This is a genomic window from Streptomyces yunnanensis, assembly GCF_029011865.1.
Taxonomy (GTDB): domain Bacteria; phylum Actinomycetota; class Actinomycetes; order Streptomycetales; family Streptomycetaceae; genus Streptomyces; species Streptomyces yunnanensis.
In genome coordinates this window covers 8,281,768-8,509,449 of record NZ_CP095749.1, presented here as the reverse complement: position 1 = coordinate 8,509,449, position 227,682 = coordinate 8,281,768, and the positions used below count along the sequence as shown (strand labels likewise).

Here is a 227,682-nt window from a genome sequence, read left to right as displayed (position 1 = left end):
CGCGAGGCGCTCGTGGGCATCGACGCTGTCTTTCTCATCTGGCCACTGCTCGATTCCGCCCCTGCCCACGACCTGGTTGCGGAACTCATCGCTGCGGCACCCCGTGTCGTCTATCTGTCCACCACCGCCATAGACGACGAAGCCGCCCGCCAGAGTGATCCCATCGCTCAGGTGCACGCGGAAATGGAAGCCCTGCTGCACGATGCCGGTCTGCGGCCCGTGGTGCTGCGCAGCGACACATTGGCATCCAACACCCGTGGCTGGGCACCACAGTTGCGCGCGGGCGACGTGGTGTCCGGCCCGGGCATGGCGCGCACAGCCGTCGTCGACGAGCGCGATGTCGCTGATGCGACCGTGGCCGTATTGCTGGCGCATCACGACCAACCGGATCAAGACGTGTACGTGTTGACGGGACCCGAGGTCCTCAGTCGCGCCGACCAGGTCGCTCACCTCGGAACTGCTCTCCGGCGCCGTCTGCGCTTCCAGGCGCTCCCCACTGACCTCGCGCGATCACGCATGCTTGCCGACGGCCGTCCCGCGCCGCTGGTGGAAGCGCTGATCGCTGCCTCGGTGAGGCGACGGGAGTCGAACGGCACCACCGATCACGTCGAGCGCCTTACTGGCCGACCGGCCGGCACCTTCGCGAGGTGGGCCATCGACCACGCGACCGAGTTCAGCTGACGAATACCGCGGCACGCCTCACCAGGGCCTTACGGACGTGCTCGATGACCTGCGTGGGGCGCCGGGTCAGCCATCGTTCGGTTTCCGACAGAAAGGCGTGCGTGCCGCACACGGCGGATGGGCATGTGGCTGCCGAGGTGGGTATCTCCCGTGCCTGCGCGTCGATGTGAAGAATCGGCAGGCTACGCCGGCTTGCGGTAGCGGATGTACTCGTTCTGGCGCCGGAACCCTACGCTTTCGTAGAGCTCGTAGGATCGATACGGATTCGCGGTCCCGGTGTACAACCGCGCGGTCCGTGCGCCGTGCTCGCGAAGACATCGCAACCCGTCCAGCAGCAGAGCCCGTCCAAGGCCCAGACGCCTTGACTGTGCCCGGACGCTCAGTTCTTCGACTTCGCCCACAGTGGGGTCGTTGCGGCGGATGGAGCACAGGGCGACCCCCGCCATGTTTTCCCCATCCCAAGCGGCCCGCCAGCAGGTCGGGTCGGCAGTGGCGAGGAAGCTCTCGAACGTCCACCTCTGGGTGAATGCGGCATCTGCATACGAATCGACGACCGTCTTCCAGGCCGTGCGGTAGTTGCCCGGCTCGACCGCGCCGATTCGGATATCGGCCCGCAACGGCCTTTCTTCCGCGAGCTGTTGGAGATCGTGCAGCTCCAGCTCCACCAGGCTGAAGACACGCCGGTATCCGGCTTCGAGCAGCAGCGCCGTTGCCTCCCGTTCGGAGGCCATGGCATTCGCTCCGATGACGGACGTCCGCGTGGTTCCGTGCTGCTGCACGAGCCGGCGGATGCGGCTTTCCGCCCAGTCGAGCATGGCCGAGCCGACGCCCTGGCCGCGGTGCCCGGGCAGCAGGTAGCCGCGGTGCAGGTACAGCCACGTCCCGTCCCGCTCCTGCCACCACCTGATCGTCGCGTAGCCGACGACGCCACCGTTGTGCTCCACCAGGACCTGGTTCCGGGACGGGTCGTCGAGCCCGGCGGAGGCTTCGGCGATTTCGGCTGCCGTCGGGAGCCCTTCCACAACCGAGTGGGCGTCGGTCCGATCCTGTTGTGCACAGCCCAGCCGCACAGCGGCCATCGCGTCATGGTCGTCGTGGCCGCGATAAGGCCGGAACTCGTAGCCAGGCAACCGTTCCGGCGACGCCAGGCCGCTACCGCTGTTCACGTCCACATCAAGACCCCCGTCACGTTGGATGCGCGGCGCCGTCGTGCGACAGGGCCTGCTCGTATGCCTGGAAGCCGTCCTCGACGCCGAGGAAGATGTCGGCGAAGGTGAGGTAGCCCTCGCTGATGACAGGGGTGTCGCGCAGGGCCTCGACGAGGAAGTAGTACGCGCCCAGGTCCTCGGTCTCCAGCACGGCGAAGTCCGAGACGTGCCCGGTGAACGCCTCGGCGTCGAAGAAACGGGCCGTCACACGGTCCGCGTAGGCGGCGAAGACCGGCTCCAGATGCGCCGCACGCATCGCGTTGCGCTGCTCGCGCGACAGCGCCAACCACCGCTCGGTGACTGTGTAGGTGAGGACGATGCCGTACTTCATGACGCTCCCCCGAAGAGATTGCTAACACCGTTAACTTTCGGGAGAAGGTAAAGTGATAGGCGTTAACTTTGTCAAGCGGAAGGCAGACGGGTCACCGTGCCGAGCACTCCGGGAACCCCCACAGGCAGGCGCCGTCACCGCGTCCGCGAAGAGGCGCTGACCGAGATCCTGACCACCGGCAGACGGCTCCTGGTCGAGGAAGGCCCGGCCGCCGTCACGCTGCGGGCCATCGCCCGCGAAATGGGCATGACCGCACCCGGCCTCTATCGCTACTACACCGCACACCGGGACCTGATCCAGGCACTGGCCTCGTCCCTCTACGACGAGTTGGCCACGACCCTGGCAGCCGCCCGCGACCGCCACCCCGCCTCCGATCCAGGGCGACAACTGGACGAAGTGTGCCGCGAATTGCGCCGCTGGGCACTGGCCCACCCCCAGGAGTTCGGGCTGCTGTTCGCCAAGCCGCTCACGGACGCCGACACCGCACCCGGCGCTGCCGCACACGACCCCAGCTGGCGCTTCGGCGGCGTCGTCCTGGACCTGATGGTCCAGCTGTGGCACCACGGAAACATCAAGCCACCCGCCGACCTCGACCCGGCCTGGACCGTCCAGTTGGAGGAGGTACGCGAGCACCTCTCCGGCGCACCCGTACCCCTGGAGATCATCTACGTCTTCGTCTCCTGCTGGACCCGCCTGTACGGAGCCGTGGCCGTGGAGGTCTTCGGCCACCTCGACTTCGCCCTGACCGACCCCGCCCCACTCTTCGACCACACCGTCCGCGACATCCTCACCGCACTGGGAGAGCCTCGGACCGCTCCCCGCTGAGGATCGACAGAACGGCGGGCGGCAGCGATAGGGTGGCCGATCATGGACACGGGGGCAGAAAACGAAATGGTCGCGGTCCCGCCGGGACGGGTGACGCTGTCGGATCGGCGGACGCAGAGAAGCTGGCACGTCGAGGTTGCACCGTTCCAGATGTCGGCGGTCCCCGTCACGCAGTCGCGGTACGCGCAGGTCACCGAGTGCCGGCCGAGTAGCGCCCAAGGCGACCGGCTGCCCGTGGAGGGCGTCTCGTGGTGGGACGCGGTCCAGTTCTGCAACGCGTTGTCCCAGCATGAGGGGTTGACACCCGCGTACCACCTCCACGCCACAGCCGAGACGGCCGAATGGGACGCCTTCGCGGACGGGTACCGGCTGCCGACCGAGGCCGAATGGGAGCACGCCTGCCGCGCGGGCACCGCCGGCCCGCGGTACGGCCAACTCGACGAGATCGCCTGGCACCAGGGCAACTCGGGTGGGCGGATCCACCCTGTCGGCGCCAAACAGCCCAACGCCTGGGGCCTGTACGACATGCTGGGCAACGCGTGGGACTGGTGCTGGGACGTCTACGACGCCGAGGTGTACGGCACCTACCGGGTGCTCCGTGGTGGTGGATGGGCCGACGAGCACTGGAGCTGCCGGGCATCGGTGCGGCGGCGCAGCCACCCGACCTTCCAGATCGACGACGTGGGATTCCGCATCGCGCGCTCCGTACCACCGCATCGACTGTGATGGCCTCATTCGGCAACAGTCAGTCAGGACACTGACGTCGATGGCCGCGAGTGGCACTGCCTTCTGGATGGCGTTGCCGTTGACGCGTGGGGGTTGCGGGATCCTCATGCGAGAAGGCCGCGCCGCATCGCCGCGGCGACGGCCGCGGCCCGGTCGGATACCCCGAGTTTCTCGTACAGTCTCTGGGTGTGGGTCTTGACCGTACTGGCGCCCAGGTACAGTTCGCCCGCCAGGTCCGGGATGCTCTTGCCCTCGGCGAAGCCCTGCAGGACTTGGCGCTCGCGTTCGGTCAGAACCATCACCTCGCTGTCGACCCGCAAGCGGATCTCCTCCACCAGTCCGTGGAGCGGTTCCTCCGAGATCACGTGTCTGCCGCTTGCCACCTTCAACACGGCGGTGACGATCTCGGAACATGTGGCCTCTTTGGCGAGGTAGCCGGCCGCGCCTGCCTGGATCGCCCGGTAGACCACGGAGCCGTCTGTCGCGGCCGACAGGATGATGCTGCGCGTGGGCAGGCCGTCGCGGGCAACGGCATGTACCACCTCAAGGCCGTCCATGCCCGGGAGCCGGTAGTCGATCAAGGCGACTTGCGGCCGGTGCTCGCGGATGGCCGCCAACGCCGGTCCGCCGGCATCGACTTCGGCCAGAACCTCGATCCGACCGCCGAGCTGCAGCCCACGAGCAATTCCTTCACGGTAGACCGGATGGTCGTCAGCAACGACCATCGTCACCCGCTGATACGAATCGGGCGCCATCATTCGTCACCTCCGAACCGATTGCACCGCTTTCCCCCTTCCCCCTTCCCGCGACACGAAGGGATGTCCGGTCGAAAATCCCTGGTGCGACTCGGCCACATGCGTCATCGTCACGCGATCCGGTCCTTCGGCGTGGCGGAGTCGCGGGCCGCCACGCCACACCTTCGGACCATGACTTACCCGGCCTTTCAGCTACGCCCCGCTGTAGGCCCTGGTCGTCAGCTCCCCTTCTGCTGACGCTCGTCGGTTGCGCCCGCGTCGTCCTCGCCGGGTACGGCCTGTGGCGGGGCGTGGGGAGCCTTCCGCTGCTGGGGCTGCTCCACTTTCTTCTTCGAAAGGAAGACCCCGGCGTTGTGCACCTGGCAGGACTGCCTTTCCGGATCGGTCATCGGTCGCGTCTTGAGCACCACCGAGTTCTTCACCCCCTCGGTGTCGTTGGGGGCGGGGCTGGTGATGGTGTCGGGCCCCAAGTACCAGTAGTAGTGGCCGTCCTGGGGATTGTCGTAGTGCGTCTGCCAGTAGCCCGTGAGCTCGCGCATGACCTGGGCCCGGGATATCCAGCCGACCTCGCCCGGCTTGACGGTCATCTCCAGGCCGGCGCTGTCCGAGTGTTGCGTCATCCACGTGTGCCCGTACTTTGCCTCCACGCTCGCTTCCACGACTCCGGCGATCTTGCCCCCGGCCTTGATGGACACGTCGAACGAGTCCGTCGATCCGACGGTGTCGCTCCAGGTCAGCGTCTGCTTCGCTGGCGACGTGGTGCAGTTCCACATCGTGTCGGACACCTGGTGGTAGTCACCGAGATATGCCTTGCCGATCGCCGGGCCCTCCGACTCGTGCCGGTACGGGCCGTTGAACGTGCACTTGCCGAAACCGCTCGCGCAGTCCCTCAGGACCCGATCGCCCGTCATGGCGGAAGCCGGCAGCGCCGCCAAGCAGATCAGGGCGGTGGACGTCACACCGACGCCGAGGATCCGCCAACTCCAGCTGTTTTTCTGTGGGGTGCTCATGTGTCTCCGATCAGACATTCCGAAACACTGGTTACGCAGACGGCTCTGCGCCGTCAAATTCTGTCTAGCACGGCACGGACGAAAATGGGTAAGGCCGCAGTTCTTTCGTCCGGTCATCGACAAGGAAGTGGCCGATCGGTGGACACCCGCAAATCCGATTGGTGGACGGATTATCCCGCGCAATACCGCCCGACCGGGCAGGATGGCCAGCCCCTCGGGCAATATCGCTCGCAATGGAAAGGGGGATAACCGCGGAGTCCGTTCCGTAATCCACACCGCACGGAAGATCAAAGAATTCACCTTACGAGATCGCACCACGACGGAATCATCAAACCGTCGTCGCCACCCTGCTCGACCTCCGTTGATCGAGGCCAAGATCCGGAGCGGGTTCGGACCAGGTTCGGACCAGGTTCGGACCAATGCGCCACCGACGACCGACCCGTCCGTCGATTGAGCAGGTCAGCACTACGCAGGCGCTGTACCGCCAGCAGACGAAGAAGCGGTTGTAGTGCCGCAGCAATGTCCCTGGTGCGTAATCCAGGAAGCGCGGGCGGACGGCCCGCGACCGAAGCAGCGGTCTACGACGACCTCGTCCGCGAGTACGAGAAGGAGCGTAGGGCCCGGAGCACCGACCGCCGGAGCCGGACCCTGCTGCGCCGATTCTCCGACAGCGGCTCCGGCATCGGCTTCGTCACCCTCAGCGAACAACCGATACTGTCCCCAACGCGCCCATGACCAGGGCGATCGCGACCGTCGTCAGCGCCAACTGACCTGCGCCCGCGCCAGGATCAGGGCCCCATCATCCGAGCTGCCGGCCGGCGGCGCAGTGCAGCGCACAAACATCGACAAGCGCAGCTGCACGGTTCCTGATGTTCAGTCAGCCATGAAGAGGGATTCCCGGAAGACGCTTACCAGCGAGGCGTTTTGGGGCGTCTCCGAGCAGTGCGCCGAGTTCCGCACGGAACCCGAGCCGTCTGAGCCACGTCTTCCTCACAGCGTTACGTGCCCCGCTTGCCGAAATCGTCCGGGCTCCGCAGATCCGGCACGGGTCACGCGATCTGAGTAGCATGCCGAGCTTCAGGAAATGAGAGTCGTTCCACAATCGCACACCCGAACGATGAACGGGGGCTAGCTCATGAGTATCAGGTGCGGCAGGCCAAGGATGAGGATCATCCTTGCGGCCGCCACGGCTTCAGCAATGGCAAGCGGGTTGGTGGGCGTTGTCGGAGCCGGCACGGCCGCCGCGCAACCGCTCTCGCACACCTTCGCCTACACATGTTCGTCGCCGCTGATCGGCGCCCAGGCATTCACGGCGGAGATCGAATCGGGTATCCCGGATTCGGTTGCGGTGGGCGCGCCCAGCACGCCCATCGCCGTCAACGCGGTGGCTACGGTGGGCGCGAGTTTCACCCGGTGGCTCGCCATGGTCGGTATGAAGACCCTCGGGGGCACGGTGGACACGAGGGCCCATGTGGCCGCGCCACAGGACGACTTCGACCTCACCGTGCCCTTCCACATGGCGACGACCGACGTCCCTGCATCCGGTTCCTTCAAGGTCACGGCAACCGCCGGCGCGACCACCCGCACCTTCAGCCATCCGGGCAAGGGGACGGTCACCGCCGGCGACCTCACCCTCCACCTCGTCGCGTCGAACGCGACCGGCGGCCTGGTGCTCAAGGGCGACGCGCCGTGCACCCTCAACCCCGGCCAGAGCAATGTCGTGGCGTCCTTCGACGTCACGAAGCCGAGTTCGGGGCCCTCCGCCACACCGAGCCCTTCGACCGGATCGGCGGCCTCCGCCACTCCGAGGCCGACGACCGGATCGGTGGGCGTTGCCGTTCCCAAACCGTCGGCGTCAGCGGGCACCACCGGCCCCACCACCCACAGCGCGATCACGCCCGGCGACCCGAGTCCCAGGGCCTCCAGCGCACCGTCGGTGACGCACCCCACCCATGCGACGCCGAGGTCGACCGAACCCACGATCGTCAGTAGGGCCTCGACCGACGGGCCGGACACCAAGGATCTCATCCTGCTGGCCGTGGGCGTGCTCGCCGCATGCGCCGTCGCCTTCGGCCTCGGCGCGCGCCTGAAGAACCACCGCCGCACCGGTGACGACGGCGGGGACCAGCGGTACGTCGATCCGCAGCACGGCTTGCCCGTCGAAGGCGTCAAGGACGGGAAGGCCGACGCCGGTTGTCACAGGGAGAGCTCGCATGCTGCGGTCCCCCAGCATCGGGGGCACGGCGGTAGGGCAACATCACACGGCAGCACGGGAAGGAAGGTCACGGACGGCCGCAACGTTCTGACGGCACGTCACGTTCCACACCAGGCCGCTCGTCATGGCGTCGGTGCGCGGACCTGCGGTGGCGCCGATCTGGACAGCCAACTCCAGGACCTGCTGCAAGGTGAAGGCGTCGATGTCGTGACCGACGAGAAGCCCGGTACCGAGTACGTTCGACAGGTGTAGTGAACGACCGCCGTCTGTGTGGCGGTGGCTCGAACAGGGCAGCAGGCAGGCACAGTTGCCTGCCTGCTGTGGGGGGCGGGAACGGCCGCTGAATCCGACTGTCGGTGCGAACAGGGAGGTGCCTCTGTTGACGGAGATCGGCCCTTTACTCGGCCAGATCGTGCCTGCGGCTGAAGCAGCAGCGGGTGCGTACGGCGTCGGCGTGCCGACCAGGGCCGAGAACGCACAGGCCGCACAGGCCACCGGGGCGCGCAGCGTCTCCCTCACGGACGATGCCGGCATCATCGCCACCGGCGATGGCGCGACGAACATCCGGTACCGGTGAGCGCCGTGCCGGATCCACAGGAGTCGGAGCCCGCCGCACAAACTCCTGACCGGTCGGGCGGCAAGCCGTCGATCACGGTCGGAAACGTCTCGGGCATTCTCAATATCGGCGACCACGCGGTCAACGTCAACGTGCTCTTCGACAAAGGATTCTCAGCCGAGGGCGCGCTCACCGAGTTGGTCAAGGAACTCGTGGGTGCGGTGCGCGCCGAGCGCCGCTCCGTCGATGACGAGCTGGCCGACAAGGCCGATCTGCTCGCGCGTGAGGTCCGCGCGCGCCTGAAGCGCGAGGTGGAACAACTGCGGCTGGAGGATCGGAAGCTCCCTGTGCACTGGCAACCGGTGCGTGGGAAAGCACCCGACCGCGAAGACATCCATAATGGCCGGACTGGGACAACGCATCCTTCCCCGCGGCACCTTGACGGTCGAGGGGACACCATCACGGCCCTCCTCAAACAGGAAACGTCCCACTGGCTGATGGTGCTGGGTCGGGAGGGCTCAGGGAAGAGCACCCTGGCCCTGCGTTTCGCACTGAGCCGCCTGGAAGCGCGTCCTCTCACCCGCAAGGCACCGGTTCCGGTGATCTTCAGTCTCGGATCGTGGAATCCCGACACCACCCAGCTGCGGGACTGGTTGATCGGCCGGTTGGAGCGGGATCATCCCCTTCTCGCCGAGGCAAGCCCCAGCGGGAGTACGTGGGCCGCCACGCTGGTGGATGCCGACTACGTGCTACCGGTCCTGGACGGGTTCGACGAGATCGCCATCGGCTTGCGCAAAGACGCACTGATCGCGCTCAACAGCAGCACCTTGCCGCTGCTCGTGACCAGTCGCCGCGCCGAAATCGAAGCCGCCAGGGAAGAAACCAAGGTTGTGCCCTGCGCCGACGCCATCGAACTGATCGACCTCGACCTGGACGACTCCGTCACATACCTGCAAGAGGCCACCGGCACCGCACTCCCCACGCTCCCCGACAGTACGGGCATCGGCCCCCTGACCGGGTGGGCCTATGTCCTGAGTGAATTGCGCCGCCCTACCCACACACCGGCCGCCGCCAATCTCGCCGCCGTGTTGACCACCCCCTTGATGGTCACACTGGCCCGATTCGTCTACGAATCCGAGCGTGACCCGTCGGAACTGCTGGACACCGAGAAGTTCGGCACCCGAGAAGCCCTTGAGAAACACCTTCTGGACACCTTCGTCCCCACCGCCTACAAGCGCGCTCTCAGCAAAGGGGGCGCAGCACGAGATCACCGGCGCTGGGACACCAAACGCGCCCAGCACTGGCTCGGCTACCTCGCCGCACATGTGACGGAACTCAACACGCCCGACATCGAATGGTGGCGGCTGGGGACCACCGTGAAGCTGCGCTGGCGCATGCTGTGGGTCGGGATCACGGTCGGAGTCGCGTCCGGCCTGGTGGCCGGGCTCGTGTACGGGGTCGAGGTAGGGCTCGCGTCCGGGCCCGTGTACGGGCTCATGGCGGCAGGCATCACCGGCCCGGTGAACGGGCTCGCGATGGGTCTGACCTTCGCCCTCATGCACGGGTTCGTCACGAAGATGAAGGTCGGCGGCCCGCTGTTCGAACCGTCGCTCATGGAGATCAGGCTTGAGGACTGGACGAAGACAAGACTGCGGGCGAGCTTCCGCCCCAGAGTCCGCGGCGGGCTCGCCGGTGGTCTCCTGTTCGGAGTCCTGTGGGCGTTGGGAGGTGCGGCGCTTTCAGCCCTCCTGGGCGTTCCCGGGCCCACGATCGCGCTGAGTTCGGGGGTGGAGCTCGCGGCGGGGGTCGTCCTGGGGCTCGTGTTGGGGCTCATCGCCGCGCTCGGAGCCGGGTTCGAGACTGTCATCCCGAGAGAGAAACGCGCCCTCCCGTCGGACCTGTTGAACACCAACCGCGCCACCGTACTCAAGCAGATACTCGCTGTCGGGCTGGTGCTCGGGCCCGGGTACGGGATCGCGTTCGGGCTCACGAACACTCTCCTGACCGGAACCGGGGCCGGACTGGTGGCCGGAACCATGGTCGCGATCGGGGTCGGCACCATGACCGCCTGGGGGCGTTGGGTGGTCCTGGCCCGGATCTGGCTGCCCCTGACGGGATGGTTGCCGAGGGACGTGGACGCGTTCCTGCGGGACGCCTGCGAGCGCGAGATTCTGCGCCAGGTCGGCACGGTCTACCAGTTCCGCCACGCCCAGCTCCGGGACCACCTGTGCGCGACCGCCGGCACCCCGCCCGCTCGCATCGTTCACCGCATCGGCGGTCTGGACCGCCTGTTCGACGTCGCCGACACCGATGGCGACGGCTACGTCGACGGGGCCGACTACCAACGGATCGTCGATCGCTACCGCACCGCCTACCAACTCGCCGCGGACGCCCCCGAGGCGAAGGCTCTGGCGTTCTTCTACCGGGAGTACTGGGCCGGTCTGCAGCGCCACGCGAAGACCCACGGCCGCCTGTCCCGCGAACAGCACCGCACCGCTGCCGGCGCGACCACCACAGACCCGGCTCTGCGCGAGCCGGTGGCGGCCTTCGGAGCGACGGTGTTCGAGGTCATCGACGCGGACCGCGATGGCCGCATCGGCGAGAGGGAGCTGACGCGGTACCTCGAAATGTGGGACCTCGCCGGAGACGCCTCGCGCGTGCTGGGCCGGCTGGACACCGACGACGACGGCTGCCTCAGCCAGGACGACCTGAGCCGTGCGATCACCGCGTACTTCCACTCCCCCGACCTGGGGGGCACGGGCAGCGTGTTCTTCGGCGTCGGGTAACCCCCGGGGTTTTCGGCGGAGTTGGTCCCGGGCGAGTTCCGGGCGCCGTTCGCGGACCAGGCTGACCGCTTCGAGGACCGCGCCCAGCCGCAGTCCGGCTCCGACACGCGCCCGACGGCAACTCCGCGCCACACCCTGCCAGTCGGCCCAACCGGCCCAACCGGCCCAACCGGCCCAGTCAGCCTGGTCGGTGTGCGCGCGCCGGGAGCGGTCACCGGCACTCGCTGCACACCTGATCCGGGCCGTTCTGCTGTCGTACGACCTCCTCAGCCGCCCCGGCGAAGGCCCGGATCCGAACGGTCTCCGTCGCCGCACGCCACACCAGGCCGTACTCCAGAGGCGGGGCCTCGGCGAACGGAACGTACACAATGTTGGGGCGGGCGTAGTACCTGACCTCGTGCGACGCAACCGGATGCACTCCGCGGCCCGCACCGACGAGGGCCAGGAGCTCCTGCCGGGTCGTGGCCTCCCCAACGCGCTCGACGGGGCTGCCGTCGGGGGTGGTGCGGGGCAGGACATGGTCGAGCCAGTAGTCGGGTACGGGGCCGGAGAGGCTGATCACCTTGTCCCTCGCGAGATCGTCGAGCCGTACCGATTCCCGGCGCGCGAAGGGATGCCGCTTGGAGACGGCCAGGACACGGCTGTCGGAGATGAGCACGGGACCGGTCCGCAGATCGGGCTCGGACACCGGGAACTGGCCCAGCAGCAGATCGACTTCACCCCTGCGCAGCGGACCGAGGGGATCCCCGAGCGGTGCCTCGTGGAGGGCGACTTCCCCGGCGCCGGGATGGCTCTCGCGGTACGCGGACGCGGCGAACAGCACCATTTCGCCCGCCAGCGGGCTGGTGAACCCGACCCGCAGCGGCTCGGCGAGGCCGCGGCCGGCGGCAACCGCCTTCTCGACGCCTGCTCTGATGAGCTCGTAGCCGGGGCGGACGTCGTTGAGGAAATCGCGTCCGACCGGAGTCAGTTCCACTCGCCTGCTGGTCCGGTCGAACAGCGCGGTGCCGATCTGCCGCTCCAGCTGTTTGATGGTCTGGCTGACCCTGGCCTGGGACACGAAGAGCCGCTGCGCGGTGCGGCCGAAGTGCAGTTCCTCCGCGAGGGTCAGGAAGATCTCAAGATCTCGGCGTTCCATAAGGCACAGGTTATAGATCATGGAGTGATCCGTCATTGTTCGAGGTGCAGCGGCCGCCGAAGCTGGAGCACATGAACACACAGCCGAACACCGCCGCCGCCCGGACCCTCGCCGCCCAACCGCTCGCCATCATCACGGGAGCCAGCTCGGGCATCGGCGCCGCCACCGCCCGCGCCCTCTCCGATCTCGGCCACCCGCTGCTCCTCCTGGCCCGCAGGGTCGAGCGGACCGAAGCCCTCGGCCTTCCCAACGCCCTCGCCCGCTCCGTCGACGTCACCGATGCCAAGGAAGTGGCCGCCGCCGTCCGGGAGGCGGAGGAGCTGTACGGGCACGCCGACCTGATCGTCAACAACGCGGGCGTGATGCTCCTCGGAGAGGTGGCCCACCAGGATGCGGCCGAGTGGGAGCGGATGTTCGACGTCAACGTACGGGGACTGCTCCACGGCGTCCGAGCCGTGCTGCCCGGCATGATCGAGCGTGGCAGCGGGACGATCGTCAACGTCAGCTCGGTCGCGGGCCGCAGGACGTACGCCAACCACACCGTCTACAGCGGCAGCAAGTTCGCCGTGCACGGTATCTCCGAGAGTCTGCGCGAGGAGGTTTCGGGGCACGGCGTGCGCGTGATCACCATCGCCCCCGGGGCCGTGGAGACGGAGTTGCTCTCACACACCACGGACGAGGCCGTGAAGGCCGACTACCAAGCCTTCAAGGACTCGATCGAGGTGCTGGTCCCCGAGGACGTGGCAGCGGCGATCACCTTCGCGTACCAGCAGCCGCAGCGCGTCACCCTGCGCGAACTGGTGCTCGCGGCCACCGCCCAGGCTGCATGACCCGCCTGCGTCCCGGGGCCAGGCCCAGGGTCTGGCCCCGGGACTGGCCCCGGGACTGGCCCCGGGATACGTGCCGGCGTGGGGAGAGTGACTCGCTCCGGCCCGGTCAGCCGTACATCGCCACACGGTAGAGAGCCGCAAGCGCGTCGTCGATGGGATGGAGCTGCGGTATGCCCGAGGAGTCGAGCCTGTGCCACCGCTGCAGGTTGACCGCGACGGCCATCTGGCGCTCACCGTCGGCACGGATCATGGCCAGCGCTCCGGCACCCCACACCGTGCCGCCGTGGCCCCAGAAGGTGCTCTGGCCGGCAGCTTCCATCGGGTACAGGCCGAGGCCGTAGTCGATCGTCTTCCCCTCTTGGGAGACGACCGGGACGGTGCGTTGCATCTGCGCCAGCGACGACGGACTGACGATCTCGCCCGCCAGCAGCATGCCGAAGAAGCGGTTGAGGTCCGTGACCGTCGAGATCAGCGAGGCCGCCGGCCCCACCCATGACATGTCGTGGACGCTGTAGTCGCGCGGCGGGTCGATCATGCCGAACCACGCCTCGTACATCTGCGAGTGCGGCCCGTTGACGTATGGGGTGGTGGGGAGTTCGGTGTCCCGGAGCCCGGCGCGTTCGATGACGTTCCGGGTGATGTACTGCTCGGCCGGAGTGCCGGTTACGTGTTCCAACAGTGCGCCGAGGAGCAGGTAGTTGGTGTTGGAGTACAGCCCCGGAGTGCCGCCGGGGGCGCCGACGGCAGGTGCGGTGACCCCCATCTCGATCAGTTCGGTGGAGTGGAACCGCGTGAGCCGGTGGTCGTCCAGGCTCGCCGGCCTGGTGTCCGCGAAGGGAGGAAACCCCTTGAGGGACGGGTAGGCGTAAGGGAGGTACTCGGCGAGGCCGCTGGTGTGGTTGATCAACATCCGGACCGTGATCGCGTCACCGCGTTCCCCGGGCACCAGCTTCGGAAGGTACCGGCTGATCGGCGTGTCCAGACCGATCTGGCCGCGCTCGACCTGCTGCAGAACGGCGGCGACGGTGAAGGTCTTGGTGATGCTGCCGACGCGATGCCGCATGTCGGCGGTGACGGGGCGACCGGTGGCGACATCGGCGACCCCGGCGGCGCCGCGCCAGACCTGGTCGCCGTCGCGCACCTCGGCGAACAGGCCCGGCATCCCGGCGCGGTGGACGTCTTCCATGGCGGCGCTCAGCTTCGCGGGATCCAGCGCATTCCTCACAACATGCGTCCTTTCGTATGCCCCGGGGTGGGTTCCGCGCAGGTCGCCGGACCGGGGTGACAGGGCACGAGCAGCAGCACGCCGCCCCACATGCCGACGGGGCCCTCGGCGCACTCACGCCCTCATTATGCACGCAGTGCGTGCAACACCAAGCGCATAAGTGGGACTGAGTCCCTTCGAGAGGAGGGGCGAGATGGCGGGCCGAGGGCGCTGGTCGACGTCGCGGATCTCGATGCTGCAGCCGTCGTGGTGGCGGCCGGTGACCGAGGGCGGAGGAACTGCCGCGCATGTCATCGGGGCCGCGTCTGCCTCATCTGCCGAGGTGCGGCAGAACTCGCCGTCTCCGAGCTGTCGCCGTATCAGCGCGGCTATTACCCTGAATTGGGCCAGTAGCCGATCGCCGAACCCGCCTGTCCACCTTGCCTGCCCTGCCTCCCTTGCCTGCCCTATCTGCCTTGCCTGCCTTGTCTGCCCTGGGGCGTACGTCTTTCACGGCACCGTGATCGTCGCAGCCCTCCGGCTCTGACTTCGCACCTGGCTGGTCGAGCCTCCGCGGTACCCGTTCCGGCAGTCCCAGGCAGCCCACCAAGTGGTTCATTCCTTACGGGAGGTGACGTACTGCGTGACGGCCGTGGACCCGGCCAGGATCACGGCGGCGATCGCGAGCATGCCAGCGGCGGGAGCCAGCAGCTTCGCCGATTCGGAGGTCGTCGCCATCAGGTTGAAGAGCCGGTTGACCGGCGGCATGCCCTTGACGAAGAGCGTGACCATCACCAGCGCGAGGGCCGCCACCAGCGCATACCCCTGCCGCCTGAGGACCAGCCGCGAGCAGAGCACTCCGATGGCGATGCCCACCAGTGCGCAGGTGAGTTGAGCCTCCAGGCCGAGGAGCAGGTCGCTCGCGGTGACGACTTCGTAGTCCCCCACCCACAGCGGGAAGAGCAGGCCGAAGACCATGAGGACCAGACAGCTCGTGAGCGCCGTGCCGACCGCCGCGAGCAGCACCTTGAGGGAACGGCCCGAACTGATGACAACGATTGCCCGCTGAGGCGCGTCGTCCAAGCTCGTCAGCGCGATGGTCAGCCACGTCGAGCCGACGAACAGGGCGCCGGCGGACGAGGCGTAGGCCGGTGGCAAGGAGCCACTGCCGTTGACGGTCAGCACACCCGTCAACGCTGTGAACACCAGCACCGGTGCGAGGTACCGCTGGGTGTGATCGGCCACCACGCCGCGAGTCGGCTTGGACAGGCCGACCGCTATCCGCAGCAGTGTCGACTTCCCCGAACCGTTCCCGCCCGTGAACGCGACGGCCTCGCCCTCAGGGGCCCGCACGTCGACGTCCCTGAGGACCCAGTCACCCCTGCCATAGCGCTTGCTCACTGCTTCGAGACGTAACAAGCGGACTCCTCGCCGGGTGTGGCCGTGTCTTCCGGTCGCGTGCAGGCCCGCGCCGCCGCCACGACCCTCTCCAGGGCCGAGGCGTGCCGCTGAAGCGCCTGCCGCCCGTGTGTGGTGAGTTGAAGGTGGGTGTGGCGTCCGGTGCGGTTCCGTGTTTTGCGCACCTCCACATAGCCGGCCTCTGCCAGCGCCGCGACCTGTTTGGACAGGGCCGAGTCGCTGGTCCCCACCGTGTCCCGTACGAAGCCGAACTCCACCCAGTCGGCCGGAGCCAGCAGCGCGACGACCGAGAGCCGGGCCGGTACGTGCAGGAACTCGTCGAAGTCCGGATCCATCAGCCGTGGTCGTCCCGGCGCGTGATGGCCTTGACGATCGGGCGGGCCGCATACCCGGCCACCAGGGTCGCCACCGCCGCGACAGCCCCGGCGATCACACTCGGCTCGGGGAGTTCCAGCAGCCGGGCGCAGACCACCGCCGCCACGAGGATCAGGGTGACAACTCCCCCCAACCACAAGGAGAACGCCCACTGGGCGCGGGACGGCTTCCGGTGGACCGGGGCCCGCCGCTGGTGCACGTACAGCATGCCCGCCATCAGGCCGCCCGCCGCCAGGAGGGTGAGGGTGCGCCAGGGGTTCGGCAGATCGACGGCCGCGCCGAAGCCGAACACGGCCAGCGCGGTGACGAGCCTGTAGGGGAGCGAGGAGCCGTGGCGCACATACGCGTCACGGGTCTGCTCCTGGTGGTGGTGTATCGCGTCGAGCGCGGTCCGCGCGTCGTACGAGGTCATGGGTCCCCCTGGTGATCCTGGTCGTCCGAGGTACTTGCTCATGAAGAAAGTACCACCTTCTTTCCTTGAGGGAAAAAAGGTGGGCGCCTTGGAGGACCCGGCAACCGAGGGCGTCCAGACGGCCCGTTCGTCGGGTCCAGCCGGTCGAAGGAGAAGGGGAGTTGCTCGCCGCGGCTCGCGGGCCGCGCCGGTGGAACTATGCGCCGTCGAACCGCAGGGGCAGGTTCAACGGGCCGCTGCTCCCGAAGGGCGGGCGCCAGGTGACCGGACCGGCGATGCTGGGTGGGCCCAGGCATGCGGTGAGTGCGGTGAGGGCTTCGGCGAGTTCCGCGCGAGCCAGCGCCGTCCCGGCGCAGTAGTGCGGGCCGCCCCCCCCAGAACAAGGGGCGGAGCCTCGCGTTCGGCGGCGGGGCGGAACCGGCGGCGTCGAGCGCAGCCTGCTCCGCGGCTCCGCGTTCTCTCAGGCAGGGGCCAGCTGCATCAGGGTGACCGGGGCCTGCGGCAGGTGGAGTGCTTGGAGTCGCAGTCCGGCGCGGGCGTAGAGGTCTTCGAACTCCGCGCGGGTGCGGACCCGGGCGCTGCCCATGCACATCTGGAACAGGTCGACCGTGCGGCCCATGTGGAAGGGGTGTCCTGACGGGCCGGTGTCGGTGTCGTGGTCCGCCAGGCAGTCGAGGACGAGAACCCGACCGTGTGCGGGAAGGACGGCTGCCACGTTGCTCAGCAGCTGCACCGCGTGCTCGTCGTCCCAGTCCATCAGCACGAACGACAGCAGATAGGTGTCACTGCCGTCGGGGACGGCCTGGAACATGTCGCCGCCCTCCACGGAACACCGGTCCGCCAGGCCCGCGTCCGCCAGCGTCCGCTGGGCGTCGGCGACGGTGCTCGGCTGGTCGAAGAGGGTGCCGCTGATGTGGGGGTTGGCGGTGAGGATGGCGCTCAGCACCTGTCCCAGGCCGCCGCCGACGTCGACGATCCGGTGTACGTCCCGGTAGTCGTAGGAGAGCGCGGTGGGGATCTGGAGAGCCTTGGCCACCGACACCATGCCGGCGTCGAACACCCGCCGTTCCTCGGGCTGTTGGTGCAGCCAGTTCCAGTAGTAGTCGGTCCCGAGGACGTTCTTGATGGGGGTGGCGCCGGTGGAGACCGCGTGTGGGAGTTGCTCGAAGACCCGCCACATCCACGGCTCGCTCTGCAGCACCGCGAGGTCCCGCATGGACTGGGGGTGGTCGGTACGGAGGTGCTGCCCCAGCTCGCCGAGGGCGAACAGGCCGGGCGAGACCTCGCGGACGACCCCGACACCGGTCAGCGATCTCAGCAGTCGGAGGAGTCCTTGAGGTTCGCAGTCGGTTCGGGCTGCCAGGTCGTCCACGGTCCGGTGCTGATCGCCGAAGGCGTCCGCGACCCCCAGTCGCGCGAACGCGCCCACCGCCTGGCCGATCCAGAACCACAGGGTGATCTCCACCAGCCGCACCGCGGCCGGATCGTGCACCTGTCTTCCGCCGTCGTGTGACCGACTTCCGGCATTCGTCGTGGTCATCGGTTCATCACCGCCTTCCCGACACGCAATAGGTTTCACATCCGAGACGTGCATGTGCCTTTGGTGGGGACGGTCTCACCGGTGGATATCGGTGACTGTGCCCCATGTCTGCCGCGGCGTGCGCCTCCGCCGGCGCCCTAGCCCTACCGAAGGATTCCGAATGTCAAATGTGCGTCAAGAAGGAGCGGACTTCGCTGGCCATTTCCTCTACGGATTGGGCAATGAACAGCTTTCCCTGGTAGGTGGAGATGTCGTAGTCGGATTCGATCATTTCCTGGATGGAGAACTTCTCGACCGGGAAGGTGCCGAGCTTGTCGAGTTCACCGGTCGACGAGAGCAGGGCCGCCCCGTACGCCTTGGCCTGGCCATCCTCCTGTACGAGTCCCGTCTCCATCGTGAACCAGAAGACCTGGCTGATCGCCTGGAGGTCCTGCGCACAGGTGGCGTTGTTCGTGGCTTCGCCGAAAAGCCGGTAGAGGTCGGCGAAGAGCGGGTCGGAGAGCATGACGACGTGCCCGACGAGTTCGTGGAGCATGTCGGGTTCCGGGCTGTAGTGGGGCCGGCTGGGGCAACGCAGGTACAGGGCCGTCGAGAAGATGTCGGCGGCGAAGCGCCCGTAGAAGTCCGCGACGGGGGTGAGCCCGTCGACCGGGAGCAGTCGGAATCCCGTGGAGTTGTTGAGGCGCTGTCCGAGGTCGTCGATCCTGGGCGCGCGGTCGGCGGGCAGCGGCAGGCGATTCTTGGCCTGGAGGTAGCGCGAACTGGCGACGCGGGGATGCATGGCATTGAGCTTCGACACCATCGTGCCCCATAACAGGTCTTCCTCCGCGCTGTAGACCACCGGGTGCGAGTTGAGCCCGCCCGCCCTGCGGATCGCCTCCGATATTTGTTTCCTGCGCCGGGCGCAGGGCTCATCGAGACGGCCGCCTTCCGCCACATGGTGCTCATTCGCGCGATTCATGGCTGATCACCGACTCCTGTTCCACTGATTCCAGGGGCTTGGCGAACGGAAGAATTTCCCACCGGGAGGGGGCGCCCGACAGAAGGATCTCCCGACGGGTGACCCACTGCCTCACCAGGCGACCGATGGAGTGAACCCCCGTTCCCGCCGCCTCTGCCTTCTCACGTACTCCTGCTTGACTGAGGGCGTCGCACCCATTCACCCAGAGATCCCCAGACGCTATGGCGCGAAAGGCGCTCCGGCTTTCTGGCAGGAGGCGGACCGCAGATGCGCGCTGAGCCTTGTGGAGCACGGTGTTGGGAGGCAGTGTCGTGCGTGGGCACATGACGCCGGACGAGTTCCGGCGTCACGGCCGGCAGGTGGTCGACTGGATCGCCGCCTACCAGGAGAAGATCGAGTCGTATCCGGTGCGTTCGCAGGTCGCGCCGGGTGAGGTGCTGGAGGCGCTGCCGCCGAGCCCACCGGAGACGGGCGAGGGCTTCGAGGGGGTGTTGGCGGACCTGGACCGGGTGCTGATGCCAGGCATCACGCACTGGCAGCATCCCTCGTTCTTCGCCTACTTCCCCGCCAACGCCAGCGGCCCGGCGATCCTGGGCGACCTTCTCTCGTCCGGACTGGGCGTTCAGGGCATGCTGTGGGCGACCAGTCCGGCCTGCACCGAGCTGGAGACCCGCGTGGTCGACTGGCTGGCGCAGCTGCTGGAACTGCCGGAGGCGTACCGGGGCAACGGTGTCATCCAGGACTCGGCGTCCAGCGCCTCGTTGGTGGCGGTCGTCGCCGCGCTGCACCGAGCGGGCGGGGGAAAGCCCGGACGGGACGGCATCAGCGCGCGGTACACGCTCTACACCAGCTCACAGACCCACTCCTCACTGGAGAAGGCCGCGCGGATCTGTGGAATCGGCGCGGCTGCCGTGCGGGTGGTGGACGTCGATCCACAGAGCCTGGCGATGGACCCGGCCTGCCTGGAAACGACGATCGCCCGGGACCGCGCCGCGGGCGCCGTGCCGCTGCTGGTGTGTGCGACGGTCGGCACGACCTCGACCACCGCCATCGACCCGGTGCCCGAGATCGGCGTGGTGTGCCGCCGCAACGGTGCCTGGCTGCACGTGGACGCGGCCTATGCGGGCGTGGCGGCGGTGTGCCCGGAACTGCGGTGGCTCAACGACGGACTGGCGCAGTACGCCGACTCCTACGTCACCAACCCGCACAAGTGGATGCTCACCAACTTCGACTGCACCGCGCTGTGGGTGGCCGACCGCGCACCGCTGGTGGGTGCGCTCTCGGTCCTCCCCGAGTACCTGCGCAACCAGGCCACCGCCTCGGGCGAGGTCATCGACTACCGCGACTGGCAGATCCCGCTCGGCCGCCGTTTTCGCGCCCTGAAGCTGTGGTCGGTGATCCGCTGGTACGGGGCGCAGGGGCTGCGGGCGCACATCCGCAGCGGTATCGGCCTGGCACAGGAGCTGGCCGGGTGGATCGAGGCCGATGCGGCATTCCACCTGCACCCCCACCACCCGCTGGGCCTGGTCTGCTTCCGCCCGCTGTGGCCTCAACTGCCCGACACCGAGGCGGACGCGACGACCCTGCGGATCATGCAACGGCTCAACGACTCCGGCGAGCTGTACCTCACCCACACCAAGGCCGGCGGCCGGGTGCTGCTGCGGATGGCCATCGGCGCTCCGGGCACCGAGCTGCGGCACGTGCGACTGGCCTGGGACCGGATCGCCGCCGCCGTACGCGCCGAGACCGCACCCTGACGCCCGGCCAGGCACCCGAGCCGCTTCTTCGTATCGATCGCCGAACCCTCGGCCGACCCTGTAGGAGCACACATGCACGACGTGATCATCATCGGCGGCGGCCTCTCCGGCGCCACCGCCGCCCGAGAACTGGGCACAGCAGGGCATTCCGTGGTGCTGCTGGAAGCCCGCGACCGCCTCGGAGGACGGACCTGGACCAGCACCTTCCCCGGCACCGACACGCCTGTCGACCTCGGCGGCATGTGGCTGGGCCGCCGTGACACCTTCCGCCACGTCTACGCCGAGGCCACCCGCTATCAACTCCCCGTCGTGCAAAGCCCCAGCACGACCGTCAGCAGCCTGTTCATCGACGGCATCCGTCACACCGACCCGCAGGCGCTGCCCCCTGGCTACGGTGCCGAAATCGAGGACGCCATCCGGCGGATGACCGAAACCGCCCGGGCCACCGGCCCCCACCTCCACGACCCCGACCGCACCCGTCCGCTGGATGTGTCGATCCGCCAGTACCTGTCCACGCTCGGCCTGTCCCCCACGGTGCTCGCCACCCTCAGCCAGCAGGCGTCGGTGCACTACGGAGCCCCCGCCGACGAGATCTCCGCCCTGTACCTCCTGGGTGAGATCGCCACGCGTTACACCCTGTTCGCGCAGCAGACGTTGGCGCTCGACGTCCTCGACAGCTTCCGCGACGGGACGAAGGCCCTCCTGGACGCGCTCATCGCCGATGCCGGCGCCGAGGTCCACCTGTCCTCCCCCGTGCGCCGTGTCACCCAGGCCGCGGACCACGTGGAGGTCATCACCGACGCCGACGAGCGGTTCGTCGCCCGCACCGCGGTCGTCGCCACACCGTTGAACTGCTGGCACACCATCGACTTCCGCCCGGCCCTGCACCCCGCGAAGCAGGCCGTCAGCACCCAGGGCCACGCCGGGCACTTCGCCAAGGTCTGGCTGCTGGCCGAGGGCCTGCCCGATCCGTCCTTCTTCGCCGCGGGCACCCCGGACGGATTCCAGTGGATCCGCACCGAACGGGTCACCGCCCAGGGCAGTCTGCTCACCGGCTTCGGCGACCCCGTGGCCTCCCCCGACCTGTACACCCTGTCGGGCGCGCAGAAGGCCCTGGCCGCCTACGCGCCGGAGGCCCGGGTCAAGGCCGTGCACAGCCACGACTGGAACGAGGACCCCTACTCGCGCGGCACCTGGATCGCCTACCGCCCCGGCTGGCTCACCGCACACGGGCCCGCCATCAGCGCCCCCGAAGGACGCATCGCCTTCGCCGGAGGCGACACCTCCACCAACTTCAACGCGCTGTGGATGGACGGCGCCGTCGAAACCGGCATCCGCGCCGCCGCCCACACCCGAACTCTCCTGACAACACCGAGCACCCACGCCTGATCATCTCGGCGGCGTCCTGCGGGTCGGGGGCGGGCGGCCTGGCGGTCTTGTTGCGGGGGGGGCGGCTCCGGGCTCAGCGAGCGCCGGGCTCGGGGCCGTCGCCGTACGGCAGCAGATTGCCCGCGATGCGGGGCAGGCAGCGGTCGAGCCCGGCGCCGCGACCGGCGAGGACCTCGAAGCCGGTCGGCCGCAGCCGCAGCTCGATCGCCCGCAGCCGGTCGAGATTCCCCAACTCGCGGACCCGCTCCCGCAGGCCCGGTCGGTCGAAGAGGTCCTCGGGGCGTACGAACACGGCCCCACCGTTCTCCGCCTCCGTGCCCGCGAGATCGACGAGGCCGATGCCGCCCGGGTGGAAGACCCGGTCCGCGGCCAGCCAGGTCAGGGGCAGGCCCGCGAACAACTCGGGCATGTCGGCGAAGCGCATCGGCAGGACCACGGGGTTGAGGTAGGCGTCGGCGTCCGCGACGTCCTGTTCGGCCGTCGTGAGCGCGGTACCGGTCCAACCGACGGGGAAGCCGTAGTCCGCGAGCGACAGTTCGAGTCCGAGGTCGCGGATCGTGGTGAGCCCACCCTCGGGGTTGTCGGGCGACGTGAGCAGCTGCACCAGCTCCCGGTCCAACATCCGGCCGTGTTCGCCGACCGCGTCGTACAGCCACAGATAGATCAGTCCGTCGTCCGTGAGGTGCTCGGTGAGCCACTGCAGCCCGGCCCGAGGTGAGGGGAGATGGTGCAGCACCCCACAGCACACCGCCATGTCGAACCGGCGCTGCAGGCTCAGTTCGGGCATGGTGCCGTGGACGAGCTCGACGTTGGTCACCCCGTGTCGCTCGGCGCACCGTCGCGCAATGTCGAGCGAGCGGCGGCAGGCGTCCACCCCCGTGAACCGGGCCTTGGGGTAGCGCCGGGCGAGCGCCACCAGGATGGAGCCGGTTCCGCACCCGGCGTCGAGCACCTCCCAGCCGTCCAGGTCCTCGCCGTCCCGCAGCACGAAGGGCAGTTGGTCGGCGACCATGTCCATGAGCGGAGCGTCCTCCGCCGGGGACGGGAAGGGAAAGGTCTCGTAGAGCTGTGCGACTGCGCTCGTCATCCCGGGTGCCACCTTCCTGATGAGGATTTCAAGAGTGTCGAGAGCGGAAAACACCGCTTTTCGGGCGCCATCGGGAAGTCTAATTCGATATTTCGAAGTTCCGCAAAAGAACCGCAAAATCCAGATGCCGACGTTCGCCGCATTCGACTATTCGGGTGTCCGTCATGGGTGAAGCGGGGCGCAGCGCGACCGTGAATTCCCCGTTGGCGAATCCCGGAAAGTCGTGCTGAGAATCCCATGGAGCAGATCGACACCAGGACGGTCGCGCACGGCCTCGGGAAGTGATGCCTGCGTGGACGCCGCTGCCACCCCATGACGGTTCCGTCGCCCGGACGACGAACCCCGGAGCAAGGGCCACCGGAGCACGGGTGCCCACCCGCTCGTGATGCGACCCGCTCGACACGTCGGAGAAGACGAGACACCTCGGAGAAGAGAGGCTGGAAGCAATGCTGATCTGCGGGCTGAAGCTGACACACGACGGCGGTCTCGCCGTCATCGAGGACGGCACGCTGCTGTGCAGCATCGAGATGGAGAAACTCGACGGCAATCCGCGCTACCAACCGCTGAACCGCCTGGAAACCGTCGAGGGCATCCTGGCCGGACAGGGAGTGAAGCTGTCCGACCTCGACGCCGTGGTGGTCGACGGGTGGATGGCGGCGCCGGGTGAACCCATGCCCATGCTGCGGGAGTTGACGCACCACGGGCGGTCGGTGGCCATCGAGGTCGCGCCGTACTCCGAGGGGGACGACAACGCCAAGGCGGCGCTGTATCGCTACGAGTTCGACGGCCTCCCGCTGGGCGACCGCGTCGTCCCGTACGCCAGTTACCACCACGTCACCCAACATCTGCTCGGGGCCTACTGCACCAGCCCGTTCGCCGCCCGCGGCGAATCCGCACTCGGGATCGTCTGGGACGGCGGCACCGTTCCCCGGCTGTACAGGGTGGACACCGCTCCCTTCCGGGTACGGAGCCTGGGCCCCCTCTTCCCCCTCTACGGCAATGCCTTCGCCGACTACTGCGCCCAGTGGGACCCGTTCCGCTCCCGGGAGGCACCGCAGCGGGACGAGCAGGAAATCACCAACGCCGCCGTGCCCCGGAATCTCGACGTGGCGGGCAAGGCGATGGCGTACGCCGCCCTGGGACGGGACGAACCGGCCCTGTACCGGGCCTTCGACACCCAACTGGACGGTATTCCACTCACGTTCGACACCGGCATCGAGCTGGCCGAGTGGTGCCGTGCGCACCGCGACGAGGTGTTGCCCGGCGGTTCGGAAGCCGACTTCATCGCGAGTTTCCAGGGCTATCTCGGCGCCAGGCTGCTGACCGCGCTGCGCGAACGCCTGGCGGAACTCGCACCCGACCTGCGCAGCCCGAATCTGTGTCTGTCGGGCGGGTGCGCCCTCAACATCAAGTGGAACAGTCTGATCCGGTCCAGCGGCCTCTTCGCCGAGGTATGGATTCCGCCGTTCCCGAACGACTCCGGCGCCGCGATCGGCACCGCGGTCGCCGAGATGGTGAGCCGGGAGGGCAGAACCGCCCTGGACTGGGATGTGTTCCGCGGCCCCCGGCTGTTGCCGGTGACCGACGTACCCGGGTGGACATGGGAACCGTGCGACGCCGCCGGGCTCGCCAAGGTGCTCCACGAAACCGCGGCGCCGGTCGTGGTCCTCAACGGGCGGGCCGAGTTGGGGCCCCGCGCGCTCGGTGGCCGCAGCATCCTCGCCCCGGCCACCGACCCGAAGACGAAGGACCGGCTCAACGACATCAAGGGCCGCGCCAACTACCGGCCGGTCGCCCCGATCTGCCTGGAACACCGGGCACCGGAGATCTTCGCCCCCGGCTGCCCGGACCCGTACATGCTCTTCGACCACGAGGTACGCCCCGGGTGGCACACGAAGATCCCGGCCGTCGTCCACCTCGACGGCACGGCCCGACTGCAGACCGTCACCGAGCGCGACAACCCATTGCTGGCCGCGGTGCTCATGGAATACGAGCAGCTCAGCGGCGTACCGGTGCTGTGCAACACCAGCGCCAACGACCAAGGGTGCGGCTTCTTCCCCGACGTGAGCGCGGCGGCACGCTGGGACCGCGCTGACCTGCTCTGGTCGGACGGGCGCCTGTACTCCCGGAAGTGACCGCGCACGAGCGGGCAGGCCCTGACCGCCACTGGTCAGGGCCTGCCCGCTCCATTCCCCGGTCCACCTCCAGGGCGGCAGTCTTCCCCAACGGGGGCTATCCCCAACACAGTTGGCGGGTCTGCTGGATGGGCTGCCGTTGCGATGCGAAGCAGGATCGTCGAGGAGTACCCGACCGAGGATTTCGGGAGGGAGATTCTTGAAGATCAGGGGGGCGGGATGCGGGTCCGGTGGGCTGTATGGCTGATGGTGGTGCTGGCTGCCCTGGCGGCAGCAGGCGGGGTGGCCGTGGCGCGCCCTGCCGGGCAGGGCACCGAGGAGAGCGTGGCGTTCCGCAGTGGGGACTTGACGCTGCACGGTACGGTCACGGCGCCTGCCGGGGCGGCCGGGCGGCGGCCCGGGATCGTGCTGGTGCACGGTTCGGGTCCCGAGAAGCGGGCGAACTACCAGGCCGAGGTCCAGGCCATGGCACGAGTCGGGTTCGTGGTTCTCAGCTACGACAAACGCGCCACGGGCTACTCGCAGACACAGCGGTCCTACGCCCAACTCGCCGACGACGCCCTGGCCGGCGTCCGGTTGCTGAGCAGGCGCGCCGATGTGGATCCCCACCAGGTCGGGCTCTGGGGGTTCAGCGAGGGCGGCTGGGTCGCTCCGCTGGCAGCCTCGCGCTCGACGCAGGTCTCGTACGTGGTGCTGGTCGGCGCATCCGGGGTGTCCCCGGCCAGGCAGTCGGCGTGGTCTGTGGAGAACAAACTCCGGCACGCAGGCGTCGCAGGATCACCACTGCGGACCCTGTCGGTCACCGGGACGCGGTTTCTCACGGATGCCGGTCTGCTCCCGGAGGCGGATTACGACTCGATGCCGGCGCTGCGGCGGCTACGCCAACCCGTGCTCGCCATATGGGGAAACGACCAGCAGTCACCTCCCGCGGAGAGCGCCAGCGCCATTGGGAAGGCACTGCGCGACGGCGGCAACACCGACGTGACGCTCCGCTTCTTCCCGCACGCCGACCACAAACTGCACGCCTCACCCGACGGTTTCCAGCGGGGCAGGCAGCTGACGCCCGGGTACGTCGACACCATGGCGTCCTGGGTGGCAGGACACGGGCACCGGGCCGACGGCGCCCTGCCCCACCAGGCCCGGCAGAGCCATGCTCTGGCCCCTCTCCGCGGATACCAGTCATCCGCGGCGCAGGCCGCAGGGGTCCTGTTCATGGTCGTTTCGTTCGCCGCGTACCTGTTGGGGGAACTGGTGCGGCGCCTGCGCGGGCGCCCTTGCGCTCCCGGGGCCGGCCGGGCACCGCGATGGCTGGCCACGACCGGACTGGCCACCGTGCTCGGCTTCGTGGGATACCTCGGCCTGGTGGCGACGACGCTGACCCCCGGCCCGGTGCTCGGCAGCCGTCCCGTGCTCTGGCTCGTCCTGCAACTCCTGACGGCCGGGACGGGCCTGGCGACCGCGGCCACCGCCCTGGGCTGGTGGCGGGCCAGGGCCTCGGCAACGGGCCGGACCCACGCCCGCCTCGGGCTGCTGGCGCTCGCCGGCGCGGTGTTCGTTGCCTGGGCACTGTTCTGGGGCCTGATGACGCCGTAGCCGACGCACTCCGAGGACGGCCGTGTGGACGGCATCAGCACACAACGCCCCACCCCTTCTACGGGAGTTGAACCTCTAGGGCGTCAGCCCCTGGCGCTCCTCGCCGATGGCCTTGTCGTAGAGGGATTTGATGGCGTCGTTGAAGTAGGGGCTGTAGGAGGTGTCGTCGGTGTCACCGCCGGTCTGGTAGCCACCGATGACACCGATGACCTCGCCGGTACGCGTGGCGCGGTTGAAGTGGGTCAGCCAGGGGCTGCCGCTGGTTCCGCCGCTGTAGCCGGTGCAGTCCACCTTCATCTGGTCCGTCTGGAACTTGGTGGCCTTGTTGACGCACGAGATGGGGTCCTGGCCGCTGGCCGGATAGCCGGTGATCCGCACGTTGTTGCCGTAACCGGCGTTGTAGCCGAAGCTGTTGGCGCCCAGGACATCGGCGATCCGCTTGCCGTCGAGCTTGCCGACGATGACAAACCCCACGTCGTATCCGGGGTCGGAGGACTGCGCCCAGTGGTCGTCCACCACCATCTTGGTGATCGGCCAGATGCCGTTGGGGGTCTGCCCGTCGCGGTAGCCGGGGACGAACGCCAGGTCCGTCTGGTAGCCGCCGTCCTTGCCGGTGTGGATGCAGTGTGCCGCGGTGATCACCACGGACTTGCCGGGGCTGTCCACCACGCTCCCGGTGCAGAAGTGGTCGCCGTTGCCGCCGTGGCTGAACACCGCGCCCACCCGGGCGTTGGACGTGGTCGGCGGTGGGGTGTGCGAGATCCCCGGCTGGTGGCGGAAGGGCCGTGCGCCCCGCATCCGTTGTGCGGACCAGGTATGCGCGGCCCCGGTGGCACCGGCGAACGGCGAGGCCGAGGGGATTGCGGAGACCAGAGTGCCCTGTGCCGGTACGTCGCCGGTGGCACAACCCGACACGGCAGCCAGACCGGCGAGCATGACGACTGCTACAGCAGACCTATGACGCATGGTGGGATGGTAGGCACCTACCGTGCAGTTCAGGGGCGCCTGGCCACTGCTACTGGTGTTCCCCGGAGAGCGGAGGGCGCTGGTGCGCCCCGTCTTGACGACTTCGCGCCCTGCCGACCGCCGCTCCACCACCGGCAGGCTTGCGCGCCAGCCGGCTCGGTGCCGGGCCGGCTGGCGGGATCAGCCTGTCAGGCCCGCGTCCCGTGCCAGGAGTGCTGCCTGTACCCGGTTCGCGCAGTCCAGTTTGGCCAGGATCCGGCTCACGTAGGTCTTGACCGTTGCCTCGCTCATGTGGAGTCGCTGCCCGGCGTCCGCGTTGGAGCGGCCCTCGCCCAGGAGGGCCAGCACCTCCAGTTCGCGTTCGGTCAGTGTCTCCAGCCGGCGGCGCTGCTCGGCGCGGAGCGTGGTACGGCCGGAGGCCAGCGAGTCCACGACGTGCCGGGTGGCGCCCGGCGACAGGTACGCCTGACCGGCGGCCGCGGCGCGCACCGCGCGGATGAGTTCCGCGGGTGCCGAGTCCTTGAGCAAGAAGCCCGCGCTGCCCTCGGTCAGCGCGTGCAGCACGTTCTGCTGCGCGCCGAAGGTGGTGAGGATCAGTACGCGGGTGTCGGGGACGGTCCGGCGTAGTTCGGTCAGGGCTGTCAGCCCGTCCATGACCGGCATCTGGATGTCGAGCAGCGCCACATCGATCCGCTGGGCGCGTGCCAACTCGATCGCCTCGCGGCCGTTGGCCGCCTCCGCGATCACGTCGATGTCGTCGGCCGAGGTGAGAATCATCCTGATGCCGGCCCGGATGAGCGGCTCGTCATCGGTGATGAGAACCCTGATCACGTCTCTCCTGCGCTGTCCCGAGCGGTCATCCTGACATCATCCCCGAACGGGCCCACCCGCATGAGCCCCCTCCGGTCACCGCGAAGCCGGTCTCCGTCAGTTCCTGACCTCGAAGGACTTCTTCTCGATCAGCCTGCCATCCTTGAAGCAGAACCGGAAAACCGGGTCCCTGTACCAGGCGCTCCCGGCCTCGGTGGACATCAGGGCGAGGCACTTCGCCCCCTTCGGCTCCGGCGGCGCGCCCTTGTCCAGACCGTTGACCAGGAACGAGTCGCCGTGCGGCAGCCGCGCACGGACCTCCGCCTCGGACTGGCCCACCTTCACCGCGTCGTACTGCTTCGGATCGATCGTGGCCTTGTCCGACTCCCCTGCCAGGAAGAGCGCGGCGAGGACCCCGGCGACCATCAGCAGCACCAGGATCGCTGCCGCAATCCCGCAACCGATCACTATGCCGCTTCGCTTCTTGTTCGTGCTCATTGCCCTGACCAGCTCCTTCGGCAGACCGCTCCCGTCGATGACCAGGTCACCCTCGCCCGGAGCGACCGCCGGGTTCTGCTGCCGAAAGTCGTGTGCCGGATCGACGAACGTTGCCGTCGCTCTCCCGGCGGCGCTGCTGGGGGCACCGCCCTCCGGCGGGGTGTAGGGCAGCACGCCGGCCAGTCGGAAGCCGCCGTCCGCGGTCCGGCCGGTGTGCACCATGCCTCCGACGAGTCGGGTCCGCTCCCCGAGCCCGGTCAAGCCCTGGCCGCCGCTCACCACGCTTCGTCGGCCATCCGCCGTCCCTGGGGCGGCGGCGTTGACGACCTCCACCACCAGGGCATCCGGCTCGTAGCGCAGCTCGATGGCGATCGAGGCACCCGGGGCGTGCTTGTGGGCGTTGGTCAGGCCCTCCTGCACGACGCGGTACGCCGCGTGATCGGCGGTCGGGGCGAGCGGGCGCGGCTCGCCGGAGCGCCGCAGCTCCACGGTCGTCCCCGCGCTCCGGGACGCCGCCACCAGGCCCTCGATGCCGGCCACCCCGCGCGACGACGCCATCGCGTCCTCCTCCCCCATGGCCTGCAGGGCCTGGGAGGCACTGTCCTGCCGGGGATTCTCGGTGCCGTCCCGGAGCAGTCCCACCACCTCGCGCAGCTCGTGCATCGCGGCCACCGATGCCTCGCGCAGCACCCCTACGGCCTCCCGCTGCGCTCCGGTCAGCTCCCGATCCACCTCCAGTGCGCCGGCGTGCACCGAGATGAGCGTGAGCTGATGCCCGAGGCTGTCGTGCATGTCCTGCGCGATGCGCTGACGCTCCCGCATCCGGGCCTGTCCGGCGATCATCGCGCGTTCGCGCAGCAGCTGGGCGTTGTACTCCCGAAGGGTGTCCGCCAGCGTGCGGCGCTGCGACCAGTAGCGACTGATCAGGCCGGGGACGACGAGCACGACCAGCAGGAACGGGGCGGCGAAGGCCAGGAAGAACAGTGCGGGGGACGTGACCTGCAGAAGCCACAGGCCGAGGGCGAGGACATACGCGGTGGCGAAGGTGAGGGCTGCCCTGCCGACCCCGCTGATCCGCCGCCCGGCCGACCACGCGGCGACCAGAACCAGCGGGCCCAGGCCGCCGAACTCGGCCGAGCCGACGGCGGTGATCAGAAGCACCGCCGCGGGCAGGACCCGGCGCAACAGTGACAGCAGCGCAGCGGCCAGGGCCACCGCCACGATCCGTACGGTGCCGCCGGTGCCCAGGGCCTCGCCGGCGGCCGCCAGCAGGCCGAGCACCAGGCTCAGCAGCACTTCACCCGCAACGCGCCCAGGCGTCCACATCCCGGGGGCGAACAGCGCCCTGCCCGAATCGGCCAGCCGCTGGGGCGCCGTGCGCCACCATGCCGCCAGCACTCGGCGAGCCGATACCACAGGGCCTGTACGTTCCACACGAGTCACGCGGCCACGTTAGGCAGCCGTGGCCGGAAACCGCACCCGCCATTGGTCGCGTCGGCCCACGACGAAAGTTGACCGGACGCAGCCGACCGCCGCCACTGCCGTCCGTCATCACTTCCATCCGGAAAGCTGCGCGGCCAAGCGACTTTCGTCGGGCCGGCCCTCCTACGGTGCCTCCCACGGCACTGTCACCGTGACCTCGATCCGCCTCCGGCTCATGGCATGATCAGCCAGCTTCCAGGGCCTCGGCTCGCTTCGCGAGGTCCGCCGCGATGTCGTCCCAGTCCGGTCCGTGCAGCCGCAGGCTATGGGCGGCCTCCCGCATCAGCACCGGCTCGTCCGGCCGCTGCAACAACACCAGCCGATAGGCCAGATTCCGTACCCAGACCGGCAACTGGCCGTCCACCAGGTGCGGACTGAGCTCACGCAGCATGGCCAGGATTTCCTCCGCGTCCGCGAAGGTCAGCTTCTCGACGAAGTAGCGCTCGTCGTGTTCCTGGTCGCACTCCGGCGTGGGTCGGTACTCGTCTCCGTAGAGACACCGGGCGTGCCGCGTCAGGCTGCTGTGCATGACGTGGATCCTACGGGGCCGTGATCCGCCGGGCTGGCCGGGAGAGCATCACGGGGCGGCCGTCGGTCTGTTCGGGGCTCTCCACCGCCGGTCGATGGTCCGGGGCCTCGTGCTCGTGTTGGCGCAGGGCGGCCACGGCCCATGAACGTCGGACGGACCGGGGGGCAGCCCCGGCCCATGGGCGTCGCCAGTTTCCACGCTTGACAATGAAGTCAAACATTCGCTTGAGTTTAGGTGTGAGGCCAGAGAAGACAGACCTACGCCGCGAGGCCGGACGGCGGACGCGGGACGACCTACTGGCGGCCACGCTCGACCTGCTGGCGCAACGGGGACAGGAAGGGGTGACCCTCCGCGAGATCACCCAGAACGCCGGAGCCAACGTGTCTGCGGTGAGCTACCACTTCGGATCACTGAAGGCGCTGTGCGACACGGCGGTCGAGCACGCGCTGGAGCGATACCTGGACGCGCAGATCCGGGAGCTCGACACCCTCGCGGGGGACGCGTCGCTGAGTGAGCTGGCCGAGGCGTTCGCGCGACCGATGGTGAACGCGTTGGTGACCGGCGGCCGGGATCTGGCCGTGATGCGGACCGTGGCGCGGGTCGGGATCGACCCGCCCGAGGGGTGGGAGAGGCTGTCCGGGAAGTTCGAGGAGGCCCGGCGTCAGGCGGTGCGGGTGCTGATTGCGAACCTTCCGGGGGTCGACGAGCGCGAGCTCGCCTTCCGCACCCGCTGCGCGGCCGGCCTGCTGAACTGGCTTGCCCTGGCGCCCATCGGGGCCGAACTGGCAGCCGAACCCGCCGAACAGGTCGAGCGCATGCTCTTCCCCGTGGTGGCCGGGGCGTTCCGGGGAGCCCATCAGTAGCGCCTCGCCCCGCCAGGCAGCCACGTCCGGCGCGGAGCGTGCCCCAGGAGCGACTCCAGGGCGAGTTGCCGAAGTTCGGTACCGGCGCTCTCCGGTCGCCCTCGGCGTGCCGAAGGACGCCCTGCACTACCTGTACGACGAGTGGCACAACAAGGCCCTGGGCCCGGCCTCTTACGGCACTGCGGCCCGCACCCGCTCCACCGAGCAGCTACGCCTGGCCGCCGCCGCAGCGCGCCGAGGAGCTGCGAGCGGAAAACCCGGACTGGGTCTTCCGCCCCGCCGGCTCCGCGTCGGGCCTCGACGACATCGGCCACCTCGGTTTCGAGTACGGCCCGCCCGACCGGTCTCCGGTGGTGACCGGCATGGACATCGCCCGAAGCAAGGACGGCGTCATCGTCGAGCTCTACACGATCGTCACCGAGATCCGCCCAGAACGGGAAGGCGCACACCCATAGAAAGGGCGTGCACCTTCACCAGGCGAGGTACCGGTCAGTTCGGCACGAAGGCCGACGCCTCGACGGCGGCGACGAAATCCGGCTGCACGCCGAGCTGGGCGAGCATGACACTGAGCCCGACGTAGCAGTTGAACTCCTTGATCCTGCCGTTCTCGACGTACCAGAAGTCGGCGGTGGGGATGCTGAGCCGGGCGCCGGTCGGCCGGACAGTGCCGGCGGGCGTCTCGAACGGGCCGGTGAAGGTGCCCTCGATGGTCAGCTCGACGGCGACCACATTGCCCATGACGTGGAACCGGTGCAGTTCACGGTGCACGTCGGGGGCCAGCGCCGCCATGGAGGCGACCAGGTCACCCAAGTGCTCGCCACGGTAGGTCTCGCCGGCGACGACGTTGTTGAAAACGCCGTCGTCTGCGAACAGGTCGATGAAGCCCTGCACGTCCAGGACGCTGCCTTCGGCTGCCCGGTACGCCGCCCGGACCACGGTCTCCGCATCGGTGCTCATGACGCCCTCCCACTCGCGAGAATCCAATCAAACGCTTGATTAAGCGTGCCCCGGGCTCCCAATCTTGTCAATCGATCGTTTGAATTCATCAACCTGGCCGCCGCGAGCGGGGCGTCACGCCCTGCGCCACGGACCGTCGGTTGCGCGAGGAGCCGTAAGTGGACGCAAGAGCAGGCTGGTCGGGCCTGGGGCAGCATGGCGCTGTCACGGTCGACCGCGGCGGCGGCCGACCGTTCCCCTCGCAACCTTCCGCTCACAGGAAGCCGGTGAACCAGGGCAACCGCCCAGTGGAACGCGGCGGTCGACAAGCGCTTCACGCGCGCACCCGAGGAACTCGCGCACCGGCGGGCCAAGCGCCTCCGCCATAGCGTTCACCTTCAATTCATTGCAACGATTGGCCACTTGGTCATTGCATTAGCCGAGAAGACGTTGCAACGATTTCCGCCAACCCACCTGCATCGATGCACTTTTCGTGCAAGGAACTAGTTGTCGAGATGCAGAAAGCAACGTAGCGTTTCCATCGTTCGGAAACAGCCGGACCGTAAACACAAAGGGAGCGCACAATGCAGAAGTTCGACACCCCCACCCCGATCTCCGCCGTCCTGAACATCCCCGCCGGGCGCGTCCAGTTCATCGCCGCGGAGCGGGCCGACACCGTGGTGGAGGTCCTGCCCGCCAACGCCTCGAAGGGCCGGGACGTGAAGGCGGCGGAGCAGACCTCGGTGGAATACGCCGACGGGGTCCTGCGGATCGTGTCAGCGGCGAAGGACCAGTACTTCGGCCCTTCGGGGTCGGTCGAGGTGACGGTCAAGCTGCCCGCCGGTTCCCGAGTTGAGGCCAGGACCGCCAGCGCCGAACTGCGGACCCTCGGCCGACTCGGCGACGTCGTCTTCGAAGGGGCCTACCGCCAGATCAAGTTGGACGAGACCGCCAGCCTGCAGCTGACCGCGGTCGACGGCGACGTCGAGGTCGGCCGGCTGGGCGGGCCTGCGGAGATCAGCACCGCACGGGGCGACATCCGGATCGCTGAGGCCACCGGCGGCAAGGTCGTGCTCCACACCCAGGCCGGCGACATCTCGGTCGGCGCCGCCGGCGGCGTCTCGGCCGCCCTCGACGCCGGCACCGCCCACGGCCGCGTCAGCAACGCACTCAAGAACGACGGCACCGCCGACCTCGACATCCGCGCCACCACCTCCCACGGCGACATCACCGCCCGCAGCCTCTGACCGCCCGACCAACCACCAATCACCAATCACCAATCACCAATCACACGCATCTCACAAGGAGCCACACCATGTCCGTCAACATCACTCCGGGTCAGCACGGCGGCTTCTCCGAAACCGGGCTGCGCAGGGTGCGCGACGTGTTGGCGCGGCACGTGGAGTCCGGAAAGATTCCCGGACTCGTCGCCCTGGTCAGCCGGGGCGGTCACGCGCACGTCGAAGCGATCGGCACGATGCGCCACGACGGCGGGGCACCCATGCGCAGGGACACGATCTTCCGGATGGCCTCGACAACCAAGCCGGTCACGATGGCGGCGGCGATGGTCCTGCTGGACGAGTGCCGGCTGCGCCTGGACGACCTGGTCGAGCCGTGGCTGCCCGAACTCGCCGATCGCCAAGTGCTCAAGCGGGTCGACGGCCCGCTTGAGGACACCGTCCCGGCGCGGCGGCCGATCACCGTACGGGACCTGGTGACCTCCACCTTCGGCCTGGGCATGGATCTGACGGCGCTGGGCACCCCGATCATGGACGCGGTCTTCGAGCGGGGCATCTTCAGCCAGAGCGCGACGGCGGTGGCCGCGCCGGACGAGTGGATGCGCCAACTGGCCACGCTGCCGCTGATGCACCAGCCCGGAGAACACTGGCAGTACCAGATCAGCAACGACCTCCTCGGTGTCCTCATCGCCCGGGTCACCGGCCAGTCGTTCGACACGTTCCTGCACGAACGGATCTTCGGCCCGCTGGGCATGAAGGACACCGGCTTCCACGTGCCCGCCGGCAAGATCGACCGGCTGCCGCCCTGCTACACACCCGACCCGCAGACCGGGGAGTTCACCGTGTGGGACGAGGCGGTGGGCGGGCAGTACAGCACGCCTCCGGCGTTCCCGTCAGGCGGCGGCGGCCTGGTCTCCACCGTCGACGACTACCACGCCTACTTCCGCATGCTGCTCAACGGCGGGATACACGAGGGCGAACGCATCCTGTCCCGGCCCGCCGTGGAACTGATGACCACCAACTGCCTCACCCCCGAACAGAACGCCGCCCGCAACGACCTGGCCCGCAACAACGTCCACATCTCCTTCGGCCAAGGACAGCACGGCGGTTGGGGCTACGGCATGGCGGTACGCACCTACCGCGGCGACTACGCGCCCATCGGCCAGTTCGGCTGGGACGGCGGCACCGGCACCACCGTCTACGCCGACCCGCACAACGGGCTCGTCGGCGTCCTCCTCACCCAGGTCGGGCTGTCCCTCCCCACCCCGGCACAACTCATCCACGACTTCTGGACCACGCTCTACCAGGCCATCGACGACTGACGTACAAGGGGAGGCCGGCGACACCGCCGGACGACGCCGTGCCTGTGCGGCGCAGTCCGAGCACATGTCACAGCGGAGCGGCGGCACCTTGCCCCCGCAGCGCGCAACGGAACAGGGCCCGCAGGAGCAATCGCGGGCCCTGTTCCGTTGCGTCATGGGCCCGGGGAGACAAGAGATCACGACGGAGGCGCCCAACTGCGGCGCCCGCGCTGTACAGGCGTGCACCTCGCGGCCTCGGTCCCGTCCTGTCGAGCAGCGCGTTCGGCACGGCGGTTCACCCCGTGCCCTCCCGAAGCCCGATGCGTTCCTCAAGCGCGCGGCGTCAGCCCGCCACTGCGCGAGCGCGTATCGGTGGGATGACCGATGTGCGCTGGTGGAGGCGTGGTTCATAGTCCTCGGGAGATCGTTCGCGGGTGGCCGCGGTGCGCATGGTTTTTGAAAGGACCTTCCATGGACGCGTATGCAGATCTGGTGTTTCTCGACGGACGGGTGGTCACGGTCGATGCGGAATTCTCCATCGCCTCGGCACTCGCGGTGACCGGCGGGACCATCACTGCCGTTGGCGGGCGGGACGACGTCGCGCCACTCATCGGGCCCGACACCCGCGTCGTCGACCTGCACGGAGCGACGCTGCTCCCCGGCATCAACGATTCCCATCTGCACGGATGCGCCTTCGGCATGTCGACGCCACCGCTCTCCGTCGACCTCGGCCATCCCGCCGTGTCCTCCCTCGCGGACGTGGCCGAGGCGATACGGGAGGCCGTCGGGCTGGTCCCCGTCGGGCAGTGGATCACGGGGCACGGCTGGGACACCGGTTACCTCGACGAATGCGTCTGCGATCCGTCGCGGCTGCCCTCGCGGCACGACCTCGACGCCGTCAGCCCCGACCACCCCGTCGTCCTGTACTCCTTCTCCGGTCATGCCACCTGGGTCAACTCCAAGGCGCTGGAACTGATCGGGATCGACCGGCACTCCGTCGCGCCGCCCGGCGGGGCCATCGTCGTGGACGAGGCCGGTGAGCCGACCGGGCTCCTCCACGAAGGGGCCCAGGCCCTCGTCCAGAATGCACTGCCGCCGCTGAGCCGGCAGGAGCGGACCGACGCGATCAGGTCGACCCTCGCCACGCTCGCCCGGCTCGGCGTGACCAGCTACACCGAACCCGGGCTCGGCCCCGGCGGCGACGGCATCATGCGTGGCGCACTCGGCGCACAGACCCTCGACGTCTACCGCCGGCTGCTGGCCGACGGCGAACTGACCGCCCGCGTCGGCGTCCTGCTCCTGCCCACCGGAATGACCAGTACCGCCGAGGAGTTCGCCCGCGCCCTCGCCACCCTCACCGCCCCGGGCGAGGTCGCGGACACCGACCCGGGCCGCCTGACGATCCACGGGGTCAAGATCTTCGCCGACGGCATCGTCCCCAACAAGACGGCCTGGATGAACGAGCCGTACATCGGCGGCGGCTGCGGATCCCTGTGCGTCGGCGGCGAGACCGACAGCGAGAAGATCGCCGAGATCGACGCCATCGTCCAGCACGCCCACGCCGCCGGGCACCAGATGGGCGTCCACGTCACCGGCGACCGGGCCATCGACACCGTCACGGACGCCTTCGCCGCGGCCATGGCCGAACACCCGCGGCCCGACGCCCGCCACTACGTCATCCACGGCGACTTCCTCACCGCCCGCAGCATGAAGGTGCTGGCCGCGCACGGCTTCGGCGTCAACATGAACCCCACCATCAAATGGACCGTCGCCGACATGGAGGAGGAGTTCGTCGGCGCCGAACGGGCCGCGTACGCATGGCCGTACCGCGATGTCCTCGACGCCGGCGTGCGCGTCGCAAGCGGGTCCGACGCCCCCGTGACCTCCCCGGACTGGCGCCAGGGCGTCGCCACCATGGTGCTGCGCGAGTCGAAGGCCGCCGGCCGGGTCAGCGGCCCCGAGCAGCGCATCGGCCTGGCCGAGGCGCTCCGTACGTACACGATCGACGCGGCCTGGCAGGACTTCGCCGACGACTGGAAGGGCTCCCTGGAACCGGGCAAGGTCGCCGACCTCTGTGTCCTCGACGGGGACCTGCTCACGGCCGACCCGCACGACATCCCGACGATGCCGGTCGTCCTCACCGTCCTCGACGGGCAGGTCGTGCACGACGCCCTCCGCAACTGACCTGACCCGTCGCGATTGACGTATTCCAGGCGCATGATCATCCTTGGGGGTGGCAGCGCAGCGGAGCACGGCGGACATCCTGGACGCGGCCGTCCACGTTCGCGAGGCCGCCCGAGGCGCCACGAGCGGCGCCACCGGGCTCGACGCGGTCCTGGCGGCACTGTCGGAGGTGATGGAGTACGACCACGCCTCCCTGACCCGATGGGATTCGCTGGGCCGGCGCCACACCACTCTGGCCGGGAGCTACCCGGACGAGGCCACCGCCTACATCGAGACCCGCCTCCACCACGACCCGGTGTTCGCCGTGCTCCACAGCCCGGCCCGAGGCGGTCTCTGGCTCAGGGACGTCCCCTGTCACCTCCTGGCGGCATCGCCGGGCTTCCAGGAGGTGCTCTCTCCCCTGGGCATCGAGGACGGCGTGGCCCAGTGCCTGTTCAGCGCCGACGGGCGGTACGTCGGCATGCTCAACGTCAGCACCCGCCGACCGCGGCGCACGCCCGACCCGGCGCGCGCCGTGGTCACCCTACTCACCGAGGCCCTCGCCGCGGCCGTCGCGCAAGGAGGCCCGCCGCGCGAGGAGGCCACCGCGACCGACCCCGCAGCGGACGCGCGGCGACCGGGTGGGCTCTCGCCACGGGAGGTCCAGGTGCTGGCCGAACTGACCACAGGGCGCACCAACAGAGAGATCGCCGAGCGGCTGTTCATCGCGCCGCGCACCGTGGGGACCCACATCGAGCACATCCTCGCCAAGCTGGACCTCCCCAACCGCGCGGCCGCCGCCGCCCGAGCCGTCGCCTGGGGAATCGGCTCCTCCCGCTGACGCGAGCCCCGCGGCGCGGAAACGATCTGCAGCGCGAACACCCCCTGGAAACTTCGGATTTCGTTGGCGATCGGGGGTTGTAGGCATGTTTTCTTCGTGTCACGCTCCCTCACGTCGCGACACCGAGATCCACCGCCTGACCCATGGCCGAACACGACGGCGTCGTGGTCGCACCCTCCGGCGACGTCCGCTTCAGCGAGCGGGCCCGCCAGGTCCTCCCCGCGCAACTGAGGGGCATACCGCGGGAGTACCAAGCGCAGGACATGGAGCTGCTGGCACGGCAGTTGCTCGGTCCTCGCGAAAGGTTGCATGCCGAGCCCGCGTTGCGGCGTGCCGAAGATGAAGGAGGTCACCCATCAGCCAGCTCCACACCCGCCGCGAACACACTGTCGCCGCGATCAGCAGAGGACTGGGTGCCATGCCTGCCCCAGCGCTGGTCACGGGCGGCGTGGTCGGCCTGCAGTGCGGAGCCGCGCTCACCACCCGGCTCTATCCGACCGTGGGGCCGGCAGGAGTGGTGACCCTGCGCCTGTGCATCGCCGCAGTGGTCCTCACCGCACTGTGGCGGCCGGGACTGCGAGGGGACCGTGGCACCCTCGGCATCGCGGCCGCCGCCGGCACCCTGCTCGCCGTCCATCACCTCGGCTACTACGAAGCGGTCGACCGCCTCCCGCTGGGTGCTGCCACCACCATGGAGTTCCTCGGCCCCTTCGCCATCGCGCTGTTCGGCTCACGCCGCGCCGCCGACCTGCTGTGGGCCGGCCTGGCCGCCGCCGGCGTCGTGCTGCTCAGCAACTCCGGCATCCCTCTCAACGCCGCGGGACTCGCCTTCGCCTCCCTCGCCGGATGCTGCTGGGGCGGCTACCTCCTCGTCGGCAAACGCCTGGCCGGACGCGTCCCCGACGGGCGCGGACTGGCCCTCGCCGTCACCTGGGGATCCCTGCTGAGCCTGCCCTACGGCATCGCACAAGCGGGCACCCGGCTCCTGGACCCCGGTACCCTCGCCCTGGCCACCGCCGTCGCCATACTCTCCAGCGTCCTCCCCTACACCTTCCACCTCGAAGCCCTCCGCCGCCTGCCACCCCGCGTCTTCGGCATCCTCACCAGCCTCGAACCCGCCGTCGGAGCGCTCATCGGCCTGCTCCTCCTCGGCCAGCACCTCGCCACCCCGCAATGGGCCGGGGTGCTCGCCGTCGCCCTCGCCTCCATCGGCGCCACCCGCCCCCCAGGCCGCACCCCCAGGCCGAGCACGGGCCGGTGATCCGCGCCCCGCACAGCCGCAGCGGGGTCGCCCGCCTCGGGCGTGCCCGTTCGCAGGTCAACTCGACGCCCCTCGGGGAAGGCGTCCCACAGCTCACGTTCCGGGGGGGACTATCAGGCTCGCTGCGCGAAGGTGGCTTTGCGTCCGGTGCGTGCCGCTTCTCGGATCCGCTCCAGCATGCCGTGTCGCCGGACGGCGTGCCGGAAGTCGGGAACGCCGTCCTCGTCCGGCCCAAGGTTCCCCGTGATCTGGTCGCGCAGCAGCGCGTACTCGTGCGCGACGTTGCAGGCGGGTTCGGCGGACCGCTCGGCCCATTGCGTCAACGACCGCTGGTAGCGGGCGGGAACCGGAAGTTCGGTCAAGGAGCCCTCCGTTCCCCGGGCGCCGTACAGCCGCAGCCGCCCCTGGAACCACAGGGCCTGGTCGGCCTTGACGACGAGATCGCCCTCCGTGCCGTTGATCTCCCAGTGAAACGCGGTGGCGCGGGACGTCCCACCGCGGAGGTGCATCGCGGCCACGGCCCCCGACTCCAGCACACCGGTGACGGCGATCTGGTCCTCCGCGGTCTTGGCCGCGACCGCCCCGCTCGTGGCGTGGGTGACCTCCGGGCGCAGGTTCTCGATGTGCGCCGACACTTCGCGGAACTCCCCGAGCGCCATGGTCAGTGCGTCGACCGAGTGCCCGAAGGGGATCGACAGCAGCGTGCCGCCGCTGGTGGCGTCCAGCACGTACGCATAGTTGTCGTCGTAGGTGGCGCCGCCGATCCAGCCCGACCCGAGCATGCTGGTCGACAGCACCCGCCCCACGTAACCCTCGGCGACCAGGTCCCGCAGATACCGAAGCGGCGGAGCCGACCGGGCCTGTAGGCCGACGGCTGTCAGCACACCCCTGCGATGCGCGAGGTCGGCCAACTCCTCGGCCTGCGCGAGGTCGGCCCCCAGTGGCCACTCGCTGAACACCGTCTTGCCCGCTTCCAGCGCGGGTCGGATGAGCTCCAGGTGGTGCGGAACCTTCACCGTCACCACCACGAGATCGACTTCCTCGCTGCGGGCCAGCTCCTGTGCGCTCCCGAAGGTCAGCGGCACCGCGTACTTCTCGCCGGCCGCACGCGCCGACTCGGCGCTGCTGGCGCTCAGCGCCCGCAACTCGTATCCGTCGAGCCCGGCCAGCGCCGGCACATGGGCGGTGGCCGCCCACCCGCCGCGCGCGCTCAGACCTACGACGCCGACGCGAATCGGCTCCCGATGAGAGGAAGTGGACGTCATGTGCACCCCATGCGTTCGCAATCGTCTGTTCTCACCTCAAAACGGCCCATGGCCATGGAGGACACGGTCCCAGCGTCCTGTTCGGCTACCTGTCGATCGGCTCTCCGTTCGTCGAGCCGCAAGGTCCTCGGAGCGGTCGAGGACGCCCCGGACGCGTGATCCTCGACCAGGCCGACGCCTTCATCGCCGCGCGGATCCCCGGAGCTGATGCTTGAGCCGGGTGTACAGCTCGGTGACGGCTGCGTCGGCTGCCGGGGAGACCGGGAAGAGGTTGAGGAAGCCGTGGATCAGCCCGGCGTAGGTGCGGGCGAAGACGTCGACGCCTGCGTCTTCCAGGGCCTGGGCGTAGGCGTTGCCCTCGTCGCGCAGGGGGTCGTACTGGGCGGTTGCGACGATGGCGGGGGCGAGGCCGGCGAAGCTGTCGGCACGCAGCGGGGAGACTTTGAACGAGCTGCGCAGGGCAGGGTCGTGGCCGGCGTAGAGGTGTTGCAGGTCCAGGACGTCCTGGGTGCTGAGGAAGTAGCCGTTCGCGTTCTCGGTGCGGGACAGGTGGTCGCCGACGAAGTCGGTGACGGGGTAGACCAACAGCTGGGCGGCGAGGGGCCGGCCCTCGTCGCGGAAGGTGAGGGCGACGGTGGCGGCCAGGTTGCCTCCGGCGCTGTCGCCCGCCACGGCGAGGCGGTCGCGGCGGCAGCCGTAGTCGTCGATGTGCTCGGCGATCCAGCGGGTGGCGGCCAGGCAGTCGTCGTAGGCGGCGGGGAAGGGGTGCTCCGGTGCCAGCCGGTACTCGACGGCCACGACCACGGCGTTCACGTCGCGGCACATCCGCCGGGTGACGTCGTCATGGGTGTCGAGATCGCCCGCGACGAAGCCGCCGCCGTGGAAGAAGACCACCGTCGGGAAGGGGCCGCCGCCGTCCGGCCGGTAGATGCGAACGGGAATCCGGCCGGCGGGTCCGGGGAGCGTGGTGTTCTCCACCGAACCGACGTCGATCGGCTCCGGCAGCACGGCGGTGGCGCCCATCTGCCGGTTCAGCTCCCGCAGGGTCCGCGGGTCGGTGTCGATGATCCGCGGAAGGGGGTGGGCGTTGACGTGGTCGAGCAGGGTCTCGATCGAGGGGTCCACGGGCATGGGGCAGCCTTTCTGAGGGTGGTCTGGGGCACCGCGCCGGAACGGGTGGGCGAGGAGGTCAGGGGCGCAGGATCAGCCGGATCGGGTCGCCCTCTTTGGTGTGCAGGCGCTGCACGGCCTTGGTGGCGTCGGCGAGTGGCAGCACATCGGTGATGGAGCGCGAGAAGTCCAGCCGCCCGCCTTCCACCAGGGCGACCAACTGCGGGACGGCGTCCACGGCAGAGCCGTAGTGGCCGAGGATCTGGTGCTGCTGATAGCTGAAGAGCGCGCCGTCGGCGACGGTCAGAGCCTTGTCGGCCAGTCCGACCAGGACCAGGCGCCCCCTGGGTGCGAGGAGGGTCAGGGCCTGCTCGCGGACGACGGCGGCGCCGGCGAAGTCGAAGGCGACCTCCAGCGCCCGGCCGCCGGTGGCCGTCAGGACCTGTTCGCGCAGCCGGGGGTCGGCGGGGTCCAGGGCGACGTCGGCACCGAACTCCAGGGCACGTCGGCGGGCGGCCGGGAGGGGGTCGACGGCGATGATCGGGCAGGCCCCGACAGCGCGCAGCAGCTGGACGGCGTGGGCTCCGAGCCCGCCCACTCCCCACACGCCCACGGCTTGCGCCGGGCGCACCTCGGCGGTGGCGGTGATGGCCCCCCAGGGGGTGGAGACGGCGTCCGGGATGATCGCCGCCTGCTCGAACGGGATCGTGTCGGGCAGGTGGAACAGCGTGTCCACACTGGCCAGCGCGTATTCGGCCCAGCCACCGTCGTAATCGACCCCGCGGGTCAGGACCAGGCCGTCGCGGATGTCCCCCGCTTGCAGCACGACCCGCTGCCCGACCGCCCACGCGGTCACGTCCCGTCCGAGCTCGGCGATCGTGCCGGCGACCTCGTGACCAAGAGTGACGGTTTCGCGCCGCAGATGCGTGGGCGTGAGGCTGCCGTCGATCAGGTGGACGTCGGACAGGCACACCCCCGCGGCTTCGACCTTCACCAGGACCTGCCCGGGGCCGGCGACAGGTCTGGGCACCTCTTCGATCGTCAGAGTGCGCGAGGGGATGTGCAGCCGCGCGGCGCGCATGAGTTCCATGGCGGGGTCTTTCGTTCCGGTCGGTTGACCTGCAGAAGGCGTATCGCAAGTCATCTTGCGTTACAACGTACGCCCGCCGTTCCGCTATCGCAAGTGCACTTGCGATAGGGTGCTGTGTCATGGATGAGAAGGAGGCGCCGCCGCTCAGGCGCCGTGGTGAACGCATGCGACAGGCCGTCCTGGCCGCCACCGTCGACCTGCTGGCCTCGCAGGGGATGGCCGCGACCACCGTCGCCGCTGTCGCGCGCGCCGCCGGCGTCCACGAGACCTCCGTCTACCGGCGCTGGAAGACCCGCGAGAACCTCATCTTCGACGCGCTCGCCCATCACTCCGACCACGCCCTCCCGACGCCCGACACCGGTGACGTGCGCGCGGACCTCACCGCGCTGTTCACGGCGCTGGCCCGATACCTCGCGACGCCGGCAGGCACCGCGCTGCTCCACCTGGGCACCGTGCGCGGCGAAGACGACCTGGAAGAAGGGCGGCGCTCCTACTGGAGCACTCGCCTTGAGCGCGCCGAAGCCCTGGTCCGCCGCGGCATCGACAGAGGAGAACTGGCCACCGACACCGACCCTCACCTCACGGTCGAGGCCGTCACGGGTCCCCTGCTGGCGCGGGTGTTGCTCACCGGCGAGCCGCTGGAAGAGACCCTGGTCCCGCGCCTGGTCGACCTGGTCCTGGACGGGGCACGCGCACCTCGCCGTCAAGACAGGCGCCAGGACAGGCCCGACGGGTCGTGAAGCGACCCCGTGGAACGGCGACGACTGCGGCGGCGCAACAGGCGGGAGAGGGAGCGGCCCGAACTCGCCGCGGCGGAAGACGACTTCGGACTCGTCGTCCTCGTGAGCCGTGAACTGCGCATACAGCCTCGAAAGGATCACGCGTCCCAGGCGACCGGGAGGCTGTGCACCCCGAAGACATCCGCGGTTTCGGGGTGCAAGTCGATCGCCTCGGGCGGTACGTCCAGGCGCAGCGTGGGAAAGCGGTTGACCAGCGCGGGGAAGGCGACCCGCATCACGACGCGGGCCAGTTGCTGGCCCGGGCACTGGTGTCTGCCGTGGCCGAAGCCCAGGTGTCCGATGGCCTGCCGCTCGATGTCGAGAGTGTCGGGTTGGGGGAAGCGCCGGGGATCGCGATTGGCGGTGTGGAGCGAGAGGAGCACCGTGGTCCCGGCCGTGATGGTCTGGCCGCCCAGTTCGACGTCCTCCAACGCGGTTCTCATGAAGGTCTTGGCGACGGAGAGATACCGCATGAGTTCCTCGACGGCCTTGTCGGCGAGCGCGGGATCGGCATGCAGCGCGGCCCATTGTCCGGGGTGGCTCAGCAGGGCGAAGGTGCCGAACGCCAGCATGTTCGAGGTGGTGTCGAGCCCGGCTGCCAGCAGAAGGAAGCCGGCACCGGTCAGTTCCTCATCGGTCAGGTCGCTTGTGGTCAGGTCGCCCAGCACATCGCCGGTGGGGTGGGCACGCTTGACGGCCACCAGCCGCGCGATGTACTCGCGGAGCGCGGTGTAGGCGGCCAGCTGCTCCTCTGCACTTGCGTCCCCGTTGAAGAGTGTCGCGGACTGTGCCTGGAAGGAGCCTCGGTCCTGGTACGGCACCCCCAGCAGCTCGCAGATCATGATCGCGGGGATGGGCTCGGCGAACGCGGTCACCAGGTCCGTCGGCGGCCCGCCCTTCTCCATGGCGTCCAGGTGGTCAGCGGTGACCCGCTCGATGCTCTCCGTGAGCATGCGCATCCGCCGGACGGTGAACTCGCCGGCCAGCAGCTTCCGGTAACGGCTGTGCTGCGGCTCGTCCATGAAAGTGAACTCGCCTGGCGCCACCGGAGGAACCACGACGTCGCCGATATCCACGTACGAATCGAGTGTGAGCCCCCTGATGCACATGAACCGCGAGTCGGCCAGGACCGATCGGACGAGGTCGTAGCCGGTGACCAGCCAGCCCTGGCGGCCGCCGGGCAGAAGGCATCGGCTGATGGGGCCGTGCCGGCGCGCACGCGTCAGTTCCTCGGGCGGGTCGAAGGGGCAGCCGGGCTGACGCGCCACCGACAGCACGCTGACGGTGTGTACGGGTTCTGCCCCGTTCGGATCCATCATCATCCCTCTGCTGGATGGCATGTACGTCGACTCGACGGCCCGTTACCCAGGCACGAGTCCACCTCGGCCCGCACCGCAGGCATCCTGCGCCGGCCATCGATTGCGGACGGGGCGTCGGAGAACGGATCGCCGCACATCGAAGTGATCAGCGGCACGCTCATCGTCCGCCTCCTCAGTGTCGCCGCGCGAAACCGGCAGTATCGATGTCAGGACAGCACCGGGAAGGGCCTCACCGAACTGCTGAACCCTTACCTCTACCGTGGCCGTTCACCGCGTCCGCAGCATCTGACAAACGCCTGAACGAGTGAGCGCGGCCGGTGCCGGGATGGATGCTGCTCCCGCACCAGTCACCCTGAGCCGCACCTCCCCTGCGGCAGGCGCAGCTCGTGCTCGCCCAGGCCCAGGCCCAGGCGGCGCAGGATGGCGGAAGTGTGCTGCTCCAGGAGGCGCCGGGCCCGGCCGGTGTCCCCGGCGTTCAGGGCGTGGGCGATGGGATCGCCCTCCTCTTCGGAGACCTCGTGTGGCCACCGCGCTTGCCGCACCCCTTCCTCGCAAGGCTCCGCGCCTGACCCCACCGGCCACCGGCCGCCCGTTGGCTGCCGGGGCCTTCACCGGCAACGGCCCGGCCCGGGTCCCGGCACCGGCACCGGCACCGTGGTCGCCGCGCACAACGCCCACAGTCGCCTGGTGGCGGTGGAGACGGCGGCAGCCGGCGCGGCAGGAGCCGCCGCACAGGGGGATGCCGGCGGTCAGCGCACCACGCTGTCCGTCGCCGAAGGCACCGGCTCTTGCGGCCGCCGAGCGCGCCGGCAGCGCCGGACCCACATCCACAGGACCAGCAGCAGGCAGGCCGCCAGGCAGCTGGCTCCGGCCACGGCCAAGGGCCCATTGTCGCCAGTCGCCGCGGGGCCGTCGGGGTCGGCCGCGGGGCCCGCGGCGACCACACCCAGTCCGGCCGCAACGGTGATGACCGTCTTGGTCAAGCCGGATGCCTCACCGGCGCGTTCGGGCCGGATGACGCCCTGGGTGGCGGTCAGCGTCAGGGCGTTGCCGACGCCCAGCGCCGCCCCGCTCGCGGTCACCGCTGCGAGATACGGCGGCAGTCCGGAGACGAACGCCGCGCCCAGCAGGACCACCGCGCCCACTCCCAGGCTCGTCGCCATCACCGGTACGGCGCGTGCGCTGGTCACCCGGCCCGCGAACGGGCCGGCGGCCGCCATCGCCGCCGCGGGGGCGATGAAGGCCACCCCGGCCATCAACGGGGTCAGTCGCTGGCCGGCTTGGAGGGAGAGCAGTACGACGAAGAGGAACACCACGGTCGCGGCGTTGGCCACCGCGCCCGCCGCGGTCAGCGCCACGAAAGCGCCGTTGCGGAACAGCGCGGGGGCGATCAGCGGATCGGCCGTGCGGAGTTCGATCCGTACGAAGGCCACCATCGCCAGCGCCACCAGGCACAGCGCGCCGAGGCCGGCGGGGGATGTCCAACCCCATACCGGGCCACGGTCGATGAAGAGGGCCAGGGCCGCGATGGCGGCGGTCCCGGTGGCCAGCCCCGGCCAGTCGACGCGCCCGGAGACCGTGGTGTCCCGCGACTCCTGGGCCCGGCGGGCGCAGATCGCAGCCACCACGCCCAGCGGCACGTTGAGCCAGAACACTGCCCGCCATGACACCGTTTGGGTCAGGGCACCGCCGACGAAGGGGCCGCAGGCGGTGGCCAGTCCGCCGATGCCCAGCGCCCACCCCGTGGCCCGGCCGCGCACGGCGGGCGGGAAAACGTTCGTCAGGAGCGCCAGTCCGGCCGGCATGATCAACGCGCCGCCCGCGCCCTGCACCACGCGGGCCGCCACCAACACCGGCAGCGAGGGCGCCAGTGCGCACCACAGCGACGCCAGTCCGAACAGCGCCAGTCCCCCGATCAGCAGGCGGCGCCGGCCGAACAGGTCGCTCATCCGGCCCGCGCCCAACATCAGTGTGCCGCACGACAGCAGGTACGCGCTGACCGCCCACTGCAACTGACCTGTGGATACGCCGAGTTCATCCTTGATGTGCGGCAGGGCCAGGTTCAAGGCGAACGAGTCGAGCTGGATGCAGAAGACACCCAACGCGACCGAGACCAGTGCCCAGCGGGCTCCGCTTCGCCCCTCTTCCCAAACAGTCACAGCACTCCCTTCCCCGCCGCCTCGCCAGGCGGCGGCGTCATCTCATGAACGTCTCTGGTTGTAGAGGATGGGGGATTGCTTGCGCCGGAAGGGGCTGCGCTCAGAAGGGCCGGCCCGAAAAGGAACCAGGGGCTTCGAGCCGTGCGCGGAGCCTGCGCGGAAACCCACCGAGGCTCGGAGCGCCGCAGACGCTCAAGGCGCGCGAACGCGAAAGCGGGAGTGGACACAGGCAGTGAATGCCTCGGTCGTCGACCTCCCGGCCCGGTGAGGTGATTTCACCGTACACCAGACCTTGCGTGGTGTCACGACCCGTCACCGTCCGGAAGGATTCAGCCACCGATGCCTGGCGGCCGAGGAGCGAATACGGCCGGTTTCAGACACGTGGTGTTCCGTTCGAAGCCGCCGATTCGGCGGTCCGCGCGGGGGCGGACGGGTGCCCGCGGCGAACCGTTAGTCGCCACATGATCGACTGACTCAAAATCTGCTTTATCGAGCTGCTCGGCCATCCGTACGGTGGCTTCACCAGTCGCCAACGGAACGTCCGCACGGCCATTGCGGGACTCGCTACAGCGTGCCCCCGATGCAGCTTCCGCCGCATGCCCACCCCCATACCTGGTTGGTGCCATGCCATCCGAAGTGACATCCCCTCTCACCATTCCGAAGTCGACTTCATCGCCTTCACACAGAAGGCGCTACAAGACCGAGATATCTTTTGTCTCGCCGGTCTCCGACCGTCACACCTTCGAAGAGCACAGCAACTGCTTCCTGGGTATCAGCCTGGAGAACAGCAACTTCCGCCCGATCAAGGTACGCAGCATGGTCGAGTGGATATCCCAGAGATTCTCGCGGTGTACGGTACTCGTCGGTGACAGCATTCACCGCATCACCCTGGAGTCCACCCGCGGTCTGTGTCCACCGGAAGCCCTGATCGAGGCGATGCGCCTGTGGCGTGAATTCATCGACGAACACGCCCACATTTTCGACGATTTCCGGGACCGCACGGACTTCACCTTCATCAACTGTAGCGAGGTCCAGACCTCGGACGCCTACCAGAGTTATCACCGGGCCCTGCGGGATTACTTCAGCCAGGATTCCGCTTTCCGAACCTCCGTAGAGGCGTTCGGTCGCCGATACCACAGCAAGCACTCCAACGGCGCCTCGGCAGCGGAACTGGAACGGCGCATCCAGATGTCCTCGGACTACTTCCTCGAAGAGTTCGCCATTTTCTGCTGCCTCAAGGAACGCGGCCTGGAGGTGGAGAGCGACGGCGAGTGGCGACCGATCGACCCGGCACCGGGTGAGTTCATCGTCAACTTCGGCTGTGCGATGGAAATCCTCACCCGGAACACGGCCACCCCGGTCGCGGCCGTGGCCCACCGCGTGGTCGAACAGCGCAAGGCCAGCCCGGACCAGCACGACCGCTTCTCGTACGCGCTCTTCATCGACAGCAGCCTCGACGAGAGCGTGGTTCCCGGCCTCTTCCGCTACGAACCGGGAACCGGCCTGGAACTGGAGGCGAAGTTCGGCACCTTCCTCGACGACATCCTGCACAACACCTACCAGCAGCACACCACCGGCCTGTACTGAAACCGAGTCCCGCACCCTCTTCCCGACCGGTGGTCCCGGCACGCTCACCCACACCGGGGCCACCGCGCCCGCCTCGTCACCGCCGCCCTCGCTACACCGTCGAGAACTGCGAGACGGAGCGCAGAGCTCGGGCACGGTAGGCCGCATCTCTCCACTTCGGCCTTGGCTTACGTGCTGCGCGAAACACGTCCCTGGCGGCGCGGGTCGCGCTGTTGCACGGGGCGTACGGGGAGGTCACCGGGCCGACGGAACGTGGTGACTCGCGTGTGCTCGTCCGTCATCAGCGGACCAGAGCGGGAAAGGGAAGCAGCCGCCCTTTCCATGATCAAGATATAGCGCACAGGGGGGCTTGCGGCAAGACCCCGTGGGTGCCGCAGAATCGCCCACCTGACTCGGAAACCCGAGGCCAGGCCGAGCCCGGAATCCCACGAAATGAGACTCACTACATGCGCGTGCTGTTGATGGCCTACGGGTCGCGCGGAGACGTCGAACCGCTGGTGGCGGTTGCGGTGCAGCTGCGGGGCCTCGGAGTGGACGTGCGGATGTGCACGCCTCCGGACTTCGCGGAGCTGTTCGACTCCGTCGGCCTCCCGCTGGTGCCGATCGGCGAGCCGGTGCGCGCGTTCGTGAAGGGGGTGCTCACCGGGAAGACGAAGGCCCCCGCGGAGGGGCTGCCCGCACGCGCGGCGGCGATGACCGCCACGGCGTACGAGGCGGTCGTCACTGCTGCCGAGGGATGCGACGTGATCCTGGCGACCGGTCTGCTCCCGGCCGCGGCCGGCGCGAGCACGGCGGCCGAGCACCTGGGCATCCCCTACGTGTTCGCCGCCTACTTCCCCTCCTACCTGCCCTCGCCGCACCACCCGCCGTTCGAGCGGCCGGGCCGGCCGTTCCCGCCCGGCGTGACCGACAACCGAACGCTGTGGGACCTGGACACCGAGACCATGAACGTGCTGTTCGGGACCGGTCTCAACGCCCACCGGGCGTCCATCGGCCTGCCGCCGGTCGGTCACTTCCGCGACCACGTCCTCACCGACCGCCCCTGGCTGGCCACCGATCCGGTGCTCAGCCCGTGGCAGCAGCCGGCGGACCTCGACGTGGTGCAGACCGGCGCGTGGTTCCGGACGGACGACCGCCCGCTGCCTGCCGACGTGGAGACGTTCCTCCGCGCCGGCGAACCGCCGGTGTACGTGGGGTTCGGCAGCATTCCCCTGCGCGACGCGGACGGCGTGGCCCGGGCGGCCATCGAGGCGGTCCGGGCGCAGGGCCGCCGTGTGCTGCTCTCCCGCGGCTGGGCCGACCTGGCCGTGGCCGACGACCAGGACGACTGCTTCGCCGTCGGCGAGGTCAACCACCACGCCCTGTTCTTGCGCGTCGCCGCCGTCGTCCACCACGGCGGCGCGGGCACCACGACCACGGCCGCCCGGGCCGGTGCGCCCCAGGTGGTCATACCCCAGCTGGCGGACCAGCCGTACTGGGCCGGCCGCGTGGCCGACCTCGGCATCGGCGCGGCACACGACGGCCCGAACCCGACCTTCGAGTCCCTGTCGGCCGCGCTCGGTGTCGCCCTGGCTCCCGAGACCCGAGCCCGGGCAGCAGCTGTGGCCGGTCAGATCCGCGCCGACGGGGCGGCGGTGGCCGCGAAGCTGCTGCTCGACAAGGTCGGCTGAGAGTCGGCTGAGAAAGGTGCCCGACCAGGAGGCCCTGGAGGCCCTGGAGGCCCGCCACCCGACGGTGGCGGGCTTCGTTCTGCCCCGCGCCCGGCGCACGGAGGTGGGCGCCAGCGGCCGCCGGCCTCCCGCTGACTGCTGACTGCACAACCGCGTTGGCGATCGGTTCACTCCTGGCTGCGAAGAGCCTGCTGCCGCTGCTCCCTCGGCGTGGTGCCGTAGGCGGCGCGATAGGCGCGGCTGAAGTCGGTTGCCCGGGGGAAGCCCCAGCGGGTGGCGATGGCGTGGATGGGGACGGCCCGGAGTGCCGGGTCGGTGAGCTCGCGGTGGGCCGCCTCCAGGCGTAGGCGACGGATCCACGCGGCGACCGTGGCGTCCTCGTCCCGGAAAAGACGATGCAGATAGCTGGTGGAGATGTGGTGCCTGGCGGCGATCGCGGCCGGAGTGAGCTGCGGGTCGTGCAGGTGCTCCCGGATGAACGCCTGGATGCGCAAGATGAGGGTCTGGCGGTGGGTCTCCGGGGGGAGGCAGTCGCCTGCTTCGAGCAGGTGGGCGAAGAGCGCGGCCGTCAGATCGGCCAGGACCGCGCCCAGTCGGGGGCCGTCGGCAGGCTGGTAGGGGGTGGTGTCGTCGGTGATGTGGGTGAGGAACCGTGCCAGGAGGGCGCCCATCCCTTCGCGTCCCGACACCGGCACCCCGACTATCCGGCGGGCCACGTCGCGCGGTAGCGACACCATGGTCTTGGGCAGCTCCAGCGCCACCGTCGTGACCGGGGCCCCGCTGCTGTGGACGTCGGCCGGCAGCGAGGAGGAGTTGAGGAACAAGTCGTACGGCTGGTACTCGGTTTCCCGGTGCGCCCACACACCCGCACCGGTCCCGCGTACCACCAGTGCAAGGTGGTACGCCTCGGGATCGGACTGCCGGATCAGCTTCGGCGTGCGCCGGAAGACCAACGGAAGGTAGGTGGCGGACCACACGGTGACGGCACCGAGGTCCACCACACGCTGGCACGCCCGGAAGTCATCGGCATGGTCGCTGCGCAGCTCCATGGGAGCGTGGGTACGCCCCAGGAGCTCGGCCCAGTAGTCGAACCGCTCGGCCGCGGGCACATCGTCGCTGCGGAACACCGTCTCGTCCAACAACCCTCGTTCCCCGTTTCTCAAGTCGTGGGCCACAGGGCTCCCACCAGGTGGTACGCCGAGTGCCGGACATCCCGGTTCCATACCGCGGCGGACGGGAGCGCGAAACACGCGCGGTCGGCTCCATCGACGGGTCCATCGCCGTGGTAAGCAGCACCAACTCGCTCTGACGCAACCGGACATCGGTGACGGAGACGACCGAGGTGACGGAGTTGACGCAGGTGAGAGAGGTGGCGGTGGTGACGCTGCTCGCGCTCGCGGCGTGCTCGGCGATGCATGTCATGATCACCATGGTGCCCGACGAACCCACGAGCAGCGCGTCCGGCACCACGGCAGGGGACAACCGCCGTGCATACCCCGCAGGTCGGCGTCGGCCAGCCACCCCGGCACGGCCATGCGGCCTGCGCCGACGTCGACCGTCAACGACGTCGGCGCAGCCGGGCGGCCGTGGCCAGGATCGGGGTGGTCGCGGCGGTGGCGGCGGCGCCGAATGCGGTGTCGGTGGCCCGGATCCAGCGGACTGTCTTCATGGCCAGGGTGAGGATCTCGCTGCCGCGCTGGCGCATACCCGCCTCGAACCGGCTGACGGCCACGGTGAGGGTGGTGGTGCCGGCGGCGACTTCGCTCAGCTGGTCGAGCAGGTCGGCGGCGTCGCGGATGGCTGCGCCGGCGCCCATTCCGGCGGTCGGTGGCGTCGCGTGGACGGCGTCGCCGAGTGCGGTGATCCGGCCCGCGGGCCAGGGCGCGAGGTCGGATGCGCGGGTCGAGGCGGCGTTGAAACGGAATGCGGCCACGCTGTGCGGGTCGGCGCGGGTGATGACCTCGAGCGTGGGCTCGGACCAGCCCCGCGCACGGAACCGGTCCAGCAGCGCGGCCTGCAACTCGCCGTCACGCAAGCCGCGTAGGGCGTCGGTGGTTGCGGATTCGGGGAGCATGCCGCCCCAGATGTAGGTGGGTCCGGTGGTGACGGACGTTCGCAGCTCGGGTGCGTCGAGCACGGCGTTGCCGACCGGGTCGAGATAGCCGACGTAGAGTGCCGCGCCCCGAGGGCCGATTGCCAGTCCCGACCGTGTTCCGAGCCGCTGCTGTTCACGAGGGCTCAGGTCTGCGAGGGAGGTGCGGCCGGAGAACCCGATGATGCCCGCCGGGGTGCTGGTCGGGCCTCCGGCCAGGTGCCTGGCGACGAGGGAGTGAGCACCGTCCGCACCCACCACCAGATCAGCCGTGACGGGTGCGGCATCGGTGAACCGCACCCGGGGTGTGCCGTCTTCGTCATGCCCGACCGCGGACACGGTCCGCCCCAGGTGCAGATCATCGCCGACCGCCTCGGCGAGCAGCGTGCGCAGGGTGATGCGGTCGATATCGACGCCGGAATCACCGCTGAGATCCGGCCCGTGGCCGAGGAGCCGGCCCCGGTGGTCCCAGAACGCGTCGCGGTCGCGCAGCCGCAGCGCCGAGGCCGACGCCAGCAGACGCTCCATGATCTCCGGCGCGACCAGTTCCCGCAGTGCCGACTGCGCCCGCCCGTCCAGGGTGATGTGGTAGCCGCCCGTCGCCGCGACCTGGGTGTCCCGATCGAACGCCGCCACCTCGAAACCCCGGCGTCGCAACCCCGCGGCCAGCGCGACCCCACCGATTCCGCCGCCCACCACAACCACACGCATGTCGTCCCCTTTCACCGCCAGTTGCCTTCGCGGACCGACGATGACACCGGTAGTGGACACCGAGTGGCCAGCACCGGCCATGATGGGGCGATGGCGAGCACCTCACGACGGGCATTGCGGCTGCTGTCCCTTCTCGGATCGCGCCGGCAGTGGCCGCTGCGAGAACTGGCCACCAGGCTCGACGTCAGTGAGCGCACCGTCCGCCGCGACATCGAGACGCTGCGCCAGCTCGACTACCCGATCACCACCGTCCACGGCCCCGACGGCGGCTACCGGCTCGGTGCCGGGCACACCCTCCCGCCGCTCCTGTTCGACGACGAGCAGGCCCTTGCGGTCGCGGTGGCCCTGCAGACCGCGCCCAGCACGGTGTTCGGCCTGGGAGACGACGCGGCGAGGGCGCTTGCCGCCCTGGAACAGGTGATGCCCGCTCCGCTGCGGGCGTCCATGCAATCCCTGCGCCTGACCAGGCTGCAGAACTACTGGGAGTTCCCGGCGCCACCCATCGACCCGACCGCGCTCACCGCCGTGGGGGCCGCGGTGCGCCACCGCCACGTGCTCATCACCGAGACGCTCCGCGCCGACGGCTCACGCCCGGAACCCGGCGACGACGACTTCCTGCCCGCCCGCCGCGTCGAACCCCACCACCTGGTCGTCTGGGCCGGTCGGTGGTATCTGGTCGCCTACGACCTCGCGGACCACGAGTGGCGGGTGCGCCGCGTCGACCGGCTCCACCCCCGCCCGACAACGCACCGCTTCACCGCGCGCGAGCTTCCCGGAGAGGACCTCGCCCAGTTCGTCATGCGCAGCCACGACCGCGGCGACACCCCCGCCGCCTGGCCATGCACCGGCAGCGCCCGACTCGACCTGCCCGCAGGCGTCGTCGCCCGCTGGGCGCCAGGCGGCTCGGTCGTCGAACACCTCGACGCCGACCACTGTCGACTCACCCTCGGCGCCTGGTCCTGGGCCGGGATCGCCGGCATCCTCGCCACCTTCGACGCCGAACTCACCGACCTGCGCCCGCCCGAACTCGTCCAGGCCGGCCGACGCCTCGCGCACCGATGGGCCACCATGACAGAGACCGGCGACAGCGACGACCCGACCCGGCTCTCGTAACCAGCCGGTTCACGAAGGTGCCCCGCCTGACGCAGGCGCTACGCAACCGCGACCGCGACCGCACCCTTGAATCCACTGAATCCACGAGTCCGCCAGGCGCAGGCGCATCGTCGCGGAGGATGACTGGGCTTCCATCGCTTGCACGATCAACGGCGCGCAGGTCTCGTGACGGCGGCTCATACAAGTGTGCCGCTCAGGCTGACGGACAGGCTCAGACGGTGTCTGAGGATGGGTCACATGAACGTTCACGTACCCTCCCCGCCCACCAAATCCGCTGCGGAACCGGCCCGTTGGGCGGTCTGGGCCGCACATCTGACCACGCTGGTGGTGCTGCCCAGTGGACTGTGGCGCATCGCCATGGTGCTCGGATTCCCCGCCGGCTACACCGCGGCGGGCTTCGTCCCCTTCGAGACGCTCGGATCCAAGGCATGGATGCTGACGCTCAGCGTGCTCTGCGAGCTGGTCGCCTTCCTGACGATCGGCCTGGTACGACCGTGGGGCGAGGTCATCCCGCGCTGGATACCGCTGATCGGAGGGCGCAGGGTCCGTCCCATGGCCGTTGTCGCCCCCGCTGCCCTGGGAGCAGTCGTTCTGACCGCGCTCTGGGCCAACGCCCCTTGGTGGTGGACGTATCCGCACGAGGACATGACTCCCACCGGACACCTGCTCGTCGGCATTCTCTACCAGCCGATGGTCCTATGGGGCCCGCTGACCGCAGCCGTCACGATCTCTTACTACCGCCGTCATCGCGCCGCACAGCGCCTGGCATCGACCGCCTGAGGTCCTCGACGCCAGGCAGGCGGCTGGAATCGGTGACGAACGGGCTGGGTTCGTCGACGACGGACGGTTTCGGAGGCAGTTGGCGATCCGTCGGCTCGGAGAGGTTGATGAGACATGACGGCGGCGGCGTGGCCGCGAACGCCTGGCGGCCAGCCGTCCGCCAGGGCGACCGACCATCAAGTCCGTTGGCACAGCGGTGAGCTGCGGCTGGTCGCCTCAGCGGGCCGGGAGACGACAAGAGTTCTCTGAGACTCTCAGCACACTCGCTCGTATTCGACCTGGTCAAGCGGGTTCCCATCGCCAAAGTCGTGGGTGCGTACGGTGCCGCGCTCGGTGAAGCCGCACTTGGTGTAGAAGTGACGGGATCGTGGGGTGTCGCGCAGTGTCCACAGGTGCACCTTGGTGAACCCGTCATTGCGCAGGTGACGCAGCGTCTCGGTCATCAATGCGGCGGCGACGCCACTGCCCCAGCTGTCGGGGTGACTGTAGAAGGTGAGGATCTCGGCAAGACCCGGCCGCGTCGAGGACGGGCCGAAGGCGGACATCGCCAGAGGACGGCGGTCGTGTTCGGCTAGCAGGATCACCCCTGCTCCCTGTGCGAGCCTTTCGTGCCATCGTGTTCGTCTGCTCTGGACCGCCCGTGTGGCGAACTCCGGAGCGAAGAAGGGGGCGTAAGCCGCCTCCCAGGCTGCGGCGTGGATCTCGCCGAGGGTGTCCCCGTCGTACTGGCCGGCGCGACGAACCGTGAACATCCGAGCAGCCTATCGGCACGATCGCTGCTCTCACATACGCGCAAGTACGCGACAGTCAGGTGTCCGGGGTGGTGTCCTGGTCAGGTTCACGCTGGAGTAGCCGCTGCAGTGCCGCGACGTGTCGGCTGTAGCGGGCCTGGCCCAGCGGGGTCATGCGGAACCAGGTGCGCGGGCGTCGCCCGATCCCGCCCTTACGGATCTCGATGTAGCCCGCGTCCTCCAAGGCACGGCTGTGCTTGGACACCATCGAATCGCTCAGCCCCGTCGCCTCCCGGACCGTGCGGAACTCCACCCACTGCGGGCCTACGGCCAGCAGCGCACAGATCGACAGCTTCGGCAGCGCATGGATCACGGGGTCCAGCCCCTCGGGCGTGCCGGTCACCGCCGCTGGCCCCCAGTCAGGATGTCGCCGCGGATCCTCGCAGCCATCCAGGTCAGCAGGAACGCCATCACACCTCCCGCGACCACCGCGACCCCGACGGCCGCCCATGCGGCGCTGCTCGACGAACCGCCCAGCCAGCTCAGCCCGAACACCACCGCCGTACTTCCCAGGCATATCAGGACGAACGCGGGGAAGCGCTGACGCAGGGACGGATACAACGAGAACGGCGGCACATCCCATCGATTCATCCCAGACCGCACGGAGAACACCGCGATCAACGCCAAGAACAGCAGACCGCCGACCTGACCGTACGGCAGGTCCGGAATGCCTAGACGTCGGTAGCCGGCCGCAGGGAAATCACCGCCGACCGCGAGCACCCAGGACACCGTGCTCAACACCGGAAACCACCAGCCCAGCCGAACCCGCGCAGCCGCGGCCTGGCGCTGACGAGCCACAACCTCCATGCCCATCCGGTACTCGTCCATCCACTCACTCCCGCACGACGGCGCCGCGACCGGGGCCTCTCCAGGCTCGGGTCGTCGCTGCGGCGCGAACACAGCCGACAGGTCGACGTCGAGGGGCCACTTCGTGCTGTCGGGCGCATGCTCGGCGATGGCCTCCACACGTGCGCCTGTGTGAGCACAGACCAACAGAGTTTCATCGTTATTGCATCGGCATGCATCACGGTTGGTCAGGCGGCGCAGGAACCGCGGTCGTCGCCGTGCCGTACGGGGGGCGGCACGGCGACCACCTGCACCCCGGCACCCGGTGTGCACGACCCACGAGATGCCACGCCCCGGACGTTGCACCGCTCCTGCGCCGTCGCGGCCTCGTTGCCGGTACGTGCTCGATCTTGGTTGGTTCGGGAGAGAGGTGGGGCAGTTGACGGAATCAGGCGAGTCGGTCAGCGTCCAGGAGCGGACGAGCGGCTCTCTCAGCGGTAGTTGGTCGAGGCGCCCGTGAGTGCCGTGTCGGCAGCGTCGAGGATCTTGCCGAAGACATGGGCGACAACGGGCTTGGCGACTACCCGGGTGAGGGCGGCGCCGACGAGGGGAAGTGGAACCTGGAAGGTGGTGGTCCAGGCGACGAGGGTGCCGCCAGGCACCTCGGTGAAGGTCATCCGGCCCAGTTCATGCCGAGCCGGCGGGAAGCTGCGTTCGACGACGTAGTCGAAGTCATACGGCGGGTTGTAGGTGGCGATCCGTTCGCGGAACCAGCCGATCGCCCACGTGTGCAACCGGACGGCGCCCACTCCGTAGGGTGCGTTCCGCCCCGGTCGGGCCAACCGCGCCTTGAGGACGAACGGTGTGCGGGTGTAGTTGGTGGTGGTGGCGCACCAGCCGAATACGTCGGCGATCGGCGCCGCGATGACGCGTTGCACGGTCAAGGTTTCCATGACCCGTCCCTTCTCGTGGCTGGGGGGCGCGGAACGACGGCCGCGCCGAGGTCGCCGGGATTGCGCCTCTGTTCTCCAGGGAGACCCCGCAGGGCCCACAACTGTGACGCAGTCTCCAGTGACGTGCACCACTTCGCATTCGAAGTGCCGACCACGAAGGGGGGTGGCGCGTCGGCGAGGCGGGCGCGTCGGCCGCCGTCCGGCCCCGTGGGCACCACCCACCCCGTCCACAGTCTCAGGCCGGATGACTGTGAGCACAGCCGGCGACCAGGGCAGGGCAGGGCAGGGCCACTACAACGTAGCGGTGCGTACAGAGCCGAGGGAATGCCAGGTGAGGCATACCTAACTTCCCTCTATGCTGTGCTTCATGGACTCCTGGGAGTTGGCAAGGGTCAGCATGGGCTACGCGCTCCTGCTGGTGGCTCTGTTCACCGCAGTCGTCGTGGGGGCCCTCCACGTCTCCCGGGACGCCTTGCTCTCGGACTACCCGAAGGCCATCCAACAGCGTTATGGGCAGCAGAGCGCACGGGGTCGACGGACGGCGGCGGCAGCCGGGCTGCTGAATCTGTTGGCCTTCGTCGTGGTGCCGGTGATCGGCGTGCTCGACCTGCACAACCGGAACGAAGGCACGCTCGGTTTCTGGCCACCTTTCACCCTCGGCACGGTGTGTTTTCTCTCTGTCACACTCTTTGATCTGGTGATCCTTGACTGGTGGCTTTTCTGTTGCGTGCAGCCGCGCTTCATGGTGCTTCCCGGCACCGAAGGCATGGCCGAATACCGTGACTTCACCTTTCACGTACGCGTGCTTGTTCCCCGCCCCGTGCCGTGGCCGCTGGTGGCCATCCCCGGATACGGAGCGGCTGCGGGAGTGGTCACTTGCCTCACCGAGTCCCTCGCCGGCTGAGGAAGTCGACGCAACCGCCTCGGCCAACTCTCCCCACCCTGTGGCGACACCGCGTCGTCCCGCAGGGGCAGGGGTAGCCCCCCGTACGGCACGCAAAACGACGACGGCGGCGATACGGAGGTGGGCGCCTCGTGCGGCCACATCCGCACGAGGCCGCCCGAGTGCTTCAGTTGAGTCGTGCCTCAGCGGAAAGCGGCGATGTTGCGGGCGACCCAGCTGTGGAAGGGGCGCGGGGCGCGGCCGAGGACTCGTTCCACGTCCGGGCTGATCCGCAGTTCGGCCGGGTTCGGTGCGGAGATGATGTCCAGGGTGTCGTCGGCGAGTTCCACCGGTACGAACCGGGTCATCGTGGCCTTCGCCTCGTCGCGGGTGAGTTCGTGGAACCGTACGGGCGAGCCGAGCACGGCGGCGATCGCCTCCGTCTGCTGACGCGGCGTGATCACCTCCGGCCCGGTCAGCTCGTACACCCTGCCGGTGTGCCGGTCGTCCAGCAGGCAGGCCGCCGCGACCTCGGCGATGTCCGCCGGGTCGATGACCGGCACCCCTACGTCCCCGAAGGGCGCGGCGACCGTCCCCTGCGCGCGGACGGACTCCGCCCAGGCAAAGGCGTTGGAGGCGAAACCGCCTGGTCGCAGGACGGCCCAGTCCAAGCCGGACTCCCCCAACGCGTCCTCCATCGCACGCATCGCGACCCGCGACGGGCCGAGCGGCCTGGTCGCCACGCCCTGCGAAGACAACAGGACGATCCGGCGGACCCCGCTGGCCGCGGCCAGGCGGATGATGTCGGTCGGCCTGGCTTCGGGGGCGTGCAGGTCGCCGGACAGCAGGAGGAACAATGCCTTCGCTCCGTCCAACGCGGCTGTGAGGCTTGTCAGTTCGGCCAGATCGGCCGCCACATGCCGGACTCCCTCCGGCATCGCCGCCGGGCGCCGCGACACCGCCGTCACCTGCTCGCCCGCCTCGGCCAGGGCCTGCGTCAGAGGTCGGCCCACATTCCCGGTAGCCCCGGTCACCACGATCATGTTCAGCTCCTAGTCCGTTGCGCACTACGGCAATTGACGCTAGGAGTCGGGCTCACTTTTCGTAAGGACGTACCCAGAGGTAAGCTCCAGACATGAAGGAAGGTGCGCAGCTGACGCAGGCTGAGGCGGGCAATCGGTATGAGGTGTTTCACACCGACTGCCCCGCGCGTGACGTGGTCGACCACGTGACCAGCAGATGGGGTATCTGGGTGCTGATCTCGTTGCGGAGCAACGACCTTCGCTTCTACGAGCTGCGCGAGAGCATCCACGGCATCAGCGAGAAGATGCTCGCTCAGACCCTGCGCGCACTCGTCCAGGACGGCCTGGTCTGGCGGGAGGTCGAGCCGACGACGCCGCCCCAAGTCACCTACGGACTGTCCGAGTTCGGTCAGGAAGTCAGCGAGCCACTGACGGACTTGTTCAACCGGATCACGCAGCGCCTACCGCCGCGGACCCTGGGATAGTGCGGTAGCGGTCGACCTCGAAGGCGAATCCAGCGTGGCCAAGTGGCCTGGTGACCTGGTGGCTTACGTTGACGCGTCGGCGGTAGCCGGTACGACTGTCGGGGGTCGGCTCGGCGGACGCATTGGCTGCGTACAGGGAAACCGAGGATGCCAAGCGGTCCCGGTTGATCGGCAATTGACTTAGATCACCGTACGGATTCCTCGCGGAGGTAGCCCTGGTCGATGAGCCACTGCACCGAGATGCCCTCCGGGAGCAGGAACTGTGTTCCGCCCCCGGGCTGGCCGAACCAGGGAGCGACCTTGCCGCTCTGGATGAAGCCGTACTTTTCGGCGTCCTCCCCACTCCACGGTCGGATCCAGCTGTACACGTGGTACCCGCACGCCACGTAGGTGGGAGGCAGGGAACGCTGGGCGAACGGCGTCCCCTTCGGGTGCGCGAACCTCCCCAGCGGACCGCCGAACCGGTCCCACACCTCCGCTCCCCCCGCCGACCGTCCCTTGCCCTTTCCGCGCCGCCACAGCCTCACCCGCCCCCGGTCCGGATAGGCGTCCACGTCCTCAAGGCGCACTCCCGGACACTGTTGCGGGATCTGCGCCCGGAACCTGTCCGCCCACTCGGACCGGACCATCCCCAGCAGTTGGACCTGCCTGGCCAGCCACCCCACCCGGGTGTCGCTGCAACCAGGCAGCAGACCGCGGTGGTCGAGCTCCCAGCGGGACGCGGCGTCACGAGTGGTGTGCAGCGCCGCCCAGTACAGAAACTCGTCCAGATCCCCGGTGGTGCGGCGCTCCACTTCCTTGTTGCGCTCCAGCACCACCCAGTGGACGACGCCGTCGTGGACCTCGGCATGGGGGTAGCCGGCATCGCGAGGGCCGTCACCGACGACGTCCGCGCCATCGAGCCCTTCGACACCCGACAACATGCTCCGGACAGCTGCGTAGACACCTTCAAGGGTTATCGTCATGCGGACGATTATCTCATCGCACATACCCCTTCCCCGTGCGGGCTCGACCACACGACAGCTGGCACGCACGCACTCCCCCCGACCTGCGACCCGTCGGCCACCCCTGACGTGAACCGCGCGAATCGATCGTCTTGATCCGAAGGGTTCCACCCCTCCACGTGACCACAACTCCGGACAGGCCCCGTACGCGACGAGGACAGCGTGACCTCGTTGACGTACGCCAGGGCGGTGGCCACATCCCGCAGCCGACCCTCGGCGTGCGCATCTGCCACACCCACGGGGCGACTTCAAACGTCGCAGGAAGAGCTTCGGCCGTGACCTTCGGTGGAGTCACTTCGGCGCGCCGGGAGGCGGCTCGACACGTGCCAGCCAGGCGGTGAGCAGCGGTTCGAGACGCGCGGCCTCGTCGGGGCCGAGCTCGTCGAGTATGCGGCGTTCGTTGCTCATGTGGTCGGTGAAGGCCCGGTCGATCAGCTCCCGCCCTGCCTGGGTGAGTGCGACGACGCGTCCCCGGCCATCCTCGGCGGACCGGCGTCGCGTGACCAGCCCGTTGCGTTCGAGCCGGTCAATGCGTTTGGTCATCGCGCCCGTGGTGACCATGGTGAAGGTGGCCAGCTCGCCCGGGGCGCGCTCGAAGGGGTGCCCGGCCCTCCGGAGCGCCGCCAGGACGTCGAACTCCCCCTCGTTCAATCCGTGACGCTGGTAGACCAGGCACAGCTGCTCGGTCAGAAGACCGGCGAGGCGATGAAGCCGGCCGATCACGCCTTGAGGGCTCACATCCACGTCCGGACGCTCGCGCGCCCACTCGGCCTGGATGCGGGCGACGTGATCCTCGTAGTCGTTCATGACTTCATTCACGACTTCATCATACCTTCCAGGGAAGCTATATTCCTTCCGTGGAAGCTACTATGCGATGGACACTGGTGACGGCGATCGCTCCGGTCGCTTGGGGGACGAACTACTTCGTCACCCACGAATACCTGCCCACCGACCACCCCCTCTACGGTGCGGCGATCAGGGCTCTACCCGCAGGCGTCCTGCTGCTGGCGCTGCGCCGGCAGGCACCCCACGGGACGTGGTGGTGGAAGTCACTGGTGCTCGGCACCCTCAACGTGGGGTCCTTCTTCACCCTGATCTACCTCGCGGCCCAGCTGCTGCCGACGAGCATCGCCTCCACCATCATGGCTTCCTCACCCGCGGTCTTGATGCTGCTCGCCTGGGCCGTGAACGCAGAACGCCCTTACCGCCTCCCGCTGGTGGGCGTCGGCATCGGTTTCGCAGGCGTATGCCTGATGCTGCTCACCGGCAACGTCACTCTGAACGCACTCGGCGTCCTCGCGTCGGTCACCGCGATGGTGACGTCCTCCTTCGGCTACGTGCTCGCGAAGCGGTGGAGCAGCGAGGTCGACGTCCTCGCCTCGACGTCCTGGCAACTCATTGCCGGCGGCCTGGTCGTGCTTCCGCTGGCCGTCGTCCGCGAAGGAGCACCGCCCGAACTCGACGCGGGCGCGATCCTCGGATTCGCCTACGTCACCGTCGTCGCGACAGCCGTCGCCTTCGCCGCCTGGTTTGCCGGCCTGCGTCACCTGCCGGCCGCCACCGTCGGCCTGGTCGGACTGCTGAACCCGGTCACCGGCGTGCTGCTCGGCACCGTCATCGCCGAAGAGCCCCTCACGTTGCAGCAGATATGCGGACTGGTTTTGGTCCTGCTCGGGATCGTGCTCGGACAGCCCATCGCCGCCACGGCCGCCACCCACATCCGATCCCGGGCAACCCGGGCACCGTGGCGCAGCTCATAGGCCCTTGGCAAACGTCCCTCTGGCCATGGCGTAGGCCCGGCGCGGTGTCGGACAGGGTGGCCCCTCCGGTGGTGCACGCCGGCGCTCGGCAGGCACTGCCGGAGGGGTCCTGTCGCGTCTGTGCGCGTCGGGTTGGCGACCCGTGCCGTGTCGATCGCCGTTCTGACGTGCACGGGCCCCTGGAGCAGTAGGGGCGTTGGGGTTGTCAGGCCGCTTCGGCCGGTGGCCGGTCGTCGATGACGATGCGCGTTACGGGCGGGCAGTCGTTGCCGGGTTGGTAGTGGGCGTCGGCTTCGCCGGTGTCGACTTTGCGTAGGGCTACGCCGATGCGTTCGTAGATCCTGCTGGCGAGTTGCCGGGTCCCGGGGATGGCTGCGGCGTCTTGATGAGTGGCGCGTAGTGCGTCGAGTGCGGCGATGAGAGTGCGGCCGGAGATCTCGGCTTGGATGAGCCCACTTTCTTCCCTGACGCCGGCGGGGAGCCGAAAGTGCTGACCGCGGCTGGATTGGCCGACGAGGAAGTCCCAGTGGTCCCGATGGCAGATGATCTGGGCATAGGCAATGCCGGCGGCGAGGGTGAGGAGGTGCTCGAAGTCATCGTCCTCGGACGGGGGTTGGGGTGCCTCTTGCGCGGCCGACCTCGTTGGGGGTGCGGGTGGCTCTGGAGTCCTGGCGGCTGTGAGGTCGGCGCGGAGTCCTTCGACGCTGCCGTGGAGTTCGGCGAGCCGGATGAGGATCTGCTGGTCGTCACATGAGGGTGTGGCGGCTTGTAGGCGTTGGGTGTCGTTGCGGAGCCCCTGGAGTTCGCTGTGGATGGCGTCGGTTCTGGCGTGGGCGAGGGCCGCCGCGTCGCGTGCCTGCTGGGCTGCGGTCAGTGTGGTTTCGATGGTGGCGCGGAGGCCGGCGAGGCTGCGGTCGAGTGCATCGGTGATTGCCGATTGCGCGTTGCAGATTGCCGTGCGGAGCTCTCCGATGATGCGTTCAGCGCCGAATGCCACGTTCCCCCCTGGTGTTGGTGGCTGTTGTTGCAGCGGGAGGCTCCCCGTCGATCGCTGGGGTGACGCGGCGAGTTTCGGTCGCGGAAATCATGGGAGCGCATTGGTGCGGATGCGGTTGTGTGGAGTGCCGCATCAGGCTCTTCGACTCTGTGCGCCCCAGGTTGGCGTCTTCGCGCCCTGTCGTCCGCCGGTCTGTCGCTGCAAGCCGTTGTCGACGCTCACGCAACGGGTGCGGGACCGTGGGTTCCGGTGGCGCCTTGACTGAGCGCCAGCTGCGCCTGTGTGAGCCTGCGGACTGCCTCGGTGAGCTGGCTCGAAGGGAGCGTGTACGGCAGCCGGATGTGACGTTCGAAGGCGCCGCCGATGCCGAACCGTGGTCCCGCCGCGATGGTCACTCCGTAGTCCGGCGCGATCGCTGCCAGCCGTGAGCTGATGGGCTCGCGGAATGTTGCCCACAGCGTGACGCCTCCAGCCGGTTGCGGTGCGTGGACGTCGGGCAGGTGCTCGGCGAGTGTTTTCCGTAGTGCGTCGCGTTGCGATCGCAGTTGCCGGAGCGTGTCGGGCCGTTCGGTCTGACGCCTGTTCAGGAGGACGGCAGTGGCCAACTGTTCGACGACAGGGGTGCCGAGGTCCGTAGCGGGGCGGGCCTTTTCGAGGCGCTGCAGGAGTGAGGGGAGGGCGCGGATCCAGCCGATGCGGAGGCCGCCCCAGACACTCTTGGAAACCGAGCCGACGCTGACGGCGGTCGGCATGTGTGCTGCGAAGGGTTCCGGTTTTGCGCCGTCCAGAGCCAGTTCGGTCATGGTCTCGTCGATGATCGTCGGACAGGCCAGCCTGAGCCGATGGCGCACGCGCGCGGACATGCACATCCCGGTCGGGTTGTGGAAGTCCGGTATCAGGTAGGCGAGTTGCGCGTCACGCCCGGCTGCCTGGAGTTGTGCCGTATCCCAACCAGACGCGCCAACGGCCACGGGCAGGAGTCGGGCGTGCGCATCGGTGAACGTCCTGATCGCGTGCGGGTATGTGGGATGGTCGATCAAGACCTTGTCCCGTGGGGCCAGCAGCGTGCGTGCCAGGAGGCCGAGCGCGTGCTGCGCACCATTGGTGATCATGATGTGGTCGGGGGCGGTGGGCAGCCCTCTGCGCTGGTACCAGTCGGCGACCGCCTCGCGCAGCTCTGCGGTGCCATATCGATCGTATCCGTGCCGCTCGAAGTGGTGCGGCAGCCGTTCGAGAGCAGCCGCGAAAGCGGCGTGGAGGATCTCGACGGGTGCCGGTGGCGCGGCGAACGACAGGTCGATGGTCATCGGGTCTCCGCCGGCCGGGGGCTCGGGCGGGGTGTCCTGCGGGAGGCGCACCGTCGCCCTGGCGCGCGCCCTCGTGGCGAGGTAGCCGTGCTCGACAAGCGTGCGGTATGCGGCACCGACGGTGGTTCTGCTGGTGCCGAGCACGGTGGCGAGGTCGCGTTCGCTTGGCAGTGCCGCCCCGAGGGAGAGACGTCCGTCCAGGATCAGCAGCCGCAGCCTGTCGGAGAGGCGCTGGTGCGCCGGCCCGGGCCCCTCCTGCCAGGTCCCCATCATGCGCGCCACCGCGTACGAACTGATCTTCACCGAGCCAGCGTAATCAATCTGGCTATGGAATCCGAGTCCAGTCGGCGTCAAGGCTTGTGCCATGGCTCCTCCTGCTTCCCGCGCCCAACTGTCCGTCCCGGCCCGTCACGACCGCCCTGCCATCATCCGCATGAACGCCTTCGCCCAAGTTCGCGCGGGCCGAGCGGGGCGTCGCATTCCCCAGCTCCTGATCGGCTTGGTGGGATACGGCGCCGCCGTCATGGTGCTCGTCCAATCCGGTCTCGGCACAGCCAGTTGGAGCGTGCTCACGGACGGCGTGGCGAAGACTCTCGGCATCTCATTCGGATGGGCCACGAACCTGATCTCGCTCATGGTGCTTCTCGCCTGGATACCCCTGCGCGAACTGCCAGGACTTGGCACGCTCCTCAACGTCGCGATCGTCGGCTTCGCCGCAGACGCGACCGCGGCGGTGCTCCCTGCCCCTCAGGGGACGCTTGCCGAGAGCGGTTACCTGGTAGTCGGCCTCGTCGCGCTGGCCTTCTTCGATGCGCTCTACCTCGGCGCACAGTTCGGGTCGGGACCACGTGACGGCATCATGACCGGCCTTGTTCGACTCGCCCGCCTACCCGTCGCGGTAGTGCGCACCGGCATCGACGTCACCGTCGCCGGCATCGGCTGGGCTCTCGGTGGAAGCTTCGGGGCCGGGACGGTACTCGTCGCCCTGTGCATGGGGCCTCTCGTCGGATACTTTTTGCCGCTTGTGACTGTTCGCCTCCCCGCTGCTACGGCAGACGAACGGTGCGGCCGCTGATCACCGGTACCGTGTCGCCTCACCGGAACGATCCGCTGTCCGCGGAAGGCCGACGCCGGTTGGCTGAACGCTGCAAGACGCGCCCCAGCGCACACGCGGCCGCTGAGATAGACGGGCATCTCCCGGGCACGGGCGCCGAAGTGGGTGAACCGGTACCGGCGCTACGGCGAACTCGGACTGCACGACCGGCCATCCACCCCACCCACCACCCACGGGCGACCCCTACCTGGGTGATCGAGAAGATCGAAGTCTGGCGGCGGCAGGAGCCGAGCGGTCGCGGGCCGCACCACATCGAGACTTCATCGTCATTTCAGCGCCACCCATGACAGTGGACCGGACAAGGCACCGGACAGCCAGTCGTGCGCCTGCCGCGTCCGCACCCCTCTCCGTAGGTGCGCGCCCTCAGCGAGTGAACGGGTTCCCCATGAACGATCTTCTGCACAAGCTGGTCTCCACCGTCATCACCGGCGCGCTGATCACCCTGGTGGGATACCTCAGCGTGACCGTGCGCAGGCGTCGGGTCGCCCGCGAGGAGGCCGCCGCGCCGGGCCCCGTCGAGGACCCCACCCAGACCCTGCTCCGGCAGGCCCAGCAACTGGACGTCAACCGGGACGAGTTGGCCATCCAGGGCCGACAGGCAGAGGCACTGGCCAGGGCCGGGGAGGCCGCCGACGCCTGGCGCGCGCTCACCCTGGCCCGGCCGGGGCGGTTCCAGGCGGAACGCCGGGCAGCACTGGACCGGCTGAGCGAACTCCTGGACGCCGAGGGGCAGGAGCAGCAGGCCGCCCAGATCCGCCAGGAAGCCACCGGCCTTTCCTGACCGAGCGAGGAGAAGCATCCATGCCCGCTGCGATCTGGACCGGCCGGAACGCCACCCCCGAGCAGACTGCCGCCCCTGCACCATCGAACTGAACACGCCCGGCGGCGCCACCTCCGCCCGCTTCGAGGGAGCCCCCGCGACCACTGACCGCCTGAACCAGGACGCGCACCTCATCGACGCGGCCCGCGCGTTGACGCCCACCACGGCCGGACCGGACCGGAACCACACCTGGCAGGTGGCCCGCCGACTGGCGATCGAGCCGCTTCCCGAGAATCCCGAGGGTTCGGTCCTGCTCGTCCAGACCCTGCACCGCCCCACCACCCGCGCCTGGTCCCTCTGCGCCGCCGCGGTACTGGACTTCGCGGCCCAGGTGGAAACGGCGCTGGCGTAGTACGGACGCGGGGTCACGACCCCGCGTCCGGCCCGACTTCCAGCCGGCGCGGAACGCCGCGCGAGCGCGGGTCGGAGCCTGGCAGGCAAGCTCCGACCATCTGTGACGACACCCGCTACGGCACCCACACCCAGGGGCCGCTCCGGGGCTTCCAGTCGATCAGGCCGAGTTGTCTGTCTCGGAGTAGTTGGAGCCGTCGTAGAGGTCCCGGACGGTGTGCAGCGCTCTGCCGAAGGTTGCCGCCGCAGTGCAGCCCATCTGCGCCCCGGAGGCGCACATCTGCGGGTCTGCGTCGGCTGCTGCACCGGGCCTCGGTACAGGGGCAGCGTTGGCAAGCGGCGCGATGAGTGCGGCAGCGGACACAGCAAGGGCAGCCGCTGCGAGAACAGTGCGAAGGTTCGTCATGTGTTGATCAACGACGAGACCAACGGTCGGTAATGTACGTCGACCCGTGTGCCACGGGCGATCAGGAGGCCGCGCCGGCGTCGCAGCGCCGGAAGCCGCCTGCCGTGCGGTGGGCCGCCTCATTCTGCGCTCCTGGCTGCTTTAGACCTGCACGCGTTGCCAGTGGGCTCGCCGGGTCCACTCGCCGTCGTCCTGCGCCCAGCTCGTCACCAGGGCCGCGACCTCGTCGTGGCCCTTCATGGCGTAGGGCGGCGCCACGATGGTGCGGAAGTGCTGGTCGGGTCCGCCGTCGCGGTACTCCACGAGGCAACTGCCGTCCTCCGCGAGGTGGACCTGGATGTAGTGCTGCTCCGGATCGCGGCCGTCCGCGCGTTCCACGACGAGGAACGGCAGCGCCAGGTTCAGCTCGCTGAGCAGGTCGTAGAGGGTGTCCGCGTCGGGACTGTCGTGCACGGCCCCGGTAGCGGTGTGGACGCGGGTGGCGGTCATACGGCCTCCTCCGGGCGCAGCACCGACTGATCGGCCAGCGCGACGAGATCGTCCCCGGTCGTCCGGATCGATCCGTCCGGCCCGTGCACCGTCAGGGTGTCGTCGTACTCCGCCCGGAAGATGACGCCGAGGCGGTTCTCCCACTCGACATGGCTGCCGGGGGAACCGGGCAGGAGGGAGAGTTCATGCCGCAGGACGTCCAGGGTCGCCAGGCCGCGGTCCGGGCCTTCGCTGTGGCTCCCGGTGCGTTCGTTGCGGTAGCGCATGCGCAGGAAGGGGACCGGGTCGCGCCGCAGTCGTGTGGGCTGCAGGCCGCGGTCGAATTGGTGGCGGGCCTCCGCCAGGCTCTCCGAGCCGGCGAACTCCTGCCGCCAGGCGGGGAAGAGCGCCACCGTCGCCTTGTGGAGGTCGGTGTCCTCCTGGCTGTGGTACTCGTGCACCTCCGGCCCGACGGCGGCGACCGTGTCGAAGTCCCACCCGGGGCAGGCGAGCCCGTCCAGCGTCACCAGCGGACGGTCGCCGCCGAACACCTGTTCCGCGTGGTCGCGGGCCAGTTCCAGCACGGCGCGGGCCAGTGCCGGGTCGTACTCGCCCATGACCCGCATCTCCAGCACGCGGTCCCCGGAGACCACGGCGTCGAACGAGAAGATCATGCGTGACCAGTGCCAGGCGTCCGGCACGCCGGGTACGGGCTCGGCGCCGGGCTGGGCGGCCAGCTTCGACGTCAGGTCCATGGTGGGTGGCTCCTCTGGTAGGGCGCTGCTCAGGTGCAGGAGTAGTTCGGGCCGGTGTCCTGGCGGTAGGTGGAGGTCATCTTGCCTCCGCCGCTGGAGTTGTTCTTACGGGACATGGGCTCCATGTTATTGGCGTCGTTGTAGAAGTCGTTGCGGGTGGCGCGGTCGGAGTTGTAGCCCGTCTTGTTCCAGTGGTCGACGACCGGGTGCAGGTGCTCGTACGTGAGCTCGTCCTTTCCGGCGGGTACCGGCTCGCCCTTGGAGTTGAACCAGTTGAGCTGGTCCCGTGGGATGCGCTGGCCGGCCTCCGGGTGGCCGGCCGGGAAGCGCGGAACGCCGCCCTGTGCCTGGCCTTCGACCGTCCACTGGCTTGTCATGGCGTCGTGGGTCGACTGTCGGTAACTGCCGGGATATTCGGTGTCGCGGTTGTGGGTCGCCGGACCGTTCGGGTTCGGGATGAAGCGGCCGTTCGGTCCCCGCTGTGGCGTAAGCCCGAGGGGGTCTGCGACGGTGAGCGGGTTGTCGACGTAGGCGTAGTGGTTGGGGGCCGCCACCAGCCCCAGTGGGTCGGGGGTGAGGTAGCGGGCCGTCTCCGGGTCGTAGTGGCGGAAGTAGTTGTAGTTCCACCCGGTCTCGGCGTCGGCGTACTGGCCGGGGAACCGCAGGGGGCAGGTGTCCGCCGGCCCGTCGCCGACCGGCGTGCCCCAGGCGGTGGTGCGCAGCCGCCAGGTGATCCGCCCGTCCGGGGTGACCAGTTCGGTCGGGGCGCCCGAGACGTCGGTGACCACGGTGTGGAAGTCGACGCGGCCCTCGGTGCGGACGACGGTCTGAGTGAGCGGCCGGTGGGTGCCGGAGTGGTAGTCCCAGACGGTCGCGGTGCCGTCCGACGTCACCTGCTCCGCGAGTCGGGTGCCGTCCCAGACGAAACGGACCTCCTGGGCCGGGCGCCCGTCACCGTCGAGTTGGCGCTTGACGGTGCGCCGGCCCGCCGTGTCGTACTCGTATGTCCAATGTGTGCCGTCGGCCAGCACGGCGTCGGTGAGTTGGTCCGCCGTGTTCCACGCGAAAGAGGCAGTACGTGTCTGGCCGTTGAGGAGCCGCGTGGTGCGGCGCACCATGCGGCCGTCCTCGTCGTACGCGTAGCTGTGGCGTCCGCACCGCTCAAGGCGGTTGCCGGTGAATGTGCGCTCCGTGCCGGCGGTCTGGTCGCCGGGAAACTCGGCGTGGGTGAGGTTGCCGGCACTGTCGTAGGCGTAGGTCTCGGTCCAGTCCTGGGCGCGCACGGCGGTGACCCGGCCGTCGGGGTCGAGCTCGAAGTGCCGTGTGCCGCCCGCCGAGTCCGTGATGCCGCGGAGGTGGCCGTCCGCGCGGTAGGCGTAGGCGCGGTGCTGGAGGGTGTCGGCACCGCGGGTGACGGCCTGGGAGCTGAGCCGGCCCGCGCTGTCCCACTCCTGGGAGAGGACGAGGTCGGGGCCGATGAGGCGGCACACCTCCCGGTCGGCGTCGTCGAAGGCGAAGCCCACTCGGTCACCCCCGACGTCGAGGGTGGCCGGCCGCCCCGCGGCGTCGTACGACCACGTGGAGAGCACTCCGCTGGGGGTGCGCCGGCTGGTGCGCCGTCCCAGTGCGTCGTAGGTCCAGGTCGTGGTGCGGCCGTTGATGTCCTCGGAGAGCTTGCGGCCGAGGACGTCGTAGGTGTGGGCGACGGTGGTGGTGGCGTTGGCGGACCGCAGCAGGCAGCCGGCCGGGTCGTACGCGAAGGTGGCGATGCCGTCGGGCGAGTGCTCCTCGACGGTGCGGCCGAGCTCGTCGCGGACGAACACCGTGGTGCGGCCGGCAGCGGTGGTGCGGGCGGCGAGATTGCCCGTGGGGTCGGGCCGGTACTCCACGGCCCGGCCCTGGAAGTCGCTCTCCCGGACGAGGTGGCCGACGGCGTCGTATGCGTAGTCCCAGGTGTGGCCGCGCGGATCGGTGACGGTGGTGAGCCGCAGCTCGGTGTCGTGCGCGAAGGTGTAGGTGGTCCCGTCGGGAGCGGTGCGCGTGACGGGGATGCCGAAGTGGGTGTACGTGAACCGGGACACCTGACCCAGTCGGTCGGTGTGGGCCACCAGATTGCCCTCACCGTCCCACTCCCATATCTCGGTCGCGCCGTCGGCGAACTCCCGCCACGCCGGCTTGCCCTCGGCGGTCCAGCCGAAGCGCTCGGTGCGCCCGCAGGCGTCTGTGTAGGAGCTGACCCGGCCGAACGCGTCGCGTTCGACGACGGTGGAGTGGCCCAGCGGATCGGTGACCGCCAGTGGCAGGCCGGCCGGGTCGCTCGCCACCGTGCGGGTGTGGCCGAGGGCGTCGGTGACCGCGGACAGCCTTCCGTGGTCGTAGGCGAAGCTGGTGACGGCACCGGTCGGATCCGTGGTGCGGACCTGGTTGCCGCGGGCGTCGTACTCGTGCCGCCAGGTCGCGCCGTCCACCTCGACGATCTCGACCGGCAGGCCCAGTGCGTTGTAGGTGGCGCGGGTGGTGCGGCCGTCGGGGCGGGTGACGATGGTGAGGTTGCCGTCGTCGTAGGTGTAGCTGCTGGTGTGGCCCAGCTCGTCGGTGACCGAGGCGAGCAGGTCCCGGCCGGCCCAGGTGCGGTGCGTGCGGTGGCCCTCGGCGTCGGTCCAACCGGTGAGGCGGCGCTGCTCGTCGTAGTGGTAGACGGTGGTGCGACCGAGGGAGTTGGTGTAGCTGTTGGCACGGTTGCGGACGTCGTAGGTGAGGGTGCAGGACAGGTAACCGTCGGATCCGGTGCCGCGCACGCAGCGGTCGGCGCCGTCGTACTCCCAGCGGTACCAGCCGCCGTTGCGGTCGACGCGTTCGACGATCCGACCGGACTCGTCGTAGTGGAAGCGCTCGGTGTGGCCGAGCGCGTCGGTGACCGCGGTGAGTTGGCCGTCGTCGTAGCCGTAGCGTCGCAGCACCGTGCCCGCCTCGCCGTCCTCGGTGCCGAGGAGGCGGAGGGCCACGACCCGGTCGCCGTCGGTGTCGACGGCAATGCGGTACCCGCCGCTGTGCCGGATCTCGAAGGGGGTGCCGTCGTCGTCGCGCCAGATGTCGACTCGGTGGCCGTTGCGGTCGGTTAGGGCCTGGAGGGGGAGGGTCACCCGGCCGGCCGCGGCCTCCGCCGGGGTCACGGTGGCCGGCATGAAGTGCAGGGTGTGCCCGGTGTCGGGGTCGGTGACGAGGATCTCGCCGGCCGGCGTCCCGTCCCACCGCAGCTCCCGGCGGGGGCCGTGGTGGGGAAGGTTGACGGTGTTCGGGGCCGGCACGTCGTACGAGAGCAGCATGCCGTCCGCGGTGGCGAGCACGAGTCCCCGTTCGTCGGCCTCCAGACGCTGGTCCAAGGTGGAGGCCCAGGAGCTGCCGAACCACTGACCGCACCGGTAGGACGACAGGTGGGTGCGCTCGACGACGAGATCGAGCAGACCGGGCAGGCGCACGTCGGTCGCGGTGAGGATCATCTCGCCCGACACCAGGTCGATGGGGTCGCCGCCCTTGCAGCGGCCACCCCCTGGCTTGGACGACCCGACTCCGTCCCGGTTCGCCCCGTCCCGCAGTGAGGGATCGGAGGAGTTCGGCCGACCGGAACCCGGGCCCTTCACAGGGTCCTTGGGGCCCTTGGGGCCCTCACCCCCCGGCCCGCCCGACGTGTGCGGCGGCGAGGAGGGGGAGACATGGGGATCCTTGGGCATGTCACCGTGCCGGCCCTTGAGGATGCCCTCCATCTCCGACGCATGCTTCGCGTCCGTTTCGGCGTGGTTCTTCGCCACCTGCCGCAGACGGTCGCCCGTATCGTGATAGAGGTTCTTGACTGCCTTGCCGGCGTCCTCGCCGAGGGTCTTGCCGAGCCGCTGTGCGCCGTCCTCCAGCGCTTTGACGATGCGGTTCGTCACGCGAAGCTCACCCCGCTCAGCTTGCTCTTGAAGTCCTCGGCGTGCGCCGCCACCGTCTCGGCGTGCTTGGACAGCGCCTGTGAGCGAGCGTGCAGTTCCTCGGGATGAACAGAGAAGCTCTGCCCTGCGCCCCCGCCGCCGGTCACTCCGAGGGCCTTGGCGGTGCCCTCGTAGACGAGCCCGCTCACCGCGTTGCCGACCACGTCGACGAGCGGGGTGATGGCGGCCTCGATCACCTGGCCGATGACGTACTGCTCCAACTGCTGTTCCAGATAGCTCGTCGCCTTGCGGGCCGCGGCGATGATGCCGGCCTCCGCGACTTCGGCGAGCCCGAAGGTGACGGCCGCGGCGGCCTGGTCCGCGACGAACGTCACGGCGAGCACTACCAGTTCGGCGATCGCCGCCGCCTTCATGCCCACGATGACACCGGCCGCGGCGTCCAGCGCGGTCGCCACCGTATGGCACGCGGTCACCAGCTCGTTCATGTGACTGGACGACATCTGGCCCCACTTGGCCATGAGGGCGTCATAGGAGGCGCCCTGGTAGACCTCGGACAACTGCTCCACCGACGAGGTGGCGTCCTGGTGACTCTGCTGGATGTTGTTGGCGAAATCCCGTACATGGCCGCCAAATTCGCGGACCTTGTCCTCGTCGACATTGGGCCAGTGGACACCGATGAAGTCGAGAAACGACACCACCGCGTCGGGTAGTTCCAGTGCCACCGCGCCCCCAGGTGAGAACTCGTCAGACCGCTCGTGGCAACGTATCGCCGCCGAACAAAGCCGAGGTAATCAAAGGGTCAGTTTTCCCCCAGGGTGTCGAGAGCGTGCGCCGGGTAGGCGCGCCGAGCGGACGCAAATTCGCCAACCCGGGCCACACAAAAGCGAAGACGCCCAGACGTTGACGGGGAACGATGCGGCGGCCCCATCGCCCGAGCGTCCCCGCGCCCGCCTCCGCCCTATCCGCCGACCGGGTGGGGCGGGACCCTCTCCATAGGGACGCGCTCTCCCGTCAGTTGTCGTCAACTCAGTTGTCGTCAACGTCCTCTTGATCCATCTGACGGAACTCCTCGTACACAGCCGTCCCCGGCCCCGCCACATGCACCTCGAAGTCCGCCCAGTCGGAGTCGTGGAATTCGCGGAAGAACAAGTTGGCGATGCTGTCGTTGATTTCGACGCTGGCCACGTGCAGGGCCGGAACACGGAACGGCTTCACACGTGGCCAAGGCTCATCGCCCGCCTCGTCCACATGGATGTCGATGCCGAGCAACGGCAGATCGTCGGAGCCAAAGGTCTCCGCGTCGGCCAGATAGAGGTGGTCGTACGGCAGGTCGTGGCCGGCGTCGGGGGCGGCGGCGAGCACCGTCTCGGGCAGCAGGTCCCGGTACTTCTCCTTGTCGATCGGGATGACATACGAGAGGGCCCGGTCGTAATCGCAGACGTCCTGCGAGCCCTCCTCGAAAGCGACGGGCGTCTCCAGGGCCCGCAACAGGCGAGCCCAGCCGCCGAGGTCGGTGAAGTCGGTCCGCAGAACGGGAGCAGCGTCCGTGCGAGGCAGGCGTATCGGTCGTCGATCGTGATTCATGCCGTGGACCCTAATGCCGGGCACTGACAGGACACGGACGCGCGGGCGAAGCGGCTCGCGGCCTCCGGCCGGATCTGTTCACGGGCTGCCCGTAGAGGGCGAGTTCGCCCACCTGCACTGGTTCCGTCGCCTGCGGATCCGCTGGGAGATCCGCGACGACATCCACCGGGCATTCCTCACCCTCGACGTCCGCCTTCCCATGAGACGAACCTTGAGAGGATCATGTCGAGCATGACGATTGCGGACATAGCCGTGGTGACGGGCGCGAACCAAGGGATCGGGCGAGAGGTGGCCCGGCAACTCGCCGCTGCGGGCATGGTGGTCTATCTCGGTGCCCGAGATGGGGAACGGGGCCGTGCTGCCGCACGCGAGTTGTCGACCGTCGGCGACGTGCGGTTCGTGCCTCTGGACGTGGCAGACCAGTCGCAGGTCGACGCCGCGGCCCGAACGATCGAGGCAGAGTGGGGCAGGCTCGACGTACTGGTGAACAATGCGGGCATCGGTGGCACCCGCCCGGCAGTGGAGGAGACCACCGCGGACGATTTCACGGAGGTCATGGACATCAACCTGCTCGGCGCCGTCCGGACGACGCACGCCCTGCTGCCTCTGCTGCACAAGGCCCAGCGTCCACGCATCGTGAACGTGACGAGCGGCCGCGGATCGTTCACCATCAGCGACGACCCGGAGCGCATGGAATCCCGGTTGCAGGGCCTGGTCTACCCGGTCTCGAAGGCGGCGTTGAACATGCTCACCTACCAGTACGCCCGCGCTCTGCCCGGCTTCCGCGTCAACGCCGTCGATCCGGGGTTCACCGCGACCGCGCTCAACAACCACACCGGCATCAGCACCCCAGCGCAGAGCGCCGCGAAGGTCGCGCAGATCGCCCTGGCGATCGACGGGCCCAGCGGACGGCTCTTCGATTCCACAGGCCAGGTCGGCTGGTAGCCAGGCCCGGCAGGACCAGTCCGCGCGGAGGCCGGCGGAGCGGCATCCGGGATTGTCGGGCTGATGTACGTCAGCCGGTCGTCCCGCTATGGGCCTCCCGGGCTCGACCGTCAGCCCCTGTGGCGGTCGCAGCCCATGCGCGGGCGACAGCAAGGCTGTCCTCGTAGAAGCGGTAGCGGGTGATCTCGCCCTCCAGGACGGTCAGTTGGAGCACGAACCAGCTCTCCATCGCCGCCCCGTTACGTATGACGCGGCTCCGGAAGCGGCCCGAGACTGCCGCTTCCGCACCATCCACAAGGGTCCGCTCGACGACGAATTCCTCCTTGGTGACGTATGTGGGGTGCGTGGTGAAGTAGTCGGCGACCTCGGCACGCGTCGCACGGATGCCGAGCCAGGGGACCTCGACCGCGCCGGGTACGTCCCAATCCACTCGCTCGGCGAAGAGCGCCGCGACGCCATCGACGTCTCCCGCGGCGAGCCGGGCCAGGAAGTTCTCGACGGTGCCTCGCGTGCTCAGCGCCGTCGATTCCGCTCGCATCACTTCATGCCTCCACTGTCTACCGTCTATCGTTTACGCGAGTTTTGAACAGTACAGTCCAAAATCGAGGCGGGCAACTCAACGCGTCTCGTCGGCATGCGTGAAGCGCCCGCCGATCGCGCCCGCCGATCTCTCGGCATGCGGCGCCCTGGGGTGCGGGGGCGAGGGCCACGGCGGCTACAACAGCGGCAACCCCTGCACCGCCCGTGCCTGGGGCGTGTCCGCCACGTCGTCCGCCTCGCGCATCACGAGGTCCTGGAGCGGCAGCGGATTGGCGTTGTCCTTTGTGCAGCGCGCGAATGTACGTGGCTCCCGGCGCCACCCGTCCGGCAGCCCACGGGCGTGCGTCACGGTCTCAGACCAGCAGCGCGGCGGCTTGCTGACGTGCCTGGCGCAGCCATGATGCGCGCATTTCGTCGGTCGAGTCGGTCACCGTGCGGAAGACGGTGCGGCGGACGTCGGCGACACCTACGTACGGCAGGACGCATGCCGCCCAGATCCTTTGCAGCGGGTCGCCGAACTCGCTCTCTTCGCGGTCGGCGGGGGTGTCGGAGGTGTTCAGAACGAGCGCCCGGCCGGCCTTCAGCAGCCCTGCGGGCTCCCCGTCTGCGGTGCCCAGCTTGTAGGCGACACCGGGCGCGAGCACGCGCTGCACCCAGCCCGTGAGGACGGCGGGCGGCATGCCCCACCAGTTCGGATGGACCAACACCACGGCATCGAGGGTGGCCACCTCGGACCGGTGCAGCTCCACCTGCGCGTCACGGGCGGGGGCGGCCGACTGGACCGTCTCGGTCTCGTCGGCGGTCAGCGCAGGGGCGAATCCCTCGGCGTAGAGGTCGTGCGCGAGTACGTGACACCCCCGGTCGCGCAGTTCTTCCACGACGACAGTGAACACCGCGTGGTTGAAGCTGCCTGGACGCGGGTGCGCGAGGTAGACCCCGATGCGCATGGTTCCTCCCTGATCGATAGCTGCTCCTCCCCGACTATGCCCTGCCAATTGCTGCACACCACAACTGGGGTCTGCAGCCCCGGGGTTGGAAATGGCAACGTCGGGCTCACGTCTGGCCGTGGCGACCGTCCTCCCGGCAGGAACCCGGCGTGCGGACGTCGGCCGCGGGGAGCGTGACCTCGGTGGCCGAATGGCCGTTGACAGATTGCACCCGGCCGTCGGTCCCCGGGGTACCCGCTCACCGCGTGTGCCCTGGGGCTCGGCTCGCCCTGGGGCCCGGTCGGTCCCTGCGTGGCTTCCTGTCCGCGAGGGCCGATCAGGGATGCGAGCCAGTCGGCCGGGTGCCCTTAAAGCCTTCCGTGACGGCCACTTCGGACGCGGAAGCGCCAGGCACGGGAACGCAGTTCGGCTTGGTGGGGTCGGCCGGCGCTGTGACGGTGAGCTCTGGCATGATGGGCGTCATGACACAGACCCGAAAGGCCGATGGCGCGTAGGCCGCCCGGGGCCATCCGCGCTGAGCGGTGGCCGGCCCGAAGCACGACCCGTCCCGTCCGCCAGATTCCCGGCATTCCCCGCCGCACTCGGGCGGCCATCAACCAGATCGAAGCCAGGCACCTTTGGCCCGGTGCTGTTGCTGAGGCTCTGCACCGGTACGAGAGTTTCCTCCAGAGACCCGGCCGGTACCTGTACTTGCCTTGGGGCGACTGCCCCTGTTGCGACCCGGCAGACGCCCGGGACACTCTCGAAGACGCCCTCCGCCGACTGCCGCCCGCGGCGCGGGGAGGGCTGCGCAGGATGGTCACCCGACTCGACGAGGAGTTCCTCCGTCGCACCCTGCCCGACCCATCGGCCGCATCGGTGAGTTCATGGCATGCAGCAGCGTGGTGGCGGCAGCGGATCCGGGAGATATGACCGCTGACCTGCTGCCGGGCAGCGTCCTCCTAGGTCGGGACGAGACGGACATCGTCGAGCGCGCGCTTTTCGTCGCCCTCTATCACCGGCGCCCACCTGCGGACCACGAGCCATCGGTGGAAACGTGCCGATCCCTCTTTGACGAGCTTCGTCGCCTCAGATCGACAGCACCGCCTGCGCAACCCGAGACTCGCCGGCTCGCCTTCGACGGCGTGCAGCTGCAGCACGGGCCGGTCCGATTGATACGGGTTGACCTTGCTGCCGGTCCTCGTCGAGCCGGAGTCGGGCCACCTTCTCGATCGCCTCGGGCACCGGGGCCTCAGCCGGTGGTCGGGACGCCCGCGACGCGGCGCTCGCCGCCGTTGCGTTCCTGCCAGAACCGGTACACCTCGACGGCGTCCGCGCGCTCCTCGTAGCGCATCGGCAGCCGGCGGTCCTGCCAGGGCTTGGCGAACTCGTCGTAGAAGGTGTCCAGCTCGAAGTACTTGCGGTCGTCGACGTAGTGGGGCTCGTAGGCGTCGCGGGTGGTGAGGAAGACGACCTCGTCCGGCGAGCAGTAGTACAGCGAGCCCAGGCACATCGGGCAGGGGTGGGCGAGTACGTAGATGGTGGTGCCGGTCAGGTGCTCGGTGCCCAGCTTCATGCATGCCTCGCGGGTGGCGAGGATCTCCGCGTGGGCGGTGGGGTCATTGGTCTGGGCGACCTTGTTGGGGCTCTCGGCAAGGATCTTGCCGTCCTTGACGATGACGGTCGCGAACGGGCGGCCGCCCTCGGCGACGTTCTGGCGGGCGATGTCGATGGTGCGCTGGACGAAGTCCATGAAAGGTCCTCCAAAGAAGAGGGAAGGGGGATGCGAGCCCGGCGGCAGGCGGCTGCTCGGGGTTCGGGGAACAGGGCGGGGCGGGGCGGAAGACTGTTTCCGGCCCGCCCCGTTGCCGTCCGTCTGCGACGCCGTACCGGCGCCGGTCAGAAGGGCTTGGTCGGCAGGTACTTGCCGTCCAGGGTGATGACGGCGCGCTCGCCGCCGTCGGGGTCGGCGACCTTCTTCACGTCGAGCTTGAAGTTGATCGCGGAGATGATGCCGTCACCGAACTCCTCGTGGACCAGGGCCTTGAGGGTCGTGCCGTAGACCTGGAGCATCTCGTAGAAGCGGTACATGGTCGGGTCGGTCGGGATCCGGTTCGGCATCGAGCCGCGGACCGGGATGGTCTGCAGCAGCATCACCGCGTCGTCGTCCAGGCCCAGCAGCTCGGCGACGGCCTGCGCGGAGTCCTGCGGCAGGGGGTGCTGGCCGAGGACGGCGGCGGTGGTGAAGGCCACCGACAGGCCGGCGGCCTCCGCGATCTGCTTCCAGGAGAGGTTCTTGCGGGTCTTGGCCTCCACGGCCTTGGCGGCCAGGGCCTCACGAGCGGTCTGCTCGAACTGGGCGTGCACCATGGTCAGTACGTCCTTTTCACAGGTGTGCCACTCCACGAACAGGGGTGGGGTGAAGTGGCGGGTGGGTGGGGTGGACACGGGTTCCCGGCACGCTGTCGTCGTCGCGGGCTGGGAGCGAGAGCCGGGAGGGTCAGACCGCGAGCGCCGGGCCGGCGGCGGTCAGGTCCTCCACGCGACCGGTGGGGATGTCGTAGACCCAGCCGTGCAGGGCGACCTTCCCCTCCGCCAGGGCCTTGGCGACCGAGGGGTGGGTGGCCAGGTTCGCCAGCTGCGCGAGCACGTTCTGCCGCACCAGGGCGGGAACGTCACCGGCAGCGGTGGTGCGAGCCTGGGAGGCATCCGCGTGCCGCAGCCAGGCGGCGACCGCCGGGGCGCCGCTGAGGTCGTGGCCCTGGGCCAGGGCGGTCATCGCGCCGCACGCGGAGTGACCGCAGACGACGATGTCCTGCACGCCCAACGCGGCGACGGCGTACTCGATGCTCGCCGCGACCCCGTCGGCCTCGGGCGTATAGGCGGGGACCAGGTTGCCGGCGGTGCGGATGACGAACAGGTCGCCCGGCTCGGTGCCGGTGATCAGCTCGGGCACGACGCGGGCGTCGGAGCAGCCGATGAACAGCGTGTGCGGGGTGTGATGCGTGGCCAGATGCGCGAAGAGCTCCGCCCTGGCCGGGAAGACGTCCCTCTGGAAACGGGCGACGCCCTCGGCGAGGTCCTGCATGGGTCACTCCCTTCGGGTGGTGATCGACCCCTGTGGGCTGGTGAGATCCACCATGCATGACCTGTGCCTATAGTGTCCAAGAGTCATTAGCCATAGAGGCTATTAGTGCCATCTATAGTTGCCCCATGGCTGCTCTCGAACTGCGTCATCTGCGCTATCTGCTCGCCGTGGCCGAACACGGCAACTTCACCCGCGCCGCCGAAGAGCTGCACATCTCCCAGCCCACGCTCTCCCAGCAGATCAAGCAGATGGAGCGGACCCTGGGCGTGCAGCTGCTGGACCGCACCGGCCGCACGGTACGGCTCACCGACGCCGGCGCCGTCTACACCGACCACGCCCGGCGCGCACTGCGCGACCTGGCCGCCGCCGAACGCGCCGTCCACGACGTCCAGGACCTCTCCCGCGGCCACCTGCACCTGGCCGTAACCCCCACCTTCACCGCCTACCTGATCGGCCCGCTCACCGCCGAGCTCCACACCCGCCACCCCGGCGTCAGCGTCACCCTGACGGAGATGCCCCAGGACCGCATCGAAGCCGCCCTGCTCGCCGACGACTTGGACCTGGGCATCGCCTTCGCCGGCACCCACCTGCCCGGCATCACCGCCACGCCGCTGTTCACCGAGACCCTCAGCCTCGTCGCCGGCGCCCCGCGCGCCCGGGCGATGCCGGAACCGCTACCCGCCCGCGCCCTCAAGGACGAGCAACTCGCCCTGCTCAGCGGCGACTTCGCCACCCGCGGCCACATCGACGCCTACTTCGCCCACCACCAGGTCGCCCCCCGCATCACGATCGAGGCCAACTCCATCCAGGCCCTCACCGAAATCGTCCAACGCACCCCCCTCGCCACCGTCCTGCCCGACGCCATCACCCACGACCACCCCCACCTCACCCCCATCCCCCTCGACCCGCCCCTGCCCACCCGCATCGTCACCCTCCTGCACCGCACCGACGCCTACCAAAGCGCCGCCACCCACGCCTTCACCGACCTCACCCACGACCTCATCCGCACCCGCGGCTACGCCCCGCCCCTGTGAACCCCGGCTGAACCCCCACCCCGGAACAGGGCTTCTCCCGAACGGCCCTTCACCGAAGCCTGCCTGGACGCGGCCAACACCTGGTGGACCGGCAGGAGCGTTCGGTGACGCCGTACGCCGAGCGGCCGAGACCTCAACCGCGACCGCTTGGTTCTCGCTGATCAGCTTGGTTGAGAGGGGTGTCCTGTCCCAGGCCTCGACGGATCGCGATCTCCACGGGTGAGTACGCGCCGTCAGCCCGTTCCAGCTCGTACGGCGTGGCCGGCATCAGCGGCGGCTGGGCCATGAAGCGCGGCCGCGCCCCATGGTGTGGTTGCGCCGCGTGCACCAGGAACGGATGGCACAGGAAGACGTCGCCCGGGGCCCCGGTGGCGAGGGCGAGTGGCCGGTGATCGGACGCCGCCACCAGATCGGGCGCAAGGGTCAGCCCGCTCGCCCCCTCCTCCCCGTACTCCGCCAGTACCTTCGGCACGTCGAGGTGTGAGCCGACCCGGATCCGGGTCGGGGCGTCCTCCTCACCGACCTCGCTGAACAGGAACAGCATCAGCAACGCCCGCCCCCGGGAGCGCAGATTGGTGAAGTACCAGCTCTCGCCCTCCGGCAGATAGCTCCCCTCGATGTGCCAGCCCGCGTCGTCCGGCTCCTCCTGGTGGGGAAAGCGCAGCGGGAACGTGCCCAGCGAGTAGCGCGGCTCCCAGCGTCCCGCGCCGACGAGCAGGTCGTACACGCGATGTAGGGAAGGGGAGTTGGGTGCGGCGGCGAACGGCCCCTGCGCCAGGCCGGGCACCCAGTGCACGGGCTGCGTCCACGTCGCCGGATCGTCCGGGTCGCAGCCCGTCTCTCGCCACAGCAGCCGCGCGCAGTCCGCGGCCACGCGAGGCGCGACGGCGCCCTCCAACTTCACGAAACCGTCGCGGAGGAAGCGGGATACCAAGGTCGTGTCGTCCATGCCCTCATCGTGCGGCGGCACCGCTCCCGGTCACCCGACATTTTCCGCACCGCCTTTGTCGGGTGTGCAGCGAGTCGAGCCGCGGCCGTCGGCCGATGACGTCGTCGGCCGACCGAACACGGAGGCACAGCCGCCGGGCCGACCAGCACACCACACGGGCGTGGGCCACGTCTCCCTCCCGCGCACCGGCCCACCGGGGTTTCCGCGCCGCTCGTGGCAAGGCGGACGTGCCCGACATGCGGTGCCTGCGCTCGCAGGCCGGTCATCCGACGAGGACTCGCCTTCTCGATCCGGACAGAACACCCCGGTTGTAGTCGTCCGCGCCTGTGGCCATCCGCTGTGGTCATCCGCGAGGGCGGCTGTTCCACCTCCTGATCACCAGGGGAGACAGGCTGATCACCACAGGAGACCGGCCGTGGTCGGCAGGTGGCCGAGTAGCCTGTGCGGACGGATGGCGAAGGAAGGCGATAGCGGTGGACCGAAGTGACGAGGAGGCCCGCCAGGCATCCGGCAGGCGGGCGCGCGGTGAGCTGGAGAGCGATGTGCTCGCCACGCTCTGGGCCGCTCGCGGTCCGCTGACTGCGCGCGAGACGCAGGAACGACTGCCGGGCGACCTGGCCTACACGACCGTCATGACGATCCTGTCGCGGCTGCACGACAAGGGCATGCTCGTGCGGCACCGCGAGGGCCGCGGGTATGCCTACGAGCCGGCCCGGGACGAAGCCTCCCATACCGCCCAACGCATGCACTCGCTGCTGGAGGGCGGCTCCGACCGCGAGGCGGTGCTGGCCCGTTTCGTCTCGGAGCTGTCCGCGCAGGACGAGCACCTGCTGCAACAGCTGCTGTCCGGGCACGGCGAACCACCCGCCGAGAGCGAGCGCTCCCCCAGGAATCGGTGACCCCGTGCTGGTCAGCGTCTATGTCCCGTTCCTCGTCACCGCCGCACTCGCGGCGCTCGCGCCCCCCGTCGCACGTCGGCTGCCTCCGCGCCCGGCCGCCTGGGCACTGGTCTGCGTTGCGCTCGTCACGGCGGTCGGCTGGACCGGATCGCTCGCCCTGCTGGCCTTCACCGGCGTGGCGCAGATTCCGCAGATCGCGAAGGAAGGCCACTGGTCCGTGGCCGTCCTGCGCGCCGAGGACCCGGTCTACCTCGCCGTCGCGGCCGGCAGCGCGCTGGCACTGGCGACGGGCATCGTCTCGTTGGGCGTGGCCGCCGTACGCCATATTCGCCGCCTGGTTCGGGCGCGACAGGAGTGCGCCGACCTGCCCGGGCGGACGGAGCTGGCCGTCGTCGACGACGACGCCCCGCTGGCCTTCGCACTGCCCGGGGCGCCCGGGCGGATCGTGGTGTCCCGCGGGATGCTGCGCTGCCTGGACGACGACGGACGCGCGGCCCTGCTCGCACACGAGCGGGCACATCTGGCCGGGCGCCACCACCTCTTCCAGGGCCTTTGGCGACTTGCCGCGGCCCTGAACCCGCTGCTGCGGCCGCTGGCCGCCGCAGGTGATTTCGTCTTGGAACGGTGGGCCGACGAGGAAGCCGCGGCGCGTGTCGGCGACCGCCGGGTCGTCGCCCATGCCGTCGCTCGCGCCGCGCTCGCCTCCGCCGCCGCGTCCCGTCCCCCGGCGCTGGCCGCTACCGGCGGGGCGGTGCCGCAGCGGGTGAAGGCCCTGCTGTCCCCGCCTCCCGCCCGCCGGAGGCTGCCCTTCGCAGCGGGCGGGCTGCTGCTGGTTCTCTGCTGCGCGAGTCTGGCCAATGCCGCGTCCGACAACGACCGGATGCTGGACAACGCACAGTGGGCGCGGTGTGCGGCGTACGCCGACACCGCGCGCTCGTGGCCGGCCGACCACGAGGTTCGGCCGGGCCTGCACTGCGTGGATCACGATCGACGGGAACACGGAGAGCGCCACCTGTAAGCGGCGCGGCACCCGAGCCCGCACTCCCCCTCACCCGGGGCACCCACTCCCCAAGTTCTACATCATGTAGTAGCTTCGGCCTTCGACGCTGCCGCAATCAGCCATGGCCCGGATCCGCATCGAGGCCCGACCTCGGCCTGCGCGCGGTGCCGCCTGCCCGGAGTGCACCCAACTCGCGCCCCGCATTCCGTGCACTCCATGCATTTCACGCATTCCGCCAGGAGGCTGATCGTTCATGCCCGAGCGTGACGAACTGCTGCCGGGCCCGCCTCCCTCCGCAGGACCGCAGGGGACGGGCCGCCACCGCGTCGTCGTCATTTCCGCGAGCGTCGGCGCGGGCCACGACGGGGCGGCGGACGGGCTGACCTCCCGGCTGGCCGCGCAGGGATTCCTGGTGGACCGGTACGACTTCCTCGACCTCCTCCCCGCTCGCACGGGCAAGCTGCTGCGCGACGCCTACCACCGACTGCTGACCCGGGCACCGGAGCGCTACCAACGCCTCTACCAGGCCACGGAGCACGCTTCGCGCCCCGGCGCGGTCTGGCGGGCGCTGTTCCGTAGTGCCGAACACCGCACCCTTGCCGCACTCCCGCCGGACACGACGGCGGTCATCTCGACCTACCCGGGGGCCAGTCAGGTCCTCGGCGCACTGCGGCAGCGCGGTGCGCTGAAGGTGCCGGCCTACACCTTCCTGACCGACTTCTCCGTCCACGCCCTCTGGATCGCCCCGGGCATCGACGCGCACCTGGCCGTGCACCCGATACCCGCGGCCCAGGCCCACGCCCAGGGCGCCGCCGCCGTCACCGTCGTCGGCCCGGTCACCGATGCGCGCTTCGCCCCCGTCGTCGGCGGACAACGATCCGCCGCACGGGCCCGGTTCGGCCTCCCCGAACACGCGCCCCTGGCCTTGCTGGTCGCCGGGTCGTGGGGCGTCGGAGCGGTGCGGCAGGCCGCCGCCGAGATACAGGAGACGGGGGTCGCGGTGCCGGTGGTGGTGTGCGGGCGCAACCAGTCTCTCGTCGAGCAGTTGCGACAGGACGGCATCGCACACGCCTTCGGCTGGGTGGACGACATGCCCGGCCTGATGCACGCCTGCGACGTACTGGTCCAAAACGCCGGCGGGCTGACCGCACTGGAGGCGTTCGCCTCCGGGCTACCCGTGGCCAGCTACCGCTGCATCCCCGGCCACGGCCGCGCCAATGCCCAGGCACTGGAGGAGGCGGGCCTGGCGGCCTGGATCCGCACCGTCGACGACCTGCGCCCCGTGCTCGCCGAGCTTCTGCACGGGCCACGAGGCAGGGGCCAACGCCTGGCAGGTGTCGCCCTGCACCGAGCCGCCTCCGGCCCGGTACCGGCCATCACCGCCCGAGCCGGACACCGGCTCGCACCCCCCGCACCGTCGCCCACCGTGCACCACCCGGGCAGGCGACGGCTCGCCCTGGCCGCCACCACCGCAGTGGCCACCGTCTCGCTGGGCGTCGCCGCGCCACTGACCTACGCGTACGCCAAGGCCCCCGCCCACTTCACCACCGTCGCCCACTACTTGGACGGAGATGACCGATGACGCCGGCCCGCGCCGCGCTGCTCGCCTCGGCCACGGTCCTGCCGGGGCTTGCCGCCCTGCACGCCGCCCCCGTGGTCTCGGCTTTCGGTCCGCTGCGCAACACCGCCATGCCCCGCCTGGCCGGGCAGGGCCGCCCCGACCACGTCGCTCTCACCTTCGACGACGGACCCGACCACCTCTCAACCCCGCACTTCCTCCGCCTTCTTGAGGCACGCGGGATCCACGCCACCTTCTTCCTGCTCGGTTCGATGCTGCTCCGCTCGCGCGGCCTGGCGGAGGAGATGGCCGCCGCCGGGCACGAACTCGCCGTCCACGGTTGGCACCACCGCCCGCTGCTGCTCCGCGGCCCCCGCGCCACCTGGGACGACATCGCCCGTGCCGGCGACGCCGTGGCCGATGTCACCGGCCGACCACCAGCGCTCTTCCGGCCTCCGTACGGGGTGATGACCACCGCCGCCCATCTTGCCTGCCGCCGCCTCGGGCTGACCCCGGTGCTGTGGACCTGCTGGGGCGAGGACTGGCGCAAACGCGCCACCGCGCACTCCGTCCGGAACACCGTCCTGCAGGATCTGCGCGGCGGCGGCACCATCCTGCTCCACGACTCCGACTGCACCTCCGCCACCGGCTCCTGGCGCACCACCCTCCGGGCCCTACCGCGCATACTCGACACCTGCCAGGCACGCGGCTGGCACGTAGGGCCCCTGCGGGAACACGGCATCCCCCGCCTGCCCGCCACCGCCGACCGGAACCCGATCCGCACGTTTCGATAGGCCACGCCGGCACCAGCAACGGCGGGCCAGCGCTCGCCAGACACCTCACGTTGCCGCCGTGTCAAGCGGTGGGGAAGGCGGTGCGGTGGAGATGGCAGTGCGGTGGGGAAGGCGATGCGTTCGTCGAACAACTCGCGCTTCTGAAGACAGGGAGAGAGCTGCCCGAGCACGCGATGGAACAGGTTTCGCAGGGCGGCCGCGTGCCGGTTTCCGTGGCTTTCGGTCTCGCGTACGTCCATCCCACCGGATCGCCTGTCCGATGGTCCGTGTCGGGAGGGACGACGCGGACTGGAACGGTCAATTGCCCTGCCGAGGGCCCCTCCGGCTGGAGACCGAGGCGGAGTTCGGGTTCCAGGGCTCCGGTGTGCCGGGCACTCGTCCGTAGTGCAGCTTCCGGGCCCACCACGTCAACTCCAGCCAGGCGTACGCGGCTTCGCACCCCCACATGGTGCCGGTTTGTTCCACCAGATCCAGGGCCACGCCGACACGCTGCTCGATCACTCCGAGCTGTTCCCGTGCTCCTGCGGGAAGGGCGTTCCCACGGCTGTTCATCATCTCGTGCAGTCTCTCGGTGCAGCCCGCCAGGTGCCGGCGCATGGCCTTGATGTGGAAGGCGGACGGGCGGGGTTCGACCATCTCGTCGAGGAATGCGCCGGCGGCGAGCGCATGCCAGTAGCGCGCCTCGCGAAACAGAGGCTCGTGCGCATACTTGGGCATCCTGCTGAGCGGGGGCGGCGGATGTTGCCCGGTGGCCTTGGCGTCGGCGCGGGCCTTCCTGACCCATTCCCTCACCAGCCGCTGCACGTCTTCCATGATCATGGACTTCAAAGGGCCCTCCCGGTAGCTCATGGGGCTGGCCTGAAACTGCCCCTGCCGTCTCCGTTGGTCCGCGTCCGCGGCTACCCGCGACGCGTTGCGTGCGTCGCACCCCGCCTGTCTGAGGGTTCCCCATGCCCCACAGGCATCGCCCCTCCGCCCAGCCCCAGCACGGAGAGGTTGGCCACGCACGGCCATGGCCAACTACTTGGTGTGGTTTCTGTCGGCTGCCTGTCTGGGCGCCATCTGGCGATCGGAGCGATGGGCAAGGGCCATCGCCCTGGCGCCCGCTACGAGTCGGGGCAGCCCGGCCCGTGACCAGGCCCACCCGCCGTCCTTCCCTCTCCGCTGGCTCCGATCGATGGACGACCGCATCCTGTCCTCCGTCCGGCAGGGCCGCTGCGTCGCAGCCGACAGGGACACAGAGTCTCCCGGCCGGTGGGGCGTTGCACCGGCGACGGGGGTAGCGGTAAGGACTCCGTAACAGGTCCCGCTGGCTCGTTCCGTGCCCAGCCATCGCACCGATGCGGGCGGGGCGGCAGCTGGGAGGTGCCCCCAGGCACGCACTCTCGCCGCACCGAACACCGCCCGACCCGCCCTCCGGGCGAACGACGGGACTTTGCGGACACGACCTGGGCGGACGAGTGTGGTTCCGGGGCGCCGGCTTCAAGGGCCGCACGCCGTCGGCACACCGTGGGCGAGGGAAGGAGACCCGCGACGTTTCGGGCCCCGATCGACGGAGTTTCCGGGCTCCTCAAGCGCCGGTGGCAGCCCGGTGAACGCTGATCGGCTGACGTGCGGTTACGCACGGGGTGGGGTGCGCAGGGCGAGGATGGCCATGTCGTCGTGGCCGTCGCCGGGGTGTTGGTCGGCCAGGGTCTGACAGAGCTCGTCCAGGGGCAGCTCGGCGTGAGCGGTGGCGATGCGGGCGAGGACGTTCAGACCGGTGTCGAGGGAGTGCCGGGGATGTTCGACCAGCCCGTCCGTGAAGAGGATCACGGTGGCGCCGGCGGGCAGGGGGTGGGTGTGGTCGGGGCGGGGCTGGGCGATGTCGACGCCGAGGGGGACACCGGGGTCGGCGTGCAGATACTCGGTCCGGGCGTCGGGCGTGATCAACAGTGGTGGGAGGTGGCCAGCGGTGCTCCAGCGCAGTGTCCAGGCGTTGTCCCCGGGCTCGATGCGGGCCAGGCAGGCGGTGGTGACGGGGTTGTCGGTGATCGCGCACAGGGTGCGGTCGAGCTGGGCGAGGACGGCGCTGGGCGGGGTGCGCCGTTCGTAGAGCAGGGCGCGCAGCATGTTGCGGGTCTGTGCCATGGCGGCAGCAGCGTGCATGTCGTGGCCGACGACGTCGCCGATGACGGCCGCGCAGGCGTGGTCGGGCAGCAGAACGGCGTCGTACCAGTCCCCGCCCAGGAGCCCGGGGGCGGTGGCCGGTCGGTAGATCGCGGACGCGGTGAAGGGCCGCAGGTCGGGCAGGTGGGGCAGGAGCAGGCGCTGGAACTGTTCGGCTCCGGCGCGGACCTGCTCGAAGAGGCGGGCGTTGTCGATGGCCACGCCCGCGGCGCTGGCCAGGGCGAGCACCACACGCTCGTCGTGGGCGTCGAAGGGTTGCCCGTCCAGCCTCTCGGCCAGGTACAGGTCCCCGTAGATCTCGCCCCGGACGCCGATCGGCACACCGAGCAGGGTGCGCATCTGCGGGTGTCCGGGCGGGAAGCCCGCGGCGTGGGGGTGGGCGGGGACGTTGTCGGTCCGCAGCGGTTCGGGGTGGCGGATCAGATGGCCCAGCAGCCCCCGGCCCTGTGGCTGCCCGACACCGGCCAGGTCGGCCACCTCGCGGTCGGTGAGGCCGACCGGGACGAACTCCGACAAGCCCGTGTGCTGCTCGTTCAGCACGCCCAGCGCGCCGTAGCGTGTGCCGACCAGGTCCATCGCAGTGCTGACGATACGGCGCAACACCACGGGCAGCTCCAGCTCCCGGCTGATGGTGAGCGCGGCGTCCAGCAGCCCCTGGAACTGTTCCTGGGCGTCGGCCAGGGTGCGGAGCCGTTCGGTGACACGGTCCCACTCGGCGTCCAGGCGCAGCCGCAGCGCGAGCGGCAGCGGGTCCTCTCCCTGCTCCATGTGCGGCTCTTTCCTGCCACTGCCCTGCCAGACCATGATCTGGACGGCGCATGCCTCGGTGCCGGCGGCGTGGGCGCCTTGGTGTCCACGATAAGGAAGGCGACCGCCTCCCGCCGCCGCTGCGGAGCCCAGACGTCCGGCTGGCCGGCCACCAGGCGTATGCCGGTGCCGACCGGCCACCCGCGCCCGTCGCTCCGTCCACTCCGAAGATCCTCGGAGTGTCGGAACAGAAGGTGGCTCGTCGCTACCGCGCGTGGCGGTCGGCCGGAGCGGTGCACGTACGGGCACGACCTGGCCGGAACCGGTCGGCCAGGTGTTGTGGCTGGTGCGGGTGCAGTGTGCTCCGGAGACAGCCGACGCGTGGTCGCGCTCACTGGCCGGGCGGTCGGACGCCTCCTGGGTGCTCGTGGTGTCCGGAGGCGCGGAGATCCCGAGCATGCTGCGGGTGGACGCGTCCTCCACGACCCTCAGCCGGTGGCCGCGCCCCCCGGGTGACGGGGGTCAGCGCGTACTGCGTCCTACGCACGTTCTGCGGGGCCCGAGCAGTCCGCTGGTGAGTCAACCCGCCGCGGGTGCCTACGGTCACAGCTGGTGAGCCGGTTCACCAACTCTGACCTGATAGTTCACCGGCCTCCGCCCGGTGGCGAGACCTACGCGGTTTGGATGGGTGGGTGATATCGATCACCGCTTCAACAAGATCGCGCTGGCTTGCCCGGAGCCTCGGCGCGGAAAGCGGTTGACCACACGCGGTGGCAGTAGTCCTGGGGTTTGCGCAGGTCCAGGGCGAGGGCGTCGTCGAGGAGGCCGAGGCCGGCCCGCGCCTTCTCCAGGCCGTCGATGGCGCTGGCAGTGGGCTCGAAGTGGCGGTGGAGGTAGTCGGCTGTCGCGTCGGAGGCGGTGCGGGTGGATTTCCTTGAGGGCAGCATCCGCGAAGCGCACAGGAAGGTCACGGACTCCTCTTATCACCCGGACCCGCCGCGCCCTGGCGGTCTCGAACACCGATATGTCCCACCGGTTTCCGACGGCGATGGCGCCGTAAACCGGCCACGGGCGTCGGATCTCGAAAGGGACGTGAAGGAGTTTCCATGATCCCGTGAACGGTCCCACGGGTCGGCATGTGGGGATATCGGGAACCTCGGCAGAAATTACCGATGAGCCGGGGTCGCCGGGCAGCCGGTCGACATGGTTTGCTCTCGCGCCAAGCCACCAATGGAAAGGACAGTCATGCGTAACGACTTCACTCCCGTCGAGACCCGAGAGATTCCCGAGGCCGACCTGGACAGCGTTTCCGGCGGCGTGCTCGGCGACATGGTTCAAGACGGCACGTCCGCGCTCCCGGGCCTGCCCGGACTGCCGGCACTGCCGGGGCTGCCCGGCGGCGCGATCAGCGGCGGCGGCGGAATCCAGGTCACCGGCCCCGTCTCGGGCCAGGCCGGCTTTTCCGGCATAGTCGGGCTCTGACGCGCCAATAGGCCCCGACAGTCCTCTTTGCACTGCTGGTCAATTCGGGGCCTGGCTCCCCCGCCGGCGATGTGTCGGCGAATTAGGGGCTCGCGTGACGTCGGCCTTCAAGACCCGGTTGTGGTCTTGACGGCCGACGTTGCCGTTTGGGGCGGGTGCGGGTGTCGTTGGAGCCGATGGGCTCGGCGGAGATTCCGACGGAGACGGTGCGGGTGGCTCGGGCGGCGTTCCCGAAGGGGAGTCTGGCGATCCGCGAGGCTGCGAAGCGGCTCAGGCTCCCACAAGGTGTGGGATCTCGCGGCTTGTCGCCTACGCCGATCTCCTGACCAGTGGGTTTCCCGCGATCTCACGGCGATGGCACACGGTCCAGTCTCACCAGAAATGGCACACCCTCAGAGCATCCACTCGGACGGCGAGTGTCCGCTCGCAGTGCATCTGGCAGAGGTGGGCTGCTGACCTGCGGGGTTGCCATGTCGCTTGAGAACGCCGCCTCTTGGTTTTCGCAAGCGACATGGCTGTCACGGATGGATGGCGTGATCGGACTCGGCCAGCGAGCCCAGCGGCCGGTCGGCAATCGCGTTCAGGTGTGACCAGTACTCCACGAGGTTTTCCCCCTGCTCACCACATTCCCCGTCGGTGCCCGCCAATGACCCCCGCGTGCAAGAGGATTCAGGTAATGAGCAACCCCCAGAGCTGCGGTACAGCAAGAGCACAAGTGGCTGTCGGCTGCCGAGGACGGCGTCGCGACGATCGGCGTCACCGAGCACGCGGCCAACGCGCTCGGCGACGTCGTGTTCGTGCAGCTTCCGGAAGTCGGTGACACCGTGACCGCGGGCGAGACCTGCGGCGAGTTGGAGTCGAACCAAGGCGGTGAGCGACCTGTACTCCCCGGTGACCGGTGAGGTCGTCGCTGCCAACCAGGACGTCGTGGACGATCCGGTGCCGGTCAACTCCACGCCCTTCGAGGGCGGTTGGCTGTGCAAAGTGCACCTGATCTGGCCTGTTCTCATCGACCACCCCGCCCGCGGCGGATGCGTCCACCCGCTCACACAGCAGGCCGACACCGCAACCGTGACCGCGCTCCACCGGCTTCTTGGTGAGTTCTTCGGTGCGCGAGAACAACCGGACGGCCTCGGGCACATCTTCGGGGACTACGCATTCGCCCCCCAACAGGTGGGGCGACAGGAGCCAGGCGATGCAGACCGTGTGAGGAACCGGGCTCCAGCCCCTGTCAGTGCTTGTGCTTGCCGGGCCTGCCGGCCTTCTTGGGGCCTGGTTTGACTTCGGGGGCCCGCTCCGGCTTCTGCTCGGCAAGCTGTGCCGGAGGGGAGGGAGCAGTCTCGTATGACGCCGAGGGGGACGGCGTGGCGGGGCTCGTGCTCGCGGTCGGGTTGGTCTGCGGCCCCCGCGCTGAGCCGGTTCCGGGCGAGAACCACACCATGCCCACCAGCAACGCCACGGTGAAGACGCCGACGCCGCCCAGCACAGCCACCAGCCGGGAACGGCGGAGGAACGGCAGGTGTGCGCGGCGGGTCGCGGACCGGTGCACGCTCGTCTGCCACTCGGTGTTCGTCACCGGCGCGAAGGCACGGTCGGAGTGAGCGGTGGGAGCGGAGAAGGAGCTTGCAGGGGCGGCGGTCCTTGAGCCGGTGACGTGCTGCCGGTCCGGGCGGCCGTGGTGCTGGTGTTCGCTCGGCAGCGGCTCCCGCGCACCGCGCCAGGCTCCGCGCCCGAACCAGTCCGCCACCTCGTCAGCCGTGGGTCGGCTCTCGGGCTCCTTGGCCAGCAGGCCGAGCAGATAGCTCTCGAAGGCGGGCGGTAGATCGGCGCCAAGTTGCCGGGGTGGGACGGGGGCGGCATCAAGGTGCTGATGAAGCACCGCGAGCGCACTGTCCGCCTGGAACGGAGGCCGGCCGGTGAGGAGTTGGTAGAGCACGCAGCCCAGGGAGTACACGTCGGCTGCCGGGCCGGCGGTGCGGCCCAGGGCCCGCTCGGGCGCGAGGTAGAGGCTGGTGCCGACGATCTGACCGGTGGCGGTGAGCGCGGCACCGGAGTCGTCGAGGAAGCGGGCGATGCCGAAGTCGCCGATCTTCAGGGTGCCGTCGGCGCCCAGCAGGAGGTTGGCCGGCTTGATGTCCCGGTGCACGATGCCCTGCCGGTGCGCGGCGACCAACCCAAGGGCGGCCTGTGCGGCGATAGGGGTCACATGCTCGGCGGGCAGCGGTCCGGAACGGGCGAGCTGGTCGGCGAGGCTGCCCCCATCGACGAGCTCCATCACCAGGAACAGACGGTCTTCGTGCTCGCCGAAGTCGAGAACGGCGACCACATGCGGGTGGCTGAGGCTTCCGGCGGTCTGCGCCTCCAGCCGGAAACGGGAGGGCGCGGTGGGGTCGGAGTCGTGGGGGAGCAGGAGTTTCACGGCGACCGGTCTGCCGAGCGTCTCGTCGAAGGCCCGCCAGACCTCCCCCATCGCGCCCCGCCCGATGGTGTCTCGCAGCCGGTATCGGCCCGCTATCAGCACTTGTTCTTCATCCTCATGCCCAAAGACGTCTTGATCGCCGCAAGCCATGACCCACCGTGGGGCGCGAACCAAGGTGCGGGGTGCCGCAGCGGCCTCAGCGTACCGGCCCTGCAACCTTGTCTTTCCAGGTGGCGCAGAGCCCGGCTGCTGCCCGGCTGCTTCGGGCAGTCCCGCCGGAGGAAGAGGGTGCGTGCTTGGTTGGCGGCCGAGTTGTGACGGCTTTAAGTTGCTCTCTTCACAAGAGCGCTGGTTTGGTGGCCGTCTCTCGCCACCAGTGACATTCCAGGGGCACAGCGCGCTGAAGGAAGTGACCCGATCATGAGGGTCGAGGCGCTCGCTCTCCTGCGGAGGGACGCGGGCGCCGACCGCAGGAGCGGGCTGGTTCCCCCCGTGCCGGCCCGCTCCTGCGCGCGTACGGCGGCCCGGCCGTCCCACGTGGCAGTGGCGCCCCCGGCTGCCGTCATCAGTGAATCCCTCTCAGCGGATGCTGTCATGTAGAGCGCCCATGACGTTCGTCGCGAGTCACGGGCGTCGGCGCTGGCTCCGCACTCGGTGTCACTTGGCGCCCCGGAGTTCTGAAATCCGCGTTCTCGTGGCCCAATAACCAACGCCTTGGACTCAAGGGGCCCAAAGCGAGCGCACTCAGACGAGTGCCTCATGCCGGGCTTTTCGCCCAATCGACGAGCCGAGCCCACCAGCCGCCCCTCGATCGGTCCGGTGGGCTCCCTGGGTACCCAGGAGCATGTGTGCGTCGCGACGCCCCGCCCCGTCGGGCTGGCACCGATTCCGATCGAGTTGTCGCGTCCGCTGTGCGCGCACGCTTGCGTTCCGCAGGCTCACACAGGCATCGCTGAGCCGTTGGCACACCCATGAGTACTTGGTCCACATGCCTCCCACAGCCCTCATAGGTCAGCTTCTTGCACGACCGACAGACAGCACGTTGACACATGATTACCCTCCCTTGGCTCTTCGTTCGATATCCACGATGTTCGCGCCATCGCCACAAGAAACTCCAGAATTTACACCCCCTCCATAAACAGCCGACTTGCGCCAGCGCGGGCCACGATCACGCAGTCGAATCACGACCCAAACGACCTCGCCGGCGATCGCAGATATCCAGACATGAGGGACAGTTGCTGCATATCCGTCGCGGAGAGTATCTCACCAAGTGGCGCCAAGTGGCCTGTTGGGAAAAACTCCCCGAGTTGCTCGGAACACCGAAACAATGGTTGCATCGCGGCCGATCAAGGAACGGAGGCACAGCGCCTTATTGTCACTGCTCTTCACCGCATTGCTTTCGGGGCGTCAACCGGGCAGAGCGAGGGCAGGAATCGAGAACGGCAGCCGCTCTCCCCGAACGGGTGGTGCGCCGGTCAGGAAGGAGCAACATGAGTTGCTCTCACGCCGCAGGATGCCCCCTTTTCCCCCTACTTAGGGCGAGCTTGCAAGGTTGGCGCGAATACTACTGCGACAGCGCGGATCGATGGCTCGGCTGCGCGCGCTACCAGATGTCACTCACCGGCGAGCGCGTGCCGATCAGCCTGCTGCCCAACGGAGCCCGCGCGCGACACCTCGAAGCCCCGGCCGAGATGGACCGATCCGGCGCCACCCGCCCGGTGGCGACCCCCCGGCAGCCCCCGCCGCCACGGTCCGCACCGCGGGCACCGGAGACCACGTCCCGGCCCCAGCCGGCACCGACCCGGCCACATGAGCAGTCAGGACCTGGAACCGCAATACCGGAGGCCATGGGCCAGTTCGGGGAAACACCTACGCCAGCGACTGCCTGGCATGACCAACCGTCACCGTCCCCACAGCGTGCCCGACCTTCGGACAGCCTCGCTGTGCCCGGCTCAAATCCCGGCTGGTGGGCTCGACTTGCCGATTGGATGAGAGGACCCGCATGAGTACCTACTGGCCCTGGTGGGCGGGCGCTGTCGGGCTCGCTCTGGTCACCATCAACCACACACTCATCACCGATCGGTCTCTCGGGGTGTCGGCCGCATGGGATCGCGTGTTGCACTGGCGCCGCGAACGCCGACTCGAGCGGATGGACGAGGAGTTCACCGACGACCAAGCTCTCGCTGAGGCGCTCGCCGCAGCTACAGCGGAGCACTTCGGCACCGGCACCGGCGCATCCGCTGTGGCACAGGAGCCTTACGGGAAGTCGCAGCCGCTCGAAGCCGACGCCGAACCGGCAGCGAGTGAGCGCCCGTCAGCCACGAGCCTGCGCCCGGCCCCGCTGGTCACTCAGGCTGCCCTGCTGATGTCGATCTTCCTCGGTGGATTCATCGCCGCGGTCACCTCTGGGCGGTTCCACCTCCGCCACGACATGGGCCCGGGTTTTCGGCACCTGGTCACCGCCGATCCGACCACCATGATCGCCGTGCTGTTCGTGGGCGGCGTGCTGGTCGGCTTCGGCACTCGGCTGGCCGGTGGGTGCAGCTCCGGCCACGGACTCAGCGGCTGCGGCCGGCTGCGGCCGGTCAGCATCGTCGCGACCGCCGTGTTCTTCGGCACCGCCGTCGCGGTGTCGTTCCTCCTGTGGAAGGTGATCTGATGCGCACACGGGGCGCGATTCTGCTGGCCACCATCATCACCGGACTGGCCCTCGGTTATACCGTCACCAACATCGGCTTCGGCGACTACGCCGAGCTGAACCGCATGTTCACCTTCCAGGACCTGCGCATGTTCCTGTCCTTCGCCGGTGCTGTGGTGATCATCGTGTGCGCGTTCGCTCTGCTGCGGGTCCGCCGCACCCCAGGGCGCATCCATGCCGGCGTGATTCCCGGCGCGGTGCTGTTCGGTACGGGCTGGGCGATCTCAGGTGGGTGCCCGGCAATCCCGATCATCCAGGTCGCCAGCGGATACCTGCCCGCCCTGATCACAATCCTGGGCGTCATCGTCGGTATCCGGCTGTGCCGCTGGGCCAACGCCCGATACTTCCACCTCGACCGCGGCTCCTGCGGGCTGTAACCAAGCACGCCCACCGACCAGAGCCATGAAGGTCGGGGCTCTCGCCTTGACGATCTCCCCGACGGCCTGCGGCAGCCCATGCACACCTGGGACCTGGCGACACAGCGCCCGGCCGTCGCGGGAGCCCCACCAGGGGGGAGTTCAGATACGGCAGGACAGCGGTGGGGATGCCGAAGCCGTACCCCTCGCGCCCACCACCGCCCGCACGAAGATCGCCTCCTCGGTGGCGTCTGCGGCATTGCCGGTACCTTCTCCACCCTCGACGGCCTGACCCGCTGCCTGCGGTACGTGCTCGACTCCACGACCGCCCCCACCGCACCGCGATTCGGGCCGAACTGGGTCGAGGAATCGCTCAGCGTCCAGACCGGAACCCTGGAGCCCGTGCGCGATCCGCAGTTCCTTCCGGAGCCTGGCCTTCAGCTGAAGAAGCAGCACGTTGACGACAGGTGGACACGCCTTCGGCCGTCGCTGCTGCGCCCGCAGGGCCGCGAGACCGACCTTGGACGGTACCGCCGGACCACCTGCACGCCCGAGAACAGCTCCCCCCACCGGCTCATCCGGTGGGGCGCGAGGCCGAGCCACGCAGGACTGACCGGGACTGACAAGTCCGGGCGGGACGCAGGACTGGGCAAGCCGTGCGAGTGCCCGGCGTGGTGTCTGCCGTCCGCGCCGGAGCGAGGTTAGACAAGGGACATGGCCCGAATCCCGGGCCGCTCCTCGCGTGAGCGTCGACAGCGGCCGCCAGGCTCTCCGGAGCCGCCGAAGCGGCGTTCCCGGCCCATGGTGATCATGAGCAGCGTCGCCGGGCAGATGTTCGTGCTTCAGGCGCTGATCATCGTGCTGCTCGTCGCGGCGGGAGTGGCCGCGCTGGCGCTGCTGGCTCGGAACGACAGATTCCAGGCGGCGCGAGCCCGCTCGCTGGCCGCCGCCGAGAGCTTCGCCCACGCCCCCGGCCTGCCCACCGTGCTGCGCAGCCCGAACCCGGCTGCCGTACTCCAGCCGCTGGCCGAAGCGGCCCGCAAGGCGGGCAATGTCGACTTCATCGTCGTCATGAACCGGGACGGCATCCGCTATTCGAGCCCGCGGCCGGAGCGGATCGGCAAGAAGTTCATCGGCACCATCGGACCGTCGTTGGCCGGTCACGTCACCATCGAAAGCCTCCAGGGTCCGGTCGGCGAGGAGATACAGGCCGTCGTCCCGGTGATGGACGGGGGCCGGGTCGTGGGCATGGTGGCGTCCGGGCTCAAGATGAGCAAGATCAGCGGTTCCGCCAACCGGCTGCTCCCGCTCCTCATCGCTGCCGGCGCCGGCGCACTGGCCCTGGCCACCGCCGGGACGGCCCTGGTCAGCAGGCGGCTGCGACGGCAGACCCACGGTCTCGGGCCGGCCGAGATGACGCGGATGTACGAGCACCACGACGCGGTGCTGCACGCCGTGCGCGAGGGAGTGGTCATCGTCGGCGACGAGGGCCGGGTCGTACTCGCCAACGACGAGGCGCGCCGGCTCCTGGCCCTGCCCCCGGACGTGGAGGGGCGGCAGGTCGACGGCCTCGGTCTCGACCCCAGGACGACAGAGCTGCTGCTCTCCCGGCGCGATGCCTCCGACGAGGTGCTCCCCGTCGGCGACCGTCTCCTGGCGGTGAACAACCGGTCCACGGACCGCCACGGCGGCCCGCCCGGCAGCGTCGCCACCCTGCGGGACTCCACCGAGCTGCGTGCCCTCGCCGGGAAGGCCGAGGCCGCCCAGCGCAGGCTGCGGCTGCTCTACGAGGCGAGCGTGGCCGTCGGCACGACCCTGGACGTCACCCGCACCGCCGAGGAGCTCACCGAGGTGGCCGCCCGCTGGTTCGCCGACTACGTCACCGTCGACCTCGCCGAGCCCGTCCTGCGCGGTGACGAGCCGCCGCCCGGCGCATACGCGCAGGCGCCGGAGCTGCGTCGCGTGGCGCTCAGCGGTACGTTCACCCATCCCCAGTACCGAGTGGGCGAGGTGTACCGGTACGCCCCCGCCACGCCGATGGCCACCGTCTTCCTCAGCGAACAGCCCGTGCTCGTACCCGACTTGCCCGCCGCCTCCGAATGGCGCGCGGGAGACCCCGAGCGCACGCGGATCGTCATCGAGCACGGCCTGCACTCACTGATCACCGTGCCGCTCAAGGCGCGCGGTGTGCTGATGGGTGTCGCCAACTTCTGGCGGATGCGGGAAAGCCCGCCCCTGGAGGAAGACGATCTGACCCTGGCCGAGGAGCTGGCGGCGCGCGCGGCCGTCTGCATCGACAACGCGCGCCGCTTCACCCGCGAACACACCATGGCCGTCACCCTCCAACGCAGCCTGCTCCCCCGCGTGCTGCCCGAACAGACCGCCCTCGACGTCGCCTACCGGTATCTCCCCGCCCGGACCGGAGTGGGCGGAGACTGGTTCGACGTCATCCCGCTGCCCGGATGCAGGGTCGCGCTCGTCGTCGGCGACGTGGTCGGCCACGGCCTGCACGCAGCCGCCACCATGGGTCGGCTACGCACCGCCGTACAGAACTTCTCGACCCTGGACCTGCCACCGGACGAACTCCTGGCCCGCCTCGACGACTTGGTCGACCACATCGACCAGGACACGGCAACAGTCACGGACTCGGACCCGGATGCGGGCCCGGCGCAGGACCAACTCACCATCACCGGCGCCACCTGCCTCTACGCCCTCTACGACCCCACCACCGGCACCTGCGCCATGGCCCGGGCCGGCCATCCGCCACCCGCCGTCGTCCACCCCGACGGCACCGTGGAATTCACCGAGCTCCCCGCGGGCCCGCCGCTCGGCGTGGGCGGCCTTCCCTTCGAGGCCGTGGAACTACGGCTCCCGGAGGGCGCCAGCGTCGTCCTCTACACCAACGGCCTCATCGAGGACCGCGAACACGACCTCGACACCGGACTGGAAATCCTCCGTACGACCCTGGCCCACCCCTCCCGCCCACCGGACGAGACCTGCGACGTCGTCATCAGCACGCTGCAACCCGACCGCCGCGGCGACGACATCACCCTCCTCGTCGCCCGCACCCGCCTCATGGATCCCGGCCGCATCGCCGAGTGGGACCTGCCGTCCGACCCCGCGGCCGTGGCAGGCGCCCGCGCCGACGTCACCCGACAGCTGACGGACTGGGGGCTGGACGAGCAGGCGTTCACCACCGAGCTGATCCTCAGCGAACTGATCACCAACGCCATCCGCTACGCCCCCGGCCCGATCCAGGTCCGCCTTCTGTACGACCGGACTCTGATCTGCGAGGTGACCGACACCAGCAGCACCTCACCCCACCTGCGCTACGCCGCCCACGAGGACGAGGGCGGCCGCGGCCTCTTCCTCATCGCCCAGCTCGCCGAACGCTGGGGTACCCGCTACGTCGCGCGGGGCAAGGTCATCTGGGCCGAGCAGGCGGTGACCTGAGAGAGGCAGAGCGGTCCGCGCCCTGAGAACGAACGATGCCGGCGAGAGCGGTCGATAGCGGGCGAGAGCATGTGATCGGGGCGGGAGTCGGCCCGTGTCGTGGCTCGGGCCGCACCGTGGGCACGGCCAGGGTGGCGGATGTGAGCCATGTCACTCATCGAGGGTGCATAGCGGGGCAGGGGCCAGTGCCTTTATGGAAGGTGTAAGGGCGTGTTGAGGTGAGGGGGGACGCTGATGGGGCAGTTGCGGGCCGATGAGTTCGACCGGTTCGTGGCGGCTCGGTGGTCGGCGTTGCTTCACCTGGCGCGGCTGTTCACCGGTGGAGACCGACACCGGGCCGAGGATCTGCTGCAGGAAGCGCTCGTCAAACTGTGGTTTGCCTGGCCGAAGGTGGCCGAGCAGGCGCCCGAGGCGTATGTGCGCAGGGTCCTGGCCCGTGCCGCGGCTCGCTCGGCACGGCGTCGCTGGTGGGGCGAGCACCCTGTGGACCAGCTGCCCGACCCGCCCGAGGTGGCAGACGAGACCGCTGCTGTGGACGAACAGACCCGGTTGGAGGCCGTGTTGGCGTTGCTGCCGGCACGGCAGCGGGCTGCGGTGGTGCTGCGCTACTACCAGGACCTGCCCGAGCGGGATGTCGCGGAAGTGCTGGGCTGTCCGGTGGGTACCGCCCGTTCACTGACGACCCGCGGCGTTGCACGGTTGCGTCAGCTTCTGGCTGAGGCAGAGCCGGTGGAGTGAGGAGGGAGCTATGGATCACTTCGAGCAGGAGCTGGCGCGGATGATGCGCGACGGCCAGGAGGACACGCTCTATGAGGACCGGCACCGAGACCGACTGCACGCCGGCGTTCGCGCACGCCGGCGGGCCCGAGCGGCCTGGACGGCCACCGGATCCGTGCTGACCGTTGCCGGACTCGGAGTCGGACTGATGGTCCTGCCAAGCTCCTTCGCGCAGGACGGCCCCACCGGCCCTCAGCGCCGCCCCGGCACCCCCGCGGAGTCGGTCCCGATGCCGTCGACGCCCCGCCCCGGGCCCACTGCCCCACAGGCGCCGATGCCGACCTGCACGTCAACCACCCGGTCGGTGCCGACGCCGTACCGCCCCTCACTCCCCGAGCCCCCGATGCCCACCCGTACATCACCCCTCAAGCCGGTTCCGACGCCGACCTGCGCCTCGACCACCGGTCCACTGTCGATGCCGTAAAGCGTCCCTCAACCTGCGAACCGGTTCCGACGCCGGCCCAGACCTCGACCGTCAGGTGGCACCCTGACCGCGTTCAAGCGGTCCCGACGAGTGTGTCCGGAAGCCCAGCGTCCGTGCACCTGGCGAGAGGGAGACGGCGACTTCGCTTGCGCGCGCACCGCGCCCCGGGCAACCAGGTCGGCCGCGGAGCCCTGCCTCGGCACCCGCCGTGCGGGCTAGCTCCGCGCGGTACAGCCGCTACGTATTCATCGATCCTCAAGACCGTCGCCTCCCGGCCCCGAAAGTGGCGGGAGGCGCAGGAGGCACCGTGCTCACCGCGTTCGCCCGAGCGTTCAAGACGCCCGACCTGCGCAAGAAGCTGCTGTTCACGTTGGGCATCATCGTGCTCTACCGGATCGGAGTGCACATCCCGATCCCGGGGGTGAGCTACGCGAACGTCGAGTTCTGCATGGCGCGGACGCACGCCAACAGCGGGTTGTTCGGCCTGGTGAACATGTTCAGCGGTGGAGCGCTGCTGCAGATCACGATCTTCGCGCTGGGGATCATGCCGTACATCACGGCGAGCATCATCCTCCAGCTGCTGACCGTGGTGATCCCGCGGCTGGAGGCCCTCAAGAAGGAGGGACAGTCCGGCCAGGCCAAGATCACCCAGTACACCCGCTATCTGACCGTGGCGCTCGCCGCCCTGGAGGGCACCGCCCTGGTGACCGCCGCCCGCGCAGGTTCGCTCTTCCAGGGCTGCCCGCGCCAGATCGTGCCCAACGACTCGGTCTTCACCACCCTCACGATGGTCATCACCATGACCGCCGGCACCTGCCTGGCCATGTGGCTCGGTGAGCTGGTCACCGACCGCGGCATCGGCAACGGCATGTCGATCCTGATGTTCATCTCGATCGCCGCCCGCTTCCCGAGCGCACTGTGGCAGGTCAAGCTCACCGGCAAACTCGCCGACGGCTGGATCGAGTTCTTCGCGGTGATCCTGGTGAGCCTGGCGATGGTCGCCCTGGTGGTCTTCGTCGAGCAGGCCCAGCGGCGCATCCCGGTGCAGTACGCGAAGCGCATGATCGGCCGCCGTTCCTACGGCGGTACGTCCACCTACATCCCGCTCAAGGTGAACCAGGCAGGTGTGATTCCCGTCATCTTCGCGTCGTCGCTGCTCTCCATCCCGGCGCTCATCGCGCAGTTCAGCGGGTCGAAGGCGGCCTGGGCGACCTGGATCGCCACCCACTTCAACAAGGGAGACCACCCCGTTTACCTCGCCGCGTACGTCCTGCTCATCGTGTTCTTCGCCTTCTTCTACGTGGCCATCAGCTTCAACCCCGAAGAAGTCACCGACAACATGAAGCAGCGCGGTGGCTTCATCCCGGGCATCCGGGCGGGTCGCCCGACGGCCGAGTACCTCAGCTACGTGCTCAACCGGATCACATGGCCGGGCTCGCTGTACCTGGGGCTGATCGCGCTCGTCCCCACAATGGAGTTGGTGCTCTTCAACGCCAACCAGAACTTCCCGTTCGGCGGGACGAGCATCCTCATCATCGTGAGTGTGGGCCTGGAGACGGTGAAGCAGATCGAAAGCCAACTTCAGCAGCGCAACTACGGAGGGTTCCTCCGCCGACGCGAATCGTCCTCGTCGGACCTCCGGAGGCCGGCAAGGGTACCCAGGCCGCGTACCTTGCCAAGGACCCGGCGATCCTAGAGATTCATCCCGGCAGAGATCCGGCGCCGGCGCCCGCGTCTCGGTAGCCTGACGAGCCGCAGTCGCCAGCACCGACAGTCGATGCCGCGCCAAGGGGGCGTGGTGCCGGCGGGTTGGTAGTGGGCGTCAGCTTGATTGGTGTCGACGTTGTGTGGGGCGGTGACTCCGCTGGTGACCTTGTCGGGGCCAGCAGCTGAGCGGCGACGTTGGGGTGTCAGGTCTGCCGATGCCCGCTCAGAACAGTGCCAGGCCCTCGCCACTGGTGTCCGCGATGACGGGCCGGGACTGGGCAGGGAGACCGTCCAAGCGGTCAGGACCGGCCGCGGCGGCCACGGCAGGGGCCGTCTCGGCCAACCAGACGCGAAACCGCTCGGCGGCCTCGCGGTAGGGGACTCGCGCCAGGACACGGTGCTCACCGGAGGGACAGAAGTCGACGGCCACAGTGAACAGGCAGGAACGGGAAGCCTGCTGACTGCCCGTCCAGGACACGCGCAGGACACCGCAGGGCCTGCGCCCGCCGGAGGCGCGGTGGGTCGGGCGCAGCGAGCGGCAGGCTATGTGGGCGGTCCATGCGGCGAGGTGCGGCAGGGGCAGGGTGGTGCGTGCGCGGCAGCCGGGGCAGCGGTGCCAGTGGCGGAGCCAGTCGTCGTTGTCGGTGTGGAAGAGGCGTGTGTAGCGGTTCGCCACGCGGATGTCGTTGCTGTACAGGTGGTCGGGGCGTTCTTGTGTGTTGCAGGACTGGCAGACGGGGGCGCGGACGTAGCCGTGTTCGTGGCAGTGGTCGAGGACGGCGGCGGGCGCTGCGCGGCAGACGGCGCATGCCCACCCGGCCACCCTGCGGGAGGTACCGGGCTTTCTGCTGAGCACCGAGTACAGCTGGCCTTCCAGCTCTGCGGTGTACGGGCGCAGTGCGGCGGCGGGGCCGTTGGGGCTCGTCGTCTGCGGACCGTCTGCGGCTGCGGCCGGCCGGGGGCGGGAGGGCGGCGGCTTGGTGACGGCTGTGCTTGCCTGGCAGGTCTGCGCGGCTTGCACCCACTGCGTTTCGGCGTGCTCGGCGGCGTCGAGCAGCCTGACCACAGCGCGCGGCAGCCACCACGTCCGCTGCGTCCCGTCGCGGGTCCGCTCCACGAGCATCTGTCGCCAGTCGATCCCCGCCAGATGGTGCGGCCGGCCGGCTGCACGTCGTGCTGCCCGCTCGACGCCGCCGAGCTCCCGCAGTTCCCCCGTGATGCGCTGGCGCCAACGCAGCGGCGCTTCCTCGCGGCACTCCCGCCGCGGCGCCCCACCAAACGGACCGATACGGACCAGATCCCGCCGGTCCATCCCTACCGCGTTCAGTTCCGCGGCCGCTCGGCGCACCTCAGCCTCCGGAACACTCCACTGGCCGCCGCTCGCCCTCGCCGTCGGCACCACATGGCCGCCGAGCAGGACGTACCCCAGCCGGGCATGGGCAGGAGAGCAGGTGAATGCCCCAGAAGTCGTCGGCACAGCACTGGTGGCCGTCAACTCGACCCACAGAGCGTCCGCGGCGCCCAGGGTGATCAGGCCGTCCGGGCGACCGGGCATGACACGCTCTGGCATACCGACAGGCTAACGGCCCGCACCGCGGCAACGGGTCGCCAAGCGCCTCGGTCAGCGGCCGGCGCTTGGGTGGCGAAATCCGTTCTGACTACTCCGACTGTTCCTTTTCGGCCAGTGCCTCTGGCGTGCCGACGAAGGCGCGACCGCAGCCCGGCGGGAGTCGTTCGACCACCATCGCGATGGCGGCCTCCGCGGTCGGGGCGGGGCCGACGCTCTGGGACCGTGAGGGCCCGCTGACGAAGAATCCGCCGCCCATCATCGGGGCGATGAACGGAACGTCCCAGGTCCAACGCAGTTCCGTGCACCGGCTGAAGTGCAGCTCGCCCATGCCGACCCAGGGGAACAGTTGCCGTAGTCGGGGCTCTGCGTAGGCGGCACGTAGCAACCGGCCGTCCACACGATGGCCAGTGAGCAGCTTCTGCCACGCGGCTTCGATGATGTCTTCCTCGGGTGCGCCCTCCGTCATGTCTCGCATTCTGCTCGACACCGAAAGGTTTCGGCCAGCTCGCGGTGATAACTCTTGGCCCAGCTCAAGGTCGTCCCCCGGCTCCGCTGCCCACGCTGGAACAGGATCAGCGCCCCCGCTCGGCCCACTCTCCCCAGCTGAGCGCCCGATGCTCACGAAACCGCAGCACCCGTGCGACGTTACGAGAGGCCATCGAGCGGACACGCCATTGCCGGAGAAGCCTGTCGGCGAGTGCCTGCGCCACCGCCGCGGAAGCGACTTGCCGTGCCAGCCCGCGACCTCAGGCGGTGATCGAGTGCCGGCACCCGGCCGCGTTCACCGATTCGCGGCCAGCACTGCCGCGAGGCCCTCTTGCAGGTCCTTGACGAAATACTCGGGAACCTCCAGCGACGGGAAATGTCCCCCCTTTTCGGGCGACCTCCATCGGACGATCTGTCGGTACCGCTCCCGTGCCCAGGCGCGCGGATACTTCTCGATGTCGCGGGGGTACATGGTGATTGCCGACGGGACGTCGACCCGAAGTTCGGGATCAAGCGAGTTGTGGCTTTCGTAGTAAATGCGGGCCGCCGATGCACCGGTCCGCGTCAGCCAATACAGGGTGACGTTGTCAAGAACGCGGTCTCTGGAAATCGTCTCGAACGGGCTGTCTTCGGTGTCCGACCATTCGGCGAACTTGTCGAGGATCCAGGCGAGAAGCCCGACCGGTGAGTCGACGAGCGAGTAGCCGATGGTCTGTGGTCGGGTCGCCTGCTGCTTCGCGTACGCCGCGCGGTGGCGCCAGAAATCGCGGGTTTCCTCGGTCCATTTGCGCTCGACCGCCGTCAGCCCGTCCGTCGTCAACCCGGGCGGCCCCTCCGCGAACGTTGTGTGGATGCCGAGAACGTGCGCCGGGAACCTGCCGGCGAGAACCGTGGTGATATTGCCTCCCCAGTCGCCGCCGTGGGCTGCGAACTTGCTGTAGCCGAGCCTTCCCATCAGTTCCACCCATGCGGCCGCGATCTTTTCGGTTCCCCACCCGGTGGTGGCCGGCTTGTCGCTGTAACCAAAGCCCGGTAGCGACGGGACCACGACGTGGAACGCCGGCGCGTCCGCATCTTTCGGATCTGCCAGCTCGTCCACTACATCGATGAACTCGGCAATGCTGCCTGGCCAGCCGTGCGTCAAGATCAGAGGAGTGGCATCTGCGCGCGCGGATCGGCGGTGCAGGAAGTGGATTCCCAGATCATCAATGGTCGTGCGGAACTGGCCGATCCGGTTGAGGCGCTCTTCGAACGACCGCCAGTCGTACCCGGTGCGCCAGTAGTTCACGACATCGACGAGGTCGGCGAGCGGAACACCCTGTTCCCATCGGCGAGGGTCGGGCGCGGCGCGGTAGACCGTCTCGGCCTCCGGTAGCCGCGCCGCGACCAGTCGCGCGCGCAGATCGTCGAGGTCGGCGTCAGTTGCGTGGGCTTCAAATGCTTGCACGTCGCTGGTGGGACGGGACATGAGACCTCCTGGTCATCACGGAACCGGCTAAGACGGTTCTAGCAGTCGTCCGCATCACGCCGCAACCGGCTAAGGTGGTTCCATGCGCGCTGAGTTCCCTGACTTCCGCCTCGGTAAGGTGCTGTCCACCAGCTTCACGGGGACGCTGTCGGAGCGTCATGGCGACGCCGTGGAGCGCATTCCCACGCCGCACCGGCTCGTCGACTGGCTGGTGGTGAACGGCCTCGCGGTGGACTTCTGCACCACTGCCCAGCTCGATCTCGCTCGAGAACTGAGGGAGTCGATTCACGCCGCCGCGACAGCGGCCGCGATCCAGGACGCTCTCCCTGCATCCGCTGTCCAAGTCATCAATGACTGCAGCGCTCGGGGTCGGGCCGCGGCTGTCCTGACACCCGAGGGGCAGCGGCGATGGCGGCTCAGCTCGGCCTCCTGCGTGGAAGATGCCCTCAGCGTGATCGCCGCCGACGCGATCAGCGTCATCGCAGGCGAACGAGACGGAAAATTGGCCTTGTGTGCATCACCAACCTGCCAAGCCGCCTTCTTCGACACCAGTCAAAGTCGCACCCGCAAATGGTGCGACATGAACACGTGCGGGAATCGCCAGAAGAAAGCGCGCTTCAATGCCAACCAGCGCAAAAAACCCAGATCAGCGGAGTGATCGTTACCTCGGTACAACCACGTGGGCCCCACGCCTGCGACACATCTGTCGCGAGGGGTGCACCCCACCGGCACCACAAGCCGGATCCCTGTGCCGGAAGTGCGGGTCGGAGGGCGTGGTGCGACTCGCGCGAGAGGACGTGGCGGCAGGACACCTCGAAGGTGGCTGCGCCGCAGGCGAGTTCTCCCGGGACGGGCTGGAGTGGGGTGGGGTGGGGTGGGCACTGTAGGGCATCGTGGTCGATCACCTCACCATAAGCCGCGTCGTCCGGCTCCACGCCAAACGCCAAGCCGCCGCCGGCCGGCCGGCCGGACCGGTTGTTCGCCGACCGCGGGTGAGCGTCGCTGACGTGCCTGCTCCCCTCGACTGTGGCCGGCGGGGCTTCTTACTGTCGACGGCCCATAACCGGAATTACCCTCACGAGTTTCCCCAAGCCCCGACATCGTCCATTGGTTCAGGCTAATTTCGTGTGCAAGGTGCTCCATATCGGGGGCATCAGGGCAGAGGGGGTAGAAAGCATGCGCAAGATCGCGTTAGTCGCCGCAGGGCTGTCGCTCGTGGGTACGCTCGGAGTCGCCTTGGCGCCCCATGCCGTTGCGGCGACGCCCTGCCCCTCCGGAGCGTTCTGCATCCGTGAGGCGGACGGCTCCATCCTGAGCCAGAACATTTTCTACAGCTACGGGTCCCACAACCTGTCGAACGTGATCGGGGATCGTGTGCTGGTCAACAATCAGACCGATGGGGCCGGCTTCCAGCTCTGCTTCGGGTACAACGGCGTCAACTGCTCCGAGGTGGACCGCGTCACGGGAGAGTTCGCGCCTTACGACATGACGCCGATCAACTCCGTTGTCCTCGTGGCCTGATCACACCGAGGCCACTGAGCCGTTGAGCGAGGCAGCACGCCGTGCCACCGTTCGTCGCCGACCAGCCTGACCGCACCATCTTCGACGCCGGCCAGAGCACGGACCTGCCGGGCAACCGCACCAGGGGTGAACAGGACACGCCGACCACCGACCAGGCAGTCAACGAGGCGTTCGATGGCCTGGGAAGTACGTTCACGTTCTACTACGACGTCTTCCAGCGTCGCTCCATCGACGGTGCGGGGCTTCCTGGTCGCGGTGAGCCCCCGCGTGATCACGGCCGGATTCGGCTTCCTCGCAATGAAGATGGGCATGCGCGAGAACGCCCGCCCCATTCAGTTCTCCACCGGCATCAGCTTGCTCGGTGAATCCCTCATGGCCATGGGCCGCGTCATGGTGAAGGGCAAGGTGCCGGTCGCGATGGGGCAGGGGCGAGGTGAGTCGGAGCCGACCGCGTCCGCCCCGGCGGCACCGAGAGGGCCATGTTCGTCAATGCATGGCGGGTCGCGACATCCAAACGAGTGAGGGAGGGCGCAGTCTCTGTGTCAGCGGGCAGACGCACGGCATGACGCCGTCGATACGTTCATCCTTGCCGCCGACGAATGCCCCCCTTGAGCCGAACGCGGTGACGGCCTCCGGTCGTGCCGGCGACGGGCTGACGCCGTCCCCTGCGCCGTCCGCCCAAGCCGCGAGCCCGTGCTCACGGTCGACGTTCCCGGTGAGTACGCTCCTCCAGCGCGGCCCCGCCCGACCCACCACCGGGCTCCCCGGGCGTGCCCTGGCCACCCAAGCCGATGTGCAAAGGCTGGTGGCCGAGTTCTGCGCCTGCGCCGCCGAGGACGAACTGCTCGCCCCCGTCTTCGCCGCTATGGGCACGCCGCTGATACGCCACGTCGAGGCCGTCACCGACTTCTGGTGCTGCGAGCTGCTGGACGAACCCTCGCCCAGCCGGGATCTGCTGGCGGTTCACCAGAATGTGCATGCCGCACACCCGATAAGCGCTCGTCACTTCGAACGCTGGCTGGCCCTGTGGCAGGACAGCGTTGATACCACCTTCGTCGGCCCAGCCGCCGACCGGGCCAAGACCCTGGCCGTGAACATCGCGCACTCCATGCGCATCCATCTGGCCGGGTAGCCTCGCGTCGTCATCGGCGGCTCGTCGGACAGGGCCTGGGGCCGAAGTGGTGGCGGCAGCAGGCCGAGCACGGGCCGGTGGGGGACGGCGGTGCGAGCCGGTCCGGGGCCGTGGTGCGCTTGCGCTGCCCGGCTGTTCTCCGCGCGCAGCCGCGCCTACTCCTCACTCCAGCTCTCCAGCTCTCCAGCTCTCCAGCTCTCCAGCTCTCCAGCTCTCCAGCTCTCCAGCTCTCCACAGCCTCGTCGCCGCGACCGTGGAGAGCCAGCTCGTCGGCCCGGCGCACCCAACTCCGCAACGTCTCGCCAGTCACCCCGACATCCGCCGCGACCGCTGCATACGTACGCTTCCCGCCCGCCGCGCGGTACAGCGCCACCGCATCGTTCCTGAACTCCGCCGGATAGGGAGACCTGCGTCCCACCAGGAGACCCTTCCTCGGATCCGCAAGATCCATTGCCAGAGTTTCGACACGACGGGAGGAGTGGGGACGCAGCGGAGCGCATTGCGCGTCCAGGGGGCGTACGTCGTGTGGGCTGGCCGGTGGCACATGCAGTCGCGGGCCGGGCGCGAGGATTGCATCCGTGCGCCGGTGGCGAGGGATTGCCTTCGCCCGCGGGCCGGGGTCGACTGGACAGAGCCGGCCGATTCCCGCGCTGGGAGCGCGAGAGATGCCCGGTGACGTGAATGCCCTCCTGCGCGAAGGCAAGCATCAGGCTGGCCACAGCCGAGATCGCCGGGGAGTCCCGCGCGCCAACCACCCACGGTTCTCTCCCGTGTGAGGCGCCTCGCTGCCCCTGGGCGGGGTCCGTGAGACGTCGGATCCCGGCCGTCACCGGCGGTGGAGCGCCTCCTGATCGCGGCGGGCTGCCCAGACCTAGCTCAGAGGTATGCGTGTGGTGTGCAGCGTGGCGTCCGGAGCGCCGGACCGTGCTCCTGACCTGTCGAGGCTGACTGCCAGCACTCCCCAGGTGACCGGTGTCGTGCACAGGGTCGGTGTCATCATGGCCGAACTGGCGGAGGCGACCGTTCCGCTGTCGCTGACGGACCTCACCCACTGCACCGGCCTGCCCAAGACCACGGTCCACCGGCTGCTGGCATCGATGTGCGACGCGGGACTGGTGCGACGCGCGGGTGCCGGATTCCTGCTCGGCCTGGCCGCGCCCCGGGTCGGCGTCCCCGCCCGACCGTCCTTCGCCCTGCCTCGGCGGTGGTATCTGCCCCATCTGGTCGAGCTCTACGAGCGGACGCACCAGATGGTCAGCCTGGGCGTACTCGTGGGAGACGAAGTGGAGTTCATCGAGCGGATCTACGGGCCCGAGCGACTCGACGACGGAGCGGAGGACGCCGATCGGCTCCCCGCCGCGCTGACGGCCGCGGGCCGCGTGTTGCTGGCGTTTGCGCAGGCCGAGCCGCCACGCCGACCGGGCAAGGCAACCGCGGGCGCGGGGCTGGCACGGTCCCTGGCCGACATCCGACGGCGCCGGATCGCCGTCCACGCCGACGCCTTGGACACCGGGGCGTTCCGTGCCGCCGCTCCGGTGGCCGACCGCGCCGGCCGGGTCGTGGCCGCGGTGGAGATCGGCGGCGGGGGGTGCCCGGGTGTGTGCGTGACCATGCTGGTCGAGCAGGTCCGCCGGACCGCACATGCCCTGACGGCCGCGGCCCGCTGCCTGAACTGACCCAGGCAGAACGGCCACCGGCCCGGCAGCGGGGTCAGCCGCCGGCGATCACGACGAGGATCTCCCCCGTACCCGCGTCCCGCAGCAGCAACGCCCGGCCGTAGCCAACGTGTCCTCGGCGGCCGGTGTGGCGGGCGTCGTCCCCACCGGTTCCGTGGAACGGAACACTCATACCTTGAAGATGGCATCGTCCGCAGGTGTGTTCCGCTCTACGGAACAGCCTGTTTGCGGGATTGCCGGGCGGCTTTACTCTCTGGACGTTGACGGAGAATCGGCGCGCACGGGGGACCTCCGCATGAGGTTCGTACGGTGCGGATGCTCTCGTAGTGCCGGCGATTCCGGTACCGAACGGCCCCGACACGCCTGCATTCAAAGGAAGTTCGCGGAGACCGAAAGGGAATGCCGCGCACGGTCAGTAGGGCTTTGCGCAGTAGAGCACCGCCCGGCGCGACGCAGAGCCGGAAGGTGTCGTGGGCGCGCTCCAGGCAGTACGCGTTGGGCTCGGGACGGGACCGATGCCGTGACGTGACCGACCACTACGCAAGAAGGTGACGGCATGTCCCCACATGTGACGGGGCAGCAGGATGAACTGCCCAAGTTCCTCACCGAGTACGCGGATACCCGCGGTGCGCGCAGGATCCTGCCCCGTTTCCTGGGGGGCCGGCCCCCGGCCACCAGGTGCATCGGCGAGGCATGGCACGTCGCGGCGGAGCGGAACCCGTCCCAACTGCTGATCGCCGACCGGCCGCCGGACATCGACCCCGAGGGTCCGCCGACCCGGACGCTGACGCAATGGGCATCCCTGGTCGACGAGACTGCTGCCTGGCTCCACCAGCTGGGCGTACGGGCATGGGACCGCGTGGCCATCCTCAAGGCCAACCACTTCGACCTGCTGGTCCTCGCGTCGGCCGCGGCGCGGATCGGCGCCGTCCCGGCACCGCTGTCCGGCGTGTACGGTCCACCGGTGGACGGCACGCCGATCTGCCACATCCTGCTCAGTCGCCTGGAACGGCCGTTCCTGGTCACCGACCGGGCCCATCTCGAACGCTGCGCTCTCGATCCGACCGCCGTCGCCAGGCTGACCCGGCGGACGGTCTGCGTCGATGGCACCGACGGCCGACGTGATCTGGTGGACCTGGCGAGCCTGCGCGGTGGGTCCGTGCCGGCGACTCGGCTGCGGGCGACCGACGAGCCGATGTGGGTGACGCACACATCGGGTACCACCGGTGTGCCCAAGCTCGTGATGCATTCCGCGACGTCGGTACACGGCATGGCCTTGGTCGAGTCCGAGCGTTGGCCGCTGTGGATGGGCCCGCAGGACACCTGGGCGTTCTGCGATCCCTTCTGGCATGAGCGGGTGATGGCCAATCAGCTCACGGTGGCGACCATCGGGCTGCGCATGATCATGCTCTCCGACGCCACGTCGCCGGCGGTACACCGACTGCTGACGGAGCACCGGCCGACCGTCGTGGAGGCCATGCCCAATATGTACCTTTCCTGGGAGGGTATGGCGCGCGAGGCGGCCCGCCCCTTCGGGAACGTGAGGTTGTTCCTCAACTCGTTCGACGCGATCCACACCCGCACCATCCGCACCTTCCTGGATGCCAGCGACCGTCGCCTTGCGCTGTGGATCCAGGCATGGAGCCAGAGCGAATGCGGCCCGATCGCACTGCGGCCGTACGTGCGCCGGTCGGTGCGCAAGCGCGGCAAGCGACCCCCGGTCAACCAGAGTCTGGGCCGGCCGATTCCGTCGTACGGCAAGATCCGGGCCGTGGACCCGACATCAGGGCGCCCGCTGCGCCGGGGCGAAGTCGGGCTCATCGAGTTCTCCCAACCAGGCCGCTGCCTGGCCTATGTCGGTGAGCAGGACCGTCACGAACTCAAACGCAACGGGGAATGGTGGAACACCGGAGACCTCGGTGTGATCAACCGGTTCGGGGTGGTCCGGTTGATCGACCGGGAGATCGACCAGATCCCCGGCGGCAGCGCCATCGAGTTCGAGGACGTACTGCTGGACCGGCTGCCCGCGCTGACCGAGATCGCAATCCTTCCCGCCGCGCAGCAGCCGCCCGTCCCGGTCTACAGCACCTCGGGCGATACTCCCCTCGATCCCGGCGAGTGGAAGCAGGCGACCAGGGACCTGCCGGAGCTGGCGGCGCCAGTCCACATCCGCTGGGACGAGTTTCCGCGGACCGGCACCTGGAAGATCGCCAGGGTCCAGCTGCGGGAGAAGCTGATGCCCGATGCCCGGCCCGTCGGCACGGGGCGCTGGACCTGATCGGGCTCCGGGACGGCGTGGAGGCTGTCGTGCCGGCGTCCGGCGGAACACCCAGCGGATTCGGCAGGGTCGACGCGGCCGTTCGGCCCGCTGTACTGATCGGATGCCTTGATGGGTTTGCGGCTCTGCCGGGGGTACAGGCGGCCAAGCGACGCTCGTTCGCGATGGGCGGCAAGGCTCTTGCGAGGGAGCCGGTGCTGGATGTGGGGTGTGGAACCGGCACCGACCTGGTCCTGTGGGGCCGGCAGTGCGGCGCCCGCCCCGTCGGAGTCGATCTCAGTCACCAGATGCTCGCCGAAGCACGCGCCCGTGCAGGCGATTGCTCGGTGATGCAGGCGCACTCGCATCATCTTCCGTTCAGCGATGGGGTCTTTGCGGCCGTCCGCGGTGAGCGACTGCTGCTGCACGACACCGATCCGGGCGCCGCGGTGGCGGAGATGGCGCGAGTGGTGCGCCCAGGGGGCCGCGTCGTCCTGGTCGAACCCGACATGGAGGAGGCAGCGGCAACCTGCCCAACCCTCTACACCGAGTCGGGCTCGCTGACCGCGTGGGTGCGCCGCAGTTTCGCCCAGCCACGGTCCGGAAGCGCAGTACGCCGACTTCTGCGCGCGTACGGACTGGTGTCCGTGCAGAGCGAAGTGCACCGTGAGAGATGCGATGCGGAAACCGCCGACACCGTACTGCAGTTGCGCGCCTGCGCTGCGTGGGCGCATGAGTCCCGAGGAGCACCGCCCGGCCAGCTACGACGGTGGCTGTCCGACCTCCACGAGCGCGACAGCGGCTCGGCGCCCTTCTGCACGGTTCCGATCCACGTCGCCTCGGCGACCAGGCCGACGAGCTGAGGGAGAAGAGCATGGTCAGGTACTCCACCGTCGAATTCCCCTATGACTCCAGTCACTTCACCTCACTTCAGCTGCATCCGGTCGCCGCGGTGCGGATCATGCTTTCCGGCTGGACCACGTGGACAGCCCAGCATGCGGTGGCCTTCCCCACCATGATCCGCGAACACCATGCCGGGTTCGCGGTGACGGGGATTCGACTTGCCTACCAGGAGCCGTTCGGCTTCCTGGACGGCGAACGGCTCACCTCGACCACCACCAGCAGCCTGCTACGGCAGCGCAACCTGATGGAGACCACCACGCACATCAGCGCGGACGGCCGCCAACTGGCCGTTGTGACCATGCGCTGCCGGGCCCTGGCCGTCGATGTGGCACGGGCCATGGCGGCGACCCCGCAGGCACTTCCTCCCAGCGTCACCGGCCACTACCGACCCGATGAGATCGACGACCAGGCGGCCTTCACCGATGAGCTCACTCCACTGCTCGACAGCCTGGCCGCCACCGCCCCGGCCCTGGTGCGGGCCAGTTACACACGGCTGATCGACCGGCAGGTCTGCGAGGCCGCCGACCAGTGGTGCTTCGTCGACGTCACCGGATTGATCGGCAGCAGTCGCGAACATCTCGTCGACACACTCGCCGACACGCAACCCCTGCTTCGCGAAGGACTGCGCCGCCGCATCAGCCACCTTGAATTCCGCCTCAGGCGGCCCCTGTTCCTGCACGACCGGACCACCATCGACACCTCATTGCACCAGGACGGAACACGGCTCGCCTTCTCCCACCGCATCAGCGGTGACGACGGCCACCTGCACGGCGAAGCCGTGGAGATCCTGGATGCGCAGCCGTGAACCGGGAACTGATCGGCGCCGTGGCCGCGGACACCGACCGCCGGCTGCACCGCCTTCTCGAAACCCGCGTCAATCCCGGCGCTGCGGCTCGCGACGCCGCCGCGGCCCCGCTCCCAGCGGAACTCCTGCATGAGGCCGCCCAGCACGGCCTGTTCCACTGCGCCCTGCCCACCGACGTCTGTACCGGTCGCGGATTCGCTCCGGTGCGCTGGGGCCTGGTCCTGGAACATATCGGCTATCGCTGCACCGACCTGTCCTTCCCCCTCCTGGTCTACCTGACCGCGGGAACCATCCGCCGCCTCCACCACGACCAACGCGCCGATCTGCTGGAGCCGTTGTCAGACGGCGGCCGTCTCCCCCTGATCGGGTTCGCGTACACCGAACAACGAGACCCCTTCGATTTCCGCGGCAGCCTCACCCGTCACGGCGACACGATCACCGTGACCACGGAGAAGAGCATCGTGGCCGGCGCGCGGATACTCGATGCGTTCCTCACCTACGTCCCCGACGCACAAGGCCGCCTCACCGCCGTGCTGCTCCACCGCACGGACCCGGGCGTCAGCATCGCCCCGCTTGCCGTCAGCGGATTCCGCTCGGCCGGGTTCGGCACTGTTCGCGCCACGGACACCGCGGTGCCTTGCGACCGCATCGTCGACACCGACGGCCTGGCCCACGCGCAAAGGATTCTCAACGCCGAGGCCGCGTTCTTCGTCGCCGCCCCGACCGGGCGGATGCGGGCCATCGCCGAAGTCTGCGCCATGCACGTCGCCGCCACCGAACGGCACGACACCCCACTGGCCGACTATCCCAACGTCCAGAGCCTGCTCGGCCGCATGCACGCCACCGTCGAATCCTGCCGTGCCACCCTCTACCAGGCGTTGGAGGCATACGGCGAGGACGACTCCCTGTGGTCACCTCTCTCGTGGATCGCCAAGTACACCGTCGGACAGCACGCGCTGTCAGTCGCGGCCATGGCACAGCGCCTGACCGGCACCCAAGGCTTTCTGGACACCAGTCCTTGCGCACGTCACCTTCGCGACTTCTCCGGCCTGCTGGCCGGCGGCAACCCCCAGGAGAAGGTCGAAATCGACCTGGGCGTGCACCTCACTCAGACAATCAGGCCCACCCTGCGGGCGCCGGGAGAGTGACACCGTGAAGATCCACGTCAGCGGCATCTTGCGCAAGTACGTCGACTACCGCAAAGACCTGGCCTACGACGCCCCCACCGTCCGTGCCGGCCTTGAGCAACTCTGTTCCGAGTACCCCCAGCTGGCGACGATCCTGTTCGAGGGCAACGGCGACATCAGTGCCGTCCACCGCCTGTTCCTCAACGGCGACCAGTTGGCATCGGACACCCTCGACGCACCCACCACGGCCAACGACACCATCGACATCATCACCGCCATCGCCGGAGGCTCCCGCCGATAGAACACGCGCAGCCGGCGGCGCCCGGCGCACGGGGGTGCCGCCACCTTTCCGGATGAGGGTCGAGCTGTCGTGGGCCCTGGCGGTCGGGCATGTGGAGGGTCGGGGGCGACACCACCTGGGCGCGGCTGTCGCGCCCCTGCCCGGCCCTGGTGACCCCGCTCGCCGGGGCCTCGGCATCCACCGGCCCACCGGTATCCAATCGCTCCTGGTTTGTCGGCGATGACGGGATGGGGTCGTGCCAGGCACCGCCTGATTGTTTCCATTCGGTCTTTGTGTGGAGATTTCGAAAAGGTCGCTGATAGGTTTGTATATGTGGTGAAGGCCGCGGCGTGGCTGGGGGGTTGCGGGATGGCAGTTGTGTCTGCGGCGGCTGCGTCACGCTGCGCGAGCCACACGCAGAGTGCGGAGGGGACACGGAGTGACAGGGGCTGGGCAGGGGCCGGGTAGCCCGGATGAGATCCACGGGCCGTCGGGCCGCCGGTGGATCGTGCGTCGGGAACCCCTCGCCAGTGAAGGGAACGACTTCCGAGCACCCACGTCCGCAGACCCCGAACACACGTTGCAGCTGAGGGTCGAACCGCCTGCACCGACCGGCGAGACCGTGCTGCCGCGACGGCCGGAGGGGGCCGACGGACAGGCCGGCCGGCGTAGGGCCGCGCAGTCACCATCCGCCCGCATGCGCATCGTTACGCTGCTGGCCCCCCTCATCGCGCGGCTGGCGCCGTGTGCTCGCCGGCTCAGGCCGCGTTATCCGCGTCCGGGCCGCACCGGCTGGCGCCGCTGGGTGCCCTCCTGTCGGCAGTGGCTGGGCGTCGTGTCGACGGCCGTCGGCCTGACCGGGCTGTTCCTGACCGTCGCCTACGCCGCCACCGACATACCCGAGGACCTGAACGCGTACGCCACCCAGCAGGACAACGTGTACTTCTGGTCCGACGGCACCCCCATGGCCCGCACCGGCTGGGTGCAGCGGCAGGCGATGCGGCTGAAAGACATACCCGAGGACGTCCGTTGGGCCGTGCTGGCGGCCGAGAACGAGAGCTTCTACAGCGACCCCGGCGTCTCTTTCAAGGGCCTTACCCGCGCCCTGTGGCGCACGGTCGGTCAGGGCGACACCCAGGGGGGCTCGACCATCACCCAGCAGTACGTCAAGAACGTCTACCTGAACCAGGACCAGACCGTCAGCCGCAAGTTCACCGAGGCGATGATCGCTCTCAAGCTCGACAACCGGTTGAGCAAGGACGAGATCCTGGAGGGATACCTCAACACCAGTTGGTTCGGCCGCGGCACCTACGGCATCCAGCGCGCCGCACAGGCCTACTACGGCAAGGACGCCAGCGAACTCAACGCGAGCCAGGCCGCTTTCCTGGCGTCGCTGCTCAAGGGCGCCGGCCTGTACGACCCCACTCTGGGTGCGGCCAACCACCACCGGGCGGTGGAGCGCTGGAACTGGATCCTGGACCGGATGGTCAAGATCGGCAGGCTGTCGCCGTCCGAGCGGGCCGGGTATCGGACCTTCCCGGAGCCGCTCAAACAGAACCCGTTGTACGACACCGGTCAGCAGAGCGACTACCTGGTGGAACTCGCCTCCCAATACGCCAAGAAAGCCGGGCACCTCTCGGACCGGCAGTTCGACCTGGGCGGCTATCAGATCTACACCACCTTCGACCGCAAACGGGAGGCGGCCCTGGACGACGTGGTGGCCAAGGCGCGCAAGAAGGTCCGGCAGACCCACCCGGACGCGGCAGCCACCGCCCATTACGGCGTCGCGTCGCTGGCCACCGACGGCCGCGTCCTCGCCGTCTACGGCGGCCCGGACCACCGGAAGCAGGGTTACAACGAGTCCAACGCCGGGACGGTACCGGCCGGTTCGGCCTTCCTGCCGTTCGTGTACGCGGCCGGTCTGGAGCACGGCGTCGTCCGGCGGCGGGACGCACCCAGGGAGAAGGTCACCCCGCGGTCCCTCTACGACGGCGACGACGGCGTGCCCGTCAGCACACCGGAGGGCCCCTACTGGAACCGCAGCGGCAAGAAGGTCACCGCCCACAACGACGGCCGGAAGTCCTGGGGCCGGATGACGCTGCGCGAGGCGCTCGCCAAGTCGGTGAACACCCCCTTCATGCAACTGGGCATGGACACCGGCCTGGACAAGGTCAAGCAGACGTCCCAGGCGGCCGGGCTGCTGTCGTCGAGCATGGGACCGCAGGTACCCGCCCTGTCCCTGGGCAGTTCCACACCGAGCGCGATCCGCATGGCCAGCGGCTACGCCACCTTCGCCGCCGCGGGGCAGCACGTCGAGCCGTACTCCGTGCGCCGCGTCACCCGGAACGGCTCGGCGGTGCGACTGGACCTCCCGGACGCGCACCGCGCGGTATCCGCCCAGGTGGCCGGGGAGGTGACGCAGGCGCTCGCCGACTCCTTCCGCGCCGCCCACCCCGACGCCGCTCCCGCCGCGGCGGCGGTGTCCGGCAAGGCCGGCACCGTCGCCGATGACACGGCCGCCTGGTACGTCGGCACGACCCGCGCCGTGTCGACGGCCGTGGTCGTCTACCGCATGGATCTGGCCAGGAGCCTCGAACCGCTGCCGCTGAAGGGGCTCGCGGGAACCGCCGCCGACAGCGTCCCGTACGACATCTGGGCGGGCGCCATGGGCCCGCTGCGTTGACCGGCGGACCGTCGGCACCCGCATCCGTACCGGAACCTCCCTCGCAGATTTGAGCCTTGTATGAAGTCGACTCCGGGCCGCCGCCGTAAGGCGCGCGCACCCCGCCGCACCGTCCGTACCCGATTCGCAGCCCTCGCGGCAGCCGCCCTCGTCGTCTGCGCGGCCGCCACGGGCTACCTGGTGTTGATCCAGACCGATGGCCAGGCTTCGGCTCCCTCCGGCGGCAAGGGGGGATCGGTCGCCCAGAGCCCGCCGCAGCCTCGCAGGGAGCCGGAGTGGGACGGCAAGCCGAAGATCCTCGGGGACGGATCGACCTCCTACACCGGCCCGCAGAAGGGGCAGTTGAAGGCCGTGCCGCTCAAACCAGGGGAGAAGCCACCACAGTTCGTCGTCTTCTCCTGGGACGGTGCGCTGGAGGGCGACGACCGGCTCTTCTCCCACTACCGCGAGTTGGCCAAGGACAACGACGCCCACATGACCTTCTTCCTCACCGGCATCTACCTGCTGCCCAAGAGCCAGAAGGATCTCTACCACCCGCCCCAGCACCCGGTGGGCTCCGCGGCGATCAGCTACCCCACCGACGAGCACATCCGCACCACCCTGACGCAACTCGCCGCGGCCTACCAGGACGGCAACGAGATCGGTACCCACTTCAACGGCCACTTCTGTGGCGCCAAGGGAGGCGCCGACTGGAGCGTGGAGGAGTGGAAGAGCGAGATCGACCAGTTCTACGACTTCGTGGAGAAGTGGCGGACCAACACCGGCGACAAGGACACTCCCCCGCTGCCCTTCGACTTCCGCAAGGAGGTGACCGGCGGTCGGGCCCCCTGCCTGGAGGGGCAGCCGAACCTGCTCAAAGCCATGAAGAGCTACGGCTGGCGCTACGACGCGAGTTCCCCGGGCGACTTCCAGATATGGCCGAGAAAGAAGAACGGCATCTGGGACTTTCCGCTGCAGATGCTTCCGTACCCCGGTGGCAACTACCAGGGTCTGTCGATGGACTTCAACTTCCTCTACAACCAGTCCCACGGCGAGACCAAGGGCGATCCGGCCAAGTACGCCGCCTGGGAGCAGCAGACCGTCGATTCCTACCTGGCAGGCTTCAACCGTGTCTATTACGGCAGCCGGGCACCGCTGTTCATCGGCAACCATTTCGAGGACTGGAACGGCGGCATCTACATGAAGGCCGTCGACCAGATGATCAAGAAAGTCTGTGCCAAGAAGGGCGTCAAGTGCGTGTCCTTCAAGGAACTCGCCGACTGGCTCGACGTGCAGAAGCCCGAAACGCTGCAGCGCCTGCGCGGTCTGGATCCGGCCCAGTCGCCGGACTGGTCCACGGTCGTCCCGTGACCCGGAAACCGGCCTGGCCCCCATCGTCCAGGCCCCTTTACCCATTTCACCCATCTCGCGCAAAATTCGATCGCCCGGGCTGTCTACCGGAGCAGAGGGGAACATCGTTGAAATCCACGAGAACAGGCCGCAAGTGGAGCCGCGCCACCATAGTCACGGTGGCGACGGCCTCGGTGGCCATGGGAATCCTGCTGCCCCACCAGAGCGCGAGCGCGGCGGCCCCGGCCGGCCCGACGGTGGACTCGGCAACCAAGGTCGCATTTCAGCGCCTGGCCGACGCGGTCTTCACCGATCGCACGCAGTCCCTGGTGAGCGATGCCCGGGGCGGACGCCAGAAGCCACACCCGCAGCGGACGTCCGGCTTCACCGGAAAGGTGCGGCTGTCCGAGACGCAGTCGCGCGAGGAGCGATCGACGCTCGACGAACTGCGCGCCCGCAAGTCCCGCCTCGCCCGGCTCGGCGAGAAGTACAGCGGAGCCGGCACCCGTGTCACGCTGGACGCCACCCGGGTGGAAGGCCGGTATGCCACGGTCGAGGTCACCGAGACCACGACGCTGGCGTACGAGGAGGCCAAGGGTGCCGAGCCCGAGACCACCGGCTTCCGGGCCCACCACGAACTTTCCTTCCAGGCCGACCGCAAGGGTGACTGGCGGCTGACCGGTGTCCGCGATACCGACGACGGCTACCTCGCGGTGAACCAGGTCGCCAAGCCGGCCGTCGCCGCGCCGGCCACCGCCGCCGACCCGCCCTCGGCGACCCGCTCGGCCACGACGTGGCCCGCACGGCCCGACCCGAAGAACGTCACGGCCACCGGGTACGACTACAAGGCCATGGCGGCCTACGCGACGAAGTACTGGAACAGGTACAACCCGGACTACCCCGATTTCAGCGGCGTCGGTGCCGGCGGGGACTGCACCAACTTCGTCAGCCAGTCCCTCAAGGCCGGCGGCTGGCAGCACGTCCCCGGCTACACGACGGACTTCCACAAGTGGTTCGGCAACGCCGAGATCCAGTCGGACTCTTTCGTCGGCGTCAACGAGTTCTCCTGGTTCGCCCTGTCGTCCAAGCGCGCCACCAGCCTCGCGAACGTCTACCAGATGGACGTCGGCGACGTGCTGCAGGTGGACTTCGACAAGGACGGGTCCAAGGACCACTCCATGATCGTCACCAAGCGCAGTCAGCAGGGCATGCCGTATGTCACGTATCACTCCAACGACACCTACAACAGGTCGGTGGCCAGCCTCGTCGCGTCGTACCCGTCCGCCGCGTACTACGCCTACCGCACCTGATAGGTACCCGACACCAGCGGCCTGCGCCGCGGCCCGCGGCCACCGCACTGCGCAGTCCCCGCACGGTGGTGTGACCGTCGCAGCCACCGCGAACGCCCCGCAACGCGCACGGTGACGCGCATCCGCACCGTGGTTCTCGTCGTGTGCCGACTCCGTGGGGCAGCCCCCGGTTGGCGACCGGTACCCCGGTCCCCAACCGGGGTACCACTCGCCCCGCCCGCCCATCGACGACTTGATCAGTGAAGAGGACACATGCTGGACGGGCTGGACCGCGGGTTGCTGCAGGCGCTGCAGATCGATGGACGTGTGGCGTTCTCGCTGGTCAGTGAGGTGCTGGGGGTGTCGGACCAGACGATCGCGCGCCGATATGCACGGCTGCGGGCCGAGGCGGGGGTGCGGGTGCTGGGGGCGGTGAGCCCGCAGGCCGTCGGGCGGCAGGTGTGGGTGGTGCGGGTGCGGTGCGTGCCGGAGGCGGCCGTGGGGCTCGCGCGTGCGCTGGCACGGCAGCCGGAGACCTCCTGGGTGCAGATCGCCTCAGGCGGCTCGGAGCTCGTCTGCATGGTGCAGGCGCAGGCCGACGCTCCGGCGGAGGAGTCGGCTTTGCTGGCCCGCCTCCCGCGCACCCCCCGGGTGACCGACGTGAGTGCGCACTGCGTCCTGCATACGTTCTTCGGCGGCAGTACCAGTCCGCTGACGAAGAACGGGCCGGTGACCTCCGATCAGCGAGCGCGGCTGCGGCCACCGGCCACCGAGCCGGTGACGTCGCCGGTAGAGCTGACCGCGGAGGACCACGCACTGCTGGCGGCACTGGCGCTCGACGGGCGAGCCGGGTTTCAGTCGCTGGCTTCGGCGACGGGCTGGTCGCAGACGAGTGTGCGGCGCCGCCTGGCGGAACTGCGCGTCGGCGGGGTCGTGTACTTCGACGTGGACTTCGATCCGGCGGTGTTCGGACTGCGGACGTCCGCCGCGCTGTGGCTGAGCATCGCGCCGGGCGACCTGGCGGCGGCAGGCGAGGCGCTGGCGGCACATCCGCAGGTGAGCTTCGCGGCGGCCACCACCGGTGCGTCCAATCTCTACGCGAGTGTGCAGTGCAGCGGCAGCACGGCGCTGTACGCGTACCTGACCGGTCCCGTGGCGGCGCTGCCCGGGGTGCGGTCGGTGGAAACCGCACCCAGCATGCGGGTGTTCAAGCAAGCCTCCCCGATCGTCGGATAGCGCCGGCAGAGGGCCCTGGCACCTCGGATATCGCCGAATTCCGGGGGTCTTCCTGTTGCGGACGGGTGGGTTCGACGACGGTGGGCGCGTAAGACCCGTCCGTACAGAAGGAACCGCCTCGATGCACACCGCGTTCGACCCGATCGCCGTAGGCCCGCTCACCCTCCCCAACCGGATCGCCATGGCGCCGCTGACCCGTCGCCGCGCGTACGGTGAGGGCCTGTCCGCGACCCCGCTCATGGTCGAGTACTACCGGCAGCGTGCCACTGCGGGACTGCTCGTCGCCGAAGCCATCCAGCCCAACCGCGTCGGCCAGGGCTACACCGACACCCCCGGCCTGCACGACGCCCGCCAGGTCGAGTCCTGGCGCCCCATCACACAGGCCGTCCACGAAGCGGGCGGCCGCATCTACGCGCAGCTCATGCACGCGGGCCGCAACAGCCACCCCGAACTCCTGGGCGGCGGCCTGCATCCCCTCGCGCCGTCAGCCGTCGCAGCCGACGGGGAGGTGCGCATCCACGGAGGCGAACCCGCCGTCCGCAAGCCCTTCCCCGTACCGCGCTCCATGACCACGCAGGAGATCGCCGGCACCATCGCCGACTTCGCCGACGCGGCCGCGAACGCGATCGATGCCGGATTTGACGGCGTCGAGCTGCATGGCGCATACGGCTACCTCATCCAGCAGTTCCTCTCGGGCAGCGCCAACCGCCGCACCGATGCCTACGGCGGCAGCATCGCCGAGCGCGTCCGGTTCCCGGTCGAACTCGTCGAAGCCGTGGCCGCACGCATCGGAGCGGAGCGGCTGGCGCTTCGCATCAGCCCTGGCTGCCCAGCCTTCGGCCTGGTGGAGCCCGACCTGCACGAGCTCTACCTGACGCTGATCGAGCAGCTGCCTCCGCAGCTGGCCTACCTGCATGTGTTCGAGTTCCCCGGCCACCGCGCCCTCACCGTGGAACTGCGCCGCAGCTGGGAAGGGGTGTACATGCTCAACCCGCACGAGGCCCCCGAGGACTGGCCCGCCGGCCCCCGTCAACTGCACTTGGTGGACGACGGGCTCGCGGACATCCTCTCCTTCGGCACCCACTTCATCGCCAACCCCGATCTCGTGGACCGCCTCCGCACCGGCGCCCCGCTCAACGAGGCCGATCCCACCACCTTCTACCGCGGCGACCGCCGTGGCTACACCGACTACCCGACCATGGCGCAGGCACGGTCTTGAACACCCGCCCAAGGGACTGCGGCACGTTCGGGGCACGGTTGGCCGTCCGGGCCAGGTTGTCCCTCCCCTCGTGGGACTGTGGAACGTTCGGTGTAACTCCTGATCAGGGAAGACGCACCGACGACCAGCGAGAAGGTGGCCGGGGCCGAGTCCATCGAGATGCCTGAGCCGCAGCCGTCGAAGGTGGTGGAGGCCCGGCTCATCGACGAACCGGTGGGCCGGCCCCAGGTCGAGAGGTTGCAGCTGACGGGCGAGGGCGGGTTGCTGCAACAGAGCTGACCGAGCGGCTCCCGGCGTCCACTCTTCCGCTCGATCGTGGCGAAGAAGGGTTCGGCGAGCGCATTGTCCCGGCACTGGCCGGTGCGGCCGACCGGCAGCCGGATCCCGAACTGCGCGCTCAGCGCGGCGAATTCCGTGCTGGTGTCCGGCAGCGAGGTTGTACAGACGGGCGATGCCAAGCACGGCGTGGTGAACGCCCTCGCCTTTTTGAGGCGGCAGTCGCGCAGGATCTTCCAGCCCTTCATGCGGGCGAAGGCGAAGGCATCGACGACGACCTGACGGGCCGTGGAACGGCGGTAGTGCCAGCAATGGTCCGAGTGGGTTGATGATGCGGCCCGCCGCCGACTTGGAGACGCCGAACGGCGGAGCAATCTGACGCTTCGTCAAGTTCGCGCATCCGACTGCACGGAGCCCGACCGCGGCAGCGAACCACAAGTCCTTGCATGCGCCGCATATTGCATGCAAGCATAGAGGGCGTAAGCAAGCTCTTTGGAGGTTGATTGTGCGCGTATTTGTCACGGGCGCGAGCGGATACATCGGCGGATCTGTCGCCAACCGCCTGGTGGAGGCAGGTCACGAGGTGATCGGATTGGCGCGGACCGAAAACCGCGCGAAGGCTCTCCGGGCAAGCGGGATCGCCCCCGTACTCGGGACCCTCGACGACCGGGAGACCCTGACCAGGGCTGCACACACAGCCGACGCGGTGATCAACGCCGCAGACAGTGATCACCGTGGTGCAGTCGAGACCCTGACCGACGCGCTCGCCGGCACCGGGAAGACCCTCCTGCACGCCAGCGGCTCCAGCATCGTGGGGGACGACGCCCGTGGAGAGGCGACAGAACAGACCTTCACCGAGGCCGCCCTTTCCCCCGCCGGTTCGTGGCAGCCGGAGCCGGACAAGGCCCCCCGTGTGGCCATCGACCGGCTCGTCCTGGCCGCGGCAGAGCGCGGCATCCGCTCAACCGTGCTGTGCAGCAGCCTGATCTACGGGCATGGGTACGGGATTTCGCGTGACAGTGTGCAGCTTCCCCGTCTGGCCAACCAGGCCCGCAAGAGCGGTGTCGTCCGGTACATCGGCACGGGCAGCAACATCTGGTCGACGGTCCACATCGATGACGTCATCGACCTGTACGTCCTGGCACTCGAATCGGCACCACCCGGATCCTTTTACTTCGCCGAAAACGGCGAGGCATCGTTCGCCACGATGGCTCAGGCCATCGCCGACAACCTGGGGCTCGGCACTGCCCAGTCCTGGGACATCGACTCCGCGATCCAGGAGTGGGGATACGAACCGGCGGTGTACGCCCTCGGCTCCAACAGCCGGGTACGCGGTACCCGGGCCCGGGACCAGTTGGGCTGGAAACCCCAACATGACTCCGTCACCGACTGGATCCGGCGCCGCCTCACCGTGACCGAACCCGGCTGAGCCCGACCCGAAGCGTGGCACCCCTCGCCCCGAGAGGACCGCGAAGGCTGTCGCAAGGCTGCTATGCCCCACAGTCCATCGGCCGGCGACACCGAACGTGTGCCGGTATTCGGCCAGTTGACTGGCATGAGGTGGGGGGGGGGGAGCAACCCGTCGGAGCCGCGCGACAACGTGAACGCGTGGAACGCACGCGCTCATGTGAGACGACCGCTGGCTATGCGCTCCCGCTCACCACGCAGCGCGAGGTACGGGGCTGGGATCACGAGATGCGCCACCGTGATCCACAGCGTGAACCTGTTGCCACCGCACCGCCTCAATGCCCACCGTGCGCGCGGCCCGCCTCCTCCGCCGCACCGCCAGGGGGCCTGAGGTCACCGGGGCCCTTGCATTCCTGTCCCGCCCGTGGGCAGCGAGGGGCGATAGTGGTCGATGAGGCCCGCATGCTGGTTGGCCCGGGTGGATCGGTGTGCGTCGGGGTGGTCGAGCCGGGGCCGGCGGCCATGGAACATGAAGGAAGCGATGCGGGACATCAAGCGACTGAGGGTGCCTTTCATCGGCTCTCCATTCTTCGCGAACGTTTCTGCAAGCCTAAGGGTTGTCCCGTAGGCGATGCAGACCGACGACTGGCTGTGTGGTTGCCGAATCGGCGGCGAGCGCCTGTGTGTTGAGGCGGGGTGACTGTCTTCTCGGTGTGGACCAGCCAGCCGAGGTGGGTGTGAGGTTCAGGGACGCGGTCATGCCCCTGATGCGGGCGTAGTGGAGTTCCTTGCCCGTGGCGGCGTCGGGTTCGACGAGTTCGGTGTCGTTGACGGTGGCCGCCGCGAGCACGACGGAGGAGCCCTTCGCCGCGACGGCGTCGACCCGGCCGCCGCCCACCGCGACGGCGGTCTCGGTGGCGGTGCGGGTCAGGGTGGCCTTGGGCGGGCCGGAGGTACCGGCGGCCGGGGAGCCCATGATCACCGGGTGGCCGTTCGGGCAGGCGAGGTCCGTCGGCACTCGGTTCAGAGCGGAGCGGAGGCCACGCCACCGGCGCACCAACATCACCTTTGGACCACTAGAGATAACCAGGTACTGTGCAATGCATGGAACCTGACATCGCAGGTAAGCCCGTCGCGGGCAAGGCGGAGAGCCAGCTCCGCAAGGGGGTGCTGGAGTACTGCGTGCTTGCGATCTTGCGGGAGGGCCCGCGCTACGGCGTGGAGCTGCTCGAAACCCTCGGCGCGGTGAACGTCATGGTCACCAGCCAAGGGACGATCTACCCCCTGCTGTCGCGGCTGCGCCGCGACGGGCTGGTGGAGACCCGCTGGCAGGAGTCCCCCAGCGGGCCGCCCCGGCGGTACTACGAGCTGACACCGACGGGGCATGCGGCACTGAAGGAGTTCACCGCCATCTGGCCGCACTTCCGTGACGCGGTCGACCGCTTCATCACCGACTGAGGAGACCCGCATGACGATCACCGACCACCCGCTGGTGAAGAAGTACCTGGCCGCCGTGGCGCGTGAAACGGCCGGACTCAGCCCGGAACGCCGCAACGAGCTGCTGGCCGACCTGGAGGAGCACATCGCCGTGGCCCTCGCGGAAGCGTCCGCCTCCGGCGACGACGAGATCCGCACCGTGCTCGCACGCCTCGGCGACCCGCGCACGATCGCGGCCACCGCACTCGGTGAGGAACTCCCCACCCCGCGAGTGAGCCGAGGACGCACCCTCGCCCTGCTGGGACTGCTGGCGGTGACCGGCCCCCTGACGGTCTTCGCACCCGTGCTGGGCATCCCGGTCCTGATCGGCGCGATCTGGTGGCTGTGGACCGCGCCGCAGTGGCGCCATCGCGACAAGGCGATCGGGACGGCGGCCGCCCTCGTGCCGCTGCTGTTCCTGGTGTCGCAGTGGGTGGTCCCCGCGGGCGCGCTCAACTTCGGCCTCGGAGCATTCCTCCCGATCCTCCTGGCCGTCCCGCTGCTCCCGACCGCCGCCGGCCTCTATCTGCTGTGGGAGGCGAGGCGTCGGGCGTGACGGGGACCCACCTGCTGCCAATCGGCGCCCTGCCACACACGCGAGCACGCACCAGCCCGGACGCGCCCGAGCCAGCCGATCCGCAGACGGCGGCGGTGGCGGCTACGGCCGGTCACCACACGTCCAGCCCGACCGACGAACTCTGAACATCCCCCCACCAGCAAGAGGAGAGAACGATGCAGGCACAGCTCGCACACCAGATGGCCCTTGCCCCTACGGGCGACATCGTGATCGGCTGCGTAGGAGCTGCCGCGGCCCTCGGCGTTCTCGCGTTGTACTTCGGCGCCCTGCTCAGCATCGTCAGGTCCGACCTCACCGGCGGGATGAAGCTGGTCTGGCTCGTTTTCGCCTTGATGGCCCCCTTCCTCGGGTGCCTGCTCTGGTTCCTCGTCGGTCGCCGCAACGCCCAGCGTCGGCCAGGCATCGCCTGATGGACCGGGCCGACTGTCGGCCCGGTCCGTGGGTTTGTGCAGCTGACAGCAGTCAGTAGTCAGCGGTCAGTACTGGATGGTGTGGTTGTAGAGGATGTTCTGGGCCGTCGTGCCGCTGTCCAGGCCGTAGTCGGGCCGGTCGTTGACGAAGTACTCGCGGAAGCTGGACTGCCAGGTCTTGGTCATCATGGTGTTGCTCTTCGTCCAGCCGCCGTCGACCTGGGACCACAGGTCGACCAGCGCGGTGGCGACGCGGGCCTCGCAGGCGTCGCCTGAGTCGATGCCGTTCGTGGAGCGGTCGTTGGCGAGGTTCATGGAGCTGCCGTTGCCCCAGTAGTACGTGGTGTCGTTGAAGGTGTGGAACGCCACCGCGTTGGCGAAGCCCTCGGTCCAGCCGCAGCTGGTGGAGGAGGTGCGGTTGACGTAGTGGGGCGAGCAGTTGCTCACGTTCGGCCACCAGCCCTTGTAGAGCTTGCCCATGAGGGCGTGGCCCGCCTCGTGGACGGTGGTGTGCTCGGAGTCGGGGTCGTTGTCCGCGAGGTGGATCCTGTCCTCGCCGGTGCTCCAGTACGTGCCGTCGGTGGAGCCGGGGTACCACTGGACGGTGATCGGCGTGCAGTGTCCGTCCTGTTGGCTGCTTGCCCAGCAGTTGGTCGTGGAACCGCGGTTCCACCACAGCTTGTTGAGGGTGTCGAGGGCGTGCCAGGCGCGGCTCTGTCCGTCGTTGGCATATATGTTGCCCAGGTTGGTGGTGCCCGAGATGTTGTTCAGCGAGTACGTGGCGGTGGAGTAGAGACCGCCGTTGGCGTCGACCACCGACCACATCTGGCCGGCCTGCGTCTGGAACTCCACCCATGCCTGGGGGATGACGGAGGCGCTCGGGGTGTAGCAGAGGTTGAACTTGCCGTCGCCGTTGCCGGTCATCCCCGTGGCGAGCTTCTGCGTACCGCTGTTGGGGGTCGGCTTGCCCCACAGGGTGATGTTGGCGTTGCTGATCGGCTCGTCCCGGTTGGCCTTGCCGTTCCAACTGCCGCCCTCGGCGGACTGGAAGCGGTTGCGGAATGTGCCGCCGACACAGACCTGGGCGTCGGCCGCGGCCGCGGCGGTGACGCGCGGGGCGGCCGGGGCCGAAGCGGTCGAGGCAGCCGAGGCATGGGCATGGTCAGGAGCAGGAGCAGGGGCCTTGGGCGTAACCGGGCGGGCCGGACGGGTGCCCGCCCCGGGGCGGTGGACCGGGGACGTGCCGGCCTTGGTGACCGAGATGCCCTTGTCGGAGGAGCCCTTGGATGTGCCGACGGTGAGTTCCACCGAGTCGTGCCCGGCGCGGCGGGGGTCGGGACGGTCGATGTCGCTGATGTCCGCCTGGATCTGGGCGGGTCCGGGGGCGACGGCCTTGACCTTGAGCTTGATGACGCGGGTGCCGGGGGTGAGGGCGAACGTCTTGCTGGTGCGCTGGCCGAAGGTGTCCGTCGTGGGTGCGGCGAGGCCGGATTCCCCGCCGATCATCCGGAGTGCGGGTGGCAGTTGGACGGACAGTCCAGCGTGTTGGACGTCGGCCTGCGCCTGGACGTCCACGGTGAGGGTGGCCTGCTCGCCGACAGCAGGCAGGTGGTCGAGAGAAGCGGTGACGCCGAGACAGCTGAGCGGCGCCTCGGAGTCCTTGTGCGCGGGGCGGATCGTGCAGGTGCCGCCGGCCGGGGTGGTCGTGCCCGCGAACGCGGACGGCACGACGATGATTGCCAGACAGGCGCCTACGCCTGCCAGCGCGGTCAGAGCGGCGGGTCTCGTGACCCGTATTCGGGACATGGCATGCCTTTCTGCGGCGCGCACGACCCCGGTCTGGCACGACCGGGATCGGTACACACAGGCAGAGCTGTGAGGGGGGTGGGGTACTGCGCCCTGCGGCACCGCAGCGATCGACCACCAGATCAATCACTGGCCAGAACATCACCTTGGGCAACAGTGGCCGAAACCATATACCTACGGCCTGCGCATGTCATCGCTCCATGCGGAAGAGGCGGAGCAGGCGCGAACCGCGTCCAGCAGCAGGGCGACGAGACGGCGGCCGAAGGGGACCTTTCTGGCGGTGAGTTGGTCGAGCGCGCGGGCGTCCAAGGCGTCGAGCCAGGGCAGGACACAGGCGAACGGTCCGGTGAGGGCCAGGGCCCACCACAGACCCGCCGTCGGCACCATGGCGAGCATCGACGGCTCAGCGCGAGCCGATGACTGGCAGGCCAGCGGTCGAGGGCACGCAGGTGGTTCCCCGTGGGTCAGGCGGACAGAGGGTCCGTCGGCTTGTTGACGGACCCTCGCCGCAGTACGGCTAACGAGCAGTGGAGCAGTAGCTCTGGGTCTCTTGGGACGTCATCGGCGCTTCGTCCGCCACGAGGGAGGGTGTGCGCTCCTGCATGGCGGCGAAGATGTGGTCGAGGAGGTAGTAGTTGTAGCCGACGCCGCTATCGTTGTACCGCTTGACGAACAGTGAGCCTTCGACTGACTTCATGTGCTTGATGGCCTTGACGAAACCGGCCATCCGAGGCTTGATCGTGGCATTGAGTTCTTCCGTGGTGCTGGTCTCCCAGTTCCAAGAACGGGATTCCTCGTACTTGGCCTGGATCGAGCCCTTGACCGCGATGTCGAACGGGCTTCCCCCCGCCTCGGCGCCCAGCGTGACGCCCGTCGTTATCGTGTAACTCCCGCCGTATTTCCGGGAGACGGCGTACTTGGCGCCGAGGTTCTCCGTCTTGGAGCAGTTGTACTTCTTCTCCGAGACGACCTCAGGCGCCGCGTCGAACGTCTGGGGCGCGTTCCCATAGGGCGTGAACGTGCAACTGCTGGCGTTCCTCTGGCAGTAGTCGATCAGTTCGCCGGCCAGCTTCGGGTCCTTACCGGCGTCCTGGCCTTTGACCTCGTCCGCGTGCGCGGTCACCGGGGTGAGGAACGTCAACGCCGCAAAGGGGGCCAGGACCGCGCTCACACGCTGTGCGGTGCGCCTGGACCGTCGCTTGGCTCCGCTCCGTTGGTCTTGACGAGCAGGGGTTGCGCGCAGTGGGGACACGTGGATCTCCTTAACCTGTAGGGAACTTGCTGGGAACTGCTCGGGCGTCGATCGCTTGTCGGTCGCGCCGCTGTTCAGAGAGCTTTTCGGGGGATGTTCAGGGTGGGCCCGCGACGCTGCGGCTTCGCGAACGGCACCTCGAAACGGCCTGGTTGGCGGGGCCGCTGACCGACTCAACTCGGCCGGACTGCGGCATGTTCAGACCGACTCCAGCCTGACCATCTGCCTGATCCCGGCGCACGATGTCGCAGTCCGGTATCGACCTGACCAGGGCGTTCCTTCGCAGAGCACCGGCGCCGGCGCCGGCGAAGCAGGATCCTGTCAACGGATGCCTCGGATCCGGCACCCGCCCACCAGCGCGGCGATGCTCAGGGCCGAGACCGCCAGCAGGTAGTAGCTCGGGGAGATCCGCGAGCCGGTTGCCGTGACCAGCGTCGTGGCGATGGTGGGGGTGAAGCCGCCGAAGAGGGCGACCGTCGTGTTGTAGCTGAACGCCAGCCCTGTCGCCCGGGCTTCCGCCGGGAAGGCGTCGGACATCACCGACGGCAGTGCGCCGACGTAGGCGGCCTTCAGCAGACCGAGGACGGTCATGCACAGCGCGAGGGTCAGGAAGGACGGCGCTCGGGTGAGCCAGATGAACAGCGGGACGGCGCTCAGGCCGATCAGCGCCGCGGCAGGGACCATGATTCTCAACCGTCCGAACCGGTCGGTGAGCAGACCCATCACCGGGGTCCCGAGGGTCAGGATGACGCCCGTGACGAGCAGGGCGGTGAAGGACAGCGACTCATCCAGGCCGAGCTCCTTGATCCCGAAGGTGGGCAGGTACTGCAGGCAGTAGTTGAGCCCGGTGGAGACCACCACGGACCCGCTCGCGATCAGCAGGCCGCGCCAGTGGTGGCGGAACACCAGACGGATCGGGGAGGTCTTCTCCGTAGTCGGGGAGGACTTCTCCGTGCCCTGGTGTGCCGCCGGTTCCTGGGCCGTCGCCGGTGACTCCTCGACGTAGCGGCGTATGAGATACCCGACGGGGCCGACGAGCAGACCGAAGACGAAGGGGATCCGCCAGCCCCAGGCCGTCATCTGGGCGTCGGACAGCGTCGCGGTCAAAGCCGTGGCGAACCCGGCGGCCGTCAGGGTGGCGAGCCCCTGACCGGCAAACTGAAAACTGCCGTAGAAGCCCTTGCGCCGGTTGTTCCGCTCGACCAGGAAGGAGGTCGCGGCGCCGAACTCACCACCGGCCGCGAAGCCCTGGACCAGCCGCGCGAGCACGATCCCCAGCGGTGCGACGGGGCCGAGCGTCGCATAGCCGGGCATCGCCGCCATCAGCAGGGTGCCGAGAACCATCAGCCGGATCGACAGCATCAGCGCGTTCTTGCGCCCCCGCCGGTCGGCGTACGAGCCGAGCACAAGCCCGCCGATCGGACGTACCAGATAGGTGATCCCGAACACCGCGAAGGTCTGGATCAGTTGGATGCCCGGGTCGCCGTCGGGGAAGAACGTCCTGCCGATGTGCGCCGCCATCAGCGCGTACAGGGCGAGGTCGAAGAACTCGAGGGCGTTGCCGATCGTGGCCGCCGCTATCGCGCGGATGGCGGCGGCCCTTCTCGGGGGCGTCGTCGGCGCGTTCCCTGATGGGGGCGGGTGGGTCGGCTGGGCGGAGGCGTCGGTCATCGGGGTCCTTCCGGCAGGCGCTGGGCCGACGGTGGTCAGGCCGATCGGGGGACGGGGAGCGGGGGGTGGACCTGGGGGCGTGCGGGGAGCGGGTGGTCGGCCGAGGGGTGGCCGAGGGCGTGGAAGAGCGCGGCTGCCAGCACGATGCCCTGACGGGCGATCGTGCCGAGCAGGTGCTCGTCGGGTGCGTGCTGGAGGCAGCCGGGGTACGAGTGCGGCAGCCACAAGGTGGGCAGGCCGAGGATGTCGGTGAAGACGTGGTGGGGCAGCGAGCCGCCGATGGTGGGCAGGACGGCGACGGGCCGGTCGGTGACCTGTTCCAGCGTCGTCCTGGCCCAACGAACCCACGGGTCGTCGAGCGGCGTGCGGCTTGCGGGGAAACCGCGCAGGACGGTGACCTCGACCATCGGGTATCCGTGCGCGGCGAGGTGCTCGGCGACGGCCCGCCGTACCCGGTCCACGTCGGTACCGGCGACGTACCGCAGCTGCAGGACGGCGCGGGCCCGGCCGGGGATCGCGTTGACCGGGTGATCGGTGTCGGCCGACCCGAGTGCCAGGACCTCAAGGGTGTTCCAGCCGTAGAGCCGCTCGGCGGCGGTCAGGCCGGGCTCGCCCCACCCCTCGTCGGGGGCGGGATCCCCGGGGCTGCCGGCGATCGTGACGCCGGCCAGCGCCTCGCGCACCGGTTCCGGGAGCTCGGGCGGCAGCAGCGCGGGGACCTGGATGCGGCCGTGCCCGTCGACCAGGCTGGCGACGGCACCGGCCAGGGTGGTGGCGGGATTGCGCAGGACGCCGCCCCAGTTGCCGGAGTGGTACGCGTCCGGGCGCAGATCGACGTCGAGTTGGAGCCTGACGCCGCCGCGCGCGCCCAGGAACAGCGTCGGCGTGGCCGCGTCCAGGCGCGGCCCGTCGGAGGCGATCAGGACGTCGGCCCGCAGCTCCTCGCGGTGGGCGGCGGCGAAGGCGGCCAGCCCCGGCGAGCCGATCTCCTCACCGGTCTCGAAGAGGAAGGTCAGGTTGAAGCCGAGCGACCCCTGCTCGGCCAGCAGCAGCCGCAACGCCGCGAGATTGACCAGGTGCTGCCCCTTGTTGTCGGCCGCCCCGCGGCCGTACCACCGGTCGCCGTCGGCGGTCAGGGTCCACGGGTCGCGGCCGCCGCTCCACTGTCCGGCGTGGCCGTCCACCACGTCGGCGTGGCCGTAGCACAGCAGCGTCGGCAGTTCCGGGGACTCCACCCGGGTGCCGGCCAGGAGCGGCCCGCCGGAGGGGTCCGGATTGGCGTACTCGCTGACGGAGCAGCCGAGTTGGGTCAGCGCGGGTGCGAGAACCTCATCCAGGTATGCCTTGACGGCAACGCGTCCTTCAGGGCGGGTGCTCTCGGTGGGATAGCCGACCATGGTGCTCAGGTCGGCGAAGAAGGCACCCGAGTCGACGTACTCCTCGGCCCGACGGACCAGGTTTTCGGGGATCACTGGGGTTGCTCCCGGGAATGGCGCGGATACGGGTCCACGGGCGTGTGCCGTGTTGGCTCAGCAGCGTATGGGCGCTTTCCGGACCTGACTATTGCCGTTTATGCTCCATCGCATTCTCATATCGGCAAACCGGCGCACGCGTCAGGCGGCACCCCCACCCCATGGAGGTCCGATGGAGGTCCCATGCAGCTCATGCCGGTGAGCCTGGCGTACTTCCTCGAAGTGGCCCGGACGGGGGCGGTGACCGAGGCCGCGCAGAATCTGCGGGTCGCACCCTCGGCGGTCAGCAGGCAGATCGCCAAGCTCGAATCCGGGATCGGGGTCGCCCTGTTCGTCCGGCATCCGCGCGGGATGACCCTGACCGACGCCGGATCGCGGCTGCTGGCCCATGCCCGCCGCAGCGAGGCCGAGTCCTCCGCGCTCGTCACCGAGCTGCGGACCGGCAGCGGTGCCGAAGTCCGCAACGTCACCGTGGCCTGCTCGGAAGGTTTCGCGCGCCGTCTCGTCCCGCACGCGATGGCGGTCTTCCGGCAGGGCCACCCGGACGTCACGTTCCGGCTCGACCGCGTGCCCCACCAGGAGGCGACCCGCCGGGTGGCCGAGGGCGTCGCCGACATCGCGGTCACCTACGCCATGGCCCCCCGGCACGACGTGCGGGTGGAATGCTCCGTCGTGGTGCCGATGGCCGCCGTCGTCCCGCCCGGACACCCACTCGCCGGCCGTGAACGAGCCGGCCTGGCGGAACTGTGCGAGTACCCCCTCGCCCTGCCCCCGGCCGGAACCACCCACCGCGACCTGTTCGACATCGGCGTGCACATGGAGGGCCTGACCGCCCGGCCGGCGCTGGTCTGCGACGCCCTGGCCCCGAAGTACGAGTTCGTCCGCTCCCGCGGCGGCATCGCGCTCGTCGGCGACCTGGGCGACCTGCGCTCGGACCCGGTCGCCGAAGGCTTCGCCTACGTACGTCTCGACCACCCGGTCTTCCGCCACCGCGAAGCCCAGGTCCAGACGATGCTCGGCCGACGACTGCCCTGGGCGGCAACGCAGTTCACCACATTGCTGGTATCGCTACTGCACCCGTCGGGACCGCAAGACTGACCCGGGCTCCACCGCCGGGCCGGGGCCTGTTCCGGTACCGGCGGCGCCTACCCATGACGAGTTGAATGATCGGATTCGATGGCCGGCAAAGCCGGTGTCCATGCAGAACAGCGCATACCAACCGAACCAATCGCCCGCAGAACTTCGGTCGTCGGCCTCCGTCAGACAGCCGCGCATTCCCACGGTGCGACGAAAAATGAGCCCGCGCTCCCGCAGTACCCGCACCACCCTGCGGACAGTCTCCCGCGCCACATTGAACCGGTTGCACAGCTCGGGCTCAGAGGGGATGTGACCACCGGGCTTGTACCGCCCATGTCGAATGTCCGCGGTCAGCGCGTCCGACACCCGTCTTGATGCCCGACCTGCGAGTGGCCCCGCTCCGGACCGGTGGTGGGGCCCCTCGCCGGGGTAGGGGTGAGGGCGATTCAGCGGAGGGGGCCGTAGAGCCAGTTGCCGGTCGCTTGGGCATCGGGGCTGGTGTAGTACTGGCGCATGGCGGCGAAGAGTTCGTCGACGCTCAGCGCGCCGTTGCCATCCGTGTCGAGGTGTTGGAACGCGATGGCCCGGTGTTCAGGGGCGGTACGGAAGACCTCCTGCCACGCCTGGAACTCCTGCTCGTCGACCTCGCCGTTCCCGTCGGTGTCCAGCAGTGCGCAGACCGCTTCCGCCAGGGGCCGCAGCGAGGACTCGAACCCGCCACGAGAGCTGACGAACGCGCCCGTCATGCCCGCGCGGTACTCCTCGGGAGTAAGCCGTTGGTCCCCGTCGGCGTCGGCGGCCGCGGCGAGGGCGTCCCAGAAGCGAGCCATGCCTTCCATCAGGGCGGTCCCCTTGGGGGAGGTCGCGGGCTCGCCGAACTTGGTCAGCAGCTGGGAGCCGAGCCGGACGGCCACGGACGGCTGTCCGGAGACCTGGTGCAGCCCGGCGGCGGCGAGGTGGTCGAAGTGACCTGGCTCGCCGGCGCCGATACTGATTCCCTGGAGGCGGGTGGTGCGCAGGATCGGGATGTTGGCCTCGCCGAACACACCGCCGGAGAGTCCTGTCCCGCCGATGATGGGAAGGACGGGGAGGGTGCCGATGTGGCTGTCGTTGACCTTCAGTACGCCGCCGTTGGTCACCTCGTCGGTGAACCGCTGGATGACGTCCGGGTCGCGGGCCCACAGGGAGTTGCGCAGCCCGTACCTGTTGGCGTTGACGAAGGAGATCAGCGCGTCGAGCAGTTCGCCGTCCGCGGCCTCCGTCGCGTCCGCTGCGCCCGCGGGTACGACCACGCACATCAGCGGGAAGAAGGTCTCCTCGGTGACCGCCCGCATCGTCGCCGCCTCCGGCAGCCCCCGTACGCGCAGCAGCACCGGTCTGACGAAGGGCCCCCGTGGCGTCGGCGCGCCCTCCACGTCGACCAGCTCGCCCCCGCAGAGCAGTTCGGCACCCTTGGCCACGGCGTCGTCGAGGACGTCCGTGCACTGGGAACGCTTGACCACGGGGGTGAGTGTGACCTCCGGATCCTCAGGCGGCCCGACCCGCAACCCGGCCACCCGGCTGCGCACCAGTTCGGTGAACTGCTCGGCCACCGCCGGGTGGACCAGCGCGAACTTGGGGGCGAAGCAGAGCTGGCCCGAGCCCTGGTACCGCTCCACCGCCGCGTCGGCGGCCTGGTGCAGATCCGCGTCCCGCCACACCATCAAGGCGTCGTTCCCGGCCAGCTCCATGATGGGCTTCTTGCCGTGCTCCAGACAGGACCGGGTGAGCTGCGCACCCTGGCTCGGGCCGCCGAAGAAGAAGATGTCGTCGCAGTCGGGCGATGCGAGCCAGGACCGCAGGGTGGGCCGGGCCAGTGCGCACAGAACGCTGAGCGTGCCGGGCGGGGCCCCGTACTCCGCCAGCAGCGGGGCAACCAGTTCGTGGAAGACGTAGGCGGTGCTCAGCGGAACCGCGGGCGGGACGTTGAGGACCAGCGCGTTCCCGGCCGCCAGGGTCGGTACGGCGGCCATGGCGGTGAGCATGGGGGCGTTGCGTGCCGGACTGAGGCACACCACCCCGTCCGGCTTGCGCACCAGTCGCACCACGCGGCCGGCCTGCTTGCCCTCCCACACCATGGCGTCCCGGGCGTGGTCGAGCGTGTCCGGGTGCGTCAGGTTCAGCGTCGCCGACAGGGCCCAGTGCGCCACGCGCACCGGATGCCCTTCGGCCACCAGGACCTGGACGAGTTCCCCCGCCCGCTCCCGCACGAGGTGGTGGAATGCCCGGACGAAGTCCAGCCGCCGCTCCAACGGCACCCGCGCCCACGCCGGTTGCACCTTGCGGGCCAGGGCGAGCGCCGCCACGGCCTGCGCTTCGGTCGATCGAGCCACCCTCCCGACCAGCCTCGGATCGGCGTGGTCCTCCGGGGCAGCCCGTCCGTGATCCAGGCGCGCCTTCAGGGCGAGTACGTCGTACGGTTCGCGTAGCAGCGCGCTGCTCCTGGGCCAGTGCACCCAGCCCTCGCCGGGCTCGGGAACACCGCCCACCAGCACCGGATAGGCAGGCCGCGGCGGGGAAAAGGCTCCATTCACGCTTCGATCCTGGGCCGTCGCACACCCCGATCAATACACCTCACTCACGCACCGACACAATGAGTGATAGTTCTGATGATGGGCGGTGATGGTGCAGCTTCCTCTTCCTCCTGTTCAGCCTGGCGGGCAGGGGCCGGGTTGCGGGTTGTCGCACACGGTCCGGGCCGGGCGTTGCCGGGGCAGGGCCCGGATCGGCCTGACGCGGTGGCCTGTCAGACACCCCATGCCATAGGGCGTCAAGCGGGTTGGGGGCAGGCGTGGTGTGACCACGCGGTTGCTTCGTCGTAGGTGGTGCGGGTTTTGAGGCATCCGTGGAGGATGCCAACGAGCCTGTTGCCGAGCTGGCGGAGGGCGGGGTTGTAGTCGGCCTCGCGGGCTCGTTGCTTGTCGTAATAGCGACGGGCCCCTGGGGAGGCGTTGAGAGCGCAGAACGCCTGGCGTTGGAGGGCGTCGGCGAGGCGGTTGTTGCGGACGTAGCGGGCCTGGACGGTGTGACTCTTGCCGGAAGCCCGGGTGACGGGGCTGGTGCCGGCGTAGTTCTTGCGGGCCTTCGCGGAGGCGTATCGGGTGGGGTCGTCTCCGAACTCGGCAAGCACCCGGGCGCCGGTGATCTCCGCGATGCCCGGCATCGAGAGGTAGATCTCAGCGTCCGGGTGCATCAGAAAATGGGCTTTCACCTGCTCTTCCATCTCGGAGATCTGTTCGTTGAGTGCGATGATCAGCCTCGCGTGCGCGGTGACGGCGGCCGAGTAGGCGGCCGTGATCTGCTCTGGCAGTGTGAGCTGCCGCTCGCGCAGTGCGGCCTGGATGGTGGCCGCTTTCGCCTCTCGGTTACGCCGACGGTGCCGGGCCAGAACGGCGGTGATCTGGGTGCGGGTCAGTTTCGCCGCGGCGGCTGGTGTAGGGGCCTTGATCAGCAGCTCCAGGGCATCAGTGCTGGTCAACGCGAGGTCAGCGTATGCCGCCAGGGCTGCGGGGAAGTACTCGCGCAGCGTGCTGCGAAGCCGCTGGAAGGTGCGGGTGCGCTCCCAGATCAGGGTCTGGTGGGTCTGTGCGACGACCTTCACAGCCTGGGCGGTGTCGCTGTCCCCAGCTACCGGCCGCAGGCGGTCACGGTCGATGCGGACCATGTCCGCGAGCGCATGGGCGTCGCCCTTGTCGCTCTTGGCTCCCGAGGAGGCGTACCGCTCCTTGAACCGGGCCACCTGGCGGGGGTTGATCGCGTACACCTGGTAACCGGAGGCGATCAGGGCCTGCACCCACGAACCCCGGTCGGTCTCGATGCCAACGACCACGTCCCAGGGATCCAGGTCGCCGCCGTGTCGGGCGACGAGTTCATGAAGCTTGGCGATACCCGCCACTCCCTCGGGCAGGTTGGCGGCAGCAAGCTTGCGGCCGTCCTCGTCCTGGAGCTCGACGTCATGGTGGTCTTCGGCCCAGTCGTCACCAATGAGCAGCAACAAGCCCTCCCTCATTCCGTTCTTCATGCTGCGGCGTAGCCTGCGGAAGGCACGGCACGCGGCCTAATGGATCCAGTGCTCACGCCCCGCGGGGCGGGCACGCCACCCCATCAGCGGTCTGGCCTCCCGGCCACCAGCAGGGGCACGGTCTGACAGCAGAACTCAACTGCTTCCGGCGGACGTAGTGCTCACCTGCTGGCGGCTACGGAACCGAGCATTCCCCGGCCCCGTAGCTCCCATTAGGCGTTCTCGGCGGCGGGCGGGGTGGCCCATTCGACGAACTGGACGATCACGCCGTTGGGGTCGGTGACCTGGAAGAGGCGTTCGCCCCAAGGCTCTTCACGCAGCGGCATGGTGATCTCGACTCCCTCGGCGCGCAGCCGCTTCTCCTCGTGCTCGATGCCGGTGGTGGTGAAGGCGAGGATCAGGCCACAGGCGTGCTGGTCGCGCTGGTCGGCCGGCAGCACTTCGGTACCGCGTGCCAGCAGGACGATGTCCATCGCGACGTCGTCGCGCGCCAGGGAGGCGAATCCCTCGGCAGCGGCCTGTTCGGCGTAGCCGAGGTGGGTGGTGAAGAACCGCTGGGACGCGGCGACGTCGTCGACGGTGAGCGAGACGGTGGACGCGGTGATCTGCAAGACGGTTCTCCTCAGTGGTCTTTCGGGAGGCGGAGGTGCGGGTGCCGGGTGAGTGCAGGTCAGTAGCCGGAGCGGCGCGGCAGGTTGCGGGCCTTCGGGGGGACCCGTCGGGCGGGTGCGGCGAGAACGCGGGCGGGACGCTGGGTGCCGCGGGGTAGAGCCGGGGCACGGTTGTCGCGCTCGGTCAGGACCGGGCCGATCTTGACGGGGGCGATCCGAAGGGCGACGGGGCGGGATTCGAGCATGGGCACATCCGTTCTTCGCTCCACGAGGGAAACTTACGACCGACGTAAACTTAGACAGGACCCCCTGAGGATGTCAACATAAAAATGCCACGAGGGTAAGATTGCTGCATGACTACTGACGCCGCCCCGTCCGCACCCGCTACCGGCCTGCGGGAATCCAAGAAGCAGGAGACCCGGCAGCTCATCTCCGACGTCGCCACCGGCTTGTTCCTCACCCGGGGTTTCGAGCGGACCACCATCGCCGAGATCGCCGCCGCCGCGCGGGTGGCGAAGAAGACGGTGACCAACTACTTCCCGCGCAAGGAGGACCTGGCCCTGGACCACCAGGACGCCTTCACCACCTCCCTGGCCGGCACGGTGACCGGGCGCCAGGCCGGCGAGTCGGCCCTGTCGGCCCTGCGCCGCGCCTTTGCCGACGCGACCGCGGTCGCCGACCCGGTCGCCGGGTTCTCCGGCCCCGACTTCGCCCGCATGATCGCCGACAGCCCCACCCTCTCCGCCCGCCTGCGCGACCTGCACGACCTGCGAGAAGCCGCCCTGGCGGACGCCTTGGCCGACGCCACCGGCACACCCCGCGGCGACATCACCCCCCGCACCGCCGCCGCCCTGCTCGGCGCCGTGCACCGCACCCTGTTCCAGCGCATCCAGGAACTCACCCTCACCGGCCAGGACAACGCCCGGATCTCCGCCACCGTCATCGCTGAGGCGGACAGCGCCTTCGGCCTGTTGGAGCCTTCACTCGCCGACTACGCCGCAGCGTGAGCCAGGCGTCGCTCGTCGGCGTTCCGACGGTGCCCGGCCCGTGGCGGCAAGACGCTTGCTCACCTGAGGAGGACGCGTTCTCCACGATCGGAAGCCCGCCGCCTCGACGAGCAACCGTCGGCCGATCCCCCCAGGCAAGCCGTCAAAGCGTCAGACCACAGAAGTAAGAATCCGAAGAGGTGTCGCGATCAGCATCCGGCGAGGTCGGTGTGCTCACATCCCGACGGCGGCAGTCCCCTCTTCCCCGGACTCCGCCCGCTCCTCGTCGAACCTCGATGGCAGTTCCGCGGAGGGAAGCGACCACGACCACGTTCGAAGCGATTGAGGATCGCCATGCCACGCTGCTCCAGCAGATGCGCCGACCGCGTGGTGCACGGCCCCCGAGTGCCGTCGAAGGCTCTGGGAGCAGTCAGGGCGCTGACGCCAAGATCCGGACCGTACACGGACCAGTTCCCCCCAACGCCCGTCAGAACCAGCACAGGTGTCAGCACCGCACCGTCAAAACGTCTCAAATGGCGCACCACTCACAGCGACGGATTCGTGCCCTCGGGCGGTCGTCACTCACCCCGCCGGTCGCGCCGGTGGTGGCCGCGCACATCCCGCGCCCGGCAACTGTGGCGGTCCACCACATACCCCTCTGACCTGCGGGTTTCTAGCGTATGGCGACGCTGGAAGGTCCCCATACGCCGCTCGGAAGTGAGTCTCATGGTCGCCCCCGCAACCGCTCCCCCGACGTCCGCCGGACTCAGACGGGTCGTCGCCGCCAGTCTCGTCGGGACCACCGTCGAGTGGTACGACTACTTTCTCTACGGGTCCGCCGCGGCCCTGGTCTTCGGTCGGGTCTTCTTTCCGGAGTCCGACCCGTTGACGGGGACCTTGCTGTCGTTTCTCACTTACGCCATCGGGTTCGTCGCCAGGCCGTTGGGGGCCTTGGTGTTCGGGCACTTCGGCGACCGCCTGGGACGCAAGAAGCTGTTGGTGGTCAGTCTGTTGATGATGGGCGGGGCCAGTGCGTTGATCGGCTGTGTGCCGGGGTACGACGCCATCGGGGTCGCCGCGCCGATCCTGCTGACGACGCTGCGGCTGGTCCAGGGCTTCGCCCTCGGCGGTGAGTGGGGCGGCGCGGTGCTGCTCGTCTCCGAGCACGGTGAGGCCGAGCGCCGTGGGTTCTGGGCCTCGTGGCCGCAAGGGGGTGCTCCGGCGGGCAATCTGTTGGCCGTGGGTGTGTTGTCGTTGATGACGACGTTGCAGAGCGAGGCGTCGTTCACCGCGTGGGGGTGGCGTATCCCCTTCCTGCTCTCGGCGGTTCTGGTCGGCGTCGGTCTGTGGATCCGGCTGTCCGTCGACGAGTCGCCGCTCTTCAAGGAGGCGCTGGCGAAGGCGGAGCGGCGCAAGGCGGAGCAGGGGGCCGAACAGCCGCCGCTGGTGGCGGTGTTGCGCCACCACTGGCGGGACGTCCTGATCGCCATGGGCGCGCGGATGGCCGAGAACATCTCCTACTACGTCATCACGACCTTCGTGCTCGCCTACTGCGTCGAGCATCTGAAGATCGAGAAGCAGGCCGCGTTGAACGCCGTACTGATCGGTTCCGCGATCCAGTTCTGCCTGATTCCGGTGTTCGGGGCGCTGTCGGACCGGCTCGGGCGCAAGCCCGTGTACCTGGTGGGGGCGGTCGGCGTGGGCGGGTGGGCCTGGGCCTTCTTCGCTCTGCTGGACACCAGGTCCTTCCCGGCCCTCGTGCTGGCGGTGACGGTCGGGTTGGTGTTCCACAGCGCGATGTACGCGCCGCAGGCCGCCTTCTTCTCCGAGTTGTTCGCCACCCGCATGCGGTACTCGGGCGCGTCCATCGGCGCCCAGTTCGCCTCGGTGGCGGCCGGTGCGCCGGCTCCGCTGATCGCGACGGCGCTGCTGTCCTCGTACGGCGACGCGACGCCGATCGCGGTGTATGTGACGTCGGCCGCCGTGCTCACCGTGATCGCCCTGGCCGCCGCGCGGGAGACCCGTGGGCGCGACCTCGCCCGGGTGTCCCCGGGGGCTGTCGGCGATCCGTCGGATTCGGACGGGGCCGCGGGGGAGACAGCCGCTTCGTCCGCCTGAGATACATCATCGGCGGGAGGGGGCGGGAGGTCGGCCCCTCCTGTCCCCCTTTCCTGTCCCCCTTTCCTGTCCCCCTTTCCTGTCCCCCTTCCCCTTTTCACTTCTCTCCTGCTACGGCTCGCCTCATGAACCCAGATACCGTGTCCGCCGCTCCGTACCTGCGTCGCCTGATCGATCTGCTCGGCGCGGACGCCCCGGCCGAGGAGTTCGGCGCGGTCGCCGCCGAGGCGCGCGTCAACGGGGTCGGTGCGCAGGATCTGTCCGAGGTGGAGGGCGCCACCCGGACCGTGCTGCGGATGAGGGGCGCGCTGCGGCAGCACCGGCGGCGTGAGGCGGAGCTCGCGGCCCTGTTCGACACGGCCGGTGACCTGGCCGGACTGCGCGACCTCGATGCCGTGTTGCAGTCGATCGTGCGCCGTGCCCGGACGCTGCTGGGCACCGACACCGCGTACCTCACGCTCCCCGACCCGGCGGCCCGCGACACCTACATGCGGGTCACCGACGGCTCGGTGTCCGTGCTGTTCCAGGGGCTGCGACTGGGGCTGGGCGACGGCCTCGGCGGCCTGGTCGCCCAGAACGCCCAGCCGTACGTCACACCCGACTACCGCACCGACAGCCGCTTCCGTCACACCCGCACCATCGACGCCGGGGTCCTCGACGAGGGCCTGGTCGCGATCCTCGGCGTGCCGCTGCTCCTGGGGTCCGGGGGTGGCGGCGGCGGTGAGGTCATCGGCGTGCTGTTCGCCGCCGACCGCACCCCGCGGGCCTTCTCGCCCGACGAGATCGCCCTGCTGTGTTCGCTGGCCGCGCACGCCGCCATCGCCATCGACACCGCGGCTGCGATCACCAACACCCGGGCTGCGCTCGCCGAGTTGGCGGCGGCCAACGAGGTCATCCAGGAGCACGCCGCCACCATGCAGCGCGCCGAGGAGGCGCACGACCGGCTCACCGATCTGGTGCTGCGCGGCGGCGACGTGCGGGACGTGGCCGCCGCGGTCGCCGACCTGCTCGACGGGGCCATCGCGATCCACGACGCCGATGGGCGGGTGCTCACCGCCGTCGGCCCCGGCGGCGCCGCGTTCCCCGGCCGCGGCACGGTGGCCGAGGTCGTGGCGGACTCCCGGACCGCCGGCCGCACGGTGTTCCGCGACGGCCGCTGGACGTGTGCCGTACTGGCCGGGCAGGAGGTGCTGGGCAGTCTGGTCCTGCACGGCCGGCCCGACCTCGACGACGCCGCCAAGCGGCTCTTCGAGCGGGCCGGCGTCGTCACCGCCCTGCTCCTGCTGCAACGGCGTTCCGTCGCCGAGGCGGAGAACCGGATCCGTGGGGAACTGATCACCGATCTCCTCAACGCCCCCGACCGCGATCCCCTCGGCCTGACGGAGCGCGGGCGCCGCCTGGGCTTCGACCTCGACCGGCCCCATCTGCTGCTCGTCGCCGAGGCCGACGCCGAATCCCGGCAGCGACTGGCCGGGGCGGCCATGCGCCACCGCGTCGCCGGCGACAGCATCAGCGCCGAACACGCCGGCCGGGTGGTGGTGTTGCTCGCGGAGAGCGGCACCCCGCCCGGCGACGTGGCCAGAAGCGCCGCCAGGCACCTCACCCGGCTCGCCGGCGCGCCGGTGACGGTCGCCGCGGCCGGACCCGCGGCCGGACCCCAGGCACTGGCCGCCGCCCACGCCGAGGCGATCCGGTGTCTGCGGGCCCTGCGCGTGCTGGGCCGGGAGGGCGGTGCCTGCGCGGCCGACCTGGGGTTCCTCGGCATACTCCTGGGCGACGAGAAGGACGCGGACGGCTTCGTCGCCGGTGTCCTGGGGCCGCTCCTGCGGTACGACGAGCGACGCGGCACCGCGCTGGTGCGCACCCTTGAGGCGTACTTCGGCTGCGGAGGGAGCCTGACCCGCGCCAAGGAGGAGCTCCACGTGCACGTCAACACGGTCGTGCAACGGCTCGACCGGGTCCAGGCACTGCTCGGGGACGACTGGAACAGCCCCGAGCGCGCACTGGAGTTGCAGATCGCGCTCCGGCTCCATCGGCTGACCGGGAGTTGACGCCGCGACCCGCCGGCCGAGACATGACGCCCCCGTCGCGCTGCCCGCCGTGCCGGTCGCGGACGGTGGGCCGACCGGGACGCGGTGACGGTCGGTTCGCCTCGCCGGCGGTGGTGGTCCAGCGGGCCGCGGCGGCGCTGCGCAGGGGTGTGACCGCCCCGGGCATCGATTGGTCTAGTCCTATCTTGGTCCAGTCCATTGACATGCCCCTGACCGTAGGGCTATCCCATATCCCATACCGCTGCGTACCAACGGGAATTGGCGGTCACCCCCCTCACACCCGGGACAGACATGAGACGCAGGCGCTCCCTCCGTGCACTCCTCACCGCTACCGTCACCGCCGTGGCCACGGCCGGCCTGACCGCCCTGGGCGGGGGCGCGGCCCGGGCGGCGACCCCGCTCCCGGCCCATGTGTTCGCCCCCTACTTCGAGTCGTGGACGGGCGAGAGCCCCGCCGCGCTGTCCGCCCAGTCAGGCGCCAAACACCTGACGATGGCGTTCATCCAGACGGCCACCAAGGGGTCCTGCACGGCCCTGTGGAACGGCAGCACCGACATCCCCATCGCCCCGTCCTCGTTCGGCGACGACATCAAGGCCATCCGGGCGAACGGGGGCGACGTCATCCCGTCGTTCGGCGGATACACCGCGGACACCACCGGCACCGAGATCGCCGACAGCTGTACCGACGTCAACCAGATCGCCGCCGCGTACGAGAAGGTCATCACCACCTACGACGTCACACGGCTGGACATGGACATCGAGGCCGACTCGCTGGACGACTCCGCGGCCGTCGACCGGCGGAACAAGGCCATCAAGCTCGTCCAGGACTGGGCCGCCGCCAACGGGCGCACGGTCGAGATCTCGTACACCCTGCCCACGACGACCCGGGGCCTCGCCGACAGCGGGGTCGCCCTGCTGCAGAACGCGGTGCGCAACGGGGCCCGGGTGGACGTCGCCAACATCATGACGTTCGACTACTACGACAACGCCACGCACGACATGGCCAAGGACACCGAGACCGCGGCCCAGGGGCTGTACGACCGGCTCAAGACGCTCTATCCCGACAAGACCCCGGCCCAGCTGTGGGGCATGATCGGGATCATCGAGATGCCCGGGGTGGACGACTTCGGCCCGGCCGAGACCTTCAGCCTGGCCAACGCCACCCAGGTCTACAACTGGGCGGTGACCAAGGGCATCAGCACGCTGTCGTTCTGGGCCCTGCAACGGGACAACGGCGGCTGCCCCGGCGCCCCGTCCGGCGACACCTGCTCCAGCATCCCGCAGAACACCTGGGACTTCAGCCACGTCTTCGAGCCGTTCACCGGCAGCGGCACGGCGCCGACCGACGACTTCTCGGTGACGGCCAGTCCCGGTACGGGTTCGGTGGCGGCGGGCAGCCGGACCACCACCACGGTGCGGACCGCGGTCACCGCCGGAGCGGCGCGGACGGTGGACCTCACCGTCGGCGGGGTCCCCGCGGGTGTCACCGCCTCGCTCAGCCCCACCTCGGTGACGGCCGGCGGGTCCTCGACGCTCACCGTGTCCACGACCGCGGCGGCGGCCTCCGGCACGTACCACCTCACCGTCACCGGCACCGGCCCCGCCGGCACGCGCAGCGCGTCCTACGACCTGACCGTCACCGGCGGGAGCGGCAACCAGTGCACGGCGAGCCCGTGGACCAGCGGCACGGTCTACACCGGCGGCCAGCAGGTCTCCTACAAGGGGCACACCTGGAAGGCCAAGTGGTGGACGACGGGCGAGGAGCCCGGCAGCACCGGGGAGTGGGGTGTCTGGCAGGACCTCGGCGCCTGCTGACCCGCCCGGCGCCGGCCCGGGCGGCCCGGACCGGCGCGTCGCGCCGCCGCACGTCCGGACGCGGTCGTGGTCGTGGTCGTGGTCGAGATGGGCCTACCGGGCGACGGCCTCCCCGGAGCGGTCCGGATCTTCACGCACGGCGCCACCGCCGACGAGGCCACCGACGGCGGACAACAGGGCAGCGCTCCCGGCCGGGGAGTGTTAGAAATAGCAGCATGGCCGCAGGGTCCGGCCGATATCGGCGCGCAACGGTACGGTCACTGACCGAACGACGTCCGCAGAGCCTCGCGGGGCAGGTCTTCCTGCTCCAGCTCACGGTCGGTCTCCTGCTCGTCCTGGGCACGCTGGCGGCACTGCTGCTGACCTCGCGGCACGACGCCGAGCAGGAGGCGCGCAACCGCTCGGTCGCCGTCGCGGAGACCTTCGCACACTCCCCCGGCGTCCAGGCCGCCCTCAAGGCCCCGGACCCGTCGAAGATCCTCCAGCCGCTCACCGAGGCGGCCCGGAAGCGGGCCGACGTCGACTTCATCGTCGTGATGAACACCCACGGCATCCGCTACACCCACCCCAAGCCCGAGGAGATCGGCAAGCGCTTCGTCGGCAACATCGGCCCCTCGCTCAGCGGCAAGGTCCGCGTCGAGAGCGTGCACGGGCCGCTCGGTCACGAGGTGCAGGCCATCGTGCCGATCACCGATGCCAAGGGCACGGTCGTCGGCCTGGTGTCCGCGGGGATGAAGGTGGCCAGCGTGAGCCGCGCCATCGCCTCCCACCTCCCGGTGATCTTCAGCATCGCCGGCGCGGCGCTGTGCCTCGCCACGGCCGCCACGGCGGTGATCACCACCAGGCTGCGGCGCCAGACCCGCGGCCTGGGGTCCGTCGAGATGAGCCGGATGTACGAACACCACGAGGCGGTGCTGCACGCCGTGCGGGAGGGCGTGGTCATCGTCAGCGACGCCGGCCGGCTGCTGCTGGCCAACGACGAGGCCAGGCGGCTGCTCGCGCTGCCCGAGGACGCCGAGGGGCAGGAGGTGTCCCAGGTGCCCGGGCTCGCCCCGGGGCTGGCCGCCCTGCTGGCGTCGGGCCGGACCGCCACCGACGAGATCCACCAGGCCGGTGGCCGGCTCCTGGCGGTCAACCAGCGGCACACCGACCGGCACGCCGCGGGCATGGGAACGGTCACCACCATCCGCGACTCCACGGAGCTGCGGCTGCTCTCCGGCCGCGCCGAGGTCGCCCACGAGCGCCTGCGGCTGCTCTACGAGGCCGGGGTGAGCGTCGGCACCACCCTCGACGTCGCGCGGACCGCGGAGGAGCTCGCGGAGGTCGCGGTCCCCCGGCTCGCCGACTTCGTCACCGTCGACCTGGCGGCGCCCGTCCTGCGCGGCGACGAGCCGGCCGGCAGCGGCCCCCAGCAGATGCGGCGCACCGCGGCGCACGGCATCCTCGACGACCTCCCGTTCCTCCCGCCCGGGACGCTGATCACCTTCGTTCCCGGCACGCCCCAGGCGCGCGGCATGGCCGGCGGACGCTCCGAGGTGGTGTCCGACCTCTCGACGACCCACAGCTGGCAGCTGCAGGATCCGGAGCGGGCCCGGCGCGTCCTCGCCTGCGGCATCCACTCGCTGATCACCACGCCGCTGACGGCCCGCGGCAACATCCTGGGCGTGGCCAACTTCTGGCGGTCGCAGAAGCCCGAGCCCTTCGACGACGACGACCGGTCGCTGGCCGAGGAGCTGGTGGCCCGCGCCGCGCTGAGCATCGACAACGCCCGGCGGTACACCCGGGAACACGCCCTGGCGGTGACCCTGCAGCGCAGCCTGCTGCCGCGCACCCTGCCCGAGCAGAGCGCCATGGAGGTGGCCCACCGCTATCTGCCCGCCCAGTCGGGGGTGAGCGGTGACTGGTTCGACGTGATCCCGCTGTCCGGCAGCCGGGTGGCGCTGGTCGTCGGCGACGTCGTCGGCCACGGGCTGCACGCCGCGGCCACCATGGGCCGGCTGCGCACCGCGGTGCACACCTTCTCCACCCTGGACCTGACGCCGGACGAGCTCCTGGGCCACCTCAACGACCTCGTCGACCAGATCGACCAGGAGGAGGCGGACACCGCCAGCGGCACCGGCATCACCGGCGCCACCTGCCTGTATGCGATCTACGACCCGGTCTCGCGGCGCTGCGACATGGCCCGGGCCGGGCATCCGCCACCGGCGCTGGTCCACCCCGACGGCACCGTGGAGTTCCCCGAGCTGCCGGCCTGCCCGCCGCTGGGGCTGGGCGGCGTCCCGTTCGAGACCACGGTGCTGCACCTGCCCGAGGGCACCCAGATCGTGCTCTACACCGACGGGCTGGTCGAGGAGCGCACCCGGGACTTCGACGTGGGGATGGAGCTCCTGCGCGGCGCGCTGTCCCATCCGGGCCGGTCCCCGGAGGAGAACTGCCGGGCGGTGCTCGACCGGCTGCTCCCGGACCGCCCGCGGGACGACGTGGCCCTGCTGATCGCCCGCACCCGGGTGCTCGGCCCGGACCGCGTCGCGGCGTGGGACGTGCCGTTCGACCCGGCCGCCGTCGCGGGGATGCGCTCCAGCATCTCCGACAAGCTCACCGAGTGGGGCCTGGACGAGCTGGCCTTCGCCACGGAGCTGGTGGTCAGCGAGCTGGTCACCAACGCGATCCGCTACGGCTCGCCGCCGGTGAAGGCGCGGGTGCTGCGGGACCGCAGCCTGGTCTGCGAGGTGGCCGACGGCAGCAACACCTCGCCCCACCTGCGGTACGCCGCGACGACGGACGAGGGGGGCCGCGGCCTGTTCCTGGTGGCCCAGCTGACCGATCGCTGGGGCACCCGCTACACGCCGCAGGGCAAGGTCATCTGGGCCGAGCAACAGCTGCCCCAGGTCGCCCCGAACGGCGAGGTCAGCCTGGACGGACCGGTCAGCGCGGACGACTCGGAGGACCCAGGCGCCCCGGGCGGCCCAGCGGGCTCGGGCGCCCGGGGCGAGCCCTCCGGTCCCTAGCGGCTGTCCGACCCTGACCCGTCGGACCGGCCCTGGACAGCCCCGCGGCCGGCCCGCTGACCAGCGCCGCGTCCGTCACCCGCCCGGCTGGAGGCGCAACTGGCCCTGACCGAACTCGTCCGCCGCCTCGACGACCCCCAACTGGCCGCGGATCCGCCCCCGTACCGGCACAACGCGGTGCTGCGCGGCCCCCGGCACCTCCCGCTGACCGTCGCCGGGATCAGGGACTGAGGCGGTCCGGGGGGCCGTCCTGCCCGGTCGCGGCGGCCCGCTGCCGGTCCAGCGCGTCGTCGAGCGTGGTGGCGGCCATGATGAGCGACAGATGGGTGAACGCCTGCGGGAAGTTGCCCAACTGCTCGCCGCTGGGGCCGATTTCCTCGGCGAACAGGCCGACGTGGTTGGCGTAGGTCTGCATCTTCTCGAAGGTGTAGCGCGCCTGGCGGAGCCGGCCGGCGCGGGCGAGCGCGTCGACGTAGAGGAAGGTGCACAGGCTGAAGGTGCCTTCGGAGCCGCGCAGGCCGTCGGGGGAGGCGACGGGGTCGTAGCGGTAGACCAGGCTGTCCGACACCAGGGTGCGTTCCATCGCGTCCAGGGTCGACAGCCAGCTCAGGGTCCTGGGGGCCAGGAAGCCCACCCGCGGCAGGAGCAGCAGCGAGGCGTCGAGCACGGTGCCGTCGTAGTGCTGGACGAGCGCCTGTTGCCGCGCGTCCCAGCCGCGCTGCATGACCTGTTCGAGGATCGCGTCGCGGGCGGCGGTCCAGCGGGCGGTGTCGGCGGGGCGGCTGTACTGGGCCGCCAGCTTCAGCCCCCGGTCGAAGGCGACCCACGACATGATCCGGCTGAAGGTGAAGTGCCGGCGTCCGCCGCGGGTCTCCCAGATGCCTTCGTCGGGGCGGTCCCAGGAGTCGGCGAGCCAGTCCAGCGTCCGGGCGAGGTTCTTCCAGCCGTGGTAGCCGGCCCGCATGGCGATCTCCCGCCCCTCCGACAGGGCGTAGAGCGCCTCGCCGTAGATGTCCAGTTGCAGCTGGTCGGTGGCGGCGTTGCCGACGCGTACGGGCGCCGAGCCGCGGTAGCCGGCGAGGTGCGGAAGGACCTCTTCGGGGAGGTCGGGGTCCCCGTCCACGCGGTACATGATCTGCAGCGGTTCGCCCCGCTCGCCGTCCCGGGCCTGCAGGCGGTCCCCGAGCCAGTGGGTGAACTGCGCCGCCTCCTCGACGAATCCCAGGTCGAGGAGGGCCCGTACCGACAGCGAGCCGTCGCGGACCCAGGTGTAGCGGTAGTCCCAGTTGCGTTCGCCGCCCACCTGCTCGGGCAGTCCCATGGTGGCCGCGGCGACCGGCGCTCCGGTGGGGGCGTAGGTCAGGAGCTTGAGGGTGATCGCCGAGCGATGCACGACCCCCGGCCACCTGCCCCGGTAGCGGGAGGTCTGCACCCACCGCTGCCAGAAGTCCACGACCTCCCAGTAGCGCTCGGCCGCGCCGTGCGGCGTCAGGGGCGGTGGGGCCGGTGCGTCGGGCCCGTCGACGGTGAGGATGGCGGTGGCCACCTGTCCGGCGCGCAGGGTGAGCGTGCCCCGCACGTCGACGCCGTCGGGCCGGAGCGGGAAGCTGCTCTGCAGGTGCGCGGTGATGCCCGGCGCCCGGAACGTGGCGGTGTCGTCCCGCACCTCGCAGGTGTGGGTGGCCCGCCCGTAGTCGAAGCGCGGGCGGCATTCCAGGCCGAAGTGGACCGTTCCGCGGACCGCGCGCGCCCCGCGGATCAGGACGTGCCGGTCGGACGGCGTCCCGGTGCGGTCCGGCGGCATGCAGTCGAAGACCTCGCCGACGCCGTCGGGGGACATGAACCGGGTCACCAGCACCGCGGTGTCGGGGTAGTAGAGCTGTTTGCAGGTGCTGCCCGGGGCGTCCGGCGCGAAGCGGAAGTGGCCCCCGCGGTCGTGGTCGAGCAGGGCGGCGAAGACGCTGGGCGAGTCGAACCGGGGTGCCGCGAACCAGTCGACGACCCCTTCGGAGGAGATCAGCGCGGCGGTCTGGAGATCGCCGACGATGCCGTGGTCCGCGATGGGGGGGTACCGTTCCATGATCTTCCCGCTTCCTGGGCACGTACCTCCACTGTCCGCCCGCGCCGACGGACGCGCGACGGCGGAGTCCGCGGCGGCGGCAGGGGCGGACGCGGTGCGGCGCCGCGGAGGCGCCGACCCGGTCCGGGGCGGGTTTCAGGGGGTCGCCGCCGCGCCCCGGTCCGGCCGGCCGCCCGCTCGGCGGCGGCGCAGGGTGACCACGAGGACGTGGCTGCTGACGGCCAGCATCCACAGCGGGAAGACGAGTTCGAGGTGGCTGGTGCCGCCGACCGCGAAGAGCAGTACCAGTGCGACCAGATAGCCCAGCCATGCCAGCCAGCGCGGAAAGATGCCCAGCCGGTGCCCGATCGTCGTCGTCGACACCACGAACACGGCGGCCATCCGCGTCGCGTAGCCGGTCAGCAGTTCCAGCACGAGGTGGCGTCCGTACTGCCACAGTGCCCGCTCCCCCGCCGAGGGCGAGGCGGACACGTCCGTCACGGCCAGCAGGCTCCCGGTCGTCGCCGCCAGGACGAACAGCATGGCCACGAAGAGGAATCCGCTGCCGAGGAAGAGGGTGGCGAAGAACCGGTCCTCGGCCTCCCCGACGTAGTCCCGGATCGCGCCCATGAACCACAGGAAGAAGATCCCGGCGAACGGCAGCAGGGCCAGCGCGCCGTGCAGGAAGTCCCGCTGGGAGGTGTCCTCGACCCAGTCGGCGGTGTCCTGGGGGTGCTCGGGCACGGCCAGGTGGACGAGCAGCACGGCGGCGCCCAGCAGCAGCGCCGCGACGATCCCGGCCACCGCGGCGGCCTTCGGTGTCTGCAGCATGCGGGCCGTTGCCCCGTCGGTCGTTCGCATCACGCTCTCCCGCTGCTCGTCACCGGCTCCGCGGGCCCCGGCCGCACGGCATGCGCGGACCGGCCGGCCGACCCGCCGTGCGCACCGCGCCTGACTGTCAGTTCTACGACCCGGCGAGGCGGCGCACCGCGTCGTCCGGGCCAGACGGGTGAGCGGCCGGCGGTCCGCGCTCCCGGGCCGCCGGACGGCGTATCGGGCGGCTCTCCGGGCCCGGGGCCGCAGCTCAGAGCCGGAGCAGGCGGGCGAAGTAGGGGGTGCGCTCCGGACCGGCGTACCGCAGCAGCGCGCCCAACCCGTCGGCCAGCGACAGTTGCTGCTCCGGCACCACGACCAGTCCGGCGCCGGTGCGCACCGCGGCGCGGATCACGGCGGCGGGCGCGGGGCCGGTACGGAAGCCGAGCGCGCCGTACGGGGCCAGTGCCGCGTCGCACGGGTCGAGCGGCGCCCCGCCGGCGTCCACATGGAGGCGCATCGCGAGATCCAGGGGGACGCTGAGCAGCAGCGAGCTGACCTGGGAACGGCGCAGCGCGGCCACCACGCTGCACAGGCCCTCGACGGCGCCGTGCCGGCTGGTCCGGCGGGCCCGGAACAGGTCGAGCCGGGCCCGGTCGGCGATCCGGAGCTGCCCCTGGAACGCCTCGGTGAGCTCCCGTTCCATCAGGGCCCGGCCGGGCGGCGCCGGGTAGCCGTTGCCGCCGCTGGTCACGAGGCGTTTGCGCCAGCGTTCGGCGAGGAGGTCGGCCAGCGCGTTGCGGGCCCGGGTGATCCCGCCCAGCACGATCGTCTCGGCGTCGGTGCGGCACGCCAGTTCGGCGATGCGGGCGGCGGCCAGCCCGGCCCCGTCGGTCCAGCCCGCGGCGGGGCCGCTCATCAGGTGGCAGACGCCCGGCGCGACGGCACTGCTCGGCCATGTCCCGGCCTGGAAGGCCACTTCCCATCCGCCCGGGGGCTCCGGTCGCGGGCGCGGCGTGCTGTGCACGGTGGCGGCGACGTAGCAGATGTCCGGGGCGTGCTGGAGGGCCAGCGGCATCAGGTCGGGCAGCGGGGTGAACTCGGCCTCGTCGTGCGCCGGCGGCTCGGGAAGCTCCACGGTCAGCACCACCCGCCCGCGGCTGGCGACGATCGCCTGGCCGTGTCGGCCGGCGATCTCCTGGTCACCGCCCGCGACGGCCGCCAGGGCGTCCACCGTGGCGCCGTCGGCGCCCTGTTCCACGAGCGCCTCGCAGACCTGCCGCCTGCGGAGCGCCAGCTCCGGCTCCTCGACGTCACGTGATGTGTCGAGATAGGCGCAGGCGTACGGTCCCCCACTCGCGTACACCGCGTTCAGGAAGGCCAGGTCCACGATGCCTCCACGCGCCGTGTCGGTCGGCTGCCTGGTGTTCTTCCCTCCCAGTAGAGCCCCAAGGCACCGGGGCCGCGCGCCGAGACCGGGCGCGCCCGGCGCATCGCCTGCCCGGGCGGGCCCAGGCCGCCGGGGCCCGCTCAGTCCGCCCGCCTGCCCGGCCCGGGCAGGCGGGCCGCGACGGCTTCCAACAGCAGTTCCAGCGCGTACGGATAGCCGCTGCGGCGCATCTCGGCGGCGAGCTGGGGGGCGGTCGCGGCGATGTGCGGGTGGGTGTCCGCCGGCAGCCGTCCGTAGTCGGCCTGCCAGACCTCGCGGTCGGCCGCCTGTGCGGCGGCGGGCAGGGCCAGGGCCGCCGCGTCCAGCGCCGCGAAGCCCAGGCTCTGGTCGACGAAGGCGTGGTAGACGCGGACCGCTTCGGGGTCCGGGAAGCCCGCCCGGCGGAGCACTCCGAGGATCGCCTCGACGGCGCGGGTCTCGTGGGTGCGCCCGGTGGTGCGGTGCGCGGCCAGTAGCGCCGCCTGGGGGTGTGCCTGGTAGGCGCGGTGGATGCGCAGGCCGATCTCGCGCAGGTCGGCGCGCCAGTCGCCGGTGGGCCGCCAGCCGTGCTGGGCGCGCCCGATCAGCTCGTCGGCGAGGGCGAGGAGGAGGTCGTCGGTGTTGCGGAAGTAGCGGTAGATCGCGCTGGGGTCGGCGCCGAGCGCGGCGCCCAGCCGCCGCACCGTCAGTGCCTCGGCGCCGTGCTGGGCGACCAGGCGCAGCGCGGTGTCGACGATCAGCTGTCGGGAGAGGACGACGCCCTGCCTGGTCGGCCTCCGGCGTCGTCGCTGCCGCTCGGGAACCACTCGTTCGGCCATGGCCCCGCACCTTATGACAACGTCATTGACGTGTGAAGTGCGCGGGGGCTTTCATGTCCAGCCAACCGGCCATCCGGTCGGATTCCACACGAGTACGGCGGTGATCCATTGACAGCCAAGGTCAAGGGCACGAGCACGGGCCGGGGGACGGAAAGCGGTGACCGTCCGGCCGCCATGGAACGGTCGCTCGGGGTCGGCGGCGCCGTGGTGATCGCCGCGTCGAGCACCGCGGCCACCAGCAGCATCGGCATCGGTCTGGGCCTGATGGCCGGGGTCGTCGGCCTGCACCTGCCGGCGATCATGCTGGTGGCCTTCCTGCCGGTGCTCGCCATCGCCGGCGCGTACGGGCGCCTCAACCGCGTCGAACCCGACGCCGGCAGCAGCTACCGCTGGGTGGGGCGCATCCTCAACCCCTGGTTGGGCTTCCTGACCGGCTGGGTCAACGTCGTCGGCACCGTCGTCTTCATGGCCTACACCACCGCCGTCACCGGCTCGGCCGTGCTCCAACTCCTCGGCGAGGCCGCCGTCCACCGCATCGGCGGCCTCGCGCTCGACCCGGACTCCACGCTCCAGTCGACCCTGATCGGCCTGGTCGTCCTGATCGCCGCCGCCCTGGTCGCCGTCCGGGGGCTCGACCTCGCCGCCCGGCTCCAGCGGTACCTGCTGGTCTTCGAGTACGCGGTGCTGCTCGGTTTCTGCGGCTACGGCCTGATCGCCGGCGACCAGCCGTTCTCGATGGAGTGGTTCAACCCGTTCGCCCTCCCCTCGCTGGAGGCGCTCGCCCAGGGCATGGTGCTGGCGGTGTTCTGCTACTGGGGCTTCGAATCGGTCTTCAGCGTCGGCGAGGAGGTCCGCACCGCGCGGGACGCCTCCCGCGGCGGCTTCCTGGCCCTGGCGATCATGATGCTGCTCTTCGTCTTCGCCGGCACCGCCTTCCAACGGGTGCTCCCGCTGGGCGAGTTGGCCGACAACGGCGCGCACGGGCTCACCTACTTCGGCGCCAAACTGGCCCATCAGCCGCTCGCCGCGCTGCCGTTGCTCGCCCTGACCTTCTCGGCGGCGGCGTCACTCCAGGCCGCGGTCATCCCCACGGCGCGCGGGATGTACGCGATGGGCCGCGACGGCACGCTCGGCCGGGTGTGGACCCGGCTCCACCCCCGCTACCGGACGCCCGCCGCCGGCACCTGGCTGATCACCACGATCGCGTGCGTCCTCGCCGTGCTCTCGCTGGTCATCCCCACCGTCGGCGCGCTGATCTCGGCCGCGGTCAACGCCATCGGCATCGTCGTCGCGCTCTACTACGCCCTCACCGCGCTCGCCGCCGCGGTGCGCTTCCGCGCGCTGCTGCGCACCGCGCCCGCCGAGGCGCTGCGCGTGGTCGTGGCACCACTGCTCGGCGCGCTCGTCCTGCTCGCCGTCGGCGGATACCTCTCCTGGGACTTCTACCGATCGGCGGACCACTTCGAACTCGCCGCCGACAACGGCTGGTTCGAACTCGCGGTGGTCGCGTTGATGCTCGTCTCGGGCCTGCTGGCCGCCGCCTGGTCCCGCTGGCACCGGCGCGCCCCGTACTTCACCCGGCGGCCGGACGAAGGGGCGCCGGCACCGACCGAATAACCGCCCCCCGATCCGCCTCCCCCTGTACTGCTTGTACCGCCGTACCGCCGCGGACCGCACCCGGTCCGCCGACCCGACTGGAGTACCCCCATGCCCAAGGCCGACCTGGTCTTCACCCACGGCCCCGTGCACACCGGGGACGCCGCCCGCACCCGGGCCAGCAGCCTGGCCGTCACCGGCGAGCGGATCACCGCCGTCGGCCACGACGAGGTCCGGGAGCTGATCGGCCCCGGAACCGAAGTGGTCGACCTCAGCGGCAAGTTGCTGCTGCCCGGCTTCCAGGACGCACACGTCCACGCCGTCTTCGGCGGCCTGGAGCTCGCCGAGTGCGACCTCACCGGAACGAACGACGCCGAAGCCTCCCTGCGGCGGATCCGCGAGTTCGCCGACGCCCACCCCGAGCGGACCTGGATCACCGGCGGCGGCTGGTCGCTGGAGAGCTTCGCCGGCGGCCTGCCGACCCGCCAACTCCTCGACTCCGTGGTACCGGACCGCCCGGTCTACCTCCCCAACCGCGACCACCACGGCGCCTGGGTCAACACCCGCGCGCTCGAACTGGCCGGCATCACCAAGGACACCCCCGACCCGTCCGACGGCCGGATCGAGCGCGAGAGCGACGGCACGCCGAGCGGCGTCCTCCAGGAGGGAGCCACCGGCCTGTTCGCCGCGGTCCTGCCGCAGCGAACCGCCGCCGACCGCCTGGCCGGCCTGCTGCGCGCCCAGGAACTGCTGCACTCCCTCGGCATCACCGGCTGGCAGGACGCCCTGCTCGGCGCCTTCCACGGGCAGGCCGACCCGTCGGACGCCTATCTCACCGCCGCCCGCGAGGGCAGCCTGACCGCCCGTGTCACCGGCGCGCTCTGGTGGGACCGCGCCCGCGGCGCCGAACAGATCCCCGAACTCATCGCGCGTCGCGCCGAGTTGGCCCACGGAAGGTTCCGTGCCGGCGCGATCAAGATCATGCAGGACGGCATCGCCGAGAACTTCACCGCCGCCATGACCAGCCCCTACCTCGACGCCTGCGGCTGCGCGACCACCAACACCGGCCTGAGCTTCGTCGACCCCACGGCGCTGCGCCAGTACGTCACCGCCCTCGACGCACTGGACTTCCAGGTCCACTTCCACGCCCTCGGCGACCGCGCCGTCCGCGAGGCCCTCGACGCCATCGAGGCGGCCCGCGCGGCCAACGGCCGCCGCACCGCCCGGCACCACCTCGCCCACCTCCAGGTCGTCCACCCCGACGACCTCGACCGCTTCGCCCGGCTCGGCGCCATCGCCAACATCCAGCCGCTCTGGGCCGCCCACGAACCCCAGATGGACGAGCTGACCATCCCCTTCCTCGGCCCCGAACGCGCCGGCTGGCAGTACCCGTTCGGCGCCCTGCTGCGGGCCGGCGCCACCCTCGCGGCCGGCAGCGACTGGCCCGTCAGCAGCCCCGACCCGCTCGCCGGCCTCCATGTCGCCGTCAACCGCCAGGAGCCCGACGCCACCGACGACCGGGTCTTCCTCCCCGAGCAGCGCCTCGACCTCACCACCGCCGTCGCCGCGTACACCGCGGGTTCGGCGCACGTCAACGGCCTCGACGACGCCGGCACGCTCCAGGTCGGCCACCTCGCCGACCTGGTCGTCCTCGACCGGGACATCTTCACCGCCCCGCCCCAGGAGATCGCCCGGGCCACCGTCCTCCAGACGTACGTCGGCGGGGCGCGGGTGTACGCGGCCGACTGACCCGGGCCGCGCCCGCGGCGCGGGCGGAAGGGGAACGGCCGGTGGTCGTCGACCCGGCCCCCGCGCCCCCTTCCGCCGGCCCTTCGGCGCGCACGATCGGGCCGGAGCTGGTCTGCTGGAGGAGGAGGACGGGGGCCCGCGTGCCGGACGCCGGCGTGCGCCGGCCGAGGACAACGCGATATCTCCAGGTCACCGCCGGCGGCGGGCCCCGGGACCGCCGCCGGGTGTGACGTGCGGAACGACCCCTTCGACCCTCCGGATCGAGGCGAACCTGAGCGATGAGCACCGCACGGGACCTGATGATCACCGCCGTGGACGTGGCGCCCGGCCACCCCGTGGAACAGGGCGACCTGTCACTGGCGCTCGCCGGGGCCGAGGTGATCGACCTCCTCGCTGCCCAGGCCCTCACCCTGGACGACGATCGCATCGTGCCGGGCTACCGCCCCAGCACGGACGATCCCCTGCTGGACCGGGCGGCGGCGGACCTGGTCCGCGAGACGCCCTACGAGTCTGTCGAGGACTGGCTGTGGCGCCGCGGCCGCGGCCTGTCCGCGACCTATCTGGCGACCCTGGAAGCGGAAGGACTGCTCAGTCGGCAGCGCCGCCGCGGGATCCCCCTGCGGGCCGGCCAGATCGTGCTGGCCGATTCCCCGCAGCGACGCGCCGCGGCACACCGCCGGGCCGCCGACGAGCCCGTCCTGACCGCCCTCGCGGCGGCCCTCGGGCTCCACGGCGAGGACCGGACGGAGGCCGCGGACCCGCCGGGGGTGGACGACGACGCCGTGGACACCGTGCTGGCCGCCGTCCACGGCGCACTGATGCACCTGGAGGCCATGCGGCAACGACGCGCGATCGAGCAGGCCGCCTTCGACAACATCTGGCGCGGCGACTGACGCGGACCACGGAAGACCGCCGGCAAGCCGGCCGAGCTCCGCACCTCTCGCGCCATTTCAGCGGAGGCGCACGCCCGCCCGCGTCTCGCGATCCCGTGCGCCCTGTCATGCCGGACTTCAGGTGTTGTACGGTTTTTGCTCGACATGCGCCCCTTTCCCAACGGACGCCCTTCGGCCGCGTCGTTGGGGCCCGCGCACCCGCCGACAGGGGAGCTCGCCTGTGGCTGACCGGCCCTATCCCTACCGATCCGCGCTGATCACCGGCGCCTCCAGCGGCATCGGAACGGCCATGGCCCGGCAGTTGGCGGCCCGGGGCGTCACCCTGGTGCTCGTCGCCCGCCGGGAGCCGCTGCTGCGGGACCTCGCCGAGAAACTGCGCCGCGCGCACGGCGTCGAGGTGGAGGTCCTGCCGGCGGACCTCACCGACGCCGAACAGCTGACGCGGGTGGAGGCCCGTCTGACCGACGCGGCCCGGCCGGTCGAGCTCCTGGTCAACAACGCCGGTTCCGGGGCGGCGGGCGTCTTCGCCAATCTCCCGGTGGACCACGAGGAGGCCGCCGTACGGCTGAACAGCCAGGCAGCGGTGCGGCTCACCCGGTGCGTGCTGTCGCGGATGCGGGCGGACGGGCACGGCGGAATCCTCAACGTCTCGTCCCTCACGGGCGAGTTGCCCTCACCTTCGCTGGCCACCTACTCCGCGACCAAGGCGTTCCTCACCCACTTCTCGGAGGCCCTGGCCATCGAGAACCGCGGCGCAGGCATCCACGTCACCGCGCTGCTGCCCGGCTTGACCAGGACCGACTACTTCGCCTCGAACGGCCTCACCGCCGCCTGGGTGCCGGGGTTCTGCTGGCTGGCGGCGGAGCAGGTCGCCGCCGCCGGCCTCAAAGCCGTCGCGGCCGGCAGCGGGCGTTGCGTGCCCGGGGCTCCCTACAAGGTCGCGGCGGCGCTGCTCCCCCTCACTCCCCGCCCCCTCAAACGAGCCCTGGGACGCTACCTCTGGCGTCGGTGAGGCCGCCCGCGCCGCCTCCCGCCGCGGTCGCCCGGCCGGTGGCGGCATCCCCGCTCGGCGCCCGGGCCCCGGCCAGGAGCTTCTCGACGGTGGCGAGGATCGCGGGGATCACCGTGGTCATACGGGGCCGCCAGCCGGGCACCGCATTGACCTCGCAGAGGGTGTGGCCGCCGTCGGCGGTGAAGAGCAGATCGACCCCCGCGACGGTCAGGCCGAGCGCGCGGGCGGCCCGGACCGCCAGGGCCTCGCCCTCCGGATAGCGGCCCGGGCACAGCTCGGCGGAGGCGCCCCGGGCGAGGTTGGAGGCGAGGGACCCGTCACGGGAGCTGCGGATCTGCGCCGCGACCGACTCACCGTCCACGACGAGCACCCGCAGATCCCGCCCGTGGGAGGGAGCGACGTACTCCTGGAGGATCAGCGGCACGTCCTGGGCGAGGCTGCCCGACAGCGACTGCAGCATCTCCGCGTCCGGGGCCAGGAACACATGCGCGCCGTTGCGCCCGTTGACGCTCTTCACCACGCACGGCGTCTCGACCTGGGGGCTGCGCACCACCCCGGCGAAGGGCGCGGTGGCGTACGACAGGGAATCGGGGACCGGCAGTCCGGCGGAGACCAGCTCCTGGAACTGCCAGATCTTGTTGCCGCAGAGTTGGTGGGCCGCCGCCGAGTTGATCAGGACGGCCCCCAGGTGCTCCAGGTGCCGGAGCAGGGTCAGTTCGCGGTGCTGCGCCATGGAGCCGGGTGTCTGCCGCACCAGGACGACCTTGGGCGGTGGGACGTCCTGGCCGCCCAGGTTCTGCAGCACCAACCGGCCGTCCCGCACGCCGAAGAGGAGCTCATCGGAATGCCAGACGGCGAAGCGCGGCCCGTACGCTTCCTCCAGTGCCTGGCTCAGGGCCCGGGTCGCCCTCATCAGCGGCGCCGGGTGTTCCCGCGCCAGCACCCAGACCTCGGCCGGTGCGTCGATCGCCGACGGCATCCCCTGCTCCTCTTCCCTAGCTGACCGCTGGAGCCGGCAGGAGCCTCTCCCGGCCCGACCGGCGAACGTTCGGCACGCCCTTCGCCGGGCTGCGCCACCGCTTGCCCGCGACGATCCGCGAGCCCGACACCTCCGAGCGTAATGGCGACGCGGGGCCTGACAGGACGTGACCGGCCACGGAGCGGCGAGCGGGGCCCCATGGACCGACGGACCGACCGCCCCGCCCTCCGGGCGAACGACGGGAGTTTGACGACAGGTCCTAGGCGGTCCGTTCGGTGGCGTCGATCGCCTGGCGGAGGGTCAGCCGGGCCTGCGCCAATTCGTCGGCGCGCCGGTCGAGGTGGGCGAGCTGGGCGCGGAGCTTGTCCAGGACTCCGGGGCAGGGGCGCAGCGAGCCGTCGGCCAGGCCGCACGGCAGCACCTGCCGGATCAGGGTGGTGGGCAGTCCGGCCGCGAGCAGGGCGCGGATCTGACGGACCGTCCGTTCGGCCGCGTCGTCGTAGTCGCGGTACCCGTTGGCGAGTCGGCGCGAGGCGAGCAGGCCCACGCGCTCGTAGTACCGGAGCAGGCGCTCGCTCGTTCCGGTGCGCCTCGCCAGTTGCCCGATCAGCATCGCTCCCGCTCCCCGTCCGGGTCGACCTTGCCCCGACGCCAGGCACCAACACCGTTCGCAGCGCCGGCATTCCCCCGCCGCGCGGCCCGTTGACGGCCCGGCGTCAGGCGCCCGCGTCGAGGGTGAGCACGGTGCGCAGCAGGTCCGGGAACCGCTCGTCGAATTCGGGGCGCAGCGAGACCCAGCAGCGGGTGCCCTCCGGCCGGCTGTGGGTGATGCCGCCCTGGCGGAGCTTCTTCATGTGGTGGCTGAGCGTGGACTGCGCGACGCCGAGGTCGAAGTCGCCGGCCGGGTGTTCTTGGCCGTCGGTCAGTACGCGCACGATCGCCCGGCGGGTCGGATCGGCCAGCGCGGCGAGGGCGTCGGACAGCGAGACCGAGGACAGCTGCGGATGGTCGAGGGAGCGCATGGCCCCAGTGTAGGCATTACATCGATGATCGACGAACATCGATGTATGGTCGGACGGGAGCACGGACAACGACCACCGCACGAGACTGCGACAGGGGAGCGTCATGATCGTCGACCATCGCGTGTACACCATCCGGCCCACCCGCGTGGCGGACTGGGTGGCTCTCTACCGGGAGAAGGGCTACCCGCTCCAGGAGCGGTACCTCGGCCGGTGCCTGGGGTGGTACGTCCCGGTCGAGGGCCGGCACGACCAGGTCGTCCACCTCTGGGCCTACGAGGACCAGGCCGACCGGGAACGCCGCCGGGCGGCGCTGTACGCCGACCCGGACTGGCAGGCATATCTGGCCGAAATGAAGCGTGCGGACCTGCTCCTCACCATGGAGAACCGGATCCTCGCGCCGACCGACTTCTCCCCCGTGCCATGACCACCACGACCCCGGCCGCCGGCGGGCCTGCCTGGTAGCGCCGATCCCAGGACGAGGAAACCCCTGGCCGGCCGCGCCGCCCGGCGGGAACCTGGAGGCATGACGACCACGCTGATCACCGGAGCGAACAAGGGCCTCGGCTTCGAGACCGCGCGCACCCCGGACGCGCCGGGGTACGCCTACCCGGGCGTCGCCTATCCGGCGTCGAAGGCCGCGGTCAACATGATCACGGTGCAGTACGCCAAGGCGTTCCCCGACATCCGGATCAATGCGGTGGAGCCCGGTTACACCGCGACCGACCTGAACGCACACGCCGGCACGCAGACCGTCGAGGAGGGCGCCGAGATCATCGTCCGCATGGCGCAGGTGACGCCCGACGGCCCCACCTGCGGCTACTTCGACGCCGCGGGCCCGCTCCCGTGGTGAGCTGAGGGCTCGCAGGGCACGAGGCGCGACGACGGACACCGGCCGGGCCGGCACCGCACCCACGGCTGGACGGGGGCTCCACCACCCCGTCCAGCCGTCGTCCGGTCCGTCGACGTCCGACTACCGCGCGCCGTCCGGCTTCGCCACGGCGCGGGTGGTGGCGTCCACGGCGGCCCCTCGGCCGCTCTGCACGGTCCAACTGGTGGAGCCGGTCAGGGAGGCGCGGACGGCCGGGTCGCGCACCGCGGAGGTGGCGTCGGTGACGGTCGCCGTCAGCCGGTGGGCGCCGCGGCCCAGCGTCAACTCGCCGATCGCCACCCGGTCGCGGTCGCGGTGGCGGCGCAGCTCCTTCCCGTCGAGATACCAGCGGACGGTCACCCTGCCGTGCGCGGTGTCGTTCGCCCGGGGCAGCGCCAGGCGGGCCGTGCTGCTCCAGGTCCGGGCGCCGCCGACCGGGACGGCCGGCTTGGCGTGCCGGTAGAAGCCGGCGATCATGGCTTCGGCGCCAGGCAGGTTGAAGGGCTTGCCCAGGGTGCGCATCAGGGAGTTGTCGGTGGGGCGGTACAGCCCCTTGACGTAGTAGTTGCCGCCCTCGTACGCGCCGACGGCCCCGCCGTCCGGCGAGGTCGCGCCAAGCCAGCGGTACCACTTGGCGCGCGCGCCGGCCATCGCGTCCGCGGTCAGCACGGACGAGTTGGCCTGCGGCATCTCCGGCCCGGTGTACTGCTCGTACTCCGGCACACCGGGGTAGAAGTACTCGTCGGCGAGCTTGCCGAGGGAGTGGCCGGTCTCGTGGACGGCGACCTGGCTGGAGTCCTTGTTGTGGGCGGAGAAGGTGGCGATGCCGTCGTAGCCGAGGCTCGGACTGGCCTCGTTGTAGCCGGCGCCGCCGTACTTGGTGCTGTTGGCGAGCACGACCACCAGGTCGGCTTGCGGCGCCTTGGCGACGTAGGAGTCGACCTTCTGCTGGTCGATGCAGAGCAGTCGCTCGGTGCCGTCGCACCAGAAGTGCGCACCGAGGGCGGTGTTGCGGACGACGTCCTGACCGGGGTCGCCGCTGACTCCGCTCTCCGCCGAGACGGCGTCGACGGTCCAGACGTTGAAGAGCTTCTGGTACGTGCGGTAGGGCTCCACGCCCAGGAAGTCGTTCCACTTCTCCTTGACGTCGAGGTGGAACTGGTCGAGTTGGTCCGCGGTGTAGCCGTCACCGATGACGACGACGTCGAGGCGGTCCTTGGTGTCGCCGTTGTCGATCACCTTGGTGACCTGCCCGTCGGCTGCCCGACCCGGTCCCGTCAAGGCCGCCTTCGGGGTGTGGAAGGTCCGGGGGACGGAACGGTAACCCGCCCCGGCCTCGCCGCCTGCGGGGCCAGGCACTTCGACCCGGACCCGGTGAGGACCGGGGGCTTCCGCCCCGCCCCCCTGGGGGCCGGGGGCCGCCACGGCGGAGGCGGAAAGACTCACGAACGCCAGAACGCAGGCACCCACGGCGGCGCCCACCGGTCTCATCCGACGCACGGATATCGGTATGTGCACGAAGTGCTCCTCTTTCCACGTTACTTGATGGCTCGCCGGTCGACTCCGAGCCGAGTTGACACGGTCGGCCGGAACGCCAGGCAACGATGGCACGGAACGCCCGACCGATCGACGTGGAGTCGTCGGGAGCGGTCGGGAAGTGAATCCGCGCGCGGGGTGTGAAAAGACCGCGGGGACGTGGCGCGGCCTGCGGGGGCCGTCCGCCCTCGCACCCGGCCGCAGGGGGAAATTTCACAGGCATGCGCACCGATCCCGACACCCGCTCCGCCCAGCCGACTCCGCCCCGGTCCAGTCCAGTCCGTAGCTCCCCCTCCCCAGCTCCCCCTCCCTCACTCGGCTTGACCTTGTCACGGTGTCAACCTTCGACACTTGCGCCAGGGCGACCGCACTCCCCCGCGGCCGCTCGAACCGCTCCGCCCGTTCCCCTCCGACCAGGAGAATGCCTTGATCATCGACGCGCACAGCCACGTCCACGACCCCGTGCACAGCCACCTCGCCCTGCTCGACGAGGCAGGCGTCGACCGCGCCGTGCTCTTCGGCACCCGTCCGCACCCCGAACGGGCCACCGATCTGGCCTCGTTGCGCCGCGAGATGAGCGTGTTGCACGAGACGATCGGCGGGCGGTCCGACGCCCCGGACGGCTACCGGGCCGCACGGCGGGAACTCGACGCGGCCTGCGCGGCCCACCCCGACCGCTTCCTCGGCTTCGGCAAGGTGCGTCTGGACCTGACGGCGCAGCAGACAGCGGCCGAGGTCGAACGGGAGGTGGTGGGCAGGGGTTTCCGCGGCATCGGTGAGCTCACCCCGCCGCCGGACGGAGCCGGTCGGATCGAGCCGGTGCTCCAGGCGGCCGCCGACCACCGTGGACTGCCGGTCGTCGTCCACGGCTTCGCCCCGACCACCGCGGATGACCTGGCGACGCTGGCCGGCCTCGCGCGCCGCTATCCGACCGTCCCGCTGGTGATCAGCCAACTGGGCGGGCTGAACTGGTTGACGGCGATCGAGCTGGCCCGCCAGACCCCGAACGTCTACCTGGAGCTGTCGACGGCGCACGTCATCTTCGCCGTACGACTGGCCATCACCGAGGTGCCCGAGCGGACGATGTTCGGATCGGACGCCCCGTACGGCGACCCGGTCCTCGCCCGCGCCACCGTCGAACGCGTCACCCGGCCGGGCACCCTGCGCGATCGCGTACTGGGCGACACCCTTGCCGAACTGCTCGGCCTGTGAAGGACTTTGGGCCGCGGCCTAACCAGAGGCCCTCGGGCTCACGCGCATCCGGATGTCGTCGGCCGCCCAGAGGACGAACCGCTCGATCGGCGTCACCTCGTGCCCCGGTACCGGCCGGAACCGGAAGCGCTTGAGCAGCACGGCCAGCACCAACGTGGCCTCGACCATGGCCAGGGCGGCCCCCTCGCAGCCGCGCGGCCCGAACCCGAACGGGATGTGAGCCAGCCTGGGTCGTGCGGCCACCTCGTCTGGCGTGAACCGCTCGGGCACGAACTTCTCGGGCTCGGGCCAGTGGTCGGGGTTCATGTGGACGGCCCAGAACGGATAGAAGAGCGTCGCCCCGGCCGGGATCGTGTAGTCGCCCAGCCGCAGGGGTTCGGTCGTCTCCCGCGCGCCGTACGGGCCGGGCGGGTAGAGCCGCATCGCTTCCTTGAGGGTCATGTCCAGATAGCTGAGACGGCGGAGGTCGGCGTACTCGGGCGCCGCGCGGTCACCGAGCACGCGGTCCACCTCATCCGCGACGCGGGCCGCCACGTCGGGATGCCGCCCCAACAGATACAGCGTCCACGAGACGGCCACCCCGGTCGTGTGGTGGGCGGCCAACATCGTCATCATGACGGTGTCGCGGATCCGCGCGGGCCGCTCGCCGGCCGCCACCATCGCCCCGATCAGATCGCTCCGGTCGATCCGGTCGCTGGTCCGATGCGCGGTCACCACCCGGTCCACCGTCGCCCGCAGGGAGGCGAGGGCCTGCTCCGCCCGCTCGGCACGCCCGTCCCGGGCGCCACTGCCGGGCGGCTCGTACAGCCGTCCCAGATGCTCGGTGAGCACCTCCTCGAACGCGGCGACTACGCCGTCCGGGTCCGCGAGGTCGCCGCCCAGCGCGAACGCGCAGATCATCCGCAGGGACAGCGCGGTGAGGTCCTTCTGCAACGCGACGGGCTCGCCGTCGGCCCGCTCCGCCCAGCGGTCCGCGAGCGCCGTCGTCAGCGCGGTGAACTGCGCGAAGTGCCGCTCGTGGGACGGGCGTCCGGCCAGCACCGACAGCAGCAGGTGCCGCCAGGGGGCGTGCTCTTCGGCCGGCAGCACCTGGAGGTTGCCGGCCTCGCACAGCGGGTCCAGGAAGGCGAACAACCGCTCCGGCCGCTTGTCGAGGTGGGCCGTGGCCTCCAGCAGCACGGGGTCGGCGACCGACACCGCCAACTCCGCACCGGGCAGTTGGAACCGCACGACCGGTCCGTACTCCGCGTGCAGCCGTAACTGATAGGTGTGCAGCCCGCCGGCCGCCGCGATGGCGCCGGCCCCGCCGTCGGCCCGGGGCTCCGGGCCCGGGATGTTCATGGCCGACCCGTCCGCCTGACGACCCTCTTCGCAGGACTCCACCGCTGCTCCTCCCACGCCGACGACCAGATCCCGTTCCCTCATACATTGCCCCGATGAGAGGTGGTCCGGCGCACCCGGCAGAAATCCGGTTGGCGAGCGCGGTCATGCCCCTGGACGTCATCGGAAACCGGATCGTCAACCGGCCCGATCGTCAACTGGCCCCGGCTGCACGCCGATCCGATCCGGCCCGGCTGCTCCGCCCGGTCGGGTTGCCTCCCCTCACCCTCTTCGGCCGGTTCCCCTCGCCACCTTGGCCCCTTCGCTCCGCCCCGCCGGCACCGATTCCGGCGGTGACCATTCCGGCCGCGCGGCGTTGGTCCTGGAGACCGGTGGGTGGGGTCGGGGATGTACGTCGCCGTGGTTGGGCCCGACGCACATCCCCGACCGGCGCGCCCCGGATGCCCCGTCCCCCATGCCCTGTGCCTGTGCCTGTGCCTGTCCATGCGTATGCCAGTGCATGCGCCCGCTATGGGGACGGGCCGCGAGCAGGTGGGTCACCAGGCCGGCCCGTCCGAACAGGCAACAGGCAACAGGCGTCAGTGGTCGCCGGTCGCCCGAAGGCCGCCCGCGATCCGCTGCCACTTCGCGAACACCTGCGGCCGCTCGTCAGCCGGCGCCCGATCCATTTCGTCGTCGAAGCGCCGGGCGAGGGACGGGCTGGCGAGCGCCTCACGAATACGCTCGATGGTCCATGGCATGATGCTCATACCTTCCTCCCTTTCCGGCATTGTGAAGCTTTCAAAGATAGCGGCCCGATCGGGCCCTTGAACGCCTTTCCGCCGGCAGCAACCCGAAGGGGCGAATCACCGGGAGCGACGGCCGAGCCGATCGGCGCCCCACGGGTGGGTGGGCGTGTCGTCTCGTTCCAGGACCGCCTGGACGGAGTCGCGAATGCGGGAACGCAGCCACTGATGGGCGGGGTCGGCGTCGTCGCGCGGGTGCCAGGCCAGGGAGAGCTGTAGCGGGGGCAGGGCGAAGGGCAGTTCACGGGTGACCAGGCCGAGGGTGCGCACGTTGGTCCGGTACTGGCGCCAGGGGAAGAAGCCGATCACGTCGTGCCGGTTGGCCAGCATCAGCAGCGTGGCGGCGAACGTCGGGGCGACGACGGCGGCGCGGCGGCGCAGGCCCAGCGCGGCCAGGGCGTCGTCCAGCGGTCCGCGCAGCCGGCCGCGGCGTGAGGTGACGATGTGTCTGGCATCGGCCACCCGCTCGGCGGTGAGGTCGCCCGTGGCCAGGGGGTGGTCGGGGCGCATGACCATGACGGTGTGGTCGGTGGCGAGGGATTCGGTGCGGACCTCGGGCGCAAGCGGGCCCAGGACGCCCATCTGCAGGTCGATGCCGCCGTCCCGCAGTCCGGCGTGGTCGCCCGGTGGCTCGGCGAGGAACCGCAACGTCACCCGTGGGGCCTGCCGTTCGACGCAGGTGAGCAGGTGGTCGCCGACGGAGGTGACCATCGCGTCGTTGGCGCTGATCGTGAAGGTGCGGGTGAGGGAGCCGGGATCAGGGTGGCCGGCCGGGGCCAGCACCGTGCGGGCGCGCTGCACGAGGGCGCGCACCTCGCTGCGCATGGCCACCGCGCGGGGAGTGGGCTGCATGGTGTGGCCGGCGCGTACCAGGACGGGGTCTTCGAGGACCTTGCGGATGCGTCCCAGGGTGCGGCTCATCGCCGGCTCGGACACCGACAGCCGGTCGGCGGCGGCGGTGACGGAGCACTCCTCCAGCAGGGCGTCGAGCGCGATGAGCAGGTTGAGATCCAACTTCGCATGCACGGAGCGCATTTTATGCATCGCTTCCATGCATTTGAAGTTAACTGGGCGGGTTTCTACGGTCGTTGGCGCACCTTGCGAGAAGGGAAGCACCATGACTGTCCACCGTGCAGCGCACTCCCCGGCCGGCAACGACCCTGCGCGCGGCCGGCGTCCGAGCCCAGGCACCGGGCGCTCCCCCCGCCCGGCGGTACGCGGCGCCGTCCCGCGCCTGATGAACGCGGCCGTCATCGCGATCCAGGCGATGGTCTCCGGCGTCAACCTGGCCGTTCCCCAGCTGTCCGGGAGCGGCCTGCACCCGTCGGCGACACAGTTGGTGTGGATCGTCGACATCTATCTGCTCGTCTTCGCCGGACTGCTCGTTCCGGCCGGTGCGTTGGGCGACCGCCTGGGCCGCAAGCCGGTCCTCATCGCCGGTCTCGCCGTCTTCGGTGCCGGCTGCCTGGGGTGCGCGCTCGCCCCGGACGTCCCGGTCCTGCTCGTCGGGCGGGCGGTCGCGGGACTGGGTGCGGCGCTGGTCATGCCCGCCACCCTCGCCCTCTCGTTGGCGGTGACTCCGCCCGGCGAGCGCGGCAGGGCGGTGGGTGCCTGGTCGGGCGCGACCGGACTGGGCGGGATGCTGGGCAACCTCCTCGCCGGCAGCACCCTGCAGTTCTTCTCCTGGCCGGTGTTCTTCGCCCTCTTCGTCCCGGTCGCCGCCCTGCTCGCCGGGCTGGTCTGCCGCTGGGCTCCGGCCACCGAGCGCCACGCGGGCCGATCGGATGTGCCGGGCGCCGTGCTGCTGGTCGGGGCGCTCACCGCCGTGCTGTTCGGGCTGATCGAAGGACGGGAGTTGGGTTGGGCATCGGCGTCCGTGCTGGCGGCGTTCGCCGCGGCCGTCGCCTTCGGCACGCTGTTCGTCGTGCACTGCCTGTCCGCCGACCATCCCCTGATCGATCTGCGTCTGTTGGCGGCGCCTGCGGTGGGTGCCGGCGTCCTGGGCGTGGCCGGTGCCTTCCTGGGGATGTTCGGCCTGTTCTTCCTCAACGCCCAGTACCTGCACTACGCGAAGGGGTTCAGCGCCATCGAAACGGGTCTGGCGATCCTGCCGCAGGGCCTGTGCATGAAGGTGGTCTCGCCGCGCTCCGCCCGGCTGGTCGGGCGGTGGGGCAGCCGCCGGGTGGTGGCCACCGGTATGGCGCTGATCGTCGCCGGGCTCGTGCTGCTGTCGCTGGCGACCTCCGCGACGCCGTACTGGCGGTACGCGATCGATCTGTTGATCATGGCCACCGGTATGGGACTGGCCACCCCGCCCCTGTCCAGTGGCATCGTCGCCGCCCTGCCCAGGACGCAGAGCGGCCTGGCGTCCGCGCTCAACAGCACCGCCCGCGAGATCGGCAGCGCCCTCGGCATCGCCGTCGTCGCCAGCGTGGTCACCACCCGGTTCCTGGCCGGTCTGCCGCCGGCCGTCGCGGGCAGCGCGCACTCGACGTCGGACGCGATGACGGCCGCCGACCACCTGGGCAGTGCCGGACACGCCGCTGCGACAAGGGCGTTCACCGATGCGATGGGGGAGGGCTACCGCACCCTGGCCGTCCTCGTCGCGGTGATCGCCCTGACGGTGCTCGTCTGGCGGCGCGACGCGGAGCGGCCCGGCGTGCCGGGCAGCCGGCGGGCGGCGGCATGAGCCGCGGGCCCAGGACCGGCCCGGCCCGGCCGCCGGGCTCGGCGCTGTCCCGGGCCGTCAGTCACGTGGGGTGGTCGTGACGCGAAGCGCCATGCACCGGAGGTACCGACAAGGGAGCGATCCGGCCACGTGGCGGGCCGGCGCGCCATGTCGGACCGGGGCGGCGGCGCCATTCGGGGGAGTCGCTCGGGCGGGGCGTTCGGGGGCTCCGCCAGGGGCGGGGCACGGGGGCGGCCCGCGGGACGCTGCGGGCGTGCGGGTCGCTCGGGCGGCCGGTGGGGGCCCGGGTGGGGAGGTGCCGGAGGTGCGAACGGTCCCGGTGGCGTCGATCCTGAAGCAGAGGAGTCGCACGTCGCGGCGACGACGCACCGGGCGACAGCACCGGGAGTGAGCACGAGGTACCTGACTAGGCAGCGTGTCGCGGCACCGTCGTGACAGCGGAACGGACGCACATGAGCAACGGATCCCTGGGTCCGGAGGGTTATGGCCCGGACTCGTTTGGTGACTTCCTCGCGCGGTTCTTCGGGCGTTCCGCGCAGTCGCCGGGTGAGGAGGGGGGCACCGCCATGCCGCGGCAGGCGGACATCGCCCGGCTGATGAGCGGGCCGGCCCGGGATCTGGTGACCTCCGCCGCCGCGTACGCCGCCGAACACGGCAGTCCCGAGCTGGGCACCGAGCACCTGCTGCGGGCGGCGCTCAGCGCGGAGCCGACCCGGAGCCTGATGCGGCAGTCGGGCGCGGATCCGGATGCGCTGGCTGCAGAGATCGACCGCAACGCCGGGTCCGGGCCGCTGCAGAAGAGCGTCGCGGTGACCCCGGCGGTCAAGCGGGCGCTGCTGGGAGCGCACGAGCTGGCGCGCGGCACGGGGGCGTCGTACATCGGGCCGGAGCACGTGCTGGAGGCGCTGGCCTCGAATCCGGACTCGGCGGCCGGCCGGATCCTGCACCTCGCGCACTTCGACCCGCAGGCGTCCACGGGCGGGCACGGCGGTGGCGGGACGCACCAGCCGTCGGGGGCGGGGGCCGAGCACGGTCCCGTGCCGCACCACGAGACGCCGACGCTGGACAAGTACAGCCGGGATCTGACGGACCTGGCCCGGGCCGGCCGGATCGACCCGGTCATCGGGCGGGAGGAGCAGATCGAGCAGACCATCGAGGTGCTGTCGCGGCGCGGGAAGAACAATCCGGTGCTGGTCGGCGACGCCGGCGTGGGAAAGACCGCGATCGTGGAGGGGCTGGCGCAGCGGCTGGCCGACGGGGAGGTGCCCGAGACGCTGGCCGGGCGGCGGATCGTGGCGCTGGACCTGACCGCGGTGGTGGCCGGCACCCGCTACCGCGGTGACTTCGAGGAGCGGATGAACAACATCATCGAGGAGGTCCGGGCGCACTCCGACTCGCTGATCGTCTTCATCGACGAGCTGCACACGGTGGTGGGGGCGGGCGGCGGTACCGGGGAGGGCGGTGCGCTGGAGGCCAGCAACATGCTCAAGCCGGCGCTGGCGCGCGGCGAACTGCATGTGATCGGCGCGAGCACGCTGGAGGAGTACCGGCGGTACATCGAGAAGGACGCCGCGCTGGCCCGCCGCTTCCAGCCGATCCTGGTGCCCGAGCCGACGGTGCCCGACACGGTGCAGATCCTGCGCGGTCTCCAGGACCGCTACGAGGCCCACCACCAGGTGCGGTACGCCAACGAGGCGGTGCTGGCGGCGGTGGAGCTGTCGGACCGCTACATCACCGACCGGTTCCTGCCGGACAAGGCGATCGACCTGCTCGACCAGGCCGGTGCCCGGGTGCGGCTGCGGTCGGCCACCAAGACTCCCAACGTGCGCGATCTGGAGCGCGAGGTGGAGCAGCTGGGCCGGGACAAGGACCAGGCGGTCGCCTCGGAGCAGTACGAGCGGGCCACCGAGCTGCGGGACCGGATCACCGCGCTCACCGAGCGGATCCGCAACGTCCAGGAGGAGACGCAGCAGGAGCGGCCGGTGGGCGGCGACGGGCGGATCGTGGAGGTGACCGCCGAGGACATCGCGGAGATCGTCTCGCGGCAGACGGGCGTGCCGGTGAGCAGTCTGACGGAGGAGGAGAAGGATCGGCTGCTGGGGCTGGAGGGGCGGCTGCAGACCCGGGTGATCGGGCAGAACGACGCGGTGACGGCGGTGTCGGAGGCGGTGCTGCGGTCGCGGGCCGGCCTGGCCGACCCGAACCGGCCGATCGGCAGCTTCCTCTTCCTCGGCCCGACCGGGGTGGGCAAGACCGAGTTGGCGCGGGCGCTGGCGGAGGCGCTGTTCGGCAGCGAGGACCGCATGGTGCGGCTCGACATGAGCGAGTACCAGGAGCGGCACACGGTCAGCCGGCTGATCGGCGCGCCGCCCGGATACGTCGGCCACGAGGACGCGGGGCAGCTCACCGAGGCGGTCCGCCACCACCCGTACTCGCTGCTGCTGCTCGACGAGGTGGAGAAGGCGCATCCGGACGTCTTCAACATGCTGCTCCAGGTGCTCGACGACGGGCATCTGACGGACTCTCAGGGCCGCACGGTGGACTTCAAGAACACCGTGATCGTGATGACCAGCAACCTCGGTTCAGAGGCGCTCGGCAGCGGTCGCGGGGTGCTCGGCTTCGGGACGTCCGAGGCGGGCGCGGACGACGGCGCGCGGGAGCGGGCGCTGAGCGCGCTGCGCGGGCACTTCCGGCCCGAGTTCCTCAACCGACTGGACGAGATCATCCTCTTCCGGCAGCTGACCGACGAGCAGTTGCACCGGATCACCGGGCTGCTGCTGGAGGGCACCCGCCGCAGGCTGCACGCCCAGAACATCGCCGTCGACTTCTCCCCCAGCGCCGTGGACTGGCTCACCCACCGCGGCCACCAGCCCGAATACGGTGCCCGGCCGCTGCGCCGGACCATCCAGCGCGAGATCGACAACCGGTTGTCGCGGATGCTGCTGGACGGGGCGCTGTCCAGCGGGGACCGGGTGCGGGTGGACGTCGCCGACGACACGCTGTCGTTCCAGGCCAGTCCGGCGGAGCAGATGAAGTGAACCAGGAGAAGTGAGCGGCGCGACCGCGGGCAACGGGAGGAGTCGACCTGAACGGCCAGCCGGATGACGGGAGCGAGTCGGAGCTGATCTATCCGCGGGGCCGCAACGAGACCGAGGAGCAGCGTGCCGACCGGAGGTGGACCGAACTCCTGCAGGAGGTACGGGTCATCCAGACCGGCGTGCAGATCCTGTTCGGTTTCCTGCTCACCGTCGTCTTCACCCAGCGGTTCGCCACGCTCGACGCGGCGGACCGGAACATCTACGTGATCACCCTGCTGTTGGGGGCGTCCACCACCGGTGCGCTGGTGGGGACGGTGACCTTCCACCGACTGGTCTCCGGGCACCGGCTCAAACCGCAGACCGTGCTGTGGGCGTCGCGGTTGGCCCTGACCGGCGTGGTGCTGCTGCTGGGCACGGTGGCGTCGGCGCTGTTGCTCATCCTGCGGTTGGCGCTGAACGGCAGCGCGGCGCCGTGGGTGGTGACGGCCCTGGTGCTGTGGTTCGTAGGGTGCTGGTTCGTGCTGCCGGCGTGGGTGCTGCGCCGCTATTCGTCGTCGGAGTAGCGCCCGCGGAGTGGCTCAGGAGCACCCGGCTCCGGCCCCTCGGCCCCGGCCCTGAGCGCCCTGCGGGCCAGCGGGGGCGGTGCGACGATGGAGGGGAGGTGTGGGGCGCGCCGGGTGGGGCGGCGGGGAGGACGCAGGCCCGGCGCCGTCGACGGAACCGCGGGATGGAGGGATCACCATGACGGTCTGCGAGGTCTGCGGGAACGACTACCCGCGGGGATTCGAGGTGCGCATCGACGGCGAGGTGCACTCCTTCGACTGCGTGGAATGCGCCGCGCATCTGCTCGCACCGACCTGCGAGAACTGCCAGTGCCGGATCCTGGGGCACGGGCTGGAGGCCAGTGGCCGCTACTTCTGCTGCGCGCACTGCGCGCGGACCCGTGGGGTCACCGAGCTGGCCGACAGCGTGGCGTGACGCCGCGCGGTGGTCGCTCGGTGCGGCTCGGCGTGCCACGGAAGGTGATATGACGCAGCGTCATATCAGCGAGGGGCGCCGGCCCGGACATGCGTGCGGCGGCCGTCACCGAAGGACGGCCGCCGCACCCCGCTCGCCGCTCACACACCGGCCGTCGCGGGAGTCACCCTGCGCGGGCGCAGGAGCAGCGCGGCACCGGCGAGTCCGGCGCTCACGATCGCGAGCCCGACCGCCAGCAGCTCCGGCCAGATCGTGGCGTCGCCCAGGCTGCTGCGCAGCGGGACCAGGACGCCGGCCCGGGACAGCGCGTGCAGGATGATCACGGTGACCGCGGCGGCGGCGCTGGCGGTCCAGATGGCCGCCGTGTCGCGCACCGCCAGGCAGCCGGCCAGCAGCAGGTACACCACCGCGATGGTCAGCGAGATGGCGTCCGACGAGCCGCCGTTGGTCTCCACCGGCCCCACCGGCAGGTGGCTCAGCCCGCACAGGGCCAGGGCCGCCGCGGCGGGCCAGCGCAGGACCGACCGCAGGACGCCGCCGACCGCGTGAGCGGCCTGGGCGGGCGTCTCGCCCGCCGGCCAGTCCCGGCCACCGTGTGCCGCGGTGGCCGACGGCCACGGGGCGCGCTGGGGCCGCGGCGGGGGCTCCGGCGGGGCACCGTCCCGCATCGCCGGTTCGCCGTGGGCGCCGGCCGGGTAGCCGTCGGGCGCCTGCTGGCCGTAGGGATCGGGGTAGGGGTCGGCGTAGGGGTCGTTGTAGGCGGGCGGACCCGTGGTGCCCATGGTCGCGGTGTCGGCATGGCCGTCGGAGTAGGCGTCGCCGTCCGACACCCCCGTGACGGGGATGTGGCCCTCCTGGCCCCGGTCGAACAGCCTGATCAGCTGGACGACCTCGTCGACGGATCGACCCACCGCCGCCGCACGCAGCGCCTCATAACTCGCCTCCGCGGTGTGCGGGGTCTGACCAAGCATCGCGAGCAGCGGCCCGAGCTCGCTCACCGGGCGGGTCATCGCCGCCACCCGCAGGGCTTCGTCGCCCGGATTGGGGTCGTCACCACTGCGCTTGAGCAGTTCCACGAGGGCGGCGACTTCCTCCACCGGTCTCGTGGTGGCCGCCGTCCACACAAGGGTGCGGAACGAGACGTTCTCCTGGCTGCTGGACGGAATGTGTTCGCCGTGGTCTGTCGGGGACGGATCGGATTGGCCCCCACGAGGAGCTGGTTCAGGTGACATGTAGGGACTCCACTGAACGAGGTGAGAGCGTCCGCACCGGAGGCGCCGGCGCTCATCGGGCGTTGTGCTGACTGGTTGTGCCTGCTCTGGTTCAGCCAACGTCCCTCTTGGCCGCGGGCGCCAATGCTGGCGGGCCATCTGGTGGAGACACGCCGCGGGACGGGAGGACGACCGGGCGTGTCGGCCCGGCGGGATCAGTCCTGCGCGGTGGCGACGGTGAACAGTCCGCCCTGCGGATCCCGGATCACGGCCTCGCAGCCGCTGTCGTCCACCATCGGCGTCACCGGCAGCGCGAAACCGCCCGCGGCGACCGCGGCCGCGGTGACCTGTTCGATGTCGTGCACCGGGAAGTACACGTGCCAGCGGGGGCGGACGTGCGGGTCGGGGGCCGCCTCGACGGCGCCGCCGCGCAGCGCGGCCACGGTGCGCCCCGCCATGTCGCGCACCATGACCTCGTCGTGCTCGTAGGTGATGTCGCAGCCGCCGGGCCGGTCGGGGGCCCAGCCGAAGACCTCGCCGTAGAAGATCGCCGCCTCGAAGGCGTCACGGGTGCGCAGTTCCAGGCACATCGGCGCCGCGCCCTGCCCCACCGCCCAGGAGAGCGTCTGGCCCTCCCAGAGGCCGAACACCGCACCGTCCCGGTCGGCGGCGAGCGCGCCGCGCCCCTTGCCCAGTTCGAGCGGGCCGACGGCGAGCGTGGCGCCGCGCTCGCGGATCCGGGCGGCGGTGTCGTTCGCGCTCTCCACCGCGAAGTACGGCGTCCAGGCGACGGCGACGTGCCACTCGGGCGCCAGCGTGCCGATCCCGGCGACCGGCTGGCCGTGGGCCAGTGCGATGGAGAAGTCGCCGCCCAGCGTGCCGGGGCGGAAGGTCCAGCCCAGGACCTCCCCGTAGAAGTCCTGTGCGCCCTTCAGGTCGTGGGTCGCCAGGCTCACCCAGCACGGGGCGCCGCCGATGGCGGCGGTGGTGTTGCGGGCTTTGGTCGCGGGCATCGGAATCCGCCTACCAGGGCTGGCGGCGGCCCCGTGTGCCACGCGGGGCCGACGTGCGGAAGAGGAAGCCGATCAGCAGGACGGCGACGAGGGCGAGGGCGACGAGCCAGAGCACTCTCATAACGAGACCGGCGCCCGCCAGGAGCAGCACGAGCAGCAGGACGAGGAGGAGAGGGGCCATCGGGATCCACCTCCGGACAGGCTGGTTCCCTACCTGGCCACCATTATGCGCTTCCGCGGTCGCCCTCTCTCGGGTCCGGGCCCCCGGGCCCGAGAACGCTTCCGTGCCTGGTCAGCGGCGCAGCGTGACGTTTCGAGGTGCCGACGGCGGCGGGCCCTGATTCGCTGGTAGCAGCGGCTTCCCCGGACGGACGCCGGTCACCGCGCGTCACCGGGCTGCCGGGTATCGGCACCGGACGAGAGGGACGGGTCATGGGATCGGAAGAGACACGCGAACGCCTTCAGCACATGCGGGAGAAGGCTCAGGAGCTGGCCGAGGCCGCGGAGCGCACCAGCGATCCCAAGGAGCGGCAGCGGCTCCAGGAGAAGTCCCGCCGGCTGCAGAGCCGGAGCGAGCAGGAGAGCGCGATGCGGAGCGGTGACATCTACCCCTCGCAGTGACCCTTCGCCCTGCGATCAAGGGAGTTGAGCACTTCGGGACGCCGGCTGCCGGGCCGCACCGCCGCGCGCCGCGCGCCCGGCTGTTCGAGTGGCTTACGGCCGGGTGCCGGTGCGCCGTCCGCGTCCCCGGGAAGGAGGTGCGGCGGAGGAACGGCGGCAGGAGGCGGAATGCACCGCACGCGGCCCACCGTGGTCTATGTGCACGGGAACGGGAACAAGGTCCGCTCGGGACTGCTCAAGTCGCAGTGGGACCAGGCACTCTTCGGCCGGGACATGGCGGACGCGTCCCGCATGGCGTACTGGGCCGCGCTCCAGTACGAGCGGCCCCTGCCGGATTTCCGGGTGGACGCGCTGGACGGCGGTCCGGTGACGGAGACCGAGTCGGTGGCCGCGGCGGGGGCCGGGGTGTTCGACTCGCCGGAGGAGTTCGTGGCGCGCACCGTCCAGGAGGCCCGGCGGGAGGCCGGGGCCCCGGCGCCGGAGAGCCGGGCCGTCGAGACCCCGGCGGAGGCGGCGGAGGGCGCGCTGGTCGGCTGGCTGCGCGAGATGACCTACCTCGCGGAGACGCTGGGCGCGGCGGAGACCGGCGGCCATGAGGGCGCCGAGGACGACGGGGCGCTGCCGCTGGAGGTGCTGCCGCTGCCCAGGCCGCTGCGGACCGCGCTGTTCCGGGAGCTGGTCCGGCGCACGTTCAGGGACGTCCATGCGTACTTCTTCGGCGACCGGGGGCCGGCGATCCGGCAGGTCATCGAGGACGCGCTGCCGCCGCCGGGCGCGGGGCCCGTGGTGGTCGTCGGCCACAGCCTGGGGTCGGTGGCCGCCTACGAGGTGCTGCGGGAGCGCGAGCGGGAGGTGGCGCTGTTGGTCACGCTGGGGTCGCCGCTGGCGATCACCGAGGTGCGGGACCAGTTGGCGCGGCCGCCCGCGGTGCCGGCGGGGGTGCGGGCCTGGCGCAATGTGTCGGACCTGCGGGACCTGGTGGCGCTCGGGCACACCCTGCGGCCGGAGTACGGCCCGCCGGAGCGGATCACCGACGCGCTGGTCACCAACAACAGCGGGAACCACCACGGGATCAGCCAGTACCTGGCCCAGGCGGCGGTCCGGGAGCCGGTGCAGCGCCTCTTCGGTCAGCCCGCCTGAGCTGGGATTTCCGGCGCCGGGCCGCACCTTGCACAGGGGCAGAGCGGATGTAAGCATGACAAAGAGGAGGAAGGACGGGGGCGGGCCGACGTCCCTGCCCACGGGCCGGCCGGGTAGGTGCGGGCATGCCGTTGCGCGAGACCGAGTGGGAATCCGTCACGACGTGGCTGGAGAGGTATCTGCTCAACGCCGTCGACCCGTACACCCGGCTCGCCCCGTACTTCGACGAGGAGTTCATCGCGGCGCTCCCCCTGAGCAACATCTGCTCCCACAACGCCCGGGTGCTGGTGTCCGCCTCGCGCCGGGACATCCAGCGGCAGGTGAAGCTCATCGAGGTGGTCACCACCATCGAGGAGATCCGGGTCCGCCCGGAGATCGGCGAGGCGACGGAGTTCCTGCACCGCCTGCGCGAGGACGCCCGGATCCACGCCACGCAGGACCCCTTCGGCACCCGCGTCCTCAAGGGCGGCACCGAGGCGTTCATCGACCGCGAGGACCTGCGGGAGACCCTGCGCCGCTTCGTCGTCGACCCGGAGAAGTCGGTGCTGCTGGTGGACGGCGAACCGGACAGCGGGCGGTCGTACACCTATCACTTCCTGTGCCACGTCGGGCAGCACCGGGGATTCCGGCCGGCCCGGGTCACCCTGTCCCGCACCTCCACCCCGCGGCAGGTGCTACAGCGGCTGGCCGGGTTCGTCACCGATCCGCAGGCCGGGGCGCAGCCGTTCCCGTCCTCCGCGCTCAACGATCCGCTGCTGTCGCTGGACGACGCGGTGCACTGGGTGGTCGGCCTGGCCACCTCCTCCGACCTGCACTTCTGGCTGGTGCTCGACGAGTGCGACAAGCTCGATCCGCACTCCGACGTCTGGGACCTCATCGGCCAGCTGGCGCTGGCGATCTACGAGCACGCCGCCGTCCACGGCGACCGGGCGCCGCGGCTGGTGCTGCTCGGCTACGGCCGCGCCATGCCCAAACTCCCCAACGACGTGCAGAGCAGCCTGTGCTGGGACACCGCCCGGATCGTCGAACCGGACGACCTGCGCCGCTTCTTCGACCAGCTCTTCCACGAGTCGCGGCCCGCCCGCCTGGACGACGCCGACCCCGCGGAGATCGACGGATTCGTCGAGGAGGCGGTCACCGAGGTGCTGCACGCCGCGCAGGACGACGACGGGGAGAGCTATATGCGCAGGCTCTGCACGGCGACGGAGAAGGCCATCGATGTCTACCGCAGCTTCTGACCCCGGCCGTCGGGCCCGCTCCCCGCTGCGCGAGGAGTTCGCCGCCCGGCTGCGGCGCGCACTGCGGTCGGAGGAGCCCTCGCGCGCAGCGGTCGCCGACGACCGCCGGGCCTATCGCGAGGCCGCCTGCCTGCTCGCCGGCTTCGACCCGCGGCGGCTGCGGCTGCCCGGTGAGGACCGGCCGAGCGGCGGTGCGGTGCTGGCGCTGCTCGACGACTGCACCACCCTGGGGCACCGCCGCGGGGGCACCGCGTGGGTGCTCAAACCCGACGCCAGGGAGGACGCGTTGCACGGCATGGCCGGGCCCGAGGCCGCCCTGCGGGCCCTGGAGGCCAACCGCGAGCAGTTCCCCGACACACCCGGCGGCCCGGAAGCCCTCTGCCTGGCCTACCTCCAGGGCACGCTGCCCGCGAGGGCCGACCGGCCGGCGCGCCGGTCGGCCGAGGAACTCGCCGACACCCTCCAGGCGGTGCTGTGGCTCTCCCGGATTCCCGGCGTCGGCGGCCTCCCGGACCCCGCCGAGCTCCAGGCCGCCCTGGACCGGACCAGGCTGCTGGAGCCGCTCCGCCGCCTGGTGGCCACGCCGTTCCACGGCCGTTCCCGGGAACTGCGCCAACTGCACGCCTACGTCCACGGGTCCGGAGCCGACCAGGGGACGCCGGTGGCCGGCGGGGACGACGCCCGCCCGGCCTTCGTACCGCCGCTGGTCATCCACGGGCCGGGCGGGATGGGCAAGAGCACGCTGCTGGCCACGTTCCTGCTGGGCCAGGTGGCCGGGGCGGGGGACGAACGACCGGGCGGGGGCCCGTCGGCGTTCCCGTTCGCGTACATCGACTTCGAGCGGCCCACCCTCTCCATCCGGGAACCGGTCACCCTGATCGCCGAGGCGGCCCGCCAACTCGGCGTGCAGTACCCGGAGTTCGGCGCCGAGCTGGCGGCGCTGGCGGACGAGTGCCAGGAGGCGGCCGCCACCCAGCGCGAGGAGCAGGAGCGGGTCACCCAGCTGCACCAGTTGGCCACCACCCGGGTGCTGGGCCGCAGTTCGTCGGAGGCGTTCCAGCTGCAGGCCACCGAGCGGGAGACCGGTCTGATCCGGCGGGTGGCCGACGTCCTGGTGCGCGCGGTGGCCGCGGCCGGCCAGCAGGACCCGCCGTTCGTGCTGGCCGTCGACTCCTTCGAGGAGGCGCAGTACCGCGGTTCCCCGGTGCTGGGCCGGATCTGGGCGATCTGCACCGCGCTGCAGAGCGTCTATCCGAAGTTCCGGATGATCATCTCCGGGCGGGCGCCGGTCGGCCACCCGGCCCGCACCATGGCGCTGGCCGAGATCGAACTGCGGGAGCTGGACCGGCCGGCCGCCGTGGCGCTGCTGCACTCCCTGGGCGTCCACGACGCCGATGTGGCCGAGGCGCTGGCCGAGCGGGTCGGCGGGCATCCGCTCAGCCTGCGGCTGGCCGCCCGGGCCGCCGCGCTCGCCGGCAGCGAGGCCGAGCAGACCGGCGAGCTGATCCGCAGCCTGCCCGAGCGCGGGCCGGAGGTCTTCCACCGGGTCGACCGACTGCTGCTCCAGGGCGCCCTCTACGACCGGATCCTCAGCCATATCGCCGACGAGGACGTGCGGCGGCTCGCGCACCCCGGGCTGGTGCTGCGGGTGATCACTCCCGAGGTCGTCCAGGACGTGCTGGCCGGGCCGTGCGGGCTGACGGTGGCGGACGCGGGGGCGGCGCGCCGGCTGTTCGCCGAGCTGAGCCGCCTGGACATGGTGGAGCCGGCCGGGCCGGAGGCGGTGCGCTACCGCCGCGACGTCCGCGCGATCATGCTGAGGCTGCCCGACGGGGACCGTGGCGAGGTGATGCGCGAGGTCGAGCGGCGGGCGGTGGCGCACTACGCGGCGCGCGAGGGGCTGGAGGCGCGCGCCGAGGAGATCTACCACCGGCTGCGGCTGGACGAGGACCCGCGGTCGGTGGAGGAGCGCTGGCTGCCCGGCGTCGAGCGGTTCCTGGCCGGGGCGCAGCAGGACATGCCGCCGCGGGCCGCGGGGCTGTTGACGGCCCGCCTGGGCAAGGGCGCGCCCGACCGGGTGGCCGCCGCCGCCGACCAGGAGGACTGGGAGCGGATCGCGGCCCGCGAGGCGGAGGACCTGTTGGCGCAGGGGTTCGCCGACGCGGCGCTGGCCAGGCTGGGCCAGCGGCGGCCGTGGACGCCGTGCAGTCCGCTGCACTCCCTGAGCGCGGACGCCCAGAACCGGCTCGGGCGGCGCGACGAGGCCCGCAAGGGCGTGGCGGAGGCCATCGGGCAGGCGGAGCGGGCCGGTTGCGCCGAGCGGCGGCTGGAGCTGCTGCTGTTCGGCGCCCGGCTGGCCGAGGAGGCCGGCGATCTGGCGAACGCCGACCGGCAGTTGCGGGTGGCCGAGGACGTCGCGGTGGACCTCGGGCAGGATCTTGAGGCGATGGGCGTGCGGCTGGCCCGGGCCCGGCTGCCCGCCACCCGCGACACCGCCCGCTCCGGCGCCCAGGCCGGCCGCCAACTCGCCACCCAGCTGCGGGAGTTGCCGGACAAGGTACTGGCCGATCAGCCGGTGCTGGTGCGCGCCGTCGCCTCGCAGATCTACGGCCAGGACCCCGGGGCGCTGTCGCACGCCCTGGACGTGGTGGGCCTGCCGACCGACGACGCGACGCTGGACACCCTGGGGGCCGCGATGCGCCGGGCGACCCATCGGCAACCGGCGCTGCTGGGGCCGGTGATGGGGATCCTGGACGAGGCCGCGGGGCCGTCCGGGACACCGCCGCGGTCCGAAGCGCCGACGCCGGCGCCGCAGACGCCGGGTCCACCGGCACCGAGCCCCGTGCCCGCCGGGCCGCGCACGCCCACCGCCGGCACCACGGCGGCCCCCGAGGCCCCGGCACGCCCCGCCCCGCCCTCCCGCCCCACCGGCATCACCGGCATCCTGCGGCTGGCGCGCGACCGCGGCACCCTCAACGCGCTGGCCCGCCGGCTGCTGTCGGTCCCCGACCGCAGCGGCGAACTCGTCGCCGGGGTCGCCGCGGCGATGGGCGTCGGGACCCACGGCCGTACGACGCCGGACGCGGCGCCCGACGGGGCAGCAACACCACAGGCCGGGCGCCACCGGCCGGACGGAAGGAGCGGCCCACCCGGGCCTGAGCGCCGATGACCGCCTATCTCTCCCCGGACGAGATCCTCCGGCTGCGGGACGCGGCGTTGGAGAGCGGGCTGACCGACCCCGGCGTGCGCCCGCTGCTCTTCGACGGGATCATGCCCAGATACCGCGGCACGCTGCCGATGCTGGCCGCCCCGATGCATCAACTGCAGTCCGACCTGGCCCAGATGAACCAGGTGGAACGGCTGGTGGACGGCTCGGTCCCGCTGGAGATCTGGCTGCGCAACGCGGTGGCGCAGACCACCCAGGCCGAGCCGCTGAAGGTCTTCCAGCGCGCCCTGGACGAGGTGGCCCGGCGCGCCGGCGGCGAACCCGACATCCTGGCCGACCGCCCGGCGCCCGAGATCAAGGAGCAGATCGTCCACCGCGACGACACCGTCCCGATCGGCTTCCTGCGCGGCGGCGACCTGGCCGGCACCGCGGTCGCCCGCCTCAAGGTGCCGCCGTACCAGGACGGCGCTCCGCTGCAGCCCAACGGCTTCCCGCACGCCGGCACCGGCTGGCTGATCGCCCCCGCCCTGCTGATGACCAATCACCACGTGGTCAACGCCCGCACCGGGACCGGCGCGGAACGCCCCCTGGCCGCCCCCGAGGACCTGCGGCTCCAGGCCTGGCACACCCGCGCCCGCTTCGGCTACGACAGCGAATCCGACTACCTCGACGACACCGCCGACTCCGCGGCCGAGGAGGTCGAGGTCGCCGAACTCGTCGCCGCCGACCCGGACCTGGACTATGCGGTGCTGCGGCTGTCCGCGCCGCCCGACCGCCCGGTGCTGAAGCTGGCCCGGCGCCCGTTGGAGGTCGCCGACGGCGACTACGTGGCGGTGAACATCATCCAGCACCCCGGCGGCCAGTCGAAGCGGGTGGCGCTGCGCAACAACCTGGTCTACGAGACGGACGAGCACGACGTGCGCTACTTCACCGACACCCGCGGCGGTTCCTCCGGCTCCCCCGTCCTCACCGACGACTGGCGGGTGGTGGCGCTGCACCGCGGGACCCGGCGGGTGGAGGACGTGCTGTTCCAGGGGCGGACGACCGCGTTCGTCAACGTCGGCACCCAAATGACCAGCGTGCTGCGCCACCTGGAGACCCATGCCCCGGACGTCCACGCCGAGATCACCGCGGCACAGGGCGACGGACGGGGCTGAGCCGGCCGACCGGCGCCACGGCCCGGCCGACCCGACCGAGGAGGACGAGATGGACAAGCGGAGCCGATCACCGGTGGCGACCGGTCCCGAGCGGGTCTTCTCCGATCTGCACGCGGTGGCGGCGCGGGTGCGGGACCAACTGTCCTGGGAGGAGCCCGAGTCCGCCGTGGAGCTGCCCGCGGCGGAAGCGCCGGCCGGGCAGATCTCGCAGTACGCCCGGCAGGAGCGCACCCGGGTGCTGTCGGCCGGCGCCAGCGGTCTGGAGAAGCTCGCCGAGGGGCGGGCCGACGAGATCAGCGACGACGAGTCCTTCGGGATGGAGGCGATCGTCCTGCTGGAGGGGCGCCCGGCCATCCTCGTCCAGCACCACGACTTCGCGCCGCAACAGGGCGACTGGGCGGTGCTGGAGGGCCATCGGGCGGCGATCCGGGAGTCCCTGGCCCGGGTCGGCCGGGTGGAGGTCTCCGGGCACATCAGCCTGGACTGGCTGGGCACCGGGTTCCTGGTCGGGCCGGAGACGGTGATGACCAACCGCCATGTGGCGGTGGAGTTCGCCCGGAGCGCGGGCGAGGGCTGGGCCTTCCAACAGGGGCTGGGCGCCGCGCTGGACCTCGGCGAGGAGTACGAGGCCGGCCAGGAGCCCGCGGACGGCGGACCGTCGTACGAGGTCACCGAGGTCCTGGGGATCCATGAGGACGTCGATCTGGCCCTGCTGCGGATCGCCCCGTACCTGGGCGGCAGTGCGCTGCCCACTCCCCTGGCGGTCGCCGCGGACGCGCCCGCGGACCTGCCGGGGCACCCGGTGTACTGCGTCGGCTACCCGGCCTGGGACGGCCGTCGCAACGAGCCGGAGTCCATGCGCCGGATCTTCATGGACGTCTACAACGTCAAGCGCCTCCAGCCGGGCATGACCACCGGGCTGGAGGCGGAGGGCGATGTGATGCGCCACGACTGCTCCACCCTGGGCGGCAACAGCGGCTCCCCGGTCATCGACCTCACCGACCACCGTGTCCTCGGCCTGCACTTCGGCGGCCGGTACGGGCTGGGCAACTACGCGGTGCCGCTGTGGCAGTTGGTGGAGGACCCGCTGCTGGCGCGGGGAGAGGTGAACTTCGTATGAGCCTGCTCCGGGACGGCGGACGGCCCCCGCGGCGGGCCCTTCTCAAGGCGGCGCCCGCGGTCCTGTGGGGAGTCGCCGGGTGTACGGGCGGAGAGCCGGCGCAAGCACCGTCGGCGGCCCGGCCCGGTGCGACGCGGACGGCTCCGCGGCTGCCCGCGGTCGGTGCCTGGCGGCCGAGTCCGGGGGACGTGCAGCCCGAGGTGAAGGCACGGGCCGTGGAACTGGTCCGGGCGATCGGGGCGTGGCCGTCCGGAGAGCGGGACGCGGCGATGGCGCGGGTCGGGGCGCTGGGCCTGGAGCCGGCGCTGGTCGACCAGGCGGGCCCGCTCCGGCCCGGCGGCACAGAAGCGGCACTGGAGGTGGTGGACGCCCAGTACGGCGGGATCCTGGCGGATGCGGCGAGCGTACTGGTGGTGTGCCGGCAGTGGGTGCGCCGGGCCGACGGCACCGTGGTGGCGGGCGGGACGACGGTGGACGTCCGGCTGAGCCGGGCGCACCCGCGCTGGACGGTGACGGCGCTGCACCCGGCGGCACCCGGGGCTCCGGCGACGGCGCCGGGCGAGGCGGCGCGGCGGGTGCTGGCCGCGGGCCCGGCGATCGAACTGCCGCCCGCGGCGGCCGCGGACGTGCGCAGCGGCGAGGTGCACACCAGCGTGCTGGAGGCGCTGCTGGAGCTGGCGCGGAAGCACCGGCTGGCGGTGAGCGTGGTGCGGTCCGGGCATCCGCTGAAGGTGTTCGGCACCGACCGGCCCAGCGATCATCCGCGGGGCAGGGCGGTCGACGTGTGGCGGATCGACGGGCATGCGGTGGTCGATCCGGCGACACCGCGGCAGCTGGTGGAGTCGGTGATGCGCGCGGCGGCCGCCGCCGGCTCCTACAACGTCGGCGGGCCGCTCCTCCTGTCGGGCGGAACGGCCGGCCAGTTCTTCTCGGACGCCACCCACCGGGACCATGTGCACATGGGCTTCCGCACCTGAACCCCGGCGGGCCGACTTCAGGCCGCCGAGGCCCCCTGACGGCCCGTCACCCAAGTTCTTGACCCTGTTGCGACCTTCGAGGACTCGGAAAGAACAGTCGAAAATGGCGTGATTCGGTGACGTTCATTGACACCCGGTACCCTCGACGGTTTCCGTGAGGCAGACGCGTGCAGCGTCAACGAAAACTTCCCGGGCCTTCTTGAACGCCACCCAGTCTTGTTCTTCCGCGCCGCCGGCCCGCCCAAGGAGTCGGATCTGCTCGACGACGGCGTGGGCCTCCTTGTACGGCCCGACCGGCTCGACCACGATCCGGTTGAACGCGTCCCGGGTGGCCGCGTACGCCTCGTCCTGCGCCTTCCGTGCCGCATCCGCGCTCGGATACTGGCCGTCGGCCTTCCGCCAGCACACCGCCGACTCGTCGTCAGCGGCGCTCAGGAACGCGGCGTACGCATCGCGGCGGGACAGGTAGAGATCGAATGAGGTGGCGCTCATGTGCATCTCCGTAGAGCGGGGGCGAGGGCGTTCTCACGCTACTCGCAGACGTTGCCGCGCTGGCCCTCCCGCCCGGAGGTTCCCCCGTTTGTGGAGCCGGCGTCAGCAGTCCGTACCGGCGATCCGCGGGTTGCCGTACCGCACCGATCGGTGAGGGGACATGATCGGTTCCGCGAGGTCGTCGGAGCTGTCCTCCGTAGGCCCGCAGGCAGCGTCCGGGGCGCAGGCGAGCTGCGGCGCGCACGAGTCGAACGCCGGGTTGCAGTCGGGCAGGCAACTCGGGGTGTTGGCAGTCGACACCTTGTCCGGGAACACCTGGGCGAGTTCGGCTCGGGCGCCCTGCATGGCGGCCCCCTTGTAGATCGCGGCGAGACTCTGCTCGTGGACGTTGCCGGCGGCCATCCAGCGGGCGAAGACGCACGGCCAGACGCTTCCGTCCGGGCCGATGGCGAACTTGTTGCGCCCGCAGCGTCCACACAGCTTGGTGATGTCCGGGATGGCGCCGTCGGCTCCGCGTCCGAACGGCCTGAGCTTGTCCGTCCTGACATCCCGCAGTCCGATGTCGAGCAGGTCCCGGCGCGCGTCGGACGCGCGCTGCCCTTGAAGGACGTTGATCACGCTGCCCCTCATGGAGATCCCCAGAGCTTTGGCCTTCTCGACGTTGACGCGAGTGCGAGCATGCGAGCCGCGGTTCTCGGTCACGTCGTCGTGGTCTTCGCTTTCGTCCGAGTAGTAGCTGAACGCCAGCCGGACGCCCGGGAGTTTCAGCACCTCCCACACCTCGTCGGTGATGTGGGTGAGGTTGCTGAACACCTCGATGCGCATCTGTGCCTTCCGGGCGTGGCGGATGTACGCGGGAAGGCTCGGGTGGAGGGTGGGTTCCCCGCCGATGAACTGCATGTCTCGGACGTGCAGAGCGGCGAGTTCGTCGATGACACGGAACCAGTCATCGTCCGTCATGGTGCCGTGATTCCCCTCGGGTGAGGAGTCGGCATAGCACTGGCGGCACCGGAGGTTGCAAAAGCCCGTGATCTCCAACCAGGCGAATTGCGGTCCCAGCGGCGCTAGGGAACGTGGCAGTAAGGGCATGGACTCCTCCTTGTGGGAGTGCTGGTGTCACGCCCCGGTAGACCGTCCTCACCAGGAGTACCGGGGCGGAGGTTTGGGGGCCACCCGTGATGCCGACTCGGGTGGCCGTCGCGCTCCCCTCTTCGTCCCACCCCCTTTTCGTAGACGGGACTGGGGCCGAGGGTGTTTTAGGGCCCACCGTGAGGAGCACGCCCGGCGGCTACGACACCGGGGGTTATCGGAGACAGGCCGAGGGCGGCAATGTGCAGCGCAGGCACTCGGGGCAGTTCACGGAGCGGCGCCACTCGACCACCTCGTCCTCCAGCCCGGCGTCGCCGCATCTGGGCCGCAGGACGTCACCGGCCCAGATGAGTTCATGGACGGTGAGCACGTCCCGGCCGACGGTCCCTGTCGTCACGGCTGCCTCCCTGATGTGCGGCAGCGCTCGCAACGGAACGGGCAGGCACGGACCTTGTCTGCCGGGACGAACGTCACGCCTGGAAGCGCATAGCCCGGCCGTACCTCCGCTGACTCATCGGCGATGTGAGGGAGCCGGTGCTCCGACTCGCCCTCGGTCACCAGCCGACCCTCGCGGTGTGGTGGGCGAGCAGCCACTGGCAGTCCCGGGCGCGCTGGTGCACCTCGGCGTCCGCGGTCAGCAGGCCCTGGCCAAAGGGGTGGTTCAGGTGTTGCTCGATCCGGTCCATCCGTTTGCGCAACTGCTCGGCCTCGAAGCTGTGGCGCTGCCGCTCGGTTGCCGCTCGGACGTCACCGAGAAGCAGCCGCACGTGCCCGCGCAGAATCTCATCTACTGCGGCACGTTCGTCCCGGCTCGGCCGAACCGAGCCGAAGTGCAGCGCTTGGCGGATCGTCTCGCTGATCGAGTCAGCGTCGATGGCATCCTGCGCAGCCGGCGCGTTGGCGCGCCCGCTCATCACGGTGTTTCCGTAAGCGTCGTAAAGAGGCCGAGGTGATCAGCCAGGGCGTCTCGAAGCGATTCCGCTTCACTGTGAGACAGCACCAAGTCGATGTCACTTTGATGCTGGTCAACCCGGTACAGCATCAGGGGGACACGGACCTCGCCGGTGTCACTGGTGCTGGAAGTCGGTGCTCCTCGGCGGAGCGAGGCATGCCAACCACTGACAGCCGCCATCGCGATCTCCTACGGTGATGAGAAGTTAACTGACAGCGACCGTAGGGGCATTGCGCTGACCTCAGGGGGGACAAAGTGTCCCCCTGAGGCGAGTTGTCCTACGGGCCGGTGACGCCCACAGCCTCGGCGAGTCGGGCCGCCTCATCGCGGAATGCACGTGGAGCCTTACGCCACAGGTCTGCCGCGACCGCCCGCGCTGACGGCGTATACGCCACCGTTTCATTGCTGACCTTGCAGGCGACTCCCATCACGTGAAGGGCAGCCGTGCGGTCCCCACGTTGAAGATGCCCGCGCGCCACTTCGACCCAGAGCCGGGAGCGCCGTTCAACCGAGGGCATGACATCAGGGTTGATGTCATCGGCCCTGCTCAGGGCTTGTCCGGACTTCCGGAGATCCGTGGCCACCGACACCCCGTGGAAGTCGACATTTGCCCGCCCGAACACCGTGCTTGGGTGAACGTATGCAGCTGGCAGCGACTTTGCTACCTGGTCGCCCGCATCCCAGTACCGCCACGCTTCCCCCTCGCGACCGTCCCTCGCGGCTGTAACTGCGGCGTGCAGTTGCAGGGCTCCATAAATCCCCCGCCAATCTTCAGGTGCCTCATCGAGGTGTGGGCGAATGAGATCGGCCGCCTCGGCGACTACCCGCAGGGCCTCTTCCGGGTACGCGGTTTCGCGCAGGATGTTGCCCATGTTCCACGCGGCCGCAGCGATGGCCGCAGGGTCATCCGCGGTCTGTGCAGCTGTCAACGCGCGGTCAGCTACGACCCAGGCCAGTTCGGCCGGTGCCACGTACGCGGTGGCCTGGCCCACGAGCCGGTAGACATCCGATAGCGCGACGAGGGCCCGTCGACGTTCGGCTCCCTCAGTTGTTCGCGCGGCGGATTCCGCTTGGCGAATCAGGTCGGGGAGGAGTGCACCAACTTCCGTTCGCTGACGTTGTGATGCGTGCCATAGTTTCCAGGTCTGGTCTACCTGGCCTTGCAGAATCGCCACATCGATTGACCTGCTTGTCGACTCCAGAGTGAGCGACCTTCCCATGACCGCCGACCAAATGCCGGGCATGGCAGGGTGCGAGAGGCGGCCGAGCGGCACGGGCTGGGTGACCTCGGACGAGTCGCCGGTGATCACCGCGAGATCCGATACCTGCAAGGCTACTGCGAGCCGGAGAAGTAGCGTGTGAGACCTGAGTGCACGCTCACCCGTCTCGATCTTCTTAAGCCAGTCGATACCGCGCCCACAGAGTCCTGCAAGCACCGCCCGGCTCATGCCGCGAGACTCACGCAGGAAGCGGATTCGTTCGCCGGTCGACAGCCCGGCGGGAAGTTTGTCAGGGTGGGGCATAGTGAAACTCCGTTCTGACCTAGGCACTCAGAACGGTACGCCTTGACAGACCTGGGGCGTAGTGATCGGCCCCTTACCACTCGGTGGGGGCTGTTTTGCTTCCTGCCTTACGTGCGGCGCCGGTCGGGGGTGAGGACGGCCGGCGGCGATGCCGGCGTGCCGGGATTCGGATGCCCGGGCGCGCCCGCACCCCGTCACTCCCTCACTTCTTGACGAACTCGGTGGTGTAGGTCTTCTTCAGGTCGATGGTGGCGTTCTTCAGGGTGGGGTTGAACGCCTTGAGGACCCGCTCGACGGTGGCCGGGCCGTCCGCCGGCATCACCCCGTCCTTGGTGAACATCGGCAGGGTGTCCTTGATGGCCTGGACGTACAGCTCCTTGCCGCCCTGCGCGTAGTCCGCGGGCATCTTCGCGGCAATCTCCTCGGCGGTGTGGGTGGACATCCACTTGAGGGTCTTGACGAAGGCGTTGGCGAGCTTCTGGACGGTGTCCTTGTGGCTGTTCACCCAGTCGGTGTTCATGTAGAGGCTGGACGAGGGGTAGGGGCCGCCGAGCGCCTGCCGGGAGCCCTCGGGGGTGCGCATGTCGACGAGCACCTTGCCGATCTTCTTGTTGACGACCTGGGCGACGGTCGGGTCGGTGGTCATCCCGGCCTGGATCGAGCCCTGTTCCATGGCGGAGAGGAAGGTCTGGCCGGCGCCGACCGCGACCGGGGTGATCCCCTCGGGCTTCACGCCGTTCTTGACCGCCAGGTACTTGGTGAGGAAGTCGGTGGACGAGCCCAGCCCGGTCACGCCCAGCTTCTTGCCCGTGAAGTCCTTGGGCGAGGTGATCTCGGAGGCGGCCTTGGTGGAGACCACCTCCACCTCGCCGGGCGCGTGGGCGAGCTGCACCACCGATTCGACCTGCTTGTTCTTCGCCTGCAGGTCCAGGGTGTGGTCGTAGAAGCCGACCACGCCCTGGACGTCGCCGGAGATCAGGGAGGTGGTGGCCTGGACGCCGGCGGGCTCGGTCAGCAGGGTGACGTTGAGGCCCTCGGCCTTGAAGTAGCCGAGCTGCTGGGTGAGTCGGGCCGGCAGGTAGATGACCTTGTCCAGGCCGCCGACCATGATCTGGATCCGGCCGTCCCCGGCATCCGCGGCCGAGCCGGAGGAGGAGCCGCCGCAGGCGGTGAGGCCGGCGAGGGCGAGCGCGGTGGCGGCGACCGCGGCCGAGATCTTGAACGGGGTGCGCATGGTCACGTCCTTGTGAGGTGAGGCGGTGCGGGCGGGTGTACGGGGATCAGCGGCCGTCGCCGGCGTCGGCCGGCTTCCAGCGGAAGAGCCGCTTCTCCAGGAAGGCCAGCAGCCCTTCGGCGAGCAGCGCGACGACCGCGAGGATCACCATGGCGGCGTAGACACCGGCGGCGTTGAAGGTGCCCTGGGAGGCCGAGACCAACAGGCCCAGGCCCTTGGTCGCGCCGATGTACTCGCCGACGATGGCGCCGATCAGCGCGAAGCCGAAGCTGACGTGCAGGCTGGTGAAGATCCAGGAGGTGGCGGAGGGGATGACGACCTGGAGGGTGACCTGGCGGTTGCTGGCGCCCAGGATCCGGGAGTTGGCCACCAGGTTGCGGTCGACCTCCCGGGCGCCCTGGAAGGCGTTGAAGAAGACCGGGAAGAAGACCAGGACGACGGCGGAGGCCACCTTGGAGGCCGGTCCGAGGCCGAACCAGATGAGGAAGATGGGGGCCAGGACGATCCGCGGCAGCGCGTTGAGGACCTTGATGTAGGGGCCCAGCACATCGGCCAGGAAGCGGATCCGGCCGAGCGCGATGCCCAGGACGACGCCGCCGATGACGCCGATGACCCAGCCGAGCAGCGCCTCGTAGAGGGTGTACCAGACCTGTTCGATCAGGGGGCCCTGCGGGGTGCCGTTCAGCGCCCACTGGCTGATCTGGTCCCAGATCTTCGAGGGCATGGAGAAGTTGAACGGGTCGATGACGGCGGCGCGGGCCAGCCCCTCCCACAGGGCGACCAGGACGACCAGGAGCGCGACCCGGGTGCCGTAGACCAGGATCTTGTGGTTGCGGGCGGCGCGGGCACGGGCCTGGCTGCGCTCGCCCGGGATGCCGGCCTCGGTGGTGACGGCCGGTGCGGTGACGGTCTCAGGCGACATGGGCGGCACCCCTTTCGCGGGTGATCCGGACCTCTTCGCCGAGCGAGGACCAGATCTCCCGGTAGATCTCCACGAACTGCGGCTCCAGCCGCACCGACTCGACCCGGCGGGGCCGCGGCAGGTCGATGGTGAAGACCTCCTTGACGGTGGCGGGGCCGGCGGTCATCACCACGACCTTGTCGGCCAGCGCGATCGACTCCTCCAGGTCGTGGGTGACGAAGACGACGGAGGCGCCGGTGCCGGACCACAGGTCGAGGAGCTCGTCGGACATCAGGGCCCGGGTCTGCACGTCGAGCGCGGAGAACGGCTCGTCCATGAGCAGGATCTCGGGGTCGTTGACGAAGGTCGCGGCGAGCGCGACGCGCTTGCGCTGGCCGCCGGAGAGCTGGTGCGGATAGCGGTCCTCGAAAGCGGCCAGGCCGACCCGGGCGAGCCATTCACGGGCCCGCTCCCGGGCCTCGGTCTTGGGGACGCCGCGGAAGCGCGGGCCGGCCATGACGTTGGCGAGCACGGTCCGCCAGGGGAAGACGGCGTCCTGCTGGAAGACGAAGCCGACCTTGTCGCCGATGCCGCGGACCGGCTCGCCGGCCACCAGCACCTCGCCCTCGGTGGGCTCCTCCAGGCCGCTGACCAGCGTCAGGGTCGTGGACTTGCCGCACCCGGTGGGCCCGACGACGGCGACGAACTCGCCGCGCTCCACGGTCAGGTCCAGGTCCCGGACGGCGGTGTGCAGACCGCCCGAGGGGGTGCGGAAGGTCTTGCTCGCGCCCCGTAGCTCGATGGCGGGGCTCGTGTGGCTGTTCATGGACCGGGAGGCTAGGAGCGGACCGGACCACCGCGGCAGCCTTGTGGGCGCAAGCCGTCTTTCTGCGCGCAAACCCTGTTGTGCCCATTTTGCTCACGCTAGAACAACAAAAGTTCGACGGGGTCTGGGCAGCCGGGCCGCGGCGGCTTACGTTGCGTTCACACGAGATCAACAGACAGCGTCATGAACGGAAGGCGTCGGTTCCGCATCCCGCGGAGGGCCGGCCGAGACAGAGGGGACCGCATGCGGATCCACTGGCCCCGTCGCGTCTTCGCGCAGGTCCTGACCGCGCAGCTGGTCATCACCACCGGTGTGATGGTGCTGGCCACCGGGCTGTTCCTGGCCCCGCTCGGCCACGCCCTGGACGACCAGGCGATGCGCCGGGCCCTGGCCATCGCCCAGACCACGGCCGCCGACCCGGAGCTGGCCCACGAAGTGAAGGCCACCGTGCCGGCCCCGCGCGGCCCGGTGCAGTCCACCGCGGAGCGGATCCGGCGGTCGACCGGGGCGCTGTACGTCGTCGTGATGGACACCCGCGGGGTCCGCTGGTCGCACACCAACGCCGCGGAGATCGGCCACCACGTCTCCACCGACCCCAGCCGGACGCTGGCCGGCAAGGAGGTCCGCCAGATCGACACCGGCACGCTGGGCCGGTCGGCCCGCGCGAAGGTGCCGCTGCGGGACGACGACGGCGCGATCGTCGGCGCGGTCTCGGTCGGCATCGCCTACGACAGCGTGCACGGCCTGCTGCTCGGCACCATCCCGGGGCTGCTGCGGTACGCGGGCGCGGCGCTGGCGGCCGGGGTGCTGGCCGCGGTGGTGGTCGCCCGGAGCCTGCGCCGCCGCACGCACGGGGTGGCCACCGCCGACATCTCCGCGCTGCTGGACGAGCGGGAGGCGATGCTGCACGGCATCCGCGAGGGCGTGGTGGCGTTCGACCGGCGGGGCCGGATCCGGCTGGTGAACGACGAGGCGGGGCGGCTACTGGGCCTGGACGCCGGCGCCGCCGGCCGGGCCCTGGACGAGGCGCTGCCGCCGGGCCGTACCACCGACGTGCTGGCCGGCCGGGTGGCCGGCGGCGACCTGCTGGCGATCAGCGGCGGCCGGGTACTGGTCGCCAACCGCGTCGCCACCCGGGACGGGGGCGCGGTGGTGACCCTGCGGGACCGCACCAAACTGGAGCTGCTGGGCCGGGAACTGGACAGCACCCAGGGCCTGTTGGACGCACTGCGCGCCCAGGACCACGAGCACGCCAACCAGCTGCACACGGTGCGCGGGCTGCTCGAACTGGGCCGGTACGACATGGCGGTGGAGTTCGTCGCCGAGGTGGCCAGCGCCCACCGGGCGTCCGCGGAGCAGATCGCCGAGCGGGTGCACGACCCGCTGCTGTCCGCGCTGCTGGTCGGCAAGGCGGCGATCGCCGCCGAGCGCGGCGTCGCGCTGCGGGTGTCGTCCGCCACGCTGCTGCCGGACGCGGTGGTGGACCCGCGCGATCTGGTCACGGTCCTGGGAAATCTGATCGACAACGCGCTGGACGCCACCGCCGAGCGCCGCGGCGCCGAACCGTTCGTCGAGGTGGAGCTGCGTGCCGAGGGCAGCACCGCGGTCGTCCGGGTCAGCGACACCGGGCCGGGCGTGCCGCCCGAGATGCGCGACCGGATCTTCGCCGAGGGCTGGTCCACCAAGACCGCCACCGTCACGTCCCGGGGCCGGGGGCTCGGCCTGGCGCTGGTGCGCCGACTGTCCGAACGCTACGGCGGGATGGCCCGGGTCACCGCGCGCGCGGGCGGCGGCGCGGTCTTCACCGTCGTCCTGCCCGAGGCCCTGGCACCCGACCTCCACCCCCAGATGACGGCCACAGGAGAGTCACCGTGATCGATGTCCTTGTCGTGGACGACGACTTCCGCGTCGCGGAGATCAATGCCGCGTATGTGTCCCAGGTGCCCGGCTTCCGGGTCGTCGGCCGCGCCCACACCGCGGCCCAGGCGCTGGCCACGTTGGAGCGCGGCCACGTCGACCTGGTGCTGCTCGACCACTACTTGCCGGACGAGACGGGCCTGACCCTGGTGCGGCGGCTGCGCCAGATGGGCCACCACACCGACGTGATCATGGTGACCGCGGCCCGGGACGTGGCGACGGTGCAGGCCGCGATGCGGTACGGCGCCCTGCAGTACCTGGTCAAGCCGTTCGGCTTCTCGGGGCTGCGGGCCAAGCTCGACGGCTATGCCGCGCTCCGCCGCACCGTCGAGGGCGTCGGCGGCCGGGGCGAGGCCGGCCAGGAGCAGGTGGACCGGATCTTCGCCGCACTGCGCACCCCGGACTCCCCGCACACCGAACTGCCCAAGGGCCACTCGGCGGCGACCGTCGACCTGATCCGCCGCATCCTGGACGAGGCCGGGCTGCCGCTCTCCGCCCACGACGTCGCCGAGCGCGCCGGCGTCAGCCGCTCCACCGCCCAGCGCTACCTCAAGCACCTCGAACGCACCGGCCGCATCAGCCTCACCCTCAAATACGGCGACACCGGGCGCCCGGAACACCGGTACGCCCGGGACCGCGCGAGCTAGGGCGCTTCTGACGGATCTCCGTGGAAGAAGGAGCGGTGCCTGGTGCGTGCGATCGCAAGGCGCCGGGATGTTTTCATAGCGGAGCTATGGGGACATGTCGGCAACGCCGCGAGCGTGCGTGCCAGGCGCCGCGACGCCGCGGAGATCCGTCAGAAGCGCCCTAGGCCGTGTCGTCCTCCGCGGCCTCGTAGCACGCCTCGATCAAGGCGCGCAGACCGACCCCGGGCGGTCCGGTCCGCACCGCGAGATAGGCCCGCATGACCGGCGCCGGCCCGCTCAGCGGGCGGAACACCACGCCAGGGACCGGGAGTTGGTCGGCGTGCGGGGCGTAGAAGACCGTCCAGGACGGTTTGCCGTAGCCGATGGCGGCGAGGGTGTCCTGGGCGTTGGTGAACTCCGGTCCCTGAACGGGCTCGAAGCCGGCCTCCCGGCAGGAGCGCATGACCAGGTCGTGGAGCGCGGGGTTGCGGGTGCGCGGGGAGAGCCGCAGCGGCAGCCCGGCGAGCCCGGACAGCTCGACGCTCTCCCGCGCGGCGAGCTCGTGCCGCGCGGGCAGCGCCGCCATCAGCGCGTCCTGCCACAGCGGCAGGAACTCCAGCCCGGAGTCGGTCCGTTCACCGCGCAGGAGGGTGGCGTCCAGGTCGCCGGCGCGCACCTTCGCCAGGCGTTCCTCCGTACTTCCCGAGACGAGCTCCAGCTGGGCGTGGCCGGCGCGACGGTCGAACGCGGCGAGCAGGGCGTCCAGCCGCGCGCCCAGTCCGGAGCTGGTGCCGAGCCGCACCGTCGCGGCCCGTTCGGCGCGCAGTTCGTCGATGGCCTCCCGGGCCCGGGCCTGGAGGGCGAGCATCTCCCTGGCGTACGGCAGGAGCCGGTCGCCGGCCTCGGTGAGCCGGACGACGCGGGTGGAGCGGGCGAACAGCTCGGTGCCCAGCTCGCGTTCGAGCCGGCGGAGCTGCTGGCTGACCGCGGACTGCACGATGTGCAGCCGCTCGGCCGCCCGCCCGAAGTGCAGTTCCTCCGCCACCGTCAGGAAGTAGCGCAGCTGTCGGATCTCCATGGCCCCCCGTTCGCCGTTCGCATCGATCACCGCCTGCATCGATCACCGTCTGCATCGATCACCGTCTGCATTGATCACCGTCTGCATTGATCACCGTACGCATTGATCACCGTACGCGATGAGTGTAGGCGCGGATCGCCCATTGGTCGGCGGAGCTGATCGCGGTTGGCTGAGGACCTCACACACCGCGCGGCCCACAGGGCCCGCAAGGCCGAAGGAGTCCGCCATGCCGTACCTGGACGTCAACGACACCACCCTCTACTACGAGGACGAGGGGACCGGCCCCGCGCTGCTGTTCCTGCACGGCTGGGGCACCAGCGGCCGGGTCTGGGGCGCGCAGCTGCCGGACTTCGCCCGGGACCACCGGGTGGTCACCGTCGACTGGCGGGGCTGCGGGCGGTCGGCCCGGCCGCTGCGGGGCAACACCACCGCCGGCGTGGTCAGCGACCTGGTGGCGCTGATCGGCGCGCTGCGCCTGGACCGGCCGGTGGTCGTCGGCTCGTCGATCGGCGCGACCTTCGGCACCGAACTGGGCGTGCGCCGGCCCGAGTTGATCAGCGGTGTGATCGCGGTGGACGGACCGGGGTACTGGCCGTCCACGGGGATGCCGATGACGGAGCTGATGGCGGGCCTGCGCCTGGACCGGGCCGGCACGCTCGCCGGCTGGGTCCCGGGGTGGTACGCGCCGGGCACCTCGCCCGCGCTCGTCGACTGGACGGTCCGGCAGATCCTGGACTCCGGGGTCCACATCGACCAGCACTTCGTCTCCGCCAGCAGCTACGACCCGCGGCCGCTCCTGCCCGGGCTGCAGGTGCCGATCCACTACCTGCACGGCGAGCTGGACACCTCGATCCCGCTGGAGGTCGCCCGGACCTGCGCCGCCCTCACGCCCGGCGCCGAGGTCGGCGTCATCCGCGGCGCCGGACACATGCCGCAGCAGGAGCGCCCCGACGCGTTCAACGCCGCGCTGCGCTCCGCACTCGCCCGGATCGCCCCGGCCGCCGCCCACGCCCACTCCTGAACATCCCGCCCCACTCCACTCCACCCCACCCTCTCGAAGGAGACCTCCATGCCCGTCACCCAGGTACCCCTCGCCGGCGGCGCCGCCGGCGTCGCGTACGACCACACCGGGACCGGCCCGGGACTGGTGCTGGTGCACGGCACCGGCGCCACCCGCCAGCAGTGGCTGCCGCTGACCGAAGCCGTCGCCGACCGCTTCACCGTGGTCGCGCCGGACTACTCGGGCTCCGGCGACACCACCGACCACGGCGGCCCGCTCACCCTGGCGGACCTCGCCGACGAGGTGCTGGCCGCCGCCGACCACGCCGGCCTGGACCGCTTCCACCTGGTCGGCCACTCGCTCGGCGCCGCGATCGCCACCCACCTCGCCGCCCACCACCCCGGGCGGATCCGCTCGCTGGTCCTGCACGCCGGGTGGGTCCGCACCGACAGCCGGCTGCGCGCCGAATTCACCTACTGGCTCGACCTGCTGCGCACCGACGCCGAGCACGGCACCGCGCACTTCGCCCGGATGCTGCCGCTGATGGCGTTCGGCCCCCGGTACTGGGAACGGACCGACACCGCGGCGAACGAGGAACTGGTGCGGACGCTGGCCGCCACTCTGGCACCCGGCACCGCCCGGCAGATCGAGGTGGACCTGTCGGTGGACCTGCGCCCGCTGCTCGACCGGGTCACGGCGCCGACGCTGGTGCTGGCCAGCGCCCACGACCGGATCATGGGCGCCGATCAGCAGCAGGCGCTGCTGGCCGGGATCCCGCACACCCGCTACCAGGAGATCGACGCCGGGCACGGTGCCCCGGGCGAGGACCCGGCCGGATTCGCGGCCCTGATCGCCGCGTTCCTGGACGAGCGGCGCGCCGCCGAGGCGACCGAGGCGACCGAGACTGCACCGGCCCCCGACACCGCGGACGCCCTGGACCTGTCGACGGTCGCGGAGCCCGCATAGATCCCGCCCGGGGCCCGGACCGCTCCCCCGCCCCCGATTCCGGTCCACTTTCCTGGAATTGGATCAGGAAACGGGGGCCCGGCCCCGGCTACGTTCTGTCCGACCCCGACCCATCGGACAGCCCCTGGGTTCGGTCGTCCCGACCCGACGAACGGAGCGCACCGTGCACCCCCACCTCGCCGCCGATCTCGCCGCGCTGCCCGACCTGTTGGAGGCCACCCGGGAACAGGCCGCGGCCTTCCTCGACGGCCTCGCCGAGGCGCCGGTCGTCCCCGCCCGGCCGGCCCCCGAGCCGCGGCCGCTGCCCGCGCGCGGCACCGGACTGCGGGACGCGCTCGCGGACTTCGCGGCGCGCTGGCAGCCCGGCCTGTCGGCCAGCGCCGGCCCGCGCTACCTCGGCTTCGTCACCGGCGGCGTGACGCCGGCCGCCCTTGCCGGTGACTGGCTGACCGCCGCCGCGGACCAGAACTCCATGTCGTCCCTGGACGCCACCGGACAGCACCTGGAGCGGGAGACGGTGGGGTGGCTGCGCACGCTCTTCGGGCTGTCGGACGCCCACGAGGGCGCGTTGGTCAGCGGCGCGACCATGTCCAACACGGTCGGGCTGGCGATCGCCCGCGAGTGGCTCGGGGAACGGCGCGGCATCTCACCGGCCGAGGACGGGACGGCTGCCCTCGGCCCGGTCCGGGTCCTGTCCGGCGCCGCGCACTCCAGCGTGGCCAAGGCACTGTCGCTGCTCGGCCTCGGCCGGTCCGCGCTGGTCACCGTCCCCACCCTGCCCGGCCGCGAGGCGGTGGACCCGGCCGCGCTGGAACGTGCCCTGCGGGACGCGGACGGCCCCTGCGTCATCGTGGCCAACGCCGGCACCGTCAACACCGTCGACTTCGACGACCTCCGTGCGCTCGCCGCGCTCCGCGACCGCTACGACTGCTGGCTGCACATCGACGCCGCGTTCGGCGCGTTCGCCGCGCTCTCCCCGCACCACGCCCACCTGGTCGACGGTCTCGACCTCGCCGACTCGCTCTGCGTCGACCTGCACAAGTGGCTGAACGTCCCGTACGACAGCGCGGTCCAGTTCACCCGCCGCCGCGACCTCCAGGCCCGCGTCTTCCAGAACGCCGCCGCCTATCTGGGCCCGCTGGGCGACACCCCCGACCTGGTCCACCTCACCCCGGAGAACTCCCGCCGGCTGCGCGCCCTCGCCACCTGGTTCACGCTGCGCGCCTACGGGCGCGAGGGCCACCGCGACATCGTGGACCGCTGCGCGGAGGGCGCCCGCACCCTGGGCCAGGCGGTCGCCTCCCTCGACGGCCTGGAACTGCTCTCCCCGGTCCGCCTCAACGTCGTCTGCTTCACCCTCGCCCGCTCCGCCACCGCCGAGCGCCTCGCCGCCCTCGCCGACGCCCTGGCCACCGAGGTGTTCCTGACCCCCACCGTCCACGCCGGACGGCCCGCCCTGCGCGCCGCGTTCAGCAACTGGCGGACCACCGCCGAGGACGTCCAACGCATCGTCACGGCCCTGGAGCGCGCGGTCCGCGACCTACCGGCGGACGGGCCGACCGGGCCATGACCCATCGGACACGATCTAGGCTGCGCCCATGCGACACTCCATGATCAACGAGCCCGACGGCGGCCCCGGGCCCGTCGTCCTGGACGCCCACGGCGTGCTGGCCGACCCCGAACTGGCCGCGGAGTTCGCCGGGTCGACGCACCGGATACTCGCCGACCTGGTCGGCGCCGGCGCGGCGCTCGGCTGGGTCGATCCGCCGGGCCGGGACGAGGTGGCCGAGCTGGTCGAACGGGTACTGGCCGCCGCCACGTCCGGCGACGGGGCCCTGCGCGCCGCATACGCCGGGCGCACCCTGATCGGCCTGGGCTACTGGCTGCGCCACACCCGCCCGACCAGCCGCCCGCACGCCGATCTGGAGAAGCTCGCGGTGGCCGCCACCGCCCACCGCCGCGGCACCGGCCGGACGCTGACCACCGCCCTGATCGCCGACGCCCGCGCGGCCGGCGTCGAGGTCCTCACCCTGGACGCCCGCGCCGACAACGCGCACGCCCTGCGGCTGTACCGGTCGCTGGGCTTCCGCGAGTACGGGCGCCTCCCCGACTTCGTCGCCATCGGCGAGCGCCGCTGGGACAAGGTCTTCTACATGCTGGACTTCCGCGCGGAACCCTCCGGCGCGACGGCGTCCGACGCGGGCCCGGTGGCCGAGCACGGATAGCCGCGACAACGCGAAAGGTCCCTCTCCCGACGGGAAGAGGGACCGGAGCCCGGCGCCGCGCTGTGCGCGGTGCGCCGGGCCCGGGACGGGTCGCCGCTCAGCGGCGCGTGGCGAAGTGCCGCTCGAAGGAGGCGAAGGCGGTCTCCTGCCGCCACTCGACGGCCGCCTTGGGGCTGGACGCGATCAGGTGCCGGCAGGCGGGACCGGGGGTTCCGCCGCCGGGGAGCTGACCGCGACAGGCCGCGACCGGGTGGTAGCCGTTCCGCGTCGGGTTGCCCTGCCACAGGCTGCGACCGGGCAGGAAGGAGTACTGCAGGGAGGCGCGGGCCAGGTCCTTCAACTCGCCGTAGCCGAGGCCGTACGTCGTGGCGGCGTACTGGTACTCGTGGGTGATGTCGATGCGGGAGACACCGGGATCGTCGGTGGCGAGCACGATCGGCACACCGTACGCCCGGTAGGTCGAGAAGGGGTGTTCGGCACCCTTCACCCCGAGGATCTGGGCGTTGCTGCTGAACGGGACCTCGACGGCCACCTGGCGGGCGGCCATGGTGCGCGCGAGTCGCTGCCAGTCGTCCTCGTGGACGAGGTCGACGCCGTGGCCGATGCGTTCGGCCTGGGCGACGTTCACCGCCTCGCCGATGTGGAACTTCAGGTCCTCCGGCTTGACCAGCCCGGGCCACAACTCGCCGGCGTGCAGGGTGATGTGGGCGCGCGGATAGACCCGGTGGAGATAGGCGAGCATCCGCATCTGGAGGGAGTAGTCGCGCAGGGCGTTCTTCCCGTCCTCGGGCTGGACGAGGTTGACCGCGGTGAACCGTGAGTCCCGCTCGGCCAGCCGCATGCCGACTTCCAGCTGCGCGAAGACCCGCTCGGGGCTACTGCCGCGGGACACCTGGGAGTTCCACCGCACCGTCAGAGCGCATCCGGGAGCGGCGTGCGACGTGCCACAGCGCGAGGTCGCGCGGAACTCGGCGTCCGCGTCGTCCGCCTCCTTGCGGGCGGTGGCCACCAGGCGGTCCAACGTGCCGTCGGCGGCCAGGGACCGGTGCATGGCGGCGAAGTCGTCGACCCAGCCGACCGCGTCGGCGGCCTTCTTGGTCTCCTCGGAGGCGGGGGTGACCAGCGTCTCCAGGTAGAACTGGTTCTGCGCGGCGATGCCGTCGGCGACCTTGGCCAGCAACGTGCCGCGGTGGCGCCAGGTCACCTCGCCGAACTTGCCGAACGTGTCGAAGAAGTGGTCGTGCCCCGACTGGCCCGACGGGAAGTCCTCCATGGACCAGGCACGCAGCAGCGCGTCATGGAACGCCCGGTCGGTCCGGGCGTCAGCGGCCGGCCGCTTCCCCGGTCCGCACGGCGCCGTGACCGCCGTCATCGTCTTCTCTTCTATGCACAGCCCGTCCTCGGCGGCGAGCGTGATCAGATACTCGGTCGGTATCGCGCCGGAGAGGTGGTTGTGCAGGTCACCGCCCTTCGGCAGCTGCCGGAAGAAGTCGTGCAGCCGTCCCGGGTCCTGGCGGACGGACTCCAGGTACGCGGCGGTACGGGCCTCGGCGGCCCCGAGCGGATGGGCGGAACTCGACTCGGGCGTTGGTGGGTTGGGCATCTGCGCGGCGGCGGGCACCGCGGGGAGCAACGACAACATGCTGAGGGTGGCCAGACCGGTCCGGAGAACCCGGCGACGGTTCGTGGCGCGACGATCACGATTCACTGTCGCATCGTCACCGCCTGACACGATCATGGCGAGACGGTTTTCAGCACATTCTCCGAAGGCGGACGATCGCCCCGATGCCCCCGTCCGGCACCTCGCCGGCCTCACCCGCTCCATGTCCTGGATATCCCGAACCGGGCGTTCTCGGGCAGATGCCGCCGCCGGCCGGGCGCTCCCCGGCGCGGGCCGCTCAGTCCCGCCGGGAAGCGCCGGGGGGCGCGTCCGCCGGCATGGGCGACCACAGTCCGGCGGCCGTGCCGTCGCGCAGGTGCTCCTCGTAGGTGACGACCTTGGTGTGGATGACCGCCAGGCACGCCTGGAGCTCGGCGATCCTGGCCTGCACGTCCCGCTCGTGTTCCCGCAGCAGCGCGAGCCGGTCGGGCTCGTTGCCCGGACCGGAGCGGACGAGGGCGGCGAACTCCCGGATCGTGGCGATCGGCATGCCCGAGGCGCGCAGCCGGTTGCAGAGCGCCAGCCAGTCCACGTCCGCCTGGGCATAGATCCGCTGTCCGCCCCCGGACCGCGGGATCTCCCGCAGGAACAGTCCTTCCCGCTCGAAGAACCGCAGCGCGTGCACGCTCATGCCGGTCGCCTCGGAGACCTTGCCTATGGACAGTCCGGCGGTGCGCTCGCTCATCCCCGCACCGTAGCTTGACCTAGCGCGCACTCCAGCTTCTAGCGTCGTCCGCATGATCACCGAGCAGCAGAAGATCGGCACCGGATTCGGTGCGCACAGCACGGCCGACGACGTCCTCGTCGGGATCGACCTGACCGGCACCACCGCGCTGGTCACCGGCGGATATTCGGGACTCGGCCTGGCGGCGACGCGCGCCCTGGCCGGCGCCGGCGCCCGCGTCATCGTCCCGGCGCGGCGGACGGCCACCGCCCGGGAGGCCGTCCGGGACGTGCCCGGCGCGGAAGTGCTCCCGCTCGACCTGGCCGACCTGGAGAGCGTCCGGATCTTCGCCGAGCGACTCCTCGACGCCGGGCGCACCCTGGACGTCGTCCTCGCCAACGCGGGCATCATGGCCTACCCGGAGACCCGTGTCGGGCTCGGTTGGGAAGCGCACTTCGCGGTCAACCACCTCGGTCACCACGCGCTCGTCAACCGTCTCCGCCCGGGCCTCGCCCCCGGCGCCCGAGTGGTGGCGGTGGCCTCGTCCGGCCACTTCCTCTCCGACATCCGGTGGGACGACATCCACTTCCGGACCGGTTACGACCGTTGGCTGGCCTACGCCCAGTCCAAGACCGCCAACGCGCTGTTCGCCGTGCACCTCGACCGGCTCGGCGCCGCGAGCGGCCTGCACGCCTTCGCCGTCCACCCCGGCAGCATCCTCACCCCGCTGCAGCGCCACGTCCCGCGCGAGGACTGGGCGGCGCTGGGCTGGGTGGCGGCCGACGGCCGGCCGGCGGAGGGCTTCAAGACGCCGGAGCAGGGCGCCGCGACCGCCGTCTGGGCCGCGACCTCGCCCCTCCTCGACGGGCGCGGCGGCGCCTACTGCCAGGACTGCGACCTCGCGGAACCGGCCGCCACCGAGGACATGCTCATCGGCGGGGTCAAGCCCTGGGCCCGGGACCCCGGCGCCGCCGCCCGACTGTGGGACCTCTCGGCGGAGCTCACCGGCACACACGCGTTCTGACGGCCCCAACCGTCCGCGCCAGTAGCCGAGTTGACGCGAAGCGGCCTGCCCGGAACAGGGTCCGGGCAGGCCGCTTCGGGGCCAGGAGATCAGGCGCTCAGGCGGTCAGGCCGACGGGGCCGGGTAGGTCGGGTACTCCACCCCGGAGACGTACTGGACGACGCGGATGACCTGGCAGGAGTAGCCGAACTCGTTGTCGTACCAGAGGTAGAGGATGGCGTTGTCGCCCTCGACCTTGGTGGCGCCTGCGTCGACGATCGAGGCGTGGCGCGAGCCGATGAAGTCGTTGGAGACCGCGTCGGGGGCGCTGGTGAAGTCGATCTGGCGCTTGAGCGGCGAGGTAAGCGACACCTCACGCAGGTAGTCGAGGACCTCCTCGCGACTGGTCTCGCGGGCCAGCTGGAGGTTGAGGATGGCGATCGAGACGTCCGGCACCGGGACGCGGATCGAGCTGCCGGTGATCTTCGCCTTGAGGTCGGGCAGCGCCTTGGCCACGGCGGAGGCGGCACCGGTCTCGGTGATCACCATGTTGAGCGGCGCGGAACGACCACGGCGGTCGGACTTGTGGTAGTTGTCCAGCAGGTTCTGGTCGTTGGTGAACGAGTGGACGGTCTCCACGTGGCCGCGCAGCACGCCGTACTCGTCCTCCATCGCCTTCAGCGGCGGGACGATCGCGTTGGTGGTGCAGGAGGCGCAGGACAGGATCTGCTCGTCCGGCTTGATCATGTCGTGGTTGACGCCGTGCACGATGTTGGGGACGTCGCCCTTGCCCGGGGCGGTCAGGACCACCTTGTCGATGCCGGGGCGGAGGTGCTTCGAGAGGCCCTCGCGGTCGCGCCACTTGCCGGTGTTGTCGATCAGGATGGCGTCCTTGACGCCGTACTCCGTGTAGTCGATCTCCGACGGGTCGTTGGCGTAGATCACCTTGATCGGGTTGCCGTTGGCGATGATCGTGCTGTTCGCCTCGTCGACGGTGATCGTGCCCTGGAACTGGCCGTGGATGGAGTCGCGCCGCAGCAGCGAGGCGCGCTTGACGATGTCCTGCTCGCCGCCCTGGCGCACGACGATCGCACGCAGCCGCAGGCCGTTGCCGGAGCCGGTCTTCTCTATGAGGAGGCGGGCGACGAGGCGGCCGATGCGGCCGAAGCCGTAGAGGACGACGTCACGCCCCTGACGGCACTCGATCTTGTTGGCGCCCGTGGCACCGGCGACGGCCTCGGCGGTGAAGTCCGCCACCGACAGACCGCGGTCGTCGGTCCGGTACGTCGCGGCGAGCATGCCGATGTCGATCTGCGACGGCCCGAGGTCGAGGGTGGCGAGCGCCTGGAGGAACGGCAGCGTCTCGGTGACCGAGAGCTCCTCGCCGGCGATCTGTCGGGCGAACCGGTGGGTCTTGAGGATGCTGACCACCGACTTGTTCACCAAGGAGCGGCTGTGGAGCAGGACGGTGACGTCACGCTCCCGGTGCAGCTTCCCGATGATCGGGATCATCGACTCCGCGATCTCCTCGCGGTTCTTCCAGTTGGTGAACGAGTCGTCGTTGACAGTCACAGGCTTATCTCTCGATCGAGCTAGGCGGTGCTCATATGCTAACCCCACGCCGATTCACCCCTTCAGGGGGTGTCCTCCGGGGGCCCTGGAGGCGCGACGATCACTCCAACTCGCCCACGAGGAAGGGGAGTTGAGGAATGATCAAGGAGTCGGTGGACAGGCGACCGGAACGCTCCGCCCGCCCGGGGCGAACCCCTGACCGCCGCTCCCTTGACAGCTCCCCCGCCCCCGACCGACGATCCAGGGGTGAACCTGTCAGACAGCCAGACAGCTGATGTCCTGCCCACCGCCCCCGTACCGCGCCGCGTGAGCGCGATGGAGGCCGTCCTGAGTCATCTGCGCGACGCCATCGAACGGGGCGAATACGCCGTCGGGGACAAGCTCCCCTCCGAGGCCGAGCTGTGCCGCCGCCTCGAAGTCAGCCGGCCGGTGCTCCGCGAGGCGCTGCGCGCGCTCCAGACGATGGGGCTCACGGTCTCCCGTACAGGCAAGGGCACCTTCGTCGTCTCGAACGGCGCGGTGCCGGACCCGACCTTCGGCGACTACGCGGCCAGCGACCTGCTGGAGGTCCGCCGGCACGTCGAGGTCCCGGTCGCCGGGTACGCCGCGGTGCGGCGGACACCGGAGGACCTCGACCACCTGACGCACCTGCTGGAGCGGATGGAGCGGGAGACCGACACCACCGCCTGGGTCGCCATGGACACGCTGTTCCACCTGGCGGTCGCCCAGGCCGCCCGGAACCCGGTCTTCCGACGGGTGATCGAGGAGATCCGGGACGCCCTGGCCCGCCAGTCGGCGTTCCTGAACGACGTCGGCGGACGGCGCGAGCAGGCCAACCGGGAGCACCGGGCGATCGTGGAGGCCCTCGTGGACCGGTCCGAGCACGACGCCGTCGAGGCGATGAAGCACCACCTCGCACGGGTCGAGTCGACGCTGTCCACCATCGTGCGGCCGGCGCACCGCCCGGCCACCGACGCCGACGGCAGTGAGGAGGGGGAGCGCCGGTGAGCGCGTCACCGATACGAGCAGCGGTTCCGGCAGCGGCCGTACGGGACGGGGCCGCGGGCGCTGCCCCACCCGTCCGCACGCCGCGCCATGTGCCCGTCGCCCAGCTCGTCCGCGGCGGCATCGTCGAGGGCGTCCACCACGGTTCGGTGGTGGTGCTGGCGGCGGACGGGACCGTGGCGTACCAACGGGGCGACGCCGAGGCCGCGTTCTACCCCCGCTCGGCGCTCAAGCCGCTCCAGGCGGTCGGCCTGCTGCGGGCCGGGCTGCCGCCGCTGGACGAGGCGGCGCTGGCGCTGGTCGCGGCCAGCCACTCCGGTGACGAGCGCCATCTGGCGACCGTCCGGCGCATCCTGCGGCACGGCGGACTGACCGAGGACGACCTGGGCAACGTCCCCGACCTCCCCTACGGGACCGCTGAGCGGCATGCCTGGCTGGGCCGCGGACTGGGCCCCGGCCGGCTCGCCCAGAACTGCTCCGGCAAGCACGCCGCCATGCTGCTGACCGCGCGCGCCCGGGGCTGGCCGCTGGACGGCTATCTCGACGCCGGGCATCCGCTCCAGCGGGAGCTGGCCGCCACCGTTGCGGAGCTCACCGGCCAGGGCATCGCCCACGTCACCGTCGACGGCTGCGGCGCACCGCTGTTCGCGGTCTCGTTGCTCGGGCTGACCCGGGCCGCGGCCCGGCTGGCGACGGCCGCCCCGGACACCGACGAGGGCCGGGTCGCGGGCGCCATGCGCACCCACCCGGAGCTGGTCTCCGGCCGTGGGCGCGATGTCGCCCGGCTGGTCGGCGCGCTGCCCGGGCTGCTGGCCAAGGACGGCTTCGAGGGCGTACAGATCGCGGCGTTGCCGGACGGCCGGGCGGTCGGCGTGAAGATCGCCGACGGCGCGGACCGCGCCCGGATGCCGGTGACGGCCGCGGCGCTGGCCCGCTGCGGCATCGACCCCGACGTGCTCGCGCCCTTCGCCACCGCCCCGGTGCTGGGCGGCGGCGCGGAGGTCGGCCACCTGCGGGCGGTCGACGCGCCGGCCGACCGCCCCGACCGCAACCGCCCCCGGCAGCCCGCCGGGTGACCCACCCGCTCCCCCCTCCCCCCGACTCACCCCCTCGCACGAAGGAACCACCCGTCATGACGTCCGGCCACCGCCGCGAACACGACCTGCTCGGCGACCGTGAGATACCCGCCGACGCCTACTGGGGCGTGCACACCCTGCGCGCCGCGGAGAACTTCCCCATCACCGGCATGTCGATCTCCGGCTATCCGCACCTGATCGACGCACTGGCCGCCGTCAAGGAGGCCGCCGCCCGCGCCAACGCCGACCTCGGGCTGCTCGCCCCGGAGCAGGCCGAGGCCATCGCCGCCGCCTGCCGGGAGATCCGGGACGGCCATCTGCACGACCAGTTCATCGTCGACGTCATCCAGGGCGGCGCCGGCACGTCGACCAACATGAACGCCAACGAGGTGATCGCCAACCGAGCGCTGGAGCTGCTGGGCCACAGCAAGGGCGACTACGCCCACCTGCACCCCAACGAGCACGTCAACCTCGGCCAGTCCACCAACGACGTCTATCCGACGGCCGTCAAGATCGCCACCGTCAGTGCGGTGCGGGAGCTGCTGGCCGCGATGACCGTGCTGCGCGAGGCGTTCGCCGCCAAGGCCGAGGAGTTCCGGGACGTCCTCAAGATGGGGCGCACCCAGCTCCAGGACGCGGTGCCGATGACGCTGGGCCAGGAGTTCTCGGCGTACGCGGTGATGCTGGAGGAGGACCAGAGCCGGCTGGCCGAGGCGGTGGCCCTCGTCCACGAGATCAACCTCGGTGCCACCGCCATCGGGACCGGGCTCAACGCGCCCAAGGGCCATGCCGAGGCGGCCCGCCGGCATCTGGCGGAGATCACCGGGCTGCCGCTGGTGACCGCCGCCAACCTCGTGGAGGCCACCCAGGACTGCGGTGCCTTCGTCCACCTGTCCGGCGTCCTCAAGCGGATCGCGGTGAAGCTCTCCAAGAGCTGCAACGATCTGCGGCTGCTGTCCTCCGGCCCGCGCGCCGGGCTCGCGGAGATCAACCTGCCGCCGGTGCAGGCCGGTTCGAGCATCATGCCGGGGAAGGTCAACCCGGTGATCCCGGAGGTCGTCAACCAGGTCGCCTTCGAGGTGATCGGCAACGACGTCACCATCACCATGGCCGCGGAGGCCGGGCAGCTCCAGCTGAACGCCTTCGAACCGATCATCCTGCACGCGCTCTCGGAGAGCATCACCCACCTGGGCGCGGCCTGCCGCACCCTCGCCGAGCGCTGCGTCCTCGGCATCACCGCCAACACCGAGAGGCTGCGGGAGAGCGTGCAGAACTCCATCGGCCTGGTCACCGCCCTCAACCCGCACATCGGGTACACCGCGGCGACCGCGATCGCCAAGGAGGCCCTCGCCAGCGGGCGCGGGGTGGCGGAACTCGTGCTGGAGCGGGGGCTGTTGCCCGCGGACCGGCTCGCCGCGCTGCTGCGCCCCGAGGAGATCGCCGGCGCGGGCGGCGGCCCGACCTGATCCGGCCGCGGCGCAGGCTGTCGTGCGCCGCCCCGTTCGCTCCGCCGGGGCCCGGTCCGCGTCCGCCGCGGGCCGGGCCCCGGCCATTCCGGAGAGGGAGATGTGGCACGGGGCGGCACCGCGTACCGTCCAGGGCAGGGCGGCCCGCACGGGCCGCGGGACCGGCTACGACAGGAGAGAGCTCCGATGCGGATCGCGCTGTGCCAGATGACCTCGTCGACCGAGCCGAAGGAGAACCTCGCGCTGGTCGCGGACCTGGTGCGCCGGGCCGCCGCCGAGGGCGCGCGGCTGGCGGTGCTGCCCGAGGCGGCGATGGTGCGTTTCGGGGCGCCGCTCGGCGCGGTGGCCGAGCCGCTGGACGGGCCGTGGGCGGAGGGGGTGCGGGCGGTGGCCAAGGAGACCGGGGTGACGGTGGTGGCCGGGATGTTCACCCCGGCACCGGACGGCCGGGTGGCCAACACGCTGCTGGCCACCGGGCCCGGCGTCGAGGAGTCCTACGACAAGATCCACCTCTATGACGCCTTCGGTTTCCGCGAGTCGGACACCGTCGCGGCGGGCGAGCGGGTGGTGACGATCGACGTGGACGGCGTCCGGGTGGGCCTGGCGACCTGCTACGACCTGCGGTTCCCTGAGTTGTTCCGGGCCCATGCGGACGCCGGCGCGACGGTGTCCGTGCTGCCCGCGTCGTGGGGCGCGGGGCCGGGCAAGCGGGAGCAGTGGGACCTGCTGGTGCGGGCCCGGGCGTTGGACGCGACGGTGTGGCTGGCGGCGGTGGACCAGGCCGCGCCGGACCAGGACGCCGATCCGGAGGCGCCCACCAAGGCGCCGACCGGGGTGGGGCACAGCGCGCTGATCGGCCCTGACGGCGCCGTGCGGGCGCGGCTGGGCGGTGCGCCCGGGCTGCTGGTGGACGAGGTGGACCCGGCGGAGGCCGAGCGGGTGCGGCGGGCCGTGGCGGTGCTGGACAACCGGCGGCTGTAGGCGGCGTGCGCGGGCCCCGGTCGGAGGGTTCCGGCCGGGGCCCGCGTCGTGCATCCGTCAGAGGCGCCCCAGGGGTTCGGCGGTGGTCGACGGGGTGTCGCGCAGTCCGAGGCGGAGGTGCTCGACGTGGTAGAGGGCCTGGTCGAGGAGTTCCGCGACGTGGTGGTCGTAGAGGGCGTAGACGATCGAGCGGCCGTTGCGTTCGCCGGTGACCAGGCCGAGGTTGCGCAGCAGGCGGAGCTGGTGGGAACAGGCGGACTGTTCCATGCCGACCGCGGCGGCGAGGTCGCCGACCGCGCAGGGGCCTTCCTGGAGGCGGGCGAGGATGCGCAGCCGGGAGGGGGTGGACAGGGCCTGGAGCGTGGCGGCGACGTCCGCGGCCCCTACCGCGTCCAGGCGTTCGCGGGTGGTGGCGCTGCTGTTGGCATCAATTCCGTGGCCCATAAAGGCCATCCTAAGGATCCGGCGGCGCGGAATAGATGAATAACTGTACATATATTCCCGTGTGATGGCGCCGCTGCCCGCCCCGACCGGCCCGTGAACGGCCCCGTGGGCGCACGGACGCCCGGCCGGGACGGGCGGATCCGGGACCGGGCGGATCAGTCGTGCGTCGGGACGGCGGCCGGGGCATCGGTGCCGTCGGACGGTGCGGGACGGGCCGCGTGGTCGGCGAGGACGCCGGTGCGGTGACGCTGGACGCACCAGTAGTAGGCGAAGCCGCCGACCGCGACCAGGCCGACGAAGAGCACCGCGCCCCAGCGCAGATACCAGTGGTGCGGTGGGGCGGCGTTGTAGACGGCCGCGCGCGGCCAGGCCAGGTTGACGATCATGGCGGCGCCCCAGAGGACGGCGGCGAGGTTGACCGGCAGTCCCCAGCGGCCCAGGCCGAACCGCCCACCGCCGGCCGGCCGCCATCTGCCGCGCAGCCTGGCCACCAGCATGGGCGCGGTGACCAGCAGATACGCCGCGTAGATCATGATGATGCCGATGCTGGTGACGACCGAGAAGATCTGCGGCTGGCGGATGTTGAGGAGCAGGACGGCCAGCGCGAGCACCCCGATGATCACCGCGGGCAGTACCGGGGTCCGAAAGCGCGGGCTGACCCGGGCGAGCCGGGCGGCGAAGGGGAGGTTGGTGTCCCGGGCCATCGCGAAGGCGAGCCGGATGGCCGCGGTGTGCACGGCCAGCGCACAGACCGTGACGGCGATCAGTACGCACCACAGCATCGCCCTGCCGCCGGTCTCGCCGAGCACGTCCAGGACGACGTACTGGAGCCCGTCGGTGGTCAGCCCCTTGCCGTCGAGACTGCTCACGCTCATCAGGGCGAGCAGCAGGACCAGCCCGCCCAGCACGAACGAGGCGATCAGTGCACGCAGGATGGCGCGCGGGGCGTTGCGCGAGGGGTCCAACGACTCCTCGCCGAGCGAGGCGGCGGTGTCGAAGCCGTACATGACGTAGGCGGAGGCGAGCGAGGCGGTGAGGAAGGCACCGACATAACCGAGGTGCTGGCCGGCTCCGGTGTGGTGGGTCTGGAGGAGCACCTCGGGGCCACGGACGATGTGCACCGCGAACAGCACGACGAGGACCACGGTGGCGACCAGTTCGACGAAGACGCCGGCGGTGTTGATCCGGGCCATCAGCTTCACCCCGAAGGCGTTGACCAGGGTGGTGAAGAGGATGAGCGCGGCGGCCAGCAGCACCGCGTTGGTGGCGGTGTCGTAGGTGCCGGTGCCGGTGCCGTCGCCGACGAACTGGAAGGCGGTGGAGATCTGCGGCAGGGTCAGCTGGTAGGCGAGGGCGACCGCGGCCAGCGAGACGATGGAGGCGACCAGCATCATCCAGCCGGCCAGCCAGCCGATGTGCGGATTGCCGAGCTTCTTGGCCCAGTTGTAGACGGAACCGGCGACCGGATGGCGGGCGGCCAGCTCGGCGAAGCAGAGGGCGACCATCAGCTGGCCGACGAAGACCATCGGCCAGGACCACCAGTAGGCCGGACCGCCGTGGCCGTAGCCGAAGTAGAAGAGCTGGAAGGTGCCGGTGAGGATGGAGATGTAGCTGATGCCGGCGGCGAAGGTGTGGAAGTTGCCCAGGGTGCGCTGGAGTTCGGGGCGGTAGCCGAACTCGGCCAAGCCGGTGTCGTCCTCCGGTGGTGCGTCGTCGGATGCGGTCAAGGCCGTCCTCCTCGGTCGAACCGGTTCCGCGCCGTGGGCGCGGTGTTGCGGCCACGCCTGCCCGGGCGGGTCCCGGCGGCCACCTCCATGAGCGAATCAGCCGCGCCCGGCGGCCAGTTGCGCGGCGACCCAGGCGTGGAACCCCCCGATGTGGTGCTCGCTGGGCACCAGGACGCCGCCGTCGCGGTAGGCACGGGAGTCCATACCCGGCTGGGTGCGCTCGCAGGCGTCGAAGTCCTGGACGTTGACCCGGTGGAAGAGCTCGACGGACTTGGCGACGTCGGCCCCGGAGTCGATCACCTCGGGGAGGTACAGCCAGTCGCACTCGACCAGCGTGCGGTCGGCGGCGAGCGGGAACATCCGGTGCAGGATGACGTGGTCGGGGACGAGGTTGATGAAGACCTGCGGGCGGACCGTCACCGCGTAGTACCGGCGGTCCTGGGCGTCGTCGATGCCGGGCAGCCGGCCGAACCCGGCGCTGCCGTCCACCGTGAAGCCCTGCACCTGCTCGGCGAACTCCGCGCCGTGCCCGACGTAGTACTGGGCCGCGAGGCCGTCCGCGAACTCCGGTAGCACCTCGGTGAGTTCGGGGTGGATGGTGGCGCAGTGGTAGCACTCCATGAAGTTCTCGACGATCAGCTTCCAGTTGGCCCGCACGTCGTAGCTGATGCGCCGGCCCAGCGCCAGGGTCTCGGTGCGGTAGCGGTCGATGGCGGCGACGTCGCCCAGCCGCTCGGTGGCCGCGCCCCGCACGGTGTCCTCGAAGGACGGCGGGTCGTCGGCCAGGCAGACCCAGGCGTAGCCGAGCCACTCCCGCAGCGGGACGGGCACCAGGCCGCGCTCGGTGCGGTCGACGTCCGGCATGGTCCGGAGGTTGGGGGCGGCCACCAGCCGGCCGTCGAAGTCGTAGGTCCAGGCGTGGTACGGGCACTGGAGGTTGCGGCGGACCTCGCCGGACTCCTCGGTGCACAGCTGGGCGCCGCGGTGCCGGCAGACGTTGAGGAAGGCGCGGAGCGCCCCGGCGCGGTTGCGGGTGATCAGCACGCTCTCCCGGCCGACCCGGACGGTGCGGAAGGCGCCGGGCCGGGCGAGGTCGGCGCTGCGGACGGCGCAGAACCACAGCCGTTCGAAGATCAGCTCCTGTTCCTGCCGGAAGCCCTCGGGGTCGGTGTAGGAACGGCCGGGGAGAGTCGCGATCAGGCTGGCGGCGGGCTCGGGGACGGTCGGTTGCGCGTCGGCGGACGTGGTCGTCATGGCTGCTCTCCTCAGGCGACCGGGGCGGCGGGCCGGCCGGGGCTCTCCCCGGCGAAGCGGCGGGACGGGGCGAACAGGTCGATGGGGTGCGCGGTGGCGCCGGTGAGCGCGAGGTCGGCGACGATCTCGCCGACGACGGGGACGAACTTGAAGCCGTGGCCGGAGAAGCCGCAGGCGACGGTGACGGTCTCCGGGTGGGCCGGATGGCGGCTGATCACGAAGTGCTCGTCGGGGGTGGTGGAGTACATGCAGGTGGCGGCCTTCAGGAAGCGGCCGGGCAGGGCGGGGATGCGCGGACCGAGCTGATCGGCCATGGCGCGCACCTCGTGGTCGTGGACGGTGCGGTCGATGGTCTCGGGGGTGCAGACGGTGCCGTTGCGGAAGAAGGCGACCTTGGCACCGCCGTCGGGGCCGTCGATGGCCGGGAAGCCGTAGATCTGGACGCCGTGGGCGTCCTCCCAGATGTAGATGGGGTGGCGCGCGGGGACGAAGGGGGCGGTGCCGCCCTGGGGGGCGAACCAGTACATGAGGTGCCGCTCGATGGTGACCGGGACGCCGAGGTCGGCGAGGAGCCGGGGCGCCCAGGCACCGGGGCAGATCACCAACTGGCCGGCGGTGTAGGCGTTCTCGTGGGTGTGGACGCGGACTCCGGCGCCGCCGGGCAGCTCCTCCCAGCGGGTGACCGGCTCCTCGAAGTGCAGCTCGGCGCCGTCCTGGGTGGCGAGCTGGACATGGGCGGCGACGGTGTTCTCGGGGCGGACGAGGCCGGCGCGCGCCTCGTGCAGGGCGACCTCGTCGGGCGCGGGGGTGAGGGTCGGGAAGCGGCGGCGGATCTCCTTCGCGTCGAGCATCTCGTGCGGGAGGTCCCACTGTCGGGCGGAGGTCAGGCTGCCGCGCACGGTGCGACTGTCCGGGCGGCCGACCATCACGCCGCCGCAGAGGGTGGCGATCCGCCGACCGGTGTCGCGCTCCAACTTCTCGTACAGCTCGTAGGCGCGCAGCAGCAGCGGGACGTAGGCGGGGTCCTCGAAGTAGGACTGGCGGGTGATCCGGGAACCGCCGTGGCTGGAGCCCCTGTTGTGCACCGGGCCGAACTTCTCCAGGCCCAGGACCCGGGCGCCGCGGGCGGCGAGGTGGTGGGCGGCGGCGCTGCCCATCCCGCCGAGGCCGAGGACGATGACGTCGTAGGTGGGGGCCATGCGGACGCTCCTTCGTCGTGCGGACACGACCTAGCGGCGGATGCGGGTCATCTGCGGGTCGAAGAGCGGCTCCCGGGCGACGGTCGCGGCGACCTTCTCCCCGAAGTACTCGATGTGGACGGCGGTACCGGGGACCGCGGCGGCGGCCGGCAGCCAGGCGTAGGCGATGCCGCGGCCGACGGTGTAGCCGTAGGCGGAGGAGGTGACATAGCCGACCGGGGCGCCGTCGAGGAGGACGGGTTCCTTGCCGAGGACGTTGGCGGCCGGATCGTCGAGGGTCAGACAGGTGAGCTTGCGGGCGACGGTCTCCTCGTCGAGGCCCGCCAGGGCGGCCCGACCGAGGAACGCGCCCTTGGCGGGGCGGACGGCGAAGGCGAGTCCGGCCTCGTACGGATTGTGCTCGGTGGTCATGTCGTGGCCCCAGGAGCGGTAGCCCTTCTCCAGGCGGAGGCTGTTGAAGGCGCTGCGGCCGGCGGCGATCACACCGAGCTCCCGGCCGGCCTCCCAGAGCGTGTCCCAGAGGCGGAGTCCCAGGTCGGCGGTGGTGTAGAGCTCCCAGCCGAGCTCGCCGACGTAGCTCAGGCGCAGGGCGGTGACCGGGACATGGCCGAGATGGGTCCGCCTGGCCCTGAAGTAGCCGAAGGCCGCGGCCGAGAAGTCGTCCCGGGTCAGCGGCTGGACGAGGTCCCGGGCGAGCGGGCCCCAGACGCCGATGCAGCAGGTCCCTGAGGTGATGTCCCGTACATGCACGTCGTGGGGCGCGTGCCGCAGGAGCCAGTCGAGGTCGGCGCCGCTGTTGGCGCCGACCTGGAAGCGGTCGGCGGCGAGCCGGGCCACGGTGAGGTCGGAACGGATGCCGCCGGCCTCGTCGAGCAGCAGGGTGTAGGTCACCGCGCCGGGCTTCTTGTCGAGTTGATTGGTCGTCATGCGCTGGAGGAAGTCCAGCGCCCCGGGCCCCGTGACCTCCAGGCGGCGCAGCGGGGTCATGTCGTAGAGGGCGACCCGCTCGCGGGTGACGGCGGCCTCGGCGGCGGCGATCGGCGACCAGTAGCGGGCCGACCAGGCGTCCCGTTCGGGGAGCCGGATCCCTTCGGCGAGCGGGGCGTTGGCCTCGTACCAGTGCGGGCGCTCCCAGCCGCCGGCCTCCAGGAAGTACGCGCCGAGCTCCTGTTGGCGCGGATAGAAGGGGCTGGTGCGCAAGGGGCGGGGGCGCTCGACGGGTTGGAGGGGGTGGACGACGTCGTAGACCTCGATGAAGCTCTGGGCGCCGCGCTCCTCTATATAGGCGGGCGAGCGCTGGGCGTCCTCGAAGCGGGTGAGGTCGCATTCGTGGATGTCGGTGGCGGGGTGTCCGTCGGTCATCCATTGGGCGACGGCCCGGGCGACGCCGGCGGAATGGGTGACCCAGACCGCCTCGGCGAGCCAGAAGCCGCGCAGGGTGCGGGATTCGCCGAGGACCGGCATCCCGTCGGGGGTGAAGGAGAAGACGCCGTTGAAGCCGTCGGCGATCCGCGACCGACCGAGGGCGGGCAGCAGCTCGACGCTGTCCCGCCAGCTGGGCGCGAAGTCCTCCTCGGTGAACGGCAGCGAGGACGGCATCACGGGGGCGTCGTCGTAGGCCGGCACGGTGAACGGGTCGACGGGCATGGGGCGGTGGGCGTAGGAGCCGATGCCGAGTCGGCCCCCGGTCGCACCGAGGTGCTCGCGGAAGTAGAGGTCGCGGTCCTGGAAGCGGAGGATCGGCCGAACGGCCTCCTCCCCCGAGCCCTCGGCTTCCTGCGAGCGGCGGGGACCCCCGTGCGGGGCGTCGGTGCCGGCGAGTTCGGGCAGCGGCGCGGTGGTGGCGTACTGGTGGGCCAGCGGCAGCAGCGGTACGTCCACCCCGGCCAGGGCGCCGATCACCGGCCCCCAGAAGCCGGCGGCGGAGACGACGTGCTCGGCGGGGAAGACGCCCCGGTCGGTGACGACGCCGGTGACGCGGCCGGCCGCCCGCTCGATGCCGGTGACGGTGTGCCGGGCCAGGAAGCGGGCGCCGCGGCGTTCGGCGCGGGCCATCTGGGCGCGGCAGGCGGGCAGGGCGCGGGCCAGTCCGTCGTCGGGGGTGTGGAAGCCGCCGTGGAGCATGCTCGCGTCGAGCATCGGCCAGAGCTTCTTGCACTGCTGGGGGTCGAGCAGTTCGCCGCGGACGCCCCAGGAGGCGGCGAGGCCGGCCTTGCGGTGGAGGTCGGCCCACCGGGCCTCGGTGGTGGCGACCTCCAGGCCGCCGACGGGGATGAAGCAGGGCCGTCCGTCCACGTCGAGGGAGCCGAGCTTCCGGACGGTGTAGGCGGCGAACTCGGTCATGGTCTTGGAGGGTCCGGTCTGGAAGACCAGGCCGGGGGCGTGCGAGGTGGAGCCGCCGGGGGCGGGCAGCGGGCCCTGGTCCAGGACGGTGACCCGGCGCCAGCCGCGGGCGGTGAGTTCGTCGGCGAGCGAGCAGCCGACGATGCCGGCTCCGATGATGACGACGGGGGCGTCCACGGGGTCGCGCAGCGGGCCGGTCACAGGACCACCACCGAGCGCAGCACCCGGCCGTCCCGCATCTTGTCGAAGGCGGCCTCCACGCCGTCCAGGCCGATGGTCTCGGTGACGAATCCGCCGAGGTCGAGCCGGCCGCTGAGGTAGCGGTCGATCAGGACGGGGAAGTCGCGGCTGGGCAGGCAGTCGCCGTACCAGGAGGACTTCAGCGCGCCGCCGCGCGAGAAGAGGTCGATCAGCGGCAGTTCGATCGTCATGTCGGGTTCGGGCACCCCGACCTGGACCAGGGTGCCGGCGAGGTCCCGCATGTAGAAGCCCTGGCGGTAGGTCTCGGGGCGGCCGACGGCGTCGATGACCACGTCCGCGCCGTGCCCGTCCGTCAGTTCCCGGACCGCCTCGACCGGGTCGGTGCGGCGGGAGTTGACGGTGTGGGTGGCGCCGAAGCGGGTCGCGCCGTCCAGTTTGTGCTCGTCGATGTCGACGGCGATGACCCGGCGGGCCCCGGCGATCGAGGCGCCCGCCACGGCGGCGCTGCCGACGCCGCCGCAGCCGATGACGGCGACCGTGTCGCCGCTGCCGACCGCCCCGGTGTGGACGGCGGCGCCGTAGCCGGCCATCACCCCGCAGCCGATCAGGCCGGCCGCCTCGGGGCGCGCCGACGGGTCCACCTTGATCGCCTGTCCGGCGGCGACCAGGGTCTTCTCGGCGAACGCGCCGATGCCGAGGGCAGGGCTGAGCGGGGTGCCGTCCAGGAGGGTCATCGGCCGGGCGGCGTTGCGGGAGTCGAAGCAGTACCAGGGTCGGCCGCGCCGGCAGGAGCGGCACTGTCCGCACGGGGCCCGCCAGGCGAGCACCACGAAGTCGCCGGGCGCGAGGTCGGTGACGCCCTCGCCCACGGTCTCGACGATCCCGGCCGCCTCGTGGCCGAGCAGGAAAGGGAACGCGTCGTCGACGGCGCCCTCGCGGTAGTGCAGGTCGGTGTGGCAGACCCCGCACGCCTGGACATCGACGAGCACTTCTCCCGGGCCGGGATCGGGCACCACAATCATCTGCGGACCGACGGGTGCGCCCTTCTTCGCCGCGACGACGGCATGGACTTGGTGTGGCATGCCTAACCCCTCAGTGTTGCGCACTGCACGACTGGTTGCGCGATGAGAGACATAGTGGGAACGGCGTATCGGCAGCGTCAAGAGGTACGTGCTAGCCGTTTGTCAACGACCGGTTACGCATGCGGACGCGCAGCGCGCCGGCCGCGCACGCCCCGCGCACGCGAAAGCGGGGCCGGGTCGCGCGACCCGGCCCCGCTCCGGACGGCCGCCGACAGGCCGTCAACGGGCGGTCAACGGGCGCCGCGCCCGCACCGCCCGGAACCGGTCAACAGGCGTACCCCATCCGCCGGGAGAGCTCCACACCGGCGGCGACGGTGCGCTTGACCACCTCCGGCAGCCGCTCCGCGTCCAACCGGTAGGCGGGCACCGAGACGCTGATCGCGCCGATGACCGAGCCGTCGTGCGCCCGCACCGGCGCCGCGACCGCGCGCAGCCCCAGCTCCAGTTCCTCGACCGCGACCGCGAAGCCCCGCTCGACGACCTCGGCGAGCTGATCGCGCAGCTCGACCGGGGAGGTCACGGTCCGCTCGGTCAGCCGCGGCAACTTCCGTGCCAGCACGGCCTCCTGGACCGGCGTCGGCTGGTACGCGAGCAGCGCCTTGCCGCTGGACGTGGCGTGCAGCGGCGTCCGGCGGCCGAGCCAGTTCTGGGCGGTGACCGACGCCGGGCCACGGGCCTGCATGATGTTGACCGCGGCGTCGCTCTCCATGACCGCGATGTTGACCGTCTCGCCCAGCTCGTCGGCGAGCGTACGGCAGACCACCGCGCCCTCCTGGGAGATGTCCAGCCGCACGGCCGCGGCCCCGGCCAGCCGCAACACCCCCGCGCCGAGGTAGTACTTGCCGCGCTCCTGCTCCTGGGCGACCAGTCCGCGGTTCTCCAGCACGCCCAGCAGCCGGAACGCGGTCGACTTGTGCACGCCCAGCTCGTCGGCGATCTCGGTCACCCCGGCCTCGCCGAGTCTGGCCAGGATCTCCAGCACGGTCACCGCCCGGTCCACCGACTGCACCGCGCTCGCCGCGCCTCTGGGTGGCTTTCCCGCCACCGCCCTGCGCGGCTTCCCGTCCGGCCTGCCCGCCGGCTGATTCTCCGCCCGCGCCTCCGACTTAGCCGTTTTCGTCATAGGTCCGTGTCACCACCCAGCTCGCTGCCACCATCCAGCGGCCCGATCGGGCCGACATTCCCGGGGACCGCTTGACGCGCCCGGCCCTCGACTGGATTCTGTTGCGCATAACGCTCTGTCGTGCGGATTGCGAAACTCGATAGTACCGAACAGTAATAGGGGGGCCCAGTGATTCCCGTCTGCCACCTCGCTGACCTGCCCGCCGGCGAGTCCGTTCGCCTCGACACCACGCCTCCGATCGCCGTCTTCAACGCCGACGGAGAGCTGTACGCCATCGACGACACCTGCACCCACCAGGACGCCTCACTCGCGGACGGCTGGCTGGAGGGGTGTCTGGTCGAATGCCCGCTGCACGCCGCTTCATTCGATCTCCGCACCGGCGCACCGACCTGCCTGCCCGCCCGCCGCCCCGTCCGCACCCACCCCGTGACGGTCGAGGACGGCATGGTCTACGTCCACCGCACGGCCGAGGAGGACACCGCCGCATGAAGTCGGTCACCGTCATCGGAGCCTCGCTGGCCGGGCTGTACGCCGCACGGGCGCTGCGCGCCCAGGGCTACGACGGCCGCCTGACGATCGTCGGGGCGGAGCCGCACCGCCCGTACGACCGCCCGCCGCTGTCCAAGGAGTTCCTCACCGCGCCGGCCACCGCGGAAGGCGACGCGGACCCGGCCACCGAAGGGCCGCTCGCCCTCACCGACGCCGAAGAGCTCGCCGGACTCGACGCGGAGTGGCTCCTGGGCACCCGCGCCACCGCCCTCGACACCCGCCACCGTGCCGTCCGCCTCGACACCGGACGCACCCTCACCACCGACGGCATCGTGCTCGCCACCGGCGCCGCACCGCGCCGCCTGCCCGGGCCCGCACCGGACGGCTCGCACACCCTGCGCACCCTCGACGACGCCCGGGCCCTGCGCGCCGACCTGGCCCGCGGCGGCCCGACCCGGGTCGTGGTGATCGGCGGCGGCTTCATCGGCGCCGAGGTCGCCGCGTCCTGCGCCGCCCTCGGCCACCAGGTCGCCGTCGCCGAGGCCGCGCCCCTGCCCCTCGTCCCCCAACTCGGGGAATCCATGGCCGAGTTGTGCGCCCGGCTGCACGGCGACCACGGCGTCGCGCTGCTCACCGGCACCGGCGTCCGGGGGCTGCGGGCGGGCGCCGACGGCCGGGTCACGGCGGTCGAGCTCGCCGACGGCCGGCTGCTCTCCGCCGACGTCGTCGTCACCGGCATCGGCGTGCGCCCCGCCACCGACTGGCTCGAAGGCTCCGGCCTGCCGCTCGGCGACGGCGTCCGCTGCGACGCCGGCTGCGTCACCCCGATCCCCGCCATCGTGGCCGCCGGCGACGTCGCCCACGTGGCCGGCGCCCGCGCCGAACACTGGACCAGCGCCACCGAACAGGCCGCCACCGCCGTCCACAACCTCCTCGCCGGCCGCACCGCCCGCACCCACCGCGCACTCCCCTACTTCTGGTCCGACCAGTACGGCGTCCGCATCCAGTTCGCCGGCCACCGCCGGCCCGGCGACGTGCCCCGCATCGTCGAGGGCTCCCCGGACGACCGCAGCTTCCTCGCCCGCTACGAACGCGACGGCCGCACCACCGCCCTGCTCGCCCTCAACCGCCCCCGCCCCTTCGCGCGCCTGCGCCGCGAACTCGCCCGGGCCACCCAACCCGCCCCCACGGGCTGACGGCCCGAACAGCCCCCTCCCACCGTCCGTACGAAACCACCACCCGACACCGGCTCGGCGGAAGCGCGTACGTACTGCCGGCGGGCGGCGCGGAGGCTGCTGCTCGGCGGCCCGGTCGTGGTCTCCCTGTCCCCGCGGATAATTCGGCGGAACGGCGGGGCGGCGGCGGACATAATCGGCACCATGACCGCGAGCGACTCCCCCACCGCCCCCACCCGGATCACCCCGCAAGGCCCCTGGCTGGCGCCCGGAGTTGTGGTGATCACCGGCATCCAGGCCGCCGGCAAGTCCACCGTGGCGCAGGCCCTCGCCGAGCGGCTGCCCCGGGCGGTGCATCTGCGCGGCGACGGCTTCCGGCGCAACATCGTCCGCGGCCAGGTCGGCATGACCCCCGACGTGGGGGAGGAGGCCCTCGCCCAACTGCGGTTGCGCCACCGGCTGACGGCCTCCTGCGCGGACGAGTACGCCCGGGCCGGCTTCACCGTCGTCGTCCAGGACATCCTCCTCGGCGAGCATCTCGCGCAGCTGGTCGCCGACATCGTGACCCGTCCGCTCGCCGTCGTCGCCCTGCTGCCCGACCCGGAGGCGGTCGCGGCCCGCGAGGCGGGTCGGCCCAAGACCGCGTACGGGCCGGACTGGAGCGTGCGGGACCTGGACGTGCTGCTGCGCGCGGAGACGCCCCGCGACCTCGGGCTGTGGCTGGACACCACCCGGCAGACCGTCGAGGAGACGGTGGACGCCGTCCTCGGCCGGGCGTGGACCGAGGGCGCGGTGGCCTGACGGCCGTGGCCGCGGCCGGTGGGCGGCACCCCCGTGACCTCCCACCGGTCGCGCGGCCGTCACCGCCGTCACCGCCGCGGCAACTGCCGGGCGAAGAAGGACCGCACCCACCCGCGCACCAGCGGCACGGATTCCGCCGGGCCGATCGGGCCCACCAGTGCGCGACGGCCTTCGGCGGCCATCAACCCGGCGGCCTGCAACTGCGGGGCGAGGGCCGCGTAGTCGGTGAACACCCAGTGCGCGCCCCCGGCGATCTCCGCCCGGTGGACCCGGCCGCCCGAGCGCGCCCGCACCGCGGACCAGGAGCGTGCCAGCTCTCCCCGGTGCGGGAAGCCCGCGCTGCCGAGCAGCAGCAGCGGCCGGTCCACTCCGTATCGGGCGACCGGGAACAGCTCCCCCGGCCGACCGGGAGCCGGGCCCGGGTGGTCCAGATAGCCCTCCAGGTCGACCGCGGCGCGGATCCGCGGGTCCTCGAACAGCGCCTGGGCCGCGGCGGTGCCGCCCGCCGAGTGGCCGTAGACGCCCGTCCGCCCCAGGTCCAGTGCCCGGCCGAGGCCCGGCGGCAGCGCCCGCCCCGCCGCGTCCGGGTTGCCGCCGGCGGCCAGCACCGCCAACTGCCCGAGGACGAACCGGATGTCGGCGATCCGGGTTCCGATCATCGTGCGGAACAGGCCGGGGTCGCTGCGGGGGTCGGCTCGGAGCACGGTCGTCCGGACCCGCTCCGGGCGCCCCGGCCGCGTCACCGGGAAGTCCACCTCGCTGGCGTCGCCGGGGTGGTCGAGGGCGACGACCACCGCGCCGTGGCTGGCGAGTTCCTCCGCCAGGCCGGTGCCCAGGGTGCGCGGGTCGCCACCGCCCGGGGAGTAGAGGATCACCGGCCCCGGTACCTCCCGCGCGGGCGCATCGAGGTGCGCGTGCGTCGTGGTAGCCGCCCAGTTCACGCCACTCGTCGGCAGGTGGTGCACGGTGACGTCGATCTGCGCGAAGAGCGCCGCGGCGGCCTCGGTCATCTGCCGGGCCACCGGGCGGCCGGGCACGGCCCGGGCGGGGTAGACGACGGTGAGCATCAGCTCCCGCACCCCGATTCCGGGCTCCCAGGGGTCGGACCGGTCCGGATCGACCAGATAGAGCGTGGTGGCGCCGATCGGGTGCGGCCCGCTCGGCGCCGGCAAACGGGGCGTCACCCACGCCCGGGTCCGCTCCCGCTCCGACTGCCCTGCCCGGGCGGTACCCACGGCACCGCCTCCGAGCAGCGCCCCGGCCGCCAGCATCACCGCCGACCTGGTGACGGTCCGCCGCGCCACCCCTCCCCCACCGGCATCCGCGCGCTCCTCGCCCCTCCGTACCGACATCGCTCCCCGCACTCCTCTCCGCCGGGGCCCCTCCGGCCCCCGTCGCCAACTCGGCCCGGCCGCACCGCACTTGTCGCCCCGTGGCGCTGCGGGAGCCCGGCCGTCACCGGCATCCTGGCGCCGGGGCCGCAGAGCGGCGATCGTTTAGGGTCTGGCCGAAAGGGTGGCGTCACCGGCGGCGGGGCGTCGGGCGGCAGGGGGCGCGATGATCCGGATCCACTTCACGGCCGCGGACTTCGCCCGGGTCCGCTTCGCGCCCCGACCGGCCCCGCTCCAGGAACTCAACGTGGCGCTCGGCACGATGTGCCGTCGCGACGCCGCGCCGCTCTTCGGGCGCTGGCGGCAGCGGACGCTGCGCGCCCTGCCGCCGGCCGCCGAGCCCTTCGGGGACCTGGTCCCCGGTCTGCGGGCCCCGCGCTTCCTCGACCAGTTCGGCGACGACCTCGCGGAGGGGTTGGAGTCCGTCCGGGCCACCGGGCCCGAGGTGGTCCGTGCCGAGATCGAGCGGGTCTACGCCGGGCAGCGGACGCCGGCCCCGCGCTGGGTCCATGGCCTGCACCGGGGTGACGCCGACGCCTGGCGGCTGCTCAGCCGGGCCCGAGGTGCCGCCTTCGACGCGGTCCTGCGTCCCGTCTGGCCACTGATCCAGGACCTGCACCACGCGGAGTTCACCCGTCACGCCCTGACCGTCGCCGAGCACGGGCTCGGCGCGACGCTGAGCACTCTCACCCCGGATGCCCGACTGCACCACGACGTCTGGGAGTTCACGTCCACCGCCGCGCACCGCGAGATCGAGCTGCGGGGCCGCGGGGTGGTCCTCGTCCCCACCTTCCACCGGACCGGCCCGCCGCTCCTCGCGGAGCTGCCCGGCCACCCGCTGTATGTGACCTATCCGGCCGGGCCGGGGCTTCCCCTGCCGCCGTCCCCGGCCGGCGGCGCCGACGAGGCGCTGGCCGCGGTGCTGGGCCGGACCCGTCTGGACCTCCTGCTGGTCCTGGCGGAGGAGCACACCACCGGGGCGCTCGCCCGCCGGCTGTGCGTCAGCAACGCCACGGTCTCGGCCCACACCGCGGCGCTGCGGGGCGCCGGCCTGATCACCACGGAGCGGGCCGGCCGGGCGGTGCTGCACCGCCGGACGCCGCTGGGAACCCTGCTCGTCCAGCGCGGCCGGCCGGCGGGCCCGCCGCCGGTGTAGCAGTGGCCGCGGACGGCCCGGGGGCGACGTCGTCCGCGGCCACCGGCCCGTCAGCGCAGGGCCGTCACATTGGTGGCCTTCGCGCCGTGCACATCGAAGACGACCTGCTGGCCGACGTCGGTGGTCTGCGTCTCCATCCCCGAGAACGGGAGCCGCTCGCCGTGCTCGTCGGCGATGATGCCCACACAGTCGCTCTTGTTGAACAGGACGATGGTTCCCTGCGGCATCGCTTCCTCCGTGGACGGACAGATCCCGGCGGCGGGCCACTCCCGCCGACTGCGGTGGGTAGGAAACCTATTACGGAACGTGGGCCGAGGGGGAAGGGTCCGACGACCCCTTGGCCATACTTGACCGAAAGTCAGCCCTGCGCGCTTCGCGTTCGCGATCAGGCAAACGACATCCGGGACGCCCGTACCGAACCGGGCCCGGACCGCCGGCGCGGCGGTCCGGGCCCGTTCCCTCAGCCGCGGGCGCCCTCGACGGCCCCGCACAGCTCGTCCTGGTGTCGGCGGACGGCCTCCGCCGCCCAGTCGCACATCGTCAGCCGGGGCAGCGTCCCGGCGTCGAACCAGTGCAGCATCACCCCTTCGGTGAGCGGCAGCGCGGCCGCGTCACCGTTCCAGTGCCCGAGGAAGACCTGGATGTGCCCGCGCAGGACGCCGTCCGGTCCCGAGCGGCGCAGCAGCACGAACGGCGCCAGGTCGGGCACCGCCAACCCGGCCTCCTCGCACAGCTCTCGGGCGATCGCCTCGTGTGCGGTCTCGCCCGGCTCGGGGGCGCCGCCCGGCAGTGACCAGGTGCCGGGGTCGTGGATCTCCTTGTGGGCGTCCCGGAGGTGGAGGAGGTACTGGCCCCGGTCGTTGACCAGCAGTGCCGCGGTGCCGGTGACGACGAGCCGGTCGGCCGGGGCCGGGGCGTCCGCCGGATCGACCGGAGCCAGCGGGACAGCCGGAGCCAGCGGGACGGCCTCCGTGACGATCGGCCCGCCCGCCCCGTTTCGGTGTGTCTCCCGGGTGTGCTGGTAGGCCCACAGGTCCCGGAACAGCCCTGGTTCGGCGACCAGTTCGGGGAAGGTGCCGTGCTGGACGACCCGGCCCTTGTCCAGGACCAGGATGCGGTCGGCCACCGCCACGTTGGTGAGCCGGTGGGTGATCAGGACCACCGCACGGGTCGCCGCGCTCTCCCGCAGACCGGCGAAGATGCGGTGCTCGCCGAGCGGGTCCAGCGCGGAGGTCGGCTCGTCCAGGACGAGCAGTCCGGCCCGGCGGTGGAACGCCCGGGTGAGGGCGATCCGCTGCCACTGCCCGCCGGACAGCTCCTGTCCGCCGAGCCAGTCGCGGGCCAGCACCGTGTCGAGCCCGGCCCGGAGTTCGGCGATCACCTCGTCGGCACCGGACCGCGCACAGGCGTCGCGGACGTCGGCGTCGCCGCCCTCGGTGGGCCGGCCCAGGGTGATGTTCTCCCGGGCGGTGAGCGGCCAACGGGCGTAGTCCTGGGGCACCAGGGCGACCTGCGCCCACATCGCCTGCGGGTCGAGGTCGCCGGTGGGCACGCCGTCCCAGGTGACCGATCCGGTGGTCGGCAGGTACAGCCCGCTCAGCAGCTTGGCCAGGGTGGTCTTGCCGCTGCCGTTGTAGCCGACCAGGGCGATGACCTCGCCGCGCCGCAGGGTGAACGAGACACCGCGCAGCGCGTCCTGGGCCGCCTCCTCGTAGCGGAAGACGAGGTCCTGGACGCGGATCTCCTGCGGGGCGGCGGGCACGACGTCGCCGCGGCGCATCCGGAAGCCGCCGGCCTCCACCAGGAACTCCGACCAGTCGTCCATGTAGAGCCCGGTGCGCATGATGCGGGCGCCCCCGGCGACCAGGCCGCGCAGCGCCGTGCCGACCGCCTGCAGCGCGAACACCGCGGTACCGGCGTGCCCGACGGTCATCCCGCCGGTGGCCAGCAGCCACACCACCGCCGCCCAGACCGCCGTGGAGGCCAGCCCGCCGCAGACCGCGCCCGCCGCGGACATCCGTGCCCCGGTGTCGGCCGCGCGCCGGTCGGCGCGGTTGATCCGTTCGGTGATCTGGCGGTAGCGCCCGATCAGGAAGTCGGCCATGGTGCCAGCCCGTACCTGGTCGGCGGCGTACCGGTCGCAGACGTGCCAGCGCAGGATCGACAGCAGCCGGTAGTCGCCGCCGGCCCGCAGCTTGGCCAGGTACCGCACCCGGGCCGCACCCACCTGGGCCACCGCCTGGGGCAGACTGGCCAGCGCCAACAGCGGCAACAGCGCCGGGTGCAGCGTCGTCAGCACACCCGCGCCGGCCGCCAGCGAGGCGAGCGAGGCGATCAGGTCCTGCCCCTCCCCCACCAGGTCCTGGGCGATCTCGGCGCCGCGGTCGGCGGCCTCCTTGCGGTGGGTGAAGCCGGGCGCGTCATAGGCCGTCAGCTCGACCTCGGTCACCGCCTGGAGCAGCCGGAGTTCGGCCTCCCGGGACATCTGCGGCCCCAGCCTGGACGACAGCCAGACCACCACGATGCCGAGCGCCGCCCGCACCCCGGCGGCGACCGCCAGCAGGACCACCGACGGCCAGGCCCCGAGCAGCCGGCCGTAGATGTCCCCGCCGGTCAGCAGCGCCGTGATCGTCCCGCTGACCGCCAGC

At 70.7% G+C, this 227,682-nt stretch carries 201 protein-coding genes and 9 pseudogenes (2 of these 210 cut by a window edge); 106 read left to right on the top strand and 104 right to left on the bottom strand.

Annotated elements, in window-relative coordinates:
- Positions 1 to 681, top strand: the 3' portion of a protein-coding gene (locus MOV08_RS37275; RefSeq protein ID WP_275310577.1) for an NAD(P)H-binding protein. Its footprint begins 201 nt before the window's first position; only the last 681 of its 882 coding nucleotides appear in the window; its start codon lies beyond the left edge, outside the window; the stop codon is at positions 679 to 681.
- A gap of 182 nt (positions 682 to 863) precedes the next feature.
- Here the strand turns inward: MOV08_RS37275 and MOV08_RS37270 are convergent, their stop codons facing one another.
- Complete coding sequence (locus tag MOV08_RS37270; RefSeq protein WP_275310576.1) at positions 864 to 1,853, bottom strand: GNAT family N-acetyltransferase; 990 nt, start codon at positions 1,851 to 1,853, stop codon at positions 864 to 866.
- A 13-nt stretch (positions 1,854 to 1,866) separates the two neighbouring features.
- Entirely contained in the window at positions 1,867 to 2,220 is a 354-nt protein-coding gene (locus tag MOV08_RS37265; RefSeq protein WP_275310575.1) for a darcynin family protein, read from the bottom strand.
- 96 nt (positions 2,221 to 2,316) lie between these two features.
- Here MOV08_RS37265 and MOV08_RS37260 point away from each other — a divergent pair, with 96 nt between their 5' ends.
- Entirely contained in the window at positions 2,317 to 3,045 is a 729-nt protein-coding gene (locus MOV08_RS37260; RefSeq protein WP_275310574.1) for a TetR/AcrR family transcriptional regulator, read from the top strand.
- Between the two features lie 42 nt (positions 3,046 to 3,087).
- A complete protein-coding gene (locus MOV08_RS37255; RefSeq protein ID WP_275310573.1) occupies positions 3,088 to 3,771 on the top strand; it encodes a formylglycine-generating enzyme family protein in 684 nt (227 codons plus the stop codon).
- A 104-nt stretch (positions 3,772 to 3,875) separates the two neighbouring features.
- Here MOV08_RS37255 and MOV08_RS37250 read toward each other — a convergent pair whose 3' ends face one another.
- The gene (locus MOV08_RS37250; protein ID WP_275310572.1) at positions 3,876 to 4,529 is read right to left on the bottom strand and encodes a response regulator transcription factor; all 654 of its coding nucleotides are present in this window, start codon (positions 4,527 to 4,529) and stop codon (positions 3,876 to 3,878) included.
- 215 nt (positions 4,530 to 4,744) lie between these two features.
- Positions 4,745 to 5,536 (bottom strand): hypothetical protein, encoded by a 792-nt coding sequence (locus MOV08_RS37245; RefSeq protein WP_275310571.1) that lies wholly within the window; start codon positions 5,534 to 5,536, stop codon positions 4,745 to 4,747.
- 1,135 nt (positions 5,537 to 6,671) lie between these two features.
- On the opposite strand from MOV08_RS37245, the pseudogene MOV08_RS44260 reads away from it, so the two are divergent.
- From MOV08_RS44260 to MOV08_RS37225, 4 genes and pseudogenes are all read left to right on the top strand, one after another.
- Positions 6,672 to 7,196, top strand: a pseudogene (locus MOV08_RS44260) (DUF6801 domain-containing protein); the annotation flags it as partial.
- Positions 7,197 to 7,574: 378 nt separating this feature from the next.
- A complete protein-coding gene (locus MOV08_RS37235; protein WP_275310569.1) occupies positions 7,575 to 8,003 on the top strand; it encodes a hypothetical protein in 429 nt (142 codons plus the stop codon).
- Between the two features lie 127 nt (positions 8,004 to 8,130).
- Entirely contained in the window at positions 8,131 to 8,328 is a 198-nt protein-coding gene (locus MOV08_RS37230; RefSeq protein ID WP_275310568.1) for a hypothetical protein, read from the top strand.
- The gene (locus MOV08_RS37225) at positions 8,325 to 11,093 is read left to right on the top strand and encodes a hypothetical protein (protein ID WP_275310567.1); all 2,769 of its coding nucleotides are present in this window, start codon (positions 8,325 to 8,327) and stop codon (positions 11,091 to 11,093) included. Before MOV08_RS37230 ends, MOV08_RS37225 begins: the two co-directional genes overlap by 4 nt.
- A 211-nt stretch (positions 11,094 to 11,304) precedes the next feature.
- Here MOV08_RS37225 and MOV08_RS37220 read toward each other — a convergent pair whose 3' ends face one another.
- Positions 11,305 to 12,231 (bottom strand): LysR family transcriptional regulator, encoded by a 927-nt coding sequence (locus MOV08_RS37220; RefSeq protein ID WP_275310566.1) that lies wholly within the window; start codon positions 12,229 to 12,231, stop codon positions 11,305 to 11,307.
- A gap of 71 nt (positions 12,232 to 12,302) precedes the next feature.
- On the opposite strand from MOV08_RS37220, the gene MOV08_RS37215 reads away from it, so the two are divergent.
- Positions 12,303 to 13,061, top strand: coding sequence for an SDR family oxidoreductase (locus tag MOV08_RS37215; protein WP_275310565.1), 759 nt, complete (start codon positions 12,303 to 12,305; stop codon positions 13,059 to 13,061).
- Between the two features lie 106 nt (positions 13,062 to 13,167).
- Here the strand turns inward: MOV08_RS37215 and MOV08_RS37210 are convergent, their stop codons facing one another.
- The 6 genes from MOV08_RS37210 to MOV08_RS37185 form a co-directional block, all read right to left on the bottom strand.
- Complete coding sequence (locus MOV08_RS37210; RefSeq protein WP_275310564.1) at positions 13,168 to 14,286, bottom strand: serine hydrolase domain-containing protein; 1,119 nt, start codon at positions 14,284 to 14,286, stop codon at positions 13,168 to 13,170.
- A gap of 594 nt (positions 14,287 to 14,880) precedes the next feature.
- Positions 14,881 to 15,666, bottom strand: coding sequence for an ATP-binding cassette domain-containing protein (locus MOV08_RS37205; protein WP_275310563.1), 786 nt, complete (start codon positions 15,664 to 15,666; stop codon positions 14,881 to 14,883).
- Complete coding sequence (locus MOV08_RS37200) at positions 15,663 to 16,019, bottom strand: transcriptional regulator (protein ID WP_275310562.1); 357 nt, start codon at positions 16,017 to 16,019, stop codon at positions 15,663 to 15,665. The genes MOV08_RS37205 and MOV08_RS37200 overlap by 4 nt, the downstream gene beginning before the upstream one ends.
- Positions 16,019 to 16,471: a hypothetical protein gene (locus MOV08_RS37195; protein WP_275310561.1), complete on the bottom strand. Its 453-nt coding sequence runs from the start codon at positions 16,469 to 16,471 to the stop codon at positions 16,019 to 16,021. Before MOV08_RS37195 ends, MOV08_RS37200 begins: the two co-directional genes overlap by 1 nt.
- 460 nt (positions 16,472 to 16,931) lie before the next feature.
- On the bottom strand, positions 16,932 to 17,963 hold the full coding sequence (locus MOV08_RS37190) for a methyltransferase (protein WP_039638640.1): 1,032 nt from the start codon (positions 17,961 to 17,963) through the stop codon (positions 16,932 to 16,934).
- 211 nt (positions 17,964 to 18,174) lie between these two features.
- Entirely contained in the window at positions 18,175 to 18,972 is a 798-nt protein-coding gene (locus tag MOV08_RS37185; protein WP_275310560.1) for a phenylalanine 4-monooxygenase, read from the bottom strand.
- Positions 18,973 to 19,295: 323 nt separating this feature from the next.
- Here MOV08_RS37185 and MOV08_RS37180 point away from each other — a divergent pair, with 323 nt between their 5' ends.
- Complete coding sequence (locus MOV08_RS37180; RefSeq protein WP_275310559.1) at positions 19,296 to 20,729, top strand: pyridoxal-dependent decarboxylase; 1,434 nt, start codon at positions 19,296 to 19,298, stop codon at positions 20,727 to 20,729.
- 72 nt (positions 20,730 to 20,801) lie between these two features.
- Positions 20,802 to 22,118, top strand: a complete 1,317-nt coding sequence (locus MOV08_RS37175; RefSeq protein WP_275310558.1) for a flavin monoamine oxidase family protein — start codon at positions 20,802 to 20,804, stop codon at positions 22,116 to 22,118.
- 73 nt (positions 22,119 to 22,191) lie between these two features.
- Here MOV08_RS37175 and MOV08_RS37170 read toward each other — a convergent pair whose 3' ends face one another.
- Positions 22,192 to 23,205 (bottom strand): class I SAM-dependent methyltransferase, encoded by a 1,014-nt coding sequence (locus MOV08_RS37170; RefSeq protein ID WP_275310557.1) that lies wholly within the window; start codon positions 23,203 to 23,205, stop codon positions 22,192 to 22,194.
- A gap of 446 nt (positions 23,206 to 23,651) precedes the next feature.
- Between MOV08_RS37170 and MOV08_RS37165 the strand changes: the two genes are divergently transcribed.
- Together MOV08_RS37165 and MOV08_RS37160 are read left to right on the top strand one after the other, a co-directional pair.
- Positions 23,652 to 25,340: a carbamoyltransferase N-terminal domain-containing protein gene (locus MOV08_RS37165; protein ID WP_275310556.1), complete on the top strand. Its 1,689-nt coding sequence runs from the start codon at positions 23,652 to 23,654 to the stop codon at positions 25,338 to 25,340.
- Between the two features lie 246 nt (positions 25,341 to 25,586).
- Positions 25,587 to 26,933: an alpha/beta hydrolase family protein gene (locus MOV08_RS37160; protein WP_275310555.1), complete on the top strand. Its 1,347-nt coding sequence runs from the start codon at positions 25,587 to 25,589 to the stop codon at positions 26,931 to 26,933.
- A 75-nt stretch (positions 26,934 to 27,008) separates the two neighbouring features.
- Here the strand turns inward: MOV08_RS37160 and MOV08_RS37155 are convergent, their stop codons facing one another.
- From MOV08_RS37155 to MOV08_RS37140, 4 genes are all read right to left on the bottom strand, one after another.
- Positions 27,009 to 27,899, bottom strand: coding sequence for a trypsin-like serine peptidase (locus MOV08_RS37155; RefSeq protein WP_275310554.1), 891 nt, complete (start codon positions 27,897 to 27,899; stop codon positions 27,009 to 27,011).
- A gap of 180 nt (positions 27,900 to 28,079) precedes the next feature.
- Positions 28,080 to 28,730, bottom strand: a complete 651-nt coding sequence (locus tag MOV08_RS37150) for a response regulator (protein ID WP_039638636.1) — start codon at positions 28,728 to 28,730, stop codon at positions 28,080 to 28,082.
- A gap of 96 nt (positions 28,731 to 28,826) precedes the next feature.
- The gene (locus tag MOV08_RS37145) at positions 28,827 to 30,533 is read right to left on the bottom strand and encodes a sensor histidine kinase (protein WP_275312010.1); all 1,707 of its coding nucleotides are present in this window, start codon (positions 30,531 to 30,533) and stop codon (positions 28,827 to 28,829) included.
- Positions 30,534 to 30,873: 340 nt separating this feature from the next.
- Positions 30,874 to 31,218, bottom strand: coding sequence for a hypothetical protein (locus MOV08_RS37140; protein ID WP_039638634.1), 345 nt, complete (start codon positions 31,216 to 31,218; stop codon positions 30,874 to 30,876).
- Between the two features lie 236 nt (positions 31,219 to 31,454).
- Between MOV08_RS37140 and MOV08_RS37135 the strand changes: the two genes are divergently transcribed.
- The gene (locus MOV08_RS37135; protein ID WP_275310553.1) at positions 31,455 to 32,081 is read left to right on the top strand and encodes a TetR/AcrR family transcriptional regulator; all 627 of its coding nucleotides are present in this window, start codon (positions 31,455 to 31,457) and stop codon (positions 32,079 to 32,081) included.
- Positions 32,082 to 32,570: 489 nt separating this feature from the next.
- Here the strand turns inward: MOV08_RS37135 and MOV08_RS37130 are convergent, their stop codons facing one another.
- A complete protein-coding gene (locus MOV08_RS37130) occupies positions 32,571 to 33,038 on the bottom strand; it encodes an ester cyclase (RefSeq protein WP_275310552.1) in 468 nt (155 codons plus the stop codon).
- Positions 33,039 to 33,601: 563 nt separating this feature from the next.
- Between MOV08_RS37130 and MOV08_RS37125 the strand changes: the two genes are divergently transcribed.
- The 5 genes from MOV08_RS37125 to MOV08_RS37105 all read left to right on the top strand — a co-directional run bounded on the left by MOV08_RS37125 (position 33,602) and on the right by MOV08_RS37105 (position 39,821).
- The gene (locus MOV08_RS37125) at positions 33,602 to 34,264 is read left to right on the top strand and encodes a DUF4097 family beta strand repeat-containing protein (protein ID WP_275310551.1); all 663 of its coding nucleotides are present in this window, start codon (positions 33,602 to 33,604) and stop codon (positions 34,262 to 34,264) included.
- Positions 34,265 to 34,332: 68 nt separating this feature from the next.
- Positions 34,333 to 35,577, top strand: a complete 1,245-nt coding sequence (locus MOV08_RS37120; protein ID WP_275310550.1) for a serine hydrolase domain-containing protein — start codon at positions 34,333 to 34,335, stop codon at positions 35,575 to 35,577.
- Positions 35,578 to 36,027: 450 nt separating this feature from the next.
- Positions 36,028 to 37,740: an amidohydrolase gene (locus MOV08_RS37115; protein ID WP_275310549.1), complete on the top strand. Its 1,713-nt coding sequence runs from the start codon at positions 36,028 to 36,030 to the stop codon at positions 37,738 to 37,740.
- A gap of 49 nt (positions 37,741 to 37,789) precedes the next feature.
- On the top strand, positions 37,790 to 38,560 hold the full coding sequence (locus MOV08_RS37110; protein ID WP_275310548.1) for a helix-turn-helix transcriptional regulator: 771 nt from the start codon (positions 37,790 to 37,792) through the stop codon (positions 38,558 to 38,560).
- A 418-nt stretch (positions 38,561 to 38,978) separates the two neighbouring features.
- Positions 38,979 to 39,821 carry an EamA family transporter gene (locus MOV08_RS37105; RefSeq protein WP_275310547.1) on the top strand — a complete coding sequence of 281 codons (843 nt, stop codon included), beginning with the start codon at positions 38,979 to 38,981 and terminating at the stop codon, positions 39,819 to 39,821.
- 113 nt (positions 39,822 to 39,934) lie between these two features.
- Here the strand turns inward: MOV08_RS37105 and MOV08_RS37100 are convergent, their stop codons facing one another.
- The 3 genes from MOV08_RS37100 to MOV08_RS37090 form a co-directional block, all read right to left on the bottom strand.
- A complete protein-coding gene (locus MOV08_RS37100; protein ID WP_275310546.1) occupies positions 39,935 to 41,086 on the bottom strand; it encodes a Gfo/Idh/MocA family protein in 1,152 nt (383 codons plus the stop codon).
- A 180-nt stretch (positions 41,087 to 41,266) separates the two neighbouring features.
- Positions 41,267 to 42,217 (bottom strand): alpha/beta hydrolase, encoded by a 951-nt coding sequence (locus tag MOV08_RS37095; RefSeq protein WP_275310545.1) that lies wholly within the window; start codon positions 42,215 to 42,217, stop codon positions 41,267 to 41,269.
- 58 nt (positions 42,218 to 42,275) lie between these two features.
- Complete coding sequence (locus MOV08_RS37090; RefSeq protein ID WP_275310544.1) at positions 42,276 to 43,286, bottom strand: zinc-binding dehydrogenase; 1,011 nt, start codon at positions 43,284 to 43,286, stop codon at positions 42,276 to 42,278.
- A gap of 119 nt (positions 43,287 to 43,405) precedes the next feature.
- Here MOV08_RS37090 and MOV08_RS37085 point away from each other — a divergent pair, with 119 nt between their 5' ends.
- Positions 43,406 to 44,026, top strand: a complete 621-nt coding sequence (locus MOV08_RS37085; protein ID WP_275310543.1) for a TetR-like C-terminal domain-containing protein — start codon at positions 43,406 to 43,408, stop codon at positions 44,024 to 44,026.
- Positions 44,027 to 44,163: 137 nt separating this feature from the next.
- On the opposite strand, the gene MOV08_RS37080 is transcribed toward MOV08_RS37085, so the two are convergent.
- The 3 genes from MOV08_RS37080 to MOV08_RS37070 all read right to left on the bottom strand — a co-directional run bounded on the left by MOV08_RS37080 (position 44,164) and on the right by MOV08_RS37070 (position 47,543).
- A complete protein-coding gene (locus MOV08_RS37080) occupies positions 44,164 to 45,405 on the bottom strand; it encodes a cytochrome P450 (RefSeq protein ID WP_275310542.1) in 1,242 nt (413 codons plus the stop codon).
- A gap of 326 nt (positions 45,406 to 45,731) precedes the next feature.
- A complete protein-coding gene (locus tag MOV08_RS37075) occupies positions 45,732 to 45,926 on the bottom strand; it encodes a hypothetical protein (RefSeq protein WP_275310541.1) in 195 nt (64 codons plus the stop codon).
- Positions 45,927 to 46,133: 207 nt separating this feature from the next.
- Entirely contained in the window at positions 46,134 to 47,543 is a 1,410-nt protein-coding gene (locus MOV08_RS37070; RefSeq protein ID WP_275310540.1) for an MFS transporter, read from the bottom strand.
- A 624-nt stretch (positions 47,544 to 48,167) separates the two neighbouring features.
- Between MOV08_RS37070 and MOV08_RS37065 the strand changes: the two genes are divergently transcribed.
- The 3 genes from MOV08_RS37065 to MOV08_RS37055 all read left to right on the top strand — a co-directional run bounded on the left by MOV08_RS37065 (position 48,168) and on the right by MOV08_RS37055 (position 50,942).
- Complete coding sequence (locus tag MOV08_RS37065) at positions 48,168 to 49,130, top strand: tRNA-dependent cyclodipeptide synthase (RefSeq protein WP_275310539.1); 963 nt, start codon at positions 48,168 to 48,170, stop codon at positions 49,128 to 49,130.
- Between the two features lie 446 nt (positions 49,131 to 49,576).
- Positions 49,577 to 50,800 (top strand): glycosyltransferase, encoded by a 1,224-nt coding sequence (locus MOV08_RS37060; RefSeq protein ID WP_275310538.1) that lies wholly within the window; start codon positions 49,577 to 49,579, stop codon positions 50,798 to 50,800.
- Positions 50,801 to 50,816: 16 nt separating this feature from the next.
- Positions 50,817 to 50,942, top strand: coding sequence for a hypothetical protein (locus MOV08_RS37055; RefSeq protein WP_275310537.1), 126 nt, complete (start codon positions 50,817 to 50,819; stop codon positions 50,940 to 50,942).
- 25 nt (positions 50,943 to 50,967) lie between these two features.
- On the opposite strand, the gene MOV08_RS37050 is transcribed toward MOV08_RS37055, so the two are convergent.
- Both MOV08_RS37050 and MOV08_RS37045 read right to left on the bottom strand, forming a co-directional pair.
- Positions 50,968 to 51,942, bottom strand: coding sequence for an AraC-like ligand-binding domain-containing protein (locus MOV08_RS37050; protein ID WP_039638619.1), 975 nt, complete (start codon positions 51,940 to 51,942; stop codon positions 50,968 to 50,970).
- A 416-nt stretch (positions 51,943 to 52,358) separates the two neighbouring features.
- Positions 52,359 to 53,603 carry an FAD-dependent oxidoreductase gene (locus MOV08_RS37045; protein WP_275310536.1) on the bottom strand — a complete coding sequence of 415 codons (1,245 nt, stop codon included), beginning with the start codon at positions 53,601 to 53,603 and terminating at the stop codon, positions 52,359 to 52,361.
- A 90-nt stretch (positions 53,604 to 53,693) separates the two neighbouring features.
- On the opposite strand from MOV08_RS37045, the gene MOV08_RS37040 reads away from it, so the two are divergent.
- Positions 53,694 to 54,716, top strand: a complete 1,023-nt coding sequence (locus MOV08_RS37040; protein WP_275310535.1) for a helix-turn-helix transcriptional regulator — start codon at positions 53,694 to 53,696, stop codon at positions 54,714 to 54,716.
- A 237-nt stretch (positions 54,717 to 54,953) separates the two neighbouring features.
- Complete coding sequence (locus tag MOV08_RS37035) at positions 54,954 to 55,496, top strand: hypothetical protein (RefSeq protein ID WP_275310534.1); 543 nt, start codon at positions 54,954 to 54,956, stop codon at positions 55,494 to 55,496.
- Between the two features lie 254 nt (positions 55,497 to 55,750).
- Here the strand turns inward: MOV08_RS37035 and MOV08_RS37030 are convergent, their stop codons facing one another.
- The 4 genes from MOV08_RS37030 to MOV08_RS37015 all read right to left on the bottom strand — a co-directional run bounded on the left by MOV08_RS37030 (position 55,751) and on the right by MOV08_RS37015 (position 58,026).
- Positions 55,751 to 56,248, bottom strand: coding sequence for a GNAT family N-acetyltransferase (locus tag MOV08_RS37030; protein ID WP_275310533.1), 498 nt, complete (start codon positions 56,246 to 56,248; stop codon positions 55,751 to 55,753).
- 55 nt (positions 56,249 to 56,303) lie between these two features.
- Positions 56,304 to 56,630: a winged helix-turn-helix domain-containing protein gene (locus MOV08_RS37025; protein WP_275310532.1), complete on the bottom strand. Its 327-nt coding sequence runs from the start codon at positions 56,628 to 56,630 to the stop codon at positions 56,304 to 56,306.
- Positions 56,627 to 57,253, bottom strand: a complete 627-nt coding sequence (locus MOV08_RS37020) for a hypothetical protein (RefSeq protein WP_275310531.1) — start codon at positions 57,251 to 57,253, stop codon at positions 56,627 to 56,629. The genes MOV08_RS37025 and MOV08_RS37020 overlap by 4 nt, the downstream gene beginning before the upstream one ends.
- Before the next feature lie 311 nt (positions 57,254 to 57,564).
- Positions 57,565 to 58,026 carry an SRPBCC family protein gene (locus MOV08_RS37015; protein ID WP_275310530.1) on the bottom strand — a complete coding sequence of 154 codons (462 nt, stop codon included), beginning with the start codon at positions 58,024 to 58,026 and terminating at the stop codon, positions 57,565 to 57,567.
- 367 nt (positions 58,027 to 58,393) lie between these two features.
- Between MOV08_RS37015 and MOV08_RS37010 the strand changes: the two genes are divergently transcribed.
- Entirely contained in the window at positions 58,394 to 58,930 is a 537-nt protein-coding gene (locus tag MOV08_RS37010) for a hypothetical protein (protein WP_275310529.1), read from the top strand.
- A 182-nt stretch (positions 58,931 to 59,112) separates the two neighbouring features.
- Here the strand turns inward: MOV08_RS37010 and MOV08_RS37005 are convergent, their stop codons facing one another.
- Positions 59,113 to 59,952, bottom strand: coding sequence for an SDR family oxidoreductase (locus tag MOV08_RS37005; RefSeq protein ID WP_275310528.1), 840 nt, complete (start codon positions 59,950 to 59,952; stop codon positions 59,113 to 59,115).
- A gap of 92 nt (positions 59,953 to 60,044) precedes the next feature.
- On the opposite strand from MOV08_RS37005, the gene MOV08_RS37000 reads away from it, so the two are divergent.
- Positions 60,045 to 60,416 carry a winged helix-turn-helix transcriptional regulator gene (locus tag MOV08_RS37000; RefSeq protein WP_275310527.1) on the top strand — a complete coding sequence of 124 codons (372 nt, stop codon included), beginning with the start codon at positions 60,045 to 60,047 and terminating at the stop codon, positions 60,414 to 60,416.
- 185 nt (positions 60,417 to 60,601) lie between these two features.
- Here MOV08_RS37000 and MOV08_RS36995 read toward each other — a convergent pair whose 3' ends face one another.
- Both MOV08_RS36995 and MOV08_RS36990 read right to left on the bottom strand, forming a co-directional pair.
- The gene (locus tag MOV08_RS36995) at positions 60,602 to 61,381 is read right to left on the bottom strand and encodes an Imm63 family immunity protein (RefSeq protein WP_275310526.1); all 780 of its coding nucleotides are present in this window, start codon (positions 61,379 to 61,381) and stop codon (positions 60,602 to 60,604) included.
- 330 nt (positions 61,382 to 61,711) lie between these two features.
- Complete coding sequence (locus tag MOV08_RS36990; RefSeq protein ID WP_275310525.1) at positions 61,712 to 62,227, bottom strand: MarR family winged helix-turn-helix transcriptional regulator; 516 nt, start codon at positions 62,225 to 62,227, stop codon at positions 61,712 to 61,714.
- A gap of 62 nt (positions 62,228 to 62,289) precedes the next feature.
- On the opposite strand from MOV08_RS36990, the gene MOV08_RS36985 reads away from it, so the two are divergent.
- Positions 62,290 to 63,180, top strand: a complete 891-nt coding sequence (locus MOV08_RS36985; RefSeq protein WP_275310524.1) for a DMT family transporter — start codon at positions 62,290 to 62,292, stop codon at positions 63,178 to 63,180.
- 205 nt (positions 63,181 to 63,385) lie between these two features.
- Here MOV08_RS36985 and MOV08_RS36980 read toward each other — a convergent pair whose 3' ends face one another.
- Together MOV08_RS36980 and yczR are read right to left on the bottom strand one after the other, a co-directional pair.
- Positions 63,386 to 64,177 (bottom strand): hypothetical protein, encoded by a 792-nt coding sequence (locus MOV08_RS36980; protein WP_275310523.1) that lies wholly within the window; start codon positions 64,175 to 64,177, stop codon positions 63,386 to 63,388.
- Positions 64,178 to 64,395: 218 nt separating this feature from the next.
- Positions 64,396 to 65,850, bottom strand: a complete 1,455-nt coding sequence (gene yczR / locus MOV08_RS36975; RefSeq protein ID WP_275310522.1) for a MocR-like transcription factor YczR — start codon at positions 65,848 to 65,850, stop codon at positions 64,396 to 64,398.
- A gap of 67 nt (positions 65,851 to 65,917) precedes the next feature.
- Here yczR and yczE point away from each other — a divergent pair, with 67 nt between their 5' ends.
- The 4 genes from yczE (at position 65,918) to MOV08_RS36955 (ending at position 67,770) form a co-directional block, all read left to right on the top strand.
- Positions 65,918 to 66,559, top strand: coding sequence for a membrane protein YczE (gene yczE / locus MOV08_RS36970; RefSeq protein ID WP_275310521.1), 642 nt, complete (start codon positions 65,918 to 65,920; stop codon positions 66,557 to 66,559).
- A gap of 117 nt (positions 66,560 to 66,676) precedes the next feature.
- Positions 66,677 to 66,793 (top strand): hypothetical protein, encoded by a 117-nt coding sequence (locus MOV08_RS44255; RefSeq protein ID WP_420834317.1) that lies wholly within the window; start codon positions 66,677 to 66,679, stop codon positions 66,791 to 66,793.
- A 190-nt stretch (positions 66,794 to 66,983) separates the two neighbouring features.
- Positions 66,984 to 67,379 (top strand): hypothetical protein, encoded by a 396-nt coding sequence (locus MOV08_RS36960; RefSeq protein ID WP_275310520.1) that lies wholly within the window; start codon positions 66,984 to 66,986, stop codon positions 67,377 to 67,379.
- A 190-nt stretch (positions 67,380 to 67,569) separates the two neighbouring features.
- Positions 67,570 to 67,770 carry a hypothetical protein gene (locus tag MOV08_RS36955; RefSeq protein ID WP_275310519.1) on the top strand — a complete coding sequence of 67 codons (201 nt, stop codon included), beginning with the start codon at positions 67,570 to 67,572 and terminating at the stop codon, positions 67,768 to 67,770.
- Positions 67,771 to 68,316: 546 nt separating this feature from the next.
- Here MOV08_RS36955 and MOV08_RS36950 read toward each other — a convergent pair.
- The 5 genes from MOV08_RS36950 to MOV08_RS36930 form a co-directional block, all read right to left on the bottom strand.
- Positions 68,317 to 68,664, bottom strand: a complete 348-nt coding sequence (locus MOV08_RS36950) for a hypothetical protein (RefSeq protein ID WP_052287120.1) — start codon at positions 68,662 to 68,664, stop codon at positions 68,317 to 68,319.
- Positions 68,661 to 69,398, bottom strand: a complete 738-nt coding sequence (locus MOV08_RS36945; protein WP_275310518.1) for a hypothetical protein — start codon at positions 69,396 to 69,398, stop codon at positions 68,661 to 68,663. The genes MOV08_RS36950 and MOV08_RS36945 overlap by 4 nt, the downstream gene beginning before the upstream one ends.
- Positions 69,399 to 69,427: 29 nt before the next feature.
- Positions 69,428 to 73,330, bottom strand: a complete 3,903-nt coding sequence (locus tag MOV08_RS36940; RefSeq protein ID WP_275310517.1) for a DUF6531 domain-containing protein — start codon at positions 73,328 to 73,330, stop codon at positions 69,428 to 69,430.
- Positions 73,327 to 74,052 carry a WXG100 family type VII secretion target gene (locus MOV08_RS36935; RefSeq protein WP_275310516.1) on the bottom strand — a complete coding sequence of 242 codons (726 nt, stop codon included), beginning with the start codon at positions 74,050 to 74,052 and terminating at the stop codon, positions 73,327 to 73,329. The genes MOV08_RS36940 and MOV08_RS36935 overlap by 4 nt, the downstream gene beginning before the upstream one ends.
- 304 nt (positions 74,053 to 74,356) lie before the next feature.
- Complete coding sequence (locus MOV08_RS36930) at positions 74,357 to 74,914, bottom strand: DUF6924 domain-containing protein (protein WP_275310515.1); 558 nt, start codon at positions 74,912 to 74,914, stop codon at positions 74,357 to 74,359.
- A gap of 222 nt (positions 74,915 to 75,136) precedes the next feature.
- Here MOV08_RS36930 and MOV08_RS36925 point away from each other — a divergent pair, with 222 nt between their 5' ends.
- On the top strand, positions 75,137 to 75,859 hold the full coding sequence (locus tag MOV08_RS36925) for an SDR family NAD(P)-dependent oxidoreductase (RefSeq protein ID WP_275310514.1): 723 nt from the start codon (positions 75,137 to 75,139) through the stop codon (positions 75,857 to 75,859).
- A gap of 70 nt (positions 75,860 to 75,929) precedes the next feature.
- Here the strand turns inward: MOV08_RS36925 and MOV08_RS36920 are convergent, their stop codons facing one another.
- The 6 genes from MOV08_RS36920 to MOV08_RS36895 form a co-directional block, all read right to left on the bottom strand.
- Positions 75,930 to 76,397 (bottom strand): nuclear transport factor 2 family protein, encoded by a 468-nt coding sequence (locus MOV08_RS36920; protein WP_078876038.1) that lies wholly within the window; start codon positions 76,395 to 76,397, stop codon positions 75,930 to 75,932.
- Positions 76,398 to 76,574: 177 nt separating this feature from the next.
- Positions 76,575 to 76,748 (bottom strand): hypothetical protein, encoded by a 174-nt coding sequence (locus MOV08_RS36915; RefSeq protein ID WP_275310513.1) that lies wholly within the window; start codon positions 76,746 to 76,748, stop codon positions 76,575 to 76,577.
- A gap of 4 nt (positions 76,749 to 76,752) precedes the next feature.
- Positions 76,753 to 77,346, bottom strand: a complete 594-nt coding sequence (locus MOV08_RS36910) for an NAD(P)H-dependent oxidoreductase (protein ID WP_275310512.1) — start codon at positions 77,344 to 77,346, stop codon at positions 76,753 to 76,755.
- A gap of 1,231 nt (positions 77,347 to 78,577) precedes the next feature.
- Positions 78,578 to 79,078: a nucleoside deaminase gene (locus tag MOV08_RS36905; RefSeq protein ID WP_275310511.1), complete on the bottom strand. Its 501-nt coding sequence runs from the start codon at positions 79,076 to 79,078 to the stop codon at positions 78,578 to 78,580.
- Positions 79,079 to 79,224: 146 nt separating this feature from the next.
- A complete protein-coding gene (gene cynS / locus MOV08_RS36900) occupies positions 79,225 to 79,695 on the bottom strand; it encodes a cyanase (RefSeq protein WP_205362316.1) in 471 nt (156 codons plus the stop codon).
- Between the two features lie 130 nt (positions 79,696 to 79,825).
- Positions 79,826 to 80,413, bottom strand: coding sequence for a carbonic anhydrase (locus MOV08_RS36895; protein WP_039638599.1), 588 nt, complete (start codon positions 80,411 to 80,413; stop codon positions 79,826 to 79,828).
- A gap of 125 nt (positions 80,414 to 80,538) precedes the next feature.
- Between MOV08_RS36895 and cynR the strand changes: the two genes are divergently transcribed.
- Positions 80,539 to 81,447 carry a transcriptional regulator CynR gene (gene cynR / locus MOV08_RS36890; RefSeq protein ID WP_275310510.1) on the top strand — a complete coding sequence of 303 codons (909 nt, stop codon included), beginning with the start codon at positions 80,539 to 80,541 and terminating at the stop codon, positions 81,445 to 81,447.
- 133 nt (positions 81,448 to 81,580) lie between these two features.
- Here cynR and MOV08_RS36885 read toward each other — a convergent pair whose 3' ends face one another.
- Positions 81,581 to 82,396: a phytanoyl-CoA dioxygenase family protein gene (locus tag MOV08_RS36885; RefSeq protein ID WP_275310509.1), complete on the bottom strand. Its 816-nt coding sequence runs from the start codon at positions 82,394 to 82,396 to the stop codon at positions 81,581 to 81,583.
- A gap of 473 nt (positions 82,397 to 82,869) precedes the next feature.
- On the opposite strand from MOV08_RS36885, the gene MOV08_RS36880 reads away from it, so the two are divergent.
- The 4 genes from MOV08_RS36880 to MOV08_RS36865 all read left to right on the top strand — a co-directional run bounded on the left by MOV08_RS36880 (position 82,870) and on the right by MOV08_RS36865 (position 86,647).
- A complete protein-coding gene (locus MOV08_RS36880) occupies positions 82,870 to 83,295 on the top strand; it encodes a BlaI/MecI/CopY family transcriptional regulator (protein WP_052287116.1) in 426 nt (141 codons plus the stop codon).
- Positions 83,296 to 83,299: 4 nt separating this feature from the next.
- A complete protein-coding gene (locus MOV08_RS36875) occupies positions 83,300 to 84,313 on the top strand; it encodes a M56 family metallopeptidase (protein WP_275310508.1) in 1,014 nt (337 codons plus the stop codon).
- 235 nt (positions 84,314 to 84,548) lie between these two features.
- Positions 84,549 to 85,877, top strand: coding sequence for an MGDG synthase family glycosyltransferase (locus MOV08_RS36870; RefSeq protein ID WP_275310507.1), 1,329 nt, complete (start codon positions 84,549 to 84,551; stop codon positions 85,875 to 85,877).
- Entirely contained in the window at positions 85,874 to 86,647 is a 774-nt protein-coding gene (locus tag MOV08_RS36865; protein ID WP_275310506.1) for a polysaccharide deacetylase family protein, read from the top strand. Before MOV08_RS36870 ends, MOV08_RS36865 begins: the two co-directional genes overlap by 4 nt.
- A gap of 297 nt (positions 86,648 to 86,944) precedes the next feature.
- Here the strand turns inward: MOV08_RS36865 and MOV08_RS36860 are convergent, their stop codons facing one another.
- From MOV08_RS36860 to MOV08_RS36850, 3 genes are all read right to left on the bottom strand, one after another.
- Entirely contained in the window at positions 86,945 to 87,496 is a 552-nt protein-coding gene (locus tag MOV08_RS36860; protein ID WP_275310505.1) for a hypothetical protein, read from the bottom strand.
- 768 nt (positions 87,497 to 88,264) lie between these two features.
- Positions 88,265 to 89,584, bottom strand: a complete 1,320-nt coding sequence (locus tag MOV08_RS36855) for a PP2C family protein-serine/threonine phosphatase (RefSeq protein ID WP_078876037.1) — start codon at positions 89,582 to 89,584, stop codon at positions 88,265 to 88,267.
- 689 nt (positions 89,585 to 90,273) lie between these two features.
- Positions 90,274 to 90,534, bottom strand: a complete 261-nt coding sequence (locus MOV08_RS36850; RefSeq protein WP_275310504.1) for a hypothetical protein — start codon at positions 90,532 to 90,534, stop codon at positions 90,274 to 90,276.
- 274 nt (positions 90,535 to 90,808) lie between these two features.
- Between MOV08_RS36850 and MOV08_RS36845 the strand changes: the two genes are divergently transcribed.
- On the top strand, positions 90,809 to 91,045 hold the full coding sequence (locus MOV08_RS36845) for a hypothetical protein (protein WP_039638593.1): 237 nt from the start codon (positions 90,809 to 90,811) through the stop codon (positions 91,043 to 91,045).
- 657 nt (positions 91,046 to 91,702) lie between these two features.
- A pseudogene (gene gcvH, locus MOV08_RS36840) lies at positions 91,703 to 92,038 on the top strand (glycine cleavage system protein GcvH); the annotation flags it as partial.
- Positions 92,039 to 92,276: 238 nt separating this feature from the next.
- On the opposite strand, the gene MOV08_RS36835 reads toward gcvH, so the two are convergent.
- The gene (locus MOV08_RS36835) at positions 92,277 to 93,566 is read right to left on the bottom strand and encodes a serine/threonine-protein kinase (RefSeq protein ID WP_275310503.1); all 1,290 of its coding nucleotides are present in this window, start codon (positions 93,564 to 93,566) and stop codon (positions 92,277 to 92,279) included.
- 1,900 nt (positions 93,567 to 95,466) lie between these two features.
- Between MOV08_RS36835 and MOV08_RS36830 the strand changes: the two genes are divergently transcribed.
- The 7 genes and pseudogenes from MOV08_RS36830 to MOV08_RS36795 form a co-directional block, all read left to right on the top strand.
- Positions 95,467 to 96,123 (top strand): YeeE/YedE family protein, encoded by a 657-nt coding sequence (locus tag MOV08_RS36830; RefSeq protein ID WP_275310502.1) that lies wholly within the window; start codon positions 95,467 to 95,469, stop codon positions 96,121 to 96,123.
- A complete protein-coding gene (locus MOV08_RS36825) occupies positions 96,123 to 96,539 on the top strand; it encodes a YeeE/YedE thiosulfate transporter family protein (protein ID WP_039638590.1) in 417 nt (138 codons plus the stop codon). Before MOV08_RS36830 ends, MOV08_RS36825 begins: the two co-directional genes overlap by 1 nt.
- A gap of 780 nt (positions 96,540 to 97,319) precedes the next feature.
- Positions 97,320 to 99,971 (top strand): SpoIIE family protein phosphatase, encoded by a 2,652-nt coding sequence (locus MOV08_RS36815; RefSeq protein ID WP_420834242.1) that lies wholly within the window; start codon positions 97,320 to 97,322, stop codon positions 99,969 to 99,971.
- Between the two features lie 234 nt (positions 99,972 to 100,205).
- The gene (locus MOV08_RS36810) at positions 100,206 to 100,709 is read left to right on the top strand and encodes a SigE family RNA polymerase sigma factor (protein WP_039638587.1); all 504 of its coding nucleotides are present in this window, start codon (positions 100,206 to 100,208) and stop codon (positions 100,707 to 100,709) included.
- 10 nt (positions 100,710 to 100,719) lie between these two features.
- Positions 100,720 to 101,172, top strand: coding sequence for a hypothetical protein (locus MOV08_RS36805; protein WP_052287114.1), 453 nt, complete (start codon positions 100,720 to 100,722; stop codon positions 101,170 to 101,172).
- Between the two features lie 307 nt (positions 101,173 to 101,479).
- Positions 101,480 to 102,784, top strand: a pseudogene (gene secY / locus MOV08_RS36800) (preprotein translocase subunit SecY); the annotation flags it as partial.
- A gap of 8 nt (positions 102,785 to 102,792) precedes the next feature.
- Positions 102,793 to 102,882, top strand: a pseudogene (locus MOV08_RS36795) (adenylate kinase); the annotation flags it as partial.
- A 220-nt stretch (positions 102,883 to 103,102) separates the two neighbouring features.
- Here MOV08_RS36795 and MOV08_RS36790 read toward each other — a convergent pair.
- From MOV08_RS36790 to MOV08_RS36780, 3 genes are all read right to left on the bottom strand, one after another.
- The gene (locus MOV08_RS36790) at positions 103,103 to 104,449 is read right to left on the bottom strand and encodes an endonuclease domain-containing protein (protein WP_275310499.1); all 1,347 of its coding nucleotides are present in this window, start codon (positions 104,447 to 104,449) and stop codon (positions 103,103 to 103,105) included.
- An 88-nt stretch (positions 104,450 to 104,537) separates the two neighbouring features.
- Complete coding sequence (locus MOV08_RS36785) at positions 104,538 to 104,915, bottom strand: DUF6193 family natural product biosynthesis protein (protein ID WP_239010223.1); 378 nt, start codon at positions 104,913 to 104,915, stop codon at positions 104,538 to 104,540.
- 315 nt (positions 104,916 to 105,230) lie between these two features.
- Entirely contained in the window at positions 105,231 to 106,403 is a 1,173-nt protein-coding gene (locus MOV08_RS36780) for an epoxide hydrolase family protein (RefSeq protein ID WP_275310498.1), read from the bottom strand.
- A gap of 82 nt (positions 106,404 to 106,485) precedes the next feature.
- Between MOV08_RS36780 and MOV08_RS36775 the strand changes: the two genes are divergently transcribed.
- From MOV08_RS36775 to MOV08_RS36760, 4 genes are all read left to right on the top strand, one after another.
- Positions 106,486 to 107,061, top strand: a complete 576-nt coding sequence (locus tag MOV08_RS36775) for a CGNR zinc finger domain-containing protein (RefSeq protein WP_039638583.1) — start codon at positions 106,486 to 106,488, stop codon at positions 107,059 to 107,061.
- A gap of 518 nt (positions 107,062 to 107,579) precedes the next feature.
- Positions 107,580 to 107,924, top strand: coding sequence for a hypothetical protein (locus tag MOV08_RS36770; protein WP_275310497.1), 345 nt, complete (start codon positions 107,580 to 107,582; stop codon positions 107,922 to 107,924).
- Between the two features lie 41 nt (positions 107,925 to 107,965).
- Entirely contained in the window at positions 107,966 to 108,289 is a 324-nt protein-coding gene (locus MOV08_RS36765; protein ID WP_275310496.1) for a hypothetical protein, read from the top strand.
- A gap of 350 nt (positions 108,290 to 108,639) precedes the next feature.
- Positions 108,640 to 109,056 (top strand): group III truncated hemoglobin, encoded by a 417-nt coding sequence (locus tag MOV08_RS36760; protein ID WP_275310495.1) that lies wholly within the window; start codon positions 108,640 to 108,642, stop codon positions 109,054 to 109,056.
- Positions 109,057 to 109,066: 10 nt separating this feature from the next.
- Here MOV08_RS36760 and MOV08_RS44250 read toward each other — a convergent pair whose 3' ends face one another.
- On the bottom strand, positions 109,067 to 109,507 hold the full coding sequence (locus MOV08_RS44250) for a transposase (protein WP_420834241.1): 441 nt from the start codon (positions 109,505 to 109,507) through the stop codon (positions 109,067 to 109,069).
- Positions 109,508 to 110,033: 526 nt separating this feature from the next.
- Here MOV08_RS44250 and MOV08_RS36750 point away from each other — a divergent pair.
- Complete coding sequence (locus MOV08_RS36750; protein WP_275310494.1) at positions 110,034 to 110,732, top strand: IclR family transcriptional regulator; 699 nt, start codon at positions 110,034 to 110,036, stop codon at positions 110,730 to 110,732.
- A 34-nt stretch (positions 110,733 to 110,766) separates the two neighbouring features.
- Here MOV08_RS36750 and MOV08_RS36745 read toward each other — a convergent pair whose 3' ends face one another.
- On the bottom strand, positions 110,767 to 110,904 hold the full coding sequence (locus tag MOV08_RS36745; protein ID WP_275310493.1) for a hypothetical protein: 138 nt from the start codon (positions 110,902 to 110,904) through the stop codon (positions 110,767 to 110,769).
- A gap of 384 nt (positions 110,905 to 111,288) precedes the next feature.
- On the opposite strand from MOV08_RS36745, the gene MOV08_RS36740 reads away from it, so the two are divergent.
- The 10 genes from MOV08_RS36740 (at position 111,289) to MOV08_RS36695 (ending at position 123,860) form a co-directional block, all read left to right on the top strand.
- A complete protein-coding gene (locus tag MOV08_RS36740) occupies positions 111,289 to 113,010 on the top strand; it encodes a class I adenylate-forming enzyme family protein (RefSeq protein WP_039638582.1) in 1,722 nt (573 codons plus the stop codon).
- Positions 113,011 to 113,174: 164 nt separating this feature from the next.
- Positions 113,175 to 113,852, top strand: a complete 678-nt coding sequence (locus MOV08_RS36735) for a methyltransferase domain-containing protein (RefSeq protein WP_275310492.1) — start codon at positions 113,175 to 113,177, stop codon at positions 113,850 to 113,852.
- An 11-nt stretch (positions 113,853 to 113,863) separates the two neighbouring features.
- Positions 113,864 to 114,697 (top strand): hypothetical protein, encoded by an 834-nt coding sequence (locus tag MOV08_RS36730; protein ID WP_275310491.1) that lies wholly within the window; start codon positions 113,864 to 113,866, stop codon positions 114,695 to 114,697.
- A complete protein-coding gene (locus MOV08_RS36725) occupies positions 114,694 to 115,845 on the top strand; it encodes an acyl-CoA dehydrogenase family protein (RefSeq protein ID WP_275310490.1) in 1,152 nt (383 codons plus the stop codon). Before MOV08_RS36730 ends, MOV08_RS36725 begins: the two co-directional genes overlap by 4 nt.
- A 4-nt stretch (positions 115,846 to 115,849) precedes the next feature.
- Complete coding sequence (locus tag MOV08_RS36720) at positions 115,850 to 116,125, top strand: MoaD/ThiS family protein (protein WP_052287110.1); 276 nt, start codon at positions 115,850 to 115,852, stop codon at positions 116,123 to 116,125.
- Between the two features lie 676 nt (positions 116,126 to 116,801).
- Complete coding sequence (locus MOV08_RS36715; RefSeq protein ID WP_275310489.1) at positions 116,802 to 118,787, top strand: transglycosylase domain-containing protein; 1,986 nt, start codon at positions 116,802 to 116,804, stop codon at positions 118,785 to 118,787.
- 60 nt (positions 118,788 to 118,847) lie between these two features.
- Positions 118,848 to 120,137 (top strand): polysaccharide deacetylase family protein, encoded by a 1,290-nt coding sequence (locus MOV08_RS36710; RefSeq protein ID WP_275310488.1) that lies wholly within the window; start codon positions 118,848 to 118,850, stop codon positions 120,135 to 120,137.
- Positions 120,138 to 120,316: 179 nt separating this feature from the next.
- Positions 120,317 to 121,426, top strand: a complete 1,110-nt coding sequence (locus tag MOV08_RS36705) for an amidase domain-containing protein (protein WP_275312009.1) — start codon at positions 120,317 to 120,319, stop codon at positions 121,424 to 121,426.
- 252 nt (positions 121,427 to 121,678) lie between these two features.
- A complete protein-coding gene (locus tag MOV08_RS36700) occupies positions 121,679 to 122,641 on the top strand; it encodes an Lrp/AsnC family transcriptional regulator (RefSeq protein ID WP_275310487.1) in 963 nt (320 codons plus the stop codon).
- 121 nt (positions 122,642 to 122,762) lie between these two features.
- A complete protein-coding gene (locus tag MOV08_RS36695; RefSeq protein WP_275310486.1) occupies positions 122,763 to 123,860 on the top strand; it encodes an alkene reductase in 1,098 nt (365 codons plus the stop codon).
- A gap of 429 nt (positions 123,861 to 124,289) precedes the next feature.
- On the opposite strand, the pseudogene MOV08_RS44245 reads toward MOV08_RS36695, so the two are convergent.
- Both MOV08_RS44245 and MOV08_RS44240 read right to left on the bottom strand, forming a co-directional pair.
- Positions 124,290 to 124,396 (bottom strand): annotated as a pseudogene (locus MOV08_RS44245) (IS5/IS1182 family transposase); the annotation flags it as partial.
- Between the two features lie 22 nt (positions 124,397 to 124,418).
- Positions 124,419 to 124,529 (bottom strand): annotated as a pseudogene (locus tag MOV08_RS44240) (IS5/IS1182 family transposase); the annotation flags it as partial.
- A gap of 49 nt (positions 124,530 to 124,578) precedes the next feature.
- Here MOV08_RS44240 and MOV08_RS36685 point away from each other — a divergent pair.
- Entirely contained in the window at positions 124,579 to 125,565 is a 987-nt protein-coding gene (locus tag MOV08_RS36685) for an NAD-dependent epimerase/dehydratase family protein (protein ID WP_275310485.1), read from the top strand.
- Positions 125,566 to 126,153: 588 nt separating this feature from the next.
- Here the strand turns inward: MOV08_RS36685 and MOV08_RS36680 are convergent.
- Entirely contained in the window at positions 126,154 to 126,561 is a 408-nt protein-coding gene (locus MOV08_RS36680; RefSeq protein WP_275310484.1) for a hypothetical protein, read from the bottom strand.
- Positions 126,562 to 126,647: 86 nt separating this feature from the next.
- Between MOV08_RS36680 and MOV08_RS36675 the strand changes: the two genes are divergently transcribed.
- The 3 genes from MOV08_RS36675 to MOV08_RS36665 all read left to right on the top strand — a co-directional run bounded on the left by MOV08_RS36675 (position 126,648) and on the right by MOV08_RS36665 (position 128,006).
- Positions 126,648 to 127,001: a PadR family transcriptional regulator gene (locus MOV08_RS36675; protein ID WP_039638571.1), complete on the top strand. Its 354-nt coding sequence runs from the start codon at positions 126,648 to 126,650 to the stop codon at positions 126,999 to 127,001.
- Between the two features lie 10 nt (positions 127,002 to 127,011).
- Complete coding sequence (locus tag MOV08_RS36670; protein ID WP_275310483.1) at positions 127,012 to 127,575, top strand: HAAS signaling domain-containing protein; 564 nt, start codon at positions 127,012 to 127,014, stop codon at positions 127,573 to 127,575.
- Between the two features lie 176 nt (positions 127,576 to 127,751).
- The gene (locus MOV08_RS36665; RefSeq protein ID WP_039638570.1) at positions 127,752 to 128,006 is read left to right on the top strand and encodes a PLD nuclease N-terminal domain-containing protein; all 255 of its coding nucleotides are present in this window, start codon (positions 127,752 to 127,754) and stop codon (positions 128,004 to 128,006) included.
- A gap of 66 nt (positions 128,007 to 128,072) precedes the next feature.
- Here the strand turns inward: MOV08_RS36665 and MOV08_RS36660 are convergent, their stop codons facing one another.
- From MOV08_RS36660 to MOV08_RS36640, 5 genes are all read right to left on the bottom strand, one after another.
- Complete coding sequence (locus MOV08_RS36660; RefSeq protein WP_275310482.1) at positions 128,073 to 129,812, bottom strand: mycolysin; 1,740 nt, start codon at positions 129,810 to 129,812, stop codon at positions 128,073 to 128,075.
- 174 nt (positions 129,813 to 129,986) lie between these two features.
- The gene (locus MOV08_RS36655; RefSeq protein WP_275310481.1) at positions 129,987 to 130,199 is read right to left on the bottom strand and encodes a hypothetical protein; all 213 of its coding nucleotides are present in this window, start codon (positions 130,197 to 130,199) and stop codon (positions 129,987 to 129,989) included.
- Positions 130,200 to 130,329: 130 nt separating this feature from the next.
- Entirely contained in the window at positions 130,330 to 130,983 is a 654-nt protein-coding gene (locus MOV08_RS36650; RefSeq protein ID WP_275310480.1) for a hypothetical protein, read from the bottom strand.
- Between the two features lie 402 nt (positions 130,984 to 131,385).
- Positions 131,386 to 132,735, bottom strand: a complete 1,350-nt coding sequence (locus tag MOV08_RS36645) for an MFS transporter (protein ID WP_275310479.1) — start codon at positions 132,733 to 132,735, stop codon at positions 131,386 to 131,388.
- A gap of 35 nt (positions 132,736 to 132,770) precedes the next feature.
- Positions 132,771 to 134,207 (bottom strand): M20 family metallopeptidase, encoded by a 1,437-nt coding sequence (locus tag MOV08_RS36640; protein ID WP_275310478.1) that lies wholly within the window; start codon positions 134,205 to 134,207, stop codon positions 132,771 to 132,773.
- A 183-nt stretch (positions 134,208 to 134,390) separates the two neighbouring features.
- Between MOV08_RS36640 and MOV08_RS36635 the strand changes: the two genes are divergently transcribed.
- Positions 134,391 to 135,305, top strand: a complete 915-nt coding sequence (locus tag MOV08_RS36635; protein ID WP_275310477.1) for a LysR family transcriptional regulator — start codon at positions 134,391 to 134,393, stop codon at positions 135,303 to 135,305.
- On the opposite strand, the gene MOV08_RS36630 is transcribed toward MOV08_RS36635, so the two are convergent.
- The 5 genes from MOV08_RS36630 to MOV08_RS36610 form a co-directional block, all read right to left on the bottom strand.
- A complete protein-coding gene (locus tag MOV08_RS36630) occupies positions 135,276 to 135,650 on the bottom strand; it encodes a GntR family transcriptional regulator (protein WP_275310476.1) in 375 nt (124 codons plus the stop codon). The two genes, MOV08_RS36635 and MOV08_RS36630, sit on opposite strands and share 30 nt — an antisense overlap.
- 80 nt (positions 135,651 to 135,730) lie before the next feature.
- Positions 135,731 to 137,857, bottom strand: a complete 2,127-nt coding sequence (locus MOV08_RS36625; RefSeq protein WP_275310475.1) for an aldehyde dehydrogenase family protein — start codon at positions 137,855 to 137,857, stop codon at positions 135,731 to 135,733.
- 236 nt (positions 137,858 to 138,093) lie between these two features.
- A complete protein-coding gene (locus MOV08_RS36620; RefSeq protein WP_275312008.1) occupies positions 138,094 to 139,317 on the bottom strand; it encodes an IS110 family RNA-guided transposase in 1,224 nt (407 codons plus the stop codon).
- Positions 139,318 to 139,556: 239 nt separating this feature from the next.
- Complete coding sequence (locus MOV08_RS36615) at positions 139,557 to 139,955, bottom strand: VOC family protein (RefSeq protein ID WP_275310474.1); 399 nt, start codon at positions 139,953 to 139,955, stop codon at positions 139,557 to 139,559.
- A 59-nt stretch (positions 139,956 to 140,014) separates the two neighbouring features.
- Entirely contained in the window at positions 140,015 to 140,200 is a 186-nt protein-coding gene (locus MOV08_RS36610; protein ID WP_275310473.1) for a hypothetical protein, read from the bottom strand.
- Positions 140,201 to 140,308: 108 nt separating this feature from the next.
- On the opposite strand from MOV08_RS36610, the gene MOV08_RS36605 reads away from it, so the two are divergent.
- The 7 genes and pseudogenes from MOV08_RS36605 to MOV08_RS36575 form a co-directional block, all read left to right on the top strand.
- Entirely contained in the window at positions 140,309 to 140,962 is a 654-nt protein-coding gene (locus MOV08_RS36605; protein WP_275310472.1) for a TetR/AcrR family transcriptional regulator, read from the top strand.
- Positions 140,963 to 141,667: 705 nt separating this feature from the next.
- Positions 141,668 to 143,059, top strand: coding sequence for an MFS transporter (locus tag MOV08_RS36600; RefSeq protein ID WP_275310471.1), 1,392 nt, complete (start codon positions 141,668 to 141,670; stop codon positions 143,057 to 143,059).
- A gap of 125 nt (positions 143,060 to 143,184) precedes the next feature.
- The gene (locus MOV08_RS36595; RefSeq protein WP_275310470.1) at positions 143,185 to 145,110 is read left to right on the top strand and encodes a helix-turn-helix domain-containing protein; all 1,926 of its coding nucleotides are present in this window, start codon (positions 143,185 to 143,187) and stop codon (positions 145,108 to 145,110) included.
- A gap of 291 nt (positions 145,111 to 145,401) precedes the next feature.
- Positions 145,402 to 146,925, top strand: coding sequence for a glycosyl hydrolase family 18 protein (locus MOV08_RS36590; protein ID WP_275310469.1), 1,524 nt, complete (start codon positions 145,402 to 145,404; stop codon positions 146,923 to 146,925).
- 45 nt (positions 146,926 to 146,970) lie between these two features.
- Positions 146,971 to 147,189, top strand: a pseudogene (locus MOV08_RS36585) (hypothetical protein); the annotation flags it as partial.
- A complete protein-coding gene (locus MOV08_RS36580) occupies positions 147,141 to 149,933 on the top strand; it encodes a SpoIIE family protein phosphatase (RefSeq protein ID WP_275310468.1) in 2,793 nt (930 codons plus the stop codon). The pseudogene MOV08_RS36585 and the gene MOV08_RS36580, both read left to right, overlap by 49 nt.
- An 81-nt stretch (positions 149,934 to 150,014) precedes the next feature.
- Positions 150,015 to 150,164: pseudogene (locus MOV08_RS36575) on the top strand (cytochrome P450); the annotation flags it as partial.
- Here MOV08_RS36575 and MOV08_RS36570 read toward each other — a convergent pair.
- The 4 genes from MOV08_RS36570 to MOV08_RS36555 form a co-directional block, all read right to left on the bottom strand.
- Positions 150,154 to 152,013, bottom strand: a complete 1,860-nt coding sequence (locus MOV08_RS36570; RefSeq protein ID WP_275310467.1) for a glycoside hydrolase family 15 protein — start codon at positions 152,011 to 152,013, stop codon at positions 150,154 to 150,156. The pseudogene MOV08_RS36575 and the gene MOV08_RS36570 overlap by 11 nt on opposite strands.
- A 135-nt stretch (positions 152,014 to 152,148) precedes the next feature.
- On the bottom strand, positions 152,149 to 152,823 hold the full coding sequence (locus MOV08_RS36565; RefSeq protein WP_275310466.1) for a hypothetical protein: 675 nt from the start codon (positions 152,821 to 152,823) through the stop codon (positions 152,149 to 152,151).
- A 253-nt stretch (positions 152,824 to 153,076) separates the two neighbouring features.
- Positions 153,077 to 154,195, bottom strand: coding sequence for a baeRF2 domain-containing protein (locus tag MOV08_RS36560; protein WP_039638559.1), 1,119 nt, complete (start codon positions 154,193 to 154,195; stop codon positions 153,077 to 153,079).
- Positions 154,196 to 154,335: 140 nt separating this feature from the next.
- Positions 154,336 to 155,052 (bottom strand): TetR/AcrR family transcriptional regulator, encoded by a 717-nt coding sequence (locus MOV08_RS36555; RefSeq protein WP_275310465.1) that lies wholly within the window; start codon positions 155,050 to 155,052, stop codon positions 154,336 to 154,338.
- A 174-nt stretch (positions 155,053 to 155,226) separates the two neighbouring features.
- Between MOV08_RS36555 and MOV08_RS36550 the strand changes: the two genes are divergently transcribed.
- The 4 genes from MOV08_RS36550 (at position 155,227) to MOV08_RS36535 (ending at position 160,302) form a co-directional block, all read left to right on the top strand.
- Positions 155,227 to 156,669: an APC family permease gene (locus MOV08_RS36550; RefSeq protein WP_275310464.1), complete on the top strand. Its 1,443-nt coding sequence runs from the start codon at positions 155,227 to 155,229 to the stop codon at positions 156,667 to 156,669.
- A 90-nt stretch (positions 156,670 to 156,759) separates the two neighbouring features.
- Positions 156,760 to 158,397: an amidohydrolase gene (locus tag MOV08_RS36545; RefSeq protein WP_275310463.1), complete on the top strand. Its 1,638-nt coding sequence runs from the start codon at positions 156,760 to 156,762 to the stop codon at positions 158,395 to 158,397.
- A 278-nt stretch (positions 158,398 to 158,675) separates the two neighbouring features.
- Positions 158,676 to 159,290, top strand: coding sequence for a GOLPH3/VPS74 family protein (locus MOV08_RS36540; protein ID WP_039638556.1), 615 nt, complete (start codon positions 158,676 to 158,678; stop codon positions 159,288 to 159,290).
- A gap of 220 nt (positions 159,291 to 159,510) precedes the next feature.
- A complete protein-coding gene (locus MOV08_RS36535) occupies positions 159,511 to 160,302 on the top strand; it encodes an SDR family NAD(P)-dependent oxidoreductase (protein ID WP_275310462.1) in 792 nt (263 codons plus the stop codon).
- On the opposite strand, the gene MOV08_RS36530 is transcribed toward MOV08_RS36535, so the two are convergent.
- The 3 genes from MOV08_RS36530 to MOV08_RS36520 form a co-directional block, all read right to left on the bottom strand.
- A complete protein-coding gene (locus MOV08_RS36530) occupies positions 160,265 to 161,281 on the bottom strand; it encodes a RimK family alpha-L-glutamate ligase (protein ID WP_275310461.1) in 1,017 nt (338 codons plus the stop codon). The two genes, MOV08_RS36535 and MOV08_RS36530, sit on opposite strands and share 38 nt — an antisense overlap.
- 259 nt (positions 161,282 to 161,540) lie before the next feature.
- Positions 161,541 to 161,894: a MerR family transcriptional regulator gene (locus tag MOV08_RS36525; protein WP_275310460.1), complete on the bottom strand. Its 354-nt coding sequence runs from the start codon at positions 161,892 to 161,894 to the stop codon at positions 161,541 to 161,543.
- A 103-nt stretch (positions 161,895 to 161,997) separates the two neighbouring features.
- Entirely contained in the window at positions 161,998 to 162,303 is a 306-nt protein-coding gene (locus tag MOV08_RS36520) for an ArsR/SmtB family transcription factor (RefSeq protein ID WP_039638552.1), read from the bottom strand.
- A gap of 103 nt (positions 162,304 to 162,406) precedes the next feature.
- Between MOV08_RS36520 and MOV08_RS36515 the strand changes: the two genes are divergently transcribed.
- Together MOV08_RS36515 and MOV08_RS36510 are read left to right on the top strand one after the other, a co-directional pair.
- Entirely contained in the window at positions 162,407 to 162,727 is a 321-nt protein-coding gene (locus tag MOV08_RS36515; RefSeq protein ID WP_039638551.1) for an NIPSNAP family protein, read from the top strand.
- A gap of 159 nt (positions 162,728 to 162,886) precedes the next feature.
- Positions 162,887 to 163,153 (top strand): annotated as a pseudogene (locus MOV08_RS36510) (SDR family NAD(P)-dependent oxidoreductase); the annotation flags it as partial.
- Positions 163,154 to 163,273: 120 nt separating this feature from the next.
- Here MOV08_RS36510 and MOV08_RS36505 read toward each other — a convergent pair.
- Positions 163,274 to 164,452 (bottom strand): M64 family metallopeptidase, encoded by a 1,179-nt coding sequence (locus MOV08_RS36505; RefSeq protein WP_239010221.1) that lies wholly within the window; start codon positions 164,450 to 164,452, stop codon positions 163,274 to 163,276.
- Positions 164,453 to 165,133: 681 nt separating this feature from the next.
- Here MOV08_RS36505 and MOV08_RS36500 point away from each other — a divergent pair.
- Entirely contained in the window at positions 165,134 to 165,919 is a 786-nt protein-coding gene (locus MOV08_RS36500) for an amidohydrolase family protein (RefSeq protein ID WP_275310459.1), read from the top strand.
- Positions 165,920 to 165,937: 18 nt separating this feature from the next.
- Here MOV08_RS36500 and MOV08_RS36495 read toward each other — a convergent pair whose 3' ends face one another.
- From MOV08_RS36495 to MOV08_RS36485, 3 genes are all read right to left on the bottom strand, one after another.
- Entirely contained in the window at positions 165,938 to 167,260 is a 1,323-nt protein-coding gene (locus tag MOV08_RS36495; RefSeq protein ID WP_039642357.1) for a cytochrome P450, read from the bottom strand.
- Positions 167,261 to 167,838: 578 nt separating this feature from the next.
- Entirely contained in the window at positions 167,839 to 168,009 is a 171-nt protein-coding gene (locus tag MOV08_RS36490) for a hypothetical protein (RefSeq protein ID WP_167390785.1), read from the bottom strand.
- 96 nt (positions 168,010 to 168,105) lie between these two features.
- On the bottom strand, positions 168,106 to 169,080 hold the full coding sequence (locus MOV08_RS36485; RefSeq protein ID WP_275312007.1) for a LysR family transcriptional regulator: 975 nt from the start codon (positions 169,078 to 169,080) through the stop codon (positions 168,106 to 168,108).
- A gap of 82 nt (positions 169,081 to 169,162) precedes the next feature.
- Here MOV08_RS36485 and MOV08_RS36480 point away from each other — a divergent pair, with 82 nt between their 5' ends.
- The 4 genes from MOV08_RS36480 (at position 169,163) to MOV08_RS36465 (ending at position 174,750) form a co-directional block, all read left to right on the top strand.
- Positions 169,163 to 170,734 (top strand): MFS transporter, encoded by a 1,572-nt coding sequence (locus tag MOV08_RS36480; RefSeq protein ID WP_275310458.1) that lies wholly within the window; start codon positions 169,163 to 169,165, stop codon positions 170,732 to 170,734.
- A gap of 452 nt (positions 170,735 to 171,186) precedes the next feature.
- Positions 171,187 to 173,772: an ATP-dependent Clp protease ATP-binding subunit gene (locus MOV08_RS36475; RefSeq protein ID WP_039638549.1), complete on the top strand. Its 2,586-nt coding sequence runs from the start codon at positions 171,187 to 171,189 to the stop codon at positions 173,770 to 173,772.
- A 47-nt stretch (positions 173,773 to 173,819) separates the two neighbouring features.
- Complete coding sequence (locus MOV08_RS36470) at positions 173,820 to 174,335, top strand: DUF6328 family protein (protein WP_420834316.1); 516 nt, start codon at positions 173,820 to 173,822, stop codon at positions 174,333 to 174,335.
- 178 nt (positions 174,336 to 174,513) lie between these two features.
- The gene (locus MOV08_RS36465) at positions 174,514 to 174,750 is read left to right on the top strand and encodes a hypothetical protein (RefSeq protein ID WP_039638547.1); all 237 of its coding nucleotides are present in this window, start codon (positions 174,514 to 174,516) and stop codon (positions 174,748 to 174,750) included.
- 140 nt (positions 174,751 to 174,890) lie between these two features.
- Here MOV08_RS36465 and MOV08_RS36460 read toward each other — a convergent pair whose 3' ends face one another.
- The 3 genes from MOV08_RS36460 to MOV08_RS36450 all read right to left on the bottom strand — a co-directional run bounded on the left by MOV08_RS36460 (position 174,891) and on the right by MOV08_RS36450 (position 177,155).
- A complete protein-coding gene (locus MOV08_RS36460) occupies positions 174,891 to 175,847 on the bottom strand; it encodes a hypothetical protein (protein ID WP_275310457.1) in 957 nt (318 codons plus the stop codon).
- 329 nt (positions 175,848 to 176,176) lie between these two features.
- A complete protein-coding gene (locus MOV08_RS36455) occupies positions 176,177 to 176,974 on the bottom strand; it encodes a VOC family protein (protein ID WP_039638545.1) in 798 nt (265 codons plus the stop codon).
- Positions 176,975 to 176,984: 10 nt separating this feature from the next.
- Positions 176,985 to 177,155 carry a hypothetical protein gene (locus tag MOV08_RS36450; protein WP_039638544.1) on the bottom strand — a complete coding sequence of 57 codons (171 nt, stop codon included), beginning with the start codon at positions 177,153 to 177,155 and terminating at the stop codon, positions 176,985 to 176,987.
- A gap of 251 nt (positions 177,156 to 177,406) precedes the next feature.
- On the opposite strand from MOV08_RS36450, the gene MOV08_RS36445 reads away from it, so the two are divergent.
- From MOV08_RS36445 to MOV08_RS36415, 7 genes are all read left to right on the top strand, one after another.
- Positions 177,407 to 177,595, top strand: a complete 189-nt coding sequence (locus MOV08_RS36445; RefSeq protein WP_039638543.1) for a DUF6381 family protein — start codon at positions 177,407 to 177,409, stop codon at positions 177,593 to 177,595.
- Between the two features lie 168 nt (positions 177,596 to 177,763).
- Positions 177,764 to 178,735, top strand: coding sequence for a thioesterase domain-containing protein (locus tag MOV08_RS36440; protein WP_275310456.1), 972 nt, complete (start codon positions 177,764 to 177,766; stop codon positions 178,733 to 178,735).
- Between the two features lie 125 nt (positions 178,736 to 178,860).
- Positions 178,861 to 179,973: a hypothetical protein gene (locus MOV08_RS36435; protein ID WP_039638541.1), complete on the top strand. Its 1,113-nt coding sequence runs from the start codon at positions 178,861 to 178,863 to the stop codon at positions 179,971 to 179,973.
- Positions 179,954 to 183,142, top strand: a complete 3,189-nt coding sequence (locus MOV08_RS36430) for an AAA family ATPase (protein WP_275310455.1) — start codon at positions 179,954 to 179,956, stop codon at positions 183,140 to 183,142. The genes MOV08_RS36435 and MOV08_RS36430 overlap by 20 nt, the downstream gene beginning before the upstream one ends.
- On the top strand, positions 183,139 to 184,296 hold the full coding sequence (locus tag MOV08_RS36425) for a trypsin-like peptidase domain-containing protein (protein ID WP_275310454.1): 1,158 nt from the start codon (positions 183,139 to 183,141) through the stop codon (positions 184,294 to 184,296). The genes MOV08_RS36430 and MOV08_RS36425 overlap by 4 nt, the downstream gene beginning before the upstream one ends.
- Positions 184,297 to 184,345: 49 nt before the next feature.
- Positions 184,346 to 185,416: a trypsin-like serine peptidase gene (locus MOV08_RS36420; protein WP_039642349.1), complete on the top strand. Its 1,071-nt coding sequence runs from the start codon at positions 184,346 to 184,348 to the stop codon at positions 185,414 to 185,416.
- A complete protein-coding gene (locus tag MOV08_RS36415; protein ID WP_275310453.1) occupies positions 185,413 to 186,393 on the top strand; it encodes a hypothetical protein in 981 nt (326 codons plus the stop codon). The genes MOV08_RS36420 and MOV08_RS36415 overlap by 4 nt, the downstream gene beginning before the upstream one ends.
- A 123-nt stretch (positions 186,394 to 186,516) precedes the next feature.
- On the opposite strand, the gene MOV08_RS36410 is transcribed toward MOV08_RS36415, so the two are convergent.
- The 8 genes from MOV08_RS36410 to MOV08_RS36375 all read right to left on the bottom strand — a co-directional run bounded on the left by MOV08_RS36410 (position 186,517) and on the right by MOV08_RS36375 (position 193,410).
- Entirely contained in the window at positions 186,517 to 186,885 is a 369-nt protein-coding gene (locus MOV08_RS36410) for a hypothetical protein (RefSeq protein WP_039638537.1), read from the bottom strand.
- Between the two features lie 102 nt (positions 186,886 to 186,987).
- Positions 186,988 to 187,974, bottom strand: a complete 987-nt coding sequence (locus MOV08_RS36405; RefSeq protein ID WP_052287101.1) for a radical SAM/SPASM domain-containing protein — start codon at positions 187,972 to 187,974, stop codon at positions 186,988 to 186,990.
- Positions 187,975 to 188,188: 214 nt separating this feature from the next.
- On the bottom strand, positions 188,189 to 188,371 hold the full coding sequence (locus tag MOV08_RS36400; RefSeq protein ID WP_039638536.1) for a hypothetical protein: 183 nt from the start codon (positions 188,369 to 188,371) through the stop codon (positions 188,189 to 188,191).
- Between the two features lie 157 nt (positions 188,372 to 188,528).
- The gene (locus MOV08_RS36395; protein WP_275310452.1) at positions 188,529 to 188,888 is read right to left on the bottom strand and encodes a DUF6415 family natural product biosynthesis protein; all 360 of its coding nucleotides are present in this window, start codon (positions 188,886 to 188,888) and stop codon (positions 188,529 to 188,531) included.
- 316 nt (positions 188,889 to 189,204) lie between these two features.
- The gene (locus MOV08_RS36390; protein WP_078876029.1) at positions 189,205 to 190,449 is read right to left on the bottom strand and encodes a helix-turn-helix domain-containing protein; all 1,245 of its coding nucleotides are present in this window, start codon (positions 190,447 to 190,449) and stop codon (positions 189,205 to 189,207) included.
- A 202-nt stretch (positions 190,450 to 190,651) separates the two neighbouring features.
- The gene (locus MOV08_RS36385; protein WP_039638534.1) at positions 190,652 to 191,683 is read right to left on the bottom strand and encodes an ABC transporter substrate-binding protein; all 1,032 of its coding nucleotides are present in this window, start codon (positions 191,681 to 191,683) and stop codon (positions 190,652 to 190,654) included.
- Positions 191,684 to 191,729: 46 nt separating this feature from the next.
- Complete coding sequence (locus MOV08_RS36380) at positions 191,730 to 192,605, bottom strand: ABC transporter permease (protein ID WP_275310451.1); 876 nt, start codon at positions 192,603 to 192,605, stop codon at positions 191,730 to 191,732.
- Entirely contained in the window at positions 192,595 to 193,410 is an 816-nt protein-coding gene (locus tag MOV08_RS36375) for an ABC transporter ATP-binding protein (RefSeq protein ID WP_275310450.1), read from the bottom strand. Before MOV08_RS36375 ends, MOV08_RS36380 begins: the two co-directional genes overlap by 11 nt.
- A 243-nt stretch (positions 193,411 to 193,653) precedes the next feature.
- Between MOV08_RS36375 and MOV08_RS36370 the strand changes: the two genes are divergently transcribed.
- Together MOV08_RS36370 and MOV08_RS36365 are read left to right on the top strand one after the other, a co-directional pair.
- Positions 193,654 to 195,285: a sensor histidine kinase gene (locus tag MOV08_RS36370; protein WP_275310449.1), complete on the top strand. Its 1,632-nt coding sequence runs from the start codon at positions 193,654 to 193,656 to the stop codon at positions 195,283 to 195,285.
- On the top strand, positions 195,282 to 195,974 hold the full coding sequence (locus tag MOV08_RS36365; protein WP_275310448.1) for a response regulator: 693 nt from the start codon (positions 195,282 to 195,284) through the stop codon (positions 195,972 to 195,974). The genes MOV08_RS36370 and MOV08_RS36365 overlap by 4 nt, the downstream gene beginning before the upstream one ends.
- A gap of 160 nt (positions 195,975 to 196,134) precedes the next feature.
- On the opposite strand, the gene MOV08_RS36360 is transcribed toward MOV08_RS36365, so the two are convergent.
- Entirely contained in the window at positions 196,135 to 197,031 is an 897-nt protein-coding gene (locus tag MOV08_RS36360; protein WP_275310447.1) for a LysR family transcriptional regulator, read from the bottom strand.
- Positions 197,032 to 197,257: 226 nt separating this feature from the next.
- Here MOV08_RS36360 and MOV08_RS36355 point away from each other — a divergent pair, with 226 nt between their 5' ends.
- From MOV08_RS36355 to MOV08_RS36340, 4 genes are all read left to right on the top strand, one after another.
- Positions 197,258 to 198,052 carry an alpha/beta fold hydrolase gene (locus MOV08_RS36355; protein WP_275310446.1) on the top strand — a complete coding sequence of 265 codons (795 nt, stop codon included), beginning with the start codon at positions 197,258 to 197,260 and terminating at the stop codon, positions 198,050 to 198,052.
- Between the two features lie 48 nt (positions 198,053 to 198,100).
- Complete coding sequence (locus MOV08_RS36350) at positions 198,101 to 198,997, top strand: alpha/beta fold hydrolase (RefSeq protein WP_275310445.1); 897 nt, start codon at positions 198,101 to 198,103, stop codon at positions 198,995 to 198,997.
- Positions 198,998 to 199,160: 163 nt separating this feature from the next.
- Complete coding sequence (locus MOV08_RS36345) at positions 199,161 to 200,567, top strand: pyridoxal phosphate-dependent decarboxylase family protein (RefSeq protein WP_275310444.1); 1,407 nt, start codon at positions 199,161 to 199,163, stop codon at positions 200,565 to 200,567.
- Between the two features lie 28 nt (positions 200,568 to 200,595).
- The gene (locus tag MOV08_RS36340; RefSeq protein WP_275310443.1) at positions 200,596 to 201,222 is read left to right on the top strand and encodes a GNAT family N-acetyltransferase; all 627 of its coding nucleotides are present in this window, start codon (positions 200,596 to 200,598) and stop codon (positions 201,220 to 201,222) included.
- A gap of 97 nt (positions 201,223 to 201,319) precedes the next feature.
- Here MOV08_RS36340 and MOV08_RS36335 read toward each other — a convergent pair whose 3' ends face one another.
- Positions 201,320 to 202,864 carry an adenosine deaminase family protein gene (locus MOV08_RS36335; protein WP_275310442.1) on the bottom strand — a complete coding sequence of 515 codons (1,545 nt, stop codon included), beginning with the start codon at positions 202,862 to 202,864 and terminating at the stop codon, positions 201,320 to 201,322.
- A 256-nt stretch (positions 202,865 to 203,120) separates the two neighbouring features.
- Entirely contained in the window at positions 203,121 to 203,567 is a 447-nt protein-coding gene (locus MOV08_RS36330) for a MerR family transcriptional regulator (RefSeq protein WP_039638525.1), read from the bottom strand.
- A gap of 52 nt (positions 203,568 to 203,619) precedes the next feature.
- Between MOV08_RS36330 and MOV08_RS36325 the strand changes: the two genes are divergently transcribed.
- Positions 203,620 to 204,570, top strand: a complete 951-nt coding sequence (locus tag MOV08_RS36325; RefSeq protein ID WP_275310441.1) for an SDR family NAD(P)-dependent oxidoreductase — start codon at positions 203,620 to 203,622, stop codon at positions 204,568 to 204,570.
- A gap of 105 nt (positions 204,571 to 204,675) precedes the next feature.
- Here MOV08_RS36325 and MOV08_RS36320 read toward each other — a convergent pair whose 3' ends face one another.
- A complete protein-coding gene (locus MOV08_RS36320) occupies positions 204,676 to 206,121 on the bottom strand; it encodes a glyceraldehyde-3-phosphate dehydrogenase (protein WP_275310440.1) in 1,446 nt (481 codons plus the stop codon).
- A gap of 246 nt (positions 206,122 to 206,367) precedes the next feature.
- Here MOV08_RS36320 and MOV08_RS36315 point away from each other — a divergent pair, with 246 nt between their 5' ends.
- From MOV08_RS36315 to MOV08_RS36300, 4 genes are all read left to right on the top strand, one after another.
- Positions 206,368 to 207,129 carry a FadR/GntR family transcriptional regulator gene (locus MOV08_RS36315; RefSeq protein WP_275310439.1) on the top strand — a complete coding sequence of 254 codons (762 nt, stop codon included), beginning with the start codon at positions 206,368 to 206,370 and terminating at the stop codon, positions 207,127 to 207,129.
- Positions 207,130 to 207,140: 11 nt separating this feature from the next.
- The gene (locus MOV08_RS36310; RefSeq protein ID WP_275312006.1) at positions 207,141 to 208,202 is read left to right on the top strand and encodes an asparaginase; all 1,062 of its coding nucleotides are present in this window, start codon (positions 207,141 to 207,143) and stop codon (positions 208,200 to 208,202) included.
- A 56-nt stretch (positions 208,203 to 208,258) separates the two neighbouring features.
- On the top strand, positions 208,259 to 209,668 hold the full coding sequence (aspA, locus tag MOV08_RS36305; RefSeq protein ID WP_275310438.1) for an aspartate ammonia-lyase: 1,410 nt from the start codon (positions 208,259 to 208,261) through the stop codon (positions 209,666 to 209,668).
- Positions 209,669 to 209,854: 186 nt separating this feature from the next.
- Positions 209,855 to 210,649 carry a carbon-nitrogen hydrolase family protein gene (locus tag MOV08_RS36300; RefSeq protein WP_275310437.1) on the top strand — a complete coding sequence of 265 codons (795 nt, stop codon included), beginning with the start codon at positions 209,855 to 209,857 and terminating at the stop codon, positions 210,647 to 210,649.
- A gap of 57 nt (positions 210,650 to 210,706) precedes the next feature.
- Here the strand turns inward: MOV08_RS36300 and MOV08_RS36295 are convergent, their stop codons facing one another.
- From MOV08_RS36295 to MOV08_RS36265, 7 genes are all read right to left on the bottom strand, one after another.
- Entirely contained in the window at positions 210,707 to 211,093 is a 387-nt protein-coding gene (locus tag MOV08_RS36295) for an ArsR/SmtB family transcription factor (protein WP_039638519.1), read from the bottom strand.
- 155 nt (positions 211,094 to 211,248) lie between these two features.
- Positions 211,249 to 212,820, bottom strand: coding sequence for an APC family permease (locus MOV08_RS36290; protein ID WP_275310436.1), 1,572 nt, complete (start codon positions 212,818 to 212,820; stop codon positions 211,249 to 211,251).
- Positions 212,821 to 212,916: 96 nt separating this feature from the next.
- Positions 212,917 to 214,074, bottom strand: a complete 1,158-nt coding sequence (locus MOV08_RS36285; protein WP_275310435.1) for an aromatic ring-hydroxylating oxygenase subunit alpha — start codon at positions 214,072 to 214,074, stop codon at positions 212,917 to 212,919.
- Between the two features lie 11 nt (positions 214,075 to 214,085).
- Positions 214,086 to 215,273 carry an N-methyl-L-tryptophan oxidase gene (solA, locus tag MOV08_RS36280; RefSeq protein ID WP_275310434.1) on the bottom strand — a complete coding sequence of 396 codons (1,188 nt, stop codon included), beginning with the start codon at positions 215,271 to 215,273 and terminating at the stop codon, positions 214,086 to 214,088.
- 30 nt (positions 215,274 to 215,303) lie between these two features.
- Positions 215,304 to 217,817, bottom strand: a complete 2,514-nt coding sequence (locus MOV08_RS36275; protein WP_275310433.1) for a GcvT family protein — start codon at positions 217,815 to 217,817, stop codon at positions 215,304 to 215,306.
- Entirely contained in the window at positions 217,814 to 218,899 is a 1,086-nt protein-coding gene (locus MOV08_RS36270) for an S-(hydroxymethyl)mycothiol dehydrogenase (protein ID WP_039638515.1), read from the bottom strand. The genes MOV08_RS36275 and MOV08_RS36270 overlap by 4 nt, the downstream gene beginning before the upstream one ends.
- Positions 218,900 to 219,164: 265 nt before the next feature.
- Positions 219,165 to 219,908, bottom strand: a complete 744-nt coding sequence (locus tag MOV08_RS36265; RefSeq protein ID WP_039638514.1) for an IclR family transcriptional regulator — start codon at positions 219,906 to 219,908, stop codon at positions 219,165 to 219,167.
- 282 nt (positions 219,909 to 220,190) lie between these two features.
- Between MOV08_RS36265 and MOV08_RS36260 the strand changes: the two genes are divergently transcribed.
- The 3 genes from MOV08_RS36260 (at position 220,191) to MOV08_RS36250 (ending at position 222,487) form a co-directional block, all read left to right on the top strand.
- The gene (locus tag MOV08_RS36260) at positions 220,191 to 220,511 is read left to right on the top strand and encodes a bifunctional 3-phenylpropionate/cinnamic acid dioxygenase ferredoxin subunit (RefSeq protein WP_039638513.1); all 321 of its coding nucleotides are present in this window, start codon (positions 220,191 to 220,193) and stop codon (positions 220,509 to 220,511) included.
- Positions 220,508 to 221,707 carry an NAD(P)/FAD-dependent oxidoreductase gene (locus MOV08_RS36255; protein ID WP_275310432.1) on the top strand — a complete coding sequence of 400 codons (1,200 nt, stop codon included), beginning with the start codon at positions 220,508 to 220,510 and terminating at the stop codon, positions 221,705 to 221,707. The genes MOV08_RS36260 and MOV08_RS36255 overlap by 4 nt, the downstream gene beginning before the upstream one ends.
- 183 nt (positions 221,708 to 221,890) lie before the next feature.
- Positions 221,891 to 222,487 carry an AAA family ATPase gene (locus tag MOV08_RS36250; protein WP_275310431.1) on the top strand — a complete coding sequence of 199 codons (597 nt, stop codon included), beginning with the start codon at positions 221,891 to 221,893 and terminating at the stop codon, positions 222,485 to 222,487.
- 68 nt (positions 222,488 to 222,555) lie between these two features.
- Here MOV08_RS36250 and MOV08_RS36245 read toward each other — a convergent pair whose 3' ends face one another.
- A complete protein-coding gene (locus MOV08_RS36245) occupies positions 222,556 to 223,839 on the bottom strand; it encodes an alpha/beta hydrolase family protein (protein ID WP_275310430.1) in 1,284 nt (427 codons plus the stop codon).
- Positions 223,840 to 224,044: 205 nt separating this feature from the next.
- On the opposite strand from MOV08_RS36245, the gene MOV08_RS36240 reads away from it, so the two are divergent.
- Positions 224,045 to 225,034, top strand: a complete 990-nt coding sequence (locus MOV08_RS36240) for an ArsR/SmtB family transcription factor (protein WP_275310429.1) — start codon at positions 224,045 to 224,047, stop codon at positions 225,032 to 225,034.
- 50 nt (positions 225,035 to 225,084) lie between these two features.
- Here MOV08_RS36240 and MOV08_RS36235 read toward each other — a convergent pair whose 3' ends face one another.
- Positions 225,085 to 225,261, bottom strand: coding sequence for a hypothetical protein (locus tag MOV08_RS36235; protein ID WP_203232621.1), 177 nt, complete (start codon positions 225,259 to 225,261; stop codon positions 225,085 to 225,087).
- A gap of 233 nt (positions 225,262 to 225,494) precedes the next feature.
- On the bottom strand, positions 225,495 to 227,682 hold the 3' portion of the coding sequence (locus MOV08_RS36230; RefSeq protein ID WP_275310428.1) for an ATP-binding cassette domain-containing protein. 275 nt of this gene lie beyond the right edge of the window; the window shows 2,188 of its 2,463 coding nt (coding positions 276–2,463); the start codon falls outside the window, past its right edge; its stop codon occupies positions 225,495 to 225,497.

What these genes read in the sequence shown, in the direction of transcription:
- MOV08_RS37115 (WP_275310549.1), top strand. Translation starts at nt 36,028, where the DNA reads ATGGACGCGTATGCAGATCTGGTGTTTCTCGACGGACGGGTGGTCACG.
- MOV08_RS37100 (WP_275310546.1), bottom strand. Translation starts at nt 41,086, where the DNA reads ATGACGTCCACTTCCTCTCATCGGGAGCCGATTCGCGTCGGCGTCGTA.
- MOV08_RS36295 (WP_039638519.1), bottom strand. Translation starts at nt 211,093, where the DNA reads ATGGGCCACGGAATTGATGCCAACAGCAGCGCCACCACCCGCGAACGC.
- MOV08_RS37200 (WP_275310562.1), bottom strand. Translation starts at nt 16,019, where the DNA reads ATGGATCCGGACTTCGACGAGTTCCTGCACGTACCGGCCCGGCTCTCG.
- MOV08_RS37090 (WP_275310544.1), bottom strand. Translation starts at nt 43,286, where the DNA reads ATGGAACTCATGCGCGCCGCGCGGCTGCACATCCCCTCGCGCACTCTG.
- MOV08_RS36740 (WP_039638582.1), top strand. Translation starts at nt 111,289, where the DNA reads ATGTCCCCACATGTGACGGGGCAGCAGGATGAACTGCCCAAGTTCCTC.
- MOV08_RS37245 (WP_275310571.1), bottom strand. Translation starts at nt 5,536, where the DNA reads ATGAGCACCCCACAGAAAAACAGCTGGAGTTGGCGGATCCTCGGCGTC.
- MOV08_RS37030 (WP_275310533.1), bottom strand. Translation starts at nt 56,248, where the DNA reads ATGTTCACGGTTCGTCGCGCCGGCCAGTACGACGGGGACACCCTCGGC.
- MOV08_RS37140 (WP_039638634.1), bottom strand. Translation starts at nt 31,218, where the DNA reads ATGCACAGCAGCCTGACGCGGCACGCCCGGTGTCTCTACGGAGACGAG.
- MOV08_RS36995 (WP_275310526.1), bottom strand. Translation starts at nt 61,381, where the DNA reads ATGACGATAACCCTTGAAGGTGTCTACGCAGCTGTCCGGAGCATGTTG.
- MOV08_RS36925 (WP_275310514.1), top strand. Translation starts at nt 75,137, where the DNA reads ATGTCGAGCATGACGATTGCGGACATAGCCGTGGTGACGGGCGCGAAC.
- MOV08_RS36255 (WP_275310432.1), top strand. Translation starts at nt 220,508, where the DNA reads ATGAAGTCGGTCACCGTCATCGGAGCCTCGCTGGCCGGGCTGTACGCC.
- MOV08_RS36455 (WP_039638545.1), bottom strand. Translation starts at nt 176,974, where the DNA reads ATGCCCGCGACCAAAGCCCGCAACACCACCGCCGCCATCGGCGGCGCC.
- MOV08_RS37160 (WP_275310555.1), top strand. Translation starts at nt 25,587, where the DNA reads ATGGTGGTGCTGGCTGCCCTGGCGGCAGCAGGCGGGGTGGCCGTGGCG.
- MOV08_RS44250 (WP_420834241.1), bottom strand. Translation starts at nt 109,507, where the DNA reads ATGGATCTTGCGGATCCGAGGAAGGGTCTCCTGGTGGGACGCAGGTCT.
- MOV08_RS36830 (WP_275310502.1), top strand. Translation starts at nt 95,467, where the DNA reads ATGAGTACCTACTGGCCCTGGTGGGCGGGCGCTGTCGGGCTCGCTCTG.
- MOV08_RS37065 (WP_275310539.1), top strand. Translation starts at nt 48,168, where the DNA reads ATGCCATCCGAAGTGACATCCCCTCTCACCATTCCGAAGTCGACTTCA.
- MOV08_RS37035 (WP_275310534.1), top strand. Translation starts at nt 54,954, where the DNA reads ATGAACGTTCACGTACCCTCCCCGCCCACCAAATCCGCTGCGGAACCG.
- MOV08_RS37045 (WP_275310536.1), bottom strand. Translation starts at nt 53,603, where the DNA reads ATGCGTGTGGTTGTGGTGGGCGGCGGAATCGGTGGGGTCGCGCTGGCC.
- MOV08_RS36445 (WP_039638543.1), top strand. Translation starts at nt 177,407, where the DNA reads ATGGGATCGGAAGAGACACGCGAACGCCTTCAGCACATGCGGGAGAAG.
- MOV08_RS36930 (WP_275310515.1), bottom strand. Translation starts at nt 74,914, where the DNA reads ATGAATCACGATCGACGACCGATACGCCTGCCTCGCACGGACGCTGCT.
- MOV08_RS36815 (WP_420834242.1), top strand. Translation starts at nt 97,320, where the DNA reads ATGGTGATCATGAGCAGCGTCGCCGGGCAGATGTTCGTGCTTCAGGCG.
- MOV08_RS36475 (WP_039638549.1), top strand. Translation starts at nt 171,187, where the DNA reads ATGAGCAACGGATCCCTGGGTCCGGAGGGTTATGGCCCGGACTCGTTT.
- MOV08_RS37175 (WP_275310558.1), top strand. Translation starts at nt 20,802, where the DNA reads ATGCACGACGTGATCATCATCGGCGGCGGCCTCTCCGGCGCCACCGCC.
- MOV08_RS36435 (WP_039638541.1), top strand. Translation starts at nt 178,861, where the DNA reads ATGCCGTTGCGCGAGACCGAGTGGGAATCCGTCACGACGTGGCTGGAG.
- MOV08_RS36530 (WP_275310461.1), bottom strand. Translation starts at nt 161,281, where the DNA reads ATGCCGTCGGCGATCGACGCACCGGCCGAGGTCTGGGTGCTGGCGCGG.
- MOV08_RS37060 (WP_275310538.1), top strand. Translation starts at nt 49,577, where the DNA reads ATGCGCGTGCTGTTGATGGCCTACGGGTCGCGCGGAGACGTCGAACCG.
- MOV08_RS36240 (WP_275310429.1), top strand. Translation starts at nt 224,045, where the DNA reads ATGATCCGGATCCACTTCACGGCCGCGGACTTCGCCCGGGTCCGCTTC.
- MOV08_RS36590 (WP_275310469.1), top strand. Translation starts at nt 145,402, where the DNA reads ATGAGACGCAGGCGCTCCCTCCGTGCACTCCTCACCGCTACCGTCACC.
- MOV08_RS36430 (WP_275310455.1), top strand. Translation starts at nt 179,954, where the DNA reads ATGTCTACCGCAGCTTCTGACCCCGGCCGTCGGGCCCGCTCCCCGCTG.
- MOV08_RS36990 (WP_275310525.1), bottom strand. Translation starts at nt 62,227, where the DNA reads ATGAACGACTACGAGGATCACGTCGCCCGCATCCAGGCCGAGTGGGCG.
- MOV08_RS36390 (WP_078876029.1), bottom strand. Translation starts at nt 190,449, where the DNA reads ATGCCCCACCCTGACAAACTTCCCGCCGGGCTGTCGACCGGCGAACGA.
- MOV08_RS36465 (WP_039638547.1), top strand. Translation starts at nt 174,514, where the DNA reads ATGACGGTCTGCGAGGTCTGCGGGAACGACTACCCGCGGGGATTCGAG.
- MOV08_RS36705 (WP_275312009.1), top strand. Translation starts at nt 120,317, where the DNA reads ATGGGAATCCTGCTGCCCCACCAGAGCGCGAGCGCGGCGGCCCCGGCC.
- MOV08_RS36550 (WP_275310464.1), top strand. Translation starts at nt 155,227, where the DNA reads ATGGAACGGTCGCTCGGGGTCGGCGGCGCCGTGGTGATCGCCGCGTCG.
- MOV08_RS36350 (WP_275310445.1), top strand. Translation starts at nt 198,101, where the DNA reads ATGCCCGTCACCCAGGTACCCCTCGCCGGCGGCGCCGCCGGCGTCGCG.
- MOV08_RS36375 (WP_275310450.1), bottom strand. Translation starts at nt 193,410, where the DNA reads ATGAACAGCCACACGAGCCCCGCCATCGAGCTACGGGGCGCGAGCAAG.
- MOV08_RS36895 (WP_039638599.1), bottom strand. Translation starts at nt 80,413, where the DNA reads ATGCAGGACCTCGCCGAGGGCGTCGCCCGTTTCCAGAGGGACGTCTTC.
- MOV08_RS36540 (WP_039638556.1), top strand. Translation starts at nt 158,676, where the DNA reads ATGAGCACCGCACGGGACCTGATGATCACCGCCGTGGACGTGGCGCCC.
- MOV08_RS36450 (WP_039638544.1), bottom strand. Translation starts at nt 177,155, where the DNA reads ATGGCCCCTCTCCTCCTCGTCCTGCTGCTCGTGCTGCTCCTGGCGGGC.
- MOV08_RS36425 (WP_275310454.1), top strand. Translation starts at nt 183,139, where the DNA reads ATGACCGCCTATCTCTCCCCGGACGAGATCCTCCGGCTGCGGGACGCG.
- MOV08_RS36415 (WP_275310453.1), top strand. Translation starts at nt 185,413, where the DNA reads ATGAGCCTGCTCCGGGACGGCGGACGGCCCCCGCGGCGGGCCCTTCTC.
- MOV08_RS36565 (WP_275310466.1), bottom strand. Translation starts at nt 152,823, where the DNA reads ATGCTGCAGACACCGAAGGCCGCCGCGGTGGCCGGGATCGTCGCGGCG.
- MOV08_RS36700 (WP_275310487.1), top strand. Translation starts at nt 121,679, where the DNA reads ATGCTGGACGGGCTGGACCGCGGGTTGCTGCAGGCGCTGCAGATCGAT.
- MOV08_RS36335 (WP_275310442.1), bottom strand. Translation starts at nt 202,864, where the DNA reads ATGTTGTCGTTGCTCCCCGCGGTGCCCGCCGCCGCGCAGATGCCCAAC.
- MOV08_RS36515 (WP_039638551.1), top strand. Translation starts at nt 162,407, where the DNA reads ATGATCGTCGACCATCGCGTGTACACCATCCGGCCCACCCGCGTGGCG.
- MOV08_RS36545 (WP_275310463.1), top strand. Translation starts at nt 156,760, where the DNA reads ATGCCCAAGGCCGACCTGGTCTTCACCCACGGCCCCGTGCACACCGGG.
- MOV08_RS37000 (WP_275310527.1), top strand. Translation starts at nt 60,045, where the DNA reads ATGAAGGAAGGTGCGCAGCTGACGCAGGCTGAGGCGGGCAATCGGTAT.
- MOV08_RS36380 (WP_275310451.1), bottom strand. Translation starts at nt 192,605, where the DNA reads ATGTCGCCTGAGACCGTCACCGCACCGGCCGTCACCACCGAGGCCGGC.
- MOV08_RS36245 (WP_275310430.1), bottom strand. Translation starts at nt 223,839, where the DNA reads ATGTCGGTACGGAGGGGCGAGGAGCGCGCGGATGCCGGTGGGGGAGGG.
- MOV08_RS37185 (WP_275310560.1), bottom strand. Translation starts at nt 18,972, where the DNA reads ATGAATCGCGCGAATGAGCACCATGTGGCGGAAGGCGGCCGTCTCGAT.
- MOV08_RS36525 (WP_275310460.1), bottom strand. Translation starts at nt 161,894, where the DNA reads ATGCTGATCGGGCAACTGGCGAGGCGCACCGGAACGAGCGAGCGCCTG.
- MOV08_RS36905 (WP_275310511.1), bottom strand. Translation starts at nt 79,078, where the DNA reads ATGGACTTCGTCCAGCGCACCATCGACATCGCCCGCCAGAACGTCGCC.
- MOV08_RS36610 (WP_275310473.1), bottom strand. Translation starts at nt 140,200, where the DNA reads ATGCTCGAATCCCGCCCCGTCGCCCTTCGGATCGCCCCCGTCAAGATC.
- MOV08_RS36330 (WP_039638525.1), bottom strand. Translation starts at nt 203,567, where the DNA reads ATGAGCGAGCGCACCGCCGGACTGTCCATAGGCAAGGTCTCCGAGGCG.
- MOV08_RS36885 (WP_275310509.1), bottom strand. Translation starts at nt 82,396, where the DNA reads ATGGACGACACGACCTTGGTATCCCGCTTCCTCCGCGACGGTTTCGTG.
- MOV08_RS36950 (WP_052287120.1), bottom strand. Translation starts at nt 68,664, where the DNA reads ATGACCGCCACCCGCGTCCACACCGCTACCGGGGCCGTGCACGACAGT.
- MOV08_RS37145 (WP_275312010.1), bottom strand. Translation starts at nt 30,533, where the DNA reads ATGTGGACGCCTGGGCGCGTTGCGGGTGAAGTGCTGCTGAGCCTGGTG.
- MOV08_RS36490 (WP_167390785.1), bottom strand. Translation starts at nt 168,009, where the DNA reads ATGAGCATCATGCCATGGACCATCGAGCGTATTCGTGAGGCGCTCGCC.
- MOV08_RS36805 (WP_052287114.1), top strand. Translation starts at nt 100,720, where the DNA reads ATGGATCACTTCGAGCAGGAGCTGGCGCGGATGATGCGCGACGGCCAG.
- MOV08_RS37085 (WP_275310543.1), top strand. Translation starts at nt 43,406, where the DNA reads ATGGATGAGAAGGAGGCGCCGCCGCTCAGGCGCCGTGGTGAACGCATG.
- MOV08_RS37265 (WP_275310575.1), bottom strand. Translation starts at nt 2,220, where the DNA reads ATGAAGTACGGCATCGTCCTCACCTACACAGTCACCGAGCGGTGGTTG.
- aspA (WP_275310438.1), top strand. Translation starts at nt 208,259, where the DNA reads ATGACGTCCGGCCACCGCCGCGAACACGACCTGCTCGGCGACCGTGAG.
- MOV08_RS37005 (WP_275310528.1), bottom strand. Translation starts at nt 59,952, where the DNA reads ATGATCGTGGTGACCGGGGCTACCGGGAATGTGGGCCGACCTCTGACG.
- MOV08_RS36730 (WP_275310491.1), top strand. Translation starts at nt 113,864, where the DNA reads ATGGTCAGGTACTCCACCGTCGAATTCCCCTATGACTCCAGTCACTTC.
- MOV08_RS36360 (WP_275310447.1), bottom strand. Translation starts at nt 197,031, where the DNA reads ATGGAGATCCGACAGCTGCGCTACTTCCTGACGGTGGCGGAGGAACTG.
- MOV08_RS37095 (WP_275310545.1), bottom strand. Translation starts at nt 42,217, where the DNA reads ATGCCCGTGGACCCCTCGATCGAGACCCTGCTCGACCACGTCAACGCC.
- MOV08_RS36670 (WP_275310483.1), top strand. Translation starts at nt 127,012, where the DNA reads ATGACGATCACCGACCACCCGCTGGTGAAGAAGTACCTGGCCGCCGTG.
- MOV08_RS36485 (WP_275312007.1), bottom strand. Translation starts at nt 169,080, where the DNA reads ATGCGCTCCGTGCATGCGAAGTTGGATCTCAACCTGCTCATCGCGCTC.
- MOV08_RS36440 (WP_275310456.1), top strand. Translation starts at nt 177,764, where the DNA reads ATGCACCGCACGCGGCCCACCGTGGTCTATGTGCACGGGAACGGGAAC.
- MOV08_RS36370 (WP_275310449.1), top strand. Translation starts at nt 193,654, where the DNA reads ATGCGGATCCACTGGCCCCGTCGCGTCTTCGCGCAGGTCCTGACCGCG.
- MOV08_RS36715 (WP_275310489.1), top strand. Translation starts at nt 116,802, where the DNA reads ATGCGCATCGTTACGCTGCTGGCCCCCCTCATCGCGCGGCTGGCGCCG.
- MOV08_RS36600 (WP_275310471.1), top strand. Translation starts at nt 141,668, where the DNA reads ATGGTCGCCCCCGCAACCGCTCCCCCGACGTCCGCCGGACTCAGACGG.
- MOV08_RS37220 (WP_275310566.1), bottom strand. Translation starts at nt 12,231, where the DNA reads ATGGAACGCCGAGATCTTGAGATCTTCCTGACCCTCGCGGAGGAACTG.
- MOV08_RS36825 (WP_039638590.1), top strand. Translation starts at nt 96,123, where the DNA reads ATGCGCACACGGGGCGCGATTCTGCTGGCCACCATCATCACCGGACTG.
- MOV08_RS37165 (WP_275310556.1), top strand. Translation starts at nt 23,652, where the DNA reads ATGCTGATCTGCGGGCTGAAGCTGACACACGACGGCGGTCTCGCCGTC.
- MOV08_RS37180 (WP_275310559.1), top strand. Translation starts at nt 19,296, where the DNA reads ATGACGCCGGACGAGTTCCGGCGTCACGGCCGGCAGGTGGTCGACTGG.
- MOV08_RS37015 (WP_275310530.1), bottom strand. Translation starts at nt 58,026, where the DNA reads ATGGAAACCTTGACCGTGCAACGCGTCATCGCGGCGCCGATCGCCGAC.
- MOV08_RS36735 (WP_275310492.1), top strand. Translation starts at nt 113,175, where the DNA reads ATGGGCGGCAAGGCTCTTGCGAGGGAGCCGGTGCTGGATGTGGGGTGT.
- MOV08_RS36665 (WP_039638570.1), top strand. Translation starts at nt 127,752, where the DNA reads ATGCAGGCACAGCTCGCACACCAGATGGCCCTTGCCCCTACGGGCGAC.
- MOV08_RS36300 (WP_275310437.1), top strand. Translation starts at nt 209,855, where the DNA reads ATGCGGATCGCGCTGTGCCAGATGACCTCGTCGACCGAGCCGAAGGAG.
- MOV08_RS37125 (WP_275310551.1), top strand. Translation starts at nt 33,602, where the DNA reads ATGCAGAAGTTCGACACCCCCACCCCGATCTCCGCCGTCCTGAACATC.
- MOV08_RS36325 (WP_275310441.1), top strand. Translation starts at nt 203,620, where the DNA reads ATGATCACCGAGCAGCAGAAGATCGGCACCGGATTCGGTGCGCACAGC.
- MOV08_RS36285 (WP_275310435.1), bottom strand. Translation starts at nt 214,074, where the DNA reads ATGACGACCACGTCCGCCGACGCGCAACCGACCGTCCCCGAGCCCGCC.
- MOV08_RS36910 (WP_275310512.1), bottom strand. Translation starts at nt 77,346, where the DNA reads ATGCGCATCGGGGTCTACCTCGCGCACCCGCGTCCAGGCAGCTTCAAC.
- MOV08_RS36920 (WP_078876038.1), bottom strand. Translation starts at nt 76,397, where the DNA reads ATGCGAGCGGAATCGACGGCGCTGAGCACGCGAGGCACCGTCGAGAAC.
- MOV08_RS36810 (WP_039638587.1), top strand. Translation starts at nt 100,206, where the DNA reads ATGGGGCAGTTGCGGGCCGATGAGTTCGACCGGTTCGTGGCGGCTCGG.
- MOV08_RS36570 (WP_275310467.1), bottom strand. Translation starts at nt 152,013, where the DNA reads ATGGAACGGTACCCCCCCATCGCGGACCACGGCATCGTCGGCGATCTC.
- MOV08_RS37195 (WP_275310561.1), bottom strand. Translation starts at nt 16,471, where the DNA reads ATGACCTCGTACGACGCGCGGACCGCGCTCGACGCGATACACCACCAC.
- MOV08_RS37130 (WP_275310552.1), bottom strand. Translation starts at nt 33,038, where the DNA reads ATGAGCACCGATGCGGAGACCGTGGTCCGGGCGGCGTACCGGGCAGCC.
- MOV08_RS36710 (WP_275310488.1), top strand. Translation starts at nt 118,848, where the DNA reads ATGAAGTCGACTCCGGGCCGCCGCCGTAAGGCGCGCGCACCCCGCCGC.
- MOV08_RS36395 (WP_275310452.1), bottom strand. Translation starts at nt 188,888, where the DNA reads ATGAGCGGGCGCGCCAACGCGCCGGCTGCGCAGGATGCCATCGACGCT.
- cynR (WP_275310510.1), top strand. Translation starts at nt 80,539, where the DNA reads ATGGCTGCTCTCGAACTGCGTCATCTGCGCTATCTGCTCGCCGTGGCC.
- solA (WP_275310434.1), bottom strand. Translation starts at nt 215,273, where the DNA reads ATGGCCCCCACCTACGACGTCATCGTCCTCGGCCTCGGCGGGATGGGC.
- MOV08_RS37080 (WP_275310542.1), bottom strand. Translation starts at nt 45,405, where the DNA reads ATGCCATCCAGCAGAGGGATGATGATGGATCCGAACGGGGCAGAACCC.
- yczE (WP_275310521.1), top strand. Translation starts at nt 65,918, where the DNA reads ATGAACGCCTTCGCCCAAGTTCGCGCGGGCCGAGCGGGGCGTCGCATT.
- MOV08_RS36775 (WP_039638583.1), top strand. Translation starts at nt 106,486, where the DNA reads ATGCGCGCTGAGTTCCCTGACTTCCGCCTCGGTAAGGTGCTGTCCACC.
- MOV08_RS36580 (WP_275310468.1), top strand. Translation starts at nt 147,141, where the DNA reads ATGGCCGCAGGGTCCGGCCGATATCGGCGCGCAACGGTACGGTCACTG.
- MOV08_RS36520 (WP_039638552.1), bottom strand. Translation starts at nt 162,303, where the DNA reads ATGCGCTCCCTCGACCATCCGCAGCTGTCCTCGGTCTCGCTGTCCGAC.
- MOV08_RS36660 (WP_275310482.1), bottom strand. Translation starts at nt 129,812, where the DNA reads ATGTCCCGAATACGGGTCACGAGACCCGCCGCTCTGACCGCGCTGGCA.
- MOV08_RS36605 (WP_275310472.1), top strand. Translation starts at nt 140,309, where the DNA reads ATGACTACTGACGCCGCCCCGTCCGCACCCGCTACCGGCCTGCGGGAA.
- MOV08_RS37155 (WP_275310554.1), bottom strand. Translation starts at nt 27,899, where the DNA reads ATGCGTCATAGGTCTGCTGTAGCAGTCGTCATGCTCGCCGGTCTGGCT.
- MOV08_RS37105 (WP_275310547.1), top strand. Translation starts at nt 38,979, where the DNA reads ATGCCTGCCCCAGCGCTGGTCACGGGCGGCGTGGTCGGCCTGCAGTGC.
- MOV08_RS37215 (WP_275310565.1), top strand. Translation starts at nt 12,303, where the DNA reads ATGAACACACAGCCGAACACCGCCGCCGCCCGGACCCTCGCCGCCCAA.
- MOV08_RS36870 (WP_275310507.1), top strand. Translation starts at nt 84,549, where the DNA reads ATGCCCGAGCGTGACGAACTGCTGCCGGGCCCGCCTCCCTCCGCAGGA.
- MOV08_RS36785 (WP_239010223.1), bottom strand. Translation starts at nt 104,915, where the DNA reads ATGACGGAGGGCGCACCCGAGGAAGACATCATCGAAGCCGCGTGGCAG.
- MOV08_RS36645 (WP_275310479.1), bottom strand. Translation starts at nt 132,735, where the DNA reads ATGACCGACGCCTCCGCCCAGCCGACCCACCCGCCCCCATCAGGGAAC.
- MOV08_RS37170 (WP_275310557.1), bottom strand. Translation starts at nt 23,205, where the DNA reads ATGACGAGCGCAGTCGCACAGCTCTACGAGACCTTTCCCTTCCCGTCC.
- MOV08_RS36780 (WP_275310498.1), bottom strand. Translation starts at nt 106,403, where the DNA reads ATGTCCCGTCCCACCAGCGACGTGCAAGCATTTGAAGCCCACGCAACT.
- MOV08_RS36695 (WP_275310486.1), top strand. Translation starts at nt 122,763, where the DNA reads ATGCACACCGCGTTCGACCCGATCGCCGTAGGCCCGCTCACCCTCCCC.
- MOV08_RS36960 (WP_275310520.1), top strand. Translation starts at nt 66,984, where the DNA reads ATGAACGATCTTCTGCACAAGCTGGTCTCCACCGTCATCACCGGCGCG.
- MOV08_RS37255 (WP_275310573.1), top strand. Translation starts at nt 3,088, where the DNA reads ATGGACACGGGGGCAGAAAACGAAATGGTCGCGGTCCCGCCGGGACGG.
- MOV08_RS36655 (WP_275310481.1), bottom strand. Translation starts at nt 130,199, where the DNA reads ATGGTGCCGACGGCGGGTCTGTGGTGGGCCCTGGCCCTCACCGGACCG.
- MOV08_RS36410 (WP_039638537.1), bottom strand. Translation starts at nt 186,885, where the DNA reads ATGAGCGCCACCTCATTCGATCTCTACCTGTCCCGCCGCGATGCGTAC.
- MOV08_RS37010 (WP_275310529.1), top strand. Translation starts at nt 58,394, where the DNA reads ATGGACTCCTGGGAGTTGGCAAGGGTCAGCATGGGCTACGCGCTCCTG.
- MOV08_RS37120 (WP_275310550.1), top strand. Translation starts at nt 34,333, where the DNA reads ATGTCCGTCAACATCACTCCGGGTCAGCACGGCGGCTTCTCCGAAACC.
- MOV08_RS36790 (WP_275310499.1), bottom strand. Translation starts at nt 104,449, where the DNA reads ATGCCAGAGCGTGTCATGCCCGGTCGCCCGGACGGCCTGATCACCCTG.
- MOV08_RS36595 (WP_275310470.1), top strand. Translation starts at nt 143,185, where the DNA reads ATGAACCCAGATACCGTGTCCGCCGCTCCGTACCTGCGTCGCCTGATC.
- MOV08_RS36405 (WP_052287101.1), bottom strand. Translation starts at nt 187,974, where the DNA reads ATGCCCTTACTGCCACGTTCCCTAGCGCCGCTGGGACCGCAATTCGCC.
- MOV08_RS36355 (WP_275310446.1), top strand. Translation starts at nt 197,258, where the DNA reads ATGCCGTACCTGGACGTCAACGACACCACCCTCTACTACGAGGACGAG.
- MOV08_RS36845 (WP_039638593.1), top strand. Translation starts at nt 90,809, where the DNA reads ATGCGTAACGACTTCACTCCCGTCGAGACCCGAGAGATTCCCGAGGCC.
- yczR (WP_275310522.1), bottom strand. Translation starts at nt 65,850, where the DNA reads ATGGCACAAGCCTTGACGCCGACTGGACTCGGATTCCATAGCCAGATT.
- MOV08_RS37040 (WP_275310535.1), top strand. Translation starts at nt 53,694, where the DNA reads ATGGCGAGCACCTCACGACGGGCATTGCGGCTGCTGTCCCTTCTCGGA.
- MOV08_RS36855 (WP_078876037.1), bottom strand. Translation starts at nt 89,584, where the DNA reads ATGGAGCAGGGAGAGGACCCGCTGCCGCTCGCGCTGCGGCTGCGCCTG.
- MOV08_RS36865 (WP_275310506.1), top strand. Translation starts at nt 85,874, where the DNA reads ATGACGCCGGCCCGCGCCGCGCTGCTCGCCTCGGCCACGGTCCTGCCG.
- MOV08_RS36945 (WP_275310518.1), bottom strand. Translation starts at nt 69,398, where the DNA reads ATGGACCTGACGTCGAAGCTGGCCGCCCAGCCCGGCGCCGAGCCCGTA.
- MOV08_RS36495 (WP_039642357.1), bottom strand. Translation starts at nt 167,260, where the DNA reads ATGAACATCCCGGGCCCGGAGCCCCGGGCCGACGGCGGGGCCGGCGCC.
- MOV08_RS36270 (WP_039638515.1), bottom strand. Translation starts at nt 218,899, where the DNA reads ATGCCACACCAAGTCCATGCCGTCGTCGCGGCGAAGAAGGGCGCACCC.
- MOV08_RS36675 (WP_039638571.1), top strand. Translation starts at nt 126,648, where the DNA reads ATGGAACCTGACATCGCAGGTAAGCCCGTCGCGGGCAAGGCGGAGAGC.
- MOV08_RS36480 (WP_275310458.1), top strand. Translation starts at nt 169,163, where the DNA reads ATGACTGTCCACCGTGCAGCGCACTCCCCGGCCGGCAACGACCCTGCG.
- MOV08_RS36770 (WP_275310497.1), top strand. Translation starts at nt 107,580, where the DNA reads ATGCGCAAGATCGCGTTAGTCGCCGCAGGGCTGTCGCTCGTGGGTACG.
- MOV08_RS37250 (WP_275310572.1), bottom strand. Translation starts at nt 4,529, where the DNA reads ATGATGGCGCCCGATTCGTATCAGCGGGTGACGATGGTCGTTGCTGAC.
- MOV08_RS36340 (WP_275310443.1), top strand. Translation starts at nt 200,596, where the DNA reads ATGCGACACTCCATGATCAACGAGCCCGACGGCGGCCCCGGGCCCGTC.
- MOV08_RS36385 (WP_039638534.1), bottom strand. Translation starts at nt 191,683, where the DNA reads ATGCGCACCCCGTTCAAGATCTCGGCCGCGGTCGCCGCCACCGCGCTC.
- MOV08_RS36635 (WP_275310477.1), top strand. Translation starts at nt 134,391, where the DNA reads ATGCAGCTCATGCCGGTGAGCCTGGCGTACTTCCTCGAAGTGGCCCGG.
- MOV08_RS36420 (WP_039642349.1), top strand. Translation starts at nt 184,346, where the DNA reads ATGGACAAGCGGAGCCGATCACCGGTGGCGACCGGTCCCGAGCGGGTC.
- MOV08_RS36555 (WP_275310465.1), bottom strand. Translation starts at nt 155,052, where the DNA reads ATGGCCGAACGAGTGGTTCCCGAGCGGCAGCGACGACGCCGGAGGCCG.
- cynS (WP_205362316.1), bottom strand. Translation starts at nt 79,695, where the DNA reads ATGGTGCACGCCCAGTTCGAGCAGACCGCTCGTGAGGCCCTGGCCGCC.
- MOV08_RS36235 (WP_203232621.1), bottom strand. Translation starts at nt 225,261, where the DNA reads ATGCCGCAGGGAACCATCGTCCTGTTCAACAAGAGCGACTGTGTGGGC.
- MOV08_RS36860 (WP_275310505.1), bottom strand. Translation starts at nt 87,496, where the DNA reads ATGAGCTACCGGGAGGGCCCTTTGAAGTCCATGATCATGGAAGACGTG.
- MOV08_RS36745 (WP_275310493.1), bottom strand. Translation starts at nt 110,904, where the DNA reads ATGAGTGTTCCGTTCCACGGAACCGGTGGGGACGACGCCCGCCACACC.
- MOV08_RS36985 (WP_275310524.1), top strand. Translation starts at nt 62,290, where the DNA reads ATGCGATGGACACTGGTGACGGCGATCGCTCCGGTCGCTTGGGGGACG.
- MOV08_RS36250 (WP_275310431.1), top strand. Translation starts at nt 221,891, where the DNA reads ATGACCGCGAGCGACTCCCCCACCGCCCCCACCCGGATCACCCCGCAA.